The organism is Maritimibacter sp. (assembly GCF_016774595.1).
Taxonomy (GTDB): domain Bacteria; phylum Pseudomonadota; class Alphaproteobacteria; order Rhodobacterales; family Rhodobacteraceae; genus Maritimibacter; species Maritimibacter alkaliphilus.
On the sequence record NZ_JACBWT010000002.1, the window covers coordinates 551,987 to 771,882 of the forward strand.

Genomic DNA, 219,896 nt, shown 5'->3' on the forward strand with positions numbered 1-219,896 from the left:
CGCGCTCGCCTCGCCGATGATCCGCACGCTGGACGCGCAGCCGCTGACCGAAGCCGACATTGCGGCGGGCCTGCCGGGGGGCGCCGATTGTTCCTTCGCGTTCACCACCGACAGTCCGCCCGCGCTCGCCTTGGGCGAGGGCGAAGATGGGCCCGTGGCCCTTCTGAAGATCAGCGACGACCTCGTCGTTCTGCGCGAAGACGGCGATGGCAGGTTCACGACCGAAGGCGCGACCGTCGCGCTTACCGCGCCGGGCGGCGACACCCCTGCACGCGCGGGCGAGGATCTGACCGAAGCCACGATGAAACTGACACTCCACGCAGGGCTGAACGCCGGCTACCGCGGCTGGTTCGCCTGTGCCGGGTAAGCCGGAAAGGAGGGCGCGATGCCCAAAGACACCAAGACCAGAACCGCGACGCTCTATCGCATGGTCATGCCGGAGCATACCTGCCCCTTCGGCCTGAAATCCAAGGACCTGCTGGAGCGCGAAGGCTACGAGGTCGAAGACCACTATCTTGAAACCCGCGAAGAAACCGACGCCTTCATGGAAAAGCACGGCGTCGAGACCACGCCGCAGACTTGGATCGGGGGCCAGCGGATCGGCGGCTACGACGAGCTTCGCGAATACTTCGACAAACCCGTGAAGGACGAGGACGAGACCAGCTACCAGCCCGTGATCGCGATTTTCTCGGTCGCGGCGCTCATGGCGCTGGGCCTGAGCTGGTTCACGTTCGAGACGATCCTCACCCTGCGCGCCTTCGAATGGTTCATCGCGATTTCGATGTGCTTCCTCGCCGTGCAGAAATTGCAGGACGTGGAAAGCTTCTCGACCATGTTCCTGAACTACGACCTGCTCGCCAAACGCTGGGTGCGCTACGGCTATCTCTACCCGTTCGGCGAGGCGCTGGCGGGCATCCTGATGGTCGCGGGCGCGCTTACATTCATCTCGGCCCCCGTCGCCATCTTCATCGGTGCGATCGGCGCGGTTTCGGTCATCAAGGCAGTCTATGTCGAGAAACGCGAACTCAAATGCGCCTGCGTGGGCGGGTCGTCCAACGTGCCGCTGGGCTTCGTCTCGCTCACCGAGAACGTGATGATGCTGGGCATGGGCCTTTGGATGGGCGCGAAAGCTCTTTGGGGCCTCTGACCCGCGCGCCTCTTCTTCGTTTCAAAAAACCTCGGGGGTGCGGGGGCAGAGCCCCCGCATGGGTCGCGGCAGCTTGCTGCCGCGAAACCCTTAGCGCACGAACCCCATGATCTCGTAGGTCTTCTTGAGGATCGGTTCGGCCAGTGCCGACGCCCGCTCGGCCCCGCGCGCCATGATCGCGTCCAACTCGTCGGGCGCATCCAGTAGCCGCCGCATCTCGTCCGACACCGGGGCCAGCTTCGCGACCGCAAGGTCGGCCAGCGCCGGTTTGAACTTGCCCCAGCCTTCGCCGCCGAACTCGGCCAGCACGGCCTCGGCGGTGGTGTCGGACAGGCCCGCGTAGATATCGACGAGGTTCTTGGCTTCGGGCCGATCTTTCAATCCTGCAACTTCCGAGGGCAAAGCCTCCGGATCAGTCCGCGCTTTCTTGAACTTCTTCGATATCGTGTCGGCGTCGTCGAGCATGTTGATCCGCTCCATGTCGCTCTCGCCGGACTTCGACATTTTCTTCGACCCGTCGCGCAGGTTCATCACGCGCATCGCGGGGCCTTCCGTGACCGGCTCGGTCAGTGGAAAGAAATCCACGCCGTAGTCGTGGTTGAACTTGGCGGCAATATCCCGCGTCAGCTCGACGTGCTGCTTCTGATCCTCGCCCACCGGAACGTGCGTCGCGTGGTAGAGCAGAATGTCGGCGGCCATCAGCGCCGGATAGGCGTACAGCCCCAGCGACACCTTCTCGGCGTTCTTGCCCGCCTTGTCCTTGAACTGGGTCATCCGGTTCATCCAGCCCACGCGGGCGACGCAGGAGAACAGCCACCCAAGCTCGACATGGGCCGGAACGCGCGCCTGATTGAACAGGACCGACCGCTCCGGGTCGATGCCGCTCGCGATCATCGAGGCCGCGACTTCGCGGGTCGCGCGGGTCAGGTCCGCCGGGTCTTGCCAGACGGTGATGGCGTGCATGTCCACGACGCAGAAGATCGTCTCATAGGTCGGATCTTCCTGCATTTCGACCCAGCGCTTGATCGCACCCAGGTAGTTGCCGAGGGTCAGGCCGCCCGACGGCTTGATCCCGGAAAACACGCGCGGGGGAAAGGTCTGGTCCGACATGGCGAACTCCGTCTGGATTTCTCTGCCCGGCTCGCTTACCTACGCCTGACAACCCCGTCAAGGAAGCCGCACATGACGTTCCAGCCCAATTCGACCCGGCCCGTGAATCCGCTGCCCCCGGTGGTGGTCGCGCTGGCCGCCGCAATCGCGATCGTCGAGCTGATCTTCGCGGCCACCAGTTCGGGCTTCGTCGGTGGGCCCGAGGCGACCGGCCTGCGCCTGACGATGATCGAGGATTACGGCTTCTACGAGCCGCTTCTGGCGTGGATGTGGGAAAACCAGACGATCCGCCTGCAATACCTTCTGCGCTTCGTGACCTATCCCTTCCTGCAAGGCGCGTTCACCCAAGCGGTGTTCGTCATCGTCTTCATCCTCGCGTTGGGCAAGATGGTGGCCGAACGCATGGGTCAGTGGAAAGTGCTGGTGATCTTCATGGGCGCGTCCATTATTGGCGCGCTGGTCTATGGCATCGTCTGGGATACGCGGGTGCCGCTTTATGGCGGCTATCCTGGGGCCTATTCGCTGGTCGGGGCTTTCACCCTGATCTTGTACACCCGGCTGGGCGAAACCGGCGGGCGGCAGATACAGGCTTTCGCTCTGATCGGCGCATTGCTCGCGATCCAGTTCATCTTCGGCGTGTTCTTCGGGGCGGGCACCGGATGGGTGGCCGAGGTGGCTGGGTTCATCTCGGGCTTCTTCCTCGCCGCGCTGCTGTTCCCCGGCTCGTGGGACAAGATCGTGGAACGCATCCGCCGCCGCGCCTAACCGCGCCGCATCATCGCCTTCAGGTCCGAAAGCCGCACCGCACCGAACAGGCGTCCGGCGACAAAATAAGTCACCGTGCCCGATGCGATCAGGATCAAAAGCGCGAGCACCTTCAGCCCCGGCGTGCCGAACATCGGGCCGAGCACGATGACCGCCCCGGCAAGTTCCGCGCCCATCACGGCCGAGGCCGCGAGGATGCCCCAGAGCTTGCGCCAGAACCGCTTGTCGAAGCGCGTGCTTTCACCCATGCGGGCGGTGCCGATCCACAGGCCGATGGTCATGGCCCAGCCAGCAAGCGTCGTCCCGATCGCGGCGGCGATGTAGCCGATCACGGGGGCGAGGCCGATGGCCAAAGCCGCGTTCACGACCAGCGACACGAGCGCGAAGTAGAACGGGGTCTTGGTGTTGCCTCGCGCGAAATAGACGGGCTGAAGCACTTTTTGCAGGACGAAGGCGGGCAGGCCCAATCCATAGACCGCCACCGCGAAGGCCGTGCTCGCGCTGTCATCCGCGGTGAAGGCCCCACGCTCGAACAGGACCGTCACGAGGGGCAGGGGGATCACCACCAGCGCCACCGCCGAAGGGATCGTCAGGAGCAGCGCGATCTCGCCCGCGCGCGACAGCGACCAGCGGCTCGCCCCCTCGTCCCCGGCTTGCAGACGGCGCGACAATTCGGGCAGCAGCACGACGCCGATCCCGATGCCGACGATACCGAGCGGAAGCTGATACAGCCGATCCGCGTAGTTCAGCCACGCAATCGCGCCGTCGAAGAAAGACGAAACCTGACGCCCGACGAGCAGGTTCACTTGCACGACGCCTTGGGCGAGCGCGGCGGGGCCGGCGATGATCGCCAGCCGTTTCAACTCCGGCGTCATTTTGGGAATGCGCGGGAACAGGCGGTATCCGGCGCGCGCCGCCGCGAACCAGACCAGCGCCAGTTGAGCCACACCTGCGATCGGCACGGCCCAGGACAGCGTCAGGCCGATGTCGTAGCCCGCATAGGACGCGACGATGATCGCGGTGATGAAGGTCACGTTCAAAAGCAGGGGCGCGGCGGCTGCGGCGGCGAACCGCCCCACGGCGTTCAGCAGCCCCGACAACAGGGCCGCGAGCGATATGAAGAAGATGTAGGGGAACGCGATCCGCCCATACATCGTCGCCAGAGGCAGCCGTTCATCCTCGGCGAAGCCCGAGGCCATGAGCAGCACCAGCGCGGGCATGAAGATCTGCGCGATCACCGTCAGGACCAAGAGGATCGTCGCCAGACCCGTCAGCGCGTCGCGTGCGAATTCCATCGCGCCTTCGCCTGCCTCGACCTTTTTCGAGAACATCGGGATGAAGGCGGTGTTGAAGGCACCTTCGGCGAAGAACCGGCGGAACATGTTGGGCAGGGAAAAGGCGATGAAGAACGCCTCGGCCATGGGGCCGGCCCCCAGCGCACCGGCGATGGCGACGTCACGGACGAAGCCCAGAACGCGGCTCGCCGCCGTCCAGCCGCCCACCGTCAGGAACCCGCGCAGAAGCCGGATGGACGCCATTACTGGTCGGCCCTCTCGGCGCCCTTGACGATGGCTTCTCGCAGTTTTTTCTCAAGGGATTTCATCTTCGCATCCGAGAAGAATTTAAGGCCGAACATATCCTTGACGTAGAACGTATCCACGACCTGTTCGCCATAGGTCGCGATGACCGCGCTCGCGATATAGACGTGGTTGTCGGCCAGCGTGCGCGTCAGGTCGTAAAGCAGGCCGGGGCGGTCGCGGGTATCGACCTCGATCATCGTGTAGATGTCGGACCCGTCGTTGTCGAAGGTGATGTTGGTCGGGACCGTGAACGCCTTTTCGCGCTTCTTCATCTTGTCGCGCGACTTCATCGCGTCGCGGGCGATCACCTTGCCCGACAACGTCTTGTGGATCATGTCCTCGAGCCGCTTGAGCTTGATGTCCTCGAACGGGTGGCCGTCATGGTCCTGCACCCAGAACACCGCCGTCGCCCAGCCGTCTTTCGTCGTATAGGTCCGCGCATCCACCACGTTCGCGCCCACCAGCGCCAGCGCGCCCGCGAGGCGCGAGAAGATGCCGGGGTGGTCGGCCAGCACGAAGGCCGCGCGGGTCGCATCCCGGTCATGGTCCTGCGTCAGCCCGATGCGGATTTCATCCGCGCCCAGCCCGTTCAGCAAGTTGGCGAACACGACGTGCTCGGCATTGCCCAGACCCTGCCAATAGGTGTCGTAGTGGCGCCCGGTCTCGACCCGCAGATCCTTGCGCTCCCAGTCCGCCAGCGCCTCGCGCAGGGCCTTCTTGGCCTCGTTGGTGCGCGCCGTGGTGTTCAGCGCCTCGATGCCCTCGTCCAGCGCCTGAGCGGTCTGGCGATAGAGATCACGCAGGAGCGCGGCCTTCCAGTTGTTCCACGTGCCCGGACCGACGCCGCGGATGTCGCAGGCGGTCAGGACAAGCAAGAGGTCCAGCCGTTTCTTGTTCGACACGGCCTTGGCGAAGCCCCGGATCGTGCGCGGGTCCGACAGGTCACGTTTCTGGGCCACGTCGGACATGAGCAGGTGATAGCGCACCAGCCATTCCACCGTCTCGACCTCGGGCTTGGTCAGCCCCAGCCGCGTCGCCACCTTGCGCGCGATCCGGGCGCCGAGGATCGAATGATCTTCTTCCCGGCCCTTGCCGATGTCATGGCAGAAAAGCGCGACATACAGCACCTTGCGGTTCACGCCCTCTTTCAGGATGCGCGAGGCATAGGGCAATTCCTCAAGTCGTTCGCCCCGTTCGATCTCGGCCAGCGCCGAAATGACCTGAATGGTGTGCTCGTCCACGGTGTAGCTGTGATACATGTTGAACTGCATCATCGCGACGATGGGCTCGAACTCGGGCACGAAGGCCGACAGTACGCCCAGCTCGTTCATGCGTCGCAACGCACGCTCCGGGTTCCCGTGTTTGAGCAGCAGGTCGAGGAAGATGCGCGATGCCTCGCGGTCGTCGCGCATGTCGTCGTCGATCAGATCCAGATGCGCCGTCACGACGCGCATCGCGTCGGGGTGAATGAGAACGCCGGTCCGCAACCCTTCCTCGAAAATTCTGAGCAGGTTCAGCTTGTCCGAGAGAAAGGCCGCCTCATCCTCGAACGTCAGCCGCCCGTTCTCGATCTTGTAGCCGGGCTTGACCTTCTTGCGCCGCTTGAACAGGCCGACCAGCATCGGCTCTTTCTTGAGGTGCTCGTTTTCCAGCCCGGTCAGGAAAATGCGGGTCAGTTCCCCCACCTGCGTGGCGTGCAGGAAATAGTCCTGCATGAAATGTTCGACGGCCTGCCGCCCGCCCTTGTCGACATAGCCCATCCGCTCGGCCACCTCGAGTTGCAGGTCGAAGGTCAATTGGTCCATCGCGCGGCCCGCGATCAGATGCAGGTGACAACGCACGGCCCAGAGGAAATTGTTGGCCTCGGCGAAATTCGCGTATTCCTCGTCCGTGAACATGCCCACGTCGCGCAGTTCACGGGCGCGCACGACACGGTGCAGGTATTTCGCGACCCAGATCAGCGTCTGAAGGTCGCGCAGCCCCCCTTTGCCCTCTTTCACGTTCGGCTCGACGACATACCGTTGGCCGCCCTGTTTCTTGTGCCGCTGCGTGCGCTCTTCCAGCTTGGCCTCGATGAACTCCGGCGCCGTCCCGTCGAACAGATCGTCGAAAAGCCGGGCCGCCAACTCCTGAGCGAGGTCGAAGTCACCGTCGACATAACGCACCTCGAGCATGGCGGTGCGGATCGTGAAATCCTCTTTGCCAAGGCGGAGGCAGTCCTTGATCGTGCGGGAGCTGTGCCCGACCTTCAGATGCAGGTCCCACAGCATGTAGAGCATCGACTCGATCACGCTCTCGGCCCATCCGGTGATCTTGTAGGGCGTCAGGAACAGCAGATCGACGTCGGAATAGGGCGCCATCTCAAACCGCCCGTAACCGCCGACGGCCAGAACGGCCATCTTCTGCGACGCGGTCGGGTTCGGCTGGGGGTGCAGGCGCTTCACGGCCACACGGAACACGGTCTGCACGAGGCAGTCGGTCAGCCAGGCGTAGCTTTGCACCGCCTCGCGCGCGGCGCGCGGTTTGGCGAGGAACTGCGCCTTGATGAGGTTGCGACCGTGAGTTTGTGCGGCATTGAGCGCGGCGACCGTCGCCTTGCGAATGGCCGCCGCATCGGGCGCTTCGTCCGCCGCCCGCTCGATCTCGGCTTCGACCGCGACGCGGTCGAAGATGTCGTTTGCGGGGGCGATCAGCCCGTCTGGAGCGTCGTTGACCGCTTCGAGCAGATCAGAATCCGGCACCGGAGAAGCTTTTCGGAGCGGGGTCGATCACGACCACTTGCTGATTCTGGATCTGAGCGATGGCGAGACCGCGTTCGTTGGTGCCGTCGCCGCGCAGCCGGAACACGCCGTTCACACCGACGAAGCCCTGGCTCTGCGTCAGGGCCGAGCCGGACAGGGCATCGGCCTTGCCGGCCTTCACGAGAGCGCCGATGGCGGCGATCCCGTCATAGGCGAGACCCGCGATCGGGTGCGGCTGGGCGCCGTAAGCGGCCTGATACCGCTGGGTGAAGCGGCCCGAAAGATCGGGGTCCGGCAGCGCGAACCAGCCACCCTGAACGCCCGACAGCGTCAGCGCGGTGGCGGGAATGTCCCAACGCTGCATCCCCATGAACTGAACGGCGGGCGGGTTCACCCCGTTTTCGCGCAGAAGCGAGCTTGCGAACGGCAGGGCCCCGTCGGTGCCCGAAGTCAGGAAGACCGAGGTCGCGCCGGAGGATTTGACCTGCGACGAGATCGCCGGGATCGCCTGCACGACGCCGTTCTGGCTCAACTCGAACCCTGCGGTGCCGGCCTGGCTGGCGCCGGGCGTGGACGCGATGGCCTGAAGGATCGCGTCACGGGCGAGGTTTTCCGCCGGGCTCTGGCCATAGACGACCATGATGTTCCCGCGGTTCTGGCGCGCGGCATAGCTCACCATGCGCTTGGCGGTGTTCTCGAACGTGTTGCCGAGGATGAAGACGTTGCCGCCCGCGACGCTCGGGTTGTTGGAAAAGGCCAGCACGTTCACGCCGCGTGCCGCAGCGGCGACGCCGGCGGCGGCCGCGTTTTCCGCGTAGACCGGCCCGAGGATCACCTTGGCGCCGTCCGCGATGGCGGCTTGCGCCTGGCTCGACGCCGTGCCCGCGTTGCCTGCGGTGTTGTAGACGCGCAGGTCGATGGTGACACCGTCCAACTCGCTCATTGCGAGGCGCGCGGCATTCTCGAGCGACGAGGCAAGCGCATTGTCGGTCGCATTGGCGGACCCGCCGGGGACCAGCAAGGCCACCGGAACGGGTTGCGACGTGTCGATTCGCGGCCCGCCGGAATTCGACATGGTGGCCCCACAGGCCGACAGAATGAGGGTCGCGACAAGTGCGACCGTGAGGGCCGACAGCTTGCGGGCGCGGTCCAAAACAGCAAACATGGGGGGTATCCTTCTCCCGCTTATTTCGTGCGATCGTGTCCGATCCTGCGGGCGTCGAGGTCACCCGGGCAATCCGGCCCCATCATAAACGACAGGAAAGGCAGGTCCACCCTTGAAACCGGAGCACGGAACGCTCGCCCCTGGCCTGTATCTTGTCGCGACCCCGATCGGGAACGCGCGCGATATCACCCTCAGGGCATTGGATATTCTGGCCGCCGCCGACGTGATCGCGGCCGAGGACACGCGCACGGCGCGCAAACTGCTCGACATTCACGGCGTCGCCGTGGGCGGGCGCCCGCTTATCCCGTATCACGACCATTCGGGGCCGGACGGTCGCGCCGGGATCGTCAAGCTTCTGGGGCAGGGCAAGTCCGTCGCCTACGTGAGCGAGGCGGGCACGCCGCTCATAGCCGACCCCGGATACGCGCTGGCGCGCGAGGCGGCGGCGGCAGGACACCTCGTCACGACCGCGCCCGGCGCCTCGGCGGTACCCGTCGCCCTGTCGCTATCCGGCCTGCCCACCGACCGATACCTCTTCGCGGGCTTCGCCCCCTCATCGTCCGGGGCGCGCAAGACGTGGCTCTCGGACCTCGTGCGGGTTCCGGCAACGGTGGTCCTGTTCGAAAGCCCGAAGCGCATTAGGGAATTGTTAGGGGACTTGTGCGAGATTGCGGGCGAGGCGCGTCAGGCGGCGGTGTGCCGAGAATTGACCAAGAAGTTCGAGGAAACCCTGCGCGGCACGCTGGGTGAACTGCGCGATGCCGTCGCGGAGCGCACCTTGAAAGGGGAAATCGTTGTCGTCCTCGACCGCGGTCGTGACGAAGTCGCCGAGGAAACGATGGATGCGGCCTTGCGTAGGGCCATGTCCGAGATGAGCCTGAAGGACGCGGCAGCGACCGTTGCCGAAGCCTATGGTTTGCCCCGGCGCAAGGTGTATCAGGCCGCGCTGGAACTGGAGAAGGATTGAGAATGACGGGACGCGTTTCCTATCTTGCCGGGATGGCTGCCGAAGACTCCGTCGTGCTGGGGTATGAACGCGAGGGGTATGAAACCGTCGCGCGGCGCTGGCGCGGATCGGGTGGCGAGATCGACCTCGTGCTGCGCGACCGCGACGGGTTCGTGTTCGTCGAGGTCAAGAAGACGCGCGACCTTGCGCGGGCCGCACAGCGGCTTTCACAGGCGCAATTGGCGCGGATCTGTCAGTCGGCCTGCGAGTTCCTGGGCTCGGTGCCGGGTGGGATGCTGATGGACATGCGCTTCGATCTCGCCATGGTCGACGCGACCGGGCGCATGGCGCGCTATCGCAACATCACCATGTGACGAGGCATTGTGCTTGCCCGGTGGCTGGGCCATGTAATGACAAACAGCCCGGAGTGAGACATGGCCCTCAAAGTCGCCTTCCAGATGGACCCGATCGAAGCGGTCGACATCAACGCGGACTCGACCTTTCGGATCGCCGAGGAAGCGCAGGCGCGCGGGCATGAATTGTTCTACTACACGCCGGATCGTCTGGTCTTTCGCGAAGGCCGGGTTCTGGCGACCGGATGGCCCATCGAACTCCGGCGCGAAGTGGGACATCACGTCACCAAGGGCGAACAGACGACCGTCGATCTTTCCGAATTCGATGTGGTCTGGCTGCGCCAGGACCCGCCTTTCGACATGGGTTACATCACGACGACCCATATCCTCGACCTGATCCACCCGGACACGCTGGTGGTGAACGACCCGTTCTGGGTGCGCAACTACCCGGAAAAACTGCTGGTGCTGAAGTTTCCCGAACTGACGCCGCCCACGATGATCGCCCGCTCGCTCGCCGATCTCAAGGCGTTCAAGCACGAACATGGCGACATCATCCTCAAGCCGCTTTACGGCAACGGTGGCGCGGGGGTGTTCCGGCTGGACCCCAACGACCGGAACCTGTCGAGCCTTCACGAGCTTTTCTCCGGCATCAACCGTGAGCCTCTGATCGCGCAGAAATTCCTCCCTGCGGTGTCCAAGGGCGACAAGCGCGTGATCCTGGTCGATGGCGTGCCGGTCGGCGCGATCAATCGTGTCCCGGCCGAGGGTGAAACCCGGTCGAACATGCATGTCGGCGGCCGCCCCGAGAAGGTCGAACTCACCGACCGCGACCGCGAAATCTGCGCCAAGATCGGCCCGCTTCTGAAAGAGAAAGGCCAGATTTTTGTCGGGATCGACGTCATCGGCGACTGGCTGACCGAAATCAACGTGACCTCGCCCACCGGCATTCAGGAACTGGAACGCTTCGACGGCGTGAACATCACCGCGAAGATCTGGGAGGCGATCGAGGCGCGCCGGGCGTGAGTGTCCGTCTCACCCTCCTGTCGTTCCTGTCGCGACGGACGGTGAGGCCCCTTCTCGCGCGCGCCCGATCCCCCGAGGCGAACCGGAAGCTTCTCGAACGGGCCGCCCGCCGCTGGTTCCGCGCGCCGCCTTACGCGCTGTATCGAGACAGCGACGCCGGGTCCGGCGGGCTGTGGATTTCGGCGCGACCCGGTTCGCATCCGCCCAGACCCGGCAAACTCATCCTCTATGTCCACGGTGGCGGGTTCATATCCGGCTCCCCCCGGACCCATGCCGCGATGTGCGCGCGCCTCGCGTGGCTGACGGGGGTCGAGGTCTTCGCGCCACGCTATCGACTGGCCCCGACCGACCCGTTTCCGGCAGGTCGCGAAGATATCCGCGCGGCCTGGGAGGCGGTGATCGCCAAAGGGTATCGACCCCGCGACGTGATCCTTGCCGGGGACAGCGCGGGGGCCAACCTGATTTTCGGCCTGCTTGCCGACCTCTGTGCCGAGGGCGCATGCCCCGCCGGGGTCGTGGCCTTGTCGCCGATTGCCGATTTTACCTTCTCGGGGGCCTCCATCGCCGACAATGCGGCGACCGAGTGCATGTTGCCCGCCGAACGGCGCGACGAGTTGGTGGACTGGTATCTCGGCAAACACGATCCGGCCGACCCCTATGCCTCGCCGCTGTTCGCCACCTACACCGCGCCACCGCCCGTGCTGATCCAGTATGCCGAGAACGAGCTGTTGCGCGACGACGGGGTGCGGCTTGCGCAGGTGCTCCGGGATGCCGGTGGTGAGGTCGTGGTGCAGACCTGGCCGCGTGCGCCGCATGTGTTTCAGATCTTCGACGGCTGGGTGCCGGAGGCGCGTGATGCGCTCACCGGCGTCGCGGATTTCGTGAAACGCTGCCTCGCCTGATCCGTCAGGCGAGCAAGTTTCCGGGGAGCCGATAGGACAACGCCTCGGCCACATGCGGTTTTCGGATCGTCTCGGCCTCCGCGAGATCGGCGATGGTGCGCGCGACCCGCAACACCCGGTGATAGCCGCGCGCCGACAGGCCGAACCGGTCGGCGGCCTTGAGCAGCAGGTCGCGCGCCTCGCCCTCCGGTGTCGCGATCTCGGTCAGCAGGTTGCCTTCGGCATCGGCGTTCGTGCGCGTGCGCGGCTGCCCGTCGAAGCGCGCCGTCTGGATGTCGCGCGCCTTTTGCACCCGGGCCGCGACCGAGGCCGAGGTGTCGCCCGAGGGTGCAAGGTCGAGGTCGCCGATTTCCACAGGTGGCACCTCGATCCGCAGGTCGAAGCGGTCGAGCAGCGGACCCGAAATGCGCCCGAGGTAGTCCTCGCCACAGGCCGGAGCCTTGGCACAGGCGCGGGACGCGTCGGTCAGGTGGCCGCAGCGGCACGGATTGGCGGCCGCCACCAGCATGAAGCGGCAGGGATAGCGGACATGGGCGTTGGCGCGGGCGACGACCACTTCGCCGGTTTCGACCGGCTGGCGCAGGGTTTCCAGCACTGGCCGCGCGAATTCCGGCAGTTCGTCGAGGAACAGGACGCCGTTATGGGCAAGCGAGATTTCCCCCGGTTTCGCGCCACGCCCGCCGCCGACGATAGAGGCCATGGACGCCGTATGATGCGGGTCGCGAAACGGGCGCGACCGGGAAATTCCGCCCTCGTCGATCAGCCCGGCGAGCGAATGGATCATCGAGGTTTCGAGCGCCTCGGCGGGGGTCAGCGGCGGCAGGATCGACGGCAGTCGCGCGGCGAGCATCGACTTGCCCGATCCCGGCGGCCCCGTCATCAGCAGATGGTGCCGCCCGGCCGCCGCGATCTCCAGCGCCCGTTTGGCGCGTTCCTGCCCTTTCACGTCGGCCAGATCGCGCAGCGCCGCGTCATCGCGCACTTCGCCCGGATCGGCCGGGGGGAGCGGGGATTGCCCGGTGAAGTGCTGGATGACGGCGGCAAGTGATCCCGCCGCGATCACATGCGCCGCCCCGACCCAGGCCGCCTCGGCGCCGCAGGCCTGCGGACAGACCAGCGCACGGTCGTCTTCGGCGGCAGCCATCGCGGCGGGCAGGGCGCCGATCACGGGAACGAGCGAACCGTCGAGGGACAACTCGCCAAGCGCCACCGCCTGCGCCACGTCCTCCTCCGGGATCACGCCGATGGCCGCCAGCAGCGCGAGCGCGATGGGCAGGTCGAAATGCGAGCCTTCCTTGGGCAGGTCGGCGGGCGATAGGTTCACGGTGATTTTGCGGGCAGGCAGGGCGATGGCCATGGCGGACAGCGCCGCGCGCACCCGGTCGCGCGCCTCGCTCACCGCCTTGTCCGGCAGGCCGACGATGGAAAAGGCGGGCACGCCGGGTGACAGGGCGCATTGCACCTCGACGGTCCGCGCCTCGACCCCTTCGAACGCCACGGTATAGGCGCGTGCGACCATGCGGCCCCCTCCGAGTATGGTTAACGGAAGGTAGCGTGCAGGTGGTTAGAAAATGGTTAACGCGCCTCAGGCCGGGCCGGGCCAGGGTGCTGTCGGCAGGTCCATCGCATAGGGCACGGGGACATAGGTCTTCTTCAGGCCCTCGGCGCGCCAATCGCGAAAGGCCGGGTCGGCCAGATGCGCGTCCACATAGGCCTGAGCCGCCGCGCCGACGGTCAGACCGTATCCGGCGATCCGGGCCGCGACGGGGGCAAAAAACACGTCTGCCAGAGAATAGGCGCCGAACAACCACGGGCCATTCCCGCCGTGGCGCTCCTGTGCCAAGGACCAGAGCGTTTCGATCCGGGCCAGATCCGCCTGCACCTCTTGCGTCAGGGGGAAGTCGCGATACTGGTGCAGAAGCTGCATCGGGCAGGCCCCGCGCAATGCGCCGAACCCGGAGTGCATTTCTGCGACCATCCACCGCGCAAGCCCGCGCGCGGCCGAATCGGCAGGCCAGAGACCCGCGTCGGGGTGACGCTCGGCCAGTGTTTCTGCCATGGCCAGCGAGTCGCCGACGACGATCCCTTCCGGCGTGCGCAGGACCGGCACGAACCGGGCGGGCGCGAGATCGGCAAGATCATCGGCCATCGTCCCGTCATAGAGCCCGACCATATGGACGTTCACCGGCAGTCCGAACTTCACGAACATGAGCCAGCCGCGCATCGACCAGCTTGAAAACGTCTGGTCGCCGAGGAAAAGATCGTAGGTCATGGGGCGACGTTAGCCGGGAAATCGCGGGGCACACAGTCGCCTTTCGTGAAAAACGCGTCACGGAATGTGATTGATCGCCTCGGCGTGCCAGCGCCTGCCGTCGAAGGCGAGGCGCGTGACCGACAGGTTGTCGATCTTGTGCCCGAGCACTTCGGACACGGGGCAGGCGAGCGCACGCTGGACCTGACCCAGTATGGCCCCGAAATGGGCGACGACGATGACATCGCCCGTCTGCGTTTCGATCAGCCGGTCCACGGCGCGGCCCACCCGCGTCGTCATGTCGGTCCAGCTTTCGCCGCCCGGAGCCGCATTCAGGTCGGGCCGGTCCCAAAAGGTGCGGATCGCCTCCGGGTGGCTCGCTTCGATCTCGGCGGCGGTCTTGAGTTCCCACACCCCGAAGTTCAGTTCGCGCAGATCGGCGTCATGCGGCAGGCGCGGGCGGTCCTTCTGGATCGCGTCCGCCGTCGTCACGCAACGGATCAGGTCGGACGAGATCACCGGCGCGTCGGGTAGATGATCGTGCAGCCGGGCGATGGCGGCGGTGTCCGACAGGTCGGCGGCCACATCGCTCCACCCGACCATGCCCTTGCGATGCGTCGGGCCGTGACGGACCCACCAGAACCGGGTCATGCGACCCCCTGCGGCAACGCGCCTTTCAGGGCGAGGGGCAGGCCCGCAATGACGGTCACGACCAGATCGGCCCGCGCCGCGACCGCTTGATTGAGTCCGCCTTGCGCGGCGCGAAACCGGCGGGCGAGCGCGTTTTCCGGCACGACCCCGGCCCCGACTTCGTTCGAGACGACGACGACCGGCGCGGCGCATGAGGCAAGCGAATCCAACACCCGCGCCTGTTCCGCCTCGATCGCGGTTTCGGAAAGGAGGTGGTTCGACAGCCAGAGCGTCATGCAATCGACCAGCACGACATGATCCGATTGTGCATCGTCCAGCGCAGAGGCGAGGTTCAGAGGCGCTTCCACCGTCGTCCAGCCGTCACCGCGCCGGGCCCGGTGGGCCGCGATCTTGGCCCGCATTTCGTCATCGAAGGCCTGGGCCGTCGCGATATAGGTCATTGGGCGGCCGGTCGCCTCGGCGAGCCGTTCGGCATAGGCCGACTTGCCGGAATTGGCGGCACCGACGATGAGGGCGAGAGGGGGCAGGGTGAGCGACATGGATGGTGCCTAGCAAGTCGCGCGGACGAGGGGAAGCACTTGCCGCCGTCGGGCCGAGCCTCCACATTGACCCCATGTGGAGATTTCTTTTTCTGGCGCTCGCACCGGTCGCGGCCCATGCCGGACCTTTCGCGGGCACGGTCGCGGACGTCTACGTGCTGGGCGAAGTGCACGACAACCCCGTGCATCATGCCGCGCAGGCCGACGCGATCCGGGACATCGAGCCGAGGGCGGTGGTGTTCGAAATGCTGACGCAGGCGCAGGCCGACGAGGTGCGCGACGACAGGCTAGGCGACCCCGAAGCCCTTGGCGCGCTGCTGGGGTGGGAAGAGGCCGGTTGGCCGGACTTTTCGATGTATTACCCGATCTTCGCGGCGTCCCGTGGCGCGCAGGTCTTCGGCGCGGCGGTCCCGCGTGAGGCGGCGCGCGCGGCGATGGAGGTCGGGGTGGCGCGATCCTTCGGCGAGGGCGCCGCGGATTATGGCCTCGAAGACGACCTCGAGGCCGAGGAACTGGCGGATCGTCTGAACCTGCAACTCGATGCCCATTGCGGCAAACTGCCGACCGAGATGCTGCCGATGATGGTCGATCTGCAACGCCTGCGCGACGCCACGCTGGCCCGCGTGACCATCGAGGCGCTGGACGAGACCGGGGGGCCGGTGGCGGTCATCACCGGCAATGGCCATGCCCGCGAGGACTGGGGCGTGCCCAGCTACATCGCGCGCGTGCGACCGCAAATCCTCGTCCTGACGCTTGGACAGGGCGAGGACGGAGGGGAGCCGGAGGGCGGGTTCGACGCCTACCTGAGCGCGCCCGCCGTCGAGCGTGAAGACCCCTGCGCGGTGTTCGACGAGTGAACCGGGCGGCTATTCCGCCGCGATCAGCCCCCGACCTTTCAAAAGCGCCTCGACCTCGGGCATCTTGCCCCGGAACCTGACGTAAAGCGCGTCGGCCTCGACCGTGCCGCCCTTGGACAGGATGTTGTCCTCAAGGCTCTTTGCGACCTCCGGGTCGAAGGCGCCACCCGCCTCCTTGAAGGCCGCGAAAGCGTCTTCGTCCATCACCTCGGACCACATGTAGGAATAGTAGCCCGAGGAATAGCCGTCGCCCGAAAACACATGCGCGAAATGCGGCGTCGCATGGCGCATTCGGATCGCGCGCGGCATACCGATGCTTTCCAGCACCTCGGCCTGTTTCTGCATCGGGTCCGCAGGGGCGCTACCCCGGTGGAACTCCAGATCGACCAGCGCCGAGGCCACGTATTCCACGGTCGCAAAGCCCGCGTCATAGGTGGATGCTCCGATCAGGCGGTCGAGCATATCCGCCGGGATCGGCTCGCCGGTCTGGGCGTGGGTCGCGTATTCGCCCAGCACCTCGGGCACCTCCAGCCAGTGCTCGTAAAGCTGGCTCGGCAGTTCCACGAAATCGCGGGCGACCGAGGTGCCCGACAGGCTTTCATAAGTCACGTCCGACAGCATCTGGTGCAGCGCATGGCCGAACTCGTGAAACAGCGTGCGCGCGTCGTCCCAGCTCAGAAGCGCGGGCTTGCCCTTCTCCGGTTTGGCGAAGTTGCACACGTTGGTGACGATGGGGAACTTGTCGCCCCCCAGACGGCTTTGCGACCGCATCGCCGAGCACCACGCGCCGGATCGTTTCGAGCCGCGCGCGAAATAGTCGCCCATGAAAACCGCGACGTGTTCGCCGCCCCGCGTGACCTCCCACACCCGGACATCGGGGTGATAGGGCGTGACGTCGAGCGGCGCGAATTCCAGCCCGAACAGACGGTTCGCGACACCGAAGGCCGCGTCGATCATCCGGTCGAGTTGCAGGTAGGGTTTGACCTTGGACTCGTCGAGATCATGCAATTCCTGTCGACGCTTGCCTGAGTAATAGTGCCAGTCCCATGGCTCCAGAGGGCCGGTGTGACCGTCGGCGTGCAGCATGGCCTCCAGCGCCTCGGCATCGGCGAGCGCGGCGGCGCGCGCGGGCGTCCAGACCTTGTTCAGCAGGTCTTCGACCGCCTCGGGCGTGCCCGCCATTTCGGTTTCCAGCTTGTAGGCCGCGAAACTCTCATACCCGAGCAGCTTGGCGCGTTCCTCGCGCAGTTTCAGGATTTCCGCCGCAATCGCGCGGTTGTCGGTCTTGCCGCCATTCGCCCCGCGCGACACGTAGGCCTCATAGGCCTTGCGCCGCAATTCGCGCTTGGGAGAGGAGGCCAGAAACGGCGTGATGAGCGAGCGAGACAGGGTCACGACCGGGCCACCCACGCCCTTGTCTTCGCCCGCCGCGCGCGCGGCGTCGATGGCGAAATCCGGCAGACCTTCGAGGTCGGCCTCGTTCAGCTCCATGTGCCACGACCGCTCGTCGGCCAGCAGGTTCTGGGTGAACTCGGTCCCGAGCACGGCGAGCCTTTCCATCACGGCGCGGTAGCGGTCGCGATCTTCGCCTTCCAGAAGCGCACCCGCCCGCACGAAACGGCGTCGGGTCATCATCAGAAGCCGCGCCTGTTCATCCGACAGGTCCAGATCCTCGCGCGCCTCCCAAAGCGCGTCGATCCGCGCGAAGAGGTCGGCGTTCAGCAGGATGTCCGAGGAATAGGCGGCAAGCTGGGGCGAGAACTTGCGCTGCAACGCTTCGCGCGTCTCGTTCGCATCGGCCCCGGCGAGGTTGTAGAACACGCCCAACACCTTGGACAAAAGCGCATCGGCCTCTTCCAGCGCCTCGATCGTGTTGGCGAAGGTCGGCTCATCCGGGCTGTCGGCAATCGCCGCCACGTTCGCGCGGGCGTCGGCCAGCGCCGCCTCCATCGCCGGTTCGAAATCGGCATCGGTAATGCCGTCGAAGGGGGGCAGGTCGAACGGGGTGTCCCAGTCGGACAGAAGCGGGTTGGTCATGGCGCGTCTCCTTTGAGGAAACAGCTAAGCGCCACCCGCCGAAACGTCCAGACCATGTGCGCCGCCGCACGCGGGGCAGTCGGGCCGCCGCTTGAGTTTGATCGACCGGGTGTCGGCATAAAGCGCGTCATAGATCATCATCCGGCCCCTGAGCGGCTCGCCCGCGCCGGAGATCAGCTTGACCGCCTCGACCGCCATCATCGACCCCAGAACGCCGGGCAGGGGGCCGACCACGCCCGCCTCGGCGCAGGACGGGGCAAGGCCGGGGGCCGGGGCCTCGGGAAAGACGCACTCGTAACAGGGCGCGCCCTTGGCCGGATCCCAGACCGAAATCTGCCCCTCCCACTGGGTGAGCGCCGCGCCGACCACGGGCTTGCCCAGCTTGGCGGCGACCCGGTTCACCAGATAGCGCGTCTCGAAATTGTCCGACCCTTCGAGGATCAGATCGTAATCCGCGAACAGGTCTTCGGCGATCTCCTCCGACAGGCGGCGGTTGTAGGGGCGCACGGTCACATAGGGGTTCTGCGCGACCATCGCGGCCTCGGCCGAGAACACCTTGGGCGTGCCGATCCGGGCGTCCGCATGGATCACCTGCCGTTGGAGGTTGGAGTTATCGACGGTGTCGTCGTCGATCACACCGATGGTGCCGACCCCCGCCGCCGCAAGGTAAAGCAGCGCAGGCGAGCCCAGACCGCCCGCGCCGATCACCAGCACCTTCGCGTCCTTCAGGGCCTTCTGCCCCGGTCCGCCGATTTCACGCAACACGATGTGGCGGGCGTAGCGGCCAAGTTCGGTGTCGGTGAAGGGGCCGTCCTGTGTCGGCGCGACCGGGGTCGAACGGGATCGCAGCGCCCTGACCCCCCGGCTGTAGCCCGCGATGACGAGCAGCACGCCCACCGCCGTTGCCCAGCCAGCGAAACTTCCGCCGAAGAGCTGCGGGATCGGGTTGTCAGGGGGGAGCAGGGCGTGGGCCAGCAGGACGGCCACCAACACGACGGCGGTCAGAACCCAGCTACGGCTAGCAGGCACCTTGAACAGCGCGCCAAGCCCCCAGATCGCCGCCAGTGCGATGACAACAAAGATCATTTCGTGCCCGTGGAGCCGAACCCGCCGTCGCCCCGGTGGCTGTCGCCAAGCGCCTCGACCACCTCATAGCTGGCCTGCACCACGGGCGCGACGATGGCCTGCGCGATCCGGTCACCATGCCCGACGGTGTAGGGCTCGGCCCCGAAGTTCACCAAAAGCACACCCAGCGGGCCGCGATAATCGCTGTCGATGGTGCCGGGGGTGTTGGGCAGGCTGAGGCCGTGTTTCAGCGCCAGACCGGACCGCGGCCTGATCTGCATCTCGAACCCGTCAGGGATCTCCACGCGCAGACCCGTGGGCACGATCCGCCGCTCCATCGGTTCGAGCGTGAAGCCCTTTTCCCGATCCTCGGGCATGAGGTTGGCGCGAATATCCGCCCCTGCAGCCCCGGACGTCTCATAGGAGGGGAGCGCCACGTTCCTGTCCGCCCAGTCCTCGCGCAGAACGCGGATCACCGGGCCGCTCATGCCAGCGCCTCGGCGATGCGGGCGGCGAGCTTGCGGGCGACCTCGACCTTGCCCATGCGCGGCCAATCCTCGGACCCGGCATCCGAGATCAACGTCACGGCGTTTTCCGACCCGCCCATGATGCCCGTCTCGGGCGACACGTCGTTGGCCACGATCCAGTCGCAGCCTTTGCGGTCGCGCTTGGCGGTGGCATGGGCGATCACGTCATGGGTCTCGGCGGCGAAGCCCACGACCAGCGCGGGCCGCCCGTCGCCCATCCGGCTCACGGTGGCGAGGATGTCGGGGTTCTCGGCGAAGTCGAGCGTGGGCAAAGTGCCCGACCCGTCCTTCTTCATCTTTTTGTCCGACGCGCTCGCGACGCGCCAGTCGGCCACGGCGGCGGCGAAGACGGCGGCATCGGCGGGCAGGGCGGACCCAACCGCCTCCAGCATCTCGCGCGCGGTCTGGACCTCGATCACATGCACCCCGCGGGGACGTTCCGCATCGGCCGGACCCGTGACGAAGGTGACGGCGGCGCCCAATGCCGACAGCGCCTCGGCAATCGCCGTGCCCTGCGACCCGGACGAGCGGTTCGCGATATAGCGCACCGGGTCGATGGGTTCGTGGGTCGGCCCGGAGGTGACGAGGATGTGCTTGCCCTTCAAAGGCCCGTCCGCCAGCGCGGCACAGACGGCATCGGCGATCTGGTCCGGCTCGACAAGGCGACCGGGGCCGAACTCGCCACAGGCCATCGCGCCCTCGACGGGGCCAGCAAACAGCACGCCATCCGACATGAGCGTCGCCACGTTGCGCTGCACCGCCGGATGCTCCCACATCCGCACGTTCATCGCGGGGGCGACCAGCACGCGCTTGTCGGTGGCCAGAAGCAGCGTCGAGGCCAAGTCGTCCGCCAGCCCGTTCGCCATCTTGCCAAGAAGGTCGGCGGTGGCGGGTGCCACGACCACGAGGTCGGCATCGCGGCTGAGTTCGATATGCCCCATCTCGGCCTCGTCCGTCAGACTGAAGAGGTCGGTATAGACCTTTTCGGCCGCCAGAGCCGAGGCCGACAGGGGCGTCACGAACTCCTGCCCCGCGCGGGTGATGACCGGCACCACGCTTGCCCCACGCTCACGCAGAATACGGATCAGCGTCAGCGACTTGAACGCCCCGACACCGCCGCCGATGATGAGAAGAACACGTTTACCCGCGAGCATGAGACCCTTCCTTGTACCTAGTTAAGCGGTTGGCCCGCGCTGGGCAACCGATGCGACACCGCCTAGCGCCGGGACGGGTCCTCGGGATGCGGCTCGACCCCGACCGGGTCTTTGTGGATGAGCACGTCGGTATTGGGAAAGGCTTTCAGGATTTCGCGGCGCAGCGCCGCCCCGATCGTATGCGCCTCGTCCAATGTCTGTCGTCCGTCCAACTCGATATGGACGTTCACGAAGGTCACGGACCCGGCCATGCGGGTCTTGAGGTCGTGGAAGCCGTGGACGCCGGGAAAGTCGCGTATCACGTCCTCGATCCCCGCAATCATGTCGTCGTCCGCCGCCCGGTCCATGAGCGCATTGAACGCCCCGCGAAAGATGTTGAGCGCGCCCACGACCAGCATGAGCGCGGCGCCGATGGCGACGATGCTGTCGATGCTCGTCAGCCCGAAGGCGACCGACGCCCAGAGCGAGGCGATGGCCCCGAGGGTCGGGATCAGGTCGCCCAGATAATGCAGGCTGTCCGCCGCGACCACGCGGCTTCCGGTCCGCTTCGCCACGTGCCGCTGCCAGAGGACGAGGCAGACGGTCAGGATGATCGAGACGACCATGACGACGATGCCGCGCCCTTCGTTGGCAAGCTCGGTGGGCGTGTCCGACAACAGCCGCGCGACCGAGGCCCAGGTGATGACGCCCGCCGAGACCATGATGAACAGCGACTGCCCCAGTGCTGCAAGGTCTTCGGCCGAACTGTGGCCGAAGGCGTGATCCTCGTCCGCCGGACGGGCGGCATAGGCAATGGCGGCCAGACCGCCGAGCGAGATCATCAGGTCCATCGCGCTGTCGATCAGCGATGCGCCCACCGACAGGGCGCGGGTATCGCCAAGCGCCCAGATCTTGAGCCCGACAAGGGTCAGCGCGACAAGGGACGATGCGATCCCTGCCGAAAGGTTCATGCGCGTCGAATTGGCCATGACGTCCCCGTAACTGAGGGGATTGCTTAGCGCATGGCGCGGGCTACAGAAAGACCTTGTCGGCGATCCGTTCCCATGCGCGATCCGCGAAATTGTCCTTCGCGACTTCGAGCAGGTGACGGTGCAGGAACCAGTAGAGGAATTTCTCGTAGGGAAAGCCCTTCATGCCGGCGCGCCCGTAATCCATCGCCTCGCGCAATTCCGTCGCCGTGCGGGCGGTGAGCGTGGCCTGCCAGTAATCCGACTTGGCGCAGGTCACGACCGTCTTTTTCTGCATCAGGGCTTCGAATCCGGCACCGGAATTCTGCGTGACCACGATGTCGGCGGCTGCGGCGAGGTCATGGACGGACGCATCGGTGACCATCACATTCGGGTAATCCTGCGCGACCGCGATGATGTCGCGCCGCATCGGTTTCGACTGGGCCGGATGCGGCTTCAGGTAGATCAGCCGCTCGCGTTCATGCTCGGCCACGGTGCGGATCATCTCTTCCGTCGTCAGAAAGTGGGCGCGGTGGGTGTGGCGCTCGATCTCCTGACAGAAGATGGTCGCGCGGGCGCGGTCCAGCCCGCCGTCCACACGGGCCGGTTGCCGGATCGGCGAGACATTGTGCGACAGCATCCAGCCCGTGACGCCGTTGAAGAAATACTCCGCCGGTTCCTTTTCGATCCGCTCCGGGGCGAACTGGTTGAACCGGATCGAACTGTTCGCCTTGACGCCCACCTCGTCGAGATACCAGAAGCCCGACACCGGACCCAAAGCGACGTGAAGCGCGTCGGGGACGTAACGGGGCGCGTCGCCCATCGTGATATGCACGTTGCGCAGACCCGGCGCCGACATCATCGCCGCGACCTTCGACTCGGCGCGCACCACCCGTGTCTGGATGCCGTCGCGCAGGGCGCGTTCGGCGAGTTTGGGAAAGAAACCATCCGTTCCGTTCACGACCGAGTCGAGCTTGTCCCGGTCGGCATGGATGATGAGAACCCGCCGCCCCTGTTTCATCAACATGCGGGCCGAGGCGGGCGTGGCGATCTCTTCGACGCCTATTCGATGACCTCGCCCGGCTTTAGGCCCCACAAAGCGGATCTCTCCATCCATCCCCGATACCCCCCGACTTTCACGCGGCACCAGACCGGCCCGCATTTGTCCATGTTCACGATCACCCCGGCTTCGAGCCGCGCCTTGACCTGTCCGTCCGCTGCCGCCCGCACCAGCACCGGGGCGAGGTCGCGATCCACGATCGCCGTCCGTGCGCCCGAGATGAGTGAGTAATGCACCCAGCCGCCGACCCCGTCGCGATCCTGAACCCGGCGCCAATGGCCGAATTCGCCCGTGACCTCCAACGGCATCCCACGGCGGGTGAAAACCCAGTCGATCTTGTGTGTGAGTGACGGCCCGCGCCGCACGTTGGCCTCGCTCACCTTCAGCGAAACGAAGCGTGGAATGGGCATGTTGGTGACCGACCCGCGCTCGGCCGCGCGTGCCTCGGCGCCTGAGACGATAAGCCCCAGGACGACAGCCATGAACGCCAGAAATGCGCCTGTCTTCGTCATCGCTCTGCCCGTGAACGCGTGTTGTCGATTATTGGCCGCGCAATTTTATTATCCTGCGCTTGTGCCTTTTTGCGTTCCCTGACACGATGCCACCGATGCGCTGAATTGAAAAGCCACGGGAGGCAGGGCATGGCTCGGAAGCGGTTGAGTGTTGTCGTTACGCGACGGTTGCCCGAGGCGGTCGAAAAGCGGATGGCCGAACTCTTCGACGTCGAATTGAACGAGAACGACGTGCCCATGACGCGCGAGGCGCTGGCGGATGCCATGCGCCGTGTCGACGTGCTGGTGCCGACGCTCACCGATCAGATCGACCAAGGGTTGCTGGCACAGGCCGGTGACAACCTGAAACTCGTCGCGAACTATGGCGCGGGCGTCGATCACATCGACGTTCAGACCGCCCGCCAACGGGGCATTCTGGTGTCGAACACGCCCGGCGTTTCGGCCGATGACACGGCGGATATGGCGATGGCCATGATTATCGCGGTGACCCGCAAACTGCCCGAAGGCATCCGCAAGATGGCGCAGGGCGAATGGAAGGGCTGGGCCCCGACCGCAAGCCTTGGGCGGCGGATCGCCGGCAAACGTCTGGGCATCCTCGGCATGGGCCGGATCGGTCAGGCGGTCGCCCGCCGGGCCAATGCGTTCGGGATGCAGGTCCATTACCACAACCGCAAACAACTCCACCCCGATATCGAGGCCGAGCACAAGGCGACCTATTGGGAAAGCCTCGACCAGATGGTCAGCCGGGTCGACGTGCTGTCGATCAACTGCCCGCACACGCCCTCGACCTTCCACCTGATGAACGCGCGCCGGCTGAAACTGATGAAGCCCGAGGCGGTCATCATCAACACCTCGCGCGGCGAGGTGATCGACGAGAACGCGCTGACCCGGATGCTGCGGGCGGGCGAGATCGGCGGCGTGGGGCTCGACGTGTTCGAACACGGGCACGAGGTGAACCCACGCCTGCGCGAACTCGACAACGCGGTTCTGCTGCCTCACATGGGGTCGGCGACGGTCGAAGGCCGGATCGAGATGGGCGAGAAGGTCATCATCAATATCAAGACCTTCGACGACGGTCACCGCCCGCCCGACCTGGTCGTTCCGGGGATGCTCTGAACCTCAGAATTTCGTCTGGTTGGTGCCGGGCGTCACCCGACGCTTCAGAATGGCCTCGCGAAAGGTGATGAAACTGACGGCGGTGATAATCATGCCGCCGCCTGCGATCACCCACGGGTCCACACCTTCGCCGAAGAAGACCGCGCCAAGCGCGACGGACCAGACGAGTTGCAGGAAGGTGATCGGCTGCGTCATGGTCAGCGGGGCCGCCGCGAAGGCCAGCGTCATGGTGTAATGCCCTGCGGTGGCGAAGGCCGCGACGGCGAAAAGCCATCCGATCTCGCTCCATGTCGGCGTCACCCAGTTCATCAGCGCGACCGGGGTCAGGGCCAGTGCCACGGTGAGCGACAGCATGGCGACGATCACGAACGGCTCCACCCGTTTCGAAATCGGGCCGAGGATCAGATAGGCGACGGCGAAGGCGAGCGAGGTTCCGATCATCGCCCAGTGCCCCGGCTCGATCTCGCGCACGCCGGGGCGCAGGATCACGAGCGCGCCGACAAGCGCCACAGCGATGGCCGCGATTCTGCGGAACGCGAGCTTTTCGCCGAGGAACAGCGCGGCGCCGACCGTCACGAACACCGGGTTGAGGTAATTGATCGCCGTCACCTCAGCCAGCGGGATGCGGGTCATCGCAAAAAACCAGGCGATAACGCCGACCGCATGGAACAGGCCGCGGACGACGAGCAGGCCAAAGGTCGGCCCATCGAGACGGATCGACAGGATGCGCCGCGCGAAAGGCACGAAGAACAAAAGCCCCAGGACATAGCGCAACCACGCGGTTTCGGCGGCGGGAAGCCGCCCCCCGGTCGATTTCACGATCGCCGTGAAGCCCACGAAAAGCAGGCCCGTGACCACCATCCAGAACACACCGACCATGGGGTTGGAGGGTGCAGCATCGCTTGCGTCCGACATGGCGACAAGTGACCCGGAAGCGCGACGGGGTGCAAGCGCGAAACCGCGATTGACTAATCCGACTGAATTTGTCAGATTTGACTCGTGATCCCCTCCAGCCACCCGCAACCCTCGTCGGGCCAGCCAGAGGTCAGACCGAGGAAAGATCATGAGAAACGCGCAAGAGGCCCGCTCGACGGGTGTGATCGGTGGGGGTGACGGACACCGCGCCCGCACGGAAATCATGGAACTGCTCGCCGAGGCGGGCCTTGGACAGGGATACGGGTTCGAATGGCTTCTCGACCGCCTGACGACGACGGAGACGAGCCGATGAACGCGATGTCCAACGAAACCCTCCGCGAAGCGCCCTGTCCGCTCCACCGGGCCGAAGAACTGACGCTGGGCGGCCGGACCGCCAAGATCATGCTGGGCGACGCGCTCTACACCCTGCGCATCACCCGCGCGGGCAAGCTCATCCTGACGAAGTGAGGCGCGGATGGACGGGTCGGTGATCCCCCGTGGCGGCGCGGCCGTCGGCCTGCTGGACGAGTTGGGGGCGGTCGAGGCCGGCGCGGTCCTGTGCCTCAGGCTCGTCGGAGGTGCGGCGGATGCGTCGGAGCGACAGGCGTTCGAGGCCGAAACCGGCCCCTACGGCGGGCGCGAGGCGATGTCGGCCATCGGATCGCTTTGCGAGTTGTGCCACCTCTATGGCCGCCGTCCGCTGATGCGCCACCACTTGACCTGCAAATGCCTCGGCGGTGACGAAGCGTGTATCGCGCAGGTGGTGAGTGCCGCGCTCGCAGGCGACCGGGACGATGCGATGCTGCTGGCGACCCTGCTGGTGCGCGCCGATCTGGCGCCGAGCCTCGTCTCGCTTGCAGAACGCGCGGGCGTCGCCCTCAGCCGTCTCGCCGCGACGCCGGTGTCGGCGGGTCGGGTGCACTGACCGGGCGGCTGCGTCCGGGTGAACCGGGTCAGGGCAGCGGCACGAACTCCTCATCGTCGCCCGGCGGCAGGCGGAACTTGTCCTTGGCCCAGGCCCCCGTCGCCCAGGCCATCTTGGCCTCTTCGATCTTGTCCTTCGACGACGAGACGAAGTTCCACCAGATGTGGCGCGGGCCGTTCAGCGTCTCGCCCCCGAGCAGCACGAGCCGCGCACCCTGCGGCCCCGCCGTCAGCGTCATCGCGTCCCCCGGCCGGAACACCATCATGCGCCCGGCCTCATAGACCTCGCCCGCGACCGCGATGCTGCCGGACAGCACATAGGCCCCCCGATCCTCGTGTTCGTCGGGCAAAGGGATCTTCGCCCCGGCCTCGAGCGTCACATCGGCATAGAACATATCGTGGAACGTCGTGACCGGTGCCCGTTCGCCCCAGCCGCGCCCCATGATGAGCCTGAGCGACTTGCCTTCGCCCTCCAGCACCGGAAGCGCGTCTTCGCCATGGTGTTCGAACGAGGAATCGCGATCCTCCTCGTCTTCCGGCAAGGCCACCCATGTCTGAAGCCCGAGCAAGCTCGACGGCGCCGCGCGCGTCTGCGGCGTCGTGCGCTCGGAATGCGCGATACCGCTCCCCGCCACCATCCAGTTCACCGCTCCGGGCCGGATCATCTGCCGGGTGCCGAGCGAGTCGCGATGCTCGAACTCCCCCTTGACGACATAGGTCACGGTGCCGAGCCCGATGTGGGGGTGGGGCTGCACGTCCATCCCTTCGCCGGTGACGAACTCGACCGGGCCGAAATGGTCGAAGAACACGAACGGCCCGACCATGCGGCGCCCGGCGGCCGGCAGGGCGCGGCGCACCTCGAACGGGCCGATGTCACGGCTGCGCGGCACGATCACCGTCTCGATATCGTCCGGCGTCGCGCCGGTGGGCAGGGTGGGATTCCAGCTCATGTCTCTCTCCTCTCGCCTGTTCCCAAAGTGGGGCCGATACGCGAAAGGGAAAAGAAAAACCGGCGCACAGGGGCCGTGCGCCGGTTCGGATGTTCGAAAACGACCCTGACGATCAGAGTTGTTCCATAACCTCATCGGGGGCTTCGAAGTTGGTCGTCACGCGCTGAACGTCGTCGTCGTCCTCAAGCGCGTCGATCAGCTTCATCAGCTTCTGCATCGACTCGAGATCCATCTCGGTCGTGGTCGTCGGCTTCCAGATCAGCTTGGTCGACTCGGATTCACCGAGTTCCGCTTCCAGCGCCGTCGACACCTCGTTCAGATCGGTGTCGGCGCAATAGATGATATGCCCGTCCTCCGAGCTTTCCACATCCATCGCGCCCGCTTCGATCGCGGCCATCATGACGGTATCGGCATCGCCCACCGAAGCCGGATAGACCACTTCGCCCATCCGGTCGAACATGAACCCGACCGATCCGGTCTCGCCCAGGTTCCCGCCGTTCTTCGAAAAGGTCGAGCGCACGGTGGACGCGGTCCGATTGCGGTTGTCGGTCATCGCCTCGACGATCACCGCCACCCCGTTCGGGCCGTATCCCTCGTACCGGATCTCTTCGTAATCGTCGCCTTCACCGGCCTGCGATTTCTTGATCGCGCGGTCGATCACGTCCTTCGGCACCGAGTTCGACTTGGCTTCCTTCACCGCGAGCCTGAGGCGCGGGTTCTTGTCCGGGTCCGGGTCGCCCATCTTGGCGGCCACGGTGATTTCCTTGGCGAGCTTCGAAAAAAGCTTCGAGCGCGCGGCGTCCTGCCGCCCCTTGCGGTGCTGGATATTCGCCCATTTTGAGTGGCCAGCCATGCATGCCTCCATGCGTATTCATTGCGTCGCGCCTCTATATGTCACCACCCCGGTGGCTCGCAAGCCCGCGTCCCTCTTCTTCGTTTCAAGAAAACCTCGGGAGGTCCGGAGGGCTGGCCCTCCGGTCCCGCAGGCGCCACAAGCGCAACGGCCTGGGGGTGGCGACAGGTCGTCACGGGCTTGGCCGAGCGCAGCGAGGCCCGCCGCGACGGGGCGCAGGCCCCGGCGCAATCCCTCAGCCGCGCTCGTCCTTCGGGGTGCCCACGACGACATGGGTGGTCAGCTGCCGCACGCCGTCCAAGGCACTCACCACGTCCGTGTGGATCGCCTTGTAAGCGGCAAGGTCCGCCGCCTCGACCCGCAGCAGGTATTCCGCCGTCCCGGTGATGTTGTGACACTCGGTGATCTCGGGGCAGGCCAGCATGGTGCGTTCGAACCGCTCCAGCGCCTTCTTGGAATGATCCGACAGCCCGACCATCAGGAAGGCCACGAACCCGGTGCCCATCTTGGTGGGGTCGGTCACGGCGCGGTAGCCGCGGATGACGCCGGATTTCTCCATCGCCTGCACGCGGCGCAGGCAGGCCGAGGGCGACAGCCCGACTCGCTCCGCCAGTTGCGTATTGGCGATCCGCCCGTCGCGTTTCAGTTCGCGCAATATTCGATGATCCAGGTGGTCCATCACTCACAATTATTGCAGAAAAACCGCGTTGAAAACACGTATTCGCAATCCCGGCGCGAGTCATTCCTGAAATCATTGCGCCATGACCCACGAACTCCTCATCGCTCTCGTCGGCTTCGCGGCCGTCTCGTCCCTCACACCGGGGCCGAACAACCTGATGCTCATGGCCTCTGGAGCGAACTTCGGGTTTCGGCGCACGCTGCCGCATATGCTGGGCGTCGGGGTCGGGTTCACGGTGATGATCGTGCTCGTCGGCGCGGGTCTCATGGCGCTTTTCGACCGCTGGCCGATCCTGCACGACTTGCTCAAGGTCGTCGCGGTGCTCTACCTCGGCTGGCTCGCGTGGAAGATCGCCCATGCCGCCGCGCCGACACAGGCGGGGCAGGAGGCACGCCCGATGACCTTCCTGCAAGCCGCCGCCTTCCAATGGGCCAACCCGAAAGCCTGGTCGATGGCCCTCACTGCCATCGCCGCATATGCGCCCGAACGCACGCTCATAGCGGTCGTGCTGGTCGCGCTCGTCTTCGGCGCGGTGAATCTGCCTTCGGTGTCGGTCTGGACCGTGCTGGGCGGGCGGGTGCGCCTGTGGCTGACCGACGCGCGGCGGCTGACGGTCTTCAACTGGACCATGGCCACGCTGCTCCTCGTCTCGCTCATCCCGGTGGTTATGGCGTGACCCGCGCCGCCCGAGGCGCTAAGCCTTTGGCATGACTTTGGATCAGATCATTCTCTTCGGGCTGTTCGTCGGCGTCTTCGCACTCCTGCTCTGGGGAAAATTCCGCTACGATATGGTCGCCTTCGGGGCCCTGATCCTCGGCGCGATCATCGGCGTCGTGCCGAAGGACGAGGTTTTTTCCGGCTTCGGCCACCCCGCCACGCTCATCGTCGCGCTGGTCCTGATCGTGTCGGCGGGCCTCGTGCGTTCCGGCGCGGTGTTCCTCATCACCCGCACGCTGGTGGACTCGTCGCGCAAGCTCGGCGCGCATATCGCCGTGATGGGCGCGATCGGCGGCGTGTTGTCGGCTTTCATGAACAACGTCGCCGCGCTCGCACTTCTGATGCCCGTCGACATCCAGACCGCGCGCAAGGCGGGCCGCGCGCCGGGCCTCAGCCTCATGCCGCTCAGCTTTGCGACGATCCTCGGCGGCATGGCCACGCTCATCGGCACCCCGCCCAACATCATCATCGCTTCGATCCGTGATGAAAGCCTGGGCGAGCCGTTTCGGATGTTCGACTTCGCCCCTGTCGGCGCCCTGACCGCGCTGGTCGGCCTCGTCTTCGTCGCCTTCATCGGCTGGCGGCTGATCCCCAAGGCCGAGCAGGGCGGGGCGGCCATCGACCCGATGCAGGATTATTCCGACTACACCGCCGAACTGGTGGTTCCCGACGAGGCCAAGATCGTCGGCAAGCGGGTCGAAGAGATCTACGAGGACGCGGAAAGCAACGACGTCGTGATCCTCGGCCTGATCCGGGACGGCAAACGCAAATACGGCACCCAGCGCACGACCAAGATCGCGGCAGGCGACATTCTGGTGCTCGAGGCGACGCCTGAGGCGCTGGACGAATTCCGCGCCTCCCTGTCCCTCGGCTTCGCCGACACCAAGCGAGAGGAACGGTTGCGCGCGGACGGGGCCGGGCTGTCCAAGATCGAAGTGGTCGTGACCGACGACAGTCGCATCAACGGCAAGACCGCGCAGGCCATCGGTCTGAACTGGCGGCGTCATGCGGTCCTGCTTGGCATCCGCCGCTCGGAAAAGAAATTCCGCTCCAAGATCGCCAAGACCCCGGTGAAAGCCGGCGACATCCTGCTCCTCCTCGTCCCCTCGGGGCAGGAGGCTGCCGTGACCGAGTGGCTGGGCGCGCTCCCACTGGCCGAACGTGGCCTCGCCGTCACGCAGGAGCGCAAGGTCTGGCTCGCCATCGGCATGTTCGCCGTCGCGGTCGCGCTGGCCAGTTTCGGCCTCGTCTATCTGCCCGTCGCGCTGGGCGCGGTCGTGATCGGGTTCGTTCTGACCGGCATCGTGCCGTTGACCGAGGTCTACGATCACGTCGAATGGCCCGTCGTTGTCCTGCTCGGCTCGATGATCCCGCTGGGCGCGGCGCTGGAAGCCTCCGGGGGCACGCAACTCATCGCCAACGGCCTCGTCTCGATCACGAATGGCTTGCCGCCCTGGGCCGTGCTCACGCTTTTGATGGTCGTCACCATGTCGTTGTCGGATGTGCTGAACAACACCGCGACGGCCATCGTCGCGGCCCCTGTGGGCATCCAGATGGCGGCGGCGCTCGACAAGAACCCCGACCCGTTCCTGATGGCCGTGGCGGTGGCGGCGTCCTGCGCCTTCCTCACGCCCATCGGGCACAAGAACAACACGCTGATCCTTGGCCCCGGCGGATATCGCTTCGGCGATTACTGGCGGATGGGCCTGCCGCTTGAGGGTATCGTCGTGGCGACCTCGATTCCGCTCATCCTGATCTTCTGGCCGATGTGACACCCAATGGAATACGCCGATCTCGTCGAAACCATCCTGAAACGCGGCAACCTGACCCTGACGCCCGACGAGGCCGCCGTTCTGGAAACCGCGCCTGACGATTACCTGCCCGCCCGCCGCATCCTCGGCGCGCACGCCTTCAACACCGGCGACACCGCCAAGGCGGTCGAGATCACGCGGGCGGTCTATGAGCTTGAGCCCAATCGCGAAAACGCGTCGAACCTGATTTCGGCGCTCACCCGCGCCAACCTCGTGGACGAGGCGCTTGCGGTCGCGAGTGACGACAGGACGCCGATCCCCGATGTGCTTCGGGCGAGCTATATGTCCGAGTTGAACGGGCGAAAGGGCAATCTGGAAGAGAACAGGCGTTGGTCGATCCGGGCGCTCGAATTGAAAGAGACCGAAGCGCCGGTCCTTGGCGACCGCCCCGCGCCGGTCACGCATCGCTTCGACCCCGAACGACCCGAGCGCAACATCATCGCCTATTCGCTGTGGGGCAATGGCGCGCGGTATCTGGAGGGCGCGGTGCGCAATGCCATCGTCGCGCGCTATGTCTATCCGGGCTGGACGCCCCGCTTCTATATCGACGAGAGCGTGCCGGAAGCGGCACGCAAGGAGCTTCGCGCGAACGGTGCCCAGCTTCGCATGGTGCCCTCGCTGCCCGCGAACCGCTATGGTCTGTTCTGGCGCTTTCTGGTCGAGGACGACCGGGACGTGGATATCTACGTCTGCCGCGATGCCGACAGCGTGCCCACGATCCGCGAACGCGTGGCGGTGCAGGACTGGCTGAACTCCGGTCAGCCGTTCCACGTCATGCGCGATTTCCTGACCCATTCCGAATTGGTCCTCGCGGGCCTCTGGGGGGCGCATCGCGGCAATATTCCCGGCATGGGCAAACGCATCCTCGCCTTCGCCAAGTCGCGTGAAAAGGTGCTGAACTCCCGCGTGGACGACCAGTTGTTCCTCCGGCGCGAGGTCTGGCCGTGGATGCGCGACCGGGTCTTCGTGCAGGACAGCGCCTTCGGCTACGGCGAAAGCGCGCCGTTCAGCCCGGATTACCCGCTGCAGGGGCGGATGCACGTGGGCCAGGACGATTATGCCCACCGCGAAGCCCAGGCACAGCTTCGTGCCGCGAAGGCGGCGGGCTACAGGGTCAGGCGCAAAGACGCGGACGGCTGAAGGTCGGGCCACCACCTTGTGAATAGACAGCGCGGGCCGGCCCCCGCCATGCTGCGGGAATGAAAACGCTCGCCCTGCTCGTCGCCCTGATCCTGTCCGCCTCGCCGCTTCGTGCGCAGCCGATCCTCGTTGATCTGGAACTGGCGCTCATGGTCGACGTGTCGCGGTCGGTCAGCTATCACGAGCTGGAAATCCAGCGGCGCGGCTATGCCGCAGCCCTCCGGTCGGATGCGCTGGCGGATGCGGTGGGGTCGGGCGCGATGGGGCGGATCGCGATCACCTATGTCGAATGGGCGGGCAGTCAGCGCGAGATCGTGCCCTGGACGCTCATCGAATCCCGCGAAGACCTGCACGCCTTCGCCGATGCGCTCACCGTCACCTTCAACCCGACCATGCGCCGGACCTCGATTTCCGAGGCTTTGGCCTACGCGACCGCCGCGATCAATTCGAACGACTACGACGGGATCAGGCGTGTCATCGACGTCTCCGGCGACGGGCCGAACAATCAGGGACGCCATGTGGAAGAGATGCGCGACGCCGCGATTTCGCAGGGCATCGTCATCAACGGCCTGCCGCTTCTCACGCAGGACGGGTTGTGGAGCCTGTGGAGCATCGACGACCTCGACGTCTATTACCGCGATTGCGTGATCGGCGGGCCGGGGGCCTTCGTGGTTCCCGTGCTCGGGTGGGAGGATTTCGCGGACGCCGTGCTGCAAAAACTGGTGATGGAGGTGTTCATCGGGTCGATCCCGCCCACGGAACAGATCATCCCCGTGCAATACAACGAAGGCGAAAGCTATGATTGCCTGATCGGGGAAAAGATGTGGGCGCAGCGGTCACAGGATTGGAACATGCCCTGAACGAAAAGGGCCGGGCGTTGGCCCGGCCCCTTGTTCTGACGTGTCTGATAAATCCTAGGCGCGAGCGGCGCGGACGAGCTTCAGGATATCCTTGGCCGCTTCGGGAATGTTCGTGCCCGGCCCGAAGATCGCCTTCACCCCTGCTTTCTTCAGGAAGTCATAGTCCTGCTGCGGAATGACCCCGCCGCAGATCACGATGATGTCGCCCGCGTCCTGCGCCTTCAGCGCCTCGATCAGCTTGGGGGCGAGCGTCTTGTGACCCGCCGCCTGTGACGAGATGCCGACCACGTGCACGTCGTTGTCCACCGCGTCTTGCGCCGCCTCTTCCGGCGTCTGGAACAGGGGGCCCACGTCCACGTCAAAGCCGATGTCGGCGAACGCGGTCGCGATGACCTTCGCGCCCCGGTCGTGCCCGTCCTGACCCATCTTGACGACGAGCATACGCGGGCGGCGCCCTTCTTCTTCGGCAAAGGCCTCGACGTCCTTCTGGATCGCGGCGAAGCCCTCGTCACCCTCGTAGGCCGCGCCGTAGACACCGGCCAGTGTTTTGACTTCCGCGCGGTGACGGCCGAATTCCTTTTCCATCGCCATCGAGATTTCTCCCACTGTGGCCCGGGCGCGCGCGGCTTCCACCGCGGCTTCGAGCAGGTTGCCGCCTTCCTTGGCGCGGCGGGTGAGTTCATCCAAAGCCGCGTCGCAGGCGGCCTGATCGCGTTCGGCGCGGATACGTTCCAGCGCCTTCACCTGACCCTCGCGCACGCGCACGTTGTCGACGTCCAGAATGTCGATCGGGTCCTCGTGGTCCTTGCGATACTTGTTCACGCCCACGATGACTTCGGTCCCCCGGTCGATGTCGGCCTGACGCCGCGCCGCGGTCTCCTCGATCCTGAGCTTGGGCATACCGGAGGCGACGGCCTTGGTCATGCCGCCCATCTCTTCGATCTCTTCGATCAATTCCCACGCCTTGTCGGCCAGTTCCGCCGTCAGCGCCTCGACATAGTAAGAGCCGGCGAGAGGATCGACCACGTTGGTGATCCCGGTCTCTTCCTGAAGGATAAGCTGCGTGTTGCGCGCGATCCGGGCCGAGAATTCGGTCGGGAGCGCGATGGCTTCGTCCAGCGCATTGGTGTGGAGCGACTGCGTGCCGCCAAGCGCGGCCGACATCGCCTCATAGGCCGTGCGCACCACGTTGTTATAGGGGTCCTGCTCCTGCAAGCTGACGCCCGAAGTCTGGCAGTGGGTGCGCAGCATCTTGGAGCGATCGTTCTTGGCGCCCACTTCGGTCATGATCCGGTGCCACAAGAGCCGCGCGGCGCGAAGCTTGGCGGCCTCCATGAAGAAGTTCATGCCGATGGCGAAGAAGAACGACAGACGGCCCGCGAACTTGTCCACGTCCATCCCGGCGTCCATCGCCGCTTTCACGTATTCCCTGCCGTCGGCCAGCGTGAACGCCAGCTCCTGCACAAGGTTCGCCCCCGCCTCCTGCATGTGGTAGCCGGAGATCGAGATCGAGTTGAACTTGGGCATCTCGTTCGACGTGTATTCGATGATGTCCGAGATGATCCGCATCGAAGGTTCCGGCGGATAGATATAGGTGTTGCGGACCATGAATTCCTTCAGAATGTCGTTCTGAATGGTCCCCGACAGCACCGCCCGGTCATGCCCCTGCTCTTCGCCGGTCACGATGAAGTTGGCGAGGATCGGAATCACAGCGCCGTTCATCGTCATGGACACGGAGACTTGATCGAGCGGGATACCGTCGAACAGGATTTTCATGTCCTCGACACTGTCGATAGCCACGCCCGCCTTGCCGACGTCGCCCACGACGCGTTCATGATCCGAGTCGTAGCCCCGGTGAGTGGCCAGATCGAAGGCGACCGAGACGCCCTGCTGCCCGGCGGCCAGCGCCTTGCGATAAAAGGCGTTGCTCTCTTCCGCGGTCGAGAAACCGGCGTATTGGCGAATGGTCCAGGGCCGTCCGGCGTACATCGTCGCCTTCACGCCACGGGTGAACGGGCCGAAACCGGGGAGGCTGCCCATATGCGGCAGATCCTTCACATCGTCGTGGGTATAGACCGGTTTGACCGTGATCCCCTCGAGGGTTTCCCAGTTCAGATCGTCTACGGCGCGGCCCCGCAATTCCTTTTCGGCCAGCGCTTTCCAGTCGTTCTGGTCGCTCATTGGCTAACTCCTTGCATTGCGCCGGAAATCCGGCTCTTTGTTCGCGTGTCTCCCGCCCCTATATTGAGGGCAGAAGGAGAAGAGATGTTCAGAACCGCTGCCTTGGCCGGGCTCGTGATGCTCGCCGCACCTGTCGCCCATGCTGCCGAAGAGGCACCGGAACTGCCGATCATCGAGGCGGGCGAGCACACGCTGTCCGAATTCAAGTGGGAAGCGCGCCCTTTGGTGATCTTCGCCGACAGTCCAAACGACCCCCGGTATCTGGAACAGCTTGCTTTCATTGCCGACCGGCCCGAGCCGCTGATCGAGCGGGACGTGGTCGTCATCACCGATACGGACCCCGATAACCTGTCGCCGATCCGCAAGGAGCTTCGCCCGCGCGATTTCATGATCGTGCTCATCGGCAAGGACGGGCAGAAATACCTGCGCAAACCCTTCCCGTGGGAGGTGCGCGAACTGACCCGCTCCATCGACAAGATGCCGGTGCGGTTGCAGGAAGTGCAGGACCAGCGGCTGGTGCGGTAACGGCGCATCATGGCTCCATCCCCTCGGCCCAGACGAACCGGCTGTGGGGCAAAAGCGTGGGAATCCACGCCTCAAGCGCACCCGTCAGCATCGCCACGGTATCCGGCGACGTGGCGTAGAACGACACGACATAGCCGCCGAGGAACCCACCCGGCACTGTCAGCTGGAACTCGCCCACCTTGACCCAATCCGCGCCGATCCCGTCTTCGAACCAGTGGTCGTAGACCAGCGCGACGGGCACGTCGTATTTCGCGGTCAGATCGCCCGTCCAGCCCGGCACCGGGGCGGTGGTTCGAATTTCGCGCGCTTCGGCTGAGGCCAGACCCCAAAGGTCCAGCACGTAGTTGTCGTTCTGCCATGCGACATAGCCCAGATCGTTCACGGCCACGTCGGTTTGCAGGTAGTCCTTCACGAAACGCGCCATCTGCCCCTGCTGCGTATGGATCGCGCGGGCCGAGGGCGGCAGTTCGAAGAAATGCATCGGCAGGCGATAGGCCAGCGCGCCGCCAAGGATCAGCGCCGCAACCCCGCCGACGGCCAGCGGTGTCACCGCGCCTTGGGTGGCTCTTGGCAGGAGCACGAGGAACCCGGCGGCGGTCAAGACGAGAATGTAATGCTCATAGCGGTTGAGCCAGCCGATCTGACCGGCCAGCAGATGCGCGGCGGCGGCGGCCCCGATGACCAGCACCAGCGCCCCCCAGCGCGTGCCCTTGAGCGGTGTCGCCCGCCACATCAGGAACGAGGCGAGCGCGAGGACGGCGACGAACATCCCGCCCGGTTCGCGCAGGTTCACAAGGAGGATCGCGAGACGCAACTGGATGAACCCCGGCTCGTCCCCCGGATCGGTCATGCTGAGTTTCGTCTGCACCGACGAGGGCAGGGGGTCGAGGCCTTGCGAGACGAGGAAGCCCATGAACATCAGGATCGGCAGCAGCGTCGCGGCGGCGGTCGCCAGCCCGTTCCGGCGGCTGCCCGTCAGGAACAGCGCACAGGCGGCGATCAGCCCCGGCGCCAGCCCTTCGATGCGGAACGCGGCCCCGAAAAAGGCGCCGACAAGGATCAGCCCAAGCCCGCCATTGTCGGAAAAGTGACGGTAGAGGCCCAGCAGCAGCGCCAAGGTCGCCGCCGCATGTAGGGAATGTTCCATTCCGACGAAGGCGACCATCGGCATCATCACGGCGATGGGGCCAAGCACGGCGGCGGCCAGCCCGAGCCAGCGCCATTCGGCGCGCCCATAGCCCGCCTCGACCAGCAGGCGACCCCAGAGCCATGCGGCAAGGATCAGGCCGACGCCGCTCCAGATCAGGGGCAGGTAGCGGTGAAACTCGGTCCCGGCGAAGGGGACCAGCAGAAAGGGAAACAGCGCGGACGAGCCGGGGGAGGCGGCTTCGCCAAGGTTCACGCCGTATTCGCCCTGCGCGATCACCTCGGCCAGCGCGAGGTGGATATAGGGGTCGTCGAGCGGATAATCGAAAACGCCGCCGGTCAGGGACAGAACGATCCCCTGCATCACGGCGAAGATCAGAACCGCGCTCGCCACCGACAGGGCCGAAAGCGGCCAGCGGCCTGCGGAAAAGGTCTGCCCGTCATCGGTCAGGGTCATGCTCATGCCTCGTGCCATTCGTTTTTGGCGCAAGCTAGCACGGTGCCGGGACGCGGCCAGTGACGGGCGCGGCGAAAACCGTGAGGCGCGGCCAAATGGCCGCACAGGTTCACGGATATGTCACCGCGCCCATCCATAGGATCATTCGAATTCCATGATCACTTCGTCGACCGCCAGACTGTCGCCGGGGCCTGCGTTGATCTTGGTCACGACGGCCTTTTTCTCGGCGCGCAGGATGTTCTCCATCTTCATCGCTTCGATGGTGCACAGCGCCTGACCTTCCTGCACCTCCTGACCCTCTTCCACGTCGATCTTCACGACGAGGCCGGGCATCGGGCAGAGCAGCATCTTCGACGTGTCGGGTGCCACCTTTTCGGGCATCAGAAGCGCAAGCTCGTGGGTGCGCGGGGTGCGCACATGCACGGCCAATTCGGCCCCGCGCGTGCGGATCTTGAAGCCGTTGGTGATCTTGCCGACCTTCAGCACGACCGGCTCGCCGTCCACATCGACATGGGCCAGTTGATCGCCCGGCGTCCAGTCCGACGCGACACGCATCGCGCTGCCATCGTCGAAGTTCACGGTCGACCCCTCGCGGTCCGCGTCGATGGTCACGGGATAGACGGCATCCTGAAGCGACACGACCCAATCGCGGCCCACGGTGCGTTCGTGGTTGTCCATCGTGCCGGAAATGCGCGTGCGCCGGATCTCGGTCACGCGGAACATCGCGGCGCAGGCGGCGGCGATGCGCTTGAGGTGCGCCTCGTCCAGCGTCACGCCTTCGAAGCCTTCGGGGTATTCTTCCGCGATGAAGGCGGTGGTCATGTCGCCCGATACGAATTTCGGGTGATCCATCACGGCAGACAGGAACGGCAGGTTGTGCCCGATCCCCTCGACCTCGAAGCTGTCCAGCGCAACGCGCATCGCTTCGATCGCCTCGGCCCGCGTCGGCGCCCAAGTGCAGAGCTTGGCGATCATCGGATCGTAATACATGCTGATCTCGCCGCCCTCATAGACGCCGGTATCGTTGCGCACGGCGGTCTCGCCGGTCGGCGCGTCGCCCTGCCATTTGCCGTTGGTGACAAGCGGCCCGGCGGCGATTTCCGCGGGCGGGCGGTAGCGGGTGAGACGCCCGATCGAGGGCAGGAAGCCGCGATACGGGTCTTCGGCGTAAAGCCGGTTCTCAATGGCCCAGCCGTCGATGGTCACGTCGTCCTGCGTGATCGTCAGCTTCTCGCCGTTCGCGACCCGGATCATCTGTTCGACCAGATCGACGCCCGTGATGAGCTCCGTCACCGGGTGCTCCACCTGAAGGCGCGTGTTCATTTCGAGGAAGTAGAAATTCTTGTCGCCATCGACGATGAATTCCACGGTGCCGGCGCTCGCATACCCAACGGCCTTGGCCAGCGCGACGGACTGCTCGCCCATCGCCTTGCGGGTGGCTTCGTCAAGGAAGGGCGAGGGGGCCTCTTCCACGACCTTCTGGTTGCGGCGCTGGATCGAGCACTCGCGTTCGTTCAGGTAAATGCCGTTGCCATGCGCGTCGCAGAGCACCTGAATTTCGATGTGGCGCGGCTGCGTGACGAACTTCTCGATGAAAATCCGATCATCGCCAAAGCTGTTCGCGGCCTCGTTCTTGGACGACTGAAAGCCTTCGCGCGCCTCGGTGTCGTTCCACGCGATCCGCATCCCCTTACCGCCGCCCCCGGCGGAGGCCTTGATCATCACCGGATAGCCGATCTCGTTCGAGATTTTCACGGCCTCTTCGGCGTCCTCGATCAGACCCATGTAACCGGGCACGGTCGACACGTTCGCGTCCTGCGCAATCTTTTTCGACGTGATCTTGTCGCCCATCGCCTCGATCGCGCCTTTCGGCGGGCCGATGAAGGCGACGCCGGCGGCTTCGAGCGCCTCGGCGAACTTGGCGTTTTCGGACAGGAAGCCATAACCGGGGTGCACGGCTTCGGCTCCCGACTGCTTGATCGCGTCCATCACCTTGTCGATGACGATATAGGACTGGTTGGCGGGCGGCGGGCCGATGTGGATCGCCTCATCCGCCATCTGCACATGCAGCGCGTGGCGGTCCGCATCCGAATAGATCGCGACCGTCTGGATGCCCATTTTCTTCGCGGTTTTCATCACGCGGCAGGCAATCTCGCCCCGGTTCGCAATCAGGATCTTCTTGAACATCTCCTGTCCCTCTCTCTTACGTCTCGTTGGCGGCGCTGCCGCGGGTATGGGGAAGCGGTCGCTCGACGCCAGAGGGCGGAGCGGCAAAGAAAATCCCGGGTTGGCCAGGGGAGGCCAACCCGGGCAGAAGGGGAAGGGTAACGGTTTGACTAAACCAGGCAGAACACCGGGATAGAGCGTCTGCCATGTGTGTGACGGTGCCAGAGGTTCTCGGGGCCGAACAGCGCGAAACGCGCGCCGCGGCCCGATGCGCCAAACCTTGCGCAAATCCTTGGAGGGGAAGCGAAAAGTTGCTCATTCGTCGTCCCAGCCCTCATCATCGAACGCGTCGTCCTCGAACCCGAAGTCCGCATCGTCGCTGAAGATTTCGGGGAAACTCGCTTCGGCCACGCGCCGGTCGATCCTGAGCATCGCCTCGTAGCTTTTCGGGTCGAACGGGTCTTCGGCGGCCACCACTTCGCGGCCAAAGAGCCACGACAGGCGGCCCGCATCCAGATTTCCGCGCTCGAACGGCTCTTCGCCGAAGTAATCCCACAGCGCGGCCATGAACCCCATGTCGGCGCGTTTGTCGGCATGTTTGCGGTCCGCGAACCGTTCGCGCTTGATAAGCGGGGTCGCGCCCTTCTTGTTCGCGCGGCGCACGGTGAACTGGAAATCCGTGCCCGGCAGACGGCCCGGAAAGCCGCGATGCTTGGTCATGTAGGGCAGGGCCATCAGAACATCTCCCAGATGCAGGTGCCGTCGCGGTAGGAATAAGCTTCGAAAATCTGTGTCACGTCAGGGTCAGGCTCGCCGAATTCCACGGGCCGGTCCGAGATGGAAATGACGATCTGCTTCGGTTGCGGCCCGGTGCTCGCGATCCGCTCCAACGCGAAGAACTCGCACAGATACTGCGTGTCCTCGGTCGCGTCGATCACCCCTTCGGCGTCCTTTCTGCCGTGAAGCTCCGGGTCGAGGAACCGGAACCGGATGGTCAGCCCCGCAGGCCCCGGTTCGCCCCAGATGAAGTCGTGGTAGGTCACGGTAGAGCCGGAGGGAAGCGCGATCTCCTCCTGCGCCACGGCGGGCAGCGCGAGCGAGGCCGCGAACGCGGCAAGTGGCGCAACCTGTCCGATCAAGACGTGATCTCCTTGCCGATTGAATAATTCTTGACGAATGTGCGACCTGCCTCAGTTAGCCAGACCACCATAAGCGATGAATCCAGATCGGTGTTCCTAGCAAATTCACGAAGTGGCTCCGTCCGTACTAGCCCGTCGTCCGCCAATCCCTTTATGTGGAGGAAATCGCTTTGGGGTATTGTTACGTTTGCGTTCGGTTCATCGGCAAAGCCCGCGTCCATAAACATCTGAACAAATCGCATCTCAAAAACCGAATACCTTCCATTCGTGATCGCAAGGTTCCGCTTGTAGTTTCGGACTGCCGATTTCGAAATTTCGCCCTTGGTAACGCGAGCATGGCAGGTTGCGCACAGCACGATCATGTTCTCGAACTCATGCTTTGGTGCCTCTGCCCATGGTTCAATATGCTCCATCTCCAACGCCGAGGTCGCTCTGCATGTTGGTATGGCACACCTGTATCCAGACTCCTCATAGAGCCTTCGCTTGATGTTAATTGGCACTGACGGGCGGGCCATATCGAGTTACAGCGGGATGTTGTCGTGTTTCTTCCAGGGGTTCTGGAGCTTTTTGTTGCGCAACGACGCGAAAGCGCGGCTCACCCGTTTGCGGGTCGAGTGCGGCATGATGACCTCGTCGATGAAGCCCTTCTCGGCGGCGACGAAGGGGTTGGCGAAGCGGTCTTCGTAATCCTTCGTGCGGTGCGCGATCTTGTCCTTGTCGCCCAGTTCCGAGCGATACAGGATCTCGACCGCGCCCTTGGCCCCCATCACCGCGATTTCGGCGGTGGGCCAGGCGTAGTTGAAATCGCCGCGCAGATGCTTGGACGCCATCACGTCATAGGCCCCGCCATAGGCTTTGCGGGTGATGACCGTGACCTTCGGCACCGTCGCCTCGCCGTAAGCAAACAGCAGCTTCGCGCCGTGTTTGATGACGCCGCCGTATTCCTGCCCGGTGCCGGGGAGGAAGCCGGGAACATCCACGAAGGTCAGGATCGGAATTTCGAACGCGTCACAGAAACGGACAAACCGCGCGGCCTTGCGGCTGGAGTCGATGTCGAGGCAGCCCGCCAGCACCATCGGTTGGTTCGCCACCACGCCGACGGTCTGACCCTCGAGCCGGATGAAGCCGGTGATGATGTTCTTCGCGAAATCTTCCTGAATCTCGTAGAAATCGCCTTCGTCCGCGACCTTCAGGATCAGTTCCTTCATGTCGTAGGGCGAGTTCGCGTTGTCCGGCACCAGTGTGTCGAGCGACTGGTCCAGCCGCCCCGGTTCGTCGAAGAACGGGCGCACCGGCGCTTTTTCGCGGTTGTTGAGCGGCAGGAAGTCGACAAGGCGGCGCACTTCGAACAGCGCCTCGACGTCGTTTTCGAACGCGCCGTCCGCGACCGAGGATTTGCGGGTGTGAGTCGACGCGCCGCCCAGTTCCTCCGCCGTCACGACCTCGTTCGTCACGGTCTTCACCACGTCGGGGCCGGTGACGAACATGTAAGAGGTGTCTTTCACCATGAAGATGAAGTCGGTCATCGCGGGCGAATAGACCGCGCCGCCCGCGCAGGGCCCCATGATGACGGAAATCTGCGGCACCACGCCGGAGGCCATGATGTTGCGCTGGAACACGTCCGCATACCCGGCGAGCGAGGCGACGCCTTCCTGAATGCGCGCACCGCCGGAATCGTTCAGACCGATGACGGGCGCGCCGTTCTGAACGGCCATGTCCATGATCTTGCAGATCTTTTCGGCGTGGGTTTCCGACAGCGAGCCGCCGAACACGGTGAAATCTTGCGAAAAGACATAGACGAGGCGGCCGTTGATGGTGCCCCAGCCGGTCACGACCCCGTCGCCCGGATACTGCTGTTCTTCCATGCCGAAGTCGGTGCAGCGGTGCGCCTTGAAGGTGTCGAATTCCTCAAAGCTGCCCTCGTCCAGCAAAAGCTCGACCCGCTCGCGCGCGGTCAGCTTGCCCTTGGCGTGCTGGCTGTCGATCCGCTTCTGACCACCGCCCATGCGCGCGACGTCGCGGCGATCCTCGAGTTGTTGCAGGATGTCTTTCATGGGGCGGCCCTCCTAGATTTTCGCGCAACCTATCCTTATGCCTTCGCTTTCCCAAACGGAATCCGGCGTATTTGCAAAGCTATTGTGACCGTCGTTTTGCGAATTGAATAATTGCAAATATCTTGGCCCGTGGCGGGCCTGCGTCGATCTTCGGCAACTTCCCGCCGGGATGGCGTGAACACGCCTTTGCGATCCGTTGGGGACTGTGGCCCAAAGGCTTTGTGCGATAAACCCCCGACGTTCGATCAACCACAGGACCGCATGCCCACACAAGCCGACATCATTCAGGCGCTCCAATTCCCCGGTCTCTATGCCTTGGGTCCGGTGAACACGACGTCAAGCCCGCGCCGCACCGTGACCTACCAGTTCGAGGTGAGCCAGCCGGGCGACCTCTGGTATCCGTATTCCGGGTGGACGGCCTTTTCGCAGGACGAAAAGTCGGTGGTTCGCTTTCTTCTGGAAACGGTCGAGACCTTCCTCAACGTGGATTTCGTGGAGGTGTCGGGGAATCGCGATCCCGACCTCAATCTCGGCAAGGTGACGATGTTTCCCGGCACCGCCGGATTGGGTGGCCCGCAGTATTCCAGTTCCGGCACCCGGATCACGGCCTTCGACGGCTTCGCGGTCTTCAACAACACCATCGACCTGTCGTCGGGCCGACAGAACCTGATCCTGCACGAAATCGGTCATGCGATGGGCCTCGACCATACGTTCGAAGGGGCGCGGCTCGATCCGGCATACGACAACCTGCACTACAGCCTGATGTCCTATGACGCCGATCCGACCCCCGGCATCGACGCCACGATCCGCATGATGGCCTATGACATGCTGGCGCTTCAGGACATCTGGGGCGCGGCAACCTACAACGACGGGGCCACGAGCTATACCGGACCGCGTCTCGGGGCGGGCACGGTGGACGTGGTCTGGGACAGCGGCGGAACCGACTGGATGGATGCGTCAGCATGGGGCCGCCCGGTCCTTCTGGATCTCGGCGAAGGCATGTTCTCGCGCTGGTTCGGCACCGAGGATATGGTCGTGGCCTTCAACACGGTGATCGAGAACGCGCGCGGCAGCGCCTTTGCCGATACCGTCATCGGGAACGATTACGCCAACCGGCTTTGCGGCGGCGGTGGCGGCGACCTCGTGCGCGGGCGAAAAGGGGCCGACACCGTCTATGGCGATGCCCAGAACGACGAGGTGCGCGGCGGCGCGGGCGACGACATCGTCTATGGCGGCGACGGGAACGATACGGTCAAGGGAACGCCCGGCGATGACCGGGTCTATGGCGAGGCGGGCGACGACCTCGTGCGTGGCGGGCCGGGCAACGACAGCCTGTTCGGCGGCGCCGGGTCCGACGACCTCAGGGGGTGGCGCGGCAACGACCGGCTCGACGGCGGGCCGGGGAACGACAGGTTGCGCGGCGGCGTGGGCGACGACACCTTCGTGTTCAAGCCCGGATACGATGCCGACACCATCACCGATCTGGGCAAAGGCAACGACCGCCTGATCGTCTCCGGCTTCGGAAACGAGGCCGCCGTCATGGCCCTTGCGGTGAAATCCGGCTCGGCCGTGGTGATCGACTTCGGCGGCGGCGACGTGCTGACCATCGAGGGCGTGACCCTGGCGACGGTCGAGACTGCGCTCGACACCTGAGGCGCGGAACCTTTCAAATTTGAATGACATTGCCGGGCCCGGTTTGAGGCCCGCTTAACCCCTTTCGCCTTACCCCGTCGCCACGCGGCGGGCGGCTTCCCCCGGTTCGTCCGCGTCGAACCAGAGGAAGAATTCCATGGCGACACCGGCGAAATCGACGATCCTTCAGGCGCTGCAATACCCGATCTTTCAGAACGCAAACGCCATCAACGGCAACGCGCCGGGCAGCCGACAACAGATCACCTTCGCCTTCAACGACGCCGCCTCGACCTTCAGTTTCCTGAACGCGAGCGGTGCTGTCGCCTTTTCCGGTTTCGAGGCGTGGCAACTGTCCGAAATACTGGCGGTCCGCCGGGCGCTTGCCCATATCGAAACCTTCCTGAACGTCGACTTCGTCGAAGTATCGGCGACGACGAACCCGGACATGGACCTCGCCTTCGCCGAATTGGATGACGGCACGGCCGGGTATGGCGGGTGGAAGGCGGACACTTCGGGCAGCCAGATCACCGCCGTCGACAGCTTCGCCGTTTTCGACAGGGATTTCGATATCGTCACCGACCGCTACGGCGTCGTCCTGCACGAGATCGGTCATGCGCTGGGCCTGCGCCACACGTTCGATTCCGACCTGTTGCCGGATCGGTTCGACACGAACAAATGGTCGCTCATGGCCTATGACCGCCATCCGGGGTCGGGCGTCGCCTCCGATGCGATGGGCGTCTTCGACATGCTGGCCTTGCAGGACATCTGGGGTGCGGCGCGCTATGCCGATGACGACACCACATATGTCGGCTCGCGCACCGCCACGACCGACACGATCTGGGACACGGGCGGCACCGACACGTTCGACGCGACCGGCACACCCCACCGGGTGAAGCTCGACCTGCGCGAAGGCGCGTATTCGCGGTTCGGCCCGGCCTATGAGGATGTCGTCGTCGCCTTCGGCACAGTGATCGAAAACTCGCGCGGCGGGGCGGGCAACGACCGGCTTGCGGGCAATCCGGCCTCCAACCGGATCGAGGGCAATCAGGGCGACGACATGCTGAACGGCAAGCAGGGCGACGACATTCTGCTCGCCGGGGACGGGGACGACCGTCTACGTGGTGGCAAGGGCGCCGACTGGATCAACGGGGGGCCGAGCGACGACATCCTGCGCGGCGGCCCCGGTGCCGATACCTTCGTGTTCAACGGTGGCCGTGACGAGATCCGGGATTTTCAGGACGATTTCGACCGCATCAAGGTGCAGGGTTTCGGATCGGTCGCGGATATTCTGTCCGACACGGATCAGCGCGGCGCGGACATCTGGATCGATCTGGGCGGCGGCCATAGTCTGCTTGTGCATGACGCCACGCGCGCGGACCTGATGGACGGTGATCTTTTCGTCTAGTCCATTGTGCAGGAATGCAGAGCCGGGGCGCGTCTTTCCGCGTTCTGACGCACCGTTTCACCTCGACAGGGGTGAAACGCCACCGTAACCCTCTCGCATGAGCAGTGCGCCCGAAGTCAGATTTCTCGACCCTTCGACGCCCCCCCACATTCTGACGCTGACGCTGATGACGGGGCTGGCCGCGTTGTCGATGAACGTGTTCCTGCCGTCGCTCCCCGACATGGCGGAGTATTTCGAGACCGACTACCGCGTCATGCAGCTTTCGGTCGCCGTCTACCTTGCGATGAACGCGGTGCTTCAGATCATCCTCGGCCCGGTGTCCGACAGGCTCGGCCGTCGCCCGGTTCTGATGGCCAGCTTCACCGTCTATGTCGTCGCCACCGTCGGGTGCATCTTCGCGCCCACCACCGGCATATTCCTCGCGTTTCGGATCATGCAGGCCTTCGTGGTCACGGGGCTGGTCCTCAGCCGGGCCGTGATCCGGGACATGGTGCCGGCCGACAAGGCGGCCTCGATGATCGCCTATGTCACGATGGGCATGTCGCTGGTTCCTATGGCCGCGCCCGCCATCGGCGGTATCATGGGGCAGGCCTTCGGATGGCAGTCGACGTTCTGGCTTCAGGCCGTTCTCGGTGTCGCGATCATCTGGCTGATGAGCCGCGACCTTGGCGAAACCCATCCGCGCGGCGAGGGCACTTTGCGCGACCAGTTGCGCGCCTATCCGGAACTGCTGCGCTCGCCTCGGTTCTGGGGCTACAGCGCCGCCGCGATGTTTTCCTCCGGCGCCTTCTTCGCCTATCTCGGGGGTGCGCCCTTCGTCGGGAACGAGTTGTTCTCGATCGAGGCGGGGATGCTCGGCCTCCTCCTTGGGATGCCCGCGGTCGGATACCTCTTCGGCAATTACATCGCCGGGCGGTATTCACCCAAATTCGGCATCAACGCGATGATCCTGGCGGGCGCCATCACGGTGGTGGCCGGCCTGTCGGTCGTCCTTTTGGCCCTGTTCCTCGACCTCGCGACGCCGTGGTTCTTCTTCGGCATGATGAGTTTCGTGGGCCTCGGAAACGGCATGGCCTTGCCCAATGCCAACAGCGGCCTGCTGTCGGTCCGCCCGGAACTGGCCGGCAGCGCCTCGGGATTGGGCGGGGCGATGATGATCGGCGGCGGCGCGGCCATCTCGGCGTTCGTCGGCACACGGCTGACCCATGAAAGCGGCCCTGACCCTCTGGTGTGGCTCATGCTCGCCTCGTCGGTCTTCGCGGTTCTGTCGGTCGTCGTGGTGATCCGCCGCGAAAAAAAGCTGGCCCTGTCCGCCTGAGCCTTGCCGCGCGCTTTTGCAAAGCGTAACGCTTTTCTTTGCAAAGGGAGGGCGAGATGGCGACACAAAAGCTCTATGCAGGCGTCAAACTGCGTGAGACGCGCACGCGGCTGGGCCTGACTCAAAAGGCGTTCGCGGAAAAGCTGGGCGTCAGCCTGCCGTATCTCAACCAGATGGAAAACAACAACCGCCCCGTGTCGACGGGCGTGGTGCTGGCGCTCGCGCAGGAATTCGGCTTCGACGTGGCCGAACTCTCGACGGGCGACGCCGAACGGCTGGTCACCGACATGCGCGAGGCGCTGGCCGACCCGGTGTTCGCCGATGCGGCGCCCCCCATCGCGGACCTGCGCCTCGTGGCCTCGAACGCCCCCGCGCTGGCCCGCGCGTTCCTCGAAATCCACCGTGCTTATCGGCAGGGGCACGAACGCCTCGCCTCGCTCGACGAAGCCCTCGGGCGCGAAGGTGGAACCGTGCAGGCGAGCCCGTGGGAAGAGGTCCGCGACTTCTTTCACTACTGCGACAACTACATCGACGCGGTCGACCGAGCGGCCGAGCATTTCGTCCGCGACGCCGCACCCGAAGCGGCGGCCGAGGCCTATCTCGCCCGGCGCGGCGTGTCGGTGGTGCTGTCGGACACCGACCGAATCCGCGGCTACGACGCCGCAGCCGGTGTCCTGACGCTCTCGGCGCTCGCCTCGCCCGCGACACGCCGCTTTCAACTCCTGCACCAGATCGCGCTCATCGCGCAGAACGACCTGCTGGAAGCGACGCTCGATTTCGCCCGGTTCCAGTCGGACGAGGCGCGCGCCATCGCCAAGATCGGCCTCGCCAATTATTTCGCTGGGGCCGCGCTCTTGCCCTATGCCCGGTTTCTGGAGGCCGCGCAGGCGACCCGCCATGACCTCGAAAGGCTCGCCGATCTGTTCGGCGCATCCATTGAACAGGTGGCGCACCGCCTGTCCACGCTGCAACGGCCCGGTGCCAAGGGCATCCCGTTCTTCTTTGTGCGCGTCGATCAGGCCGGGACGATCACCAAGCGCCACTCCGCCACCCGACTGCAATTCGCGCGGTTCGGCGGGGCCTGCCCGCTGTGGAACGTGCACCGGGCGTTCGAGACGCCGGGGCGGTTCCTGCGTCAACTGGCCGAGACGCCCGATGGCGTGCGCTACATCTCGCTCGCGCGCGACGTGTCGAAGTCGGGCGGCAGTTTTCAGGCCCCGATCCGGCGCTATGCGATCAGCCTCGGGTGCGAGGTGAAACACGCCGGATCGCTCGTCTACGCCGACGATCTGGACGTGACCAACGCCACCGCCTTCGAACCGATCGGCATTTCCTGCCGCATCTGCGAACGGCCCGACTGCCACCAACGTTCGGTCCCGCCGCTGGAGCGGAAACTGCGCGTCGACCCAGATCTTCGCGGCACCCTGCCATACGAGATCGCGCGGTAAGGCGGCTTTACCCCCCGTCGCCCGCCCTCTAGTTTCGGGGCAACGAACAGGGAGCGACATCATGGAAATGTCTGGAAGCCGCACGATCGCGGCAGACCGCGAAACCGTCTGGACCCACCTCAACTCCGCCGAGACGCTCAAGGCCTGCATTCCGGGATGCGAGGAGCTGACCGGAACGCCCGACGAAGGGTTTCAGGCCGTGGTGAAGCAGAAAGTCGGCCCGGTGAAGGCTACCTTCAAGGGCGAGGTGACGCTGGAGGATGTGAACGCGCCCGAAAGCTACCGGATCGTGGGCGAGGGCAAGGGCGGGGTCGCAGGCTTTGCCAAGGGCGGCGCGCACGTGACGTTGGCCGAGGTCGAAGGCGGCACGGAGCTGAGTTACGAGGTCGACGCCAAGGTCGGCGGCAAGCTGGCCCAGCTTGGCAGCCGCATCGTCAACGGGTTCGCGAAGAAGATGGTCGACAGCTTCTTCGACCGCTTCAGCCAGATCGTCGAAGAGGGCAAGTCGCCCGACGAGGTCGAAGCCGAATAAAAAACCCCGGCACGGTGGCCGGGGTTCGTTCGTTCATCTGAACCGATCCCGATTAGGCGGGCGCGGTCAGCATCCGGTAAAGTTCGTCCTTCAGGCGCGAGCGTTCCTTGCGCATGTCCTCTTCCGCGAACTGATCGGTCGGCTCGACATTGGTCTCGGCGCGATGGATCGCGCGATTGATGTCATGATACGCGTCGTGAAGTTTCGCGAAATGCGGGTCCGAGGTCTTGAGCGCCGTGATCTTTTCGGCGTGCTCCGGGAATTCCTCGTGAAGTTCGTGCGGCGTATGGGCCATGTCTGTCTCCTGTCAGCGTGTGGACCGAGACTAGGCCGCTATGTGGTCACTCACTTTGACCCGGATCAAGTCAGTGAAAATTGTCGCCGTAGTTCAGGATGAGCGGAACGACGACATCCTCTTCATCGGTCAGGTGCCGGTCGAGGAAGCTCTGAAAATCGCTCTGAACCCCATGAAGCTTGCCCGCCGGATCGCGCGCGTCCTCGCCGTTCTGAAGCGGGCGCAGCACCGCGTTCGTGGCATCCGCCAGCGCGTTCATGTGATGGGCGAGGGCATGGTGATCGGCGTCGAGCACGTCGAAGGCGCGGGCCACGCGGGCGTCCAGTGCGACCATTTGGGGGAAATAATGATGATCCTCGATATTATGGTGCCCATGCAGACCTTCGAGGAAAAAGCCGGTGTAACGCGAGGTCGCCGCGCCGAACCGCATCGGGTCTTCTTTCGCGTCCAGATACGCCTGCGTCAGGCCCAGAAGCTCTGTCTGGACCGAGCGGAACTTGCCGTGCATCTGAAGCCAAAAGGCGGTGAGGCCCGAGAAATTCGGGTGCCCCTGCCACATCTCGCGGGGGTAATCGTCAAGCAGCACCTTGAGCTCGGGCGGCAGCCCATCGCGGGCGTCGAGGGACAGATCGTCGGTCATGTTCCCTAGCTAGGTCAGCGTTGCGCCGTTCGCCAGTCCGGATTGATCCACGGCCCCCGGTTGTCGCGCGGAAGGGGTGTGCGCCCGAGCACATGATCGGCCGCCTTTTCGCCCACGAGGATCGAGGGCGCGTTGGTGTTGCCGTTGGTGATACGCGGAAAGATCGAACTGTCGGCCACGCGCAGCCCTTCGACCCCGATCACCCGGCACTCCGGATCGACCACGGCGTTTGGGTCGTCCGTCGCCCCCATCCGCGCGGTGCCGCAGGGGTGATAGGCGCTTTCGGCATGTTCGCGCACGAAGGCGTCGATCTCGCCGTCCGTGTCCCCGCCGCCCGGCTGGATCTCGTGTTTGACGAACTCCTCCATCGCGGGCTGGCGGAAAATCTCGCGCGTGAGCCGCACGGCCCGGCGCCAGTCCTGCCAGTCCTCGTCATGGCTCATGTAGTTGAAGGTGATCCTGGGCGGGTCCGCCGGATCGGCCGAGGCCAGCGTGACCGCGCCCCGCGACTTCGACCGCATCGGTCCCACATGCGCCTGAAACCCGTGGCCCTCGGCAGCGGCCTTGCCGTCGTAACGAACGGCGATGGGCAGGAAGTGGAACTGGATGTCGGGGTATTCGACGCCCGCCTGCGACCGGATGAAGGCACAGCTTTCGAACTGGTTCGATGCGCCATGCCCCGTCCGGGTAAAGAGCCACTGTGCCCCGACCCAGGCTTTGCCCAAGAGGTTCCAGTAGCGATAAAGCGTGATCGGTTTCTTCGAGGCGTACTGCATGTAGACCTCGAGATGGTCTTGCAGGTTCTGGCCCACGCCGGGCCGATCAACCCGCACATCGATCCCGTGATCGCGCAGGTGCGCACCCGGCCCGATCCCCGACAGCATGAGCAGCTTCGGCGTGTTGATCGACGAGGCGGCGAGGATTACCTCGCGGGTGGCGCGAATGGTCTCGTCCGCGCGGCGCGCGATCTCGACACCGACCGCGCGGCCCCCCTGGAACACCACCCGTTTGGCGAGCCCATTGACCAGCGTCACGTCCCACTTCGCCATCGCGGGCTTGAGGTAAGCATTCGCCGCCGACCAGCGCCGCCCCTGCCAGACGGTCATGTCGAAGGCGCCGAATCCCTCCTGCTGGTGGCCGTTGTAATCGTCCGTCACCGGATACCCGGCCTCGCGCCCCGCCGCGACGAAGGCGTGGAAGAGCGGGTTCCACTGCCGCGCCTGCTGGACGTGAAGCGGCCCTTGGGTGCCGCGCCATTCGCTGTCACCTTTGCCGTGCCAATGCTCCATCCGCTGGAAGTACGGCAGCACATCGGCATAGCCCCAGCCGCTTGCGCCGCTCTCGGCCCAGTGGTCGTAATCCTTGGCGTGCCCGCGCACATAGACCATGCCGTTCACGGACGACGACCCGCCGACCACCTTGCCGCGCGGCACCGCCATGCGGCGGTTGTTCAACTGCGGTTCCGGCTCGGACGAGAACCCCCAGTCGTAGCGCGGCATGTTCATCGGGTAGGACAGCGCCCCCGGCATCTGGATGAACGGCCCCGCGTCGGTCCCGCCATGCTCGATCACGATGACCGAATGCCCGGCCTCACCCAGCCGGTAGGCCATGGCGCAGCCAGCCGATCCGGCACCGACGATCACATAGTCCGCTTGCATTATTCCCGCCTTTCGATGCCTAGAACGGGGCTTCCACGTCGCCCATCCGCACATAAACCGACTTCACTTCGGAATAGTGGTTGATGGCTTCCTTGGAGTTCTCGCGCCCGACGCCCGAGGCTTTGACGCCCCCGAAGGGCGCCTCCACCGGCGCGTCGTTGTAGGTGTTGATGTAACAGGTGCCCGCCTCGAACCCGGCGGCCACGCGGTGCGCGCGGGCCAGATCACGGGTGAACACGCCTGCCGCCAGCCCGTATTCGGTGGCGTTGGCGCGGGCCATAACCTCGTCCTCGTCCGTGAAATCGAGGACGCACATGACGGGGCCGAAAATCTCCTCCCGCGCGATGGTCATGTCGTCGGTGACGTCGGCGAACACGGTGGGTTCCAGATACCAGCCGCCCCGATCCGCACGCGTGCCGCCCGCGACCAGCCGCGCCCCTTCTTCGACACCCTTGGCGATGTAGTTCATGGCGATGTTCATTTGGCCTTCGCTGACCATCGGGCCAAAATTCGTCGCCTCATCCAGCGGATCGCCCATGACGGCTTTGCCCAGCCGTTCAGCGAGCCGCGACAGGAACGCCTCCTTGATGTCGGCATGCACGAAGACGCGCGTGCCGTTGGAGCAGATTTGCCCCGACGAATAGAAATTGCCGAGGATCGCGCCCGAGATCGCGTTCTCGATATCTGCGTCCTCGAACACGATCATCGGGGACTTGCCACCAAGCTCCATCGTGACGTGCTTCATGCCCGCCGCCGCCGCTTGATAGACCTTGCGCCCGGTCGGCACCGATCCGGTGAGCGAGACCTTGGCGACCCGGTCGTCGCCCACCAGCGCCGCCCCGACCTCGCCCGCGCCGTTCACCACGTTGAACACGCCGTCGGGCAGGCCGGCTTCTTTCAGAATTTCCGCTACTTTCAGGGCGCAGAGCGGCGTCGTCTCGGACGGCTTGAACACCATGGTATTGCCGCAGGCGAGTGCGGGCGCGGCCTTCCAACAGGCGATCTGGGTGGGATAGTTCCACGCGCCGATGCCGACGCAGACCCCAAGCGCCTCGCGCCGGGTATAGACGAAATCGCCGCGCGGAAGCTGGATATGCTCGCCCGTCAGCGCCCCGGCCAGCCCGCCGAAATACTCAAGCGCGTCCGCGCCCGAGGTCGCGTCGGCCACCAGTGTTTCCTGCAACGGCTTGCCGGTGTCGAGCGTTTCAAGCTCCGACAGCTCGCGGTTGCGTTCGCGGATCAGGTCAGCGGCCCGGCGCAGAATGCGCCCCCGCTCGGTCCCGCTCATCGCGGCCCAGGCGGGCTGGGCGCGTTTGGCGGCGGCAATCGCCCGGTCGACGAGGGCGGGGGTGGCGGCGTGGACGGTCGCGATCTGCTCGCCCGTCGCGGCATAGATCACCGGGATCGGCGTGCCGCTGTCGTCCTCGACATAGGCGCCGTCGATGAAATGGCTGGCGGTCGGTTTCGGGTCGATCATGTCATTCTCCTCGCGGAAAGCGCTGGCTTTCTTCGACTTCGTTCAGGTCCATGTGGTTGCGCATGTAGCGTTCGGAGGCGCGTTGCAGCGGCTGGTAATCCCACGGGTAATAGCTGCCGTTGCGAAGTGCGTCGTAAACGACCCAGCGCCGGGCCTGGCTTGCGCGCACATCGGCATCGAACCGCTCCAGATCCCACGCCGCATCCGCCATCTTGCGAAACTCGGCAAGGAAGGGGTTTTCCGGCTCGGTTTCGGCAAGGTTCACCCGTTCCTGCGGGTCGGCCCCAAGATCGAAGAACTGGTCCGGGTCCAGCGCGCAGCGGGTGTATTTCCAGCGGCCCTGCACCAGCGCCACGAGCGGCGCATAACTCGCCTCGGCGGCGTATTCGATCTTCACCGGCGTCTCGCGCGCCTGATGATAGGCGACCGGGCACAGGCTTTGCCCATCGACCCACGGCAGAATGTCTGACAGGTCCAGCCCGGCCAACTCGCCCAGCGTCGGCGTCACGTCGAGCGTCGAGACGGGCGTTTCCTCAAGCCGCGGCTCGAACTGGGGCGCGGCGATCATCAGCGGCACGCGGGAAGAGCCCTCAAAGAAGCTCATCTTGAACCAAAGCCCGCGCTCGCCCAGCATATCGCCGTGGTCCGAGACAAAGAGGATCGTCGCCTCCTGCCGCGTCGTCTCCAACGCCTCAAGAATTTCCCCGATCTTGTCGTCGAGATAGCTGATGTTGGCGAAATAGGCGCGGCGCGACCGGCGAATATCGTCGTCCGAAATGTCGTAGCTGCGCCAGTCGTTCGCGTCGAAGATGCGCTGGGAATGGGGGTCGTGGTCCTCATAATCCATCGCGGGCACTTCGGGCAGCAGATGCGCGCAGTCCTCGTAAAGATCCCAGTATTTCTTGCGCGCCACGTAAGGATCGTGCGGATGCGTGAAGCTGACCGTCAGGCACCACGGGCGGTCGTCCTTGGCGCGGGCGAGGTCATAGACCTTCATCTTGGCGAAATGCGCGACCTCGTCGTCGTATTCCATCTGGTTGGAAATCTCGGCGACGCCCGACCCGGTGACCGAGCCCATGTTGTGATACCACCAGTCGATCCGCTCACCGGGTTTGCGGTAATCCGGGGTCCAGCCGAAATCGGCGGGGTAGATGTCGGTGGTCAGCCGTTCCTCGAACCCGTGCAACTGATCCGGGCCGACGAAATGCATCTTGCCGGACAGCGCCGTGTAATAGCCCGCCCGGCGCAGATGGTGGGCATAGGTGGGGATGTCCGACCTGAACTCGGCGGCGTTGTCATAGACCCCGTTCCGGCTGGGAAGCTGCCCCGACATGAACGCCGCGCGCCCCGGCGCGCAGAGCGGCGAGGCGGTGTAGGCGTTCTTGAACCGCACCGATTTTGCCGCGAGCCGTTTCAGGTTCGGGGCGTGAAGCCAGTCGGCAGGACCATCGGGAAACAGCGTTCCGTTCAACTGGTCCACCATCAGGATCAGGATGTTCGGCTTGGTCATTTGGCCTCCAACAGACGGTCGAGCACGTCGGTCACGCGGGCCACGGCGGACACGCCATCGGGCGGTGTGCCGAGCGCGTGGCGGATGTAGACGCCGTCGATCAGCGCGGCGAGCGTTTCGGCAATGTCCGCCGCCCGGTCGCCCGCGAGGGGGCGCAGATCGTGGATCAGGTTCGACCGCAGGCGCGCGTGATAAATCCGCAAGAGCCGCGCGCCGCCCGGATCGCCCTGCGCGTGGACGTAGAAGTTCAGCCAGGCGGCGATCACCGCAGGCTCGAAATTCCCAGCTTCGAAGGACGCGCGGATGATCGCCTCCAACCGCGCGCGCGGCGTGGTGGCCTGCGCCAGTTCCGCGCGCACCCAATGGCCATAAGTCGTCAGGATGTGCTGCATCGCGGCCAGAAGGATGCGGTCCTTGGACCCGAAGTAGTGATGCGCAAGGGCCGGGGACATGCCCGCGCGTTTGGCGATCTTGCTCACCGTCACGTCGAGCGAGCCCATCGCGCCGATTTCAGCAATCGTTGCTTTCACTAGCGCCTCTCGGCGAATAGGCTCCATTCCAACCTTTGGCATAACTCACCCTTGTAACGCGGGCGCCAAAGTGTTCTTCTTTGATTGACTCGTCAATCAATAAAAACAGGGAGCAATAGAATGACCATCAAGACGACCCTTTCCGCGCTGGCGATCTGTGCCGCTGCGGCCCCGGCTTTCGCGCAATGCGACGAGGTCACGTTTTCGGACGTCGGCTGGACCGACATCACCGCGACCACGGCCGCGACGACCGTGATCCTCGATGCGCTGGGCTATGAAACCGACATCAAGGTGCTGTCCGTGCCGGTGACCTATACTTCGATGGCCGAAGGCGACATCGACATCTTCCTCGGCAACTGGATGCCCACGATGGAAGGCGACATCGCCCCCTATCGTGAGGCCGGAACGGTCGTGACCGTCCGTGAAAACCTCGAGGGCGCGAAATACACCCTTGCCGTGAACAAGGCCGCCATGGACCTCGGCATCGCCGACTTCGGCGACATCGCCAGCCAGCGCGAGGCGCTCGAAGGCAAGATCTACGGCATCGAGCCGGGCAACGACGGCAACCGGCTTATCATGGACATGATCGAGGGCAACGCCTTCGACCTCGAAGGCTTCGAAGTGGTCGAAAGCTCCGAGCAGGGGATGCTGGCGCAGGTCGACCGCGCCACCAAGCGCGACGAACCCATCGTGTTCCTGGGGTGGGAGCCGCATCCGATGAACGCCAACTTCGAGATGGGTTACCTGACCGGCGGTGACGAATTCTTCGGCCCCGATCTGGGCGGCGCGACGGTCTATACCAACACCCGTGCCGGCTATGTCGAAGAATGCCCGAACGTCGGCGCGCTTCTCGGCAATCTCAAGTTCACCCTCGCCATGGAGAACGAGATCATGGGCGCGATCCTGAACGATGGCGAAGACCCGACCGATGCGGCCTCCGCCTGGCTTGCCGCGAACCCGGATGCCTGGAAGCCCTGGCTCGACGGCGTGACCACCAAGGACGGTGGCGATGCGGTCGAAGCCGTGACCGCCGCGCTCGACTAAGACCGGACGGGCGGCGGGGGAACCTGCCGCCCTTTCCATATGCGCGCGATCCTCGTCTCACTGCTCTTGTCGTCACCTGCCATGGCGGCCTGCCCGACCAAGGCCGATCTGGCCGAGGGCGTGACGCTCGTGCGCGCCTCGCCCCTGTTCAAGGTGATGTATCGCGAAGAGGACGGCGTTCTGACCGAATACCGCCAGATGTCGCGGCTGGAGGGCGAAGTGCGTCGCGCCTCGACCTACGCCAACGCGCTTGCCGTCGAACAGCAGGAAAGCGCGAACGGCATTATCTCTTTCGACTACATGGCCGATATGGATGCCGCGTTGAAGGTCGACGAGACCGGGGATTTCGCCGCCATGTTCGGGCTGATCGTCGACGGAAAACGCTTCGGCACGGGTCACTATCGCCTGTTTTACGAGGGCGAGGGCCGGGTCAGGATCGGCGACTGCGTCTACGACACCTGGGTCCTGCGAAACGAGAACGCGATCGAAGGCATGGAGCCGATCCATTTCCTGTGGGACTACGCGCCCGATCTGGGCGTGGTCGTGCGCACGGAACAGGTCGATCCGCGTGGCCGCACGCTTTCGGTCGTCGAATACGACGGCGCCGTGGTGGGAGAGATCGAATGAGACGCATCACGACGCTCGCCCTGATCGTCGCCGCCGGTCCCGCGATGGCGACCTGTCCCACGCGGGCCGACCTGCGTGAGGGGATCGTGCTGGTTCAGAACGAACCGATCTTCATCCGCGCCGATATCGAACTGCGCCCCGACGGGTTCAACGAAGTGCGCCTCATCACCGATGCCGACGAGGTGAAATCGGTGGTCACCCTGACCTACGACCATGCGCTTGCGCCCACGTCGGTGAACGAGGGAGGCGAGGTGCGGCTTCTGTCCTATACCGGCGACACCGGGGCGCTCGACGACCTCGCCCGTCTCGGCGATGTTTCGCTCTCGTTGACCGAGGTTTCGATGAGCGAGGAAACGACGCGGCCGGTGCTGTTCAACCATGTCGGCGACGGCACGCGCGGCATCCTCGACTGCACCTATGACACCTGGACGATCCGGGTGATGGAGGCGGGCGCGACCGGCGAGATCGACACCCGCGAGGTCGAATATGCGCCCGAAATCGGCGCGATCCTGTCCGAACGGCGGATCACGCCGGATGGGGACGAGACACTTTACGACTACACTTGGATCGGCACATCCGCCGACGTGGCACGATAGGGGGCACATGGACTGGCTCGAAGATACGAAAATCCCGGTCGGCAAGGTGGCGCGTGACGTCTTCGACTGGCTTCAGGACGTGGGCGGCCCGGTGTTCGACTGGATATCCGTCGCGGGCGAAACCATGATCGACGCGATCCTCTGGGTGCTGCAAACGCCGCCGCCCCTGTTGATCGTGGCCGTCTTCGCGGTGCTGACGTGGTTTTTGCAAAAGAACTGGAAGATCGTGGTCTTCGTCGTCCTCGGTTTCCTGTTCATCATGAATCAGGGGTATTGGGAGGAGACGACCGAAAGCCTCACCCTCGTCCTGTCGGCCTGCGTGGTCTGCATGGCGATCGGGGTGCCCATCGGCATCGCGGCGGCGCATCGGCCGAAACTCTACGCCGGGATGAGGCCCGTCTTGGACCTGATGCAGACGCTGCCGACCTTCGTCTACCTGATCCCGGCCATCGTGTTCTTCGGCATCGGCATGGTGCCGGGCCTCTTGGCCACCGTGATCTTCGTGCTCCCCGCGCCGATCCGGCTGACGCACCTCGGCATATCCTCGACCCCGATGGCGCTGAAAGAAGCCGCGCAGGCCTTTGGCGCGACCGGGCGGCAGCTTTTGTGGAAAGTCGAACTGCCCTACGCGCTGCCGCAGATCATGACGGGCCTCAACCAGACGATCATGCTGTCGCTGTCGATGGTCGTCATCGCGGCCCTCGTCGGTGCAGACGGGCTGGGCGTTCCGGTCGTGCGCGCGCTCAATCAAGTGAACACGGCGCTGGGGTTTGAAAGCGGCTTCGTCATCGTCGTCGTGGCCATCATCCTCGACCGCATGCTGAGGATCGAACGCAAATGACAAATGCCGTGGAATTCGACAACGTCTCGATCGTGTTCGGCGACCAGCCGGATCAGGCGCTTCCGCTCATGGACGAGGGGCAGGACCGCGCCGCCGTTCAGGAAGAAACCGGGCAAGTGCTGGGCGTGCACGACTGCAAGCTCGACGTGGCCGAGGGCGAGATCCTCGTGCTCATGGGGCTGTCCGGCTCCGGCAAGTCCACGCTTTTGCGCGCTGTGAACGGGCTGAACCCGGTGGTGCGCGGTTCGGTGCGCGTGTCCGACGGCGGGCAGATGGTCGATGTCACCCATGCCGACGCGGCGACCTTGCGCCATATCCGGCTCAACAAGGTGTCGATGGTGTTCCAGCAGTTCGGGCTGCTCCCGTGGCGCACCGTGCGCGACAACGTCGGGCTGGGGCTGGAACTGGGCGGACAATCGCGGGCCGAGCGCACGGCCAAGGTGGACGAACAGTTGGAAATCGTGGGGCTGACCGACTGGGCCGACCGGATGGTGGGCGAACTGTCGGGCGGGATGCAGCAGCGCGTGGGCCTTGCCCGCGCCTTTGCCACCGGCGCGCCGATCCTGTTGATGGACGAGCCCTATTCGGCGCTCGACCCCCTGATCCGCACCCGGCTTCAGGACGAGCTTCTCGACCTTCAGGAACGGTTCAAATGCACGATCATCTTCGTCAGTCACGATCTGGACGAAGCATTCAAGATCGGCGACCGCATCGCGATCATGGAGGGCGGGCGCATCGTTCAATGCGGCACCCCGCGTGAGATTTTCACGGCCCCCGCCAACGACTACGTGGCCGATTTCGTCGCTCATATGAACCCGCTCGGCGTGCTCACCGCCCGCGACGTGATGGAGCCGGGCGAGGGCGAAGGGCAGATCGACGCCGCCACCAAGGTGGGCGAGGTGATGGAACGTCTGGGGCAGGGCGGCCCGCTGTCGGTGGTCGAGGACGGCGCCGTGCTGGGCCGCGTGTCGCAATCCAGCGTCCTCGCCCGACTGGTCGATCCGCGCGGGCGCTAGGCACACGGGAAGGTGGGCTTTCATCCGGCGGGGAATCGGTTACGGTTTCCCGACGAGCAGTTCCGAGGTCCGTCGTGCGCAAAACACTTCTGTTTACTCTTGCCGCAACGGTCCTGGCCTCCGGCTGCGCGCGCACCCTGACCCCGAACGAGACCGTTTTCGCCAAGAACCTTTTCGGCGACACGCTGGAGATCGAGGGGATCGAGGTTCTGGCGGGCGCAGGCGTTCTGCCGCTGCCGCGCGATTATCCGGCGCTGCGCGACCCGTCCGAACCGGTCGAGGCCGCCCCGCCGCCGCGCAAGGCACCCGATGACCTTTGCGTGCGCAAGCCCTCGCCGCGCCGCTACTGGGATTGGCCCGCCGCCTTCGTCCTCGACGACAACATCTATTTTTCCTACCGCTGGTATCCCGAAGATGCCTTCGCGGGCCTGCCCGACAGCGCGCTTTACCCGGTCGCACCGATCATGGCGCATGAGCTTGTCCATGTCTGGCAATGGCAGAACCGCGCGCGCACGAACTACTCGCCGCTGGTGTCGGCAGGCGAAAGCATCGAGTCGAAAGACCCGTATTTCTGGGTGCCGGAAGCGGGGCGCGAGTTCCTGACCTACGGATATGAACAGCAGGCCGCGATGGTCGAGGATTTCGTCTGTTACGTCCTCTTCGATCCCAAGGATGCCAAGGTCGATGAATTGGCCGACATCCTGCGCCCGATCCTGCCCGTCGACACTTTCATCGCCGCCTACGCGCGCTAGGTCGTTTTCGCACCGCGAAGCGTCGGGCCAAATTGCCCGCTTTCCCACGGTTGCGCCATTTTGGGCGCGGACATGGAAGGGAGTCGCGTGATGGCGAAACAAGTGAAAGCTCTGGTTGTCGGGGGCGGTGCCGTGGGCACCTCGATCGCCTATCACCTGGCAAAAGCGGGCTGGTCCGACGTGGCGCTTCTGGAGCGGGACGAGCTGACCTCGGGTTCGACATGGCACGCCGCCGGTCTCCTGCCGCTCTTCAACATGGGCTACGCGACCAGCCACATCCACGACTATTCGGTCAAGTTCTACAAGACGCTGGAAGAGGAAACCGGGCTGGACGCGGGCTTTTTCGTCGTCGGCAACCTGCGCATGGCGCAGACGCAGGCGCGGATGGACGAGTATCAGCTTTATGCCTCGACCGCCGACACCGTGGGCATCCCCTACGAATTCCTCTCGCCCGCCGAGATCAAAGACCGCTGGCCGCTTCTGCGCACCGAAGACCTGATCGGGGCGCTGTTCCACCCGACCGATGGCTACATCAACCCCGCCGACGTCACCATGGCGATGGCCAAAGGCGCGCGCCAGCGCGGGGTCGAGATCATCCGCAAGCGGCAGGTGGACAGCTACGAATGGGCGGGCGACCACTGGATCGTGCGCGGCACGGTGATGGGCGAGCGGGGCGGAAACCTCGTTCCGACCGAAGAGACCTTTGAAATCCACGCCGAGCATGTGGTGACCGCGACCGGCAACCACGCGCAGCGCACCGCGCAGCTCTTGGGCATCAAGATGCCCGCGATTCCGGTTGAGCATCAGTTCATCGTGACCGAGCCCGATCCGGCGCTGGTCGAATACCGCAAGACCCAACCACAGCACCCGGTGCTGCGCGACGCCGACGCCAAATGGTACGTGCGCGAGGAACGGGGCGGCTGGATTCTCGGCCCCTATGAAGAAGGCGCGCCCGCGCGGTTCGAACACGGCGTGCCCGACAGCTTCCGGGCCGACCTGTTCCCGCTCGACCTCGACCGGATCGAAGAAGAATACATGTCGATGATCCACCGCATTCCGTCTTCGGAAACGGTCGGCCTCAAGGACGATTTCAACGGCCCGATCTGCTACACGCCCGACGGCAACCCGCTCGTCGGCCCCGCCCCGGGCCTGCGCAATATGTGGCTGGCCGAGGGCTTTTCCTTCGGGATCACCGCAGCGGGCGGCACCGGATATTACCTTGCCCAGATGATGGTCGAGGGCGAGGCCGAGATCGACATGGCCGCGCTCGACCCCAAGCGGTACGGGCAGGACTGGATGACGACCGAATATGCGGCCCGCAAGAACGAGGAATGCTACGACCACGTCTATATCCTGCACCACCCGGACGAAGAAAGGCCCGCGTGCCGCCCGCTTCGCACCGCGCCCGCCTATGATCGGCAAAAGGCGCTGGGCGCACAGTTCGGCTGCGTGAACGGGTTCGAGCGCCCGAACTACTACGGCCCGCTCGACGCGTCCGACGATTTCGACCACGACGCGCGGTCCTTCCGCCGTGGCGGCTGGTGGGACTACGCCAAGGCCGAAGCGCAGGCGATCCGCGACACCGCCGGTCTGATCGATGCCTCGGCCTTTGCCAAACACCGCATTTCCGGCCCCGGCGCGACCGCGTTCCTCGACTGGTTCACGACCAACAAACTGCCGAAAGTGGGCCGGATCAACCTGACCTACGCGCTCACGTCCACGGGCACGACCCGCACCGAATACACCATCGTGCGCGAGGCCGAGGATAGCTATTACCTCGTCTCCGCTGGCGGCGTGCAGGCTTACGACGAGGACTACCTCTACAAGGCCATCGAAGACAAAGAAGAGGAATTCGGGCGCATCAACCGCGAAGACGTGACCACCCGTTACGGCGTCTTCGCGCTGGCCGGACCCAATGCCCGCGACATCCTCAAGGAGCTGATCGTGGATGCCGACCCCGCGACCGCGCTGTCCAACAAACGCTTCCCGTGGCTCTCGATGCGCAACATCGAACTCAAGATGTGCCCGGTCATGGCGATCCGCGTCGCCTATACCGGCGAACTTGGGTGGGAGCTTCACCACCCGATCGAGATGCAGAACTACCTGTGGGATCAGTTGATGAAAGCGGGCGAGAAGCACGGGCTGAAACCCGTGGGTGCGCGGGCGCAGAACTGGCTTCGGCAAGAGAAATCCTACCGCGCCTTCGGCACCGAACTGGGCCGCGACGCGACCCCGATGGAGGCCGGGTTGGACCGCTTCGTGGACATGGACAAGGACTTCTACGGCAAGGCCGAGATGGCGGCGAAAGGCATCCGTTCGATGTGCGTCACGCTCCTGATCGATGGGCCGGAAGATGCCGACCCTTGGGGCCGCGAGGCGCTGTTCGACGCGGGCACCAAGGTCGGGCGTCTGACTTCGGGCGGCTACTCGGTCGCCTTCGGCAAGCAGATCGGCATGGGCTATGTGAAACCCGAACTGGCCAAGGTCGGGACCAAGCTGAAGGTCAAGATGCAGAACCGCCTGTGGGATTGCGAGATCGTGGAGGACAGCCCGCACGACCCGACCAACGCCCGCATCCGCGTGGATGGCTGACGGGTTTCATGGTAGCCTTCGGGGGGTATCCCCGGAGGCGGCCATGCCCGACGACGACCTCATAACCTGCTCCTGCCTGTGCGGCGCGGTTCGGTTTCAGATCACCCGACCGCCGAAGCTGAATTCCTGCAATTGTTCGGCTTGTAGAAGATATGACGCCCTTTGGGGCTATTCACCGCCAGCGAATGCGCGATTTCTGCAAGGCGAAGACCACACGGTTCCCTATCTGCGTGGTGAGAAATCGCTCGCCTTCCACCACTGCGCGACCTGCGGCTGCGTCACCCACTGGCAGGGGCAGGCCGACGACAACCGCGCGTTCAACCTTCGTCTGGCTGACGACCCGCGCGCGATCGACGGCATCCGCATCCGCCAGTTCGACGGGGCGGACAGCTGGACCTTTCTGGACTAGCGAAGCTCGCCCGCCGGAAAAAGCAGCCGCCCGGCCAATCGCTCCAACGGCGTCGCGAGGGTGCGCACGAATTTCACCGGATCGCGGCGAAAGCGCGGGACGTGGCCCGCCAGCCCCTGCGCTGCGAGGATGCGGGCGAAGACGGGCATCCAGAACCGGAAGGGCCGTGCCGGATCGCCGGTCGGAAAGGCAAGCGCGGCCCCGCGCGCCCAATGGCGGTGCGCGTAGGTCGAGGGTTCCGCCCGAAACGCAGCGCGCTGGGCACGCGGCACGACGAGCGCGAGCACGGGGGCGAGGCCCCAGAGACGCCAGCCGAACAGGCCGTAATTGACCACCGTCGACGCGCTGCGGTGCGTCGCATGGGCCCCCGGACGGTGCGCCGCGTAATCCGCCAGCGCCCGCGCCACCGCATCCGGCACCTCGCCCGGCTCGGGCGGAAACCCGAAATCGACCGCCAGAGCTGTTACCGCGGGATCGTCGGCACCAAGCCCGGCGACCGCAAGGTGATAGGCGTGCGCTTCCAGCGCCGCGTCGTTCTGCCCGGCCAGCCCCGGCACGATGTCGGCGGGCGTGAAGGCCGCGCGCCGAAAGGCTGCCGACGCCTGCCGCCAGAACGCATTCCGATCCGATTGCGACCGGGTGCGCACATCGGCAAAGGCCTCGCGGAAGAACAGGATCTCCAGAAATTGCGTCATCGCCACGTTCAGATGCGCGCGCAAAGGGCTCGCGCGGTCGACCGCCCCGGCCTTGTCGAAGCTGTCCACCACCAGCGCGAGGTTTTGCAGAAGGCGCGCGTTGTCCTCCATCGTGCGCGCCCGCCGCATTGTCGACTGCGCCCGCTGGCGATAGCGCGTCGCCTCGACAGCGAGGAGCGAGATCCGGTCCGCGCGCAACAGCGCCTCGACCACGAAAGGCCGCTCCTCCATCTGGGTCAGGGCGAACCGGATGCCGTGGTCGTCCAGAAAGGACCGGCGATAGAGCCACAGCCAGAAGTGCCAGCTTTCCAGAATGAAGGGATCGTCGGCCAAGGCGATGCCCGCGCGCGTTTCAGAAAACCGCCGTTCCGCCTCGTCCGGCACCAGCCGCAGCGGCTGGCCCGGTTTGCGCTCCACCGCGTGATACAGCTTTCGCCCGCGCACCATGTCGCTCGCGGTCGTATCGGCGAGCGCGACGGCCCGCGACAGAAAGCCGGGGTCTGGCATCCAGTCGTCGCCGTCGATGAACCAGACATACTCGCCCGTCGCCACCTCCAGCGCCCGGTTGCGCGCAAAACCCTGTCCGACGTTCTCGCTCAGAACCATCGGCCTGATCCGGGGATCGTCGGCGGCAAGACGGTCGATCACCCGTTGCGCGTCGTCCGGCGACACGTCGTTGACCGTGATGATTTCCAGCGACGCCAGATCCTGCGCCTGAACCGAAGCGATACAGTCCTCGATATAGGCCTCGACCCCATGCACCGGGATAATCACCGAAACGCGCGGCCTGTCGGTCTGCCCTGTGTCCGTCGCCATGCGCCGGTGACTCCCTTGTCCCTCGCCAGAACGTCTAGTGGAGCGAGGCGGCAAGGCCAAGCCGGGCGGCCCTTTCGGGGCCACGATCCAGACAGCGGCTGCCCATTTTTGCACCAACGCCGCGCATTTGTGCGCCATTGTCGTGCCCGCGCCCCGCCGCGTTCGGTTCTCGGTTGACGCGGAAATCGCGCTTGCGCTCACCTTGACGTGCAGGACGCTTAGGGTTCCGCCGCGCCAAAACGCGGGTCTGGTCCGAGAAGCGTCACCTCTCCGGCAAATTCCGAAGGGGCACACGGCGGGCCAAAATCCCGGGAGACATACTGCGCTGGTTTCGTCCGCGCCCAATCTCTTTGTTCCGCCAGTGGACCGGAACCCGACCAGTCAAAGGCGGGACGCAGAACGGGGAACATCATGACCAAAACGAACATCCTGTCCGCTTGGGCGCTCTCTCTCGGCGTCCTCGGCGCATCTCTCGCTCCGGCTCAGGCCGAGGAAAAGACCGAGTTCAAGGTGGCTTGGTCCATCTATGTCGGCTGGATGCCGTGGGGCTATCTGGAAGACAGCGGCATCATGGACAAATGGGCCGAGAAATACGGCATCGACGTCGAGATCGTGCAGATCAACGACTACGTCGAGTCGATCAACCAATACACCGCAGGCGCCTTCGACGGCGTGTCGGCCACCAACATGGACACGCTCTCGATCCCCTCGGGCGGCGGCGTGGACACCACAGCACTCATCATCGGTGACTATTCCAACGGCAACGACGCGGTGATCCTCAAGGGCGAGGGCACGATCGAAGACCTTGCGGGCAAGCCCGTGAACCTCGTCGAACTGTCGGTGTCGCATTACCTGCTCGCCCGCGGCCTCGACAGCGTCGGGCTGGCAGAGCGTGATCTGGACGGGGTCATCAACACCTCGGATGCCGACATGATCGCGGCCTATGCCACCGACGATGTGCAGGCGGTCGTGACGTGGAACCCGCTGGTGTCGGAAATCCTCGGCAGCAACCCCGACGCGACCAACGTGTTCGACTCGTCCGCCATTCCCGGCGAAATCCTCGACCTCATGGTCGTGAACTCGGAAACGCTGGCCGACAACCCGGACTTCGGCAAGGCGCTGGTGGGCGCGTGGTACGAAGTCATGGCCCTCATGGCCGCAGGCGACGAAGAGGCGCTGACCGCGATGGCCGAAGCGTCCGGCACCGATCTTGAGGGCTACAAGGCACAGCTCGCCGCGACCGAGATGTTCTATGACCCGGCCGATGCCGTTGCGCAGGCCTCGTCCGCCGATCTGCCGACGACGATGACCAATGTGGCCGAGTTCCTGTTCGACAAGGGCATCCTTGGCGAGGGCGCACCAAGCGCGGACTTCGTGGGCGTGGCCTATCCGGACGGGTCGACCAGCGGCGACGAGAACAACGTCAAGTTCCGCTACAACGCCACTTACATGCAGATGGCCGCCGACGGCGAGTTGTAAGCACGCGTCGCGGGGCCGTTCGCGCGGCCCCGCCTTGTCCCAAGGCTGACCCATGCGTCTCATCAACCGATCCCCGACCCGGCCCCTCGCGGTCGCCCTCGCGGCGGCCCCCTTCGTGGCCGTCGCCATCGCCTATGCCATCGGGTCCGAGATTCGGCTGGCCGCGAACCCGTCGGACAAGCTGCTGCCCGCGCCCGGCACGATCCTCGACACCGCGATTCGGCTGTTCACCGAGCCTGACCGCCGTTCGGGAGAAATCCTTTTGTGGCGCGACACCGCCGCCTCGCTGCTCCGGCTTCTGGGCGGTGTGGGGATCGCGGCGCTGACCTCGCTCATCCTCGGGATGCTCATCGGTCTTTTGCCCTACGCGCGGCGCGGCCTCTCGGGCTTCGTCGCGGTGCTGTCGATGGTGCCGCCGCTCGCGCTGCTGCCGATCTTGTTCATCGTGTTCGGCCTTGGCGAAACCTCCAAGATCGTGCTCATCGTCATCGGCATCACGCCCTTCATGACCCGCGATCTCAGCCAGCGGGTGCTCGACATCCCGCACGAACAGATCGTCAAGGCGCAGACCCTCGGCGCCTCCACATGGGTCATCGCCGCCCGCGTGGCGCTCCCACAAATCCTGCCGCGCCTCATCGCCAACGTCCGCCTGTCGCTCGGCTCCGCATGGCTTTTCCTGATCGCCGCCGAAGCCGTCGCCTCGGACGTGGGCCTTGGCTACCGCATCTTCCTCGTCCGCCGTTACCTCGCGATGGAGGTCATCCTCACCTACGTCATCTGGATCACGCTCCTGGCCTTCCTCATCGACTGGGCGCTCAGGCTCCTGACCCGCAAGGCGTTCCCGTGGATGGAGGCCGGGCTATGAGTTTCGTTTCCGTCCGCGACGTGTTCCAAAGCTACGGGGGCCGCCCGATCCTCGAACGCGTGAACGTCGAGGTGAACGAGGGCGAGTTCATCTCGATCGTCGGGGCCTCCGGCTGCGGCAAATCCACCTTCCTGCGCATGCTTCTGGCCGAAGAACGGCCCACGCGCGGCGTCATTTCCATCGACGGCGGCGAGCCTGCGGTCGAACCGGGGTTGGAGCGCGGCGTGGTGTTCCAGAAATATTCGGTCTTCCCCCATCTCACCGTGCGCCAGAACATCGTGGCGGGCGAGGGGTTTCAGACCGCATCCGGCCGCCTGCGCGGGGCCAAGCGTCGGGAGGCGCTGGAACGCGCTGACGCCATGCTCGACCGGATCGGCCTCAACCACGTGGCCGATCAGTACCCGGTGAGCCTGTCGGGCGGGATGCAGCAGCGCCTCGCCATCGGGCAGGCGCTCACCGCCAAACCCCGCATCCTGCTGCTGGACGAACCCTTCGGCGCGCTCGACCCCGGCACGCGGCTCTCGATGCACCAGTTCCTCACCGAGCTGCGCGCCGAAACCAAGATGACCGTCTTCATGGTCACCCACGATCTGGAAGAGGGCTTCAAGCTGGGCGACCGCGTCCTCGTCTTCGACAAGCCGCGCTGGGATCCGCACGACCCCGGCGCCTTCGGTGCGACCATCACCTATGACTTCGACGCCCGCGACCGGGGAATCCCGTTCCAGCGCATCCTCGACCTCTACCCCTCGCTGGCCCACGTCAGCTGACCCGACACGTCATGCGCCCCCGGGCTCCGCATGGCGATGAAACCAAGGCCCGGAAGCGCCGCGAGACGCGGCATGACGACAGGAGACAGCGATGTTTTCGACCCCGAGACACACCCGATCCCACCATCCCCGCGACCTCGCGGCCCGGCTGGACGCCCGTGAGCGGCGCGAACACCACCCGGACCTCACCAAGCTGGGCGGCTGGAAAGCGATGCAGAAAGAGGGCGACCTGCCCGAAGGCCGCTGGGACGAGGAGCGCCGCTGGGCGCTGCGCATGGGGCTGACCGGCGCGGACAGCATCGAAGACAAGTCGATCCCGACCTTCGCGCGGGGTGAGCTGCCGCATTACGCGGGCATCAACACGTTCCTTAAAGCGCCCTATGCCGAGGATGTGCTGGAGGTCGCGCATTACGACGCGACCGTCCTTGGTATCCCGTTCGACGGCGGCACGACCTATCGCCCCGGCACCCGGTTCGGCCCGCAGGGCGTGCGCAAAATCTCGTCGCTTTACACGCCCTACAACTACGAAATCGGCGTCGACCTGCGCGAACAGATGACGCTCTGCGATGCGGGCGACGTGTTCACGATCCCCGCGAACCTCGAGAAATCCTTCGACCAGATCACGCGGGCGGTGAGCCATGTGGCATCTTCCGGCAGCTTCCCGATCATGATCGGCGGCGACCACTCCATCGGGTTTCCTTGTGTGCGCGGGATCGCGGAAGTCACGTCGAAGAAGATCGGCATCGTCCACTTCGACCGCCACGCCGACATTCAGGAAAAAGACCTCGACGAACGGATGCACACGACGCCGTGGTTCCACGCGACGAATATGCCCAACGTGCCCGCCAAGAACCTCGTCCAGATCGGGATCGGCGGCTGGCAAGTGCCGCGCGAGGCGGTGAAGGTCGCGCGCGAGCGGCAGACCAACATCATCACGATGGCGGACGTGGAAAAGATGGGCATCGACAAGACCGTCGAAATGGCGCTCGAGATGGCGTGGGACGGGGTCGACATGGTCTATATGTCCTTCGACATCGACTCGATCGACTGCGGTTTCGTTCCCGGGACCGGCTGGCCTGAACCCGGCGGTTTCCTTCCGCGTGAGGCGCTGGCGCTGGCCTCAGGTGTCGCGAAAGAGGGGCTGTGTGGGCTCGAACTGGTGGAGGTCTCTCCCCCCTACGACACCTCGGACATCACCGCGCTCATGGGCACGCGGGTGATCGTCGACGTTCTGGGCGCGATGGTCAGCCACGGCACATTGGGCAAGCACAAGCCGCTGATCGACAAGCCGGTGCAGTTCCCGCATGGCGCGTTCGAGGGCAAGCGCTGGTCCAACCCGCATCCGCACAAGGTCGGGGGCTGATCCATGCCGCATGACCACCCGCACCACCATCATCACGATCACGGGCACCATCACCCGCACGATCACAACCACCCGCATGACGCCGACCACCTGCATTCGCACATGCACCACCATGACGAGGCGGCGGACCTTCAGGTGCTTGCCGCCCAGTTCATCGACGGGTTCGTGAAGGCCGCCGACAAGACGAGTTACCTGAAACTCGCGGGCGTCCCGTTCGAACGTCCGGGGCAGGGGGGCGACAAGGCGCTGAAGCTGGTGGACGTTGAATTGACGACCGACTGGCAGGTCGGCACCGCGTCGCCCAGTTTCGGGTCGCGCGAACTCAGCTACCTGCCGTTCCCCGGCGAAATGGTGCGCGAGCGGACGAATATGTCGCTGATCTATGTTTCGATGGACGAGAAATCCGTGCTCGATTTGCGCGACTTCCTTCATGCCCGCAAGCACGAGATCGAAGCCTGACCTTGCCCAAGGCCCTGCCGCCCGCAATAGTGGCGGCAGGGCCTGATGGGACACGGGCCTGACGGGACAAAGGCATGACGATCACCGAGACGAGCGGGCTGGGGCGCGACCCCGACACCGAGTACGAAGAGATTTGCCGCTGGCTCGGCGCGATCGAATTCGCGTGGGACATCGAAAAATCGCTCGAATTCGCGCTCTTCCGCACCTACGCGGTGCCGTCGATCTCGGGCCTTCTGGTGCGCACCGGCAAGTTCGAGGCCGAGCCGCGCAAACGGTATGACGACACCGAGCTTCTGCTGTCCGAACCGATGGAACACGGGCTGGACTCGGATCGCGGGGCCGAGGCGGTGGCGCGGATCAACGCGATCCACGGGCGCTTCCGCATCTCGAACGACGACATGCTCTACGTGCTGACCACCTTCGTCTGCGAACCCGTCCGATGGTGCGCGCGCTATGCCAAGCGCCCGTTCAGCGACGACGAAGTGCGGGCTTGGACCAACTACTACCGCGCCTTGGGCGCACGCATGGGCATCTCCGGCATTCCGGCCGATTACGCCGCCTTAGACGCCCTGAACTGCGCCTATGAAGGCGCGCAGTTCCGCTACGCCGAGAGCAACCACCGGATCGCCGTCGTCTCGCTCGACCTGCTTCTGGGGTTCTACCTGCCGCGCCCGCTTTTTTCTCTCGCCCGTCCCGCGGCCCTCGCCCTGATGGACGGCCCCCTAATCCTCGCGATGGGGTTTGAGCCGCCCTCGCGCGGGGTGCGCAAGACGGTGGAACGGGCGATGGCGGCGCGCAAATGGGTGCTTGGCAAACTTCCACGCCGCAAGAAACCGCGCCTCATCACCGCGCGCCGCCGCCCGACCTATCCCGGCGGCTACGTGATTTCGGAACTGGGCAACGGCCCCCTGCGCGCGGCGGAATAGCGGCGCATCAGAACTCCATCCAGATGGTCACCGGCCCGTCGTTCACCAGCGACACTTTCATGTCCGCGCCGAACCGCCCTTGCGCGACCTCGACGCCCTGCGCGCGCAATTGATCCGCGAAATATTCGTACAGCCGCTCGCCCTCGTCGGGTCGCGCCGCCGTGGAAAACCCCGGACGGTTGCCCGAGCGCGTGTCGGCGGCCAGCGTGAACTGGCTCACCACCAGCGCCGCCCCGCCCGTGTCCAGAAGCGAGCGGTTCATCTTGTCCGCCTCGTCCTTGAAAATCCGCAGTTTCGCGACCTTGGCGGCCAGCGTGTCGGCATTCGCCTCGGCATCGCCGTCCATCGCACAGACGAGGATCAACAGCCCCGCGCCGATCTCGCCCACGACCGCGCCATCCACCCGGACGGCGGCTTCGCTCACCCGTTGGACCAGCGCCCTCACAGCTCGTTCGCCCACGGCGGGTTGGCCCCGGCCCGCGACACGGTGATCGCAGCCGCGCGGTTGCCGAGCTCCAGCGCGGGCATCACCTTGGCCTCGTCCAGTTGGGCCAGCGCCGTCTTGTCGAGCAGCCCGGCCTGCGACAGGCCCGCCAGAAGCCCCGCGTTGAACGTGTCGCCCGCCCCGACGGTATCGACCACCTGAACCCGCTGCGCCTCGGCCCGCACCGAGCCGCCGCGCCATTGGCCGACGACCCCTTTGGCCCCTTCGGTCACACAGACCAGCGCCGCGCCGTTCGCCAGAATCTCATCCGCATCGGTGCCGAGCCAATCCATATCCTCGTCCGAGATCTTCACGATATCGGCGACCGCCAGCATCCGTTCGATCCGCGCCCGATAGGCGCGTTCGTCGGTGATGAAACCGGGTCGGATATTGGGGTCGATCATCGTCACCCGCTTGCCCGCCTCGCGCAGCATCAGCGCCTCATAGGCTGCGCCGCAGGGGTCCACGACCAGTGAAATTCCCCCGAAAAACAGGGCTTCGGCCTCGGTGACATCGGGCAGGTCGGCGGGCGTCAGCATCCGCCCCGCCGTGTTCTCGTCGTAGAACGCATACCGCGCCTGACCGTCCACCAGCTTGACGAAGGCCAGCGTTGTCGGCCGGTCCGAGCGCACCGCGACGCCCGCATCGACGTGCGAGGCCCCCAGCGCCGTTTCCAGCATCTCGCCGAACAGATCCCGCGACAGGCCGGAGAAGAACGAGGTCTCGACCCCGAGCCGCCCCAGCGCGATGGCGGTGTTGAACACGGCGCCGCCGGGGTAGGGCGCGAAGGCGGGTTCGCCGCCCGTGCTCTCACGCGGCAGCATGTCGATCAGCGCCTCTCCACAGCACAGGATCATGGCAGAACTCCGGGTCGGTTGTTAGCGGTATCAGTCCTAGCGGCCCCGCGCGGATTGCGCAATCACCCGCGCCAGTCGACCCAGTCGTCCAGTGGCGCGCGCGCCGTGCGGAACCCGTTCGCCGGATGCGCGGTGTCGCTGTAGCCGAACGAGATCACGCACAGCGCCAGCCGATCCTCGCCCAGCCCGAAAAAGTCATGCAGGGCAGGCGAGAACGCCGCCGGAGCCGCCTGCGCGATCGTGGCGATCCCCCGTGCCTCGGCCGCGAGGGTGAAGGCGGTGATGAACCCGCCCGTATCCAGCGCGCCGTAGCTGCCCAATTCGCGGCCCGACGTGATCATCGCCACATGCGGCGCGCCGAAGAAACTGTAGTTCTTCATCATCTCGCGCGCGGACCCCGCCCGGTCGCCCTTTTCGACGCCGACGGCCTCGTAAAGCTGCCAGCCGCAGGTGCGCCGCCGTTCCCGGTGATCGCCCGTGTAGCCCTCGGGAAAGGGAATATCCGGCGCGGGTTTGCCTTGGGTGACCGCAGCGCCAAGCGCCTCGCGAAGCCGCTCGGTCTCGTCGCCCGAGGTCACCGACACCTTCCACGGCTGGGCATTGCACCAGGACGGCACGCGCTGCGCGGCCAGAAGGATCGCCTCGATGTCTTCCCGCGCGACCTGATCCGGCTTGAACGCGCGGCAGGAGTGGCGGCTTTTCAGGATGTCGAACAGGGTATCGTAACGGTTCATCTGGTCCTCTCAACGGCACGGCTGCGCGGGCAGGCTACTGCGCCTGACTGGCGAAATATCCCACGACCCCCGCCACGATCAGACCCAGCACCACCGCGATGGTGATCTTGATCCACGACCACGGGCGTTCGCCCTGCACCTTCCCGGTTCGTCCGTTCACCACGAAGCGATAGGTCTTGCCGCGATACTTGTAGGCGGCGAGCCAGACGGGAAGCAGAATGTGTTTGAACGTCACGTCGCGCACGGTGGTGTTCACCGAATGCACCCGCTGGCGATCCCCGCCGATGTCGAATTTCACGTCGCGCAGGATCACCTGATCCATATAGCGCCGCGCTTCGTCATACCCGTCCGGCAGTTCCACCGAATAGCCCTCGGCCCGGTATCCGGCGAGGTATTCCGGGCGATACGGTTCCAGCGCGGCCAGATCCCACGGCGCGAGGTTGTCGGTGAAGCTCTTGGGCAGCGAGCGCGAGGCGAGCACCAGAACATCGTCGAAGAACCGCTTCACGGTCCCCGCCGCAGGCCGCCAGCGCACGCGCTGTTCCTGCACCTGCACCTGCTTGCCGTCGCGCATGACCGTCTTGGTCACGTAATAGACCGTGCCGTGCTCGCCCGTGTACCGCGACTTGGTATCGGCGTCGAAAGTCCAGTAGGGCACGTAGATACCCGACATCCGGCGACCCTTGCGCGCGTATTGCTGCAAGCCGTTGGGGGCGAACCAGAGCTTGCCCAGCCACTTGTTCATCGCCTCATGCGCCGCGCGCTCCTCGACCCCGAAGGGCAGTAGGCCCTTGGGTTTGATGTGGCGATGCACGCCCGTATCCGTCACCACCGGCGTCGCGCAGAACGGGCATTCCTTGGCGTGGGTCTTTTCGTCGAACTCCACCTGCGCCCCGCAATTGGGGCATTTGGCGACGCGGGTTTCCTCGATCTCGGCCTCGGGCAGCTTTGCGTCCAGTGCGGCGCGGAAGTCGAGTTCCTGAATGGCGCTCACATGGCCGCCGTGGCCCTCGATCTTGGTGACGTTGCCGCAATGGTCGCAGACCAGTTCGCCTGCCGCCGCGTTGAACCGCATATCGGCCCCGCATTGGTCGCAGGGAAAGCGGTGCTCCTCCATCGGGCTTACGGTGTCGAGCGGGTTGGTGTCATCCTGCATGGTCGAAACTCACGATTTGGGCGATCTGTCTGGCCGAGGCCGAGGTGAAGCGGATCACGTGGCAGAAGATGCGGGGGGCCTCGCCCGCGCGTTGCAGGCGGCCCGAAACCGACCCCGCCTTGCCGTGGCTCACCACCTCGGAAATCTCGATCCATTCGTGATCCGGCGTCTCGGCCCGCGCGGCCTGTATGGCATCGCGCCCGGTGATCCCGGCCCCGAAGCGGTCCCAGGACGCGCCTTCGGCCAACAGACCGTCGTCCAGCGCCCCGACCCCCATGAGGGCAAGCGCGATCGCCTCGGTCGTCTGGTTCTTCGGGCTGTTGCCGCAATCCGGCGAGCGGGCGATCCGGGTCATCTGGGCGGCCTGCCTGTGTCTGAGATCGAAAGCATCGGAAAACCTGCGCGCGGGTGTCGTTCGCGACAGGGGTAGCATGGGGGCGCCGAGGCGCAAACCGTCATTGCCGAGGTTGTTGCATGTGGGCGAGGCCCGCCTATCCTGAGCCCAGCCCGAGACCGGAGACCCGATGCGCACCGCCCTGATCCTCGCCCTGCTCGCCATGCCCGCAAGTGCCTTCGCCGAGGACGCGATCTATCGCTTCACATGGCAGGGCGCGGGGGGCTACGCCTTCGAGGGGGCGATGTCCTTCGACGCCGCGAAACTGTCGCTCGGGCGGATATACGAGGGCGACGTGCAGTGCTTCGTCATCGAAGGGCGCAAAGGCGACCTGCCCGTGGGGCGCTGGGCGCTGGGCATGTTGATCCCCGAAACGACGTGGATTCTGACCTTCGACACCGAAGCCGAGCGGTTCGTTCCCTTCGGTCCCGCCGATCCGATGCCGCAGGCCTGGAACATGGACGGCTACGGCACCGACTGCGGCCCCGAAGGCTTCGGGTTCAACATCGGCAACTACGCGCAGGACATCTGCATCGACGGTCGCCTGATCGCCGACAGCCAGATGCCGCCTGCCACGCCGTTTCCCGCCGAACGGGTCGAGAGCTACGATTTCCCTGCGGATGCCTGCCGCCCGTCGATGCTCATGAGCGAGAGCCGCGCGACGGGTGGTGGGTTTGGCCCCACCCGACAAGCCAAACGACCGTAGGGTGGGTGCCAATCCACCGATCGGTGCGACGCCTCAGACCGCAGGCGGCGGGGGCGGCGGCATGACCGTGAACAGCGTGGCGAGGTCGGCCACGTCCTCGGCCTTCATCCAGCCGTCCTGCCCGGCGGTCCACACCATCGTCTCGCGCGTGACCTCACCGGCCCCGGCCTTTTGCCCCATCGTGGCGCGGCTGAACGGGCCTTTGGTCTCGCCGTTCTCGGCGATGTGCCAGACCTTCTCGGCCGGCGGCGGGGGCGGCGGTGCGGGGCGGGCTGCGGCGGGCGCGGGGGCGGCGCCCCACGGGCCCTGCATCGTCCCGGCACCCTGCGCCATCGCCATGCCCAGACCCATGCCCATCGCCGCGCCCATGCCTTCGGAGGCGGCACCGCCCTTTTGCAGCGCCTCGGCGGCCGACCATTTCATGTGCTCGTCGAGATTGCCCGCCAGCCCGCGCGAGGTGCGCTTGTCCAGCGCCTCTTCGACCGCCGGGGGAAGCGAAATGTTCTCGATGTAGAATTCGGGGATCGCAAGGCCGTAATCCGCCACGATCTTGGTGATCTCGTTCGCCACCATCTTGCCCAGTTCCTGCGTGTTCGCCGCCATGTCGAGCACCGGGATGCCCGACCCTGCGATCACGCGGGAAAAGCTCTGAACGATGATGTTGCGGATCTGGAAGCTGACCTCGTCCATCGTGAACTCGCCATCCGTGCCGACGATTTCCTGAAGGAACAGGGCCGGGTCGGTCACCCGCACGGCATAGGTGCCGAAGGCGCGCAGGCGCACCGGGCCGAACTCGGGGTCGCGGCACATGATCGGGTTCTTCGTGCCCCATTTGAGGTCGGTGAACCGGGTCGTGTTGACGTAATAGATTTCCGACTTGAACGGCGACTTGAACCCGTGGTCCCAGTGCTGAAGCGAGGTCATGATCGGCATGTTGTTGGTTTCGAGCATGTAAAGCCCCGGCGTGAACACATCCGCCAGTTGCCCCTCATGCACGAATACCGCCGCCTGACCCTCGCGCACGGTCAGCTTCGCGCCGTACTTGATCTCGTGGCCTTCGCGCTCGAACCGCCAGACCATCGTGTCGCGGGTATCGTCCGTCCAGTGAATGACGTCGATGAATTGCCCGCTCAGGAAATCCAGAATGCCCATTGTCCCATCTCCCTATACATTGCCGCCCATCAGGTCCGAGGCGATCCGCTCGACGATCGGTCGCGCCTCCCCCTCGGACATGCCGGGGCGCAGGCGTTCATCGTAGAGCATTTCCAAAAGTTTTTCGTCATGAGTCGTGAGGAGGCCGAATTCCTCGTCGTCGTTGAAGATCGACGGGCGGGCCAGCGGATAATCGTTGGACAGCCCCAGACCCTGCGCCACCTCTTCCTGAATGCAGGACGCGCGCAAGAGGTCGGGGTGTTCCGCCCGGATGATCGCCACGGCCTGATCGTAGGTGCCGTCCTGTTCGGGATCGGTCGCGAAGGCGAGGCAATAGGTCGATTCAGGCAGGTTCAGAACCGTATTCAGGGCGGTGCGCGAAATGTTCGGCATGATCCGCCGCAGCGTCGGCTCCATCGCGCGGCGTTCGCTTTCCGACAGGATGAAGACATGGAAATTGCCGCCCCGCCCGACCGAGATCGGGTGGCCGGTGATGCGGCCCAGACGGTTGGCGAAGGCGGCGAGTTCGTTGGAATCGCGCGTGCGTTTCGCCGGGCTGACCGAGGGGCCGAATTCCAGCGTCAGTCGCACGGGCTTGGTCCAGCGATGCAGGCGCGACGCGCTTTCACGGGCGACGAGCGTGCCACCCTGATCCGCATATTCCTCGTAGAACGCGATGCGCAGGAAATTCCGGGTCAGGTCACGCGCGGTGAACGGCGCGTCCGGCCCGCCGCCATCTGTGCGCAGCAGACCCTGCGAAAGCAGCCCGTTCTGCAACCGCGCATAGTAGGAGACCAGTTCGGGCGACAGCCCATCCGCCTCGGGCACGTTCGAGGCATCGGGGCGCGGCTCCGGGGCCGGGGCCGTGCGCACGGCCCCGCTGCCCGGCATGTCGCATCCGGACAAAAGACCCGCCGCGACCAGCGCGGCGGGCAGAATGGCTGACTTCAGTTTCAATTCGGTACGGACTCGCCCATGTTATGCCCCGACGCGGTGTCGCGGGCCTTGGCCGACGCGAGCGTTTCTTTCAGCTCGGTCTCCATCTTCTTCAACTCTTCCTCGGCGGCAGCACGTTTCGCCTTGCCTTCGTCCGCGATCTGGAGGCTTTCCTGAATCGTGGCGATAAGTTCGGCGTTCGCGGTCTTGATCGCCTCGATATCGAACACGCCGCGCTCCATCTCCTGCCGCACGACCTTGTTCGATTCGCGCAGGTTCTTGGCATTCGCCGTGAGCAGCTCGTTCGTCAGGTCGTTGGCCTCTTTCACCGCGGCCGCCGCTTCGGCCGACCGCTGGATCGTCACGGCCTGCGCAAGCTGCGTCTCCCATAACGGGACGGTGTTGACCAGCGTCGAGTTGATCTTCGTGACGAGGCTCTTGTCGTTCTCCTGCACCAGCCGGATCGAGGGCAGCGACTGCATCGTGACCTGACGGGTGAGTTTCAGGTCATGCACACGGCGTTCCAGATCGTCGCGGGCCGCGCGCAGGTCGCGCAATTCCTGCGCCTTCATCACGCCCTGTTCCTCGGGCGCGGCATCGACCTCGGCCGCCTTGGCGGGAATCGTCGTCTCGTCCAATTCCTTGATCTTGGCCTCGCCCGCCGCGATGTAGAGCGCGAGTTCGTCGTAGAAATCGAGCGTCTTGTCGTACAGCACGTCGAGCGACTTGATGTCCTTCAGCAGCACATGCTCATGCTTGAGCAGGTTGTCCGTGATCCGGTCGATCTGTCCCTGAACGTCCTCGTAGCGCGCCGCGAACTTGGCCGCGGGCGCGGCCTTGCCGATGATCCGCTCCCAGAAGGTGCGCTTGCGGCGCATGTCCAGCTCGCTGACCGAAAAGCCCCGGATCGTCGTGACGATATCGCGCAAGCTGTCGCCTGCCGGGCCGACATCCTTGTTGCGCACGCCCGACAGCATTTCCTGACTGATGGTCTGCAATTCGGCCTGCGCCGACGAGCCGAATTCGATGATCGACTGGGTGTTGCCCATGTCGAGCTCGCCCATCCGCTTGGTGATCTCGGCCTTCTGGCCCGCATCGGCCGCCTCGAGCGGCACCAGTTCGGTCGAAGGTTCCCGCAGGACCACCGCCGTCAGATCTTCGACGGCCTTGGTTTCGGTGCCCGCTTCCTTGAATGTCTTGTCGTCCATCGCCCTGTCCCTGTTTTAAGAACTGACCACGCCTTCGCGGGCCAGCCGTTCACGCAGCACGTCGATCTCGATGTTCAGATCGGCATGATCGTCGGTAAGCATCTTCTGTGTCCGCGCCGTGAAATTCGTCTCCAGATCGTCGAGAAGCCGCACGTAATCCGCCCGCGCCGCACTGTTGCGCGACTGGCTGTAGATGTCGGCGAACTTCACCGTCGCGTCGCGCGCGCCCATCAGATAGACCGTCAGATACTTCCGGGCCGCCGTCAGATCGCGCGGGTCGTCCTCGATTGTGCGGAACATATGGCGCGCGGTGGCCTGAAAGCTGTCGACCCGGCGCTCGAGCTCGCGGTCGCGGGCACGCAGGATCGCGTCCTTCATCGCGGCAAGCAGCTTCTCGGCCTCACCTACGGCACGCGCCACCCGGTCGGTCTGGAACTCGTCCACCCCTTCCATGCCCTTGTTCTTCATCGGGTCGGGACCGAAGGCCATCACGTGAAGCGCGGCCCCCAGCACCCCGAAGATGACGGCGTTGATCACGCCGCCGCCCATGAACCCCGCGAGCGCGAGACCGAGCCCGGTGGTGACCGACCCGAGGATCTTGCGCGGCGCAGCAGGGCGGCGCGCGATCTTGCGCGCGTCATAGGCCTCGTGCGCCAGCACCCCTTCGCGCGTGAGCCAGGCCGCGAGGATCAGCAGGCCGAAGGCGACAAGGCGCAGGGCCAGACCCGCCGGGTCGAGAAAGAAGGCCGACACCGCAAGGGGCAGGGGGGCCAGAAAAAGGAAGTTCACCCGCCCGCCCGCGCGCGACCGGGTCTGCCCGTCGAACGGGTTTTTCGGCGCGGGCGACGCCTTGTCCGTCCTGTCCGGGCTGTATTTCCCGCCGTAACGCTGGGCCATCAGCCACCCCCCGTGACCGCGACATACAGAATGAGCGCGAGCAACAGCAGGTAGGACAGTTTCTGCAAACCGGAACCGGACACCACGACCCCCTCGGCCGGAAATTCCCATGACTTGTGATAGATATAGGGGCTGCGGGGCCTGCGGGCCAGATGAATCCCGAAAAGGCGGGGAACCTTGCCGATACGCGACGCTCCCAAGCGGAGCGGGCTTGCGCCCGCGCAGGTTTTGCGCGTTTTCGCCGCTGGCGAAACCGCACGGGTGAAGGGGGCCAGCCCCCTTGGACGCATTTGCAGGGCAAATGCGCCCCACCCCCGAGGTTTCTGGAAACAGAGAAGGGATCAGCGTTTGCGCGTCGGCTTACGGCGGCGCACGGGTGTCTTTTTCGCGGTCCCCGTCGGGTCTTTCGGCGCCTCAAGCCCAAGCTGGTCGCGCAACACGCGCCCCTTGACCTCCTCGACCGCGCCCGCCTTGAGCTCGCCCAGACGGAACGGACCATAGGAGATGCGGATTAGCCGGTTCACGGTCAGCCCCACGGCTTCCATCGCGCGGCGGATCTCGCGGTTCTTGCCCTCGCGCAGCCCGATGGTGAGCCAGGCGTTCGCGCCCTGCTGGCGGTCCAGCGTTACGGACATGCCCTGAAACGCCTCCCCGTCCACGGTGATACCCTTGCGCAGTTTCTCGAGCACCGCCTCTTCGGGCTTGCCGTTCACCCGCACGCGGTACTTGCGCACCCAGCCGGTCGAAGGCAGCTCCAGCTTGCGCTTGATGCCGCCATCATTGGTGAGGAGCAAAAGCCCTTCGGAATTGAGGTCGAGCCGCCCGACGCTCATCACCCGTGGCATGTCCTCCGGCAGCTTGTCGAACACCGTCTCACGCCCCTTTTCGTCGCGCTCGGTGGTCACGAGCCCGGTTGGCTTGTGGTAAAGCCACAGGCGCGGCGCTTCGGGTTCCTCGACCGGCTTGCCGTCCACGGTGATCTTGTCGCGCGGCGTGACGTTCAGCGCCGGGCTGTCGATCACCTTGCCGTTCACACTCACGCGCCCGGCCTCGATCATGCGCTCGGCCTCGCGGCGCGAGGCGACGCCGGCACGCGAAAGCACCTTGGCGATCCGGTCGCCGGGAGGGGTCTTGTCGGTCATGGTCCCCGGATAGGGCGCGGGCCGGCCCTTGTCCAGCGGCGCGCGGCGCGCGAAGAAGGGGCATGACCGGCTTTCGCTCATACATGGATGCGGCCCTGGACGAGGCGCGCGCCGCCGCCGACCGCGGCGAAGTGCCCGTGGGCGCGGTGCTGGTCGGCCCGGACGGCACCATCGTCGCACAGGCCGGCAACCGGACGCGCGAATTGTCCGATCCCACGGCCCATGCCGAAACGCTGGTGATCCGCGCGGCCTGCGCCGCCGCAGGATCTGAGCGCCTCCCGGATCACGACCTCTACGTCACGCTCGAACCCTGCCCGATGTGCGCCGCCGTGATCTCTTTCGCGCGCATCCGCCGTCTGTATTACGGCGCCTCCGACCCCAAATCAGGCGGCACCGCCCACGGCGCGCGCGTCTTCAACCACCCGCAGTGCCACCACGTGCCCGACGTCTACGACGGGATCGCCGCCTCCGAGGCCGAGACGCTCCTCAAGACCTTCTTCGGCAAAAAACGCTAAACACCTTTCCGGTCCGAAATATCCCGGAGGGGGTCTGGGGGAGGCTGGCCTCCCCCAGCGGGTCGTGGCGGGCTTGCCCGCCGCGAAACCTCAGATCTCGATGGCTAGCATCACCTCGGGCTCGATCACTTCGACGCCTTTCAACTCGCCCTTCATCACCTCCGCCGACTGCTCGAGCAGCGGGAAGGTGCGGTAATGGCACGGGATCACGGTCTTGAAGTCGAAATACCGCTTCGCCGCGTAGGACGCGCGCGCCATATCCATCGTGAAATGACCGCCCGCACACAGGATGCCGATGTCCGGTTTGTGGATGTCGCCCATCCACTCCATGTCGGCCATGATGTCGGTGTCGCCCGAGACATAGATCGTGTGACCCTCGCCCGAGATCATGTAGCCCGATTCGTTGCCGAGGTAGCGCGGGCCGTCCGCTGTCTGCTCGGACGAGGAATGGGTCGCGTTCACCATCGTGACCGCCACCTTGCCCAGCTTCACCGTGCCGCCCTTGTTGAAGCCTATGACCTCCAGCCCGTGCTTTTTCTCCCAGAACCCCATCAGGTCGAAAATGCCGACGCAGGGGATGCCCTTGTCGCCGCAGATGCCGACCGCCGAATTGGCGTGGTCGAAATGCCCGTGGGTGACGAGCACATGGGTCGCGCCCTCGGTCGCGGCAGCCCACTGGTCTTCGGGCAGCATCGGGTTGCCTTCGAGCCACGGGTCGATCAAGAGAACCTGATCCTCGATTTCGATGCGGAAGCTTGCGTGTCCGTGCCAGATGATCTTCATGGGGATACCTCCTGTTTTGGACGGGAGCGTAACAGGATGGGAGGGGATGTCGATGGACTGGACCGCGCAGATCGACGCCTATTGCGAACGGGTGGGGTTCGGGTTCTGGGCCGAGCCGATCAATGCCCTGACCAACATCGCCTTTCTGGCTTCGGGGTTCGTCATCTGGCGCAAGGCACAGGGGCGCGGGCTGCCGCTGGCCGAGGCGATGGCGATCGTGCTGTTCGCCATCGGAATCGGGTCGTTCCTGTTCCACACCTTCGCGACACGCTGGGCGGGGGCGATGGACACGGCGCCGATCCTGATCTTCGTCCTGCTCTTCACCTTCGCGGCCACCTGGGATCTGTTCAGACAGTCGCTGCCGATGGCCGCGATCATCACGCTTCTGTTCTTCCCGTTCATGGCTGTCGCCTATCCCATCGGCAACATCGCGCCGTGGCTCGGCTCGTCGGCCGGCTATATCCCCGTGCTCCTCTGGATCGGTCTGTTCGCGATCATGGCCTCGGGCCAGCTCGCGTGGGATTTCTGGACCGGCTTCGCGCTCCTCGCGCTCTCGATCACCTTCCGCAGCCTCGACGAACGGGTCTGCGGCCAGCTTCCCATCGGCACCCATTTCCTGTGGCACCTGCTGAACGCTTTCCTTCTCGGCTGGTTCGCCAGTTTCTACATCCGGCACATGCTTGCAGCTAAGGCCCGCCAAGGCTAAACCGCCACGGACGTTTACGGAGGCAGATATGTCGATCGACAAGGACACCGCGCGCAAGGTCGCGCATCTGGCCCGCATCCGGGTCGAGGATGACGCGCTCCCCGCGCTGGCGGACGAATTCAACACCATCCTGGGCTTCATCGAACAGTTGAACGAGGTGAACGTGGACGGGATCGAACCGATGACCTCGGTGACCCCCCAGCGCCTCAAGCGGCGTGAGGACGTGGTGACCGAAGGCGATCAGGCCGACAAGATCCTGAAAAACGCCCCCGATGCCCGCGAGGGCTTTTTCGCCGTGCCGAAGGTGGTTGAATGATGTCCGATCTGAACAAGCTGACCATTGCCGAAGCGCGCGACGCGCTGAAGAAGGGCGACGTGACGAGCGTGGAACTGACCGAGGCCTGCATCGGCGCCATCGACGCCGCGGGCGCGCTCAATGCCTTCGTGCACAAGACGCCGGACATCGCGCTGGAGCGCGCCAAGGCCGCCGATGCGCGCCTGAAAGGCGGCGAAGAGGCCCCCGCGATGTGCGGTATCCCGATCGGGATCAAGGACCTGTTCTGCACGCAGGGCGTCGAAAGTCAGGCGGCGTCGGGCATCCTCGAAGGCTTCAAGCCGGAGTATGAATCGACTGTCAGTCAGAACCTGATCGACGCGGGCGCAGTCATGCTGGGCAAGCTCAACATGGACGAATTCGCGATGGGATCGTCCAATGAAACCTCCGTCTACGGCAATGCCGTGAACCCGTGGAAGGTGGACGACCGCCAGCTCACGCCCGGCGGCTCGTCGGGTGGCTCGGCTTCGGCCGTCGCCGCCGATCTCTGCCTCGCGGCCACCGGCACCGACACCGGCGGCTCGATCCGCCAGCCCGCCGCGCTGACCGGGATCACCGGCATCAAACCGACCTACGGGCGATGCTCGCGCTGGGGCATCATCGCCTTCGCCTCGTCGCTGGATCAGGCCGGGCCGATGACCAAGGACGTGCGCGACGCCGCGATCATGCTGGAAGCCATGTGTTCGCATGACCCGAAGGATTCGACCTCGGCGGACATTCCGGTGCCGAACTTCGAGGCGATGCTGACGGGCGACATCAAGGGCAAGGTCATCGGTATTCCCAAGGAATACCGGATGGACGGGATGCCGGAAGAGGTCGAAAAGCTCTGGGCCGACGGCACCGCGATGCTGAAGGACGCGGGCGCCCGGATCATCGACATCTCGCTCCCCCACACGAAATACGCGCTGCCCGCCTATTACGTGATCGCGCCCGCCGAGGCGTCCTCGAACCTCGCCCGCTATGACGGCGTGCGCTACGGCCACCGCGCATCGCTCGCCAAGGGCGAAGGCATCGTCGATATGTACGAAAAGACCCGCGCCGAGGGCTTCGGGCACGAGGTGCAGCGCCGCGTCATGGTCGGCACCTACGTGCTGTCGGCAGGCTTCTACGACGCCTACTACAACCGCGCCCGCCGCGTGCGTGCGCTCATCAAGCGCGACTTCGACGAGGCGTTCGATCAGGGCGTCGACGCGATCCTGACCCCCGCGACCCCCGGCCCGGCCTTCGGTCTGGGCGAGATGTCCGAGGCCGATCCGGTCGAAATGTATCTGCAAGACGTGTTCACCGTCACCGTGAACCTTGCCGGACTGCCGGGCATCTCGGTTCCCGCCGGGCTCGACAAACAAGGGCTTCCGCTTGGGCTGCAACTCATCGGGCGTCCGTGGGAAGAAGGTGACCTGCTGAATGTCGCCTACGCCCTCGAAGGCGCGGCCGGTTTTGTTTCCAAGCCGGAAAAATGGTGGTAAACGGCCGGAAATCCCTCCGGAGACCCTGAAAACATGCGTAACGCCGCACTCCTTACATCCGTTCTGGCACTGGCCGCCTGCGCCGGACCGATCCCCGACAGCGGGGCGCAGAGCGCGAACGAGGCGACGCTGCCCGGCGCGGCCACCGTGTCGAGCCAGCCGATCGACAGCGAAGGCGCTGCGATCGCGGCGGAAACCTCGCAGGTTCTGGGCCTGAGCGGCCCGGCGACGACGACGACCACCGGCGCGCCCCTCAGCGCGATGTCGTCCAGTGCGACGGTGAATGCGGGCACCGCCACGGTGCCGCCCGTCACCTCCGGCGCGGCGGTCGAAGACGGGGCCGTGGCGAACACGGCCGTGATCTCGGACGAGAACAACTTTCAGGCCGTTTCGGAACGGGAATCGATCCAGTCCGACGCCGAGCGTCTGGCCGAGAACCGCGCGCAATACGTGGTGATCCAGCCCACCGAAGTCCCGCAGCGCGAAGGCGGCAACGGCGCATCGGTCGTGAAATTCGCCCTCGCGACGAACAATGCACGCGGCCAGCAGCTTTACAGCCGGTCGAGCTTCAACGCGCAGGCCCGGTTCGAACGGAATTGCGCCAAGTATTCCCACAGCGATCTGGCGCAGGAGGCGTTCCTGAACGCCGGTGGCCCGAACCGCGATCCGCAAGGGCTCGACCCCGATGGCGACGGCTTCGCCTGTTACTGGGACCCGGCCCCGTTCCGCGCCGCCCGTCAGGGCGCGCCCGAGGTCGTGACCGAATACACCGACCGGGAGACGCTGGGCGATACCCCGCAGTAACGCGATCTGGCGTCCGTCGCCCAACTTCGGGGATCGCCGCGACGGGCTGGTCCCCGAACTCATCGTCATCCATTACACCGCCATGGCCAGCGCCGAGGCCGCGTTGGACCGGCTTTGCGCGCCCGAGCACGAGGTGTCGTGCCACTACCTCATCGCGCAGGACGGGGCGCTATGGCAGATGGTCGAGGAAGACCGGCGCGCATGGCACGCGGGCCAAGGCGACTGGGGCGGGCGCGGTGACGTGAACTCGCGCTCCATCGGCATCGAATTGGACAATTCCGGCCTCGTTCCGTTCACCGAACCGCAGATGGCGGCGCTCAACACGTTGATTTCCGACATCCGGGGCCGCTGGTCCATCCCGCTCCACGGCGTGATCGGCCATTCCGATTTCGCGCCCCTGCGCAAATCCGATCCGGGCCGACGGTTCGACTGGCGTCGTCTCGCACGCGACGGACAGGCGGTCTGGCCGGACCCGACCGATGAGGGGGCGCAGCCCCGCGAAGAGGCGTTTCTCGGCGCGGCCCGGACCTTCGGCTATCCGGTGGGCGAGGGCTTCGGTGCGGTGCTCGACGCAATGCGACAACGCTTCCGGCCCTGGGCGCGCGGGCCGTTCGACGGGCGCGACATGGCCATCATTCGCGATCTGGCCGACCGCTTCCCCGTTGACCGGGGCGCGCCCGCCGCCTAGATGACCCTCGCGCGGATGGCCGGACGGTCGCCGGTGGCGGGGGCAACTCCGCTGCGGGAGGAAAGTCCGGACTCCACAAGGCAACGGTGCCGGGTAACGCCCGGCCGGGGCAACCCGAGGGAAAGCGCCACAGAGAACAAACCGCCTGGGTCAATCGCTGACGCGATGAACCCCGGGTAAGGCTGAAACGGTGGGGTAAGAGCCCACCGCGGGACGGGCAACCGGACCGGCACGGCAAGCCCCACCGGGAGCAATGCCGAATAGGGACCTCGCGCCCCGCGAGGGCAGGGCCGCCTTGGCCCGGAGGTCCGGGTTGGCAGCTCGAGCGGTTCGGTAACGGATCGCCTAGAGGAATGATCGTCGGCACCGGGGCGACCCGGCGTCACAGAATCCGGCTTACAGGCCGTCCGCGCATATCCACGTTTTCCGCGATCAAAAGGCGCGGGCTCACGCCCGCACAGGATGTGCGCCGCCCCGGCTGCGCCGCGACGCCGCGGTGGCCGCCCTTGCCGCGCGTCGGTCGTGGCGTGATCCCTGCGGCCTTTGCTGGGGAGGCGTCTGAGGGGCAGGTCTGCCCCCTCAGAGCGCCTGTTCGAGCATGGTGCGAGTCGTCTGCGCGTCAAGGACGAGCCACGGCCAGGGCCGTGGTCGCTGGCGCGATCCGTGACCCGCAGAAGACTCGCGGGTGCGGGGTGCGAAAAGTAGTGGAAGGGTGGTTGACTCAGGCCCCCGTTTCTATAGAAGGCGGGCTTCAAGGATTTACCCGGGCGGCTTTGCTGCGCCCGATGAGGAGCTGGAAAAATGGCGAAGCCGACGACGATCAAGATCCGCCTGAACTCGACCGCGGACACGGGCCACTTCTACGTGACCAAGAAGAACGCACGCACGATGACCGAGAAGATGACCGTACGCAAATACGATCCGGTCGCGCGCAAGCACGTCGAGTACAAAGAAGGCAAGATCAAGTAAGCCCTTCTTGAGCCAAGACGAAAAAGCCGCGCGACCCACCGGGGACGCGCGGTTTTTCTTTGTGCAGACGACATCCGCCCGGACCCCGTTCCAACGACACGAACGAGAGGACCGACAGGATGATCCACCATTGCGAACCCGAAGCGGGGCAACGCCATTCCCCGACGCTTCCCCCCTTCACGCTGCGCCGGGCGCAGCCGGACGACGAGGCCGCGCTAACGCGGCTTCTGACCGAAAGCTACCGCGTCCTGCTCGCCCCCGATTACCGGCCATCGGTGCTGGCACAGGCGGTTCCCAAGATCGGCCGGGCGCAGCCGGACCTGCTGATGGCGCCGGGGTATCTGGTGGCCGAAACCGGGGGCGGCGATCTGATCGGGGCAGGGGGCTGGACCTGGCGCGGACCGGCGGGCGGGGCCGCGCCGCTCGACTGGGGCCATGTGCGCCATGTCGCGGTGCATCCCGATCACGCGGGGTCAGGGGTCGGGGCCATCCTTCTGGAGACGGTGATCGAAGACGCCCGTGACGCGGGCGTCCGGGTGCTTTCCTGCCTGTCGACCCTCACCGCGCGGGGCTTTTACGCGCGCATGGGGTTCAGCGACCAGGGCGAGGTCGATCTGGCGCTGGGACCGGGTCTCAGCTTTCCGGCGGTTCAGATGCGTCGGGTGTTGTAGAACGGCGAAAGGCCGCGCGGGGTCCGCGCGGCCTTTCGTTCGTGTCCGGGTGAGATCAGGCTTCCGAGCCCTGCATCTCTTCCAGACGGCGTTTGTTCGCGGTGCGGCTCATGACAAGATACATGAGCGCGACGCCGGAAAAGAATGCGCCGACGCCGACAAGAGTGATGGTGGTCATAGTAATCCCTCGTTTACCAAGTTGCCCCTCAGGGTTGCGTAGTTGGTAAATGTGGCGGGAATTGGTCGCCAAAAGGGTGTCATCACGTCGATTGATGCCAATCCATGCAAAAAGGGCCGGTCGCTTGGACCGGCCCTTCGGGGTGTTCTCCGCCTGCGGTTACTCGCGATTGCCGAGGAACTGGAGCAGGAACATGAACAGGTTGATGAAGTCGAGGTAGAGGTTCAGCGCCCCCATGATCGCCGACTTCGCCAGCCATTCGCTGTCCATCGCATGGGCGTGCTGGATGTAGTCGTTCTTCAGCTTCTGGGTGTCATAGGCCGTGAGACCCGCGAAGATCAGCACACCGATCGCCGAGATCGCGAAGTGGATCGCGGGCGAGCCCAAGAAAATGTTCACGATCGAGGCCAGGATCAGGCCGATCAGACCCATGATAAGGAACGACCCCCAGCCGGAGATGTCCTTCTTCGTGGTGTAGCCCCAAAGCGACAGGCCCGCGAAGGCGATTGCCGTGATGAGGAATGTCTGCGCGATCGAGACCCCCGTGAAGGCCATGAAGATCCACGAGATCGACATGCCCATGACGGCGGCGAAGACGTAGAAGAACAGCTGTGCGCCGGCCGCCGACAGACGGTTGATCGCGGCGCCGAAGGCGAAGACCATGACCAGCGGCAGGAACATCACGATCCAGCCGAGGATGTTCGGCGACAGCGTCACCGGGTCGCGCAGCAGCGCCTGAAGCGGTTCAGCCGTGCCGAACGCCCATGCCACCCCTGCGGTGACCAGAAGGCCCACGGACATCAGCCCGTAGATCTTGTTCATATGGGCGCGAAGGCCCTCGTCGATCTGTGCCGCGCGGGCACCAACACCGGCGCGGACCGTTCTTTGTTCAGCCATTAGCTGCCTCCATGAAACCAAAATCCCAGTCGGGCGACGTAAACCCGAACTCCAGATGAATATTGGCAAGCATGGCAAGGTTTTCAAGCATTTCCGGGGGTCAAATCGACCCCCGGGCTGACAAGTCGGTGAAGTTACCAGTGGTGGCGGGACGGAAGCTCCCAGAACGGCCGGTTTGTTTCCGACCACGCCTGTTTGTGCGTCACGCCGATGTCGTCCAGCAGATGCGAGTCGAGCTTGCCCAGCGCCCGGCGCTGGCGGCGCGTGGCGTGCATGGCGAAGAGGACATTCAGGATCGAAACCCTGCGCAGGGGGGCAAAGCCGATACGGCGGCGGGCGATGGACATGGCGTGTTTCCTTCTCGAAATGTAATGCTTTCTGGTCGTTTCATTACGATGCTTGATATCTGCACCGCTTTCGTGAATTATGGAAGCGAATGATTTTGACGATATCCATCAAGGATCGTGATATGGCCCGAAACCTCGACCTGACCGCCCTGCGCGCCTTCGTCACCGTGGCCGACGTGGGCGGCGTGACCCGCGCTGCTGGGCTCCTGCATCTCAGCCAATCCGCCGTGTCGATGCAGCTCAAGCGGTTGGAGGAGTCGATCGGCCAGCCGCTGTTCGACCGGTCCGGGCGATCCATCGAACTGACGGGCGAGGGGGAGCAGTTGCTTTCATACGCCCGCCGGATGCTGGAACTGAACGATCAGGTCTGGGGCAAGCTCACCGACAACGCGCTCGAGGGCGAGATCACGCTGGGGGTGCCCCATGACATCGTGATGCCCGCCCTGCCGCCGGTGCTGCAACGCTTCCATGCCGAGTTTCCCCGGATGAAGGTCACGCTCATCTCGTCCTTCACGCGGGCGCTGAAGCAGGAATTCGTGCGCGGGGCCTGCGATGTCATCCTGACGACCGAGGAGCGTGGCGAGGGCAACGGCGAAACGCTGTGCCACCTGCCGCTCACATGGGTCGGGGCCCCCGGTGGCCGGGCGTGGAAACAGCGCCCCCTGCGCCTCGCCTTCGAAGAGCGGTGCAAATTCCGCGCCGGCGTGCAGTCGGCCCTGGACGCCGCGGGCATCCCCTGGGAAATGGCGGTGACGAGCGAGATGAGCCGCACCATCGACGCGAGCGTGGTGGCCGACCTCGCCGTTCATGCCCGGCTCGCGGGCACACAGATGGACCCGCTCGAGCCCATCGAACACGGCGGCGCGCTGCCCGACCTGCCGATCAACAACGTCAATCTCTATGTCGCCGAAAGCTGCCGGGGCGAGGCGCATCAGGCGCTTCTGCACATGCTCCGGCAGGCCTATTCGACGATGGCTCAGCCGCGACCCGTGGTGACGACGACCTTGCCGGTGGACTTGCGCGAACGCATGAGCTCATAGGCGTCCCCCGCCTGTTCGAGCGGCAGGGTGGCCCCGACGTGCGGCTTCAGCTTGCCCTCGTCATACCAGCGGATGAGCGTCGCCATGCTGTTCGTCAGCACCTCGGGTTTGAAGCGGTTATAGCCACCCCAGTAATACCCCATGATGTTGAGGTTCTTGACCAACAGGTGATTGGCCGGGATCTGCGGAATGTCGCCCGAGGCGAAGCCGACGACCAGAATCCGCGCCTCGGGGTTCGTGGCCCGCATGGCGGCGCGGAACTGATCGCCCCCGACCGGGTCATAAATCACATCGGCGCCCCCGGCGGCCTTGACCGCCTCGCGCAGATCGTCGGTTTCGCTGTCGATCAGCACGTCGGCGCCCGCGCTCTTGCAGACCTCGAGCTTTTCCTTGCCCCGGGCGCAGGCGATGACCTTGGCACCCATGAGCTTGCCGATCTCGATGGCCGTCATGCCGACGCCGCCGGCAGCGCCGAGCACCAGAAGGTTCTCGCCCGGCTGCAACCGCGCGCGGTAGTCCAGCCCGACATGTGATGTGCCATAGGCCACCTGAAACGCCGCCGCATCGGTGAAGGACATCGAATCGGGGATGCGGATCGCCTTGGTCGCCGGGAAGGTGCCGAAGTCCGCGAGCCCACCGGACCCGCCGCCGACAAGCACGCGCATCCCCGGCTCGAACCCCTCGACCCCTTCACCGACCTCGCGGATGGTGCCGGCCACCTCCATGCCCAGAGTGAAGGGAAGGTCGGGTTTCTCCTGATACTGCCCCTTGGCCATCAACAGGTCGCCGAAGTTCAACCCACAGGCTGAAATCTCAAGCAAGATTTCGCCATTTACGGGAGTTGGCGAATTTGTTTCCACTAACTCAGGGTTTTTGTCGTAAGATACAACTTGATACGCGCGCATGCCGCCCTCCTGTTTGTCGCTCACGCTAACGGCGGCTGCTTTGCAAGGCGAGGGCGACGCTGCGTGATATCGCATGACGAGTTGTCGGGGCCTGTTTTGGCGGCCGGAACGGGGATGGTTTTTGAGAGGGAATCGGTCGACGACGGGTTCCAAAAGCGACTTAAGCCGGTGTTTGCAATTTGCAATACACGTATAAGGCGAAAAATTGAGGGTAAAGGGTTAACCATAGGGTTAGCGCGTGACGAGCTGAAATTTCTTTAAGTATCTGGAATAAAACCAGTTTTTAGGCATCCTTCGGCGTGGCCAAAAAGACAGGTTGTGGTTGAATGGAAACTGTAGCTTTCTAATGGGGTTGCGGAGCGTGTTTGTTGGGAGACGTCATCGATGAAGCATCCAGTGGATGTCCATGTGGGAAAGAGAATACGTCATCGCCGCTGGATGGTCGGTATGACGCAGCAACAGCTTGCCGAAAAGGTCGGGATCAAGTTCCAGCAGATCCAGAAGTATGAGACCGGCATGAACCGTGTGTCCGCGTCCCGGCTCTGGGATATCTCGGACGCGCTTTCGGTGCCGGTGAGCTTCTTTTTCGAGGGTCTGGAAGGCGGGGCCGAGCGGGAGGCCGAACACGCCTTGCCCGACGACATCCTTGCCGACAAAGAGGCGCTCGAACTCGTGCGCAGCTATTACGCGATCCCCGAAAACCAGCGGCGTCGGCTGTTCGAACTGGCACGCGTGCTGTCCGACGCGGCCTGAAAGCCTTGACGCGCTTGGGGTGACGTTCTACCGCCGAAGGGTGAACCTTTCGGTGCGGGTGCCGTGACTTTTTCCGAAGAACAATCCGATCTGATTGCCACGGCTCACGCGATGGCGGATGCCGCGCGGGCCGCCATCCTGCCGTGGTTTCGCAGCACCGCGCTGGTCTCCGACAACAAGCTGGACGACGGGTTCGACCCGGTGACGGAAGCCGACCGGGCCGCCGAAACGGCGATGCGGGCGGTGCTGGCGGACCGGCGACCCGACGATGGCATTCATGGCGAAGAATTCGGGCGCCAACCCGGCACCAGCGGTCTGACATGGGTTCTCGACCCCATCGACGGCACGCGCGCCTTCATTTCCGGCTCTCCGACATGGGGCGTTCTGATCGCCGTCGGCGGTGCGGGGGGGCCGGACCTCGGCATCATCGACCAGCCTTACATCGGCGAACGGTTCGTCGGCGGCTTCGGTCTGGGCGAGATGACCGGACCGCTGGGCACCCGCCCGCTTGCCACCCGTGCCACCGAGGGTCTGGAAGAGGCGACGATCTTCACCACGTTTCCCGAGGTGGGCAACAAGGCCGAGCGCACCGGGTTCCACCGGCTCGCCGGCCATTGCAAGCTCACCCGCTACGGGGCCGACTGCTATGCCTATGCGCTATTGGCCGCCGGACACATCGACCTCGTGGTCGAAGCGGGGCTGAACGCCTACGACATTCAGGCACCCATCGCCGTGGTCCGTGCCGCAGGCGGGATCGTCACCGACTGGAAGGGCGGGCCGGCTCACGAAGGCGGCCGCGCCCTTGCCGCCGCGAACCCCGCGATCCATGCCGCCGCCCTTGCGATCCTGTCGGACGCCGATTGATGGCGGATTTGACGATCCGCAACATCATGACCGTCCTCACGATGGACGATGGCCCGTCCGAATTGACCGATTGCGACATTCGCATCACCGACGGGATGATCGCAGCGGTCGGTCCCGACCTCGACCCGATGGGCGAAGTGGTGGAGGCGAAAGGCTGCCTCGTCACCCCCGGTCTCGTGAACACGCACCACCACCTCTACCAGACCCTGACCCGTGCCGTGCCGGGCGGGCAGGACGCGCTGCTCTTCGGCTGGCTCAAGACGCTTTACCCGATCTGGGCGCGGTTCGGGCCCGAGGAGATGCGGATTTCGGCCCTCACGGGACTTGCCGAACTCGCACTGTCGGGCTGCACGCTGACCTCGGATCACCTCTACCTCTTCCCGAACGGCGCGCGTCTTGACGACACGATCGACGCGGCGCGTGAGATCGGGATGCGGTTCCACCCCACGCGCGGCTCCATGTCCATCGGGGAAAGCGCGGGCGGGTTGCCGCCCGACAGCGTGGTCGAGCGCGAAGAGGATATCCTGAACGACTGCATCCGCGTGATCGACGCCCATCACGATGCCTCCGAAGGGTCGATGATCCGCGTCGGTGTCGCGCCCTGTTCGCCCTTTTCGGTGAGCCGGGAGCTGATGCGCGACGCGGCCCTCCTTGCCCGCGACAAGGGCGTGATGCTTCACACCCATCTGGCCGAAAACGACGAGGATATCGCTTATTCCGAAGGGATGTTCGGCTGCCGTCCGGGCCAGTATGCCGAGGATCTGGGCTGGACCGGGGACGACGTCTGGCACGCCCATTGCGTCAAACTGGACGGGGCCGAGATCGACCTGTTCGCCCGCAGCCGGACCGGCGTCGCCCATTGCCCCTGTTCCAACTGCCGCCTCGGCTCGGGCATCGCGCCGGTGCGTGCGATGCGCGACGCGGGCGTTCGCGTGGGTCTGGGGGTCGACGGATCGGCCTCCAACGACGCCGGAAACCTCGTGGCCGAGGCGCGGCAGGCGATGCTCCTGCAACGGGTCGCGCAAGGGGCCGACAAGATGTCGGCACGCGAAGCCCTCTGGATCGCGACACGGGGCGGGGCTGAGGTGCTGGGACGGGACGACTGCGGGCAGATCGCGGTCGGCAAGCGCGCCGACATCGCGGTCTGGGACCTTTCGGGCGTGGAATCCGCCGGAAGCTGGGATTCGGCGGCGCTCCTCCTCGCCGGGCCGACACGGGTGAAACACCTGTTCGTCGAGGGGCGTCAGGTGGTGCGCGACGGGTATGTAACGACCATCGATCTGCCCCGCGTGATCGAGATGCAGAACCGGCTCGCCACCGCGTTGGCGCGGTAGCCGGTAAAGTTAGTTTCCGCAGATAACATTTTGGTTTCCCTTGCCATCGTGCCATAGTGCGCGCGCAAGGGGAACGGGATGAGCTACGCGACTTTGGATCACCTCGTGGTCACGACGACCACGTTGGCCAGCGGTGTGGACCATGTGGAGCGGACGCTGGGTCAGCCCATGGACGGCGGCGGCGACCATGCCTCGATGGGCACGCACAACCGCCTGCTCTCGCTCGGCCCCGCCGACTATCTCGAGGTGATCGCCGCGAACCCCGACGCGACCTCGCCCGGTCGGCCTAGGTTCTTCGACCTCGACAACCGCACCGGGCCTCCGCGTCTGACCAACTGGGTCATGCGGGTCGACAATCTGGCCGAAGGTCTGGCCATGGCGCCCAAGGGCACGGGCGAAGGGACCGCGCTTGCGCGTGGCCCCTATTCCTGGCGCATGGCGATCCCGGCGGACGGAAAACTCCCCTTCGACGGGATGTTTCCCAGCCTGATCCAGTGGGACAGCCCGCATCCCGCCCCGGCCATTCCCGACGGTGGCGCGCGCCTTGTCGCGCTCACCCTGTCCCATCCCGACGCCGGGGCCTTGCGCGCCGCCCTCGCGCCGTTTCTGGACGATACCCGCGTCGAGGTGGTCGAAGGTCCGGTGGGCATGGCGGCCCGTATCCGCACAGGTGAAAACGAGGTCGTTCTGACCTGAGTTTCGCCTGTCTTGCCGGTGTTATCTCTGATTAACTGCCCCCATGTCGCTTTGGACCCGCATCACCGACGCGCTCTCGGCCCTCACCTCCGGCGAAAGCCTGTCGGAGGTGTTTTCGCGCCTGCGCACCCCACCGGAACGCTCGGCCGGCTTCGCCATTGCCGTCATCGCGCTCGGGGCCAAGATGGCCAAGGCCGACGGCCACGTGACCCGGAACGAAGTATCGGCCTTTCGCGAGGTGTTCACGATCCCGCCGGAGGAAGAGACGAACGCGGCGCGCGTGTTCAACCTCGCCCGGCAGGACGTGGCGGGGTTCGAACAATACGCCGAACGGATCGCGGGCATGTTCGGGCGTGCCGATCCGGCGCTGTGCGACCTGATGGAGGGGCTGTTCCACATCGCCATGGCCGACGGTCAGTATCACCCGAACGAAGACGCGTTTCTCGAACAGGTGGCGGGCATCTTCGGCATCGATGAGCGCCGGTTCAAATCCCTGCGCGCCCGCTTCGTGCCCGACGCCGCCCCCGATCCGTATGAGGTTCTGGGCGTCACCCCGGACACGCCCTTGTCCGAAATCCGCAAGGCATGGCGCGCCGAGGTCCGGGCCTCGCACCCCGACCAGCTGATCGCGCGCGGCGTGCCGGAAGAGGCGCTGAAGCTGGCGGAAAAGCAATTGATCGCGGTCAACCGCGCCTGGGAAGAAATCAACGCGGGCCGGGCCTGATGGTCCGCATCGCGACCTATAACGTCGAATGGTTCGACGGGTTGTTCGACGATGCGGGCGGGATGTTGGAGGATGGCGGCTGGTCTGGGCGCCATGATGTGACGCGGGCCGATCAGCTGACCGCACTCGGCATCGTCTTCACCGCGATGGATGCGGATGCGGTGATGATTATCGAGGCCCCGGACGACAACCGCACCCGCTCGACCGTGCGCGCGCTGGAAACCTTCGCCCATGCCTATGGCCTGCGGGCGCGCAAGGCGCTGTTGGGCTTCCGCAACGCCACGCAGCAGGAAATCGCGCTGCTCTACAATCCCGACGTGTTCGAGGCCCGCCATGATCCTCAGGGCGACGAGACCGGCAAGAAGGGCACGCGCGATGCCCCCCGGTTCGACGGCGTGTTTCGTTTCGACCTCGACATCGACGCGACCCCGGACCTGATCCGCTGGTCCAAGCCGCCGCTCGAAGTCGCACTGACGAACCGGGAAAACGGGCGCGTGCTGCGCCTGATCGGCGTCCATGCCAAATCCAAGGCCCCGCATGGCGCGTCAGACCCGGACGAGGTCATGCGACTGGCCATCGAGAACCGGCGCAAGCAGATGGCCCAGTGCATCTGGCTGCGCCAGCGGGTGAACGACCACCTCGACGCGGGCGACAGCCTGATCGTGATGGGCGATTTCAACGACGGTCCGGGCCTGGACGAATACGAAAAGCTCTTCGGCCGTTCGGGGATCGAGATCGTGTTGGGTGAAGCCGGGCAGACCGAGCTTTACGACCCCCACGCGCGCCTTGCCGTGTCGCGCCGTGTGGGCGCGATGCCTGTCACGGCAAGGTTCTGGATTCACTCGGAAAAACGCTATCTTCAGGCGTTGCTCGACTATATCATGGTGTCGCCCGATCTGCTGGCCTCGAAGCCCGACTGGCGCATCTGGCACCCGTTCGACGATCCGGTGTGCTACCGCACGATCGAATTGCGCGAAGCCCTTCTGACCGCCTCCGACCACTTCCCGGTTTCGATCGACATCGACCTGTGACCCTTGGCAGGCGGGCGTGCCGCGCCCATATCCTTGGGCATGAAACGGATCACACCCCTCGTCCTCGCCGCGCTTGTCGCGGCCGCCCCGGTCGCCGCTCAGGACGACACGGAAAACCGCGAGCTTCGTGAAGGGGCCGAGATGATGTCGGAGGCCTTCAAGCTCCTGCTCGACGGCCTGTCGAAAGAGATGGAGCCGCTGGCCGAAGAGTGGCGCGAGTTCATGGAAGAGCTTGGGGATCTGCGCAACTACGAAGCGCCCGAAAAGCTACCCAACGGTGATATCATCATCCGCCGCAAGACGCCCGAGCCAGAAGAACCCGAAGGCACGCCGCTCTGATCCGCCTCAATCCTTGATCGTGACGAACGGGTTCGCGCCAAGCGACAGCGCGAGGCTCTGGAACCGCGCTTCCGCGACCTCTCCGAACAACCCGGCCGCCTCGGACTTGATCGTCAGGTGCAACTCCTTGCGCTTCGGGCGCAGGTTGAGCGAGGCCACCTTGTGCGGCTCGTTCACCGCGAACATCGCGCCGAACCGCATGGCCTTGCCGATGGTTTCGGCGCGTTGAATGTCGCGCTCGGTGAGGATCGAAAACGTCTCTTCGAACCGGCAATCCTCGCGGCTGTTCTTGTAACGGTGCAAGAGTGCCAGGCCTAGGAACACGCGTTCCTGATGGGTCAACCCGCCAAGGTTGGCGCGGGTCACGTTGTCGAAGCACACCTCGTGCCGGTAATCCGGGTGCGCGCGCCATGTCACGTCGTGAAGCAGGCAGGCTGCCTTGACCAGCCGCCGCCGCGCGTCCGGCTCATGCGCGACCAGCGGTCGGATGAAGGCATACAGCGATTTGCCGAATCCCGGCATCCGCGCGTCTTTTTTTTCGGAAAACCGGCAGGCTTCGATCAGCGGGTCGCGCTGGCGCAGCCGGTCGGGCATCTGTTCGTAAAGCAGCCCCTCGCGAATGCCATAGGACGACACCGCGATTTCCTTGGGGCGGAAGGTCGTCACCAGCCGTTTGAGCACCTCCGACGCCGTCGGCACCAGCGCCATACGGGTCGATGACGTGCCGGTGTGACTGCGCACCTCGTCCAGATCGACCTTGCCGATCCATTTGAGCGTGGTGGCCAGCGTCTTGGGCGCCATGCGGTATTCGTGCAGGACCGTCAGCGGATAGTCGCGCCGATACATATCGAGCCGCGCAATCGCCCGCCACGAGCCGCCGACGAGGTAGAGCCGTTTGTGGCCCGTCCCGATCTCTTCGGCGAGTTCGGCCAGCACGTCGTTGATGTGCTGGCGCATGGCCTTCTTGCCGCCCTTCATGCCCTCGAGCTTGAGCGGACCAAGGCCCGACGACACCCGCCGCCCGACCTCGCCGTTTTCGATCACGGCAAGCTCCATCGACGACCCGCCGATGTCGCACATCAGCCCGTTCGCATCCGGCCAGCCGAGCAGAACGCCCTGCGCCGACAACCGCGCCTCTTCGCGCCCGTCGATGACGTGGATGTGCAGCCCGGTTTCGCGCAGCAGTTCCTCGCGAAAGTCCGGCCCGTCCTCGGCGTCGCGCACGGCGGCGGTGGCCACGGCGGTCAACGGCGGCAGGTTCATGCCCTTGGCCAGCAACTGAAACCTGAGGATCGCCTTCAGCGCGCGCACCCGGCCTTCGGGGTTCAGCCGCCCGGTCTGGTTGATGCCGGCCCCAAGCCCGCACATGATCTTTTCGTTGTAGAAATAGGCAGGCGAACGCGCGGCCCCGTCGAACACCACCAGCCGGACCGAGTTCGACCCGATGTCGACCACGCCCACACGGCTCAGACTGCGGGCGGCTGCATCCTCGAACAGCGGGCGTCCGAAGGGGCCCCAGTTCCGTTCTTCGCTGCCGTCCATCTCACGCTCCCGTGTGGCTCTGTCCGGTTATGGCCTCAGGGGTCCGCTCGCCGCAACCCCTCTCAGACCTGAACGACCCGGGTCCAACGGGGTTCCGGTCGCCCGGTCACATTGGAGCGGGATAGTGGAACTTGTCGATGAGGAAACGCTCGCGCTCGGCCACCGCGGCCACAAGCTCCGGGGTGTAATAGGTGGCAAGCTTGCTTTCGCTCGACAGCGTCGAATTGCTCCGGGTCGCGCCGACCTGCGTCAGCGCGGCCTCGGCGTCCCCGATCGCACCGATCCGCGCCAGCGTATCGACCAGATCGGGCATCAGGTTGGCGGTCTGCACGAAATGATCGACGTAGCACTGTTCTTCTTCCCAGGCCTTGAGCGCGTCCAGCGTGGTGAGCTTGCGCGAGTGCAGGGTGGCGGAATCGAAACACAGAAGTTTGCAGTAGCGATAGGTCAGCAGGCCGGAATGGCGGACCATCCCGCTTTGGCTGAACACGCCCGAGATGAAGGTCGCCCGTTTCGGGTCCAGAATGATCGGAAGCCAGTTTCGGAACCTCTCGACCTCCATCGCGCCATACAGCCGTTCGTGCGCGGTCTTCCAGTCGTAGGACAGGCTTTGCGCAAGGTAGGTCGGGATCGACAGGGCGGCGGCGCTCCGGTTGATCGACCCGCCCCGCCCGCCGAGCGGATTGAATTTGGTCAACCGCGTGTAGGGCCCCGACAAGGTGGCGTGCGTCACGCCATAAGCCCAGAGCGAAAGATAGAACGACCACGGATCGCGGATCGTCGCGAAAACCTTGCGTGACTGCACATCGGCCTTGGTCGGCTTACCGTGGTGCTTGTATTTCTGCGGCTTGAACCCGAGCGTCCCAAGCGCCTTTTCCACGGCCACCGTGCCTGTCTTGTTCAGATCGACGTAAAGGAAATCCTCGTGAAGAAACATCTGGCGCTCCAAATCGTGCCGCACGGGGCCGGCGCCCACCATAGAAAAGGGTCTTGGGGGTCGCAACGGGCCATTTGACGAGCGGCCCGGCGTGACCTCAGTCGTGGCTGTGCGCCAGTTCCGGCACGTCCGACGCCCCGGCCGAACCGCGACCCGACAGCGACGGGTATTCCATGAAGAAGCGGTGACAGTTGAACGGGGTCTCGTTGCCGGCAAGGTCGGGCCGCGCGAAGCTGCCGTCCGGCTGCATCACCCAGCTTTGCGCCACGTCGTGCATGTTGGCCGCCATGATCTGACTGACGATCTGCGCCTTCACCGTGGGGTTCGTCGTCTCGACCAGCGTTTCCACGCGGCGGTTCAGGTTGCGTCCCATCCAGTCGGCGGAGGACATGAACACCCGGGCCTTCTTCGACGGCAGCCCGTGGCCATTGCCATAACAGACGATCCGGCTGTGTTCGAGGAACCGGCCCACGATGGATTTCACGCGGATATTCTCGGACAGCCCCTTGATGCCGGGGCGCAGCCCGCAGATGCCGCGAATGACGAGGCTGATCTTCACGCCCTTCCGGCTCGCCGCATAAAGCGCGTCGATCACGTCCTCTTCGACGAGCGAGTTCATCTTGGCCCAGATTTCCGCAGGACGCCCGGCTTCGGCATGGTCCGCCTCGGCCTCGATCAACTCGATCAGCTTGGCCTTGAGCGTCAGGGGCGAGATGGCGAGTTTTTCCAGCTTTTCGGGCTGGGCGTAGCCCGACAGGTAGTTGAACACCCGCGTCGCATCCCGCCCCAGCGCCTCGTCACAGGTGAAAAGGCTCAGGTCGGTATAGATGCGCGCGGTGATCGGGTGATAGTTCCCGGTGCCATAATGCGTGTAGGTGACCAGATCGCTGCCCTCGCGCCGCACCACGGCCGAGATCTTGGCATGGGTCTTGTAGTTCATGAAGCCGTAGACGACATGCGCGCCCGCGCGCTCCAACCTGCGCGACTGGCGAATGTTGGCGGCCTCGTCGAACCGGGCCTTGAGTTCGACAAGCGCGGTGACCGACTTGCCGTTTTCCGCCGCCTCGCACAGCGCCGACACGATCGGGCTGTCGCGGCTGGTGCGGTAAAGCGTCTGCTTGATCGCCACCACGTTCGGGTCGAGCGCGGCTTGGTTCAGGAACCGCACCACGGTGTCGAACGTCTCGTAGGGGTGGTGCAGCAGCATGTCCTTCTGCCGGATCGCCGCGAACATATCGCCGTCGTGATCCTGTACCCGTTCTGGGATGCGCGGCGTGAACGACGGCCACAACAGGTCGGGCCGGTCGTCGACCACCAGTTCGGACAGGTCCGAAATGCCGATCAGCCCGTCGACCTCGACGACCTCGTCATCGGTGACATGCAGTTCCCGCTTGATGAGCGTCAGAAGCTCCGACGGCGCGTCGGCCGAGATTTTCATCCGAACGACCTCGCCCCGGCGGCGGCGTTTCAGCGCCGTCTCGAATTCGCGAACCAGGTCTTCGGCCTCTTCCTCGACCTCCAGATCGCTGTCGCGCAGCACGCGGAAGGCACAGTGCCCCTTGGCCGCGTAGCCGGGAAACAGGCTCGTCAGATGCAAAAGCAGCAGGTCTTCGAGCGGCAGGAACCGGAGCGCGCCGTCGCGGTTGGGCAGGCGGATGAAGCGGTCGATCTGGTGCGGGATCGGCAAGAGCGCCTGAAGCTTGCGCTTGTCGCCCTTGCGTTCGAGTTGCAGCGCCAGCGCGAAGCCGAGGTTCGGGATGAACGGGAACGGGTGCGCCGGGTCGATGGCCAGCGGCGACAGCACCGGAAACACCTGCCGCAGAAACACGTCGTCGAGAAAGGCGAAATCGTCTTCGTCCAGCGCGTCGCGCGTGCAGATGTGCATCCCGGTCGACGCCATTTCCGACGCGATCGTTTCGAACACCTCCTGCTGGCGTGCCATCAGGTTGCGCGCATCCGCGTTGATGAGCACGAGTTGTTCGGCAGGCGGCAGCCCGTCGGCGCCCGGCGTCGTGTGCCCGGTGTTGGCCAGTTCGCGCAGACCCGCGACCCGCACGGTGTAGAACTCGTCGAGGTTCGAGGCGGAAATTGACAGGAACCGCAGGCGTTCGAGCAGCGGAACCCGCAGGTTCTCGGCCTCTTCCAGCACGCGCCAGTTGAAGCCGAGCCAGCTCAGTTCCCGGTTGAAAAAGCGTTTCGGGCCGTCGATGTCGACCGGGTCCATCGTCACGGGTTCGGGGAAGTCCGACTCCAGAAAGTCGGCCAAGATCGGTTGGTCTGTCATATGCGCGGTATCGGGCACTTTCGTAACCTTTCTGTGACGTTATGCGCCCGCGCCCGCATCCTTGTCCAGCAGACGGGCGGCCAGTGCCCGCGTCACGTCGCGTTTTTCCGCCAGCGCCACATCGTCGAGCCGGGCGACGAAGTCGCGGGCAGCGGCAAGGGATCGGGGCAGGCGCGGGGCCAGATAGGCGACCAGATTGGGCGAGACGGCGATCTGGCGGTCATCGAACAGCTTGACCAGAACCGCCGAAATGAGCGCCTCGTCGGGGGTTTCGAGCGCCACCATGCTCGTCCCCTCCATCCGGCTGGCAAGGTCGGGCAGGTCCAGCCCCCAGCGCGTCGGCGCCGCGCGCGAGGTCAAAAGCAGCGATCCCCCCTCGGCCAGCACGAGGTTGTGGAGGTGGAACAGCGCCGCTTCGGCCTCCGGCTGGCCCGCGACGCGGTCGGCGTCCTCGACCGCGACCGAGCGCCCGGCGAGGGCGGCCGTGTCCAGCGTGGCGAGCGTTCCGGCGGGCACGATCTCGGCCCCGGTCAGGGTCGCCCAGACCTCGACCAGATGGCTTTTGCCCGACCCGTCCGGCCCGGTCAGCACCATTTTCGCAGAGGGCCAGTCCTTCCACCGCTCGATGGCGGCCAGCGCCACGGCGTTGGAGTCGGCGATGAAGAAATCCCCGCGGTCCCGCGAAGTCCGCACGGGCAGGTCGAACGTCAACTGATGGGCCATGTCAGGCGTCGTCCTGATCTTCCGGCAGCAGCGCCCCTTCGGACAGGCCCTTGTAGAGCCGCCCCTCCTTGTAGCGCTGGATCAGATAGCGGGTGACCACGCCAAGGGCCGCGGCCACGGGCACGGCGACCAGCATACCCACGAAACCGAAGACCGTGCCGAAGGCGGAGAGCGCGAAGATCAGCCAGACCGGGTGCAGCCCGACCGAGGTGCCGACAAGGTTCGGGGTCAGGATGTTGCCCTCGAAGAACTGGCCGACCATGAAGATGCCCGCGACGATGGCGATGTGCCACCACTCGCCCCAGAACTGAAACAGGGCGAGCCCGATGGCCAGTGCCCCGCCCACCAGTGCTCCGATGTAGGGGATGAAGGTCAGCGCCCCCGCGACCGCCCCCACGATCAGTCCGAACTGAAGCCCGGCGAGCATCAGGGCGACCGCGTAGAAGGTGCCGAGGATCAGGCAGACGGTGCCTTGCCCCCGGATGAACCCCGCTAGCGTCCGGTCGATCTGGCTCGCGAGATCGCGGATCACCGGCGCATGGTCGCGCGGCAGCAGGTCGTCGATGGCCGCGACCATCCGGTCCCAGTCCCACAGCAGGTAGAAGGTCACGACCGGCACGATCACGAACAGAAGCGCGATGTTCACGATCCCCATCGCCGACGACAGCACGGCATCCACAAGCTCGGCGCCCCGGTCCTGAATGGTCTTGCCGATCTGGTCGAGCGATTGGCGCAGCACGCTGTCTTGATCCACTACGTCGGGGAACCGCTCGATCAGGAAGTCGCGCAGGTTCTGCGCGATCTGCGGGGCGAGGTTGATGAGCTGCCCGGCCTGATTGACCAGCGACGGCACGATCAGCAGGATCAGGATCACGAAGACGATCAGGGCGAGGATCGAGATCGTGATCGTCGCCCAGATCCGCTTGAACCCCCAGGCCTCAAGCTTGTCCGCCACCGGGTCGAGGAAATACGCGATCGCCCCGCCGATCAGGAACGGCATGATGACGTCGCCCAGGAACCAGAGCAGCACGAAAAAGACCACCGCGGCGATGGCCCAGTACCGAAATTGCGTGCCGACCGGCAATGCCATGTGTGGTCCCTTGTTCGTTGGCCACAGTCTTGGCGGGTTTGGCCCTGAGGATCAAGCACCGAGGTCGGCTTGCCGCCCGCCCGCCGCCAAGGCTATGTGACGGCATGGAGATCGTGCTCATACACACAGGCGGAACCATCGGCATGGTGCCGTCGCCCGACGGTCTGGTGCCGGAACGCGGCCGTGTCGAACGCGCGGTCGAGGCGCTGATGCCCACCGGCGCGCGGCTCACCACCCACCTGTTCGACCCGCTTCTGGACAGTGCCGACGTCGGCCCCGACGACTGGAACCGGATGCTCGACCTGATCGACGCCCACCCCGGCGCCTCGTTCCTCGTCACCCACGGCACCGACACCATGTCCTTCACCGGCGCGGCGCTGGCGCAGGCGCTTGCCGGTCGCGACGTGCGCGTGATCCTGTGCGGGGCGATGGCGCCCCTCGGCGCGGGCGAGGGCGCGCGCGCCAACCTGACGCTCGCCGTGGCCACGCTCATCGCCCCCGGCTGGACCGGCGTGAAATGCGCCTTCGCGCAGAAGATCATGGAGGCGGGCGGGCTCATCAAACACGACACGCGCGGCGACGATGCCTTCCGGTCCGTGCCACAGGATCCGGTGGGGCCGCCCGAAACCCGCCGCTTCGACCCGGACCGCAGGCTGGCGGTGCTCGCCCTGACGCCCGGCCTGCCGGCTTCCGCGCTCTCGGGCGCGCTGGCGGCGCTGGATGGCGCGGTCCTGCGCGTCTTCGGCGCGGGCACCGTGATGCATGACGCCGAGGTTCACGCGGCCCTCGCAGGTGCCGTCGCCCAAGGCAAACGCATCCGCGCCGTCAGCCAGTGCGAGGGCGGCGGACTGGCCCCCGGCCACTACGCAGCCGGCGCCGCGCTCTGGGCCGCCGGTGTCGAAAACGGCGGACGCGAAACGCCCGAGGCGGCGCTCGTGAAACTCTGGCTGGCTGGCGGGCGAAGCTAAAAGGAGCGGACCTCTGGGAAGAGGCCCGCTCCAATGCCGGGGCGGGGACCCCGGCTGGGACAGTCATGGGACTGTTTATCAGACGCGCGAAACCCGGAATGGTTCCCGGTGCCTGTTCGGATTCCCGAAATTCCGCTCACCGCCCGGACGAAATCCCGATACGGCCCAGAAAAAAAGGAGCGGATCTCGGGTGAGATCCGCTCCGGTGCCGGGGTTAGGGTGCCCCGGCTGGGACAGTCATGGGACATATCCACGACGCACAAACCCCGCCAATGGTTCCCGTCTTCCGGCCCATCTGTCCGCCGCCCCGCCGAAAACGGCCGAAATCCGCCGGTCGTCAAAGCTGCGCCGCGATGGCATCGGTGTCGATCAGCGACCAGACGCGGCGGATTTTCCCCGCCTCGACCTCGTAAAACACGTTCTCCGTGAACCGCACGCGCCTGCCGTTCACGGGCAGATCGAACAAAACACCCGCGGGTGTGACGTCGAAGGCAAGCCGCGCCGCCACCGTGCGCGCATCGCAGACCAGAAGCGCGATCACGAACCGCAGATCGGGGATCGCCGCCACATCCCGCTCCAGCATGGCGCGATAGCCCTCAAGCCCGATCCGGGTGCCGTTGTAATCCACATCCCTGTCGACGAACGCGCCGAGCCGTGCCCAATCGCGGGCGTTCAGGCAATCGATATAGCCACGATAAAGCGGTTCGGTGGTCTCGGTCATGGCCCGACTGTGGCGCGCGGGTGCGCGGAAGGAAACCGGACCCGCCAAAGAAAAAGGAGCGGATCTCGGGGGAGATCCGCTCCGATGCCGGGGTTAGGGTGCCCCGGCTGGGACAGTCATGGGACATCTACACTACGCACGGGGGGCAAAGTTGGTTCCCTCGTGCAGGAAAAAATTTTTCGAGTCCCAGTTCTCGTCAGCAGGATGCGCCTTCGCCCGGCATGATGACTGTGTCGATGACGTGGATCACACCGTTGTCGGCGTCGATGTCCGCGCTCACAACCGTGGCGGTGTTGCCCATGCCGTCGGTCAGGGTCACGCCGCTGTCCGAAGCGGTCACGCACAGCGTCGCCCCGGCCACGGTCTCGACCGCCGTGGTGCCCATCGCGATGTCGCCCGACATCACCTCGGCGGGCACGACATGGTAGAGCAGGATGTTGGTCAGATCGTCTTTCATGTCCGGCTCCAGCAGGCTTTCGACGGTGCCGTCCGGCAGCGCGTCGAAGGCGGCGTTGGTCGGGGCGAACACGGTGAACGGCCCGTCGCTGGCGAGCGTTTCGACCAGACCGGCGGCATCGGCTGCGGCCACGAGGGTCGAAAAGTCGTCATTGCCCGATGCGATCGCGGCGATGGTGTCGGCATTGGCCGCACCAGCGGTGAGAACGGCAAGGGCAGCAGCAGTGGCGAGGGTCTTCATGACAGGTAACCTCCATGTTTGTCTGTCGTCTATGCGAGGCTTACGGCCCGTCAGAACGGCGGGATCATGGCAGTCACGGCTCTGTCACCCGACGTGATGAACCTGTCAGGACACACGCTCCAGAATGACATGGCTGTCCTTCACGGTGTCGGTCTCGCCGTCCGGTCCGGTGACCTCGCGGGCCGACAAGCCGACCTCGATTTCGCGCCAGACATGGCCGCTTTTGGCCGTCGCGGCGCGATCCTCTTCGGGGGTCGGAAAGGCGGGCCGATGGTCGTGATCCGCCATCCGCCATCTGGGCGCGGTGTTGTGCGCGGCGATGACGAGCAGCCCGCCCGGTGCGGTCGCCCGCGCCGCCAGTTCCAGAACGCTCGCCCGGTCGAACGCCATCGGGCTTTGGAAGAACAGCGCCGAGACCAGATCGAAGCTGCCGTCGGGAAACGTCTCGGGCAGCGTGTGACGCTCGAACGTGATGCGGTCGGCAAGCCCGGCTGTCCTCGCGCGGTCCGCCGCGATGTCCAGCGCGGTCTGGGACACGTCGACGCCGGTGACGGTCCAGCCTTTCGCCGCCAGCCAGAGCGCATCGTCGCCCCGCGCGCAGCCGATGTCGAGCGCACGGGCGGGCACCCGCCCGGCGGCCAGCCGTTCCAGCACGCCCGAAGGCTTGCCGTTCGTCGGGTCGGTCATCGCGCTATAGCGATCTTCCCAGAAGGTTCTCAGGTCTTGCGTCTCGGTCATGTCGGCTCCTTTTCGCTTCTCGTGACTTCATATGTAACGTGAAATCCGTCCCGTCAATATCACGCAACCTCTTTTGTTGCGAAAGCGGGCGCGGTAAGGTGGCGCCATGCGAACCGACAACCGCCTGTCCCGCGTGCTCCACGCGCTCCTTCACCTCGAACGGCACGATGGTCCGGCCACCTCGGACGAGATCGGCCGGATGCTGAACACGAATGCCACGGTGGTGCGCCGCACGATGGGCGGGCTGCGCGACGCGGGCATCGTCGAATCGGTCAAGGGACACGGCGGCGGCTGGACACTGGCGCGCCCGCTCGACCAGATTACCATGCTGACCATCTACGACGCGCTGGGCGAGCCGTCGCTCTTCGCGCTGGGACAGGCGCAGGACGCGCCCGGCTGCCGGCTGGAGCAGGCGGCCAATACCGCGCTCGGCAAGGCGCTCGACGGCGCAAGGCGCCGGTTTCGCAAGGAGTTGGAGCGGGTGACGGTCGCCGACCTCAGGGACGAAGCGGGGCCGCCCGACTTTCGCCTCCCGTCCTGAGCATCATTTCAGCGCGACGGCCAGCGCGGCTTTCATCCGCGCCACATAGTCCTTGGACACCGGCGCATCCTTGCGCACCGCGGCGAACCCGTGGAACGCGCCCTCGACCTCGTGAAAATCGACGGGAATCCCGGCGGCGGCGAGCCGCCCGGCATAGTCCCGGACCTCGGCGTGAAACAGATCCCGCGTGCCCACCCCGATCCACGCCGGCGGCAGCCCCACCGGGTCCGCGAGCCGCGAGGGCGACGCGGTGGCGGGCACCGGGCCGTCCACGTCGCGCAGATATCCATCCCAGGCCCATGTGTTGATCGCCGGGTTCCACATACGCATCGTCTCGGGGTCCGGCGCGGGCCGATTCCGCGTCGCCTCGTCCAGCATCGGTTCGTGGAGCAACTGGAAGCGGACCGCAGGCCCGCCGCGATCCCGCGCCAAGATCGCAAGGGCCGCGGCCAGCCCGCCGCCCGCGCTGTCGCCGCCCACGGCGATCCGGGCCGGATCGACCCCCGGCGCGGCGGCCAGCCATTCCAACGCAGCATAGGCATCTTCGATCCCGGCGGGATAGGGCCGCTCCGGCGCGAAGGCATAGGTCGGAAGCGCGACCACCGCCCCGATCTCCGCCGCGACCTGTCGCGCGAAATCGTGCTCGGTCACCGGGTTGCCGAAGATCAGCCCGCCGCCATGCAGCCACAGAAGGGCAGGGTGCGGCCCGTCGCCCTCGGGCCGGTAGACCCAGATCCGCCGCCCGCGCGACGACACGGCCTGTTCGACCCGCCGCCCGACAAGCCAGCCGCCGAGCGCCAGCAACAGACGATAGACGCGCAGCGTGCCGGGCCGCACCGCCTGTTTCGTCAGCCGATCCACATTGCCGAAATCCGGATGAAACCCGCTCATACGCCGCCTCCCGCGCCGATCAAACCGCGCGCGGCGCCCCGGCGCAAGCCGGTGTCACTCCACCGGCTCGGAAATCCGACCGGCCGCCTCGATCACCAGCGTCTCCAGCCCGGCACCGCCCGCCGCGATATGGTCGAGCAATTGGCGCCGCATCCGCGGTTCCCAAAAATCGTTGATATGGGCCGCGAACCGGTCGAGCTGGTCGTCGCCCGGCTGGGTCTTGAAGAATGTGGCGATCTGGTTGGCCATGGTGACCATTTTCTCAGGCGACATGGGTGGCTCCCGCTGTGATCCGGTGCGGATGGGAATAAAGGTCGAAGCTCTCGCCGCGCGCAAAGGCGGCAAGGGTGATCTGCGCGTCATCGGCCAGACGCAGGGCGTGCGCGGTCGGGGCCGAGGCCGCGACGATGACGGCACACCCGGCTTGGGCGGTCTTCTGCACCATCTCGACCGAGATGCGGCTGGTCAGCACCATCGCCCCCGTGGCCGGGTCGATCCCCGCCCGCGCCAGCGCGCCGATGAGTTTGTCGAGCGCATTGTGCCGCCCCACATCCTCCCGCGCCATGACGATGCCTTGGCCGGGGACCATGAAGCCCGCGGCATGGACCGCCCGCGTCAGATCGTGCAGCGGCTGATGGCGACGCAGGTCATCCGTGGCCCGCGCCACCTCGTCGCGGGCAAAACGCGGGTCCGCATCCACGGCGGGCAGGGGCGGCAGCGCCCCGTCCAGCGAGTCGATGCCGCAAAGCCCACAGCCCACAGGCCCCATCAGCGCCCGCTGGCGGCTGCGCAATTGCTCGGACCTGTCGTCGCGCAGAAGCATCCGCGCCTCGATGCCCCGATCGAAGGTCAGAACCTCCAACTCCTCGATATCGCCGGGCCGTTCGATCACGCGCTCAGTCAGAGCGAAACCCACCGCGAAATCCTCAAGATCCGCGGGCGAGGCCATCATGACGGCCAGCGTCGTCCCGTCGAAAGTCATCGCCACGGGCGTTTCTTCAGGCAGGGTCCGGGCCACGGTCCGCGCCCCGGTGGACGAGACCGCAAGACCCGGACGGGATTTCGCCGCGCCCCCCATGGTCACTCCGCCGCGGGCAGAATGCGCCGCGATTGCTCGGCTTGCTCGTTGTACCGCTCCTGCCAGTCGGTCGGCCCGTTGGACGGGCTGACCTGCACCGCCGTCACCTTGTATTCCGGGCAGTTCGTGGCCCAATCCGAGAAATCGGTGGTGATGACGTTGGCCTGCGTGTCGGGGTGGTGGAACGTGGTATAGACCACGCCGGTCGACACCCGGTCGGTCAGCGTCGCGCGCAGCGTCGTCTCCCCGGACCGCGAGGCGAGCTTGACGAAATCGCCCTCCTTCACGCCGCGCACCTCGGCGTCGTGCGGATGGATCTCCAGCACGTCCTCCTCATGCCAAGTCGAATTCGCGGTGCGCCGCGTCTGTGCGCCCACGTTGTATTGGCTCAGGATACGCCCGGTGGTCAGAAGCAGCGGGAAACGCGGCCCGGTCTTTTCGTCCGTCGCCACGTATTCCGTGACCATCAGCCGCCCCTTGCCGCGCACGAAGCCATCGACATGCATCAGCGGCGTGCCCTCGGGCGCGCTGTCGTTGCAGGGCCACTGGATCGACCCAAGCTCGTTGATCCGCTCATAGGTCACGCCGGCGAAGCTGGGCGTCGTCGACGCGATCTTGGCCATGATCTCACGCGGGTGGGCGTAATCCCAATCCGCGCCCATCGCCTGCGCCAGAAGCTGCGTGACCTCCCAGTCGGCATAGCCCGCCTTGGGCGCCATCACACGGCGCACCATGTTGATGCGCCGCTCGGCATTGGTGAAGGTGCCGTCTTTCTCGAGGAAGGACGAACCCGGCAGGAACACATGCGCGTAATTCGCCGTCTCGTTGAGGAACAGGTCATGGACGATCACGCATTCCATCGCGGCCAGACCGGCGGCGACGTGTTTTGTGTCGGGGTCCGATTGCAGGATGTCCTCGCCCTGACAGTAAAGCCCCTTGAAGGTGCCATCCACGGCGGCGTCCAGCATGTTCGGGATGCGCAGACCCGGCTCCGGGTCGATGGTCACGCCCCAGGCGGCCTCGAAGGTTTCGCGCACCTCGGGCAGCTTCACATGGCGATACCCCGGAAGCTCATGCGGGAAAGACCCCATGTCGCACGACCCCTGCACGTTGTTCTGACCGCGCAGCGGGTTCACGCCCACACCGGGGCGCCCGATGTTGCCCGTGAGCATGGCGAGGTTCGCGATCCCCATGACGGTCGTGGACCCCTGACTGTGCTCGGTCACGCCAAGGCCGTAGTAGATCGCGCCATTGCCGCCACGGGCGAATGTGCGGGCCGCTTCGCGCAGCGTTTCGGCCGGAACGCCGGTCAGCATCTCGGTGGCTTCGGGCGAATGCCGCTCCGCGCTCACGAATTCCGCATATTCAAGGAACTCGTTCCAGTCGCAGCGATCGCGGATGAACGCCTCGTCCATCAGCCCCTCGGTGACGATCACATGGGCCAGCGCCGTGACCACGGCGACGTTGGTGCCGGGCCTGAGCGGCAGGTGATGCGCCGCCTTGATATGCGCGGATTTCACAAGGTCGATGCGACGCGGGTCGATGACGATCAGCTTGGCGCCCTGACGCAGACGCTTCTTCAGGCGGCTGGCGAAGACCGGGTGCCCGTCCGTCGGGTTGGCCCCGATCACGATCACCACGTCGGTATGTTCGACCGAGTCGAAATCCTGCGTCCCGGCGCTCGTCCCGAAGGTCTGGCCAAGGCCATAGCCGGTGGGCGAGTGGCAGACCCGCGCGCAGGTGTCGGTGTTGTTGTTCATGAACACGCCACGGGCGAGCTTCTGGACCAGATAGGTCTCCTCGTTCGTGCACCGTGAAGAAGTGATGACCCCTACCGAACGCCGCCCGTAAGTTTTCTGTAACGATTTCAGACGTTTCGCGGCGAAACCGATGGCCTCATCCCACGACACTTCCTGCCACGGCTCGTTGATCGACTCGCGGATCATCGGGCTCAGGATGCGGTCCTTGTGCTCGGTATAGCCATAGGCGAAGCGCCCCTTCACACAGCTATGCCCCCGGTTCGCCTTGCCGTTCTTGTAAGGGACCATCCGGACAAGCTGATCGCCGTTCAGTTCCGCCTTGAACGAACACCCGACCCCGCAATAGGCGCAGGTCGTGACCACCGACCGCGTCGGCGTGCCCAGTTCGGCCACCGATTTCTCCTGCAAAGTCGCGGTCGGGCAGGCCTGCACGCAGGCGCCGCAGGATACGCAGTCCGACGACAGGAAGTCATCCATCGCGCCGCCCGCCGACACCCGGCTGTCGAAACCGCGCCCCTCGATGGTCAGCGCGAAGGTGCCCTGCACCTCTTCGCAGGCCCGCACGCAGCGCGAACAGACGATGCATTTGGCCGGGTCATAGGTGAAATAGGGGTTGGACTCGTCCTTCGGAATATAGCGGAAATTCCCGTCCCCCTCGCGCCGCTTGGCATCGGCCATCGACAGCGCCCCGGTCCCGGTGGGGTCGAAATGGTTGTCGCCCGGCTCATAGCGCACATCGCGCAGACCCACGGCACCCGCCATGTCCTGCAACTCGCAATCGCCGTTCGCCGAACAGGTCAGGCAGTCGAGCGGGTGGTCCGAGATGTAAAGCTCCATCACCCCCTTGCGGATCTTCTGAACCTTGGAGGATTGGGTATGCACCACCATCCCCTCGGCCACCGGCGTCGTGCAACTGGCGGGCGTCCCGCGCCGCCCCTCGATCTCGACCACGCACAGGCGGCACGACCCGAAGGCCTCCACACTGTCCGTCGCGCACAGCTTCGGCACGGTGATCCCGGCTTCATAGGCGGCGCGCATCACGCTCGTCCCCTCGGGCACCGTGATCGCGGCCCCGTCGATGGTCAGCGTGACGGGCGCGCCGGTCTTGGCAGGCGTGCCCATGTCGGCGTCGTTCCACGGAATGATGAAGTCCTTCATGGTCTCATCCTTTCTTCGCAAGCGCATAGGCGACGATGGCGTTCGCATGCCCGTGCCCCAGACCGTGTTCGACCTTCAGCCAGTTCACGATCTCCATATGTTTCATGTCGCCCTTCTCGGCGACCATCCCCAGCCAATGCCCGATCGGCTGGCCGTATGTCTTTTCGATCGACGGAAAATAGGACGCAGGCCCCTTCACGGTCTCGCTCATGCGCCGCGCTCCCGTCTTTCCGGTCCGAAAATATCCCGGGGGTGCGGGGGCAGCGCCCCCGCGCGGGTCGGCTGCGTCAGCAGACGAAACCGGATCATTCCGCCGCCTCGCGCGCACCCGCGAAATCCTCGGGAAACAGCGTCATCGCGGACATCACGGGGTAGGGGGTGAACCCGCCCAGCGCGCAGAGCGACCCGTCGGTCATGGTCTCGCACAGATCCGTCAGCAGCTCTTTCGCCGCCATGTCGCCCGCGGCGATCCGGTCGATGGTTTCGACCCCGCGCACCGCGCCGATCCGGCAGGGCGTGCATTTACCGCAGCTTTCCACCGCGCAGAACTCCATCGCGAAGCGCGCCATGCCGAGCATGTCGGCGGTGTCGTCGAACACAGTGAGGCCCGCGTGACCGATGAGGCCTCCGGCGCCGTCGAATTCTTCATAGCCGAAGGGCGTATCGAACTGGTGCGGCGCGAAGTACGCCCCCAGCGGCCCACCGACCTGCACCGCCTTCACGGGCCGGCCCGAGCGGGTGCCGCCCGCGATGTCGTTCACGATCTCACCCAGCGGCAGACCGAAAGCGATCTCGTAAAGCCCGCCGTATTTCACGTTCCCCGCGATCTGGAGCGGGATGGTCCCTTTCGACCGGCCCAACCCGAAATTCGCGTAATGCGCCGCGCCCTTCTCGAAGATCACCGGAATGGTGGCGAGCGAGATGACGTTGTTCACGACCGTGGGCTTGCCGAGGAAACCCTCGAGCGCGGGGAGCGGCGGCTTCGCCCGCACGACACCACGCTTGCCTTCGAGGCTGTTCAAGAGCGAGGTCTCTTCGCCGCAGACGTAAGCCCCGGCACCGACCCGGATTTCCATGTCGAAGGCCGGGCCTTTGCCCAACAGGCTCGCACCCAGCACGCCGTTCGCGCGGGCGACCTCGACCGCGGCCTTCATCACCCGGATCGCGTCGGGATATTCCGAGCGCAAATAGACATAGCCCTTGGTCGCGCCCACGCCGACCCCGGCGATGGCCATGCCTTCGATCAGGCTGAAGGGGTCGCCCTCCATAATCATCCGGTCGGCGAAGGTGCCCGAGTCGCCTTCGTCGGCGTTGCAGACGATGTATTTCTGATCGGCCTCGGCTTTCGCCACTGTCTCCCACTTGATCCCCGTCGGGAAGCCTGCGCCGCCGCGACCGCGCAGACCGCTGGCCTTGGCTTCCTCGACCACGCCCAGACCGTCCATATCCAGCGCGCGTTCAAGACCCGTCAATCCGCCGTGCGCCCGGTAGGCGTCCAGATCGAGCGGGTCGATTACGCCGCAGCGCTGGAAGGTGAGGCGGGTCTGGTTCGCGAAGAACGGGATCTCTTCGGTCGGGCCGTGGCCGTCGAGCGTGCCGGCCAGCAGCGCGGGCACGTCCGAAACCGTGACCGGACCGAAGGCATGGCGCACCCCGTCGATCTCGACCTCGGCCAGCGGTTCCAGCCATGTCATCCCGCGCGAGCCGACGCGGATCAGTTCGACGTCATGCCGGGCGAGTTCGGCGGCGACCTCGTCGGCGCCCAGTGCGCGGGCGACCGCATCCTGCGACAGATAGATCTTCATGCGCCCGCCTCCGAAATCACGCGCTCCAGCTTGGCCTCGTCCAGCGCGCCCACGACCTTGTCACCGATCATCGCGGCCGGGCCGTTGGCACACAGGCCAAGGCAATAGACCGGCTCGATCGTCACCGCGCCGTTGGGCGTGGTGCCGTGCCACGAGGTGCCTAGCCGGGTCAGGACCGCGTCCGCCAACCCGTTCGCGCCCAGCGCCTGACAGGCCTCGGCCCGGCAGATTTTCACGATATGCCTGCCTGCGGGCAGGGTGCGGAAATCGTGGTAGAAGCTGATGACACCATGCACTTCGGCCCGCCCGATGTTCAGAGCGTCCGCGATGGGCTGCACCGCATCCTCGGGCACGTGATCGAAAGCCTCCATCATCGCGTGCAGGATCGGCAGGAGCGGCCCTTCGAGATGGGTGTAGGCCTCGATGACCTCTAGAATCGCGCCGAGATCGGGCGCGGATGCTGGCGAGTTGGCTTGCATTGGTCCTCCGAAGTTGGCGGAGCCATCTCACCGAATGCGCGGTAAATCAATATCGCAGTTCCGTCGGTCGATAGGGATTTTCTATCAATCGGACAGCACCCGCGCCTCGTCCAGCAGGGCCTGAAGCACCGGGGTCTGCGGTTCCTGATAGGGGGCGACCAATCCGACGCTCGGCCCTGGACGGTCGGACCGGATCGGAACGACGGCCACGTCGCGGCCCAGCGACAGCGAGGCGGCCATGTCGCCCGGCAGGACAGTGGACCAGCCACCCTGTTCGACGTGGCTGACGAGCACCACGGTGGAGTTCGATTCCATGCGCACGTTGGGGGTCTGCCCGGCCTCCATGAAGGCGCGGTTGATGATCCGGCGGTTCTGCATGTCGGGGGTAAGCAGGCACAGCGTCCGCGTGCCGATGTCGGTCCACCCGATGTCCGTGCGCTCCGCTGCCGGATCGTCCGGCGCGCAGACCAGCGCGTAATCCTCGCGGTAAAGCTCCTGCACCTGCACCCGGCCCAGGGGTTCGTTGTCGAGGTAGCTCAGACCCACGTCCGCCTCGAGGTTTTCGAGCATGTTCAGGATCTGGATCGAGGTGCGTGACAGGATGGTGAAGGTCACGTTGGGATGCGCCGCCGAGAACCGGGCCGACAGGCGCGAGGCCCAGGTGAGCGCGGTGGGAATCACGGCGAGGCGCAGGTGTCCGGTCAGCCCTTCGCGCGAGAACCGCATCTCGTCGCGCAGCCGTCGCGCATCCCCGACGATCTGGCGCGCCCAGTCGAGCGCGCGCGCGCCTTCGGGTGTCAGGCCGCCATAGCGTGACCCGCGCTGCACCAGCTTCACGCCGAGTTCGGCTTCGAGTTGCTTGATCCCCGCCGACAACGTGGGCTGCGTGATGCCCAGACTGTCGGCGGCACGTCCGAAATGCTGCTCTTTGGCGAGCGCGATGAACATTTCGAGCTTGTTCAGCATGTTGGAAAAGTAGCATGGAACCGGGCGATATCCATAGGCATTGGCTATCGGGTGCGGGTTTCCTGATCTGTCGCGCGTCCGGCTGCGTAGATAAGGATAGGGACGAATCATGATCCGCCGCTATTGTGGAAGTCCGGCTTGGGGGCTGGGAGAGAAACGTATGTCTGTATCGCCCGCGCGCCTTCTGGCCGCGCTCATCCTGTCCCTCGTCGCCAGCGCCGTTTCGGCGCAGGATCGGTCGTGGACTTATCTGGGCTGGGCGAACATCACCACGAACGACGGCACAGGTGATTTTCAGGACCGCTGGCAGAGCTTTTCGACCTCGACATCCTTTCTGTTCGGACCCGAGGGCACGCGGGAGCTGCCCTATGCGTTCGGTGACCTGATCGAGGTTCGGCTGGGCACACAGATCGTGACGCCGGCCAACACCCTGACGCCTGCGCCCGGCGACCGTCGCGCGGCGGGGGCGCTGCGGGCCGGTCTGTTCACGCATTTCGCGCGGGGCGGCTGGGATTTCGCGCTCGGCGCCGGGGCCGAGGCCGTCGGCCCGTCGACGCAGGTTCTGGCGCTACAGGACCGGTTCCACAGTGTCGCGGGCTTCGACCGTCTGGCCCCCGCTGTCCTCGCTGGGCAGATCGGCAACGCCGTGCGCCCGATGGGCCATGCCGAAGCGGCCTATGCCATCGCCATCGGGGACGAGATGACGTTCCGCCCCTTCGCCGAGGCGCATGTGGGGCTTGAGGCCTATGCCCGCGTCGGTTTCGATCTGCTGGTCGGCCCCGGCTACAGAAGCGGCGTGATCGCCCGCGATTACGTGAGCGGCCAGCCCTATCAGATCCTGAAGGACGTGAACGAACCCGGCGTGTCCTTCCTGTTCGGCGCCGATCTGGCGCGGGTGTTCTCATCCGCCCTGCTGCCCGAACCCGCCTATACGCTCACGCCTGCGCGCGCGCGGGTGCGCGGCGGCCTTCTGGTCGATGGCGAGGTGGGCAGCGTGTTCTATGGGCTGACCTATCTGTCGCCGGAATTCACCGCCCAGCCCGAGGGGCAATTTGTTGGATCCGTGCAAATCCGCCTCAAGTTTTAAGGCGCGACAGGCTGGCGCAGATCGGGATTGCACAAAATAGTTAACAATTCCCGGCATCCGTGCTATCCCGGCGAATGTGTAACAAACGGTTCGTTCAGAGACCGTGGCACATGAGCAGAAGGCAGGCATACAGGCATGAGAACGGGCATATTGGGCTCGTTCGTCATCTCCTGGTCTCAGACGGAAGTTGACGGTCTCGCACAGGCACCGCGAGACGCGCTGGGCGTTGGGGCAAGCTGGCGGTGGAGCGGACGGGCGATGCGGGTCGATGGACCGCAGGACGTCATCCGGCTGGACCTCGGTGGGAGAGAGGCGGACCTACGTAAACGGGCGGCGCGCAAGGTGCGTCGGTTTCTGAATTCCTGTGACGTTCCCGAGGCGGAGACGCCCAAGGACGACACGCTCTTCGATCTGGGCTTCGTGGTCACGGACGGGTTCGAGAGTTGGCCGGTGATGCTGGTCGATGGCGCGTCGGCCCATGAGACGCTTCTGATGTTTCTGGATGGGCTTCCGCCGTCGGACTGCGATCTTTGGGTCGTGCAGGCGACGATGGAGGCGGCCGAGACGAACCGGTTGACCGACCAGCCGACCGGCGTCATCTGTTTCACCCCCGGCACCCGCATCCGCACCGGCGAGGGCGACGTGGCGGTCGAGGACATTCGCGAAGGCGCCCGCATCCAGACCAAGGACAACGGGTTGCAGGAGGTGCTTTGGGTCGGTGAAAAGCGTATCTCCGGCGCGCGGCTTTACGCCATGCCGGAATTCCGCCCGATCCGCGTGCGCCGGGGTGCGCTGGGCGTCGACCGCCCGGACGGCGACCTGATGGTGTCGCCCGCCCACCGTATGCTTCTCAAGGGCCGCAAGGCGCAGGCGCTGTTTGGCACGAACGAGGTGCTGGTGGCGGCCCGCGACCTGATCGACGACCGGATGGTGACGCGCGATCACACGGTGACGCAGGTGACCTATATCCACCTGCTTCTCGCGAACCATGAAGTCGTCTTCGCCAACGGGCTCGAGACCGAAAGCTTCCTGCCCGAGGGCGAGGCGCTGGAGGCGGTCGAGCAGGTTCAGCGCGAGCGCCTGTTCGGTGCGATCCCGTCGCTTGAAACGCGGCCGGAGGGCTATTCCGCCCCGGCCCGACGTCTTCTTTCGCAGGCCGAGGCGGCGATCATGGGGGCCGGGGTCTGACCTAGCGGCGGTTCGGCTTTTCGTTCACCACGCGCTTCACGTGCCGGGCGAAGCCTTTCTCCCGTGCCCGCCGTTCGGCGATGCTTTCGCTGTTGTGCATTTCCTCGGCGGCGAGCTTGCGCCAGCGGGTGAGCCTGTCAGGGTCGAGGTCGCCCGCCTCGATGGCGGCTTTCACCGCGCAACCCGGCTCGGTCTCATGCGCGCAATCGCGGAACCGGCAGCGGGTCGTCAGCGCCTCGATATCCGCAAAGACCGCCGCGATCCCATCGGCCGCGTCCGAAAGCTGGATTTCCCGCATGCCCGGCGTGTCCAGCACCACCGGGCCGCCCGCGATGACGTGCAGTTCCCGGTGCGTGGTGGTGTGGCGCCCCTTCGCGTCGTCTTCGCGGATGCCCTGCGTCTCGATCAGGTCGCCGCCCGCCAGCGCGTTGGTCAGGGTGGATTTGCCCACGCCCGACGACCCCAGAAAGGCGACGGTGCGCCCCGGCTTGGTCCAGGGGGCGAGCTTTTCGCGCGGCGCATCGCCCCGCGCATCCAGCGCCACCACCGGCACGCGGTCGGAAATGACGGTGGCCTGATCGACGTAATCCGCCACATCCTCGGCCATGTCGGCCTTGGTGAGCAGGATCACCGGGTCGATCCCGGCCTCGAAGGCGAGGGCCAGATACCGCTCCAGCCGTGCCACGTTGAAGTCGGCATTGCACGAGGTGACGATGAAGGCCGTTTCGATGTTGGCGGCGATCAACTGCTGGCGCACCTCATGCCCCGCCGCGCGGCGCTGGATCAGGCTCTTGCGGTCCAGAAGCCGGCTCGCCCCCGGTCGTTCGGCGTCATAGAGCAGCCAGTCGCCCACCGTCACCTCGGCATCGGGGGGCAGAACGGCCTCGATCCCGTCGCCGCGCACGGCAAGCCCGCTGCGATGAACGGCGGTGACGCGGACGGGCGGATGCGCCTGCATGTCATCGGCGTCGATCTGTGCGGAAAAGAACGGCTGCCAGCCCAGCGCCTGAAGCGGCGACAGGGCAGGGCGGGGCGCAGGGGCGCCACCGAGAGAGAACTTTGAATAGTCCCGTGTCATTGTCTTGGGGTCTTTCGATACGAAAAGAAGGGAAGGTTTCGCGCACCCCCACCAGGCCACCGATCACCGGCGGCTTGATCTTCGGCGGTCTGTGCACCGGGAGGCCCTTTGCCTCCCTGCCGGATCAAATCATCAAAGCTCCATCGTATCCGGGGTGAGGATAGCCGATCCGCGCAAAAGGTAAAGCGTGGCGCGAAGGCGTTGACTCCTGCCCAAACACGGCTATAAGCCCGCCATTCGGCCCTTTCGGGGGCCGTATTTCATTGGTGTTGGTGGACCCCGCAAGGGGAAACCTGTCAACCCGGATCGCTGGACCCGCAAGGCCCAGTCCGGGGAGAGGACAACGCCCTTTAAAATCGGCCCCAAGACGGGTCCGACGACAAGGCCCACCGGGTTGAGTGACCACCGCGTCCGCAACCCGAAAAGTGGGAACCGGTTTTCGGGGACGTTGCGGAGCCACCTATAAAGGAGATCAGCCGTGACCAAACGCACGTCTGCCAAGTACAAGATCGACCGCCGCATGGGCGAAAACATCTGGGGCCGTCCGAAATCCCCGGTGAACCGCCGCGAATACGGCCCCGGCCAGCACGGCCAGCGCCGCAAGGGCAAAATGTCCGACTTCGGCCTTCAGCTTCGCGCCAAGCAGAAGCTCAAGGGCTACTATGGCGACATGACCGAAAAGCAGTTCCGCCGCATCTTCGCGGAAGCCGAGCGTCTGAAGGGCGACACCGGTGAGAACCTGATCGGCCTGCTCGAGCGCCGCCTCGACGCCGTCGTCTACCGCGCCAAGTTCGTGCCGACCATCTTCGCCGCCCGCCAGTTCGTGAACCACGCGCATGTGATGGTGAACGGCCAGCGCGTCAACATCCCGTCCTACCGCGTGAAGGAAGGCGACGTGATCGAGGTCCGCGAGAAGTCCAAGCAGCTCGCCATCGTTCTGGAAGCCTCGCAGCTGCCCGAGCGTGACGTGCCCGACTACCTCGAAGTCGACCACTCCAAGATGAAGGCGACCTTCGTGCGCACCCCGGGCCTCTCGGACGTGCCGTACCCGGTCATGATGGAACCGAACCTCGTCATCGAATTCTACGCTCAGAACTGATCTGAGCCGACCCGAATGCGAAAGGGCCGCCCGGTTGGGGCGGCCCTTTTTCGTGGCGGCTGGTCCTGTGCGTCATCGGGTCCGGCCCTTCCCCCCGCGGCCCGCATTTGCCATACGGGGGACCAACCCGTGATCGAAGGAGTGCCCATGTCCCACCCCATCTACGCCCGCATCGACGGCCCCGTCATCATGATCGGTTTCGGCTCCATCGGGCAGGGAACCTTGCCCCTGATCGAGCGTCATTTCGAGTTCGACAAATCGAAGCTCACGATCATCGAGCCGGGAGAGGCGAACGGGGCGGCGGCACGGGAGACGGGCTATGCCCATGTCGCGGAAACGCTGACGCCGGACAATTACAAGGACGTGCTGGGCGGGCTGTTCGTGGACGGCAAAGGGTTCGTCGTGAACCTGTCGGTCGATACCTCGTCGCTCGACCTGATGAAGTTCTGCCGTGAACATGGCGTGCTCTACATCGACACCGTGGTCGAACCGTGGGCGGGCTTCTATTTCGATACCGAGGATAACGCGGCGCGCACCAACTATGCCCTGCGCCAGAAGGTGCGGGACGAAAAGGCGGCCAATCCCGGCGGGACGACCGCCGTGTCCTGCTGCGGGGCGAACCCCGGCATGGTGAGCTGGTTCGTCAAGGCCGCGCTTCTGCGTCTGGCCGAAGACCTCGGGGCCGAAGCCGACCCCAAGACGCGCGGCGAATGGGCGGCGCTGATGCAGACGCTCGGCGTCAAGGGCGTCCATATCGCCGAGCGCGACACGCAGGTGCGCACCGAGCCGCGCCAGCCGGGCCATTTCGTCAACACATGGTCGGTCGAGGGCTTCATCGCGGAAGGGTTCCAGCCCGCCGAACTGGGTTGGGGCACGTTCGAGCCGTGGTTCCCGCCGAACGGACACCGCCAGAAGACCGGGTGCAAATCCGCGATCTGGCTGGAGCAGCCCGGCGCGAACACCCGCATCCGCACGTGGTGCCCCACACCGGGGCCGCAATTCGGCTTTCTCGTCACCCATAACGAAGCGGTGTCGATCGCGGATTATTACACCGTGGGCGCGGGCGACGACCCGGAGTTCCGCCCCACCGTCCACTATGCGTACCACCCCTGCGACGACGCCGTGCTGTCGCTCCATGAGATGTTCGGTTCGGGTCAGGTGCAGGACGTGCATCATATCCTCGACGTGGACGAGATCGAGCCGGGCGGGATCGACGAGCTGGGCGTGCTGCTCTACGGGCACGCCAAGAACGCCATGTGGTTCGGCTCGCGCCTGTCCAACGAAGAGACCAAGGGGCTTGCCCCCAAGCAAAACGCGACCGGGCTTCAGGTTTCCTCCGCCGTGCTCGCGGGCATGGTCTGGGCGCTCGAGAACCCGGAGGCGGGGATCGTCGAGACCGACGAGATGGACCATCGCCGGTGCCTTGAGGTGCAGATGCCCTATCTCGGCCCGGTCGAGGCGCATTACACGGATTGGACTCCGCTGACCGATCGGCAGAGCCATTTCCCGGAAGAACTTGTCGAAAGCGAACCTTGGGCCTTTGCCAACGTGCTGGAACGGATGGGCGCCTGAGGGCGCGCGGTGCCGGGGCTCAGGCCCCGCGCGGCGCGAACAGGATGACGCCCGCACCGGCGAGGCACAGGGCGGCACCAAGGACATCCCACCGATCCGGTGCCTGACGTTCGACGAGCCACAGCCAGCCCAGCGAGGCGAGGATGTAGACCCCGCCATAGGTTGCATAGGCCCGCCCGGCGAAGCTAACGGGCGACAGGGTCAGGAGCCATGCGAAGAGGGCCAGTGACAGGATGCCCGGCGCCAGCCACCAGACCGGCGCCCCGGACCGTGCCCAAGCCCAGATCGCGAAGCATCCGGCGATTTCGGCGAGGGCGGCGGCAAGATAAACGGCAAGTGTCATGTCTCTGTCCCGATCCGGTGAGGCGTCCTTAAACATTCAAAAAACTGATTGGGTCTTTTCCGGCGGCGCCCGCGTGCTTAGGTGCCGTGAAACAGATCACAGGAGAAACCCGATGAAAACCGAAGACGTGAATGGCAAGACGTTGGAAACATGGACGCCGCAGGAGGTGGCGCAGGGACTTGCGGACGAGACCATCGTACTGATCGACGTGCGCACCCCGGCCGAATACATGTTCGAAAGCATCGAGGACGCGCTTCTCGCGCCCATGAGCCACATCTCGAAAAAGGCGCTGCCTGCGGGCCTTGGCAAGCATGTCGTGCTGTATTGCGGCTCCGGTATGCGCTCGCGCAAGGCCGCCGAAATCTGTCTGAGCAAGAAATTCGAGAAGATCGCGCATCTCGAAGGTGGGTTCGCCAACTGGAAACAGGCAGGCCAGCCCTATCTCGGGACCGATATGTCCACGGGCGCGCCGCAGGTGAAGACCTCCTGAGGCTCCAAGCCCACAGTCGGCGGGTCGTCTGGCCCGCCGCCCCCCCGAATAGTCTGGCCCCGCGCCCGGATGGTCGCTAAGACAGGGGCCTCAACCCCGGGGATGGAAATGACCAAGACACCCAAGCCGCAGCCCGGCATCATGGACATCAAGCTTTACGAAAGCGGTGCGTCCAAAGTCGATGGCGTCGACAACGTCGTGAAGCTTTCGTCGAACGAGAACCCGCTGGGTCCGTCCGAGAAAGCCATCGAAGCCTATGGGCGGTCCGGTCACTACCTCCACCGCTATCCGAACACGGACCACGCCAGCCTGCGTTTCGCCATCGGCGAGGTGCATGGACTCGACCCCGAGCGGATCATCTGCGGCGTCGGTTCGGACGAGATCATCACGTTCCTCTGTCAGGCCTATGCGGGTCCGCGCGACGAGGTGATCTACACCGAGCACGGCTTTTCGATGTACAAGATTTCGGCCCGCGCGGCGGGGGCGAAGCCTGTCGAGGTGCCGGAGCGCGAGCGTGTGGTGGACGTGGACCAGATCCTGCGTGCGGTGACCGCCAAGACCCGGATCGTGTTCATCGCGAACCCCGCGAACCCGACCGGCACGATGGTCGGGCAAAAGGAACTCGCCCGTCTTGCGCGTGAACTTCCCGGCAATGTGGTGCTGGTGCTCGACGGGGCCTATGCCGAATATGTCGAGGGCTTCGATGGCGGCGCCTCGCTGGTCGAGCGTCACCCGAACGTGGTGATGACGCGCACCTTTTCGAAGATCTACGGTCTTGGCGGCCTGCGCATCGGCTGGGGCTATGCGCAGAAAGAAGTCATCGATGTGCTGAACCGCATCCGCGGCCCCTTCAACCTGTCCTCGACCCAGCTTGCCGTGGCCGAAGCCGCCGTGCGCGACCGCGCGCATGTGGACAAATGCCGCGCCGAAAACGCCCGCCTGCGCGCCTGGATGGCCGAGGCGCTGGCGGAACATGGTGTGCCCTCGGACACCTCCTGCGCGAATTTCGTGCTGGCCCGGTTCACCGATGAGAAAGAGGCCGACGCGGTCGACAACTATCTGAAGGCGAACGGAATCATCGTGCGCAAGGTAGCGGGATACAAGCTGCCCCATTGCCTGCGCATCACCGTGGGGGACGAGCCGTCCTGCCGCCGTGTCGCGCATCTGATCGGCGAGTTCAAAGGGAGCGTGGCCGATGCCGGCTGACGCGCCGACCTATGACCGGGTCGCGCTGATCGGCCTTGGCCTGATCGCCGGGTCGATGGCCCATGCCATGCGGCGGGGCGGTCTGGTGGGCGAGATCGTCGGAACGGCGCGATCTGCCGAAACCCGCGACGTGGCGCGCGAGATCGGCCTCGTGGACCGCGTCGTCGACACCGCCGCCGAAGCGGTCGCGGGGGCCGATCTGATCGTCCTCGCCGTGCCGGTCGGCGCGATGGGCGCGGTCGCGGAAGAGATCGCGCCGCATCTGGCCCCCGGCGCTACGGTGACCGACGTCGGTTCGGTCAAGGGCGCGGTGATCGAGGCCGTCGGCCCGTACATTCCCGAAGGTGTGCATTTCGTCCCGGCTCACCCGCTGGCGGGCACCGAACATTCCGGGCCACGCTCGGGCTTCGCGTCGCTCTTCGACAACCGCTTCACGCTGATCGTGCCCGCCGAAGGGTCGGACCGGGATGCGGTGGCGCGGCTCGACGCCCTTTGGCGCGGCATGGGCGCGAACACGGAAGAGATGGACGCCGATCACCACGACCTCGTCCTTGCCGTGACCAGCCACACCCCGCACCTCATCGCCTATACGATGGTGGGCGTGGCCGACGATCTGCGCCGCGTGACCGACAGCGAAGTCATCAAGTATTCCGCCGCCGGTTTTCGCGACTTCACCCGGATCGCGGCATCGGACCCGACCATGTGGCGCGACGTGTTCCTGAGCAACAAAGAGGCGACGCTGGAAATCCTCGGCCGCTTCACGGAGGAGCTTTTCGCGCTGCAACGGGCGATCCGCACCGGGGATGGCGAGCTTCTGTTCGACTATTTCACGCATACGCGGGCGATCCGGCGCGGCATTATCGAGGCCGGTCAGGACACCGCCGCCCCCAACTTCGGACGCGAACCGACGACATGAGGTGGGGCGGGGGGATAACCGCGGCGCTCACCGCCGCGCTCTTCGCGACCAGCCTCGCCGCCGAAGCCCCCACGCGCTCGCCCGTGCCGCCGCCGCGCCCCGGCGCAGCCACGCCACCCCCGGCGCAGACCCCGAACGACCCGATCGCGAATTTCGTGAACGAGGTGTTCAAGCCCCGCGCGCGCCCCGGCCAGAACACCCGCGTTCAGCAGATGACCGCGGCCCAGTCGCAAAGCTACACCCGCCTCGCGGTCGCCCAATCGCTGATCCCGCCGCGCCGCCCCGACAACCTCGTGCGGCGCAACACCGTTCAGCGCACCGGCATGGCCCAGTCCGGCGATCATGCCCGCGCCGTCACCTCGGCGGCCGGGTCGGTCTGCGGACGCCCCGAAATCAAGGGCGTCAAGCTTCAGTCGATCCCCGGCCGCGTCAACGGATGCGGCATCGAAGAACCGGTCAAGGTCACCTCGGTCTCCGGCGTCGCGCTCTCGACCCCGATCACGGTCGATTGCCAGACCGCCGTGGTTTTCAATGCCTGGGTCGGTCAGGCGCTCGTGCCGCTGACCAAGAATCTGGGCGGCGGTGTGCGCGAGGTGAACATCATGGCGAGCTACGCCTGCCGCAGCCGGAACAACCAGCGCGGCGCGAAGATCAGCGAACACGGCAAGGGTCATGCCGTCGATGTCGGCGGCTTCACCCTCGCCAACGGGGTCAAACTCACCGTCCTCGACCACTGGAACCACAGCCAGCACGGCGATCTGATGAAGCAGTTGCACCGCGTCGCCTGTGGCCCCTTCGGCACCGTGCTCGGCCCGAAATCCGACCGTTTCCACCAGAACCACTTCCATTTCGACACCGCGCGGTATCGCTCCGGCTCTTACTGCCGGTAAAACCGCTCGCATGTGCCCCGCGAAACGCGGTATCTCACCCCCGACACATATGACGGAGGCACAGATGGCGCTGCGCAACGATATCGACCCCGACGGTCTGCTCGAATTTTCCGTGGTCTTCACCGACCGCTCGCTCAACCACATGTCTGCGGCCTTTCAGCAGGTGATGCGCGACATCTCGGCGGGGCTGTGCGAGGTCTACAACGCCGACGCGGTCGCCGTGGTCCCCGGTGGCGGCACCTACGGGATGGAGGCCGTCGCACGCCAGTTCGCCACCGGCAAACGCGCCATGGTCATCCGCAACGGCTTTTTCTCGTACCGCTGGTCCCAGATCTTCGAGATGGGCGCGATCCCGGCCGAAGAAACCGTGATGATGGCCCGCCGCACCGGCAATGACGCGACCGCGCCCTTCGCGCCCTGTCCGCTGGACGAGGTGGTCGCCAAGATCGAGGCGGAAAAACCCGAGGTCGTCTTTGCCCCGCATGTCGAAACCTCCTCCGGCATCATCCTGCCCGACGACTACATCCGCGCCGTGACCGATGCGGTTCACGCCAATGGCGGCCTGTTCGTGCTCGACTGCATCGCCTCGGGCACGATCTGGGCGGATATGAAGGCGCTGGGCGTCGACGTGCTGATCTCGGCCCCGCAAAAAGGCTGGTCGGCGCAACCCTCCGCCGGGCTGGTGATGATGAACGACACCGCGCTCGCCGCCGCCAAGGCCACCAAATCCACCAGCTTCGCCATCGACCTCGGCAAGTGGATCGCGATCATGGAGGCCTATACCAACGGCGGTCACGCCTATCACGCCACCATGCCCACCGACGCGCTGCGTGCCTTCCGCGACGCGATGCATGAGACCCGCGACTACGGTTTCGACAAGCTGAAAGATGCGCAGTGGGAGCAGGGGCGCCGCGTGCGCGCGGCCCTTGCCGAACGCGGCTTCAAATCCGTCGCCGCACCGGGGTTCGAAGCCCCGGGCGTGGTCGTGGTCTACACCGACAACCCCGAGTTCCAGACCGGCAAGGCGTTTCTGGGCCAAGGCGTCCAGATCGCGGCGGGCGTGCCGCTCATGGTGGGCGAGGGCGAGGGCTACAAGAGCTTCCGTCTGGGTCTCTTCGGCCTCGACAAGCTCTATGACGTCGATGCCTCGGTCGCGCGCCTCGAGGCCGCGCTGGACGCCGTCACCTAATTGCGCATCCGCCAGAGCGCATAGACGACCAGAGCGATCACCACCTCGGTTACGAAGACGAGCCCGGCGGGCCCGGCGACGACGATGCCCATGAGGGCGAAAACGACGACGAGCGCCGACATCAGGAATGTGGCGCTCGCGATCTGGTCTTCGGAAAGGGGGGCCGCGTCGGCGCGGGCCTTGGGGCTTGGGTCAGGCATGGCAGTGCTCCTTTGCATCGGAACACCGGACGACGGGCTTCGGTTCCCTACTTCCCGACCGACAGGGTGATGAGGATCACGAACATGATCGGCGTCACGACGACCATGGTCATCCCCACGCCGGGAAGCCCGAACAGCACGAAGGCAAGCACGAGAACGACCACCACCGCCAAGGCGATGAGAAAGCCCCAGATCGCCTGACGGCGTTCGGTCTCGGCGGATTGCGGGTCGGTCATTGGTCTCTCCTGTCTGATCCTGGCGCGGTCTTTCTTCTGACGCAAAATTCCGACATCCGAAATGCGCATTTGTGCCGCGCGTCAGGCGGTCGCAGGTCTTCTCTGTTTCCGGAAACCTCGGAGGGGACGGATTTGCCTGCAAATCCGGGGGAGGCTGGCCTCCCCCAACCGCGACGGCCTGCCATTGGCAGGGCGGCGCAAATCCTGTGCGCCGCAGGCGCGCGATCAGGTCGCTGTCAGACCGGGCCGAGACCTGCGCGCATCACGCCGCGCCGGACCGGGGCGATGTCGTGGACGGCGCGAAGCCCCATCAACCGGACTGCCTGAATGCCGGCCTCGCCGGAGCCTGCGACGCGGTTGAACAGGTCGATGACCCGCGCGCGGCGGGCGATGTCGGCGCGCCGCGCGGCGTCGTATTCCGCCAGAACCTCGGGCGCACCGGGATCGTCGGGTCGCTTCACCGCGGCCTCCAGAAGTGCTGCGACGTCGTTTAGCGAGGTGTTCAGCCCCTGCGCCCCGATCGGGGGCAGCGCGTGCGCGGCTTCGGCCACAACGGCCACGCGCCCCTCGACCAGCCGGTCGGCGGTCTGCGTGATGATCGGCCAGATCGAGCGATTGCCCTTCAGGCTCATCCAGCCCAGAAGCCCGGTGGAACGCTCGAACATCACCTGCTCGAAGGCCTCGACCTCCATCTCCATCAGTTCGACCGAGCGTGGCCCCTTGTTCATCCACACGATGGCCGAGGCGGGCTGGCCGTCCACATCGGCCAGGGGCACGATTGTGAAGGGCCCGCCTTCGTTGTAGATCTCGGTCGATACGTTCTCGTGCGGGAGGTCGTGCGTCACGGTGAAAGCCAGAGACTTCTGCCCGTAACGCGTGGTCGTCACGTCGATCCCCGCCGCTTCCCGCAGGGCCGAGAACTTGCCGTCCGCCGCAATCGCCAGCTTGGCGCGCACGGTGGAGCCGTCGGTCAGGGTCACGATGGTCTCGGTCGTCCGGTTCACCAGCCGCTTGAACCCGGTGCCGTACAGCGCGGTGATGCCCGGTGCGTCTTGCAGGTAGCGCCACAGCTCGCGCCGCACGACCCAGTTCATCAGGTTCCATCCGAAAGGTTCGTCCGACATCTCGGAGGCCTGGAAGACCCTGCGCTCGCGCTCCACGGGCGGCCAGCTGGTCGTGTCGATCACGGCCAGCCGGTCGAGCGGGGTCGACAGCGGTTCCAGCAACGGCCACAGCCCGCAGGCCGCGAACAGGTCGCGGGCGGGTTGCAGAAAGGCGGTGGACCGCAGGTCCGAGCCGTCGAGGTCGGCCTCGGTCACGGGCGGCACCGGATCGGCCATGACGACGGAAAACCCGCGTGCGGCGAAGACGGCCGCGGCCACCTGACCGGCGATCCCGCCGCCCGAAATGAATATGTCTGCGCTGCGTCGTTCCATGCTCAGGATGTAGCCCCGTCACGCGCCGCCGCCAAGCCGCCAAGCTGCGACAGGAAGTCCGACAGGTCGTCGGTATGGTGGTGAATGTGGGCGGCCTTTATCGGCGTCGGAGCGACGTGGACCGTCCGCATCCCCAGGTCGTGCGGGACGGCAAGGTTCCGTGCGTCGTCCTCGAACATCGCTGCGGTCGCCGGGTCCAGCCCATCGGCGGCGAAGACCGCATCGAAGGCCGCGCGGCGCGGCTTGGGCTGAAAGCCCGCGTGCTCGACGCCATAGACCGCGTCGAACACCTCGGACAGCCCGCGCGCGGCGAGCACGTTGCGGGCATAGGGTTCGGTCGCGTTGGTATAGACGATCCGCCGGCCCGGCAGCGCCGCGATCCGGTCCGCCAGAACCGCGTCCGCCTCCAGCGGGTGAAACGAGATGTCGTGAACGTCGTAGAGATACCCGTCCGGGTCGATCCCGTGGACCTCCATCAATCCGGCGAGCGTGGTGCCGTGGCTGTCCCAGTAAAGCGCGCGCAGGCGGTCGGCCTCGGCCCGGTCCACGTTCAGCGTGCGCATCACCCAGTCGGTCATTTTGACTTCGATCTGGTCGAATAGCCGCGCGGAGGGCGGGTAGAGCGTATTGTCGAGGTCGAAGACCCAGGTCGTCACGTGCGAGAAACTGTCGGCTACCATGCCCCCTAGATAATGCGGCACAACGTCGCCCGCGACCCCGAAAGCGCCCCCGCGCTTGATTGTGAGCGCTGACAGGTCATAGTCACCGGACGAACAGGAGGACGCGCGCGTGAAAGAACCCCGAAGCGGGCCCAAGGATGCCTATGAGCTGATCCTCGATGCGATCGACGAAGGTCTCTACAAGCCCGGCGACCGTATGGTGGAAAGCGAGCTTGCCGACCGCTTCGGCGTGTCGCGCACCCCGATCCGCGAGGCGTTGCAGCGTCTGGAGACCCAGAGCCTTCTGAACCGGGATGGCCGTTCGCTGATCGTGGCCTCGCTCGACCATACGCAACTGGCCGAGCTTTATGCCGTGCGGGCCGAGCTCGAAGGGCTGGCCGCGCGTCTTGCCGCGCAACATGCCGCGCCGGAAGAGCAGAAGGTGCTGCGCGCCATGGTCGAGGAAGATCGCGGGCTGGTCGGCGACCCTGCGGCGCTGGCGCGGGCGAACCGTCGGTTCCATCGCCAGATCCACCTCGCCTCGCACAACCGCTATCTGCTTTTGCAACTGGACCTCGTGCACCGGACCATGGCGCTTCTGGCGACCACGTCGCTCGCCGCCGAGGGGCGGTCCGAAGTGGCGCTGGCCGAACACGATGCCATCGTTCGCGCCATCGAAGCGCGCGACGGCGATGCGGCGGACGAGGCGCTGCGCCGCCATATCTCGAAAGCGTTCGAGACCCGGCTTACGATCGACTCGAAATCGGGATGACCTGAGCGGACTGAACCGGGGCAGGCGAGAATTTCGCAAGGGTTTCTTCGACCAGATCGTCGTGGCCGTGCTGGGTCTTGTCCCAGAAGAACGGCTTGCGCACGATCTCGCCCAGCCCCTTGAGCGCGGCGAGCGAGGCGAGCGGGAAGTAGATGTGCAGGGTCGGCACCCAGAGTTTCAGAAACCGTCGCCCCGGTGTCGAGACGGCGATCATCCCGACCGCGATGTTGATCGCCTCGGCGGTGAGGAACGTGGCGAACATGGCCCAGACCACCCAGCCCGGCATGACCTCGGCCAAGGGGTGCGGCAGGCCGAAGGCCAGCAGCCAGTAGGACCAGAGCACGGGGGCGAGGATCAGGTGCGACAGGGTGCCGAGGAACACGATCTGCACGCCCCAGAACCTGCGCGCCCCCAGTTCCCGCCACAGGCGGCGCGGGTCGCGCATGTGGACGCCATAGGTCATGGCGTAACCCTTGATCCAGCGTGACCGCTGCTTGATCCACGGCCAGACCCGGCAATTCGCCTCTTCCTTGGTCACGGTCTCGACCAGCTCGGTGGTATAGCCGAGCCGGGCGAGCCGGACGCCGAGGTCCGCGTCCTCGGTCACGTTATGGGCGTCCCAGCCGCCCAGTTGTTCCAGCACGCCCCGGCGAAAGAACAGCGTCGTGCCCCCCAGCGGCACGGCGAAGCCCATCTTTTCCATGCCCGGCAGGACGATGCGGAACCATGTGGCGTATTCGATGGTGAAACAGCGGCTGAGCCAGTTTGTGCGCGCGTTGTAATAGTCGAGCATCCCTTGCAGGCAGGCGACGCGCGGCGGGGCTTCGGCGAACCGGGCCACGATCCGGTCGATCTGGTCGGGGTCCGGCGCATCCTCGGCATCGTAGACCCCGATGATGGTCCCCCGCGCGAAGTCGAGCGCGAAGTTCAGGGCGCGGGGTTTGGTCCTCACGCCCCCGCGCGGAACGGTGATCTGGCGCATCCATGCGGGGAGGCGGGCGTTCGACAGGGTTTCCTGCGTCAGGGTGTCGTCCTCTTCGACGATCAGGCAGATTTCGAGCAATTCGCGCGGATAGGTCAGCCGCTCGAGCCGCTTGACCAGCCGCCCCGCGATCTCGCGTTCGCGGTAGAGCGGGACGAGGATCGACACCACCGGGCGGCGGCGCGGATCGTGCGGCCCGACCACGCGGATCGGTGCCGCGTGCCGATGGCGGCGCGTGTAGATCACCGTCGCGGCCAGCTTGACGCTCGTGTTCACGATCAGCGTCAGGATGGCCCAGCCGGTCAGCATCGCCCAAGCGGCGGTCGGCGCGGTGAGGAGGAGGAGCGCCACGGCGCCAGCGAGCGTCAGCCACAGACGCGCCGCACCGACCGTGTCCCACGTCCGGCAGGACATATCCTCGGCGACCCGCGTTTCGGCCTGAGCGACCATCCGGCGGTGGCGCAGCGATACAAGGGCCGCGTCGACCTCGTTCCCCTGTGCCACGACCATGCGGCACGCCCCGAAGCTCTCTGGCAGACCGGACCGGATGCGGGCGAAGCGATCCGGGCAGGCGCAGGCGATGATGGTGGTGTCGCCGACCCGCTTCCACGGGACGAAGCCAAGGCGCAGGCAGGCGTCCAGCCCCACAGCGTCGATCAGGCGCACATCCGGCGGATCGCGGCGCAGATCGACGAGGGTGGTGTCGTAGACCTTGGCCAGCGCGCGGGCGAGCGTATAGGGCGTGACGAAGCCGCGCGCGAGCAGGACATCCCCAAGCCTGAGCGCGGTGCCGGCCCGTGCCTGCCGGGCAGCCGCCAGATCTTCGGGGCGCAGGATGCCCATGTCCACCAGCTTCTCGCCCAGCCCCGACTTGGGCGGCGGCGGTTCGAGGATCGGTTCGGGCAGCAGTTCGAGCCGGGGACGATGGATCAGGCGCAGCCGATCCAAGGGGCGCATGGCGATGATCTCGGCACCGTCATCGGTCCGAGGCAGGAATTTCCGCGCCACCTCCGCAAAGGCGAAGCTTCTGTGGGAATTGTCGGTCATCGTTTCCCCGCAACAGCGGGGTCATCCTGAGACCGCTTGGTTAATGTTCGGTTAACACGCGCCCGCCGGGCCGCTGTCAGGCCCGCGCCTGCATCGCGGCCGCAAACCGTTCGAACAGGTAGTAGCTGTCCATCGGGCCCGGGCTCGCCTCGGGGTGATATTGCACCGAATAGACCGGGCGGTCGTCCATCGCGATCCCGCAGTTGGACCCGTCGAAGAGCGAGACATGCGTCTCTTGCACGCCGGCGGGGAGCGACTGGCTGTCCACCGTGAACCCGTGGTTCATCGACGTGATCTCGACCTTGCCCGTGGTCAGATCCTTGACCGGGTGGTTCGCGCCGTGGTGGCCGTGGTTCATCTTGATCGTCTTGGCCCCGAGGGCGAGGGCGAGCATCTGGTGGCCGAGGCAAATGCCGAAGACCGGCATATCGGTGTCGTTCAGCACCTTCTGGATCATCGGCACGGCATATTCGCCCGTCGCCGCCGGATCGCCGGGGCCGTTCGACAGGAACAGGCCGTCGGGCTTGTGCGCCATGACCTCGTCCGCCGTGGCGGTGGCGGGAAGAACTGTCACGTCGCAGCCCGCCGAGGCGAGGCAGCGCAGGATGTTGCGCTTCGCGCCGTAGTCGATCGCGACGACCTTGTATTTCGGCTGCTCCAGCCGGGGGTAGCCGTCAGGCCAAGCCCACCGCATCTCGTCCCAGCGGTAGCTTTGCGCGCAGGTCACGTTCTTGGCGAGGTCGAGGCCCACCAGACCGGGGAACGCCCGCGCCTTGGCGACCAGCGCCTCGAGGTCGAAGTTGCCGTCCGGGTCATGGGCCAGCGCGACATGCGGCGCGCCCTGCTGGCGGATCGCGCGGGTCAGCCGCCGGGTGTCGATCCCGCCGATGCCGATGCGGCCGCGCTTTTCCAGCCAGTTCCACAGCGGTTCCGCCGCGCGCCAGTTCGACGGCTCGGTCGGGTCCCACTTGACCACCATGCCTTCGGCCACCGGATCCTGCGTTTCGTCGTCTTCCGGGTTCACGCCCACGTTGCCGATATGCGGGAAAGTGAAGGTCACGACCTGCCCCGCATAGGAGGGGTCCGTCATGATTTCCTGATACCCGGTCATCGCGGTGTTGAAGCACAGTTCCGCGGTCGTCACGCCCGTGGCCCCGAACCCTTTTCCGTAGAAAACGGTTCCGTCTGCAAGGGCGAGGCAGGCGGTCGGCTTGGTCTTGGTCGGCATGGCAGACTCCCGGATCGGATCGCGAGAGGTGTTACGGGGGCGGCCCGTCAGCGTCAAGGGGATCGGGCGCTTGTTTCTGCCCCTGCGAAGGTGTAATTTCGGGGCTTCGTGACTGGAACTTTGAAGGGTTTTCACCACATGCGAAACCGGCTGAGCGAAGCGCTGAAGACGGCGATGAAGGAAAAGGATACGAAGCGTCTTTCGACCCTGCGCCTCATCAATGCCGCCATCAAGGACCGCGAAATCGCCATGCGGGGCGAGGGCGAGGACCCGTCCGACCTGACCGATGACGTCATTCTCGGCATCCTCGGCAAGATGGTGAAGCAACGTCAGGAATCGGCGCGCGCTTATGAAGAGGGCGGGCGGCTGGAACTGGCCGAGGCCGAGCGGGAAGAGATCAAGGTGATCGAGGAATTCCTGCCGCGCCAGTTGTCCGACGCCGAGGTCGACAAGGCCGTGGACAAGGCCGTGGCCGAGGTCGGCGCGACGTCGATCCGCGACATGGGCAAGGTCATGGGCGTGCTAAAGGGCAAGTATACCGGGCAGATGGATTTCGGCGCGGTCGGCCCCAAGGTCAAGGCACGGCTGGGCTGAGACCCCGAGGGGGCTTTCGGGTGCCGCGTGTGACCTAAGGTCTTGAAACACGCGACAATTCGGCCTTCGGAGTGCCGAAAGCTTGACAGGCTGCGGCGCGTTGCGCATTGGCTTTCGGATGACGGACACACAGCGGCATCAGGGGGCGCGTGCGCCGGGCGCGTTTCGGCACGTCCTGCGCCTTGTCGCGCGTGCCGGTCGCGGTCTGGCCCGATCCCCCCGCCGCACCCATGCCGACGATCAGGCCCGCCGGATCGACGACCTGACGCGGGCGACGCAGCGTCTGGAACGGGCGCTGGCCGAACAGGTCGAGGCGACGCGACGGGTGGCCGAGGTGGCGACCCGGCTCGACCGTGTCGAGGGGCTTGCCACGGACGCGATGGAATTCGCGCAGGCCGCCGCCGGAAACAGCGCCGTGGCCGCACGCCTCGCCACGACGGTCGTGCGGGACGGCCAGCCCATCCGCGTCGGATTTCTGGTTCACAACTACGAGGCTTGGGGCGCGCTCAGGCGTATCCATGCGCTGATGGTCGCGGACGACAGGTTCGACCCCGTCGTCTTCACGATTCCCCGTCGTTTTCCTGGCGCAGACACGTTTCGCGACGAGGATGGCAACAGCGCGGGGCTGACCGCGGAAGGCGTCGCTCACGTTCGGTTGAACGACCCCGAACCCAGCGTCGATGTGAGCCGGATCAAGTCCTTCGACCTCGAAGTGATTTTCCGTCAGTCGCATTGGCAAAAGGACGTGCCGGGCGTGTTCCGCACCGATCTGTTGTCCTTCGCCAAACAGTATTACGTGCCCTACGCCATCACCTCGCTCATCACCGAGGGCGGTGGCATCGTCGAGCATACGCGCAAGGATGTGCTGGCCCGGCAATTCGTGGCGGGCGCCGTCGCCCGTTCGATCGTGGCAAGCCACGACCGGCTGGGCGGCGCCCGGATCACCCTGTCGGGCCACCCGAAGGTGCACGAGATCCGGACCGCCGAGCCGCACTGGCCCATCGCTTCGACCAACACGACCCGGATCATCTGGAGCGCCCATCACGCCATCGACGGGCGCTGGAACGGCTTCGGCACCTTTCCCGAAGTCTGCGACGAAATGCTGTCGCTCGCCCGCAAGCGGCCCGACCTCGACATCCTGTTCAGCCCGCACCCGGCGCTCATCACCCGCATCGACGGGATGACGCCCGCGCGGCGCGCCCGGTTCGACGCTTTCTTCCGGGCATGGGACGCGCTGCCGAACACCGGGCAGCTGCGCAGCGGGCAATACCTCGGCCCCTTCGCGGCCTCCGATCTGCTTGTCGTCGACGGTTTGAGTTTCCTCATGGAATACCAGCTTCTGAAGAAGCCGGTGATCTACCTGTCCCGGCCCGGCAGCTCGCCGTGGAACGCCATGGGCGAGATGGTGGTGGCGGGGACACATGAGCTCCCCTCCGCGCGGATTTCGGGGATCGAGGCGCTGATCGACGGGCTGCGCGACGGATCGGTGCCGCGCAAGGACGCCGCGCAACAGGCGCTGATCGACGAGTTGACCCCGCGCGACGATCCGGCACGTTTCATCGTCGATACGATCCACGACGATCTGCGCGCAGAGGCCCGTCGGGACGAGACGGCGGCAGGCTGACGCCGCCGGTCGGTTCGCATCGGCACAGAAACGCTAATCCACTGTGCATCTTTGCCGCAGGCTTTTCGCCCGCGCGAAAGCGGGGCAGGTTGACACGCGAAGGCCCGCGCGCGATGCACCCGGCATGGGCCGGGACGACCGGCCTTTTTGTTTTTAAGCGTTCAGGACGTCCCATGCCCAGCGATACGATGACACCAGGCCTTTCCGACGCGCCGGCCGCGCCGGACCATTCCGCGCGCAACCGCGTAGTGATCCTGCTGCTTCTGGTCTCGACCTTCACGATGATCCTGAACGAGACGATCATGTCGGTCGCCTTGCCCCGGCTCATGTCCGATCTCGGCGTGACGGCCAATGCCGCGCAATGGCTGACCACCGCGTTCCTTCTCACCATGGCCGTGGTGATCCCGGTCACGGGGTTCTTGCTGCAACGGTTCCACACGCGCACGGTGTTCATCGCGGCGCTGAGTTTCTTCAGCTTCGGCACGCTTCTGTGCGCCATCGCGCCGGGCCTGCCGCCGCTGGTGCTGGGCCGGGTCGTGCAGGCCTGCGGCACGGCGATGATGATGCCGCTTCTGATGACGACGGTGATGAACCTTGTCCCGCCGGACAGCCGGGGCAAGACGATGGGCAATATCTCGATCGTCATTTCGGTCGCGCCCGCCATCGGCCCCACCTTGTCGGGGATCATCCTGAACCTCCTTGGCTGGCGCTGGATGTTCTGGCTGATCCTGCCCATTGGGCTGATCTGCCTTGCCGCCGGGCTGGCGTGGCTCAAGAACGTGACCGAGCCGCGCAAGGTGCCGCTCGACATCCTGTCGGTGCCGCTGGCCGCCATCGGCTTCGGCGGGCTGGTCTATGGCCTGTCCACCATCGGCGAGGGGCATGACGAAGAGGGAGGTATGCCGCTGTGGCTGCCGCTCGCCGTGGGGGGCGCCGTGCTGATCGCCTTCATCCTGCGCCAGATCGCGCTCGGCCCAAAGGAGCGGGCGCTGCTCGACCTGCGCACCTTCCGGCACAAGATCTTCACCGTCGCCGTGGTGATGATGGGCCTCGCCATGATGGCGCTGTTCGGGATGATTATCCTTCTGCCGCTCTACATGCAGAACGTTCTGGGGATGGAGCCGGTGCAGGCGGGCCTGATGCTTTTGCCCGGCGGTCTTTTGATGGGGCTTCTGGCCCCGGTCGTCGGCCGCCTGTTCGATGCCCACGGCGCGCGCAAGCTGGTCATTCCCGGCTCGGTCGCGGTGGCGGTCGCGCTGTGGCTGATGACGACCTTCACGCCCGAGACCGGGATCGCGATGGTGCTGGCGAGCCATATCACCCTGTCGGCGGGCCTTGCGTTCCTGTTCACGCCGCTCTTCACCTCGAGCCTCGGGTCGCTGCCGCCGCAGCTTTATTCCCACGGCTCGGCGTTGATCGGCACGATCCAGCAGGTCGCGGGCGCGGCGGGGATCGCGCTGTTCGTGTCGGTGATGTCGGTGCGGTCCGCCGCCGGGATCGCCGCCGGGCTGGACGAGGCTCATGCGTTGTCGCAGGGGCTTCAGGCCGGGTTCATGTGCGGCGCCATCGCATCGCTCGGCATGATCGCGGCCAGCTTCTTTGTCCGCCGCCCGCCGGACATGCAGGACGGCGGCGCCCCGATGGGGCACTGAGAGACAAGACAAAGGCGCGACACGGACAAGCCGGCGCGCCTTTTTCTTTGCCCTGTGCGGGTCGGGAGAAACCCGGTCAGTTCCCCGGCCCGCGCCGCGACTTCGCCAGCACCAGCGCCCGCTCGAGCTCCTCGCGCAAGAGGGGTCGTTCGTCTTCGGACAGGAACGACCCGATCTCGACCTCGCGGCCATTGCCCTTGAGCGTCAGGTAGTGCTTCACCGGGCCGCCGTCCTTGTGGACCTGCACGCTGACCCAATGCGGGTTGGCGTCCCATTCGGCGTGTTGGCGGCGCGGCCCGGTGCGGCTGAGGTGCATCCGGTCGGTCCAGATCGTCAGTTCTTCGAGGATCTCACCGTCGCGGTAGCTTTTCCCGATGAACCACCACAGCCCGAAAATCGCGATCAGGCCGGGGCCGAGCAGCCACCACAGCGCCAGCGTGCCGACGAAGGCCGACAGTGGGATCATCAGCATGACGTAGGCGAACCCGATGGCGAATGCGAAGCCGCGTTTCGGGAGCGAGCGATAGGGCCACAGGTGCAGCCGCGCGATGGGCGCACCGCCTTCGGCCTCGCCGGGAGCTTCGAAGGCGGGGGCCTCGCGGATCGGAATGTCCCATTCATAGGGCATCAGGCGCGCCCCCGGATGCGGCGGAGGAGGGGCCGGAGCACGATGGTCAGCACCAGCCCGGCGACGCCTGCGAGGAAGACGAAGGCCCCGACCTCGCCCACGGTGCCGAACAGGGCGACCCGGTCGGCAGGCGGGATGGTGACGGGGACGAGGCTCGCCGCCCCGCCGAACAGCATCATCAGCCCCGACGCGACCGTCGGCATCCGGTCCGCGCGCCCCAGCCGTTCCTTGATCGCCTGCGCCACGGTCGCGACGAAGGCCACGGCGATCAGGCTTTGGACGAAAACGGCGAACCCGACGACATAGTAGCTGTCGGTCGCAGCCGCGCCGCCCTCCTGCGGCCAGGCGAGCGCCAGCACCATGTAGGCGACCGCGCCCAACAGCCCGGCCCCGAGCACCAGCGACGCGCGCAGGCCAAAGATGGCCGCGACGAGCGCGGGCAGGGGGATCAAGATCAGAAAGGCGGGGGCAGGCAGCATGGTCTCTCTCATGAAAAAGGCCCCGGCGTTTCCACCGGGGCCTCAGGTCTCAGGTCGTCAGGCCCTTAGTGAGCGTGCGACTTGTCCCAGTCCTCGCGCTTTGGGAGCTGTTCGAAGGTGTGCTCCGGCGGCGGCGAGGGCAGCGTCCACTCGAGCGTGTCCGCGTATTCGTTCCAGTAGTTCTTCTCGGTGATCCGGCGACCGGCGGTCAGCGTGTAGATCATGATGCCGAAGAAGAAGATGAACGAGGCGAAGGACAGGAACGCACCCATCGACGAGATCTTGTTCCAGTAGGCGAAGGCCTCCGGATAGTCGATGTAGCGGCGCGGCATGCCCTGACGGCCCAGGAAGTGCTGCGGGAAGAAGGTGAGGTTCACACCGATGAAGAACAGCCAGAAGTGGAGCTTACCGGCCCATTCCGGGTACTGACGGCCCGACATCTTGCCGATCCAGTAGTAGATCCCGGCGAAGATGGTGAAGGCCGCACCCATCGACATGGTGTAGTGGAAGTGCGCCACGACGTAGTAGGTGTCGTGGTAGACGCGGTCGACACCGGCCTGCGACAGCACCACGCCGGTCACGCCGCCGATGGTGAACAGGATCAGGAAGCCGAAGCCGAAGAGCATCGGCGTCTTGAACTCGATCGAGCCGCCCCAGAGGGTCGCGATCCACGAGAAGATCTTGATCCCCGTCGGCACCGCGATGACCATCGTCGCCAGCATGAAGTAGGACTGCTGCTGAAGCGACATGCCCACGGTGTACATGTGGTGCGCCCAGACGACGAAGCCGATGACGCCGATGGCGATCAGCGCCCAGACCATCGGCAGGTAGCCGAAGACGGGCTTCTTGGCGAAGGTCGCGAAGACGTGGGACACGAGGCCGAAGCCCGGCAGGATCACGATGTACACTTCCGGGTGGCCGAAGAACCACAGGATGTGCTGGTAAAGGATCGGGTCACCCCCGCCCGACGGATCGAAGAAGGTCGTCCCGAAGTTGCGGTCCATGAGCAGCATGGTGATGGCACCGGCCAGAACCGGCAGGGCCAGAAGGATCAGCCATGCGGTGACGAAGATCGACCACGAAAAGAGCGGCACCTTGAACATGGTCATGCCCGGGGCACGCATGTTCAGGAAGGTCGTGATCATGTTGATCGCACCGAGGATCGACGAGGCGCCCGAGACGTGGACCGCGAAGATCGCGAGGTCCATCGAATAGCCGCCTTCGGTCGTGGACAGCGGCGGGTAGAGCACCCAGCCCACGCCGGAACCGAGCTGGTCGTTGCCGCCCGGAGCGAGCAGCGAGGCCACACCCAGCGAGGTGCCGGTGACGTAGAGCCAGAACGACAGGTTGTTCATCCGCGGGAACGCCATGTCCGGCGCACCGATCTGAAGCGGCATGAAATAGTTACCGAAACCACCGAACAGCGCCGGGATGACGACGAAGAACATCATCAGGACGCCGTGATAGGTGATCATCACGTTCCAGAAGTGGCCGTTCGGCGTACATTCCGCGCCCGCATCGGCGAACAGGCGGAAGCCTTCGAGACACATATGCTGGACGCCGGGGTCCATGAGTTCCAGGCGCATCAGCACCGTGAAGCTGACCGAAATCAGGCCGACGAGCGCCGACGTGATAAGGTACAGGATGCCGATATCCTTGTGGTTGGTGGACATGAACCACCGGGTGAAGAACCCGCGGGTATCTTCGTGGTCATGGCCCTGGATGGCTGCGTCCGCCATTGAGGTCTCCCTTAGCTGTCCAAATCCAGGGGGATTCCCCCCCACGGAATTGGGACGTGTTTACTGCGACATTTTGAACAGAGCAACGCTCAGGGCGATCAAATCTTCGCCTTTCTGCATGTATTGCAACGGGAAAAGCGCCTTGAGAACAGCGCCTCACGCCGATTTCGGGCAATTTGTCGCATGGGGCCTTGTTTGATCCGGGTCAAGGACGGGGCCGAGACCGGGCGCCCACGTGATCCGCGATGAGGGCCGCAATCGGCTCCAGCAACGGCCCAGGAAGTTCATGCCCCACGCCCTCCAGCGGTTCGAGCTGCGCGCCGGGGATGGCGCCAGCCAGCGCCATTCCATTCGCGAAAGGCAGGATCGGGTCTTCAGTTCCGTGAATGACCAGGGTCGGGAGCGTGATGCGCGCGTAGGCGCCTGCCCAATCGGACACCACTTCAAGCGCCGCATGGTTGAAGAGGGTCTCGAACCCGTCGCGGCGGTCCAAGTCTCGCGAAATCCGGGCCGAGATGTCATCGCGCGCGAAAGGATAAGCGGACCCGGCGCAAAGCCGTGCGATTTCAAGCAGGAACGCGCCAACCGCGGCCCGGTCCGCCATGTCCAATGTCGCCAGCCCGCCGAAATGCGCAAGGAATGCCTCCGAGATAGGGGGCAGATCGGCGCCGTCCCAGCCCAGAGGCTCGGACGCGATCAGGGTCAAGGTCCGCACGCGGTCCGGGTGCCGCTCGGCTACCATCTGCGCGATGTAGCCGCCCAGCGACATGCCGACCATATCCGCCTCGGCGCACCCGTAAGCGTCCAGTATGGCGATGATGTCGGTGGCCATGTCATCGACGGTGTAGCCGGGATCACCGGCGGGAAACTGCGACGACTGTCCGGTGTCGCGGTGATCGAAGCGGATCACGAACCTGCCGTGCGCCGCCAACGCCTCGCAAAACGCCTCCGGCCACTCGAGCATCGAGGCATTGGCCCCCATGATCAGAAGCAGCGCCGGATGCGCCGGGTCGCCGAATGTCTCGGTCGCCAGTCTGACGGGACCATTCTCAACAACCCTGATGTTCACGTGCGCCTCGCTTGGTTGGGCTGGATGTCGGATTGGACGCCGCCCATTCGTCATCCGTCAAGTCGCAGGGGGCACGGGTTTCATCACCCGACACGAAAAAGCCCCGCCGGGGTGTCGGCGGGGCTTTCGTTGGCCGTCAGGGCCGGGAGGAGATCAGGAGCCTTCGCCTTCTTCCATTTCGCCTTCCGAGAAGGTGGCGAGGTAGGCGGCGACGTCTTCGCCGTCCTTCAGCTTGAAGGTCATCTTCGACTTCGCGCCGTCATCTTCGAGATAGGCCTGAAGGAAGGCTTTCGGGTCGGCGAGGTATTCGACCATGTTGGTCGTGTCCCATACGAGACCCGCTTCACCGGCGGCCACGATGTCGTCGCCGTAGTTGAAGTCTTCATACGACCCGGCGGTGCGGCCGATCACGCCGTAAAGGTTCGGGCCGGTGCGGCCACCCTTCACAATGTCCTCGTCCGCCGACGAGATGGCGTGGCAGGATTTGCACTTGCGAAAATCGCCTTCGCCCGCTTCGGCGTCGCCCATCACGGCGTGGCTTTCGGCAAAGGCAGCGGCGCCCGACAGGGTCAGGATGGCGGCGGTGGTCAGGATGGCTTTCATGGCGTTCCTCGTGGTTTGCGTTCGCAGATGGTCCGGGGATTCGGTGCACCGGTCTCCCCAACCTTGGCCGCACCATGCAAATGTTGCAATTGTCTCGCAACCGGGCGGTTGGTCGCAGTGGCGGCTTATGGCCTGACGCGGCTTGGGTTGGGCCAACGGATGACATCGGTGGAGAGTTCCACGCCGGACCGCACCCGTCGCCACGGACCCGCAGGCCCGGGCGACGCGGACGCCCCCATAGACCCAGCCCCGGAAGTCGCGTAAATCGGAGAGTGGCGGTCTTGGATCGCGGTTTTTTACGCAAGTCTATCTCAGGAATTGAAATGCGCGCCCTCGTCGCCCTGCTGCCCTCCGCCCTCGCTCTCGCCGCCTGCTCGTCTCCGTTTACGAACGCGGCCATCGGATACAATGCGATCCTGAACGAGATATCGGCGGCCCAGCAATCCGCCGACCAGTTGCCCGTGTCCGGCACCGCAACTTATGCGGGTTACCTGCTGCTCGCGGCCTATGACAACACCGGGGCGTCGGACGATTTCATCGGCGATGTCGACATGGACGCGACCTTCACCGCCGCCGGCGCGACGCTCGACGGGCAGGTCACGAATTTTCAGGACAATGCCGACGAACAGCCCGTCGCGGGCACTCTGCGGCTCAACAACGGGGTGTTGGACCGCACCGCGTCGCTGACCAACCCGGACAAGCCGGGCACCCAGCACAGCTTTTTCGTGAATGCGGACGGGACGCTGACCAATCAGGCGGGCGATACCTTCGCCTTCGACTCGGTGATCTACGGCGACGTGGTGGGCACGGACGGGAGCCTTCTGACCGGGCAGGTTTCGGGCGACGCGGTCATCAATGGCGTGACCGAAAGCGCAGGCGGCACCTTCGCGGCGCGCGCCGATTAGGCGCCTCAGGCAGCCGGGACCCCTTCGAACACCGTATCGAAGGTCGCCTTCAGCGCCACGTCCAGATCCTCCATCGTCACCGGAAGGCCCAGATCGACGAGCGAGGTGACACCGTGTTCGGTGATCCCGCAGGGCACGATCCCGGTGAAATGGTCGAGGTCGGGGTCCACGTTGATCGAGATGCCGTGGAAACTCACCCATTTGCGCAGGCGCACGCCGATGGCCGCGATCTTGTCTTCGGCCTTCTGCCCGGTGACCGTCAGCGGCTTGTCGTCGCGCTGAACCCAGACGCCGACGCGCCCCTCGCGAATCTCGCCGGTCACGTTGAACTGGTCGAGCGTCGCGATCACCCAATTCTCCATCTGCTTGACGAAGGCCCGCACGTCGCGCCCGCGCGCGCCCACGTCGAGCATGACATAGACGACGCGCTGACCAGGGCCGTGATAGGTATACTGCCCGCCACGCTTCGTCTCATAGACCGGGAAGCGGTCCGCATCGACGAGATCGGCGGGCTTTGACGAGGTGCCGGCGGTGTAGAGCGGCGGATGCTCGACCAGCCAGATCAGTTCACCCGCCTCGCCCGCGGCGATGGCGGCGGCCCGTGCTTCCATGAACGCGACCGCCTCGTCGTAATCGGTCAGCCCTTCGGTGATCTTCCATTCGACCATGCGCGTTACGGGAGAAGCCCCGCCTCCTTCACCGCTGGCACATAGGTCCGGCTCACCGGAATGTCACGCCCGTCCGAGAGCGTCAGGATCGCCCGCGCCCCGTCGCGCCGGGCCGCCGTCACCTCGCCCGTCGCGACCCAGTGCGAGCGGTGGACCTGCATCCCGGCCACGTCCCCCGTCTCGTCCATCGCGTCGGAGAGCCGCATCAGGAGCAGATCGGTCCCCATGCTGGTCGCCACCTCGACATAGTGATCCTGCACCGAGATCGAGATCAGCCGCCCCCGCTTTTCCAGCGGCAGCCGGGCAAGCAGGCGGGGCGGGGCCGGGCTGGCCGAGGTCGCCGCGCCTTTCATCTGGCCCTCGGCCGCGCCCGTGACATGGCGCTGGATGCCGACGAAGGCCGCCGCGATGATGATCGAAATGACGATGACGTTGGTGCCAAGGATCAGGATCGCGTCCAGTTCGAAGAATTCGGTGCCGAAGACCGCGCCGTTCAGCACGATGAGCAGGGCGAAATTCACGAAGCCCGCGACCGCGCCCGCGACGATGACCGCCGGCCACATGCCAACGCGCCGCGCCCGCAGGGTTTCGGCCACGATCGTCGCCGATCCGCTGCCCGCGAAGAACCCGATGGCCGCGATCACCACCCAGTAGACCAGCCGGGGCAGGGTGCGCATGACGTCTTCGGTGCCGAACGGCCCCGCCAGACCGAGGATCAGGCCGACCGCCACGATGCCGATCCACGCGCCCCGGCTCGTCACCAGCATCTGCAACTCGCGCCGCGCAATCTGATAGGGGGTCTCGCTCAAACCATCCGTGCCTCGTGTCGTCCGGGCGCAGTTTCCCCGCTCGGGCGGGCGGAGACAAGCGCCGATCCCTTGCGAATGGCCCCTCGTGTTGTATCACGGGGTCAGGGCGAGGGGGTCAGGACAGTTGATGAGAATCTACATCCAGACGATCCCCAAATCCGGCACCTATTTCATGGCGGCGTTCCTGAGCGAACTCGGGTTCAACGACACCGGGCTGCACGTGGGCCTCGACCACGTGCTGCGGACCAAGGATTTCGAACTCAGGACCAATGTCGAAACGCCGGGCCGGACCCGCGCGATGCAGCCCTATGCGCAGACCATCCTCGGTCTTGCCGCCGGCGACGTCGCGTTCGGCCACATGCCAGTGGGCCTGCACCCGATCAAGTTTCCCCGCGTGTTCTTCGTCTGCTGCTATCGCCACCCGCGCAAGACGCTGGTGTCCGAGTTCGTCGATTTCCGCTTCCGGCGGCAGGACGTGCCGTGGATCAAGCCGTCCGAGATCGCCGACGACCGCGTGGCCTTCGCGACCTACCTGCGCAAATGCGGGCCCGAGCAGATGGACAAGTGGCGCGACCTTTTGCGGGTCAGGCGCCTCGTCACCCTGCGCTGGCCGGGCTTTTCCGCGCGCCGCTATGCCTTCGTCAATTTCGACGCGATGCTCGCCGACCCCGAGGTGCCGCGTGCGCTGGCCGAACGGCTCGGCGTCGATCCCCAACGGGTGCCCGATGCGATGGCGGCGGCACGGGCGGCCGAGACCAAGACCAAGGCCACGGGCCTCACACTCGACCGCAACGCCTTTTGGTCGGACGAGGCGGAGGCGGCCTATGCCGCGCTCAGGGCCGAGGCGCGCGTGAGGCGGGCCAAATCGCTGGGCCTGACGTTCTGACGATTGCATTTCACGCTTCGTGAACCGCAAAACCCCCGATTTCACGACGCGAGAGCGCCATTCACGCAAGCGAACTGGCCCGGTGCCGCGCGGCCTGTCACCACCGTCTCCAGACGCAAACCAACGCAACCGGAGATACCAGATGTTCGACCTGACCCCCCTTCTCGAAGCCCCGACCGCCGTCCAGATTCACGCCTTCGCGGCGTTGGAGGCTTTGCTGCTGACCCCCATCGTCCTCTTTCGCAAGAAGCGCGACATGATCCACCGGATCTCGGGCTATATCTGGGTGACGAACATGCTGATCGCCGCGTTTTCGTCGTTCTGGATCATGGAAATCCAGCTCATCGGTCCGTTCAGCCCGATCCACGCGCTGTCGCTTTACGTGATCTTCAACGTGGTCAACGCAGTCCGCCACGCCCGGCGCGGCAACATCCGCGCGCATATGGGCATCATGCAGGGCACCGCGCTCTGGGGCCTCGGGATCGCGGGCGCCTTCACGCTTTTGCCGGGCCGCCGGATGAACGAGGTCATCTTCGGTCCGAGCATCGACGACGGCGTCAGCCTTGCCGTGCTGGCCTCGGTCGTGATGACGGTGGGGGCTGTGATCTACATCGTCCGGCGCACCCCGCGGGCCGCGACGTGAGGGCCGGGGAGGGGGTTTTTCGCAGAACCTGCACTTACCCCCTTCACATCCCCCGAATCCCACGCTATGCAGCGCGCCACCAAGCCAAGACAGTGCGGTCGTGGCGGAATTGGTAGACGCGCAGCGTTGAGGTCGCTGTGGGGTAACTCCCGTGGAAGTTCGAGTCTTCTCGACCGCACCATCTCTCCCCCTCGGGGAGAACGACAAAGCCCCGCCATTGGCGGGGCTTTTGGTTTTCCGGGTGTCGCCCGCTCAGTGCAGGTTGTGCCGCCGCTGCGCCTCGTTCGCGATCCAGGCGTAGGTCTTTTCCATGCCGGCGCGCAGCGTCTCGGTCGGCTCCCAGCCCAGCTTTTCGCGGATCAAGCGGTTGTCGGAATTGCGCCCGCGCACGCCTTCGGGGCCGGGGATGTTGTGGATGTCGATGGACTTGCCGGACAGGTCGATCACCATCCGGGCGAGATCGTTGATCGAAATCATCTCTTCCGACCCGATGTTTACCGGACCTTCGAAATCGGACCTAAGGAGCCGCGTGGTCCCTTCGACGCACTCATCGACATAAAGGAACGACCGGGTCTGAAGCCCGTCGCCCCAAACCTCGATCGTGCCGCCCTCGGCCGTCATCGCGACCTTGCGGCAGAGCGCGGCCGGGGCCTTTTCCTTGCCGCCGTCCCAAGTGCCTTCGACGCCGAAGATGTTGTGATAGCGCGCGACGCGGCATTCCATTCCGTAGTTGCGGTTGTAGGCCAGATACAGCCGTTCCGAGAACAGCTTTTCCCACCCGTATTCGCTGTCGGGATTGGCCGGATAGGCGCTGTCTTCGGCGCAGTTCGGGTTGTCGGGGTCGAGCTGGTTGTGTTCGGGGTACATGCAGGCGGAAGACGAATAGAACACCCGCTTGATGTTGCGCTTGTGGCAGGCGTCCAGCACGTTGAGGTTGATGGTCGCCGAGTTGTGCATGATGTCGGCGTCGTTCTCGCCGGTGAAGACATAGCCCGCGCCGCCCATGTCGGCGGCGAGTTGATAGACCTCGTCGAAGCGTCGGTCGATGACGCGGCGCACCACCTCCTGCTCACGCAGATCGCCGATCACGAAATCGTCCGCTTCGGTCTCGGCATGTTCGTGGAATTTCAGATCCACGCCGCGCACCCAGAACCCTTCCCGCTTCAGGCGTTTGACCAGATGTCCGCCGATAAAGCCGCCGGCGCCGAGAACGAGTGCAGATTTCATGATGTCCGTCCAGATAATGAATAATTTGATGGGCGAGAGTAGTGCGTTCTGTGGCAAGCGCAAGGTCGTATGCGCGGGGGAGGGATGGCGCGCGTCGGGCCGTTAAGTATTTGTGATCGGCGGCGCACTCTTATATTTCCATCCGGGACCGTTCGTGTGTTGGTTTATATTTTGGGCGCCACCGTGATGTGCGTGGCAGGGCAGGGGGTATGGTTCGCTCTGATTCCCATTGCCTTTACGGCTTTGGTGAATTGATAATGGTTAATAATTGGTTAACGTCATCTGAATAATGTCGCATGTCTTTGCAAGTTTTTCGCGGCCCAGATGTGTGGCGCGAAAAACTTTCTAAAATTCAATCGATCACGTTGACCATCCCGAATATATACGCCAGCCTAGGTGTGGGAGCAGCCGGGGTGAGTCATCTCATCGGGCTTTGACATTTGGATATTCTGAACATTCTGACACGGGTGCGGTCGCGTGGCGCCGCGTTCAATATCAGTGGGCTTCGGCTTCTCGACGATACCGAAACGCAACCGCGCGGGGCCCGGGCGTCCGCGCAGCCGCAGACGGTTACGACGCCTCTTCCCCGGATCAGGCCCGAAGGGCGGCCGGGTATCAGCCTCGTCTCCTGCGTGCGCAATCGGATCGACAACCTGAGCGAGGCGGTGAAAACCTGGATCGCGCTCGACGAACTCGACGAAATCCTGATCGTCGACTGGTCGTCGGACGAACCCGTCGCCCGCGCACTGGCCCGCCGCCGCATCCGCGACAAACGCCTGCGGATCGTGCGTGTCGAGGGGGAGGACAAGTGGACCCTGTCCTATGCCTATAACGTGGGCTTCCGGCTGTCGCGTCACGACCGGATCGTCAAGGCGGACGCGGATATTCAGATCGAGCGGGAGTTTTTCGCGCGCAACCCGTTGCCGGACAAGGGGTTCGTCGCGGGCAACTGGCGGCGCGTGCCCGAGGATCAGGCCCATACCAACGGGTTCTTCTATATCGACCGCGCGCATCTGGCCCGTGTCGGCGGTTTCAATGAATTCATCACGTCCTACGGCTGGGACGACGACGACCTTTACCGGCGTCTGGACGAGGGCGGGCTGACGCGCATCGACGTGGACCCGATCACGATCCATCACCTGCCGCATGGCGACGCGGAACGCCTTGACCGCGACCATGCCCCGGCAGGTGACACGGCGCTCGATCAGATCCGGCATGACCCGCATTTCGGCATCCGCCGCAACCAGCATCTCGTCGAACTCATGCCGATGTGGCGTGCGCACCTCGCGCCGCTGCCGATGTCGCATACGGTCGCCTCGGACGGGATGGAAACGCTCGAACGCCGTGCGCCGCATCCGAATGCCGTGCCGCGCTTCGTGAACCAGCGCGTCGACGACTCCGCGCTTCGGGTCATGGCGTCGTGGCGGTTCGGGCCGGGGCTGCTCGGCCTGAACGAAACCGCGCTGACACGCCTGCTGGCAAGGCCCGCCGCGTCGATCACCGCCGAGACGGTGAGCGAAGCCCTCACGGCGCAGGAGGCCGCGCTGCGCGACATCCCGTCGCCCGCCTATGTGCCCCACCGCACGCGGCTGTTCATCGACACCCAGCACGGCCTCGGTAACCGCCTGCGCGCCATGGCCTCGGCCGCCACCATCGCCGATGCGACGGGGCGCGAACTGGTCGTTGTCTGGCACCCCGACCACCATTGCGAAGCGCGTCTGACCGACCTTTTCGACTATGACGGCGCGGTGATCGAAGACAGTTTCATCGACGACGCCAGCCGACAGGGCGCCCATGTCTACAACTACATGGAGGTCGAGGAGGGCGCCGAGAAAAACGTGCCTGTGGACCTGAAATGGTCGGGCGACATCTATGCCCGCTCGGCCTTCGTCCTGAACTGCGAGGTCGCGAATTGGGAGGCCGAGAACGCCTTTCTGCGCGCCATGACCCCTGCGGCGCATGTCCGCGATCTGGTCGCCGGGGTCCGCGCACCCAACGATGTCTCGGTCCACGTGCGCATGGTCGGCGGGGCGAAAGACGCGCATCTCAGCTACGAATCCGGGCAGGAGTGGAATGCCGAAAGTCAGGCGACCATCGGGTTCTGGCGCGAAAAAAGCCATTTCTCGGCTTTCCTCAAGCGGGTGGAGGCGCTTCGGGCCGAGGGCGAGGCCGACCGGATCTTCGTCGCCGCCGACTCGCCCGAAGCCTATCGCGCCTTCACCGACACTTTCGGCGAAAACGTCGCCTACCTTCACCGCGATCTCTACGACCGCTCGCCCGACCAACTGGCCTATGCTCTGGCCGATGCGATCCTGCTGGGTCGCGCGCCGCGCCTGCTTGGCTCGACCTGGAGTTCCTTTACCGAGCTCGCCCTTCGGCTGGCGCCCGCAAGGCCGGTGCAGGAAATGAGCGGAAAGGATTTCTGATGCTTCTCGCCAACCAAAGGGTCATGCGGCCCACCCGGATGGACCGGTCCGCGCACCCGCGCTACCATGCGGCAACCGCCCCGGCACCGGAGGGCTCGCCATGCTGACCCCCGTCGCGGACCGTCGCGTTCGCCACCTCAAACCGCCCGCGTTCATCCATCTGTTCAAGGCGGCGGGCACGTCGATCCAGATCCAGATGCGCACGGTTCTGGGAACCGACGCGGTGCCCAAGATCAACGATTCCCGAAGTTTCGTCGCCGATGTCGGGGCCGCGCTCGACGATCCGGCGGTCGAAATCATCTGCGGCCACTATTCGTTCGCGCGGATCAACCAAGCCTATCTCGCGGCGAACAAGGGCTCGCCCGTCTGCTTTACCTTCCTGCGCGACCCGGTTGACCGTCTGGTGTCGAGCTACAATTACTTTCGCGAAACGGCGGGCGAGAAATGGCACGATCAGGCCGCCGCCATGAGCCTTGACGATTTCGCGCTGTTCCTGCTCGACAACGATCCGCGTGCGATCTGCAATCACCAGTGTCAGGAATTATCCGCCGACCATACCCCGACCTTCGCCGCCGCCCGCGCCAACATCGAAGCGCATTTCGCCTTCGTCGGCAGCGTCGATGAGATGGAGGCCGCCAATCGCGTCGCGCAGGACTGGCTCGGCCTCAGATGGGATGCGGGCAAGCGGTTGAACGTGTCGAGCCACGGGGTCACCCGCCGGCGCCTGTCGCCCACGGTGCGCGCCCGTGTCGCGGCGGCCACCGCCGAGGATCAGGAACTCATCGCCTTCATCCGCGATCGCGGCTGTTTCGCGGGGCAGGCGGCCGAACGGACCGCGAAAAGCGCCTGACGATCAGGTCGCGGCCAGCACCGCGCGCGCCTTGGCGCAGTCGTCGTCCATCTGTTCGATCAGCGCCTCGAGGCTGTCGAACCGTTCCTCGGGCCTGAGGTAATCGACCAGCGCGACCGAAATGTGCTCGCCGTAAAGGTCGCCTTTGAAGTCGAACAGGAAGGTTTCGATGTTGGGGAGGTTCTCGCCGAAGGTGGGCCGCACGCCGATCGACGCGGCCCCGCCGTATTCCCCCGCATGGGCGCCGGTCAGCACGTCGGCCTTCACCGCGTAGACCCCGAACCTGGGCGGGTGCAGCCCCGCGATGGACATGTTGATCGTCGGATAGCCCAGATCGCGCCCCCGCTGATCGCCGCGCACCACGGTGCCGTCGATGCGGTGCCAATGCCCCAGCATCCGCGCCGCATCGCGGGGCCGACCCTCGCTCAGCGCCTGGCGGATCGCGGTGGACGAGATCTCGACGTCGTCGTCATGCATCAGCGGCGCGACCGTCACGCCGAACCCCTTCTCTCGCCCCAGTGCGACAAGCGTGTCGACATTGCCCGCGCGCTTCGCCCCGAAGTGGAAATCCGCCCCGACCACGACATGCCTCAGGCCAAGCCCATCGATGATGACCCGGCGGGCGAAATCCTCGGGCGTGAGCGCCGAAAGCGTGTCGTTGAAAGTCAGTTCATACAGTTTTTCGACGCCCAGCCAGTCCAGCCGGTTCGCACGCGCCTCGGCATTCATAAGCCGGAACGGATCGCCGCCGGGCGCGAAATACTCACGCGGATGCGGCTCGAACGTCATCACGCCGAGTGGCGCGCTCAAGGCCGCCGCCTCGCGCCGCGCGATGTCGATGACGAACTGATGGCCCCGATGCACGCCATCGAAATTCCCGATGGCAACCGAAGCGCCCCGGTCCTGCTGTTCGACGAACTGAAAATCCCGAATGATCCGCATATGTTGGGAGTAGCCGCGCCGTGCGTGCCCCGCAAGCCGCAAAAGGCGCACGGCCCGCCCCTTCTCTGTTTCCGAAAACCTTCGGGGGGGCGCGAAGCGCGCGGGGGCAGACAGCCCCCTCGCACCTCACCGCCGACCCGACCCGGCGAGGTCGCCGCCCGCGAGCGTAGCGAGCCACCGCGACGGGGCGTCAGCCCCGGCGCAATCCCTCAGCCTAGTTCCGACAGACGCGCCAGCGCCTCGCGCAATTTGGCGGCCTCGTCTTCACGTGCGTCGAGGTTGCCTTGCGCTTCGGCCACCACATCCTCGGGGGCGTTCTCCGCGAATTTCGGGTTGTTCAGGCGGCCCTTCAGCCCCCCGATCTCCTTCTCGAGCTTGCCGATGCTCTTCTCCAGCCGCGCCTTTTCCTCGTCCACGTCGATGATGTCGGCCAGCGGCAGGGCGAAGGTGCCGCCCTCGACCGGGATGGTCACGCAGCCCTTGGGCAGATCGGCCATCTCGGTCACGCTGTCGATCCGCGCGAGCTTGAAGATCAGCGTCTCATTGGTGGCAAAGGCGGCCCGACCCGCGGCGTCGAGATCGCGCAGGATCATCGGGATCTTTAGGCCAGCGGGCACGTGCATCTGGGCGCGGGCCGAGCGCACGTCTTCGATCAGCTTCACGACCCAGTTCATCTCCCGGTCCGCATCCGCGTCGATCAGGTCGGCGCCGTATGTCGGCCAGTCCTGATGGACGAGCAGCGTGTCGCGCGCGGCGATCTGGCCCCAGAGCTCTTCGGTGATGAAGGGCATGATCGGGTGCAGCAGGATCAGGCACTGGTCGATGACCCAGGCCATCGTCGCCCGCGTCTCGGCCACGACCGCCGCATCGTCGGATGCCAGAAGCGGCTTGGCGAATTCCAGATACCAGTCGCAGACCTTGCCCCAGACATAGGCGTAAAGTCCGTTGGCCGCGTCGTTGAAGCGGTAGGCGGTGATCGCCTCGTCCACCAGTTCGCGCACCCGCGCGGTCTCGCCCACGATCCACTTGTTCACGGTCGCGTTCACGCTGGCCGGATCGAACCCCGGCACCGGCTTGCAATCGTTCATCTCTGCGAACCGCGCCGCGTTCCACAGTTTCGTGCCGAAGTTCCGGTAGCCTTTGATCCGCTCTTCCGACAGCTTCAGCACGCCGCCGATCGCCGCCATGGACGCGTTGGTGAACCGCAGCGCATCCGCGCCGTATTCGTCGATGATTTCCAGCGGGTCGATCACGTTGCCGGTCGTCTTCGACATCTTCTTGCCCTTCTCGTCACGCACGAGCTGGTGAAGATAGACGGTGTGGAACGGCTCTTTCTCGACCACGGCAAGCTGCATCATCATCATGCGCGCGACCCAGAAGAACAGGATGTCGAAGCCCGTGACCAGCACGTCCGTCGGGAAATACTTCGCCAGTTCCGGCGTCTCTTCGGGCCAGCCCAGCGTCCCGATGGGCCATAGACCGGACGAGAACCAGGTGTCGAGCACATCGGGGTCGCGCCAGACCGGATAGACCAGCTTGGACGGGTCCTGATCGACGGTATAGGTGGCGAGCGTCTCGGCCAGCACGTCGATGGCTTCTTTCTTGTCGGCCACTTCGACGATGCGCATGTGGCTGATCGGAACCGGGGTGTCCGCGATTTCGTCCATGAAGGCATCGACGACGCCCTCGAAGCTTTCGGCGGCGTGATGCACCTCGCCCCGGTGGACGAGGCCGCCCATCAGCACCTTGAGCATTTCGATCTCGTCCAGATCGCCGTCGGCGCTGACGTAATCCTCGTAGGACAGGTCGAGCCCGTACCAGACCGGGATCTGGTGCCCCCACCAAAGCTGGCGCGAAATGCACCACGGTTCGATGTTTTCGAGCCAATGGTAATAGGTCTTCTCGCCGCTTTCGGGGATGATCTTGGTGCGCCCCTCGCGCACCGCGTCCAGCGCCGGGCCGACGACCTTTTCGGCGTCCACGAACCACTGGTCGGTCAGCATCGGTTCGATGACCACTTTCGAACGGTCCCCGAACGGCTGCATGATCGGCTTGTTCTCGACGTAAGGCACCGTCTCGCCTTCGTCGTTGGTCGTCGTGACCGCCAGCCCCTCGGCATTGATCTGCTCGACGACGCGCTCACGCGCCTCGAACCGGTCCAGACCGCGCAGATCGTCGGGGACGAGGTTCAGGGTATCGACTTCGGCCCCGGTGAAAGCCGCGCCATTCGCGATCTCCTGCGCGCGGGTCGCACAGGTTGCATAATCCTCGCCATCCGCGCGCATCTGCCCGGCCATATCCATGAGCCGGTACATCGGAATGCCGCCGCGCGTGGCGACCGCGTAGTCGTTGAAGTCATGCGCGCCGGTGATCTTCACCGCGCCCGAGCCGAAGGTCGGGTCCGGGTAGTCGTCGGTGATGATTGGGATCAGGCGGCGGTGCTCTTTCGGCCCAACCGGAATTTCGCAGAACTTGCCGACGATGGGCGCATAGCGTTCGTCTTTGGGATGCACCGCGACCGCGCCGTCGCCCAGCATGGTTTCGGGCCGGGTCGTGGCGATGGAGATATAGTCGCGCTCTTCGGTGAGCACGACGTTCCCGTCCTCGTCCTTTTCGACGTACGTGTAGGTCTCGCCACCGGCGAGCGGGTATTTGAAGTGCCACATGTGGCCCTGCACTTCGATGTTCTCGACCTCCAGATCGGAAATCGCGGTTTCGAAATGCGGGTCCCAGTTCACCAGCCGCTTGCCGCGATAGATGAAGCCCTTCTGATACATGTCGAGAAAGACCTTGATGACCGCGTCATGGAAGTTGGGCGAGTTCTCGTGCCCGGTGCGCGGGTCGCCATCGGCCCCGGCCATGGTAAAGGCGTTGCGGTCCCAGTCGCAGGAGGCGCCGAGGCGTTTGAGCTGCTCGACGATGGTGCCGCCGTATTGCCCCTTCCACTCCCACACCTTGTCGAGGAACGCCTCGCGCCCAAGTTCCCGGCGCGAGGGCTGTTGCGTGGCGGCCAGCATCTTTTCGACCTGAAGCTGCGTGGCGATGCCTGCGTGGTCCTGACCGGGCTGCCACAGCGTGTCGAACCCGCGCATCCGGTGCCAACGCACGAGGATGTCCTGAAGCGTGTTGTTGAACGCATGGCCCACATGCAGCGCGCCGGTCACATTGGGCGGCGGGATCATCACGGTGAAGGTCTCATCGCGCGAGGCATTGGCACCAGCGGCGAAGGCTTTCGCCTCTTCCCACTGTGCGGAAATACGCGGCTCGGCGGTCTTGGCGTCGAAGGTCTTGTCCATGGCCATGGGTTCATCCCCGTTCTTGGGTGGCTTCGGTCGCAGGCGTGATAGCGGCTGGCGCGGCCAAGGGGAAGGCGGCGTTGCCAAATTGTGCGGGCTGGCGCCCGCGCTGCTTTCTGGCGCCTGTGGGCTTGGCAGCGCGATCAGCCGGGTGGCGGCAGAGGCGTTGGCTTTGTGCTCACGTCAACGGCGGTAGGTAAGTCCACTCGTCGGCGGGGGATCTTCCGCGCCGGAAGGTGCTCAGGTGATGACATCCGGGGCATCGCGCCCGGTGCGCTGCTCAAGCTCTGAGATCTGATCCGCCGCGCGCGCCACCCTTTCGAGCGCCTTTTGCGGGTCTTGGGCGAGGTTGCCCGACGGCTCTTCGTGGTTTTCGAGGTAAAGCCGGATCGTCGCGCCCTGCGTGCCCGTGCCGGACAGGCGCAGAACGGCGCGCGCGCCGCCCTCAAAATTCAGAATGATCCCCTGCGCGGTGGCGCGGGAGCTGTCGACCGGGTCGGTATAGTCGAAATCCTGAGCTTCGATTACGGTGAGGCCTGCGAAGCTTTTGCCCGGCAGCGTTTCCAGCCGGCCGCGCAGGTCGTCCATCAGGGTGTTCGCCACGTCGCTGTCCACCGCCTCATAGTCGTGGCGCGAGTAATAGGTGCGGCCGTATTCGGCCCAGTGATCGTCCATGATCTCCTGCACCGACTGTTTGCGCGCGGCGATGATGTTCAGCCACATGAGCACGGCCCAGAGCCCGTCTTTCTCGCGCACATGGTTCGATCCGGTGCCGGCGCTTTCCTCGCCGCAGATCGTGGCGCGGCCCGCGTCGAGGAGGGTGCCGAAGAACTTCCAACCCGTCGGCGTCTGATGCGCCTCGATGCCGAGCTTTTCGGCCACCCGGTCCGCCGCGCCCGAGGTGGGCATGGAGCGCGCGATGCCCGCGATGCCGCCTGCATAGCCGGGCGCAAGGTGCGCGTTGGCGGCGATCACGGCGAGGCTATCGGAGGGCGTGACGTAGATGCCGTGCCCCATGATCATGTTGCGGTCGCCGTCCCCGTCCGAGGCGGCGCCGAAGTCCGGTCCATCCTCGGCCATCAGGTGATCGACAAGGTCCTTGGCCCAGACCGGGTTCGGGTCCGGGTGGCCGCCGCCGAAATCGGGCGAGGGGCGGCGGTTCACGACGCTGCCATGCGGCGCGCCAAGTCGGCGTTCGAGAATTTCGACAGCATATGGCCCCGTAATCGCGTGCATCGCGTCGAAACGCAGGGTGAATCCGCGCGAGATCAGGTCGCGGATCGCATCGAAGTCGATCAGCGTTTCCATGAGCGCCCCGTAATCCGTGACCGGGTCCACGACTTCGATCTCCATCTCGCCCAGTGCGAAGCGCCCCTCTTCGGTGATGGAGGGGGCGTCGTCCTGCGCGATGTGGTATTCGGTGAGCGTTTTCGTCTGCTCGTAGATCGCGTTGGTGATCGCCTCGGGCGCGGGGCCGCCGTTGGGGATGTTGTATTTCAGGCCGAAGTCGCCCTTGGGGCCGCCCGGATTGTGGCTTGCGGACAGGATGAAGCCGCCATCGGTTTCATACTTGCGAATGAGATGAGAGGCGGCGGGGGTCGAGAGCAATCCGCCACGCCCGACGATGACCTTTTTCACGCCGTTCGCAGCCGCCATGCGCAGCATCTTGGCGATGGCCACATCGTTGAAGTAGCGCCCGTCGCCGCCGATGACATAGGTCTTGCCCGCCGGTTCGACCACGTTGAACATCGACTGGACGTAGTTTTGCAGGAAATCGGGCTGGGAAAAGACCTCGGTGGTCTTGCGCAGGCCCGAGGTGCCGGGCTTCTGTCCGTCGATCGGTCGGGTGGCGCGCGTCTTGATCTGCATGGTCCTGAAATTCCCTGTCAGCCCGAGCGTTGGATCTTTGTAGACAGGTGTATCAACGTCTCTGACCCTTTTACACCGTCAATCTCGCCGATGACGTCCAGCGTGCGGTCCAGCGCCGCCGTTGTGGGCGCGGCGAGCGTGAGCACCAGATCGGCGCGGCCGGAGGCGGTGTGCGCCGCCTCGACCTCGGGCATCCGGTCGAGCCGTTTCACGACCGCAGGCGTCGCGCGCGGGTCGAGGGACAGAAGGACGGTCGCCCGGATCTGACCGGCCCGCACCGCGTCGCCCAGCCTGAGAGCGTAACCCGCGATCACGCCGGTTCGTTCCAGCCGTTCGAGCCGGGCCTGAACGGTCGAGCGGGCGAGACCGAGGTCACGGGCCAGCGTGGCCACAGGGGTGCGGGCATCCTCGCCGAGCCGGGCGAGGAGGTGGCGGTCGGTTTCGTCCATCTGTCGGCCTTTTCGTCGTTATGACGGAAGAAAACCACGAAACGCCCGATCTGTCGCTATGAATCGACGGAATTCGGCCCCACGCTTTTGGGTAGAAAAGCGAACAGGGGCAACGACATGAGCAGGTATTCCCGCATCTGGGCGACAGAGATCGACCATCTGCGCGCCACCACGCCGGATCATCCGGTTCTGTATTTCTCGCCTGAAACGCTGGCCGAGACCGCGAGGCGGTTTCGTGAGGGGTTTCCGGGGCTGGTGACCTATGCGGTCAAGGCGAACGACAATCCCGGCGTGATCGACACGCTGGCGCAGGCCGGGGTGACCAGTTTCGACGTGGCGTCGCCTGCCGAGATCGCACTGGTGCGCGAGGTCGTGCCCTTCGCCACATTGCATTACAACAATCCGGTGCGCAGCATTCCCGAGATCGAGGCGGCGGTGGCGGCCGGTGTCGCGTCCTATTCCATCGATGGGTTCGGAGAGCTGGAAAAGCTCAAGGGCCGTGTGCCGCAGGGCGTCGAGGTTTCGGTGCGTCTGGCGCTGCCGGTCAAGGGCGCGGCTTATGATTTCGGGGCCAAGTTCGGGGAGCCACCGGAGGGTTGCGTAGACCTGCTGCGGGCGGTCGTGGCGGCGGGATACGTGCCCGCGATGACGTTCCACCCCGGCACCCAATGCGAAGATCCGGCGGCCTGGGCGCGTTACATCGAAACCTGCGGCGAGATTTCGCGAAAGGCAGGCGTGCCGCTTGCCCGGCTGAACGTCGGCGGGGGCTTTCCCTCCGACCGCGGCACGGGTGCCCGGCTGGAACCGATCTTTGCCGAAATCGCGGGGGCCGTCGCCGGGGCCTTTGGCGACACCCGGCCGCATCTGGTGTGCGAGCCGGGGCGGGCGATGGTGGCCGAGGCATTCTCGCTCGCCGTGCGGGTCAAGGCGATCCGGGGCTGCGGGTCGCTGTTTCTCAACGACGGGATCTACGGGCTTCTTGCCGAGGTGCCGATCATGGGGCCCTACGGCCGGATGCGCGTCGTCGCGCCGGACGGGACGCCGCGCCGGGGCGCGCCGTCGCCCCGTGTTCTTTACGGGCCGACCTGCGATTCCCTCGACCGGCTGCCGGGCGAGGTGGCCTTGCCCGCGGAGGTTTGCGAAGGCGATGTGCTGATCTTCGACGGGATGGGCGCCTATTCGACCGCGACCAACACGCGGTTCAACGGGTATGGTGCACATGAAATCGTGACGGTGCGCCGGGGTGGACATCGCGCCACGCAAAGCTAGTGTCACCCGCGTAGTCGCGCGGGAGTCACCATGGAAAAGTTCGGCAAGGCCCAATCCTTCACTCGGCTTGAGGATGTTCGCTTTCTGAAAGGCGAGGGGCGGTATATCGACGATGTCGCGCCCGAAAACGCGTATTTCGGATATTTCCTGCGCTCTCAGGTCGCCCATGGCACGATTGCCGAACTGGGTCTGGACGATGCGCGCGACCTGGACGGTGTCCATCTGATCCTCACCGCCGACGATCTGGAGGCGGCGGGCGTGGTGCTCGATATGTGGTCTTTGCGCATGACCAATGTCGACGGGACCAAGGGCGCGGCACCGAAACGGCCGCCGCTGGCCAAGGGCAAGGTGCGCTTCGTGGGCGAGGCGGTGGCGTTCATCGTGGCCGACAGCATCGACGTGGCCAAGGACGCCGCCGAGATGATCGAACTCGACATCGACGAACTGGACCCGCATCTGGAAATCGCGCCCGGCGGTCCGCTGGTGCATGACGACGTGCCGGACAACCTCGCCTATGACTTCGGGATCGGGGATCGCGACGCGACCGAAACGGCGATTACGGACGCCGCCCATGTGGTGACCTGCGAGGTGGCCGATACGCGGGTCGCCGCCGTGTCGATGGAGCCGCGCGGGGCCTACGCCGAGCCGATCGAAAACGGTCGGATGCATTTCGCGTTTTCGGGTCAGGGTGTCTGGGGGCCCAAGGGCCAGATCGCCAAGGCGCTGGGCATGGACGAGGACGATCTCAAGGTGACGACCCCCGACGTGGGTGGCGGGTTCGGCATGAAGGGGCAGATGTATCCCGAATACATCGTGCTGGTTCATGCCGCGCGCGTGCTGAACCATCCGGTGCGCTGGATTGCCGATCGCTCGGAATCGCTGCTCACCGACAACGCGGGCCGTGCGTTGACTCATACCGCGACACTGGCCTTCGATACGGACTTCAGGATCACCGCCTACAAGGTCGAAAGCCTGTCGGACCTCGGTGCCTACAACGGCCAGTTCGGTCAGGGCATTCAGGCGCAGTTGTTCTCGCGCGTTCTGACCGGGGTCTATGACATTCGCACCGCGTGGCTGAACACCAAGGGCGTCTATACGAACACGGTTCAGGTCGACGCCTATCGCGGGGCGGGGCGGCCCGAGGCGATTTACCTGCTGGAAACGATGATGGACCGCGCCGCGCGCGCGCTGGGCATCGACCCGTGGGATATCCGGCGCCGCAACTTCATCGCGCCCGATGCCTTCCCCTATGACACGATCGTCGGCGAGACCTATGACGTCGGCGAGTTCAACAAGGTGCTGTCGCGCGTGGCCGAGGAGGCCGATCTTCAGGGCTACGCCAAGCGGCATGAGGACAGCGAGAAAGCGGGCAAGCTGCGCGGCATCGGGCTGTGTTACTACATCGAGTCGATCCTCGGTTCGCCCGAAGAGGACGCGACGCTCGAATTCACCGAAGACGGGCGGGCGCTTTTGTATGTCGGCACGCAGTCGAACGGGCAGGGGCATGAAACGGTCTATGCCAAGTTCCTGTCGGACCAGACCGGCATCCCCGTGGACCGGATCGAGATCGTGCAGGGCGACAGCGACCGGATCGCGCGCGGCGGCGGCACCGGGGGGTCACGCTCGGTCACCGTGCAGAACAACGTGACGCTTCAGACGGTCGCCAAGGTTGTCGAAGGGTTCAGCGCGTTTCTGGCCGAGGTCGAAGAGGTCGCGGTCGAGGATGTGAGCTTCGATGACGAGGTGTTCCGCATCAAGGGGTCGAACCTGACGCCGACGATGCTGGACGCGGCGGCGCTGGCGAAAGCCAAGGGCCGCGACGATCTGCTGCGCACCACCGAGACGGCCAAGCTGCCCGCGCGGTCGTTCCCGAACGGCGCCCATGTGGCCGAGGTCGAGGTGGACCCCGAGACCGGCGTCACCCGTCTGGATCGCTACACCGTGACGGATGACTTCGGGAACATGATAAACCCGTTGCTCGTTGAAGGTCAGGTGCATGGTGGCGTGGTTCAGGGCATGGGTCAGCTGATGATGGAGCAACTCGTGACGGATGAAGACGGTCAGGTTCTGACCGCCTCGTTCATGGACTATGCCATGCCGCGTGCCGACAACACGCCGTTCATGAAATTCACCACCGAACCCGTGCCCTCGACCGCCAACGTCATGGGGATGAAGGGCTGCGGCGAGGCGGGTACGGTCGGGTCGATGGCCGCCATCGGCAACGCGATCACCGATGCGCTGTGGCAGCGCGGCGTGCGCGATCCGCAGATGCCCTATACGCCCCTGCGCGTCTGGCAGATGCTGACGGACGCCGAGTGATGGTTCCGGTGCGGTCATGTCGCTGAAGACCCGCCTCAACCGGGCGCTTCACGGGCTGACCGACGGCGGGTTCACCCGCTTTCGCAAATGGCTGCGCGGCCGGGTGCTGTCGGCCAGCGCCGACACACCGGCGCGCGAACCCGTCACCCACGTCATTGTGCTCGATGGCACCATGTCCTCGCTCGATCCGGGGGAAGAGACCAACGCGGGCCTCGTCTATCGCCTGATGGACGAGGTGCGGCGGTCCGGGGATGGCGCCAAGATCTCGGTCTACTACGAGGCGGGCATCCAGTGGCGCGGGTGGAAATCGGCGTGGACGGTCGCGACCGGAAAGGGGATCAATCGGCAGATCAGGCGGGCCTACGGCGTGCTGGCAAGCCGGTATCGTCCGGGCGACAAGATCTATCTCTTCGGGTATTCGCGCGGCGCCTTCGCGGTCCGGTCGCTGTCGGGCCTGATCGGGCGAGTCGGGCTTTTGAAGGCCGAACATGCGACCGAGCGCAACGTCTTGCAGGCCTATCGCCATTACGAGGCCGAAGAGATCAGCGACGCCTCGCGCGCGTTTTCTCAGGCCTATTGTCACGAAAGCACGACAATCGAGATGATCGGCGTCTGGGATACGGTGAAGGCGCTGGGCCTGACCTGGCCGCTGATCTGGCGGCTCTACGAGAACAAGCACAAGTTCCACGACGCGAACCTCGATCGCCACGTGCTGCACGGTTATCACGCACTGGCGCGGGATGAGACGCGGTCGGCCTATGAACCGCTCATCTGGGAGACGACGGGGGAGTATCCGGGCCGGGTGGAGCAGGTCTGGTTTCCCGGCAGCCACGGCGACGTGGGCGGGCAGATCGGCACGTTCAAGGCGGCGCGCCCCCGGTCTTTCGTCTCCTTGCACTGGATGCTGGGAAGGGCCGAAGCGGTCGGGCTGACGCTGCCCGAAGGCTGGCGCGCGCGGTTCCCGCCGAACCCGGACGCGCCGTCGATGGGCACGTTCCACGGTTGGGGAAAAATCTTCGTCCTGCGCGCGAAACGCAAACGGGGCCGCGATCCTTCGGAGCGGGACTGGGACCCCGAGATGCCGGACCCGATCGACCCGATCACGCCCGAGGCGACGCAATCTGCATGACGATGCAGGTGGTCGATCCGGTGGCATAGAGCTTGCCGTCCGCGACCCCCCGGATTTCGCCGTTCGCGACGCCGGTGGAGCGGCCGCTGTGCTGGGTGGTGCCGATCGCCTCGATCTCGGTGCCGAGAGGGATCGGGCGCACGATATTGATCTTGTATTCGAGCGTCGTATAGGTCGACCCTTGGGGCACCGTGGTCATCACCGCGCAGGCCATGCAACTGTCCAGCAGCGTGCCATACCAGCCGCCATGCACCGTGCCCATCGGGTTGCAGAAGTCGAAGGTCGGGGTGCCGCGAAACACCACGCGGCCCGCGTCGACCTCGTGCAGTTCATAGCCGAGGGTGGCGCCGATGGGCGGGCCGGGCAGGTCGCCCGACAGGATGCCGCGCATGTAGTCGAGGCCCGACATGGACAGGGCCTTGTCGGGGGTCACGAGGTCTTCGATCCGGGTTGCGCGGTTCATGGGCGGTCCTCCTCGGCACAACCTTTCGGGATCGGGTCGGGCGGGCAAGTCTGACGTGGGGTCGCGACCCGGTCATTCGTCCGGGAAGGTGCCCAGATCGGATTTCACGATATGGTCGATCAGGATCGGCACCACGCCGTTCAGGCTTTGCTGTCCGATGAAGTTCGCGCCTGCCTCGCGCAGGACCGCCATGATCGGCTGGCCGTCCCATTCGATCATGCCGCGCAGGTCCATACGGGCGTTGCCATAGCAGCCGCCGCCCGAGCGTTCGGCATCGATGAAAAGGTGCAGGGTCGTCTTGGCGTCGTCGCCTTCGGTGAAGGCGATCCCCTGACCTTCCAGCGCCGCCTTGGCGATCCCGGCGGCTTCGGCGGCCGAGGTCCAGCATCCGTCCTCGGCGGCGTCCTCGTAGGAAAAGCCGACCGGGCTGATATTGGCCTTGGTATAGGGGTGAACCTCTTCGTTCTGGGCGAAGGCCGGCAGGGCGAGGGCCGTGAGGCCGGCGAAAATAAGAACAATTTTCATGGGGCAAATCCGTTCGGGTTGAATGTCCTGCCCAGTTTCCATAGGTCTCGTGCCGCATGTCAATCGCGTGGGCCTTCCCTTTGCAGGTGCAGCGAAAATTTTTCGCACACGACACGTTGACAGGTCCGTTTCACACCCCTAGCTATGCGCCGTTAGCACTCACCCCCGGTGAGTGCCAATACCGGACAACGAGAGTTGAGGAGCCTCTGAAATGGCATTTACTCCCCTGCATGACCGCGTGCTCGTCGAGCGCGTCGAAAGCGAAGAAAAGACCGCTGGCGGCCTGATCATCCCCGACAGCGCAAAAGAAAAGCCCGCTGAAGGCGTGGTCGTGGCCGTTGGCGCCGGCGCCAAGGACGAAGATGGCGACCGCATTTCGATGGACGTCAAAGAAGGCGACAAGATCCTGTTCGGCAAATGGTCGGGCACCGAGATCACGCTCGACGGCAAGGAAATGCTGATCATGAAAGAATCCGACATCATGGGCATCATCGCCTGATCGTCGGACCCGGATATTCAAGGATAGGAGCTAATCATGGCTAAGGACGTCAAGTTCGATACCGATGCCCGCAACGCGATGCTGCGCGGCGTCAACACGCTCGCCAACGCTGTCAAAGTGACCCTCGGCCCCAAGGGTCGTAACGTGGTTCTCGACAAGTCGTTCGGTGCCCCCCGCATCACCAAGGACGGTGTGTCTGTCGCCAAAGAGATCGAGCTGGAAGACAAGTTCGAGAACATGGGCGCGCAGATGGTCAAGGAAGTGGCCAGCCGCACCAACGACGAAGCCGGTGACGGCACCACGACCGCCACGGTTCTGGCTCAGGCCATCGTGACCGAAGGCATGAAGTCGGTTGCCGCCGGCATGAACCCGATGGACCTCAAGCGCGGCATCGACCTCGCCACCACGAAAGTCGTGGAAGCGATCCAGGCGGCTGCCCGCCCGGTCAACGACTCGGACGAAGTCGCTCAGGTCGGCACCATTTCGGCCAACGGCGAAACCGCCATCGGCCGCTTCATCGCCGACGCGATGCAGAAAGTGGGCAACGAGGGTGTCATCACCGTCGAAGAGAACAAGGGCATGGAAACCGAAGTGGATGTCGTCGAAGGCATGCAGTTCGACCGTGGCTACCTGTCGCCCTACTTCGTCACCAACGCCGACAAGATGATCGCCGAGCTGGATGACTGCTTCATCCTGCTTCACGAGAAGAAGCTGTCGTCGCTTCAGCCGATGGTTCCGCTGCTCGAGCAGGTGATCCAGTCGCAGAAGCCGCTGCTCATCATCGCCGAGGACGTGGAAGGCGAAGCCCTCGCCACGCTCGTCGTGAACAAGCTGCGCGGCGGTCTGAAAATCGCTGCCGTCAAGGCACCGGGCTTCGGCGATCGCCGCAAGGCCATGCTTCAGGACATCGCCGTTCTGACCGGCGGTCAGGTGATCTCGGAAGACCTCGGCATGAAGCTCGAGAATGTCACGATGGACATGCTCGGCACCGCGAAGACGATCAACATCTCGAAAGAAGAGACCACCATCGTCGACGGCGCTGGCGACAAGGCCGAGATCGAAGCCCGCGTGGCTCAGATCCGCACCCAGATCGAAGAAACCTCGTCGGACTACGACCGTGAGAAGCTGCAGGAACGCGTGGCCAAACTGGCTGGCGGTGTTGCGGTCATCAAGGTCGGCGGCATGACCGAAGTCGAAGTGAAAGAGCGTAAGGACCGTGTGGACGATGCTCTGAACGCGACCCGCGCTGCCGTGCAGGAAGGCGTGATCGTGGGCGGCGGTGTCGCTCTGGTTCAGGGCGCCAAGGCGCTTGACGGTCTGGAAGGCGCGAACAGCGACCAGAACGCCGGTATCGCCATCGTGCGCCGCGCGCTGGAAGCCCCGCTGCGTCAGATCGCCGAAAACGCCGGTGTCGACGGTGCCGTTGTCGCGGGCAAGATCCGCGAAAGCGACGACGTCAAGTTCGGCTTCAACGCCCAGACCGAAGAATATGGCGACATGTTCAAGTTCGGCGTCATCGACCCGGCCAAAGTGGTTCGAACCGCTCTGGAAGACGCGGCCTCGATCGCTGGCCTGCTCATCACCACCGAAGCGATGGTGGCGGACAAGCCGGAAGAAAAAGGCGCCGGCGGCGGCATGCCCGACATGGGCGGCATGGGCGGCATGATGTAAGAGGTTTTTCCGCTCAAGCGGAAAAGCGGCTCGCGAGAGGTGTGCGGCGCTGGGCGCCGTGCACCGGAAGCGTCCAGACTGATTTCGGAAAGGGCCGGGCACTCGCTCGGCCCTTTTTCGTTGCGCTGCGTCATTTTCGCGGACGTCTTAAAACCGTCATCGGCAATGCCTATGTGAAGGCGTGTAACATTCAGCACGGGGGACAGACCATGCTCAGACAATTCATTCTTCTGGCGGCCATCGCTTTGGCGACGCCCGCGGTCGCGCAGGACGGCGGCAGTTTCACGCTGGGCGGCGATGCTTATCAGGCCGGGCGCACGGTGGACGTGGGCGGCACGGTGGACGGCGACCTGTTCGCAGCGGGCAACCGGGTCGAGGTCGACGGCGAAGTGACCGGCACGGTTCACGCCGCGGGTCGCGTGGTCGCGCTCGACGGTGCGGTGGGCGGCAACGTCTATGCCGCCGGTATGGACGTTGAGGTCGACGGGCCGGTGGCGGGCAACGTCACCGCCATGGGCAACTCGGTCACGCTGGACGACGAGATCGCGGGCAACGTGCGCGCCATGGGCGGTGACATCACCGTGGGCGGCACCATCGCGGGCAGCGCCATTCTTGGCGGCGAATCCATCGTCGTCGATGGCGAAATCGCGGGCGACCTGTCGATTGCCGGGGCCAATGTGGACTGGGGCGATGCCGCCACGGTCGGCGGCACGATCCTGTATTATGCCGAGGATGCGGACGATGTGAACGTGCCCGAAAGCGTGGCCCCCGCCGAACGTGTCGAGTTCCGGTCGATGGAAGGCTGGGAAGACGACATCGAGGAAGCGACCGAACAGGCCCGGCCCGGCTTTTGGGCCAAACTTTCGGGCCTCTTCGGTGGTGTGATCCTGACGACGCTGGTGGCCACTCTGGTCGCCGCTCTCGCGCCGAACTTCACCATGACGTTGCGCGAAGGTGCGCTCGCCTCGCCGCTCAGGAGCCTTTGGATCGGTGCGCTGGGGCTGTCGGCGGCCATCGGCTCGACCGTGGTGCTCGCCATGACCGGGATCGGCATCTTCATCGCGCCTCTCGCCATCGCTCTGGCGGTCGCGCTGGGCTTCATCGGCTACGTGATCGGCGCGTATCTGCTGGGGGTCTGGGCCGTGGACGCCGTGGGGCAGGGCCTGCCGGACAGCACGCTCGACCGGGCAATCGCCGCCTTCGTCGGTGCCGCGATCCTCGCCCTTGTCGTGCTGATCCCGTTCATCGGGTGGCTCGCGGTCTTTGCGGTGCTGCTGATCGGCGTCGGGGGCCTGATGATCCGGCTGTTCGGCCCGCGCTTCTACGCGGAGGCCTGATGACACGGCTCGCCACCCTTGCCCTGATCCTGTCCGCGCTGGCCTTGCCGGCGCGGGCGGACTGCGTCGTGCTTCTGCATGGCCTCGCCCGCACGCCCAACTCCATGCTGGTCATGGAAGAGGCGCTGACCGAAGCCGGGTATCAGGTGGTGAACCAGGACTATCCGTCGACCGAAGCGCCGATCGCGCAGCTGGTCGAGGAGGCCGTGCCCCCCGCCGTGGCGGCCTGCGGCGACCAGAAGGTGCATTTCGTGACGCACAGTCTGGGCGGTATCCTCGTCCGGGCCTGGCTCGAGGACAATCGCCCGGACGACATGGGCCGCGTGGTCATGTTGGCCCCGCCCAACCAAGGGTCCGAGATCGTGGACCGTTTCGCGGATTTCGAACCCTACGGCTGGCTCATGGGGCCGGCCGGTCTGCAACTCGGCACCGGGCCGGACGCGACACCGAACCGGCTGGGCCTGCCGCAGTTCGAGCTCGGCGTCATCGCAGGCAACCGTTCCCTGAACCCGATCCTGTCGTCGATGCTGGCGGGCGAGGACGACGGCAAGGTCACTGTGGACAGCACGCGGATCACGGGCATGGCGGATCATATCGTGCTGCCGGTCACGCATACGTTCATCATGTCGAACCCCACGGTCATCGCGCAGGTGCTGCTGTTTTTGGAAAACGGGGCCTTCGATCACGACATGACTTTCGTCGATGCGGTCGAAGAGATCGTGGACGAGATCGAGAACAACTGAACACCCCGTCGCTTGACCGCCATGACGCCGCCCGATAGGGCCAAGGCGACCCAAAGGAGTGACCGACATGCCCACATGGACCGCGCTGACCACGCTGGAAGGCAAGACGAATGCCGACGCGCTGGGCGAGGCGATGGAAGCTCTGACCCCCGAGCCGACCGGGGTCGGTGTCTTCGAACTCGAAGACGACAGCGGGTTGTGGGAGGTCGGCGGCTATTTCACCGAGGAACCGGACCGGGCCGGGCTCGCGCTTCTGTCCGCGATGCATGGCGCGCGGGATTTCGTGGTGTCGGAACTGCCCGAAGTCGACTGGGTGGCCCATGTGAAACGGGAGTTGCAGCCGGTCGAGGCCGGGCGCTTCTTCGTCTACGGCGCGCATGATGCCGACCGCTTGCCGCAAGGCAAGGTCGGGCTGAAGATCGAAGCGTCGATGGCGTTCGGCACGGGGCATCACGGCACGACGCTGGGCTGTCTGCTGGCTCTGGACCGGATTGCGAACCAAGGTGTCGTCGCGCGCAACGTGGCGGACATCGGGGCGGGCACCGCCGTGCTCGCCATGGCGGCGGCGAAGATCTGGCCGAACCCGGTCATCGCCTCGGATATCGACGAGGTCGCCTGCGACGTGGCGCGGGCCAATGTCCATGCGAACGGGGTCGAGGATCGGGTCCATGTGGTCGAGGCGGCGGGGTTCGATCACCCGGACCTGAAATCGGCCAGCCCCTTCGACCTCGTCTTCGCCAACATCCTCAAAGGGCCGCTCATCAGCCTGGCCCCGGACATGAGCGAGGCCGTCGCACCGGGCGGGCGGGCGATCCTGTCGGGCATCCTGAACCCGCAGGCGGACGAGGTCATCGCGGCCTATGACGCGGCGGGATTCAGCGTCGACCGGCGCGACGAGCATGGCGACTGGACCACGCTCACGCTTTTGCGATCCGCGTAAAATCGGACCGTTGCCGTCATATTGCAGCCTGAATTAAACGTATGATCCAAGGCTGTAACATTCAGCGCGAAGGCAGACCGCCATGGCGGACATGCAGCAAAAACATTTCTCCGATCGCGTCCAGCGCATCGAAAAGGGTCACCGCAACCTGAACAGCGGTTACGTCACGCTCGTGGAGCGGAACGGCGTTCTCGTGCCCGTCAAAAAGGTCCGGGCGCGGCGCGGCTTTCCCTGGCGGGGGTTGTTCCTCGTCCTCATCGTGTTCCTGCTGTTCAAGGCGTTCCTGCTGGCCTACCTCGGCCCGGTCACCTACATTGACCAGCACGCCAAACTCGAAGCCGGCGGGCTTGTGGAACAGGCGGGCGCGTGGCTTTTGCGGCCGGATGCGGCGACCGTGTATCTGTCGGGCGTGCTGGCGCCGTTCGTGGAGATCGCTCAGGGCTTTCTCGCCCTGACGTTCTGACGGGTCACGACAGGTCGATTTCGACCAGCCCCAGCTTGCGCGCGCTTTCCGTCGACAGGATCGCGGAATTCAGCCCCTCGGAAATCTGGAAGGTGCGGATCGCCTGACGCGTCGCCTCGTCGAGTTCCCCGTGCGGATAGTCGGCGTAAAGCCCGCGTGCGGTCAGGGCGCGCTGGATCGAGGCGATGAATTCGGGCGTCCAGCGCGGCGGGCAGGGGGTTTCGAAATAGATCTGCTCACGCCCGTCGACGATCCGCGCCTCGGTGACGGTTTCGTATTTGGCGGGCGTGATGATGTTGCCGTTCTCGGCGATCTTGGCCTCTTCCACCAGCCGGTGTTCGGTGACCTGCTCGACCGTGGCGGGGGTCACGTCCTTGCCGTAGCAGGCGCCGGGGCGCGCGCCGGGCGGGCCCATGGTGAAGTCGGTGATGATCTGCTCGTCGCCGAAATCGGCGCGCGTCACCTCTTGGCGCGGCCCGGTCTTGGCGCAGGCGGCCAGCGTGATGGACAGGGCCAACATGGCCCCGGTGGTGCGGACTGTTACGCGATTCATACTGCTCGTGGTCCCGTTTGCGGGTTGTTTGGCCGGACAATAGCGCGATTTGTGGAATCGGGCTAGCCCCGCTGAACCTTCCCCCCGACCTCCCATGCCTCGGTGCGGACCGGGGTGGAGGCGGGCGGCAGGGCGAGGCTGTCGAGCATCCACGAAATATCCTCGACTGTGTCCGCGACCACGTGACCCACGCCGCTTTGCCGCTGGATCTTGCCGGTGACACGCAGGCAGCGCCCGGCGACCACGGCGCGGCGGAAGCGTTCGTAGACGGCACGCCAGACGACGATGTTGGCAATCCCCGTCTCGTCCTCGAGCGTGATGAACACCACGCCGTTCGCCGTGCCGGGGCGCTGGCGCACCAGCACGAGGCCCGCGACCGTGACCCGTGCCCCTTCATGCGGACGGTCGAGCATCCGGTGGGGCACCGCATGGGGCGGGCGCGGCCAGTCGCGGGGGCCGAAGCGGGACAGGAGCGGGGCGGCGGTCATGTGAACAAAATAAGAACAAAGCCGATCGCGGTGCAAGGTGAAACTTGGGCGAACCGGGCTGGACCCTCGTCCCGCCCTTGGCTAGAACACCGCGGACTGTGCATTCGGAGACCAAGATGGCGAAGATCACCTATATCGAGCACGACGGCACCAAGCACGAGGTCGACGTGGCCAACGGGCTGACCGTGATGGAAGGCGCGCGCGACAACGACATTCCGGGCATCGAAGCCGATTGCGGCGGTGCCTGCGCCTGCTCGACCTGCCATGTCTACGTGGCCGAGGAATGGGTCGGAAAGCTCCCCGCGAAAGAGGCGATGGAAGAGGATATGCTCGACTTCGCCTTCGAACCCGACCCGAACCGTTCGCGCCTGACCTGCCAGTTGCAGGTGACCGACGCGCTGGACGGTTTGGTCGTCCAGATGCCGGAAAAGCAGATCTGATCCTGCGAAGCGGAGCGCGCTGACGCGCGCGCTCGGTCTCTCGGCCCCGAGGGCCTCGGGCCGCCCGGACCGGCGGTCACGTTTGCGTTGAGGGGCCACGCGACGCTGGCGTTTCGACACGCGCCTTGGCACTGAAGACAGAGATCATCGGGAGGTCGTCATGAAAGCCATCTGGATCGCGCTCGCGCTTTCGGTGTCCGGTCCGGCCATCGCCAAGGAGATCGCGGGGGCGCGCTATGTCGAACCGACCGATGCCTATGGCCATGGCGCGGTGAAGAACGGCGAATATGCCGGGCTGAGGATAGACTATGACGACGGCACCCACAACGTGATCCGGTTCGACGGTGCCGTGTTCGAAGACACCGCGCCGCGCCTGCATGACTTCGACGCGGACGGCACGCCCGAGGTGGTCGCGGTGCTGTCGGGCTTTCGCGTGGGCGCGATGGTTCAGGTGTTCGATTTCGACGGAGACTGGGCGCGGCCCATCGGAAACACCAATCCGATCGGGCAACGCCATCGCTGGCTCGCCATCGCGGGCATCGCCGATTTCAACGGCGACGGGCATGACGATATCGCCTATGTCGACCGGCCGCATCTGGCGCGCACCTTGCGCATCGTGACCGTCGGCATGGCGGGCGGTGCCGCGACGCTCGCGCCCTATGCCAGTGCCGAGGGGCTGTCGAACCACCTGCTCGGCACGCCCGAGATCGAGGGCGGTGTGCGCGACTGCGACGACGCGGTGCCTGCGATCCTCACCGCGAATACCGACTGGACTCAGGTGGTCGAGACGGTCTGGCAGGACGGGCGGCTGATGTCGACCGAGGTCGGCCCCTATCGCGGGCCCGAAAGTTTCACGCCGCATCTTGCCTGTGAGTGATTTCGCCCCGGGCTGACGCCCGGGACGACCCGCTGGAGGGGCATCGCCATTGTCTCTCGGACCAATGGCGCGACACTGGCGATCCCTCCAGACCTCCGCACGACAGCTAGAGGGGCCAGCCCCTCCAGACCTCCCCGAGGTATTTTCGGACCAGAGAAGATCAGGGGCGTGTCGTGTCGTGGGCGTGCATTTCTTCGAGCGTCGTGGCGAGTGCTGCGGCCTTGACCCGCGGGCGTTTGCGCCACGGCCAGTTGCCGTAGGTCAGGATCGCGCCCATCGCCAAGAGCACGATGGTGGGGATCGCGGCCGTGGCGAGACGTTCGCCGGAGACGCCGGTGGCCAGCATGGAAACGCCCAGAATGCTGCCGAAGAGGAGCGTGCCGAGCCCGATGAGAAACATGCCCCAGCGCCCGCCGCGGATCACGCCGAGGGCCACGAGTTGTCCGGGTCGGGCCCGATCGAGCGCGCGCAGGGTCGCGGCGCAGGCGGCAAGGTGGGTGCGTGCGTCGGGATCGGCGCGATAGACGCGGGCCGAGGCGTTGTAGCCCAGCGAGCGGCGTCCGTCGGCCGTGTAGAGGTCGAGCCGGACGATCCGGTTGCCTTTCAGGACCTGATTGACGAGGGCGGCGTCCTCGACGTCGCGCAGGTCGAGCGTCCAGTCACCGTCGAGCCGGGCGGTCGTGCCTTCGAGCGTGAGCGTGTCCTGTTTCGCCAGCAGCGCGGGCTTCCAGGTGAAGCTCTGCGCGGTCATCAGAGCGCGCGCCAGCCGATGTCGGATCGATTGAACCCCTCGGGCCAGTCGATCTGGTCGATCATGGCATAGGCCGTGTCGCGCGCCTCTTGCAGGCTGTCGCCGCGCGCCGTGACGTTGAGGACGCGGCCGCCGTTCGCGGTGATCTTGCCATCCACTTCGCGGGTGCCAGCGTGGAACACCATCTGTTTCGACGTCTCCTCGATCTGGTCGAGGCCGGAGATGACCGAGCCTTTTTCATAGGCACCGGGGTAGCCGTTGGCGGCCATCACGATGGTCATGGCGTGGTCGTCGGCCCAGTTCACCTGACGATCCGCCAGACGCCCTTCGGCACAGGCCAGCATCAGGTCGAGCGCCTGCGCACCCAGCCGCATCATCAGCACCTGACATTCCGGATCGCCGAAGCGGACATTGTATTCGACGAGGCGGGGCTGGCCGTTTTCGATCATCAGCCCTGCGTAGAGGACACCTTTGTAGGGCATCCCGCGCTCGGCCATGACGCGCATGGTGGGGGCGATGATTTCGTCCATCGCCTTTTGCGCGATCTCGTCCGTCAGGACCGGGGCGGGGGAGTAGGCGCCCATGCCGCCGGTGTTGAGGCCGGTGTCGCCGTCGCCCACCCGCTTGTGGTCCTGCGCCGTGCCGATGGGCAGCAGCGTTTCACCATCGGACAAGATGAAGAACGAGGCTTCTTCGCCCGTCATGAATTCCTCGATCACCACCTCGGCCCCGGCCGCGCCGAACTCGCCGCCGAACATGTCGTCGATGGCGGCAAGCGCGGTGTCCTCGTCCATCGCGACGATCACGCCTTTGCCGGCGGCCAGACCGTCGGCCTTGACCACGATGGGCGCGCCCTGCTGCCGGATGTAGTCCTTGGCGGGGGCAGCTTCGGTGAACCGGGCATAGGCGGCGGTGGGGGCGGAGGCTGCGTCGCAGACCTCTTTCGTGAAGCTCTTCGAGGCCTCCAGCCGTGCCGCGGCCTGTGACGGGCCGAAGGCGAGGATGCCAGCGGCCTCAAGCGCGTCGGCCACGCCTGCGGCCAATGGCGCCTCGGGGCCGATAATGACGAAGGTGATCGCGTTCACATTGCAGAAGTCGACGACCTTTTCGCCGTCTTCGATGTCGATCTTGGCGCATTCGGCGATCTGGGCGATCCCGGCGTTGCCCTGCGCGACGATCAGCTTGTCGCATTTCGGGTTCTGCATCACGGCCCAGGCGAGCGCATGTTCGCGGCCACCGCCGCCCAAGATGAGAATGTTCACCGCAAACCGTCCTTCTGCTAGTCAGTGGGGGAATACCCATGCCGGGGCCGAGGGGCAAGGATGCGAAAGCGCCAGTTGTATGAGCGGATTTCGATGCACGAATTCGGGCCGGACGGGCGCCATGCCTTCGAGGCGCTGCTCGGCGCGCAGGAAAAGCTGGGGGAGCGGGAAGCGGCGCTCTGGGTGCGCGAATACCTGCGGTTCGTCTATCTGACCCAGTTGACCAATGCGCCACTGACGCCATCGGTCAGGGTGGATGCGGTCTGGCATCTGCACCTGTCGCAGGCCGAGGATTACTGGGAACGCTTCTGCGCCGGGGTTCTGGGCAAGCCGCTGACCCATCGCGAGGCAACGGGGGCGGGGGAGGCCAAGCGGCATGGCGAGCAGTATCTTCATACCCTTGCGCTCTACGAGCAGGAGTTCGGGGAACCGCCCGACACGATCTGGGCGCGCAAACGGGCGCGGCGCTACGTTTCGCCTTTGCTGATCTTCGGCGGCCTTGGGGTCGCGCTGTTCGTCGTGGGGGCGGGCGTCGGCAACGGGCCGATGATCGCGGCGGGCGTCGTGGCGCTGGCGGTGGGGGCGGCGCTGGCGACCCGGCACCGCGACAGGCGCGGGCCCGCGAGTTGTTCGGCGACCTGTGGCGGGGCGAGTTGCGGCGGGGCCGACTGCGGCGGCGACTGAAGGGCGGCGAACCGGCGGCGATCGGCCGGGTGCATCGCGGGGCCGGAACAGACCACCGCGACTGTCCGTTGGTGTGGCGACACGAACGAACAAAGGAGGACATCATGTCCGAACTGAAGGGCAAGAAAATCGCCATCCTCGCCACCAACGGTTTCGAGCAATCCGAACTGGAAGTGCCGCTGGAGACGTTGAAAAAGGCCGGAGCCGAGGTCCATGTCATTTCGCCGGAAGCCGAGGAAATCATCGGCTGGGACGAAAAGGACTGGGGCCGCGCGGTCAAGGTCGACAAGGTTCTGGGCGACGCCAAGGCCTCGGATTACGACGCGCTGGTGCTGCCGGGCGGTCAGATCAACCCGGACCTTCTGCGCCTGAACACCGAGGCGCTGGCGTTCATCCGCGCGTCCTTCGCGGGCGGCAAGACCATCGCGGCGATCTGCCATGCGCCGTGGCTTCTGATCGAGGCCGGGATCGCCAAGGGGCGCCACATGACCTCGTACCCGTCGGTGCGCACGGACGTCGAGAATGCAGGCGGCAAGTGGGAAGACAGCCCGGTCGTGACCGACAACGGGATCGTCACCTCGCGCAACCCCGACGACCTCGACGCCTTCTGCGACAAGATCATCGAAGAGATCAATGAAGGCACGCACCACCGTCAGGCCGCGTGATCTTTCCTTCGGCGTGCGGGTCGGGCATGGTCTGCCCATGTCCGACCTGATCGAAGATTTGGAACCGGGGGGCAATGCCCCTGAATTCACCGTCTCGGAGCTGTCCGGGGCGGTGAAACGCATGATCGAGGGCGAGTTCGGCCATGTCCGGATTCGCGGCGAGGTGGGGCGCGTGTCGCGGCCCCGGTCCGGGCATATCTATCTGGATCTGAAAGACGATCGCGCGGTGATTTCCGGCGTGATCTGGAAGGGCGTTTCGGCACGGCTCGTCACCCAGCCCGAAGAGGGGATGGAGGTGGTCGCCACCGGGCGGCTCACCACCTTCCCCGGCCAGTCGAAATACCAAATCGTCATCGACGACATCGCGCCTGCGGGTGCCGGGGCGCTCATGGCGATGCTGGAAATGCGCAAGGCGGCGCTGACGGCGGAGGGGCTGTTCGCGCAGGAGCGCAAGAAGCCCATCCCGTATCTGCCGGAGATCATCGGCGTCGTCACCTCGCCCTCGGGGGCGGTGATCCGCGACATCCTGCACCGCCTGCGCGACCGCTTTCCGCGAAAGGTGCTGATCTGGCCGGTTGCGGTGCAAGGCGAACGCTGCGCGCCCGAGGTGACGCGGGCGATCCAGGGCTTCAACGCGCTGACGCCGGGGGGCGCTCTGCCGCGCCCGGACCTCATCATCGTCGCACGTGGCGGCGGGTCGGTCGAGGATCTGTGGGGCTTCAACGAGGAAAGCGTCGTTCGCGCGGCGGCGGCGTCGGACATTCCGCTGATTTCCGCTGTCGGGCATGAGACCGATACGACGCTGATCGACTATGCCGCCGACCGACGCGCGCCCACGCCCACGGCGGCCGCCGAGATGGCGGTGCCGGTGCGGCGCGAACTGATGGCCTATACGACCGAGTTGGGGTCGCGCCTGACCTCGGCGCTGACGCAGGGGATCACGCGGCGGTCGCAACGGCTGACGGACTTGTCGCGGGCGCTGCCGCGCGCCGAGACGCTTCTGGATACGCCACGCCAACGGCTTGATCGCGCCGGAGATCGCCTGCCAGCGGCGCTGATCGCCAAGGTGCGGGGCGAGGAGGTTCGGCTGAACCGGGCGTCCGGAGGCTTGCGGCCCTCGGTGCTGACGAACCGGGTCACGGTGCTGCGCGAACGGGTGGCGGACCGGGCTGGGCGGCTGGGCCATGCGCTCGCGCGTCCGGTGGAGGCGGGCAAGCGTGATCTGGCACGGCTGGCACCACGGCTCGACCCCGCCCGGATCGACGAAGCGCGGTTGCGCAAAGAGCGGGAGTTCGAGGCGCTGTCCGCGCGGCTGTCGCGGGTCGGCACCGGGCAGATCGAAGGCTGGCAGAAGCGGCTGGATGCGCTGGAGCGGATGCGCGTGACGCTTGGCTATACCGAGACGCTAAAACGCGGCTATGCGGTGGTGCGGGGCGATGGTGACGTGGTCACGACGCGCGAAGCGGCGGCCCATGCGGGAGCGTTGGAGATCGAGTTCCATGACGGAAGGCTCGACGTGATCGGCGGGGGCGGCGGATCGGCCAAACCCACGCCAAAGGCGAAAAAGTCCAAAGATGAGCCGCCGGAGCAGGGCTCGCTCTTCTGAAAAATCGCAAAAGTGCTAGGCGCGGGCGGCGGCGAGGGCCTGTGGCAAGGCCTCGGCGAAGGCGTCCATATCCTCGGGGTGGCCGACCGACACGCGGATGCAGCGATCCTCGGGCGCGGCGAAGGGCATCCGCACGAAGATGTCGCGGGCGACCAGTTCGGCCAGAACCCGGCGCGCGAAATCGCCGTCCGCGCCACAGTCGATGGCGACGAAATTGGTGGCGGAGGGAAGCGACGTCAGACCGTTCTCGCGCGCGATCTCGGCAAGGCGGTCGCGGGCGGCCGACACTTTACCCTGCACCTGCGCCAGCCACGCATCGTCATGAAGCGCGGCCAAGGCACCGGCCTGTGAAATGCGGGCCATGCCGAAGTGATTGCGGATCTTGTTGAACGCGGTGATGAGCGGCTCGGCCCCGATGGCGTAGCCCACGCGCGCCCCGGCCATGCCGTAGGCCTTTGAGAAGGTGCGCATACGGATGACGCGGGCGTCGTCCGGGTCGATGGCGGGGGCCGTCCCCTCGGGCGCGAATTCGAGATAGGCCTCGTCGAGCACCAGAAGCGTACCGTCGGGCACCGCGTCGATCATGCGCTGGATCGTGGCCGCGTCGTGCCACGTGCCCATCGGGTTGTCGGGGTTGGCGATGTAGACGAGCTTGGCGCCGACCTCGCCCGCCTTGGCGATAAGCGCCTCGGGGTCTTCGTGATCGTCACGGTAGGGCACCGTCACCAGTTCGCCGCCGAAGCCGGTCACGTGGTAGTTGAAAGTCGGGTAGGCGCCGAGCGAGGTGACGACCTTGTCGCCTTCGCACACGACCAGCCGGACGAGATAGCCCAGAAGCCCGTCGATCCCTTCGCCGACGATGATGTTGCCCGCACCCACGCCCAGCCGGTCGGCCAGCGCCATACGCAGGTCGTAGGAGAGCGAGTCGCCGTATTTCCACGTCTCGGAGGCTTCGCGCGACATCGCTTCGATGGCCTTGGGCGAGGGGCCGAAGACGCTTTCGTTCGCGCCGATGCGGGCCTTGAACGGTCGGCCCCGCTCACGCTCGGCGGTCTCAGGTCCGACGAAGGGGACGGAGGCGGGCAGACGGTCGACGAGTGCGGTGTAGCGGGGGCCATGTGTCATGGCGGCATAATCGTAGAACCGACATCCAACGGCAAGCCGTCGCGTGCGCGCCCGGTGTCGGATCGACCCGCGAAAATCGGTGGCGTCAGTCGAACTTCTTCGACGGGGCGAGCACGGTGGCCTCGCCCTTCAGCACCGGTTTGCCCGCGACCGTGCATTCGGTCTTGAGCTGCACCCGTCGTTTGCCGTGGTCGATCTCCATCACGGTCACTTCGGCGCGCACCACATCACCGGGGCGCACGGGGCCGAGGAACTTCAGGCTCTGGCCCATGTAGATCGTGCCATGGCCCGGAAGCTGTTCGCCGATCACCGCCGAAATCAGCCCGGCGGTCAGCATTCCGTGGGCGATACGCCCTTCGAAGATCGTGTCCATCGCATAGGCATCGTCGAGGTGTACGGGATTCCGGTCGGTCGAGACTTCGGCAAACAGCTCGATATCGCGATCCGTCACCTCTTTCATGAGGTGGCGCGACATTCCGATTTCGAGGTCCTCGATGCAAATCGTGCCTCGGGGGAAGTTGTCCAACATGGAATCCTCCGGGTAATTTTAGACGCGCTTTTTGCGACGCTCGGCAACAATATTACTTTGCGGGTGCAGAAACAAGAGCGAAAAGGCCGCAGTTCCGGACCTGCTGTCGCAAGCCGAACGCGCTGGTCGCCGGAAAAGTTCGCAGGTTTGCTTAACGCAGCATGCCGATGGCGAAGGTCGGGGTGACCCGCTCGCCCTCGACATAGGTGGCAAGCGCCTGCGCATCCGGGTCGGTCACGGTCCTGGTTTCGGCCCGCGCGAGACCGCCGGTGATGAAGAGCGAATCGATGTCTTCGCCCAAAGCACCCTTGATGTCGGTCTGAATCCCGTCGCCCACGGCGAGCATCCCTTCTGGGCCCACGTTCCGTCCGAGCGCGGCGAGGCGACGGCGGGCGAGATCGTAGATCGGCGGATGCGGTTTGCCGAAGTAAAGGCTCTCGCCCCCCATCTCGGTATACATCCGCGCGACGGCCCCCGCGCACCATTCGCGCACCTCACCCCGGTCCACCACGATGTCGGGGTTGGCGCAGAGCAGCTTCAGCCCCTTCTGCTTGGCATAAAGCAGATCGGGCCGCCACGTCTCGGGATCGGCGGAGGGGTCGTCGGGGCCAAGGCAGACCAGCCCTTCGGCCTCGGCGATGCCGACACGCTCGACCGCGACCGGATTGTCGATGATCTCCATTTCCCGGAAAAACCCGTCGCCGGGTTGTTCGCCCATGACATGCACCTTTCGCCCCACGGCGCCCGTGAAAAGCGCGGCGCGCGCGGCGTCACCGGAGGAAGCGATGGTGTCCCAGCAATCATCCGGCAGGCCGAACCGGGCCATCTGCTCGGCCACCGCGTGCCGGTCGCGGGGCGAGTTGGTCAGCAGCACCACGATCTTGCCCGCCGCACGAAAGGCGCGCAGGGCCGGGATCGCCTCCGGGTAGACCTTCACCCCGTCGTGGACGCAGCCCCAGAGATCGCACAGCAGCACGTCGTAACGGTCGGAAATGTCGGTGAGCGACTGGATGATCTGGGTCACAGGGGTTGGCCTCGTCCGGGTTGCGTCACGGCGATGGGTAAGGGGCGCGCTTCGGCGGATCAAGCGCATTGCGCCCCGGCCCGTGGCGGATCGCCGCAATCGGGGGCAGGGGATACACATCGGCGCAGGCAAGTCATATCTAGGAAGGTGAATATGATTTGGAGGCCAAGATGGCAGACAGAACAAGACGCTTCGTGATGATCGGCGGGGCCGCCGCGGCGCTTGCCGCCGTGACCGGAGTTTCGCTCATCGCCGGCGGCAAGCCGGGCTTCGAGCAGCGGTTCATGACGGTGGACGAGATGAAAGCGACCGGCGGTCTGATCGTCGACATCCGCACCCCGCCGGAATGGGCCGAGACGGGCGTAATCGACGAGGCGGTGCTTCTCACCTTCACCGACCCCGATCGCTTTCTGGCGCAGGTCGGCCCCGCGCTGGCGGATGGGCGCGACCTGATCCTCGTGTGCCGGTCCGGCAACCGGACGCGCGCGGCGGCGCCGGCGCTCGAGGGGCGGATCCCGAACCGGATCGTGTCGGTCGACGGCGGGATGAAGCGGGTGATCGCGGGTGGTTACCGGACGGTCGCGCCGGGCTGACGCGCCAAAGAAAAAGGGCGCCACACCGGGCGCCCTTTTGGGTCTCCGACCGATCGCCTTACAGGGCGAGGTTCGGGATGATCTGCTTCTTACGGCTCACGATGCCCGGAAGCACGGCGGTATCGCCGGACACGGAGGTCGAGAAGCTCTTTTCGCACAGCGTCTTGACCAGATCGTTGGGGACCAGCAGCGTCGCTTCTTCCTTGAGGATGTCCACGACGAAGAGCAGCACCTGATCGACGCCGTCTTCTTCGGCGACCGTCACCATGGTCTCCATCAGGCTGTCTTTGCGGCCCATCGGAATGTCGGGCGCGGTGGTTTCCAGCACCGAGACGCGGAATTTCTTGCCGCCGACTTCGTATTCCTTCGAGTCCATGCGCAGGAGTTCCGCGTCGGAGTAGGCCGACACGTCCGACTTGGCCGCGAACATCTCGGCGGCATAGTCGGGGATCGACACACCCAGTTCGGCGGCGAGCGTCTTGGCGACCTCGATGTCACGGTCGGTGGTGGTCGGCGAGCGGAATTCCAGCGTGTCCGACAGGATGCAGGACAGGGCCAGTGCGCGGATTTCGTCCGGCATCTTGGCGGTGTCGTCGCCCATCAGGTCGTACATGATGGTGGCGGTGCAGGCGACGGGGCGGATTGTGATGTCGATCGGACCCTTGGTTTCCAGCCCGCCGACCAGCTTGTGGTGGTCGATGATCTGCACGACGTCGGCGTCGTTGATCGCGGCCGGAAGCTCGGCGGGGTTGTTGGTGTCGACGATCACGCAACGCTGGCCCAGCTCGACCTCGCTGATGATGTCGGGTGTCGACTGGCTCCAGCGCTCCAGCACGAAGGCGGCTTCGGTGTTGGGCTGACCCAGCAGCACGGCCTTGGCCTGCTCGCCCTTGATCTCGTTGAGGTACCAGGCCCAGATGAGCGGCGAACCGGTGGAGTCGGTGTCGGGCGATTTGTGACCGAAAACGAGGGTTGTCATACGGGTGCGTCCCTTTGAGCGTTGAAAATTTCGCGCGACCTATAGCGATGTGGCCCGCGGATGTCACGACCCCCTTTGCCGCATGGGCCGCGCAGGGTATCACGGGGCATGGGCAGGGTGACTGAGACGGACCTATACCCGCCGGTCAAGGCGTGGCTCGAGGCGCTGGGATTCGAGGTGAAGGCCGAGATCGGCCCGGTCGACGTGATGGCGGTGCGCGCAGGCGGCGACCCGGTGGTGGTCGAACTCAAGGCGGGCTTCTCGCTGACGCTCTTGCAACAGGCGGTGGCGCGGCAGTCGGTGACCGATATCGTCTACGTGGCCGTGCCGCGCTGGTCGGGCAAGTCCGGTTGGCGCGCGTTCAAGGGAAATGTCGGATTGTGCAAGCGTTTGGGCGTCGGCGTCCTCTCGGTGCGGCTCGAAGACGGGTTCGTGCAAGTCCACGCCGACCCGACTGAGTTCCGCCCGCGCAAGTCCAGAACCCGCCGCGCCCGGCTTCTGTCCGAATTCGCGCGGCGCGAGGGCGACCCTAACATGGGCGGCAGCCGGGGGCAGGTGATGACCGCCTATAAACAGGAATGCGCCCGGATCGCCGCGCATCTGGCCGCTTCCGGCCCTTGCAAGGGCGCCGAGATCGCCAAGGCCACGGGCGTCACGAAAGCGACCCGGATCATGTATGTGAACCACTTGGGTTGGTTCGCCCGCGTCGACACCGGCACCTACGACTTGACCGAAAAGGGGCGCGCCGAGCATTCCGTCTGACGCGCCCCTCTTCTCTGGTCCAAAATACCTCGGAGGGTCCGGGGAGGCAGGGCCTCCCCCGGCGGGTCGACCGCTTCGGCGGTCGAAACCTCAATTCGTGATGATCGTCTTCACGTTCACGAATTCCTTCATGCCGAAGCCGCCATGCTCACGGCCATAGCCTGAATCCTTCACGCCGCCGAAGGGCATGTTCGGGGTGGCCACGTTGAAGCCGTTGATGAAGACCATCCCGGTGTCGAAATGCGACCGGGCGAGGTTCACGGCATAATCCGCATCCTGCGAGAAGATGCCGCCGCCCAGGCCGAAGCGGCTATCGTTGGCGATGTGCATCGCCTCCACGTCGTCCTTGGCGCGGATGACGCTGGCGACGGGGCCGAAGAGTTCCTCGTCATAGGCGGGCTGGCCCGGCTTCACGTCGGTCAGAACCGTGGCGGGGTAGTAATACCCAGTGCGATCCGGGATCTCGCCGCCGCATGCGATGGTCGCCCCCTTGTCGACCGACTTGGTCACCTGCTCGTGCAGCGTGTCACGCAGGTCGCCGCGCGCCATCGGGCCGAGTTTGGTGGATTTTTCGCGCGGATCGCCCATTTCCAGCGCCGACATCGCCTCGACATAGGCCTTCACGAAGGCGTCGTAGTTCTTCTCGGTCACGATGAACCGCTTGGCGTTCACGCAGGTCTGGCCGTTGTTGTAGATGCGCCCGACGACGCAGGTCTTCACGGCAAGGTCCAGATCGGCATCGTCCAACACGAGGTAGGCGTCGTTGGAGCCAAGCTCGAGCACGGTTTTCTTGATCGCGCCGCCCGCGATGGCCGCGACCTTGGCGCCCGAGGCGGCCGAGCCGGTCAGCGTCACGCCGCGCACGCGGTGGTTCTTGATGATCTCGTCCGACGTGTCGTGGTCGATGACCAGCACGGTGAACAGGTTTTCCGGCAGGCCGGCCGCCTCGAAGACGTCGCGCAGGAACATGCCCGATCCGGTGCAGTTCGACGCGTGTTTCAGAAGCACGCCGTTCCCGGCCATGAGATTCGCGATGGCGTAGCGCACCGCCTGATAGGCAGGGAAGTTCCACGGCTGGATGCCGTAGATCACACCCTGCGGCTGGTAGGTGATGACACCGCGCTCGCCATTGGCGACCTCACGCACTTCGTCGGCCAGCTCCTCGGGCCCCTGTTCGGCGGTCCAGTCGCAGATCGCGGCGCACAGTTCAATCTCGGTGTGACCGTCTTCAAGCCGCTTGCCGGTTTCGTCGGTCATGAGCGACGCGAAGTCGTCCGCGCGGTCGCGCAGCGTGGCGCCGATTTTCGAGATGATCTCGGCGCGGCTCTCCTTGCTCGTCTCGCGCCAGTGGAGGAACGCCTCGTGGCAGCGTTCGACGGCGGCCAGCGCCTCCTCCCGCTCCATGATCGGATAATCTTTCAGGGGTTGCTCGGTGGCCGGGTCGACCGTGGTGATATAGCCGGATTTGGCAGCGTCTTTCATGGGCGTGGTCCTTTCGGGTTGCCTTGGACCTGCCAACGGAAAAAGGCCGCGCCCTGTTCCGGGTCGCGGCCTTCACGTGTTCCTGAGCGGGTCGGGTCAGGCGACCTGTTGCAGCGCCACCTTGGGCGTCACGCCCAGCGCGTGAACGATGTCGCGCGTGATGTCGGTCTTGTTCAGCGTGTAGAAGTGCAGGTCTTCGACGCCTTCTTCCATCAACTCGGTGCAAAGCTCGGTCGTCAGCGAAATCGACAGCAGCCGCTCGCGCCCGTCACGCTCGGCGCGCAGGAAGGCATCGTCGAGGTAACCCGGCACCGGCGTGCCGCAGCTTTTCGCGAAGTTCTTGACCCCGGTCCACGACTGGATCGGAAGGATGCCCGGAATGATCGGGGCGTCGATCCCGGCTGCCGCGCATTTGTCGCGGAAGCGAAGAAAGGTTTCGGCCTCGAAAAAGAACTGGGTGATCGCGCTGGTCGCGCCCGCGTCGATCTTGCGCTTGAGCCAGTCGACGTCCGCGGTGTCCGAAGCGGCCTCGGGGTGCGGGTCGGGGTAGGCGCCGACGCGGATCTTCATGTCGCCGCGCGCCGCGATGGCCTCGATCAGTTCGACCGAGTTTGCGAAGCCGTCCGGATGCGGGACAAAGCCGTTCGATCCTTTGGGCGGGTCGCCGCGCAGCGCGACGATCTCGGACACGCCGACACGGGCGTAGTTGTCGATGATCTCCATCGTCTCGTCGCGGGTCGCGTTCACGCAGGTCAGGTGCGCCGCGACGTTCAGGCCGTAATTCTTGTGGATCGTCGCGACGACATCGTGGGTCAGTTCGCGCGTCGTGCCCCCGGCGCCATAGGTCACTGACACGAAAGACGGGTCGAGCGGCGCGAGGTCACGCACGGTATCGGACAGGCGAAAGGTCGATTCGATGTTCTTCGGCGGGAAGAATTCGAACGAGATGCGGGGCGCTTTCATGGCGATAGATTCCTCTTGGTGTTGAGGTGAACCTAGGGCCTTGGCCTTCGTGAGACAAATTCATAATATTCAGGAAGAATATGAGGATCGCTCACAATGTATCTCGAATTTCGTCACCTGCGCACCATCCGGGCCATTCATGAGGCCGGGGGGCTGGCGCGTGCCGCCGACATGCTGAACATCACGCAGTCCGCCTTGTCCCATCAGGTCAAGGGGTTGGAGGAGCAGGTCGGGATGGAACTGTTCCAGCGCCGGTCGAAACCGATGAAGCTGTCGCCGGCGGGCATGAAGCTGCTCCGCCTCGCCGAACGAATCCTGCCGGAGATTTCGGCGGTCGAGGAAGAGTTTCGCGCGATGCAGTCGGGCCGGTCGGGGCGTATGCACATCGCCATCGAGTGCCACGCCTGTTTCGACTGGCTCTTCCCCGTGCTCGACGGGTTCCGCAGCGCCTGGCCCGAGGTGGACGTTGACATCCGGATGCGGCTGGCCTTCGACGCGATCGAGGCGCTGAGGCGGGAAGAGGTGGATTTCGTCATCTCGTCCGATCCGGTGAGCCTGCCGGGCGTCACCTTCACGCCGCTCTTCGACTATGAGCCGATGTTCGTCTGCGCCGCGAACCATCCGCTCGCAGACCGCACGTGGATCGAGGCCGAGGATTTCGCGGAAGAGGTCGTGCTGCATTACCCGGTGGAACGGGCGAAGCTCGACATCTTCACCCAGCTTCTGACCCCGGCGCGGGTCGAGCCGAGGGGCACGCGGGGCGTGGAACTGACCGAGGTGATCCTGATGCTCGTCGCCGCCGGGCGCGGGGTGACGGTGCTGCCCGACTGGGTGCTGGGCAAATATCGCTCGAACCCGGATTACGCGGTCCGCCCGATCACCGAAGCGGGGCTGAACAAGCGGATGTATGCGGCGACGCGGGACGAGGACGTGTCAAAACCATTTATCGCGCACATGATGCGACTGGCGCGGACCGAGCCGGTAAAACTTCAACGGGCATAGGGGCTTGGTCGCACCGGGGCGCTGCGGCTGGGCCTAAGCGGGCGCTTAGACCGGCCCGATTAAGCCCCCCGCCAATGGCTCGCAGCCCGTGATCGGCAAATCTGGAGGGGACCGGCGGGCGCTGTGCCTGTCGGGCAACCGAAAGGACCCTCACGATGAAAAAGATCACTCTCACCCTCGCCGCGCTCGCTATCGCCATGCCTGCCGTCACCTTCGCAGCCGACGATGACGACGCGTCGATGGCGACGATGCCGGATCTCGCGGCGGGCACGATGCTCGGCACCGACGAGGCCTCGATCCGAACCGCACTGACCGAACTGGGCTTCGACGTGCGCAAGATCGAAAAAGAGGACGGCCGCATCGAAGCCTACGTGGTCAAGGGCAAGATGACCGCCGAGGTCTATGTCGACCCGACCACCGGCGCGATCGTGCAAGGCGGCGACGATGACTGAGGTCGCCTCGACGACCTCCGGGGCGCGTGATCGGCGCGCCCCGGACGGGGTGACCAGCGTCAAGGTCTGGGACCCGGTCGTGCGCATCACGCATTGGGGCGTGGCGGCGGCGGTTCTGGGCTGTTCCTTTCTGTTCGAGCCCGAGGGCAAGAGCGCGGACCTGCACCAGCTTCTCGGCTACGTCGGTGTCGGGCTCGTCGTCCTGCGTCTCTTGTGGGGTCTCGTCGGGCCACGCCATGCGCGGTTGTCCAGCTTCCCCCCGAACCCGATGGCGGCCATCAGGCATCTGACGGACTTGCACCGGGGGCGGCGTCACGTGCATCTTTCCCATAACCCTGCCGGGGCGCTCATGGTCTATAACCTCTGGGCCTCGGTCATCGCGATGGGAGTGACGGGATACATGATGGGGACGGTCGCCTTTTTCGGTATCGACTGGGTCGAGGAAGCGCATGAGGTGATCTATGGCTGGATCATGGTTTCCGTGGTGCTTCACCTCGCGGGTATCCTGCTCGATACCGTGTTGACGCGCGTGCCGCTGGTGCCTGCGATGATAACGGGCCGCAAGCGCGTGCCGACGGATCGCATCGGATGACGGCGGTGGCCGTCAGCGATCGCGCCAGAACGGGGCGGCGGGCAGCGTTGCTGTCCGCCGTCATCGTCGTCCAGACACTTTGCGCGATCTTCTTTCTGGGCGACGTGATCGGCGACCTCGTCGGCGACGGACAATTCGAAGGGCCGCACAAATGGGTCGAGATCGTCGCGGGCCTCGCAATGGTCGGTGGGGTCGCCTTCCTGATCTTCGAATTGCGGCGGGTGATGAACCGCGTCGCCATTCTCGAGAATGCGACACGGGCCGCGCAGGGCGAAATGGCCGATGTGATCGAAGCCTTTTTCGACGAGTGGAACCTGACGGCGAGCGAGCGGGACGTGGCGCTGCTGATGCTCAAGGGCATCGAGAACGACGAGATCGCGCGCATTCGCGGCACGGCCTCAGGCACCGTGCGCGCTCAGGGCGCGGCGGTGTTTCGCAAGGCAGGGGTGGACGGGCGGCCGCAGCTCTTTTCGATCTTCATGGAAGAGTTGCTGGCGGGCGAGTGACCGTTACGTCGCCGGGTGCAGAAGCCGCCACCAGATGAGGGCGGCGAGGGCGGCGAGCAGGCCCACGGATATGGCGGCGCTGATCCATTGCGACCGAGCGGCCGCCTTTTTCTCATAAAACGTGCGCGGCGTGATGCCCCGGCTCGCCATGACCGCCTGAGCGGCAAGGTTCACGCAGACCACGTTGACGGCCAAGAGCGTTGCGGCGCCCACGGCAAGGGTGGGCTGGCCGAAGCCCACGAACAGCCCGATGGCCGCGGTGGGCGGCAAAAGGGCGACGGCGACCATGACCCCGACGAGGGCCGAGGACAGGCCGGACACCAGCGAAAGCGCGGCAGCGGCACCGGAGGCCAGCGCGATGGCCATACCGTCGAACCCGACCTCGGACCGGCTCATCAATTCCTTCGCGGCGAGGTCCGGGGGCCAGATCAGCCCGATGGCGAGGCTGAGCGCCAGCACGATCGCGACACCGACGAGATTGGTCATCAGCGCCTTGCCCATCAGCTTTCCGTCGCCAAGCGCGATGCCCACGGCAAGGGCGAGGTTGGGGCCGAGCAGGGGGGCGATCACCATTGCGCCCACGACCACGGCCACGTTGTCGGCCAGCATCCCGAAGGCGGCCACGATGGTCGAAAGCACGACGAAGGTGATGTAATTCCGGTCGGCACGCGCATTGCGCCAGACGCTGTCGTAGATCTCTTCGCGCGTGCGGCCCGTCGAGGCGAATTCGCGCCGTTCCTTGGGCTCTTCCTTTTCGTCCTCGTCCTCGACACGGGGGATCGTCGCTTCGATGGGCAGCAGGGTGATGCGCCAGTCGTCTTCGTTCTCCGGTCCGAACACCGCCTGCATCCGGTCGAGCAGGGTCTGGCGGTCGTCGTCATCGGCGAGGATCAGAAGGACGGGATCGCCGGGGGGATCGGTCGCCTCCAACACGCGCAGGTCGATGACGCCCACGTCGCGGATCGCCCGCACAAGGTAGGTCAGCGTGGATTTCGGTGCCGTGACGAGGATCTGGCGCGTGGTCATGGGGCGACAGTAGCCAAGCCCCGGCCACTGTCCACCTTGCGCGTGGCGTCAGGCCTGCGAGACCTCGCTGATCCCGAACCGCTTCCGGTCTTCTTCGGTCAGTTGTTCCACCAACGGGCCGATCTCGTCGTCGATGTAGTAGGTCCTGGGTTCGTCCGCGAAGGCGGCGTCTTCGAGCGGCGCATCGCACAGGATGTCGAAAACGTGGGTCTCGACCATGACGGTGCCCCCGATCTTGAACGTGACCTCGATCTGAAACGTCTTGTCTTTGCCCTTGAACCGGCACGGCTCCTTGAAGGTGAGCGTGTCGCGCCGTTTCATCGGGGGCGGCGGGGGTTTGCGCTCTATCTCGCCGATGGGAATACAGCCCTTGCCGCACTGTGGCACGGCGGCGTTGCGCGCGGTCAGCTTGCGATTGATCTGGGCCAGAAGCTCGGCGGCCATCGCCTCCCGCGTCTTGGACGTTTCGATGACGAGCCGTTTGGCTTCGATGGACGGTGGCACGATCGGAACGTACCGCTCATCCAGCACCAGATCGCCAACCACTTTCTGTCTGTAATGTATTTTCGGTGTGCGGCAGTCATCGGCCATTTTCAAATCCCCCATTCTCCAAAGAATGAGCGAAGGATAACACGGAAATGGCTTGTTCGCCTATTTTGGCCCCGGCGCGCCCCTTGGCATCGCGCCCGCCCGCGCGTATAGCGCCCTCTGAACCAAGGAGCCCCGGACATGCAAGGCAGCGCCAATCTCAACGTCATGATCAAGGCCGCGCGCAAGGCGGGTCGGTCGCTGGTCAAGGATTTCCGCGAAGTCGAGAACCTTCAGGTTTCGATGAAGGGCGCGGGCGACTTTGTGAGCCGTGCGGACATCGCCGCCGAAGAGATCATCAAGAACGAGTTGATGGATGCGCGCCCGAACTATGGCTGGCTCGGCGAAGAGGGCGGCGGCGAAGAGGGTAAAGACCCGACGCGGCGCTGGATCGTCGATCCGCTCGACGGGACCACGAACTTCCTCCATGGCCTGCCGCACTGGGCGGTGTCCATCGCGCTCGAGCACAAGGGCGAGATCGTCGCGGGCGTCGTGTTCGACGCCGCGAAGGACGAGATGTTCTTCGCCGAGAAGGGCAACGGCGCATGGCTCAACGACCAGCAGCGTCTGCGGGTGTCGAGCCGTCACAAGATGATCGAGTCGATCTTCGCGACCGGCGTGCCCTTCGGTGGGCGGGGCGATCTGCCCCAGACCTTGCAGGATCTCGCGCGCCTGATGCCGATCTGCGCCGGTGTGCGGCGCTGGGGGTCGGCGGCGCTCGACCTCGCGTATGTGGCGGCGGGGCGCTATGACGGGTTCTGGGAACGGCGCCTGAACGCATGGGACATGGCCGCGGGCCTTGTCATCCTGCGCGAAGCGGGCGGTCTGGTCGAACCCATCGACCCCGAAGGCGACATCCTGTCGGGCGGCGACGTGATCGGCGCGAACGAAGCGATCTTCGACAGTTTCGCCAAGATCATCCGGGACTGACCGGCCCCGAACGTCCGTTTTACCACGTCTTAGGCATCACTACGGCACAATTGCGCCGCGTTTTGACGGCATCCTGTCTCGAAGCAATTCGAAGGGGATGTGTTGCAATGCGTATCGCAAGAAGGCTGCTGCGGCCTTTTTTGAAGGAAGAGGACGGGGCTGTCACCGTCGATTGGGTCGCGCTGACCGCCGCGATCCTGATGCTTGGCCTGTTCGCGGGCTTTTCCGTCACCAGCTCGGTTCCGACGCTCGCCAACAAGCTGAGCGAATTCGTCTCTGGCCGGTCGGTCGGGCCGGAATAAGAACCGGGCCTGATCCTTGACTATCGCCGGCGGCGGACCGCTGGCACGCTCGATGACGAGAAGCGATATTGCGCGTCGGGATGCGGCGGGTGCCCATGCGTGCGGCGCCAGAACTCCGGCCCGCCTTCGCGCAGCCATTTGGGCAGCACCCAGACGAACCCCACGATGAACCCTCCGACATGGGCCAAATAGGCCACCCCGTCGCCCGGCATCGTCGCGCCGTTAAAAAGCTGGAGCGCGAACCACAGCCCGAGCATGATCCACGCGGGCATCGGGAAGATCCTGAAGAAGACGATGAAGATGAAGAGCACGTCGACCCGCGCCTTGGGAAACAGGAGCAGGTAGCCGCCCATCACCCCGGCGATGGCGCCCGATGCGCCGACCATCGGAATGCCCGAGGACGGATCGGGCAGGATCTGGACCATCGCCGCCCCCACACCGCTGGCGAGGTAGAAGACCAGAAAGCCGAAATGGCCCAGCTCATCCTCGAGGTTGTCGCCGAAAATCCACAGAAACAGCATGTTGCCCGCAATGTGCCAGAAGCCCGAATGCAGGAACTGCGAGGTGATGAGCGTTTCCAGCCCGTTGCCCGACGTGATCCGCTCCGGCACGACGCCCCAGGTCCAGAACGCCTCGCCCAGCGCCCGGTCGTCGAGGCCGAGTTGGCCCAGAAAGACGACCACGTTGATCGCCACGAGGATGTAGGTGACGAAAGGCGTGCGTTCGGACGGGTTGTGATCGCGGATCGGAAACATGGGTGCAGATGGCCCCATGCGCGCGGGGGCGTCAAGCGGCTCGCGCGTGCGTGACTTGACGGGAACGCCCGTGCGGCGGACGGTTGGACATGCGGTTTCTCGTTCCCTTCCTCGTGGCGACGCCGATCTGGGCCGATACCTGTCCCGAGGGCCCCGATACCGGCGACGCGCTGGCGGCCCTGATCGCGGAAGGGCAGGCCGCCCAGACTTATATGGTCGCCCGCGACGCGCTGCGCGATATGTGGTCGCTTTGGCAGGCGCCGCCGGACAAATGGTCGGGCGAGTTGCTGGACGTCGGCCTCGAACGGATGCGCGTGGCCGATTACGAAGGTGCGCAGAAGGCGTTCGACGCGCTGGTCGAATACTGCCCGACATGGGCCGAGGCGTGGAACCAGAGAGCGTTCGTCTATTTCCGGCAGGAAGATTACGCCGCCTCGCTTGAAAACATCGAGCGGGCGTTGGAGATCGCACCGCGCCATATTCCGGCGCTGTCCGGCAAGGGTGTGACGCTTCTCAAGCTGGGGCGCGAGGACGAAGGGTATGATGCGCTGAGGGCAGCCGTCGATCTTCACCCCTGGTTGCCGGAACGCGGCCTGATCCCCGAGCTTTACGGCGCACCGCGTTAGGGCGCGAGAATCATTGCCCCGACCCCCCATGTCGGGTTTTCGTAATCGCCACCACGAAGGGGAGGCGGCGATGGACAGCACGGCACCGGCATCGGATGGGATTGAGGGCGTCCGCCTGAACGACAGCCCCGGCTGGCATTACCTGCTGCATGAATTCGAGGCACTCTATCGGCACGGCTCGGCGGGCGGGTCCAAGGCGATCCGCAGCCACCGCCGCAAGGTGCGCGAAACGCTGTCGTCGGTGGTGGATGGCAACCCTCTGGTTCATCCCCGCCCGCCCGAGACCAAGCCGGTGACGGCGCATCTGCACCGGGCCTTCGACCTTGGCGCGCGCACGCCGATGTTCGGACTGAGCCGCGCGTTGGAGCGGATTTCGCCGCTGCTCACATGGGAATACGGCTATGCGAAGGTGCCGCCGCACCTCGCCCGGAAATACGCCTATTGCGAGGTGCTGGGGCCGCGCGGCCCCGTCGTGACCGAGCGGATCACGCTGGGTTTCGTCCTGTTCGCGCCGCGCACCACCTATCCCCAGCACAGCCACCACGACATCGAGGAAAGCTATATCTCCATCGCCGGTGCTTGGTCGGAAAACCAGCTTGCGGTCTATGCCCCCGGTTCGCTGATCCTGAACAGGCCGGGCGAGGAGCATCGGATCACCACGGGCGACGACGACCCCTGTCTTCTGGCCTATGCCTGGGTCGGGCCGACCGACCGGCTGACGGACCCCGGCATGAAGTTCTCGAAAGCCCGCAAACGCGCCGAACAGGGCATCTGACGGCCTTTCCTCGCCCGCGCGGCTGGGCTACGGTCCGCGTCGCTGGCCCGCGTGGTGGAATGGTAGACACTGGGGACTTAAAATCCCTTGGCCTGAGTGCCGTGCCGGTTCGAGTCCGGCCGCGGGTACCAGCGAAATCAAAGGTTTGCTTCCATTCCGCCCGTCGCGGCGCCGCCAAAGGGGCGGCATTTGACATCCGCGCGCTTGGTCACCACCTTCGGCGCATGTGCAATGATCGACTGCCCCCACGCGCCGCGGCCACCGTTCCGGTCGGCGCGCCCCGACTGTTCGCCGAGACGACCATGCGGGGGGTGCGATGATGGAAGCGCGCACGATCGCCCTCATCTTCATCTCGCCCTTCGTCGTGGCCTTCATCTATGCCGGTATCCACGAATTCCTGCGTTACAAGTCCGAGGGCCGCACGAATTACGGCCTCGTCTACGACGAAGAGACGGGCACGACCCATGTGACCGGGATCGCCGAGGACGAAGAGCCTTACGACCCCGAAGATTTCGACCCGAGCGACTACAACGACCCCGAGGTCGGCGCGGGACCGGAGGATCGCAAGACCTAGCCGATGTCCTCGTGACCGACGGTCGCGTGATGCCCCGCCCTTTTGCGCCGCATCTGCGCGAAGGTGGAGAGCGCCACGATCAAAAGCGCGGCCAACCCTGCGGTCAGCGCGATGGGACGGGTCAGGAACACGCCGAAATCACCGTCGCTCAGCAGCAGCGTCCGCCGCAGGTTCTCTTCGATGGGGGCGCCGAGGATCAGGCCAAGGATCAGCGGGACCACATCGAACCTCAACAGGATCAACGCGAAACCGGCGAGGCCGAAGACCAGCGTCATCCAGAGGTCGAAGGTGGAGTTGCCCACGCTCATCACGCCGATGCAGGTGAAAAGCACGATGCCCGGGAACATGAGCGGATAGGGGATTTGCAGGAGCCGCACCCAGATCCCGATCAACGGGATGTTCAGGGCGACGAGGATGACCATGCCGATCCAGAAGCTGACGATGAGCCCCCAGAACAGTTCCGGGTGGCTGGTCATCACCATCGGGCCGGGCTGAATGCCCTGAAGCATGAGGGCCGCGAGCACCAGCGCCATGACCGCATCGCCGGGGATGCCCAGCGTGAGCGACGGGATGAACGCGGTGCCGATCCCCGCGTTGTTGCAGGCCTCGGGGGCGGCCAGCCCCTCGACCGCGCCGGTGCCGAATTTCTCGGGCGTCTTCGAGACGCGCTTTTCGACCGCATAGGCGATGAAGGTGGCCATGCCGCCGCTGGTGCCGGGAAGCGCGCCGAACGCCGCCCCCAGCCCCGAGCCGCGCAGCATCGCGGGCCATGAGGCGCGCCATTCGGCACGGGACGGCAATTGATCGCGCAGGCGAAGGCGTTGCTTGACCGGCGAGACGGCGGACTTGCCGATGCTCGACATGACTTCGGTGAGCGCGAACAGGCCCATCGCCACGGGGATCAGCCCGACGCCGTTCGACAGTTCGGTCATCCCGAAGGTGAAGCGTTGCAGCCCGGTGTTCACGTCGGTCCCGACCGTGGCCAGCAACAGGCCCAGCACCACCATCGCGAACCCCTTGAGCGGCGAGCCGCGCCCGACGCTGGCGGCGGCCACGAGGCCCAGAACCATGAGCATGAAATACTCCGCCGGGCCGAATTTCAGCGCGAAGGCCGACAGGGCCGGGGCGAAGAGCATCAACAGGATGATGCCGACGGACGATCCCCAGGCGGAGGCGATGCACTTGATGAACAGCGCGACACCGCCGCGCCCCTGTTTGGCCATCGGGTATCCGTCGAGCACATCGACGGCGGCCGCAGGATGCCCCGGCACGCCGATCAGGATCGAACATGTCCCGCCCCCGAAGTCCGCGCCGAAATACACGCCCGCCAGCATGATGAGGGCACCGTCCACCGGCAGGTAGTAGGTGAACGGCAGAAGGAGCGAGATCGTGATGAGCGCGCCCAGTCCGGGCAGCACGCCCACGAGCGTTCCAAGCAGCACGCCGATGAAGCAATACCACAGGTTCGTCAGCGTGAATGCCTCGCTGAACCCGAGCAGGAGATGATCGAAGAACATGGTGATCTTTCCGGTGCGTCAGAACGCGAAGGCGCGCAGCGGCATCCCGAGGGCGACGATGAAGACGAGCCAACTGATGGCGGCAAGGCCACCCGCGAGAAGGACGAGTGTCAGAGGTTTGGTGCGCGGATCGGCGAACCCCGCCGTCAGCACCAGCAGAAAGGCGGCAGGCACCATGCCGAGCGGGCGGATCGTCAGCGCGAAAAGCGCGACCGACAGGGTGACGAGAGCCACGGCGCGGACGTTGACGCGCGGCACCGCCGCTTGGTCGAGCGATTTGCCGAGGGCCGCCGCGGCCACACCCAGCCCGCACAGCGCAAGGCAGACACCGAGCACGACGGGAAAGAAGCCCGGCCCCATGTTCGCGGGCGTTCCGATGTGTTGCGAGGTGAGCGCCTTGAGCGCCGCCCCGCCGCCCAAGAGGGCGAGCAGGGTGCCGCCCGCCAGTTCACGGGCCCGTTCGACGGTCACGGTCATGCCGATGTCTCCTCCCCTTCCTTGGCGCGGGTGGCGAGCCAGCGTGTGACCCGTGCCATCGCCTGACCTGCCGCATCGAACCGATACTTGGTGAAGCCGTGCGGCATCTCGGCGAACACGTCCAGCGTGACCGGGCATCCGGCACCTACGGCGCGTTCGGATGCGCTCAGGGCTTCGCTGAACAGCCCCTCGCTCGCACCCACGATAACATGGATCGGTGGCAGGTCGTCGAACCTTCCGAACACCGGCGAGGCCCGCCAGTCGGCCCGGTCCGCGTCGCCCATGTAAAGCGCGATCATGTCGTTGCCCATCTCGCGTGTCGCGATGTCCTTGCCTGCGTTGAAGTCCCAACTGTCGCCGGACAGGGTGAGGTCGACGAAGGGGCTGATGCAGCTGATCGCGAAGGGCATGGACCTGCCCTGGTCCCTGAGCGTCATCGCGGTGGACAGGACGAGCCCGCCGCCCGCGGATTCCCCGACCAGCGCAAAACGCCTGCCTTCTGCCCCCAATGCGGATGCCACCGCGACCGCGTCTTCGACGGCGGCCGGGAAGGGGTTTTCGGGCGCCTGTCGGTACGCGGTCGCAAAGACGCGGCACCCGGACCCCAGCGCGATCTCGGCCGCATTCGCGCGGCCAAGGTCGAGGCTGCCGCGAATGTAGCCGCCCCCGTGAAAGAATACGAGCACGTCGTCCGAGGCGTCGGGGCCGGAAATCCATTCGCCTTGCACGCCACCCAGCGCGCCGGGTTCGACGGAGACGCCCGCCGGAACGGGCCGGAAGAACGGGTTCTGCACCATCTTGGCGGTGGCCGCGCGCAGGGCCGCGATGTCGCCGCTCGCCCGGTAGCTCTGCGCGAACTTCACATCTTCGAGCATCTTGCGCACGACCTCGATATCCCCGTCGGTGACGGGGATATCGGTCCTGATGATCTTGGCGCTCATTGCGCGAGGCTCACGCCGAGGCTTTCGATCAGGTCGGCTGCGGCCGGGGATTCGTCCGCGATGAAGGCCGTGAATTCCTCGGGTGTGCTCAGGACGGCCTCGTAGCCGTTCGGCACGACGATTTCGGCTTCGAAGGCGGGGTCCGAGATGACCTCGGCAAAGGCCTCGTAGATCGCCATCTTGATTTCGGTCGGCGTGCCGCCCGGCACCGCGATCCCGGCGATCGAGTAGATTTCCAGCTCTGGAAAGCCGACCTCGGCAAAGGTCGGGACGTCCGGCAGCGCCGCCTGACGTTCGGCCCCGTTCATCGCGAGCATCCGCAGCTTGCCGCCTTCGCCGAACCGGGTGGCGAGCACGGTGCTGGCCACGGTCGCGTCGATCTGACCGCCGAGCATGTCCTGAAGCATCTGGCCGCCGTTGGAGTAGGGCACGTGTTTCATCTCTATCCCGGCGGCGGTGTTAAACTTCTCCATCCCGAGGTGCATGATGTGTCCCACCCCGAACGATCCGAAGGTGCCGGTGCTTTCCTTCATCTGCGCGATGAACTCGTCCGCCGTCTGGGCCTCGATGGACCCGCGCACCAGAAGGCCGAACTGGACGTTGAACAACTGGCTGACGGGTTCGAGGTCGGTGGCCGGATCGTAGGGGAGCGACGCGTAGAGCGCCGGGTTGTTCAGGAATGTCGATTCGGTGCCGGCGAAAATCGTGTAGCCGTCCGGGGCGGCCTGCGCGACGGTGTTGGCCGAGATGACCTCGTTCGCGCCGGGGCGGGTGTCGACGACGACGGGCTGGCCCCATTTTTCCTGAAGTTTCTCGGCTGCGGCGCGCATGACGGCGTCGAAGGCGAAGCCCGGATAGGCGTGAATGATGGTCACGGGCTTGGACGGATAGTCCTGCGCGAATGCGGCAGGGGCGATCAGCGTCGCGGCGACGGCGGCGCGGACGATCTGTGTGAACGTGCGTTTCATGGTGGTTCCTCCTGAGGGGCGAGCCGTCCTCCCGGTCTCGCTTCGGCCTCGGACATTAGCGGGACTCGGATGGGTGTTCTTGACATTTTGGGACAGGCGATCAGGTGCCCGCGCGCGCCGCCGCCCGGCTGTCGCGCGGCGTCTTGCCCATCGCGTCGCGATACCACCGGCTGAAGACCGCCGGGCTTTCGAACCCGACGAGCAGCGCGATCTCGGCCATCGAGCGATCCGTGCTCACCACGTATTGCTGCGCGAACTCCCGCCGCACGTCATGGAGCAGGCCCGAGAAGGTCAGCCCCTCGCGCGACAGCCGCCGATGCAGGGTGCGCCGGTCGATGCCGAGAAGCCCGGCGATCCGGTCCGCCCGCGCCTCGCCCTGCCCAAGCGTGAGCACGATGAGCTGGCGCACGCGGTAGAGAAAGACCTCGGGCGCGCTTTGCACATCCGCGAGGATCGCGCGCGCATCCTTGTCGAAGGCCGGGGCCGCCCGCTTGAGCGACAGCGACAGGTCCGCGCGTTCCAGCACGATGGCGTTGTATTCCTGCTCGAACTCGGGAACCTGCCCGAAATGCGCCAGATAGGTCCGCTCCGGCAGCACGCGGGCATGGCGAAACAGGATGCCCGCCGGGCGCCAGTCCGGGCCGAGTATCCAGCGAAACATCTCGCGCACCCCGGCCACGATCATCTCGGCGCTCTGGCGCGACAGGCGATGGTCGGTGGTCAGCAATTCGATGGCATGGACGATGGTGTCGCCCATGTCGATGTTGGTGAGATAAAGCGCGTTCGAATGCAGGTGAAACGCCTGCGCGATGGTTTCCAGCACGTCGCCCAGCGTTTCTTTTTCCCGCAGGAAAAGCGCCACCGGGCCGAGGTCGGGCATCTGCCGGAATTCGGCCAGCCGCAGCCCGAAATCGGGCATGTCGAACATTCGCGCGGCGGTTTCCAAAAGCGCCGTCGGCACCTCGACCGGCACACGGGTATCGCGATCCAGCGCGGATTCGAGCGGATAGCCCGCCGCCGAGAAGACCTTGGCCGGATCCTGACCGAGATGGGTCAGGAAGCGCGTGAAATCGAGAACGAGGGTGCCGCGGATATTGGCCGACATGGCGCGATCATGACGGCGCGGCGCGCCCGCGTCAAAACGCATCGGCCTGTGGCGTGACTTGGCGGTGACTTGGGAAAGGTCCAACTCGGCAACAGTCGAGGAAAACAGCAGCGGCACGCCGGCAGGGCACTGGCGGGCCTGCCGGGAATGCGACACTACTGACCATCGGGATGGAACCTCTGCGCGCCGGTGATCCGGCCGCGTCGTTCGAAGGAGCGCGGGTGAAATGTTGACCTATCTGCGCGGGATCGCCGTGGCGATTGCCGTGACCCTCGCCGCCGCGACCCTTCCGGGTGCGGCCCGCGCCCAGTTCTCGGGCCTGTGCGATCAGGTGACGGTCGAGTATTTCAGCAAGTTCTGGCACATCAAGCCGCCCATCCTTCGCCCGCTGAACGAAGAGATGAACGCGCGGCAGATCGCCTGCGGCAACGTCTATCGCCTGTCGCCGGAGTTCGATCTGGTGGTGTCCTACGGCGGGATGGTGTTTCTCAACAGTTTCAACGCGCAGTCCTTTTCGCTGGGCGTGAATTTCGAGGTTCAGTATCGCCCCTATGTCCTTGGCAATTTCGGCCTGTACGGCGGTTTGGATGCCGGGTTCATCTACGGCTATCAGGGGTTCCTGCGCCCCGACCTTTTGATCGGTCCCCTGCGTGCCGGGGCGATCGCCAAGGCCGGGTTCCTGTATGACGTGCCTGATACGAACCTGACCGCTTTCGCCGGGGTCCGTTACGTGCCCGCACGCGGGCGCAACGGCAGCGGCATTTTCGCGCCGGGGATCGGCCTGACCTACCACTTCGACTGACGCGGGCGACCCGGTCAGGGTCACCCGTCCGGCAGGCGCGGGCGCTGCGTCAGCGTGGGCCTTTGTCGACCGGCCCCCCACGCGGTAGGATGGGGAGAGGCAAGCCGCACTCCGGGCCTTCGCTCGGCAAGGCTGCGGCGAAAGCGAGGGGACGCACCATGAAGGATGCCCCGAAAGATGCCCGCGCGGGGGCCCACGCGGTCGCCGCGACGCTTGCGGCGGTGGCCGAGGAGTTGGACGCCTTGCCAGACCATCGCGGTGCCCGCGTCCATGTGCTTTTCGCCCACCTCTACCGCTACACGACCGCCCGATGGCTGGGCGCGCTGGACGGTGCGGTCGAGGCCGAACTGGCCTACCGCGTCATCGAACGGTTCTACGATCTCTACGCTTCCGGGGTGCTGGTCTGCCGCGGTGCGCCGATTTCCGAGGTGCCGAAGCCGTGGCGGACGTACCATCGGGTCGCAAGGCGCCTTACCCTGTCCTCACCGATCTTCCTGCACCTCGTTCTGGTCTCGCTCGCCGCGCGGGCGCATATCCGGCACGACCTCGGCCCCGCGATCCACGCGGCGGTGAGCGGCTTGCCGGACGGGCCGGATCGGGCGCGGCAGGTCGAGGCTCTGTTGCGGTCGCGCGCGTCGGGCGAGGCGTTCATCGCGGCGGCCCGGGATTTCATCGCGCATTTCGCGGATCATCCCAGCCGCTGGCGGCGCATCTGGCTGCGCCTTTATGACCGTGGGATCGTGGGGTTGCGGCCCATCTGGCTGTCCACGCTTCAAGGCTGGCGGCAGCGATCTTATGCACAGACCACGAAAAATATTGAACCAGATCAAAGTGGCGTCGCACCATATGGCTAGGATGGCCACATGGCGAACGGGATGAACAGGGTCTTTCACACCACCGCAATCACCAAGGTCTACAGGACCGGGGAGGTGGACGTGCACGCGCTGCGTGGCGTGGATGCCGAGCTTTACACGGGCGAATTCACCGTGTTGCTCGGCGCGTCGGGGTCGGGCAAGTCGACACTACTCAACATTCTGGGCGGCCTCGATCATGCGAGCGCCGGGCAGGCGTGGTTCCGCGATCAGGAATTGACGGCGATGAGCGAGCGGGAGCTGACGCGCTATCGCCGCGAGCATGTCGGGTTCGTCTTTCAGTTCTACAACCTCGTGCCCTCGCTGACGGCGCGTGAAAACGTGGCGCTCGTGACCGAGATCGCGAAGAACCCGATGAAACCGGAGGAGGCGTTGGAGCGGGTGGGGCTGACCCACAGGCTCGACCACTTTCCGGCGGAAATGTCGGGGGGCGAGCAGCAGCGGGTCGCGATTGCGCGCGCGATCGCCAAACGGCCCGAAGTGCTCCTGTGCGACGAACCGACCGGGGCGCTGGATTCCAATACCGGGGTTCAGGTGCTGGACGCCTTGGAAAAAATCAACGCCGAACTCGGCACCTCGACCATCGTCATCACCCATAACGCGGGCATCCGGAAGATGGCGCACCGCGTCGTGCATTTCGCGGACGGCAACATCGCGCAGGTGGTGACCAACGACAGCCGCATCGCCCCGTCCGAAATCGAGTGGTGACGATGCGCGCGCTGGACAAAAAGCTCTTTCGCGACATCCGCAGGCTCTGGGCGCAGGCGCTGGCCATCGCCGCCGTGCTGTCGGTGGGGGTCATGATCATGGTCATGGCCTTCGGCACCCAGCGCAGCCTGACCGAGACGCGCGACACGTTCTACGACCGGGCGCGGTTCGCCGATATCTGGTCCTCTGCCGCGCGCGCCCCGAAAACGCTGGTCGAAGAGATCGCGGCCATTCCCGGTGTGGCCCGTGTCGAGGCCCGGATCAGCCAGTTCGCGGTACTCGACCTGCCGGATATGTCCGACCCGGCGATGGCGCAGATCCTGTCGATCCCGGCTTCGGGCGAGCCCGTGATGAACGCGCTCATCGTCAAGGAGGGGCGGCTGCCCGGCGTTGGCCGCCGCGACGAGGTCGTGGTGAACGAGGCCTTCGCGCTTGCCCATGACTATGGCCCCGGCGACGGTTTCTCGGTTACGCTGAACGGCCAAAAGCGCGACGTGCGGATCACCGGCGTCGTCCTCAGCCCCGAGTTCATCTATACCATCGGCCCCGGCTCGATCATGCCCGACGACGAACGCTTCGGCATCCTGTGGATGGCCGAAGACGTGATCGCGGCGGCGTTCAACCTGTCGGGTGCCTTCAACTCCGTGACGCTGTCGGTCACCCGCGGCACCGATCTGGAGCCGGTCCGGGACGACCTCGAAGCCCTGCTGAAACCCTATGGCGGCACCGGGTCTTATGCCCGCGATCAGCAGGTCTCGAACGCGTTTCTGGACGGCGAATTGGAGCAGCTCGACGTCATGGCGCGGATCGTGCCGCCGATCTTCCTCGTCGTGAGCGCGTTCCTCGTGAACATGGTGCTGGGCCGGCTCATCCAGTTGGAGCGCGAACAGATCGGGCTATTGAAGGCGCTGGGTTATTCCACCGGCGAGATCGCGGCGCATTACCTGAAACTGTCTCTGGGGATCGGGGCCATCGGCGTCGTCATCGGCTGGCTGATGGGGCTGGCCGCGTCACAGGCGATGGCGTCGGTCTATGTCGAATACTTCCATTTCCCCTATCTGGTCTTCGTGCAACGCCCGAGCGTCTACGTGATCGGGGCCGCCGCCGGCCTTCTGGCCGCGCTCGTCGGCGCGATGATGGCGGTGCGCCGCGTCGTGGGCCTGTCGCCCGCCGTGGCCATGTCGCCGCCCGCGCCCACGCGGTTCCGCCGGGGCCTGTTCGACCGGCTCATTCAGGTCATGCGCCCGCAGCAGCCGACCATGATGATCCTGCGCGCCATCGGGCGCTGGCCGCTCAGGGCCGCACTGACCAGTCTGGGGATCTCGATTTCGGCGGCGATCATCGTCGCGGGTCTTTTCATGTTCGACAGTTTCGACGAATTGCTCGACGTGGCCTTCGTGCAGGCCAACCGTCAGGACGCGATCCTCGAATTCGCCATCGAACGCCCCGAGGCGGTGCTGGACGCGGTCGAGAACCTGCCCGGCGTGATGCGGGCCGAGGGCAGCCTGTCGATCCCCGTGCGTCTGCACCACGGCCACCTGACCCGCACCATCGGGATCGAGGCCGCGCGGCCCGGCAACGACCTTGTGCGCGTCTTCGACGGCGACGACCGGGTCGAGGTGGCGCCCGAGCACGGGCTGGTGCTGGCCAAACGTCTGGCCGATCATCTGGACGCCGACATCGGCGACATCCTCGAGGTCGAGTTCCTGCAAGAAGGGGACACCCGCTACCGCGTGCCCATAACCGGCACCGTGGCGCAGTTCTTCGGCCTCTCCGCCTATATGGATCTGGAGACCGCGAGCGGGATACTCGGGCACATGCCGCGTCTGAGCCTCGCCAATGTCGAGATCGACGACGCGCGGCGCGAGGAATTGTTCGAGGCGGTCAAGGCCAGCCCCGCGATCTCGGGCATCACCTATATGTCCGAGGTGCGGCGCGGCTTCGATGAAACCATCGCGGAAAGCGCTGGGATCACGCTGACGGTCTATACTTTCATGGCCGCACTCATCGCCATTGGCGTGGTCTACAACTCGGCCCGTATCCAGCTGTCGGAACGCGCCCGCGAACTGGCGAGCCTGCGCATCCTCGGCTTCACCAAGGGCGAGGTGAGCTACATCCTTCTGGGCGAATTGTTCATCCTCACGCTGGTCGCGATCCCCGTGGGCCTCGTCATGGGCTACGGCATGGCGGCGGGTATGGTCGAAAGCTTTAAATCCGACCTCTATGCGCTGCCGCTTATCGTGACCGATACAACCTACTGGCGCGCCGCGGGCGTGGTGGCGGGGGCCACCATCGTCTCGGCCCTGATCGTGCGGCGGCGGATCGACCGCATGGACCTCGTCGCCGTGATGAAAACAAGGGAGTGACCCCATGAAACTGAGAACCATCGTAATCGGCGCCGTGGCCGTGGCGGCCATCGGAGGTGCGGTCTGGGTGTCGATGCAGCCTGAGATCGTTCCGGTCGACATGGCCGAGGTGACGGCGGGCCCGATGGAAGTCACGGTGAACGCCGACGGCACCACGCGCGTGCGCGACGTGTTCGAAGTGGCGGCCCCCGTATCGGGCACCGTCGGGCGCTCGCCGGTCAAGGTCGGCGACACGGTCATCAAGGGCGAAACGGTCATCGCGCGGATCGAACCGGGCGAGCCCGCGTTCCTCGACGAACGCGCGCGCAAGCAGGCCGAAGCGGCGGTGGCACAGGCCGAAGCGGCGCTTGCGCTGGCGAAGACCCAGATCACCGTGGCCGAGGCCGATCTGAACAACGCCCAGCGTCAGCTCAACCGCGCCTTCGATTTACACGAACGCGGAACCACGTCGGATGCGGCGCTGGAAACGGCCGAAACCGCCGTGGACATCGCCTCGGCGCAGCTCGACAGCGCCCATGCCACGGCGGACATGCGGATGAGCGAGGTTGCGGCGGCGCGTGCCGTTCTCACCCAGCCCGGCGAGCGCACGCTTGACGAAGAAGAGGCCTGTTGCGTCGATATCCGGGCACCCGTGTCGGGCAAGGTGCTGTCGGTCACCTCGACCTCGGCCCGGCCTGTGACGGCCGGAACCACGCTCCTTACCATCGGGCCGACCGACGATCTGGAAATCGTCGTGGAACTCCTGTCGACCGACGCGGTGCGCCTTGCCGCGGGCGCGCCCGCCCATATCGAACGCTGGGGCGGGGATACGGCGCTCGACGCCGTGGTGCGCGAGATCGAGCCTGCGGCCTTCACCAAGGTCTCGGCGCTGGGCATCGAAGAGCAGCGCGTGCGCGTCGTTCTGGACTTCGCGGAGGGCGTGGAAGTGCCGCCGCTCGGCCACAACTTCCGGGTCTACGCCCGGATCGTGGAATGGTCCGCCGAGGATGCCCTGCGGCTCCCGATTTCGGCGCTGTTTCGCGACGAGGCCGACTGGGCGGTCTTCGTGGTCCGGGATGGCACGGCACACCTGACGCCCATCGACATCGGTCAGCGCAATTCGGACGAGGCCGAGGTTCTTTCGGGTCTCGAGGCGGGCGACAGGGTCATCACCCACCCCTCCGACCGCGTCACGCAGGGCACCCTGGTCGAGGCGCGCGCGGCAGGCAACTGACCCCGGTCCACCTCTTCTCTGTTTCGAAAATACTTCAGGGGGTCAGGGGGACTGGTCCCCCTGCCGCGCTGTCCTGCCGCAAGGCAGGGCGGCGCAAGGCCTGTGCGGGCGCAAGCCCGCTCCGACCGGGAACGCGGCCTATGGGCAAGACCCACGCTGCTGTGGCAGGGTCGCGCCATGACCCGTCTCGACACCGCCCGCGATATCCTCGCCACGCTCATTGCCTTTCCGACCGTCTCGTCGGACAGCAATCTCGACATGATTCACTGGATGGCGGACTACCTCGAACGCCATTTCGCGCGGGTTCAGGTGTTGACGAATGCCGACGGCACCAAGGCCAACCTTTTCGCCACCATCGGGCCGGAGGGCGACGGGGGCATCGTGCTTTCGGGTCATTCCGACGTGGTGCCGGTGGCGGAGCAGGACTGGTCCTCGGACCCGTTCGAGATGCGCGAGGCGGACGGCCTGCTTTACGGGCGCGGCACTTGCGACATGAAGGGGTTCATCGCCTGCGCGCTCGCCATGGCGCCCTACTACGCGGCGCGCGATCTCGACCGTCCGATCCATTTCGCCTTCACCCATGACGAAGAGGTGGGGTGTCTCGGCGCCGCCGATCTGATCGCCGCGCTCGAGGCGCGGGGGGTGAAGCCGGCCATGGCGATCATCGGCGAGCCGACCGAAATGCGGATCATCGAGGGGCACAAGGGCTGCTGCGAATACACCACGCGCTTTACCGGACTCGAAGGCCACGGGTCCGACCCGGATCAGGGGGTGAACGCGGCCGAATACGCCGTGCGCTATGTCTCGCGCCTTTTGGAAATCCGCGAAGAGCTCAAGACCCGCGCGCCCGAGGGCAGCGCGTTCGAGCCGCCCTGGACCACGCTCAACATCGGCGGCGTTCATGGGGGCGTCGCCCACAACGTCATCGTCGGCAAGGCCGAGGTGGAATGGGAGTTTCGCCCCGTTGTGAACGAGGACATGGATTTCGTGAAATCCGAGATCGAGGCATACGCCCGCGACGTGCTGCTCCCGGCCATGCAGAAGGTCGAGCCGCGCGCGCGTATCCAGACCGAGGTGATCGGCGAGGTCGCGGGGTTCGAACCGATGGAGCGCAACGCCGCGCGCGATCTGGTCATGAAACTCACCGGCGCGAATACCGCCGGGCTCGTGCCCTTCGCGACCGAGGCGGGGCTGTTTCAATCGCTGGGCTGCGATGTCGTGGTCTGCGGCCCCGGGTCCATCGCGCAGGCGCACAAGCCCGACGAATTCGTCGCACTGGACCAGTTGACCGCCTGTCTGGACCTGCTTGACCGTCTGATTTGAGGATTCCGTTAACCAATTTGGCGGACAGTGGACCTAATGGGGGAGGAACGTCGTTCGGATAGGCCATGTCCCGGATCGTTTGTGTCTTGATCGCCCTTGTTTTTGCCGTGCCGGCCCTGTCGCAGTCACGGGAAGACGGGCCTGCGGTCGAAATCTGCGCCATGAACCCTGTGGGGCATGTGGTGCCGGACGGCCTCGACCCCGCGTCAGACCGGTTTCGATCCCCGGACGGATGGACCCTGTGCTCGGACTGCCCGGCACCCACGGGCGAGGGCGTTCAACCCCTTGCCCCTGCCGACGGTGAGATGGCGGTTCTTTTCAGACCGGGTGGTGCGCCTTTGGGGTCCTTCGCCCGTCCGGTTGAGCGGGACTGCCAAAGCTACGATCTGGGTGTGGTCCCGTTCATCGCGCCGCATCCTTCGGCGGATGCCGAATGGACGCTCGAGGAGAGCCGTCGCAGGCTCGAAGCGCGGTATTGTCCCTATGACACCGAGGACGGAAAGCTGTGCCTGTCTTTCGTCTGCACGCCGGAGGAAGAACAGTGGATGCTTCTGGCCGAAGGATCGGTCGAGGGGCTCGATGTCACCGAGGCGCTCGAACTGGAACTCGACGTTCGGGTCGATGGGGCCTTGGCCGGGTATCTGACCCTGTCGGCGCGCGCCGGGTTCGAGAACGCGTTTTTCGCGGTCTACGTGCGGCAGCTCGACGACGAGCTTCTCGGCGCGCTTCGCAGGGGGCAGGCCGGGACGTTCCGGGTTCGGGCCATGAAGCAGGAGCGTGACCTGGGCATGACGCTGGATGGCTCGTCGCGGGCTTTGGGCGCGGTCCTCGGCAATTGCGGCGATCTTCAGCGACTGGCGACGCCCGACACCGCGCCGGACCGCTTCGTTCTGTTGAACGGCCCCTCGACCGAGGCGGCGATCGACGCGGCCCGACAGGCGCTGGACGACCGGATCGGTCGGCTGCTCGCGCTGGAGGGGGCGCCGGACCCCGACGTGCGCCGCGCGGTCGCCGTCCAATTACCGGACGGGTGGCGGTTCGTGGATGCGCTGGTCGGTCCTTCGCCGGAACTGGGATACTCGAACTTCGCGCGATACTTCCTCGTCAAACCGCCGAACCGCGATTGGGTCGTCTTCGATCCGGTCGAGAACCCGCCCCGCATCTACATCGACCGAAAGCGCCCGATCGGGGCCTGGCCCAACCTGCTTCTGACCACGGCGGAGCGGGATATCACGATCTATGAGCGGTGGTATTGGGACGGCTCGAATTACCTCTACCGCGAAACGATCCCACAGTAGCCACGCGGCCCCCGGCACGGATGCGACATGGCCGATGTCGCGGACTGACCTTGCGTCACCTTGCGGCCCGGCCTGAGTCTCACGGGAAATTCATGTCGATTCCGTGCGCATCGCGGGCCGCCGCCGCAACAATGCACAAGCCTAGGGCAAGGCATGAGAAACTTCGTGTCGCTTTCGGTATCAATAGGTTCGTGTCTGAGCAAACGCTCATCTAATGCCCAAAAGCCTGTTGAAATCCCGAGGTCAATCGTGTTGGCTTTGATCAAAACCAAAAACAAATGAAATCCGACAGGGATGTAAGGGGGTCTTTTGGCCAGCCAAGAGGGAAACGACGGTTTCGTCGTATTTGATCGCGTTCAGAAATCCTATGACGGCGAAACGCTCGTCGTGAAGGATCTGAACCTGTCCATTGGGAAGGGCGAGTTCCTGACCATGCTGGGGCCCTCGGGGTCTGGCAAAACCACCTGCCTGATGATGCTCGCGGGGTTCGAGACGGCGACGCACGGGGACATCCTCCTCGGCGGTCAGCCGATCAACAACATCCCGCCGCACAAACGCGGCATCGGCATGGTGTTCCAGAACTACGCGCTGTTTCCGCATATGTCGGTGGGCGAGAACCTGTCGTTCCCGCTCGAAGTGCGCAAGATCGGCAAGTCCGACCGCGAGGAAAAGGTCAAACGCGCGCTGGACATGGTTCAGATGGGCGATTTCATCAACCGCCGCCCGGCCCAGCTTTCGGGCGGTCAGCAGCAGCGGATCGCACTGGCCCGCGCGCTGGTGTTCGAGCCCGAGCTGGTGCTCATGGACGAACCGCTCGGCGCGCTCGACAAGCAACTGCGTGAGCACATGCAGTTCGAGATCACCCGACTGGCCCACGACCTCGGCATCACCACGGTCTACGTGACCCACGACCAGACCGAGGCGCTGACCATGTCGGACCGCGTGGCCGTGTTCGACGATGGCCGCATCCAGCAGCTCGATCCGCCCGACGTTCTGTATGAAGAACCGAAGAACAGCTTCGTCGCGCAGTTCATCGGCGAGAACAACACGCTTGAAGGTGTCGTCAAGGAAATCACGGGCGATACCTGTGTCATCCAACTGGACGACGGCGAAGTGATCGACGCCAAGCCCGTGAACGTGTCCGAGGTCGGCCAGCGCACGCAGGTGTCGATCCGCCCCGAACGCGTCGAATACAACAGCGAGCGTCTTCAGAAAGGCGCCCATACGCTCAAGGCCGAAGTGCTCGAGTTCATCTACATGGGCGATATTTTCCGCACGCGGCTGAGGGTCGCGGGCAACGAGGATTTCATCATCAAGACGCGCAACGCGCCCGATCAGGTCAAGCTGAAGCCGGGCGAGCAGATCGAAATCGGCTGGTTGCCGGAAGACTGCCGCGCGCTCGATTGATACCGAGACACCCCTGCGCCGCTCGGGCGCGGGTGGGATGGAGGGCGGGCTCGCCCGGCTCTGCCTCTCCGGAAACCCAAAAAGGGCGAATGACTGGGAGTAACTCTATGCAACTCAAGACCCTCCTTCTGGGCTCTGCCGTGGCAAGCATCGGCGGTATGGCCGCCGCTCAGGACATGACGTTCGTGTCCTGGGGTGGTGCCTATCAGGCGAGCCAGCAAAAGGCCTATGTCGAGCCTTACCTGGCCGACCATCCCGATATGTCGATCACCTGGGACGAAAGCTCGGCCGAAGCCGTGGCCAAACTGCGCGCCATGAACGAAGCCGGTAACATCACCTGGGATCTGGTCGACGTCGTGGCCGCGGACGCCATCCGCCTGTGCGACGAAGGCCTCGCCATGGAAATCGACTTCGACGAGATGCTCGCCGAAGGTGACGACGGCACCTCGGCCGAGGACGACTTCGGCGATCTTCTGGTGTCGGACTGCTTCATCCCGCAGATCGTCTATTCGACGACCGCGGCCTACCGCCCCGACCTTCTGCCCGAAGGCGCGCCCGCGCCGGAGTCGATCTGTGCGATGTTCGACACCGAGACCTATCCGGGCAAGCGCGCGCTCGAGCAGCGCCCGATCAACAACATGGAGTGGGCCCTGCTCTGTGACGGTGTCGCCAAGGAAGACATCTACGACGTTCTCGAGACCGAGGAAGGTCAGGATCAGGCGTTCGCCAAGCTCGACACCATCAAGGACGACATCATCTGGTGGTCGGCCGCTGCCGAGCCGCCGCAGCTTCTCGCCGATGGCGAGATCGTGATGGGCTCGTCCTACAACGGCCGCTGGTTCTCGGCGATCGAAGAGCAGGATCAGCCCTTCGAGATGCTCTGGGACGCGCAGGTGTTTGACCTTGACGGCTGGATCATCCCGGCCGGTCTGCCGGAAGAGCGTCTTGAGCCGGTGCTGGACTTCGTGCGCTTCGCGACCGACACCCAGCGTCTTGCCGATCAGGCCGCCTACATCTCCTACGGTCCGGCCCGTCAGTCGTCGGCGCCGCTCGTGGGCGATCACGCCGAGCTGGGTATTCCGATGGGGCCGCACATGCCGACCGCACCGGAGAACTCGCAGAACGTGTTCGTCTACAACTACACCTGGTGGGCTGATTACCGCGACGACCTGGACGCCAAGTTCCAGGCCTGGCTCGCCCAGTAATCTCACCTAACACCATCGGGGAGGGGCTTTCGGGCCCCTCCCACCCCAAACGCCAAGGACAAAGATCATGAGCGACGCGACCGAGACTTCCGGCCCGATGCTAGCCGCCGACGGGCGGCCGCTGAAGGCGAGCCTCAACCGGGCCCTGCGTCGGCAGAAATTGCGCGCCCTGATGCTGATCGCGCCGCTTCTGATTTTTATCCTCGTGGCTTTCATCGCGCCGATTGCGGACATGCTGTTCCGCTCGGTCGAGAACGGGATCGTCGAGGAAACCCTGCCGCGGACCGTCGAAGCGATGGACGAGTGGGACGCCGATGCCGAACCCGTGCCGGGGGAAGAGGTCTATTTCGCGCTGTTTCGCGATATGTTCGTGGCTTCGGAAAAGAAGATCCACACGCGGCTCGGTTCCCGGCTCAACTACGAGACGACGGGGATTTCGTCGATCTTCCGGCAATCGGGCCGCGAGGTCGAGGACATCGCCGAAATCTATGAGGATCAATTCGACGATCTGAACGAGAACTGGACCGAAGAAATCTTCTGGGCCGAACTCATGGGCGATCCCGACTGGTTCGCCGACGCTTCGGCCACCGAGGACGGTCCCGGCCCCGATTTCGTGCTTAAAGAGGGGATGGAGGACCGGCTCCCGCTGACGACCGAAGCCTATCTGGCCTTCGCCGAATTCACCCAGACCGAGGACGAGGACAATCCGGCGTCCGAGAATGTCTGGCCGCTGGTTCACGCCATGCTCTATCACGACCTCACCGGGGATGCCGCGATCGACGGTTACACCGGGTTCGGGTCGGAGGAGTTGCAGGCGGCGAAAGAGGCGGTCGCGGAATTCGAAGCCGTGAACTACAAGCAAGCCTTCCTCGACATCGACGAGGACTGGGGCAGCGCCGATGTGATGCAGACCATCAAGGTCTACTCGCCCACCTATACGCCCGGCTACTTCCTGACCGCCGTCGATCTGCAACTGAACCCGGAAGGGGTCGAGGCGCAGCCGGACGATCAGGCCATCTACCTCAAACTGTTCTGGCGCACGGTCTGGATGTCGCTGACCATCACCGTGGCGACGATCCTTCTGGGGTATCCGGTGGCGTTCCTGCTCGCCAACCTGCCGATGCGCGTGTCGTCGCTTCTGATGATCCTCGTGCTCCTCCCGTTCTGGACCTCGCTCCTAGTGCGGACATCGGCCTGGAAAGTGCTGCTGCAACAACAAGGCGTCATCAACGACGTGCTCGTCTGGTCCGGGCTGATCAACGAAGCCGGGCGACTGGTGATGATAAACAACCAGTTGGGCACGATCATCGCGATGACGCACATCCTGCTGCCGTTCATGATCCTGCCGCTCTACTCGGTGATGGCGACCATTCCGCCCAGTTTCGTGCGCGCGGCGAAAAGCCTTGGCGCGACCAACGTGACCGCCTTCCGCCGGGTCTATTTCCCGCAGTCGGTGCCCGGGATCGGGGCGGGGTCGATCCTCGTCTTCATCCTCGCCATCGGCTACTACATCACCCCCGCGCTGGTCGGCGGCACGACGGGTATCTTCATCTCGAACCGGATCGCCTATCACATCTCGTCCAGCCTCAACTGGGGTCTGGCGGCGGCGCTCGGGACCATCCTTCTTGCCGCGGTGCTCATCCTTTACTGGGCCTATGACCGGATCGTGGGCATCGACAACGTGAAGCTGGGGTAAACCATGACGGACGCGACTGTGAACGACACCGGCGACGAGCTGATCCTGGACAAGGGCGAGCCGCCCATGTGGGGCTTCACCGTCCCGGTGGTGGCCGTCTTCGGGGGCTTCTTCGGCTTCCTCGCGGGCAACACCAACGACGCGGGCCTGATGGGCTTCATCCTCGGCCTGATCTACGGCGGCGCGCTCGGGTTCATCCTGAACAGCTTCGTGCCGAGCCGAACGGCCGGGCGCTGGGTGGTGATCGGGCTGACCGCCGTGCTGGGCTTCGTCCTCGGAAAATGGGGCGGGGCCGCCGCAGGCGCCATCGTCGGCGCCGTGATGAGCTGGGTCGCCTACTGGATCGGGCGCGGGCATTATCGGGACGGCGTGCCGATCTACGCCACCGCCGGTCAGACCCTCTGGCACAACACCTATCTGTTCATCTGCGGCTTCATCTTCTTCTTCCTGATCGCGCCGATCCTCACGATCATTCCGCTGTCGTTCAACGCCGAGAACTTTTTCACCTTCACGCCCGAGATGCTGTCGCTCAGCCCCGAAGGCTACAGCCTGAAGCATTATCAGGACTTCTTCACCAACTCGGACTGGCAGAGCGCCATGTGGAACTCGCTCAAGATCGCGCCGATGGCGACGATCCTCGCGGTCGGGTTCGGGACTTTGGCGGCCATCGGTCTGAGCCAGCCGCACGTGCCGTTCCGCCGGGCGATCATGGCGATCCTTATCAGCCCGATGATCGTGCCGCTCATCATTTCGGCCGCCGGGATGTATTTCTTCTACAGCCGCGTGAACCTTCAGGGCACCTATCTGGGGGTCGTGCTGGCCCATGCAGCACTCGGTATCCCCTTCGTCATCATCACCGTGACCGCGACGCTCGTGGGTTTCGACCGGTCGCTGACGCGGGCCTCGGCCAACCTCGGGGCGGACCCGGTGACCACCTTCCTGCGCATCCAGATGCCGCTCATCCTGCCGGGCGTGATCTCGGGCGGCCTGTTCGCCTTCATCACCTCGTTCGACGAGGTGGTCGTGGTGCTCTTCGTCGGGTCCGCGCAACAAAAGACGTTGCCATGGCAGATGTTCATCGGTCTGCGCGAGCAGATCAGCCCGACCATCCTTGCCGTCGCCACGATCCTTGTCGTGATTTCCATCGCGCTGCTCACCACCGTCGAGCTTCTGCGCCGCCGGTCCGAGCGGATGCGGGGCCTCGCGCCGAGTTGATTGCAACGGTTTCTTAACCTTTCTGACGCATGCCGTTCACCATGGGGCGGGGGGCCTTGAAGCCCCCCGGAACCATGACTAGGCTCTTGTAGACGAGCCGTCCGGCTCGCACGAACGGGCCGTCCGGCCCAGGGAACAGTCAGAGGCAGGCGACCATGAAAGACCCCATTGATACCTATATGAACACCCTCGTACCGATGGTCGTGGAACAGACCAGCCGGGGCGAACGGGCCTATGACATCTTCTCGCGCCTGCTGAAGGAGCGGATCATTTTCCTCAACGGACCGGTGCACGATGGCATGTCGTCGCTGATCTGCGCACAGCTTCTGTTCCTCGAGGCCGAGAACCCGTCGAAAGAAATCGCGATGTACATCAACTCGCCCGGCGGCGTGGTGACATCGGGTCTCTCGATCTACGACACGATGCAGTACATCCGGCCCAAGGTGTCGACCCTCGTGATCGGTCAGGCGGCGTCCATGGGGTCGCTTCTGCTGACCGCAGGCGCGCCGGGGATGCGCTTTTCGCTGCCCAACAGCCGGATCATGGTGCACCAGCCCTCGGGCGGCTATCAGGGTCAGGCGACGGACATCATGATCCACGCGCAGGAGACCCAGAAGCTCAAGGACCGCCTGAATTCGATCTACGTCAAGCACACCGGCCAGAAGCTCAAGGCCGTGGTGGACGCGCTTGAGCGTGACAATTTCATGGACCCCGAACAGGCGAAGGACTGGGGCCTGATCGACGAGATCCTGGAATCGCGCGGCGACGCGCCGGAATAGGATTGTTTCGCCCCCGCGACCGTGACCAGAATCGCATTGCGGGGGCAGGGACGCTGCCCTAGACTTGGGCAAACCAGGATGGAACGGCCCTAATTATGGGGCAATGAGGAGCGGGGCATCGGCCCCCGAAAGGCGATATGGCGAACAATTCCTCCGGTGGTGACAGCAAGAACACCCTCTACTGCTCGTTCTGCGGAAAGAGCCAGCATGAGGTGCGAAAGCTGATCGCGGGTCCGACGGTGTTCATCTGCGATGAATGCGTCGAGCTCTGCATGGATATCATCCGCGAGGAAACCAAGGGTTCCGGGCTGAAATCGACCGACGGTGTGCCGACGCCGCAGGAAATCTGCGGGGTTCTGGACGACTACGTCATCGGTCAGTCCCACGCGAAGCGCGTGCTCTCGGTCGCGGTGCACAACCATTACAAACGCCTCAATCACGCCGCCAAGCATGGCGACGAGATCGAGCTGGCGAAATCCAACATTCTGCTGATCGGCCCCACGGGCTGCGGCAAGACGCTGCTCGCGCAGACGCTCGCCCGTATCCTCGACGTGCCCTTCACCATGGCCGATGCGACCACGCTGACCGAAGCGGGTTACGTGGGCGAGGATGTCGAGAACATCATCTTGAAGCTCTTGCAGGCGTCGGAATACAATGTCGAACGGGCGCAGCGCGGCATCGTCTATATCGACGAGGTCGACAAGATCACGCGCAAGTCCGACAACCCGTCCATAACCCGCGACGTGTCGGGCGAAGGCGTGCAGCAGGCGCTTCTGAAGATCATGGAAGGCACGGTTGCCAGCGTTCCGCCGCAGGGTGGCCGCAAGCATCCGCAGCAGGAATTCCTGCAAGTGGACACGACGAACATCCTGTTCATCTGCGGCGGCGCTTTCGCCGGTCTCGACCGGATCATCGCGCAGCGCGGCAAGGGGTCGGCCATCGGCTTCGGTGCCGACGTCAAGGACGAGCAGGCCCGCAAGATCGGAGAAGTGTTCCAGGAACTCGAACCCGAGGATCTGCTGAAATTCGGCCTGATCCCGGAATTCGTCGGCCGTCTGCCGGTGATCGCGACGCTGGAAGACCTTGATGAGGACGCGCTGGTCACGATCCTGACGCAGCCGAAGAACGCGCTGGTCAAGCAATACCAGCGCCTGTTCGAGATCGAGGATGCCAAGCTGACCTTCACCGACGACGCGCTGCTGGCGATCTCGAAGAAGGCCATTCAGCGCAAGACCGGCGCACGCGGCCTGCGGTCGATCATGGAGGACATCCTGCTCGACACGATGTTCGATCTTCCGGCGCTCGAAGGTGTGGACGAGGTCGTGGTGAACGAAGAGGCGGCGAACACCGACGCCAAGCCGCTCATCATCTATGCCGAGGACCGCAAGGAAGGCGCCAGCGCAGGCTGAGGATCGCCGAACCGAGAGTTTTCAGGGCCACCCGAAGCCGGGTGGCCTTTTTTTGGTGGGAGAGAACATGGACCGCAAACACATCACCTCCGGCTCGCCCTTCGAAGCGCAGATCGGCTATTCCCGCGCGGTTGCGGTGGACGGCTGGGTCTTCGTCTCGGGGACGACCGGCTACGACTACGCCACGATGGAGATGCCCGCCGACGTGGCGCAGCAGGCCGCCAACGCGCTGGCGACCATCGCCAAGGCGCTGGCCGAGGCCGGAGGGAGCCTCGACGATGTCGTGCAAGTGAAATACATTCTGCCCGACGGTAACGATTTCGCAGCCTGCTGGCCGATTTTGTCCAAGGCCTTCGCGACCGCGAGACCTGCCGCGACAATGATCGAAGCCCGGCTGATGAACCCCGAGATGAAGATCGAGATCGAAGCGGTCGCGCGGATCAGTCGGTGAGCGAGACGAGGATCGTCCGGGCGCGATCCGTCACGCCGTCCGCCAGCCGATCCCATGCCACCATCACCTTTTCATAGGCCGAAGCTTCGCCTTCGGTTTCCTGCGAAAAGGCGCCAAGGTCGGCGTAGGCCTGCATGGTGTCGTCGGTCATGTGGCGCGCCGATACGGTGACCACTCTGGCCCCCGAAATCTGAATGTCGCCGGTGTTCAGCCCGTTTCCGCCGAGCTGGAAGGCGCCGATGAGAACCGCACCTGCGGTCAGGGCACCCAGATTGTGAAACTCGAACATTGGGGTCTCCTTAAAAATACAGATAAAATACAGGAATAACTTGCGCGACAATCTTGCCAAAAAGATGGCATTGTCGCGAAATTGGAACGAAGCGGCGCAGCGGCGCCCGCTTGGCGGCCTTCGGCCCAGAGCGGCCAATCGGGCTGGACCTTCCCGGGTGTTTGAGCCATACGGGAAAGGCAATATCGGAGGCATCCCATGCGGTTCATCCTGTCCCTTCTGACCTGGTGGCACGAAGAAACACTCGGCACCCGTCTCTACACCTGGCGCAAAGGCGTGAAGGTGGGCGAAGACGCGCAAGGAAACGAGTTCTACCGCAACAAGGACGACAGCAAACGCTGGGTCTGCTACGCGGGCGAACCCGAGGCGAGCCGCATTTCCGCCGACTGGCACGGCTGGCTGCACCGCACCTTCGACGACAATCCGGCGAACAGCCCGCTGGCCCACAAGGATTGGGAAAAGCCGCACGTGGACAACATGACCGGCACCGCGATGGCCTATGTGCCCGCCGGGTCCATCCGTCGTGAAAAGCCCGTGGAACGGTCCGACTACGAGGCGTGGCAGCCGGAATGAGCCGCCCCGCGCGGGGTCTGGGGGATCACGCATGATAAGCCGCAGCGAGATTGCCGAAACCGTCACCGGCGGCGTCGTTCTGGCCGTGGCGATCGGGTTCCTGATCTACGCGGGCGGCGCGATCGGCTGGTTCGGCGCAGGCGATGCGACCCAGAACTATCGCGTGTCGCTGGTGTCGGCCAAGGGCATCAACGTGGGCTCGGACGTGCGCGTCGCGGGCGTCAAGGTGGGCCGGGTCAGCTGGCTCGCCCTTAACCCCGAAACCTTTTCCGCCGAGACCGAACTGACCGTGGACCCGAAATTCGCCTTTCCCGAAGACAGCCTTGCCGTCGTGTCCTCCGAAGGGCTGCTTGGCGGCAATTATGTCGAGATCATTCCCGGCAATTCCGCCTTCCCGCTCTCGACCGGCGGGCGGTTCCGCACGGCGGCGCCCGACATGAACCTCATGGATTTCATCATCGACCAGCTTGGGAGGCAGTGATGCGCCTGACCTTGGCCCTTGTTGCCGCAGTGCTGATAGCCGCGGCCCCGACGCTTGCTCAGGATGACGGGCAATTCGAACCGCTCGACGTGATCGAAGGCGAACCGCCCATCGACACGCCCGAGGATCAGGTGTTCGAAGAGGACGTGCCGTTCGACGAATACGGCAACCCCATCGACCCCAACGCTCCCCTGCGCGAGGGCGAGGGGGACACGGTCACGACCGTGCAGGAAGGCCCGGAAGTGACGCAGGGCACCGGCGCGGTGCTGCGCGGGCTCGACAAGCTTGCGGGCACCTCCATCGACCTGAACCTTGCCACCGGCGAGACCGGCGAACTGGGTTGGCTACAGGTGACGATGGCCGAATGCCGCTATCCCAACGACAACCCGCAGGGCGACGCGTTCGCCCATCTGGTCATCCGCAACGGAAACGACGAAGAGCCGCTGTTCGACGGTTGGATGATCGCCTCGTCCCCCGCGCTGTCGGCGCTGGATCACTCGCGCTTCGACGTCTGGGTGATGAACTGCACCACCGAGTGAGGGTCGGGCAGGGGGCGCGACAGGATGTCGGCCTCGCCGTCCGAAAGCGCGGCATCGAGCATGGCGTGATAGCGGGCACGCGGCACTTCGATGCCGCCGAGCGTGGCCAGGTGCTTGGTGATGAACTGCGTGTCGAACAGGATGAAGCCGGTCTGGGCGAGGTGAACCACCAGCGTCGCCAGAGCGATCTTCGATGCGTCCCGGCGGCGTGAGAACATCGACTCGCCGAAGAACGCCCGGCCCAGCGTGACACCGTAGACCCCACCGACAAGCGCCTCGCCCTCCCACAACTCGATGGAATGGGCCCGGCCCATGGCGTGCAGTTTGCGGTAGCCGTCGAAGATCGTGGGGTTGATCCAGGTGGTGTCCCGGTCCGCGCAGCCCTCGACCACACCCTCGAAAGCCTCGTCGAGCGAGGCCCGGAACGGCGCTTTACGGATCGTCCGGGCAAGCGAGCGGGACAGGCGGAACCCGTCCAGAGGCAGGATGCCCCTGAACCGGGGGTCGACCCAGAACACAGTATCGTCGCCCGCGTCTTCGGCCATGGGAAAGATGCCCGAAGCATATGCGTGCAGGAGAATTTCGGGTGTCAGCCTGTCCCTGGGACCGGCCATTCCGTCAGCTCATGTTCTCCGCCAGCCAGTGCTCCAGCCAGTGGATGTCGTAGTTGCCGGTGAGGATGTCTTCCTCGCCCAAGAGCGCGTGGAACAGCGGAATGGTCGTTTCGATCCCGTCGATCACCAGCTCGCCAAGCGCGCGGGCCAGCCGCGCCAGAGCCTCGGGCCGGTCGCGGCCGTGGACGATGAGCTTGCCGATCAGGCTGTCGTAATAGGGCGGGATGGAATAGCCGTCGTAAAGCGCCGAATCCATGCGCACGCCCAGACCGCCGGGGGCGTGATACTGGGTGATCTTGCCGGGGCTGGGCGAGAAATTGGGCAGCTTCTCGGCATTGATGCGGATCTCGATGGCGTGGCCGTTGATCTGAAGATCGTCCTGCGTGAAGGACAGGCCCAAACCCTCGGCGACGCGGATCTGCTCGCGCACGAGGTCGACGCCGAAGATGCCTTCGGTCACCGGATGCTCGACCTGAAGCCGCGTGTTCATCTCGATGAAGTAGAACTCGCCGTCTTCGTAGAGAAACTCGATGGTGCCCGCCCCGGCATAGCCCATCTCGGCGATGGCGTCGGCGCAGATGCCGCCGATGCGCGCCCGCTCTTCGGGGCTGATCGCCGGGCCGGGGGCCTCTTCGAAGACCTTCTGATGGCGGCGCTGGAGCGAACAGTCCCGCTCGCCCAGATGAACGCCGCCGCCCTTGCCGTCGCCGAAGACCTGCACCTCGATATGACGGGGCTTCTGGAGATACTTCTCCATATAGACTTCGTCGTTGCCGAAGGCCGCCTTGGCCTCGGACCGGGCGGTGCGGAAAGCGTGTTCCAGCTTGGCCTCGGACTCCGCCACCTTCATGCCGCGGCCACCGCCACCGGCTGTCGCCTTGATGATGACCGGATAGCCCATCTCGGCCGCCACCTTGCGGGCGGTCTCGATATCGGGCACGCCGCCGGCGGAGCCGGGAACGACCGGAATGCCGAGCTTTTCGGCGGTTTCCTTGGCCGTGATCTTGTCGCCCATCATGCGGATGTGTGCGGCCGAGGGACCGATGAAGGTCAGGTCGTGATCCTCGACGATCTGCACGAAGTTGGCGTTCTCGGACAAAAAGCCGTAGCCGGGATGGATCGCCTGAGCGCCGGTGACTTCGCAGGCCGCGATGATCGCGGGGATATGCAGGTAGCTCTGGCTGCCGGAAGCCGGGCCGATGCAGACGCTTTCATCGGCCATGCGCACGTGCATCGCGTCGGCGTCAGCGGTGGAGTGGACCGCCACGGTGGCAATCCCCATCTCGCGGGCCGCGCGAATGACGCGAAGGGCGATTTCGCCCCGGTTGGCGATCAGGATCTTGTCGAACATCCGAAACCCTTACTCGAGGATCATCAGGGGCGCGCCGTATTCCACGGGCGACCCGTCCTCGACCAGAATGCGTTTGACCGTGCCCGCGCGCGGGGCGGGGATCTGGTTCATGGTCTTCATCGCCTCGACGATGAGAACCGTGTCCCCCTCGGCCACCTTGTCGCCGACCTTGACGAAGGCGGCCGCACCGGGTTCGGGCGAGAGATAGGCGGTGCCGACCATCGGCGAGGTGACGGCACCGGGATGCTTGGCCGGGTCGTCCTCGCCACCCGACGACGGGGCGGGCGCGGCTGCGGGGGCTGCGGGTGCATGGGCGGCGGGGGCCGGGGCCGGCGCGGGGGCTGCTGCGTACTGGGTCACCACTTGTCCGCCACGGGCCACGCGGACGTTGAGCCGGTCGGCCTCGCCGTATTCGCGTTTCACTTCGAGTTCGGTGAGGTCGTTCTCACGCAGAAGCTCGGCAAGGGCCTGAATGAAGGCCACGTCGCTATCATGGGAATTCTTGGTCATACCGTCCTCGAGCCTGGTTCCCCCATCTGTCGCGGGGGCATATCACTCCTGCTTATAGGACGGCAGGCGGGGGGAGAAAAGCACCCCCATGCGTTTTGGTCGGAATAGGCGGCACGAAACAGGGGCCGACGCGCGGGTGGCGACGGGCCGGAAATGGCGCTCTTGGGTCAGTCGGCCGTGTCGTCGCGCACCGCTTCGGTCTTGTCGACACCGGCGGGCTCATCGGCGGCAGGCGGTGTTTCGGCTTCGGCCTGCCCCTGCACGGCTGGGGAATCGCGTTCCTGAGACCGTTCGGCCTCCATCCGGGCGAGTTTCTGTTTCAAATCGCTTTCGACTTCGAGCAGGCTCACCTCGAACGATGGGGGTGGTCCGGCGGGCCGCTGACCCTGCGCGACGGCGCGCCTTAGCGCGATGATGTCGCGCGATGCGCTGGCCTGACTGTCCTGCTCCGGGTGATCGCGTGCCTCCGACCGCGCGTCCGACAGGGTCGGCTTCGCGTCGATCTTGTGGATGGCCACCGGGCGCACGTCATGCACCGGCATCGCGAATGCGGCTTTTGCGCCCAAGGGGGCTGGTCCGGAAATCTCCATTTCCATGCTCCGACTACGGTGCCCCCACCGTATGCGTCTTCGCATACTTTGCCTGCCAGCTGCCCTTGTCCACAGAATCCGGCGTGGGTGGTTAACTGTTGGTTAACGCGTCGGGGTCAGGGCGGAGCGGTAGAGATGCGTCAGAAAACGCCGTGCATCGTCGAAATGGTCCGTGTTGCCGGTTTGCAGGATGCCGCGCACTTGAATGTCGAAATCGGCATAATGCTGCGTCGTCGCCCAGATCGAGAAGATCAGGTGGTGCGGGTCGACGGATGCGAGCCGTCCGGCGTCGGACCACGCCCGGATGACCTTGGCCTTTTCGTCCACCAGCTCTTTCAGCTCGCCGGTGATCATGTCCATGATCCGCGGCGCGCCCTGCACGATCTCGTTCGCGAACAGGCGGCTTTCGCGCGGCAGTTCCTGCGCCATGTCGAGCTTTCGCAGCGCATAGGCGAGGATTTCCTCGACCGGATCTCCGGCCTCGTCGAGCGCGCGCAGCGGCTCCAGCCAGTCGGTCATGAGGTGAGAGAGCAACTCGCCGTGGATCGCCTCTTTCGACGGGAAATAATATAGCAGGTTGGGCTTCGACAGCCCCGCCGCCTGCGCGATCTGATCCAGCGTCGCCCCCCGGAATCCATGCTGCGAGAACACGTCGAGAGCAGCCTCGCGAATGGTTTCGCGGTTCCTGCGCTGGATGCGCGTGACAGGCTTGGCTTGGTTCATCGATGTCTCCGTGGTCCCGGCCGGAAGGATAGATTGCATGGATTTGACCAGATGATCAACGACTACGGGACTTTACGGACTGGCGCGTGGCGCGGTGGACGCATAGGCTCTGCCGTCGGGAGGACGAGGATATGAACCTGGCATTGTGGTTGGAGCGGGTCGCGGCGGTGCATGGCGACCGGCCGGCGTTGTTCACGGGCGAGACCTGCGTGGCCGACTACGCCGCCTTTCGCGACCGGGCAGCGGGCGTGGGCGCGGCGCTGACCGAGCGGGGGATCGCGCCCGGTGACCGGGTGGCGATCTTCATGAAGAACGTGCCGGAATACCTGATCGCGCTTTACGGCATCTGGGTCGCGGGGGCGGCGGCGGTTCCGATCAACGCCAAACTCCACCCGCGCGAGGCAGCCTATATCCTCGACGATTCCGGGGCACGGGCGGTGTTCGCGACCGACGGGCTGGCCCAAGGGCTGGCCGAGGCGACCGCCGTGCCGATCATCGCGATGGACGATCTGTCGGCGATGGCCATGCACGCACCACGTGCCATCGAGCCGCGCGCGGGCGACGACCTTGCGTGGCTGTTCTACACCTCCGGCACGACGGGCAGGCCCAAGGGCGTCGTCCTCACTCATGAGATCCTACAGGTCGTGTCGCTGTCCTATCTCGCCGATGTGGACGAGGTGTCGGCGGAAGACGGGGCGTTCTACATGGCCCCGATGAGCCACGGCGCGGGGCTTTACGCGCTGGTTCACGTGCTCAAGGGGGCGCGTCACATCTGCCCGGCCTCGGGCGGCTTCGAGCCCGCGGAATTGCTGGATGCCGCGCGCCGGATAGGACCGCTTCACATGTTCATGGCGCCGACGATGGTCCGGCGGATCACCGATGCGGCCAGCGCGGCGGGGGACCGCGCCGAGGGGATCAAGACGATCGTCTACGGCGGTGGGCCGATGTACGTGTCGGATATCGTCGAGGCGGTCGACTGGTTCGGGCCCAAGTTCGTGCAGATCTACGGGCAGGGGGAATGCCCGATGGGGATCACGGCCCTGACGCGCGACGAGGTGACGGACCGCACGCACCCACGCTGGCGCGAACGTCTTGCCAGTGTCGGCCGCGCGCAATCGGTGGTCGAGGTGGCCATCGGCGACGCGGAGGGAAACCCGGTTGCACCCGGCGACACGGGCGAGATTATGGTGCGGGGGCAGGTGGTGATGCCGGGCTACTGGCGGAACCCCGAGGCCACCGCGAAGACGATCCGAAACGGCTGGCTGATGACCGGGGACATGGGCACTCTCGACGCGGACGGGTATCTGACGATGAAAGACCGCTCGAAGGATGTCATTATCTCGGGCGGGACCAACATCTATCCCCGCGAGGTCGAAGAGGCGCTGCTCACCCACCCCGCCGTGCGCGAGGTGTCGGTGATCGGCAGGCCGAGCGCGGAATGGGGGGAGGACGTGGTCGCCTTCGTCGTCGCGACGGGCGTGGACGAGGCGGCGCTCGATGCGCATGTCCTTGCACAAATCGCGCGTTTCAAGCGGCCCAAGGCGTATTTTTTCACCGATGACTTGCCGAAAAACAACTATGGCAAGGTTCTGAAAACCGAGCTGCGGGAGCGGCTGAAGGAGATGACTTGATGACTTCACTGAACGGAAAAACGGCGCTTATCACCGGATCGACCAGCGGGATCGGGCTGGGTATCGCGCTGGAACTGGCCCGCGCCGGGGCGCGCGTCGCGCTCCATTCGCTGCCGGGCGACAAGGCCGCCGACGAGGCCGTGAAGCAGGTGCAGGCCGCCGGATCGCCGGAGGTGAAGTTCTTCGGCTCCGACGTGTCCAAGGCGCAGAACGTGCGCGACCTGATGGAAGAGGTCGAAGGCTGGGGGCCGATCGACATCCTCGTGAACAACGCGGGCATTCAGCACACCGCCCCGATCGAGGATATGCCGGACGAGAAATGGGACGCGATCATCGCGATCATGCTGTCGGCCTGCTTCCACACGATGAAGGCGGCGCTGCCGAAGATGGCCGAACGGGGTTATGGCCGCGTCGTGAACATCGCCTCGGTTCACGGGCTGGTCGCGTCCAAGGAAAAGACGCCCTACGTCGCGGCCAAGCACGGGCTGGTGGGCCTGTCCAAGGTGGTGGCGCTGGAATACGCCTCGAAGGGTGACCCGAAAAAGGGCGGCGTGACCGTGAACTGCATCGGGCCGGGCTTCACCGAAACCGCCCTGATCGAAAGCCAGATTCAGGCGCGGGCCGACCTTCACGGTGGCGACCGGGACGAAGGCATTGCGGACCTTCTGTCGGAAAAACAGCCGTCGCTGCGCATGACGCAGACCTCGGACCTTGGCGCGCTCGCCGTGTTCCTGTGTTCGGACGCGGCCCACAACCTGACCGGCGTCACGATCCCGGTGGATGGCGGCTGGACCGCGCAGTAACGATTTCATTGAACCGAAACGGGTGCCCGTCGCACTCTCTCCCATGAAAG

At 65.4% G+C, this 219,896-nt stretch carries 227 protein-coding genes, 2 tRNA genes, 1 other RNA gene and 1 riboswitch (1 of these 231 cut by a window edge); of the genes, 120 read left to right on the top strand and 110 right to left on the bottom strand.

All coding sequences use genetic code 11. From position 1 onward, the window contains the following. Positions 1-367: the 3' portion of a DUF305 domain-containing protein gene (locus HOY44_RS13950; RefSeq protein WP_287435416.1), read on the top strand. The gene continues 500 nt to the left of window position 1, outside the view; the window shows 367 of its 867 coding nt (coding positions 501-867); the start codon falls outside the window, past its left edge; its stop codon occupies positions 365-367. Positions 368-385: 18 nt separating this feature from the next. Continuing rightward, complete coding sequence (locus HOY44_RS13955; protein ID WP_287435418.1) at positions 386-1,147, top strand: MauE/DoxX family redox-associated membrane protein; 762 nt, start codon at positions 386-388, stop codon at positions 1,145-1,147. A 90-nt stretch (positions 1,148-1,237) separates the two neighbouring features. On the opposite strand, the gene trpS is transcribed toward HOY44_RS13955, so the two are convergent. Continuing rightward, positions 1,238-2,257: a tryptophan--tRNA ligase gene (gene trpS / locus HOY44_RS13960; protein ID WP_008330689.1), complete on the bottom strand. Its 1,020-nt coding sequence runs from the start codon at positions 2,255-2,257 to the stop codon at positions 1,238-1,240. A gap of 72 nt (positions 2,258-2,329) precedes the next feature. On the opposite strand from trpS, the gene HOY44_RS13965 reads away from it, so the two are divergent. After that, positions 2,330-3,022 carry a rhomboid family intramembrane serine protease gene (locus tag HOY44_RS13965; protein ID WP_138423634.1) on the top strand — a complete coding sequence of 231 codons (693 nt, stop codon included), beginning with the start codon at positions 2,330-2,332 and terminating at the stop codon, positions 3,020-3,022. Here the strand turns inward: HOY44_RS13965 and murJ are convergent. From murJ to HOY44_RS13980, 3 genes are read right to left on the bottom strand one after another with little or no spacing between them, the layout of a single operon-like run. Beyond that, positions 3,019-4,560, bottom strand: coding sequence for a murein biosynthesis integral membrane protein MurJ (gene murJ / locus HOY44_RS13970; RefSeq protein WP_287435421.1), 1,542 nt, complete (start codon positions 4,558-4,560; stop codon positions 3,019-3,021). The genes HOY44_RS13965 and murJ overlap by 4 nt on opposite strands. After that, positions 4,560-7,343: a [protein-PII] uridylyltransferase gene (locus HOY44_RS13975; protein WP_008330686.1), complete on the bottom strand. Its 2,784-nt coding sequence runs from the start codon at positions 7,341-7,343 to the stop codon at positions 4,560-4,562. Before HOY44_RS13975 ends, murJ begins: the two co-directional genes overlap by 1 nt. Further along, positions 7,330-8,508 carry a penicillin-binding protein activator gene (locus tag HOY44_RS13980; RefSeq protein WP_040884635.1) on the bottom strand — a complete coding sequence of 393 codons (1,179 nt, stop codon included), beginning with the start codon at positions 8,506-8,508 and terminating at the stop codon, positions 7,330-7,332. The genes HOY44_RS13975 and HOY44_RS13980 overlap by 14 nt, the downstream gene beginning before the upstream one ends. 112 nt (positions 8,509-8,620) lie before the next feature. On the opposite strand from HOY44_RS13980, the gene rsmI reads away from it, so the two are divergent. The 4 genes from rsmI to HOY44_RS14000 are packed head-to-tail and all read left to right on the top strand — an operon-like array spanning position 8,621 to position 11,732. Next, positions 8,621-9,475 (top strand): 16S rRNA (cytidine(1402)-2'-O)-methyltransferase, encoded by an 855-nt coding sequence (gene rsmI, locus HOY44_RS13985; protein WP_287435425.1) that lies wholly within the window; start codon positions 8,621-8,623, stop codon positions 9,473-9,475. A gap of 2 nt (positions 9,476-9,477) precedes the next feature. Further along, positions 9,478-9,828, top strand: coding sequence for a YraN family protein (locus HOY44_RS13990; RefSeq protein ID WP_287435427.1), 351 nt, complete (start codon positions 9,478-9,480; stop codon positions 9,826-9,828). A gap of 60 nt (positions 9,829-9,888) precedes the next feature. Next, on the top strand, positions 9,889-10,830 hold the full coding sequence (gene gshB / locus HOY44_RS13995; protein ID WP_287435429.1) for a glutathione synthase: 942 nt from the start codon (positions 9,889-9,891) through the stop codon (positions 10,828-10,830). A 41-nt stretch (positions 10,831-10,871) separates the two neighbouring features. Then, the gene (locus tag HOY44_RS14000; protein WP_287435431.1) at positions 10,872-11,732 is read left to right on the top strand and encodes an alpha/beta hydrolase; all 861 of its coding nucleotides are present in this window, start codon (positions 10,872-10,874) and stop codon (positions 11,730-11,732) included. A gap of 4 nt (positions 11,733-11,736) precedes the next feature. Here HOY44_RS14000 and HOY44_RS14005 read toward each other — a convergent pair whose 3' ends face one another. The 4 genes from HOY44_RS14005 to cobU all read right to left on the bottom strand — a co-directional run bounded on the left by HOY44_RS14005 (position 11,737) and on the right by cobU (position 15,173). Next, positions 11,737-13,251: a YifB family Mg chelatase-like AAA ATPase gene (locus HOY44_RS14005; protein ID WP_287435433.1), complete on the bottom strand. Its 1,515-nt coding sequence runs from the start codon at positions 13,249-13,251 to the stop codon at positions 11,737-11,739. 66 nt (positions 13,252-13,317) lie between these two features. Then, positions 13,318-14,004, bottom strand: a complete 687-nt coding sequence (locus tag HOY44_RS14010) for a glutathione S-transferase (RefSeq protein ID WP_287435435.1) — start codon at positions 14,002-14,004, stop codon at positions 13,318-13,320. 57 nt (positions 14,005-14,061) lie between these two features. Further along, positions 14,062-14,634 (bottom strand): histidine phosphatase family protein, encoded by a 573-nt coding sequence (locus HOY44_RS14015; protein WP_287435437.1) that lies wholly within the window; start codon positions 14,632-14,634, stop codon positions 14,062-14,064. Beyond that, positions 14,631-15,173 (bottom strand): bifunctional adenosylcobinamide kinase/adenosylcobinamide-phosphate guanylyltransferase, encoded by a 543-nt coding sequence (gene cobU / locus HOY44_RS14020; protein ID WP_287435439.1) that lies wholly within the window; start codon positions 15,171-15,173, stop codon positions 14,631-14,633. The genes HOY44_RS14015 and cobU overlap by 4 nt, the downstream gene beginning before the upstream one ends. A gap of 74 nt (positions 15,174-15,247) precedes the next feature. Between cobU and HOY44_RS14025 the strand changes: the two genes are divergently transcribed. Further along, positions 15,248-16,030 carry a ChaN family lipoprotein gene (locus HOY44_RS14025; protein ID WP_287435441.1) on the top strand — a complete coding sequence of 261 codons (783 nt, stop codon included), beginning with the start codon at positions 15,248-15,250 and terminating at the stop codon, positions 16,028-16,030. A gap of 9 nt (positions 16,031-16,039) precedes the next feature. Here HOY44_RS14025 and HOY44_RS14030 read toward each other — a convergent pair whose 3' ends face one another. The 7 genes from HOY44_RS14030 to HOY44_RS14060 all read right to left on the bottom strand — a co-directional run bounded on the left by HOY44_RS14030 (position 16,040) and on the right by HOY44_RS14060 (position 23,332). Further along, positions 16,040-18,067, bottom strand: a complete 2,028-nt coding sequence (locus HOY44_RS14030) for a M3 family metallopeptidase (protein ID WP_287435443.1) — start codon at positions 18,065-18,067, stop codon at positions 16,040-16,042. 24 nt (positions 18,068-18,091) lie between these two features. Then, positions 18,092-19,153, bottom strand: coding sequence for a HesA/MoeB/ThiF family protein (locus HOY44_RS14035; RefSeq protein ID WP_287435446.1), 1,062 nt, complete (start codon positions 19,151-19,153; stop codon positions 18,092-18,094). Continuing rightward, complete coding sequence (gene dut, locus HOY44_RS14040; RefSeq protein WP_287435448.1) at positions 19,150-19,620, bottom strand: dUTP diphosphatase; 471 nt, start codon at positions 19,618-19,620, stop codon at positions 19,150-19,152. The genes HOY44_RS14035 and dut overlap by 4 nt, the downstream gene beginning before the upstream one ends. Beyond that, positions 19,617-20,813 carry a bifunctional phosphopantothenoylcysteine decarboxylase/phosphopantothenate--cysteine ligase CoaBC gene (gene coaBC / locus HOY44_RS14045; protein ID WP_287435450.1) on the bottom strand — a complete coding sequence of 399 codons (1,197 nt, stop codon included), beginning with the start codon at positions 20,811-20,813 and terminating at the stop codon, positions 19,617-19,619. Before coaBC ends, dut begins: the two co-directional genes overlap by 4 nt. Positions 20,814-20,875: 62 nt before the next feature. Continuing rightward, positions 20,876-21,781 (bottom strand): cation diffusion facilitator family transporter, encoded by a 906-nt coding sequence (locus HOY44_RS14050; RefSeq protein WP_287435452.1) that lies wholly within the window; start codon positions 21,779-21,781, stop codon positions 20,876-20,878. A gap of 43 nt (positions 21,782-21,824) precedes the next feature. Then, entirely contained in the window at positions 21,825-22,787 is a 963-nt protein-coding gene (locus tag HOY44_RS14055; protein WP_171043003.1) for a capsular polysaccharide export protein, LipB/KpsS family, read from the bottom strand. Between the two features lie 35 nt (positions 22,788-22,822). Then, complete coding sequence (locus HOY44_RS14060) at positions 22,823-23,332, bottom strand: SH3 domain-containing protein (RefSeq protein ID WP_008330641.1); 510 nt, start codon at positions 23,330-23,332, stop codon at positions 22,823-22,825. Positions 23,333-23,461: 129 nt separating this feature from the next. Between HOY44_RS14060 and HOY44_RS14065 the strand changes: the two genes are divergently transcribed. Then, on the top strand, positions 23,462-24,448 hold the full coding sequence (locus HOY44_RS14065) for a 2-hydroxyacid dehydrogenase (protein ID WP_287435453.1): 987 nt from the start codon (positions 23,462-23,464) through the stop codon (positions 24,446-24,448). Positions 24,449-24,451: 3 nt separating this feature from the next. Here the strand turns inward: HOY44_RS14065 and HOY44_RS14070 are convergent, their stop codons facing one another. Further along, the gene (locus HOY44_RS14070; protein WP_287435455.1) at positions 24,452-25,363 is read right to left on the bottom strand and encodes a DMT family transporter; all 912 of its coding nucleotides are present in this window, start codon (positions 25,361-25,363) and stop codon (positions 24,452-24,454) included. Positions 25,364-25,511: 148 nt separating this feature from the next. Between HOY44_RS14070 and HOY44_RS14075 the strand changes: the two genes are divergently transcribed. From HOY44_RS14075 to HOY44_RS14085, 3 genes are read left to right on the top strand one after another with little or no spacing between them, the layout of a single operon-like run. Then, positions 25,512-25,676 (top strand): hypothetical protein, encoded by a 165-nt coding sequence (locus tag HOY44_RS14075; protein ID WP_287435457.1) that lies wholly within the window; start codon positions 25,512-25,514, stop codon positions 25,674-25,676. Then, positions 25,673-25,831, top strand: a complete 159-nt coding sequence (hemP, locus tag HOY44_RS14080; protein WP_008330633.1) for a hemin uptake protein HemP — start codon at positions 25,673-25,675, stop codon at positions 25,829-25,831. Before HOY44_RS14075 ends, hemP begins: the two co-directional genes overlap by 4 nt. A 7-nt stretch (positions 25,832-25,838) precedes the next feature. Next, entirely contained in the window at positions 25,839-26,288 is a 450-nt protein-coding gene (locus HOY44_RS14085; protein ID WP_287435460.1) for a hypothetical protein, read from the top strand. 28 nt (positions 26,289-26,316) lie between these two features. Here HOY44_RS14085 and HOY44_RS14090 read toward each other — a convergent pair whose 3' ends face one another. From HOY44_RS14090 to HOY44_RS14100, 3 genes are all read right to left on the bottom strand, one after another. After that, on the bottom strand, positions 26,317-27,237 hold the full coding sequence (locus tag HOY44_RS14090) for a pirin family protein (protein ID WP_287435462.1): 921 nt from the start codon (positions 27,235-27,237) through the stop codon (positions 26,317-26,319). A gap of 112 nt (positions 27,238-27,349) precedes the next feature. After that, positions 27,350-28,090 (bottom strand): YebC/PmpR family DNA-binding transcriptional regulator, encoded by a 741-nt coding sequence (locus tag HOY44_RS14095; protein ID WP_008330627.1) that lies wholly within the window; start codon positions 28,088-28,090, stop codon positions 27,350-27,352. Between the two features lie 235 nt (positions 28,091-28,325). Then, positions 28,326-28,769 (bottom strand): Lrp/AsnC family transcriptional regulator, encoded by a 444-nt coding sequence (locus HOY44_RS14100; RefSeq protein WP_138423614.1) that lies wholly within the window; start codon positions 28,767-28,769, stop codon positions 28,326-28,328. Positions 28,770-28,851: 82 nt separating this feature from the next. Between HOY44_RS14100 and HOY44_RS14105 the strand changes: the two genes are divergently transcribed. Genes HOY44_RS14105 through HOY44_RS14120 form a run of 4 tightly spaced genes read left to right on the top strand, consistent with a single transcriptional unit; the run spans position 28,852 to position 33,297 of the window. Further along, positions 28,852-29,445, top strand: coding sequence for a LysE family translocator (locus HOY44_RS14105; RefSeq protein ID WP_287435465.1), 594 nt, complete (start codon positions 28,852-28,854; stop codon positions 29,443-29,445). 31 nt (positions 29,446-29,476) lie between these two features. Next, positions 29,477-31,258, top strand: a complete 1,782-nt coding sequence (locus tag HOY44_RS14110) for an SLC13 family permease (protein ID WP_287435467.1) — start codon at positions 29,477-29,479, stop codon at positions 31,256-31,258. Positions 31,259-31,264: 6 nt separating this feature from the next. Next, a complete protein-coding gene (locus HOY44_RS14115; protein ID WP_287435469.1) occupies positions 31,265-32,437 on the top strand; it encodes a hypothetical protein in 1,173 nt (390 codons plus the stop codon). A 59-nt stretch (positions 32,438-32,496) separates the two neighbouring features. After that, entirely contained in the window at positions 32,497-33,297 is an 801-nt protein-coding gene (locus tag HOY44_RS14120; protein WP_287435471.1) for a DUF1194 domain-containing protein, read from the top strand. Between the two features lie 54 nt (positions 33,298-33,351). On the opposite strand, the gene scpA is transcribed toward HOY44_RS14120, so the two are convergent. Further along, entirely contained in the window at positions 33,352-35,478 is a 2,127-nt protein-coding gene (scpA, locus tag HOY44_RS14125; protein ID WP_287435473.1) for a methylmalonyl-CoA mutase, read from the bottom strand. An 84-nt stretch (positions 35,479-35,562) separates the two neighbouring features. On the opposite strand from scpA, the gene HOY44_RS14130 reads away from it, so the two are divergent. Then, positions 35,563-36,003 (top strand): DUF4174 domain-containing protein, encoded by a 441-nt coding sequence (locus HOY44_RS14130; protein ID WP_008330616.1) that lies wholly within the window; start codon positions 35,563-35,565, stop codon positions 36,001-36,003. A 7-nt stretch (positions 36,004-36,010) separates the two neighbouring features. Here HOY44_RS14130 and HOY44_RS14135 read toward each other — a convergent pair whose 3' ends face one another. From HOY44_RS14135 to HOY44_RS14160, 6 genes are all read right to left on the bottom strand, one after another. Then, positions 36,011-37,606 (bottom strand): DUF8728 domain-containing protein, encoded by a 1,596-nt coding sequence (locus HOY44_RS14135; protein ID WP_287435476.1) that lies wholly within the window; start codon positions 37,604-37,606, stop codon positions 36,011-36,013. A gap of 141 nt (positions 37,607-37,747) precedes the next feature. Beyond that, the gene (locus tag HOY44_RS14140) at positions 37,748-39,793 is read right to left on the bottom strand and encodes an acetyl-CoA carboxylase biotin carboxylase subunit (protein ID WP_287435478.1); all 2,046 of its coding nucleotides are present in this window, start codon (positions 39,791-39,793) and stop codon (positions 37,748-37,750) included. Positions 39,794-40,087: 294 nt separating this feature from the next. Further along, entirely contained in the window at positions 40,088-40,492 is a 405-nt protein-coding gene (locus HOY44_RS14145) for a hypothetical protein (protein ID WP_040885582.1), read from the bottom strand. 14 nt (positions 40,493-40,506) lie between these two features. Further along, the gene (locus tag HOY44_RS14150; RefSeq protein ID WP_502710698.1) at positions 40,507-40,911 is read right to left on the bottom strand and encodes a DUF6497 family protein; all 405 of its coding nucleotides are present in this window, start codon (positions 40,909-40,911) and stop codon (positions 40,507-40,509) included. Then, positions 40,908-41,426, bottom strand: coding sequence for an HNH endonuclease (locus HOY44_RS14155; protein ID WP_287435480.1), 519 nt, complete (start codon positions 41,424-41,426; stop codon positions 40,908-40,910). The genes HOY44_RS14150 and HOY44_RS14155 overlap by 4 nt, the downstream gene beginning before the upstream one ends. 6 nt (positions 41,427-41,432) lie before the next feature. Then, on the bottom strand, positions 41,433-42,965 hold the full coding sequence (locus HOY44_RS14160) for an acyl-CoA carboxylase subunit beta (protein WP_008330610.1): 1,533 nt from the start codon (positions 42,963-42,965) through the stop codon (positions 41,433-41,435). Positions 42,966-43,226: 261 nt separating this feature from the next. On the opposite strand from HOY44_RS14160, the gene HOY44_RS14165 reads away from it, so the two are divergent. From HOY44_RS14165 to HOY44_RS14185, 5 genes are all read left to right on the top strand, one after another. After that, entirely contained in the window at positions 43,227-44,618 is a 1,392-nt protein-coding gene (locus HOY44_RS14165) for a M10 family metallopeptidase C-terminal domain-containing protein (RefSeq protein WP_287435483.1), read from the top strand. 136 nt (positions 44,619-44,754) lie between these two features. Next, entirely contained in the window at positions 44,755-46,002 is a 1,248-nt protein-coding gene (locus HOY44_RS14170; protein WP_287435485.1) for a M10 family metallopeptidase, read from the top strand. A 97-nt stretch (positions 46,003-46,099) separates the two neighbouring features. Then, positions 46,100-47,320 (top strand): multidrug effflux MFS transporter, encoded by a 1,221-nt coding sequence (locus tag HOY44_RS14175; protein WP_287435487.1) that lies wholly within the window; start codon positions 46,100-46,102, stop codon positions 47,318-47,320. Between the two features lie 56 nt (positions 47,321-47,376). Beyond that, a complete protein-coding gene (locus HOY44_RS14180) occupies positions 47,377-48,768 on the top strand; it encodes a helix-turn-helix domain-containing protein (protein WP_008330604.1) in 1,392 nt (463 codons plus the stop codon). A 61-nt stretch (positions 48,769-48,829) separates the two neighbouring features. Continuing rightward, entirely contained in the window at positions 48,830-49,300 is a 471-nt protein-coding gene (locus HOY44_RS14185; protein ID WP_287435490.1) for an SRPBCC family protein, read from the top strand. 52 nt (positions 49,301-49,352) lie between these two features. Here the strand turns inward: HOY44_RS14185 and HOY44_RS14190 are convergent, their stop codons facing one another. The 6 genes from HOY44_RS14190 to betI form a co-directional block, all read right to left on the bottom strand. Next, the gene (locus tag HOY44_RS14190) at positions 49,353-49,595 is read right to left on the bottom strand and encodes an HP1242/YdcH family protein (RefSeq protein WP_008330602.1); all 243 of its coding nucleotides are present in this window, start codon (positions 49,593-49,595) and stop codon (positions 49,353-49,355) included. A 70-nt stretch (positions 49,596-49,665) separates the two neighbouring features. Continuing rightward, positions 49,666-50,235, bottom strand: a complete 570-nt coding sequence (locus HOY44_RS14195; RefSeq protein WP_008330600.1) for a hemerythrin domain-containing protein — start codon at positions 50,233-50,235, stop codon at positions 49,666-49,668. A 14-nt stretch (positions 50,236-50,249) separates the two neighbouring features. Further along, positions 50,250-51,893 carry a choline dehydrogenase gene (gene betA / locus HOY44_RS14200; RefSeq protein WP_287435492.1) on the bottom strand — a complete coding sequence of 548 codons (1,644 nt, stop codon included), beginning with the start codon at positions 51,891-51,893 and terminating at the stop codon, positions 50,250-50,252. Positions 51,894-51,912: 19 nt separating this feature from the next. After that, on the bottom strand, positions 51,913-53,370 hold the full coding sequence (betB, locus tag HOY44_RS14205; protein WP_287435494.1) for a betaine-aldehyde dehydrogenase: 1,458 nt from the start codon (positions 53,368-53,370) through the stop codon (positions 51,913-51,915). A gap of 1 nt (position 53,371) precedes the next feature. Further along, on the bottom strand, positions 53,372-54,880 hold the full coding sequence (gene betC, locus HOY44_RS14210; RefSeq protein ID WP_287435496.1) for a choline-sulfatase: 1,509 nt from the start codon (positions 54,878-54,880) through the stop codon (positions 53,372-53,374). Further along, on the bottom strand, positions 54,877-55,452 hold the full coding sequence (gene betI / locus HOY44_RS14215) for a choline-binding transcriptional repressor BetI (RefSeq protein ID WP_287435497.1): 576 nt from the start codon (positions 55,450-55,452) through the stop codon (positions 54,877-54,879). Before betI ends, betC begins: the two co-directional genes overlap by 4 nt. 78 nt (positions 55,453-55,530) lie before the next feature. On the opposite strand from betI, the gene choX reads away from it, so the two are divergent. From choX to HOY44_RS14255, 8 genes are all read left to right on the top strand, one after another. Further along, positions 55,531-56,454 carry a choline ABC transporter substrate-binding protein gene (choX, locus tag HOY44_RS14220; protein ID WP_138423599.1) on the top strand — a complete coding sequence of 308 codons (924 nt, stop codon included), beginning with the start codon at positions 55,531-55,533 and terminating at the stop codon, positions 56,452-56,454. Positions 56,455-56,493: 39 nt separating this feature from the next. Further along, on the top strand, positions 56,494-57,081 hold the full coding sequence (locus tag HOY44_RS14225; RefSeq protein WP_008330589.1) for a hypothetical protein: 588 nt from the start codon (positions 56,494-56,496) through the stop codon (positions 57,079-57,081). Further along, positions 57,078-57,677, top strand: coding sequence for a hypothetical protein (locus tag HOY44_RS14230; protein ID WP_287435500.1), 600 nt, complete (start codon positions 57,078-57,080; stop codon positions 57,675-57,677). The genes HOY44_RS14225 and HOY44_RS14230 overlap by 4 nt, the downstream gene beginning before the upstream one ends. A 7-nt stretch (positions 57,678-57,684) precedes the next feature. Continuing rightward, a complete protein-coding gene (choW, locus tag HOY44_RS14235; RefSeq protein WP_008330587.1) occupies positions 57,685-58,518 on the top strand; it encodes a choline ABC transporter permease subunit in 834 nt (277 codons plus the stop codon). Then, complete coding sequence (gene choV / locus HOY44_RS14240) at positions 58,515-59,534, top strand: choline ABC transporter ATP-binding protein (protein ID WP_008330586.1); 1,020 nt, start codon at positions 58,515-58,517, stop codon at positions 59,532-59,534. Before choW ends, choV begins: the two co-directional genes overlap by 4 nt. A 74-nt stretch (positions 59,535-59,608) precedes the next feature. Continuing rightward, positions 59,609-60,286 carry a hypothetical protein gene (locus HOY44_RS14245; protein WP_008330585.1) on the top strand — a complete coding sequence of 226 codons (678 nt, stop codon included), beginning with the start codon at positions 59,609-59,611 and terminating at the stop codon, positions 60,284-60,286. Positions 60,287-60,376: 90 nt separating this feature from the next. Further along, entirely contained in the window at positions 60,377-62,878 is a 2,502-nt protein-coding gene (locus HOY44_RS14250; protein ID WP_287435503.1) for a GcvT family protein, read from the top strand. A 43-nt stretch (positions 62,879-62,921) separates the two neighbouring features. After that, entirely contained in the window at positions 62,922-63,287 is a 366-nt protein-coding gene (locus HOY44_RS14255) for a GFA family protein (protein ID WP_287435504.1), read from the top strand. Here HOY44_RS14255 and HOY44_RS14260 read toward each other — a convergent pair. Beyond that, entirely contained in the window at positions 63,284-64,798 is a 1,515-nt protein-coding gene (locus HOY44_RS14260; protein WP_287435506.1) for a glycosyltransferase family 2 protein, read from the bottom strand. The two genes, HOY44_RS14255 and HOY44_RS14260, sit on opposite strands and share 4 nt — an antisense overlap. 207 nt (positions 64,799-65,005) lie before the next feature. Next, positions 65,006-65,115: riboswitch (guanidine-I (ykkC/yxkD leader) on the top strand. A 94-nt stretch (positions 65,116-65,209) separates the two neighbouring features. Between HOY44_RS14260 and HOY44_RS14265 the strand changes: the two genes are divergently transcribed. The 6 genes from HOY44_RS14265 (at position 65,210) to HOY44_RS14290 (ending at position 70,657) form a co-directional block, all read left to right on the top strand. Continuing rightward, the gene (locus HOY44_RS14265) at positions 65,210-66,277 is read left to right on the top strand and encodes a putative urea ABC transporter substrate-binding protein (protein ID WP_287435508.1); all 1,068 of its coding nucleotides are present in this window, start codon (positions 65,210-65,212) and stop codon (positions 66,275-66,277) included. A gap of 52 nt (positions 66,278-66,329) precedes the next feature. Further along, positions 66,330-67,142, top strand: a complete 813-nt coding sequence (locus HOY44_RS14270) for an ABC transporter permease (RefSeq protein WP_287435510.1) — start codon at positions 66,330-66,332, stop codon at positions 67,140-67,142. Beyond that, complete coding sequence (locus HOY44_RS14275; protein WP_287435511.1) at positions 67,139-67,909, top strand: ABC transporter ATP-binding protein; 771 nt, start codon at positions 67,139-67,141, stop codon at positions 67,907-67,909. Before HOY44_RS14270 ends, HOY44_RS14275 begins: the two co-directional genes overlap by 4 nt. 91 nt (positions 67,910-68,000) lie before the next feature. Continuing rightward, positions 68,001-69,272 (top strand): agmatinase family protein, encoded by a 1,272-nt coding sequence (locus tag HOY44_RS14280; RefSeq protein ID WP_287435513.1) that lies wholly within the window; start codon positions 68,001-68,003, stop codon positions 69,270-69,272. 3 nt (positions 69,273-69,275) lie between these two features. After that, positions 69,276-69,731 carry a hypothetical protein gene (locus HOY44_RS14285; RefSeq protein ID WP_287435515.1) on the top strand — a complete coding sequence of 152 codons (456 nt, stop codon included), beginning with the start codon at positions 69,276-69,278 and terminating at the stop codon, positions 69,729-69,731. A gap of 74 nt (positions 69,732-69,805) precedes the next feature. After that, the gene (locus HOY44_RS14290) at positions 69,806-70,657 is read left to right on the top strand and encodes an oxygenase MpaB family protein (protein ID WP_287435517.1); all 852 of its coding nucleotides are present in this window, start codon (positions 69,806-69,808) and stop codon (positions 70,655-70,657) included. Between the two features lie 7 nt (positions 70,658-70,664). Here the strand turns inward: HOY44_RS14290 and dtd are convergent, their stop codons facing one another. The 5 genes from dtd to HOY44_RS14315 all read right to left on the bottom strand — a co-directional run bounded on the left by dtd (position 70,665) and on the right by HOY44_RS14315 (position 74,243). Then, a complete protein-coding gene (gene dtd / locus HOY44_RS14295; RefSeq protein ID WP_287435519.1) occupies positions 70,665-71,102 on the bottom strand; it encodes a D-aminoacyl-tRNA deacylase in 438 nt (145 codons plus the stop codon). Beyond that, complete coding sequence (locus tag HOY44_RS14300) at positions 71,099-71,998, bottom strand: carbohydrate kinase family protein (protein WP_287435521.1); 900 nt, start codon at positions 71,996-71,998, stop codon at positions 71,099-71,101. The genes dtd and HOY44_RS14300 overlap by 4 nt, the downstream gene beginning before the upstream one ends. A 62-nt stretch (positions 71,999-72,060) precedes the next feature. Beyond that, the gene (locus HOY44_RS14305; protein WP_287435523.1) at positions 72,061-72,732 is read right to left on the bottom strand and encodes a nitroreductase; all 672 of its coding nucleotides are present in this window, start codon (positions 72,730-72,732) and stop codon (positions 72,061-72,063) included. Between the two features lie 34 nt (positions 72,733-72,766). Then, a complete protein-coding gene (locus tag HOY44_RS14310; protein ID WP_287435525.1) occupies positions 72,767-73,888 on the bottom strand; it encodes a TFIIB-type zinc finger domain-containing protein in 1,122 nt (373 codons plus the stop codon). Continuing rightward, the gene (locus tag HOY44_RS14315; protein ID WP_287435527.1) at positions 73,878-74,243 is read right to left on the bottom strand and encodes a hypothetical protein; all 366 of its coding nucleotides are present in this window, start codon (positions 74,241-74,243) and stop codon (positions 73,878-73,880) included. Before HOY44_RS14315 ends, HOY44_RS14310 begins: the two co-directional genes overlap by 11 nt. A gap of 169 nt (positions 74,244-74,412) precedes the next feature. Here HOY44_RS14315 and HOY44_RS14320 point away from each other — a divergent pair, with 169 nt between their 5' ends. Continuing rightward, a complete protein-coding gene (locus HOY44_RS14320; RefSeq protein WP_287435529.1) occupies positions 74,413-74,988 on the top strand; it encodes a hypothetical protein in 576 nt (191 codons plus the stop codon). A 33-nt stretch (positions 74,989-75,021) separates the two neighbouring features. On the opposite strand, the gene HOY44_RS14325 is transcribed toward HOY44_RS14320, so the two are convergent. The 5 genes from HOY44_RS14325 to HOY44_RS14345 all read right to left on the bottom strand — a co-directional run bounded on the left by HOY44_RS14325 (position 75,022) and on the right by HOY44_RS14345 (position 80,323). Continuing rightward, the gene (locus HOY44_RS14325) at positions 75,022-76,140 is read right to left on the bottom strand and encodes an SPFH domain-containing protein (RefSeq protein WP_008330564.1); all 1,119 of its coding nucleotides are present in this window, start codon (positions 76,138-76,140) and stop codon (positions 75,022-75,024) included. A 12-nt stretch (positions 76,141-76,152) separates the two neighbouring features. Then, the gene (locus tag HOY44_RS14330; protein ID WP_008330562.1) at positions 76,153-77,097 is read right to left on the bottom strand and encodes a DUF2927 domain-containing protein; all 945 of its coding nucleotides are present in this window, start codon (positions 77,095-77,097) and stop codon (positions 76,153-76,155) included. After that, complete coding sequence (locus HOY44_RS14335) at positions 77,094-78,284, bottom strand: toxic anion resistance protein (RefSeq protein WP_008330560.1); 1,191 nt, start codon at positions 78,282-78,284, stop codon at positions 77,094-77,096. The genes HOY44_RS14330 and HOY44_RS14335 overlap by 4 nt, the downstream gene beginning before the upstream one ends. 15 nt (positions 78,285-78,299) lie before the next feature. Beyond that, positions 78,300-79,181: a 5-bromo-4-chloroindolyl phosphate hydrolysis family protein gene (locus HOY44_RS14340; RefSeq protein WP_287435534.1), complete on the bottom strand. Its 882-nt coding sequence runs from the start codon at positions 79,179-79,181 to the stop codon at positions 78,300-78,302. A 341-nt stretch (positions 79,182-79,522) separates the two neighbouring features. Beyond that, positions 79,523-80,323, bottom strand: a complete 801-nt coding sequence (locus tag HOY44_RS14345) for a pseudouridine synthase (RefSeq protein ID WP_287437238.1) — start codon at positions 80,321-80,323, stop codon at positions 79,523-79,525. Between the two features lie 62 nt (positions 80,324-80,385). Between HOY44_RS14345 and HOY44_RS14350 the strand changes: the two genes are divergently transcribed. Further along, positions 80,386-80,838: a nucleoside deaminase gene (locus tag HOY44_RS14350; RefSeq protein WP_287435536.1), complete on the top strand. Its 453-nt coding sequence runs from the start codon at positions 80,386-80,388 to the stop codon at positions 80,836-80,838. A gap of 90 nt (positions 80,839-80,928) precedes the next feature. Here HOY44_RS14350 and HOY44_RS14355 read toward each other — a convergent pair whose 3' ends face one another. Next, on the bottom strand, positions 80,929-81,621 hold the full coding sequence (locus HOY44_RS14355) for a metal-dependent hydrolase (RefSeq protein WP_287435538.1): 693 nt from the start codon (positions 81,619-81,621) through the stop codon (positions 80,929-80,931). A 46-nt stretch (positions 81,622-81,667) separates the two neighbouring features. Here HOY44_RS14355 and HOY44_RS14360 point away from each other — a divergent pair, with 46 nt between their 5' ends. The 8 genes from HOY44_RS14360 to HOY44_RS14395 all read left to right on the top strand — a co-directional run bounded on the left by HOY44_RS14360 (position 81,668) and on the right by HOY44_RS14395 (position 87,259). Further along, the gene (locus HOY44_RS14360; RefSeq protein ID WP_287435540.1) at positions 81,668-82,327 is read left to right on the top strand and encodes a ceramidase domain-containing protein; all 660 of its coding nucleotides are present in this window, start codon (positions 81,668-81,670) and stop codon (positions 82,325-82,327) included. A 28-nt stretch (positions 82,328-82,355) separates the two neighbouring features. Beyond that, a complete protein-coding gene (gatC, locus tag HOY44_RS14365) occupies positions 82,356-82,643 on the top strand; it encodes an Asp-tRNA(Asn)/Glu-tRNA(Gln) amidotransferase subunit GatC (protein WP_287435542.1) in 288 nt (95 codons plus the stop codon). Further along, the gene (gatA, locus tag HOY44_RS14370) at positions 82,643-84,127 is read left to right on the top strand and encodes an Asp-tRNA(Asn)/Glu-tRNA(Gln) amidotransferase subunit GatA (protein WP_287435544.1); all 1,485 of its coding nucleotides are present in this window, start codon (positions 82,643-82,645) and stop codon (positions 84,125-84,127) included. Before gatC ends, gatA begins: the two co-directional genes overlap by 1 nt. A 33-nt stretch (positions 84,128-84,160) precedes the next feature. After that, on the top strand, positions 84,161-84,931 hold the full coding sequence (locus tag HOY44_RS14375; RefSeq protein ID WP_287435546.1) for a hypothetical protein: 771 nt from the start codon (positions 84,161-84,163) through the stop codon (positions 84,929-84,931). Positions 84,932-85,013: 82 nt separating this feature from the next. Beyond that, complete coding sequence (locus HOY44_RS14380; protein ID WP_502710699.1) at positions 85,014-85,619, top strand: N-acetylmuramoyl-L-alanine amidase; 606 nt, start codon at positions 85,014-85,016, stop codon at positions 85,617-85,619. Between the two features lie 11 nt (positions 85,620-85,630). Next, an RNA gene (gene rnpB, locus HOY44_RS14385) (RNase P RNA component class A) lies at positions 85,631-86,034 on the top strand. Between the two features lie 386 nt (positions 86,035-86,420). Beyond that, positions 86,421-86,588: a 50S ribosomal protein L33 gene (gene rpmG / locus HOY44_RS14390; RefSeq protein ID WP_008330537.1), complete on the top strand. Its 168-nt coding sequence runs from the start codon at positions 86,421-86,423 to the stop codon at positions 86,586-86,588. Between the two features lie 119 nt (positions 86,589-86,707). Then, on the top strand, positions 86,708-87,259 hold the full coding sequence (locus HOY44_RS14395) for a GNAT family N-acetyltransferase (protein ID WP_008330534.1): 552 nt from the start codon (positions 86,708-86,710) through the stop codon (positions 87,257-87,259). A gap of 55 nt (positions 87,260-87,314) precedes the next feature. Here the strand turns inward: HOY44_RS14395 and HOY44_RS14400 are convergent, their stop codons facing one another. From HOY44_RS14400 to HOY44_RS14410, 3 genes are all read right to left on the bottom strand, one after another. After that, a complete protein-coding gene (locus HOY44_RS14400) occupies positions 87,315-87,437 on the bottom strand; it encodes a hypothetical protein (protein ID WP_008330532.1) in 123 nt (40 codons plus the stop codon). A gap of 159 nt (positions 87,438-87,596) precedes the next feature. Beyond that, positions 87,597-88,334, bottom strand: coding sequence for a Bax inhibitor-1/YccA family protein (locus HOY44_RS14405; protein ID WP_138423574.1), 738 nt, complete (start codon positions 88,332-88,334; stop codon positions 87,597-87,599). Positions 88,335-88,468: 134 nt separating this feature from the next. Beyond that, a complete protein-coding gene (locus tag HOY44_RS14410) occupies positions 88,469-88,681 on the bottom strand; it encodes a DUF1127 domain-containing protein (RefSeq protein WP_040884623.1) in 213 nt (70 codons plus the stop codon). 122 nt (positions 88,682-88,803) lie between these two features. Between HOY44_RS14410 and HOY44_RS14415 the strand changes: the two genes are divergently transcribed. Then, positions 88,804-89,721 carry a LysR family transcriptional regulator gene (locus HOY44_RS14415; protein ID WP_287435551.1) on the top strand — a complete coding sequence of 306 codons (918 nt, stop codon included), beginning with the start codon at positions 88,804-88,806 and terminating at the stop codon, positions 89,719-89,721. Here the strand turns inward: HOY44_RS14415 and HOY44_RS14420 are convergent. Then, positions 89,658-90,626 (bottom strand): NADPH:quinone oxidoreductase family protein, encoded by a 969-nt coding sequence (locus HOY44_RS14420; RefSeq protein ID WP_040884621.1) that lies wholly within the window; start codon positions 90,624-90,626, stop codon positions 89,658-89,660. The genes HOY44_RS14415 and HOY44_RS14420 overlap by 64 nt on opposite strands. 384 nt (positions 90,627-91,010) lie before the next feature. Here HOY44_RS14420 and HOY44_RS14425 point away from each other — a divergent pair, with 384 nt between their 5' ends. From HOY44_RS14425 to HOY44_RS14455, 7 genes are all read left to right on the top strand, one after another. Then, complete coding sequence (locus HOY44_RS14425) at positions 91,011-91,379, top strand: helix-turn-helix domain-containing protein (RefSeq protein WP_040884619.1); 369 nt, start codon at positions 91,011-91,013, stop codon at positions 91,377-91,379. Positions 91,380-91,442: 63 nt separating this feature from the next. Next, positions 91,443-92,243 carry a histidinol-phosphatase gene (gene hisN / locus HOY44_RS14430; protein WP_138423572.1) on the top strand — a complete coding sequence of 267 codons (801 nt, stop codon included), beginning with the start codon at positions 91,443-91,445 and terminating at the stop codon, positions 92,241-92,243. After that, entirely contained in the window at positions 92,243-93,577 is a 1,335-nt protein-coding gene (locus HOY44_RS14435) for an 8-oxoguanine deaminase (RefSeq protein WP_287435555.1), read from the top strand. Before hisN ends, HOY44_RS14435 begins: the two co-directional genes overlap by 1 nt. Positions 93,578-93,655: 78 nt before the next feature. After that, entirely contained in the window at positions 93,656-94,273 is a 618-nt protein-coding gene (locus HOY44_RS14440) for a VOC family protein (protein WP_287435557.1), read from the top strand. A gap of 43 nt (positions 94,274-94,316) precedes the next feature. Further along, complete coding sequence (locus HOY44_RS14445) at positions 94,317-94,997, top strand: TerB family tellurite resistance protein (protein ID WP_287435559.1); 681 nt, start codon at positions 94,317-94,319, stop codon at positions 94,995-94,997. Continuing rightward, entirely contained in the window at positions 94,997-96,028 is a 1,032-nt protein-coding gene (locus tag HOY44_RS14450) for an endonuclease/exonuclease/phosphatase family protein (RefSeq protein WP_287435561.1), read from the top strand. Before HOY44_RS14445 ends, HOY44_RS14450 begins: the two co-directional genes overlap by 1 nt. Before the next feature lie 39 nt (positions 96,029-96,067). Beyond that, positions 96,068-96,367 carry a hypothetical protein gene (locus HOY44_RS14455; RefSeq protein ID WP_008330502.1) on the top strand — a complete coding sequence of 100 codons (300 nt, stop codon included), beginning with the start codon at positions 96,068-96,070 and terminating at the stop codon, positions 96,365-96,367. 6 nt (positions 96,368-96,373) lie between these two features. Here HOY44_RS14455 and HOY44_RS14460 read toward each other — a convergent pair whose 3' ends face one another. The 5 genes from HOY44_RS14460 to HOY44_RS14480 form a co-directional block, all read right to left on the bottom strand. Further along, positions 96,374-97,909: a Ppx/GppA family phosphatase gene (locus HOY44_RS14460; protein ID WP_008330501.1), complete on the bottom strand. Its 1,536-nt coding sequence runs from the start codon at positions 97,907-97,909 to the stop codon at positions 96,374-96,376. Between the two features lie 106 nt (positions 97,910-98,015). After that, on the bottom strand, positions 98,016-98,846 hold the full coding sequence (locus HOY44_RS14465; protein ID WP_287435563.1) for a hypothetical protein: 831 nt from the start codon (positions 98,844-98,846) through the stop codon (positions 98,016-98,018). Between the two features lie 97 nt (positions 98,847-98,943). Beyond that, positions 98,944-101,130, bottom strand: a complete 2,187-nt coding sequence (locus HOY44_RS14470) for an RNA degradosome polyphosphate kinase (protein ID WP_138423565.1) — start codon at positions 101,128-101,130, stop codon at positions 98,944-98,946. Positions 101,131-101,169: 39 nt separating this feature from the next. After that, complete coding sequence (locus HOY44_RS14475) at positions 101,170-101,853, bottom strand: P-loop NTPase family protein (protein WP_287435566.1); 684 nt, start codon at positions 101,851-101,853, stop codon at positions 101,170-101,172. Between the two features lies 1 nt (position 101,854). Beyond that, entirely contained in the window at positions 101,855-102,943 is a 1,089-nt protein-coding gene (locus HOY44_RS14480) for an AI-2E family transporter (RefSeq protein WP_008330497.1), read from the bottom strand. 104 nt (positions 102,944-103,047) lie between these two features. On the opposite strand from HOY44_RS14480, the gene HOY44_RS14485 reads away from it, so the two are divergent. Continuing rightward, on the top strand, positions 103,048-103,911 hold the full coding sequence (locus tag HOY44_RS14485) for an asparaginase domain-containing protein (protein ID WP_287435569.1): 864 nt from the start codon (positions 103,048-103,050) through the stop codon (positions 103,909-103,911). Between the two features lie 337 nt (positions 103,912-104,248). On the opposite strand, the gene HOY44_RS14490 is transcribed toward HOY44_RS14485, so the two are convergent. The 3 genes from HOY44_RS14490 to HOY44_RS14500 all read right to left on the bottom strand — a co-directional run bounded on the left by HOY44_RS14490 (position 104,249) and on the right by HOY44_RS14500 (position 106,067). Beyond that, positions 104,249-104,632, bottom strand: coding sequence for an ester cyclase (locus HOY44_RS14490; RefSeq protein ID WP_287435571.1), 384 nt, complete (start codon positions 104,630-104,632; stop codon positions 104,249-104,251). A gap of 196 nt (positions 104,633-104,828) precedes the next feature. Then, complete coding sequence (locus tag HOY44_RS14495; protein ID WP_008330494.1) at positions 104,829-105,329, bottom strand: fasciclin domain-containing protein; 501 nt, start codon at positions 105,327-105,329, stop codon at positions 104,829-104,831. Positions 105,330-105,434: 105 nt separating this feature from the next. Then, positions 105,435-106,067, bottom strand: coding sequence for a class I SAM-dependent methyltransferase (locus tag HOY44_RS14500; protein WP_287435573.1), 633 nt, complete (start codon positions 106,065-106,067; stop codon positions 105,435-105,437). Positions 106,068-106,173: 106 nt separating this feature from the next. Here HOY44_RS14500 and HOY44_RS14505 point away from each other — a divergent pair, with 106 nt between their 5' ends. Then, positions 106,174-106,608 carry an RrF2 family transcriptional regulator gene (locus HOY44_RS14505; protein WP_287435575.1) on the top strand — a complete coding sequence of 145 codons (435 nt, stop codon included), beginning with the start codon at positions 106,174-106,176 and terminating at the stop codon, positions 106,606-106,608. 3 nt (positions 106,609-106,611) lie between these two features. Here HOY44_RS14505 and HOY44_RS14510 read toward each other — a convergent pair whose 3' ends face one another. From HOY44_RS14510 to HOY44_RS14545, 8 genes are all read right to left on the bottom strand, one after another. Continuing rightward, a complete protein-coding gene (locus tag HOY44_RS14510) occupies positions 106,612-107,499 on the bottom strand; it encodes an alpha/beta hydrolase (RefSeq protein WP_287435577.1) in 888 nt (295 codons plus the stop codon). A 54-nt stretch (positions 107,500-107,553) separates the two neighbouring features. Continuing rightward, positions 107,554-107,772: a formate dehydrogenase subunit delta gene (locus HOY44_RS14515; protein ID WP_287435579.1), complete on the bottom strand. Its 219-nt coding sequence runs from the start codon at positions 107,770-107,772 to the stop codon at positions 107,554-107,556. Then, positions 107,762-108,577: a formate dehydrogenase accessory sulfurtransferase FdhD gene (gene fdhD, locus HOY44_RS14520; RefSeq protein ID WP_287435581.1), complete on the bottom strand. Its 816-nt coding sequence runs from the start codon at positions 108,575-108,577 to the stop codon at positions 107,762-107,764. The genes HOY44_RS14515 and fdhD overlap by 11 nt, the downstream gene beginning before the upstream one ends. A gap of 2 nt (positions 108,578-108,579) precedes the next feature. After that, positions 108,580-111,495 (bottom strand): formate dehydrogenase subunit alpha, encoded by a 2,916-nt coding sequence (gene fdhF / locus HOY44_RS14525; RefSeq protein ID WP_287435583.1) that lies wholly within the window; start codon positions 111,493-111,495, stop codon positions 108,580-108,582. Positions 111,496-111,499: 4 nt separating this feature from the next. Next, the gene (locus HOY44_RS14530) at positions 111,500-111,706 is read right to left on the bottom strand and encodes a DUF4287 domain-containing protein (RefSeq protein WP_287435585.1); all 207 of its coding nucleotides are present in this window, start codon (positions 111,704-111,706) and stop codon (positions 111,500-111,502) included. 94 nt (positions 111,707-111,800) lie between these two features. Next, positions 111,801-113,300 (bottom strand): formate dehydrogenase beta subunit, encoded by a 1,500-nt coding sequence (locus HOY44_RS14535; RefSeq protein ID WP_287435587.1) that lies wholly within the window; start codon positions 113,298-113,300, stop codon positions 111,801-111,803. Next, positions 113,297-113,779, bottom strand: coding sequence for a formate dehydrogenase subunit gamma (locus HOY44_RS14540; protein ID WP_287435588.1), 483 nt, complete (start codon positions 113,777-113,779; stop codon positions 113,297-113,299). The genes HOY44_RS14535 and HOY44_RS14540 overlap by 4 nt, the downstream gene beginning before the upstream one ends. Before the next feature lie 84 nt (positions 113,780-113,863). Next, entirely contained in the window at positions 113,864-114,745 is an 882-nt protein-coding gene (locus HOY44_RS14545) for a LysR family transcriptional regulator (protein ID WP_287435590.1), read from the bottom strand. 160 nt (positions 114,746-114,905) lie between these two features. On the opposite strand from HOY44_RS14545, the gene HOY44_RS14550 reads away from it, so the two are divergent. Next, complete coding sequence (locus HOY44_RS14550; RefSeq protein WP_287435591.1) at positions 114,906-115,832, top strand: lipid A-modifier LpxR family protein; 927 nt, start codon at positions 114,906-114,908, stop codon at positions 115,830-115,832. Between the two features lie 258 nt (positions 115,833-116,090). Further along, a complete protein-coding gene (locus HOY44_RS14555) occupies positions 116,091-117,020 on the top strand; it encodes a Hint domain-containing protein (protein WP_008330482.1) in 930 nt (309 codons plus the stop codon). Position 117,021: 1 nt separating this feature from the next. Here the strand turns inward: HOY44_RS14555 and rsgA are convergent, their stop codons facing one another. Further along, complete coding sequence (rsgA, locus tag HOY44_RS14560) at positions 117,022-118,098, bottom strand: ribosome small subunit-dependent GTPase A (protein ID WP_287435594.1); 1,077 nt, start codon at positions 118,096-118,098, stop codon at positions 117,022-117,024. 478 nt (positions 118,099-118,576) lie between these two features. On the opposite strand from rsgA, the gene rpsD reads away from it, so the two are divergent. Both rpsD and HOY44_RS14570 read left to right on the top strand, forming a co-directional pair. Further along, positions 118,577-119,197 carry a 30S ribosomal protein S4 gene (gene rpsD / locus HOY44_RS14565; RefSeq protein ID WP_008330480.1) on the top strand — a complete coding sequence of 207 codons (621 nt, stop codon included), beginning with the start codon at positions 118,577-118,579 and terminating at the stop codon, positions 119,195-119,197. Positions 119,198-119,344: 147 nt separating this feature from the next. Next, a complete protein-coding gene (locus HOY44_RS14570) occupies positions 119,345-120,769 on the top strand; it encodes a homospermidine synthase (protein ID WP_287435596.1) in 1,425 nt (474 codons plus the stop codon). A 19-nt stretch (positions 120,770-120,788) separates the two neighbouring features. On the opposite strand, the gene HOY44_RS14575 is transcribed toward HOY44_RS14570, so the two are convergent. Beyond that, positions 120,789-121,112: a YnfA family protein gene (locus HOY44_RS14575; protein ID WP_287435598.1), complete on the bottom strand. Its 324-nt coding sequence runs from the start codon at positions 121,110-121,112 to the stop codon at positions 120,789-120,791. A 112-nt stretch (positions 121,113-121,224) separates the two neighbouring features. Between HOY44_RS14575 and HOY44_RS14580 the strand changes: the two genes are divergently transcribed. The 5 genes from HOY44_RS14580 (at position 121,225) to HOY44_RS14600 (ending at position 125,803) form a co-directional block, all read left to right on the top strand. Further along, positions 121,225-121,602: a rhodanese-like domain-containing protein gene (locus HOY44_RS14580; protein WP_008330477.1), complete on the top strand. Its 378-nt coding sequence runs from the start codon at positions 121,225-121,227 to the stop codon at positions 121,600-121,602. A gap of 108 nt (positions 121,603-121,710) precedes the next feature. After that, positions 121,711-122,808 (top strand): histidinol-phosphate transaminase, encoded by a 1,098-nt coding sequence (gene hisC, locus HOY44_RS14585; RefSeq protein ID WP_040885572.1) that lies wholly within the window; start codon positions 121,711-121,713, stop codon positions 122,806-122,808. Beyond that, entirely contained in the window at positions 122,798-123,724 is a 927-nt protein-coding gene (locus HOY44_RS14590) for a prephenate/arogenate dehydrogenase family protein (protein WP_287435601.1), read from the top strand. The genes hisC and HOY44_RS14590 overlap by 11 nt, the downstream gene beginning before the upstream one ends. Continuing rightward, complete coding sequence (locus HOY44_RS14595; RefSeq protein ID WP_287435603.1) at positions 123,721-124,614, top strand: extensin-like domain-containing protein; 894 nt, start codon at positions 123,721-123,723, stop codon at positions 124,612-124,614. The genes HOY44_RS14590 and HOY44_RS14595 overlap by 4 nt, the downstream gene beginning before the upstream one ends. 64 nt (positions 124,615-124,678) lie before the next feature. Continuing rightward, complete coding sequence (locus HOY44_RS14600) at positions 124,679-125,803, top strand: aminotransferase class V-fold PLP-dependent enzyme (protein WP_287435605.1); 1,125 nt, start codon at positions 124,679-124,681, stop codon at positions 125,801-125,803. On the opposite strand, the gene HOY44_RS14605 is transcribed toward HOY44_RS14600, so the two are convergent. The 4 genes from HOY44_RS14605 to HOY44_RS14620 form a co-directional block, all read right to left on the bottom strand. Then, positions 125,800-126,003, bottom strand: coding sequence for a hypothetical protein (locus HOY44_RS14605; RefSeq protein WP_008330470.1), 204 nt, complete (start codon positions 126,001-126,003; stop codon positions 125,800-125,802). The two genes, HOY44_RS14600 and HOY44_RS14605, sit on opposite strands and share 4 nt — an antisense overlap. A 47-nt stretch (positions 126,004-126,050) precedes the next feature. Next, a complete protein-coding gene (locus HOY44_RS14610) occupies positions 126,051-126,239 on the bottom strand; it encodes a hypothetical protein (protein ID WP_138423548.1) in 189 nt (62 codons plus the stop codon). Between the two features lie 236 nt (positions 126,240-126,475). Continuing rightward, entirely contained in the window at positions 126,476-127,675 is a 1,200-nt protein-coding gene (locus HOY44_RS14615; protein ID WP_287435609.1) for an FAD-dependent monooxygenase, read from the bottom strand. Positions 127,676-127,677: 2 nt separating this feature from the next. Further along, on the bottom strand, positions 127,678-128,355 hold the full coding sequence (locus tag HOY44_RS14620) for a pyrimidine 5'-nucleotidase (protein ID WP_287435611.1): 678 nt from the start codon (positions 128,353-128,355) through the stop codon (positions 127,678-127,680). Between the two features lie 109 nt (positions 128,356-128,464). Here HOY44_RS14620 and HOY44_RS14625 point away from each other — a divergent pair, with 109 nt between their 5' ends. Beyond that, positions 128,465-129,106: a GntR family transcriptional regulator gene (locus tag HOY44_RS14625; RefSeq protein ID WP_008330466.1), complete on the top strand. Its 642-nt coding sequence runs from the start codon at positions 128,465-128,467 to the stop codon at positions 129,104-129,106. Here the strand turns inward: HOY44_RS14625 and HOY44_RS14630 are convergent. Then, positions 129,081-131,135 (bottom strand): glycosyltransferase family 2 protein, encoded by a 2,055-nt coding sequence (locus HOY44_RS14630; protein ID WP_287435613.1) that lies wholly within the window; start codon positions 131,133-131,135, stop codon positions 129,081-129,083. The genes HOY44_RS14625 and HOY44_RS14630 overlap by 26 nt on opposite strands. A 76-nt stretch (positions 131,136-131,211) precedes the next feature. Continuing rightward, positions 131,212-132,363 (bottom strand): glutamine-hydrolyzing carbamoyl-phosphate synthase small subunit, encoded by a 1,152-nt coding sequence (carA, locus tag HOY44_RS14635; protein ID WP_287435615.1) that lies wholly within the window; start codon positions 132,361-132,363, stop codon positions 131,212-131,214. A gap of 138 nt (positions 132,364-132,501) precedes the next feature. Between carA and HOY44_RS14640 the strand changes: the two genes are divergently transcribed. From HOY44_RS14640 to HOY44_RS14650, 3 genes are all read left to right on the top strand, one after another. After that, positions 132,502-132,957 carry a GatB/YqeY domain-containing protein gene (locus HOY44_RS14640; protein ID WP_008330463.1) on the top strand — a complete coding sequence of 152 codons (456 nt, stop codon included), beginning with the start codon at positions 132,502-132,504 and terminating at the stop codon, positions 132,955-132,957. Positions 132,958-133,075: 118 nt separating this feature from the next. Then, the gene (locus tag HOY44_RS14645; protein WP_287435618.1) at positions 133,076-134,581 is read left to right on the top strand and encodes a hypothetical protein; all 1,506 of its coding nucleotides are present in this window, start codon (positions 133,076-133,078) and stop codon (positions 134,579-134,581) included. Positions 134,582-134,754: 173 nt separating this feature from the next. After that, entirely contained in the window at positions 134,755-136,233 is a 1,479-nt protein-coding gene (locus HOY44_RS14650) for an MDR family MFS transporter (RefSeq protein WP_287435620.1), read from the top strand. A gap of 76 nt (positions 136,234-136,309) precedes the next feature. Here the strand turns inward: HOY44_RS14650 and HOY44_RS14655 are convergent, their stop codons facing one another. The 5 genes from HOY44_RS14655 to HOY44_RS14675 all read right to left on the bottom strand — a co-directional run bounded on the left by HOY44_RS14655 (position 136,310) and on the right by HOY44_RS14675 (position 140,751). Beyond that, a complete protein-coding gene (locus tag HOY44_RS14655) occupies positions 136,310-136,861 on the bottom strand; it encodes a DUF2244 domain-containing protein (protein WP_008330459.1) in 552 nt (183 codons plus the stop codon). Continuing rightward, entirely contained in the window at positions 136,861-137,340 is a 480-nt protein-coding gene (locus tag HOY44_RS14660; RefSeq protein WP_287435624.1) for a hypothetical protein, read from the bottom strand. The genes HOY44_RS14655 and HOY44_RS14660 overlap by 1 nt, the downstream gene beginning before the upstream one ends. A 65-nt stretch (positions 137,341-137,405) precedes the next feature. Further along, complete coding sequence (locus tag HOY44_RS14665; RefSeq protein ID WP_008330455.1) at positions 137,406-139,079, bottom strand: cytochrome c oxidase subunit I; 1,674 nt, start codon at positions 139,077-139,079, stop codon at positions 137,406-137,408. Positions 139,080-139,284: 205 nt separating this feature from the next. Then, positions 139,285-140,148, bottom strand: coding sequence for an alpha/beta fold hydrolase (locus tag HOY44_RS14670; RefSeq protein WP_287435625.1), 864 nt, complete (start codon positions 140,146-140,148; stop codon positions 139,285-139,287). 153 nt (positions 140,149-140,301) lie between these two features. Further along, positions 140,302-140,751 carry a c-type cytochrome gene (locus tag HOY44_RS14675; protein ID WP_138423538.1) on the bottom strand — a complete coding sequence of 150 codons (450 nt, stop codon included), beginning with the start codon at positions 140,749-140,751 and terminating at the stop codon, positions 140,302-140,304. A gap of 323 nt (positions 140,752-141,074) precedes the next feature. On the opposite strand from HOY44_RS14675, the gene HOY44_RS14680 reads away from it, so the two are divergent. Beyond that, the gene (locus HOY44_RS14680; RefSeq protein WP_287435628.1) at positions 141,075-141,656 is read left to right on the top strand and encodes a hypothetical protein; all 582 of its coding nucleotides are present in this window, start codon (positions 141,075-141,077) and stop codon (positions 141,654-141,656) included. Between the two features lie 5 nt (positions 141,657-141,661). Here the strand turns inward: HOY44_RS14680 and lipB are convergent, their stop codons facing one another. Beyond that, a complete protein-coding gene (lipB, locus tag HOY44_RS14685; RefSeq protein ID WP_287435630.1) occupies positions 141,662-142,324 on the bottom strand; it encodes a lipoyl(octanoyl) transferase LipB in 663 nt (220 codons plus the stop codon). Between the two features lie 5 nt (positions 142,325-142,329). Next, positions 142,330-143,133 (bottom strand): LytTR family DNA-binding domain-containing protein, encoded by an 804-nt coding sequence (locus tag HOY44_RS14690; protein WP_287435632.1) that lies wholly within the window; start codon positions 143,131-143,133, stop codon positions 142,330-142,332. A 127-nt stretch (positions 143,134-143,260) separates the two neighbouring features. Here HOY44_RS14690 and HOY44_RS14695 point away from each other — a divergent pair, with 127 nt between their 5' ends. The 3 genes from HOY44_RS14695 (at position 143,261) to HOY44_RS14705 (ending at position 144,843) form a co-directional block, all read left to right on the top strand. Then, complete coding sequence (locus HOY44_RS14695; protein ID WP_287435634.1) at positions 143,261-144,019, top strand: hypothetical protein; 759 nt, start codon at positions 143,261-143,263, stop codon at positions 144,017-144,019. Between the two features lie 142 nt (positions 144,020-144,161). Continuing rightward, complete coding sequence (locus HOY44_RS14700; protein ID WP_287435635.1) at positions 144,162-144,662, top strand: DUF2306 domain-containing protein; 501 nt, start codon at positions 144,162-144,164, stop codon at positions 144,660-144,662. A gap of 94 nt (positions 144,663-144,756) precedes the next feature. Next, positions 144,757-144,843 (top strand) — tRNA-Leu (locus HOY44_RS14705). Between the two features lie 71 nt (positions 144,844-144,914). Here HOY44_RS14705 and HOY44_RS14710 read toward each other — a convergent pair. After that, entirely contained in the window at positions 144,915-145,889 is a 975-nt protein-coding gene (locus tag HOY44_RS14710) for an NAD-dependent epimerase/dehydratase family protein (protein WP_287435637.1), read from the bottom strand. Between the two features lie 440 nt (positions 145,890-146,329). Between HOY44_RS14710 and HOY44_RS14715 the strand changes: the two genes are divergently transcribed. Both HOY44_RS14715 and HOY44_RS14720 read left to right on the top strand, forming a co-directional pair. Then, positions 146,330-148,315 (top strand): glycosyltransferase, encoded by a 1,986-nt coding sequence (locus tag HOY44_RS14715; protein ID WP_287435639.1) that lies wholly within the window; start codon positions 146,330-146,332, stop codon positions 148,313-148,315. A 100-nt stretch (positions 148,316-148,415) separates the two neighbouring features. Next, complete coding sequence (locus HOY44_RS14720; RefSeq protein ID WP_287435641.1) at positions 148,416-149,165, top strand: sulfotransferase family 2 domain-containing protein; 750 nt, start codon at positions 148,416-148,418, stop codon at positions 149,163-149,165. 3 nt (positions 149,166-149,168) lie between these two features. On the opposite strand, the gene HOY44_RS14725 is transcribed toward HOY44_RS14720, so the two are convergent. The 4 genes from HOY44_RS14725 to HOY44_RS14740 form a co-directional block, all read right to left on the bottom strand. Continuing rightward, complete coding sequence (locus HOY44_RS14725; protein ID WP_287435643.1) at positions 149,169-150,107, bottom strand: bifunctional riboflavin kinase/FAD synthetase; 939 nt, start codon at positions 150,105-150,107, stop codon at positions 149,169-149,171. A gap of 209 nt (positions 150,108-150,316) precedes the next feature. After that, on the bottom strand, positions 150,317-153,409 hold the full coding sequence (locus tag HOY44_RS14730) for a valine--tRNA ligase (protein WP_287435645.1): 3,093 nt from the start codon (positions 153,407-153,409) through the stop codon (positions 150,317-150,319). A 234-nt stretch (positions 153,410-153,643) separates the two neighbouring features. Next, entirely contained in the window at positions 153,644-155,272 is a 1,629-nt protein-coding gene (locus HOY44_RS14735) for an alpha-D-glucose phosphate-specific phosphoglucomutase (RefSeq protein ID WP_287435647.1), read from the bottom strand. A gap of 17 nt (positions 155,273-155,289) precedes the next feature. Further along, positions 155,290-155,721, bottom strand: coding sequence for an Lrp/AsnC family transcriptional regulator (locus tag HOY44_RS14740; protein WP_138423527.1), 432 nt, complete (start codon positions 155,719-155,721; stop codon positions 155,290-155,292). A gap of 117 nt (positions 155,722-155,838) precedes the next feature. On the opposite strand from HOY44_RS14740, the gene HOY44_RS14745 reads away from it, so the two are divergent. Genes HOY44_RS14745 through HOY44_RS14755 form a run of 3 tightly spaced genes read left to right on the top strand, consistent with a single transcriptional unit; the run spans position 155,839 to position 160,438 of the window. Beyond that, entirely contained in the window at positions 155,839-156,990 is a 1,152-nt protein-coding gene (locus HOY44_RS14745; RefSeq protein WP_287435650.1) for a type III PLP-dependent enzyme, read from the top strand. Positions 156,991-157,020: 30 nt separating this feature from the next. Then, the gene (locus HOY44_RS14750) at positions 157,021-159,309 is read left to right on the top strand and encodes a xanthine dehydrogenase family protein molybdopterin-binding subunit (RefSeq protein ID WP_287435652.1); all 2,289 of its coding nucleotides are present in this window, start codon (positions 157,021-157,023) and stop codon (positions 159,307-159,309) included. A gap of 16 nt (positions 159,310-159,325) precedes the next feature. Then, on the top strand, positions 159,326-160,438 hold the full coding sequence (locus tag HOY44_RS14755) for a T6SS phospholipase effector Tle1-like catalytic domain-containing protein (RefSeq protein WP_287435654.1): 1,113 nt from the start codon (positions 159,326-159,328) through the stop codon (positions 160,436-160,438). Here the strand turns inward: HOY44_RS14755 and HOY44_RS14760 are convergent. Then, a complete protein-coding gene (locus HOY44_RS14760) occupies positions 160,410-160,901 on the bottom strand; it encodes a PaaI family thioesterase (protein WP_287435656.1) in 492 nt (163 codons plus the stop codon). The genes HOY44_RS14755 and HOY44_RS14760 overlap by 29 nt on opposite strands. Before the next feature lie 72 nt (positions 160,902-160,973). Further along, a complete protein-coding gene (locus tag HOY44_RS14765) occupies positions 160,974-161,426 on the bottom strand; it encodes a hypothetical protein (RefSeq protein ID WP_008330426.1) in 453 nt (150 codons plus the stop codon). Positions 161,427-161,637: 211 nt separating this feature from the next. Here HOY44_RS14765 and groES point away from each other — a divergent pair, with 211 nt between their 5' ends. The 6 genes from groES (at position 161,638) to HOY44_RS14795 (ending at position 167,079) form a co-directional block, all read left to right on the top strand. Beyond that, entirely contained in the window at positions 161,638-161,925 is a 288-nt protein-coding gene (gene groES, locus HOY44_RS14770; RefSeq protein ID WP_040884603.1) for a co-chaperone GroES, read from the top strand. 33 nt (positions 161,926-161,958) lie between these two features. Beyond that, positions 161,959-163,596, top strand: a complete 1,638-nt coding sequence (gene groL, locus HOY44_RS14775; RefSeq protein WP_040884601.1) for a chaperonin GroEL — start codon at positions 161,959-161,961, stop codon at positions 163,594-163,596. Positions 163,597-163,805: 209 nt separating this feature from the next. Next, positions 163,806-164,933, top strand: a complete 1,128-nt coding sequence (locus HOY44_RS14780) for a DUF8173 domain-containing protein (protein WP_287435660.1) — start codon at positions 163,806-163,808, stop codon at positions 164,931-164,933. Further along, positions 164,933-165,676, top strand: a complete 744-nt coding sequence (locus tag HOY44_RS14785; protein ID WP_287435662.1) for an alpha/beta fold hydrolase — start codon at positions 164,933-164,935, stop codon at positions 165,674-165,676. The genes HOY44_RS14780 and HOY44_RS14785 overlap by 1 nt, the downstream gene beginning before the upstream one ends. A 67-nt stretch (positions 165,677-165,743) precedes the next feature. Beyond that, positions 165,744-166,616 (top strand): 50S ribosomal protein L11 methyltransferase, encoded by an 873-nt coding sequence (locus tag HOY44_RS14790; RefSeq protein WP_287435664.1) that lies wholly within the window; start codon positions 165,744-165,746, stop codon positions 166,614-166,616. 82 nt (positions 166,617-166,698) lie between these two features. Further along, positions 166,699-167,079 carry a hypothetical protein gene (locus tag HOY44_RS14795; RefSeq protein WP_138423518.1) on the top strand — a complete coding sequence of 127 codons (381 nt, stop codon included), beginning with the start codon at positions 166,699-166,701 and terminating at the stop codon, positions 167,077-167,079. A gap of 4 nt (positions 167,080-167,083) precedes the next feature. Here the strand turns inward: HOY44_RS14795 and HOY44_RS14800 are convergent, their stop codons facing one another. After that, positions 167,084-167,632, bottom strand: coding sequence for a peptidoglycan-binding domain-containing protein (locus tag HOY44_RS14800; protein WP_138423517.1), 549 nt, complete (start codon positions 167,630-167,632; stop codon positions 167,084-167,086). 62 nt (positions 167,633-167,694) lie between these two features. After that, positions 167,695-168,120 (bottom strand): OB-fold nucleic acid binding domain-containing protein, encoded by a 426-nt coding sequence (locus tag HOY44_RS14805; RefSeq protein WP_008330412.1) that lies wholly within the window; start codon positions 168,118-168,120, stop codon positions 167,695-167,697. Between the two features lie 116 nt (positions 168,121-168,236). Here HOY44_RS14805 and HOY44_RS14810 point away from each other — a divergent pair, with 116 nt between their 5' ends. Together HOY44_RS14810 and HOY44_RS14815 are read left to right on the top strand one after the other, a co-directional pair. Next, entirely contained in the window at positions 168,237-168,560 is a 324-nt protein-coding gene (locus tag HOY44_RS14810) for a 2Fe-2S iron-sulfur cluster-binding protein (RefSeq protein WP_008330410.1), read from the top strand. A 160-nt stretch (positions 168,561-168,720) separates the two neighbouring features. Next, positions 168,721-169,437, top strand: a complete 717-nt coding sequence (locus tag HOY44_RS14815; RefSeq protein ID WP_287435668.1) for an FG-GAP repeat domain-containing protein — start codon at positions 168,721-168,723, stop codon at positions 169,435-169,437. Positions 169,438-169,597: 160 nt separating this feature from the next. On the opposite strand, the gene HOY44_RS14820 is transcribed toward HOY44_RS14815, so the two are convergent. Next, positions 169,598-170,188 carry a hypothetical protein gene (locus HOY44_RS14820; protein WP_287435670.1) on the bottom strand — a complete coding sequence of 197 codons (591 nt, stop codon included), beginning with the start codon at positions 170,186-170,188 and terminating at the stop codon, positions 169,598-169,600. After that, a complete protein-coding gene (purD, locus tag HOY44_RS14825; RefSeq protein ID WP_287435672.1) occupies positions 170,188-171,450 on the bottom strand; it encodes a phosphoribosylamine--glycine ligase in 1,263 nt (420 codons plus the stop codon). Before purD ends, HOY44_RS14820 begins: the two co-directional genes overlap by 1 nt. 60 nt (positions 171,451-171,510) lie before the next feature. Between purD and HOY44_RS14830 the strand changes: the two genes are divergently transcribed. The 3 genes from HOY44_RS14830 (at position 171,511) to xseA (ending at position 174,405) form a co-directional block, all read left to right on the top strand. Beyond that, a complete protein-coding gene (locus HOY44_RS14830) occupies positions 171,511-172,134 on the top strand; it encodes a hypothetical protein (protein WP_287435674.1) in 624 nt (207 codons plus the stop codon). A 104-nt stretch (positions 172,135-172,238) separates the two neighbouring features. Continuing rightward, positions 172,239-172,799: a type 1 glutamine amidotransferase domain-containing protein gene (locus HOY44_RS14835; RefSeq protein WP_040884595.1), complete on the top strand. Its 561-nt coding sequence runs from the start codon at positions 172,239-172,241 to the stop codon at positions 172,797-172,799. A 37-nt stretch (positions 172,800-172,836) separates the two neighbouring features. Continuing rightward, entirely contained in the window at positions 172,837-174,405 is a 1,569-nt protein-coding gene (gene xseA, locus HOY44_RS14840; RefSeq protein ID WP_287437243.1) for an exodeoxyribonuclease VII large subunit, read from the top strand. Between the two features lie 15 nt (positions 174,406-174,420). Here xseA and HOY44_RS14845 read toward each other — a convergent pair whose 3' ends face one another. The 3 genes from HOY44_RS14845 to HOY44_RS14855 all read right to left on the bottom strand — a co-directional run bounded on the left by HOY44_RS14845 (position 174,421) and on the right by HOY44_RS14855 (position 177,083). Beyond that, the gene (locus HOY44_RS14845; protein WP_287435677.1) at positions 174,421-175,530 is read right to left on the bottom strand and encodes a pyridoxal phosphate-dependent aminotransferase; all 1,110 of its coding nucleotides are present in this window, start codon (positions 175,528-175,530) and stop codon (positions 174,421-174,423) included. An 85-nt stretch (positions 175,531-175,615) separates the two neighbouring features. Next, positions 175,616-176,059: a MaoC family dehydratase gene (locus tag HOY44_RS14850; RefSeq protein WP_008330399.1), complete on the bottom strand. Its 444-nt coding sequence runs from the start codon at positions 176,057-176,059 to the stop codon at positions 175,616-175,618. Positions 176,060-176,210: 151 nt separating this feature from the next. Then, positions 176,211-177,083, bottom strand: a complete 873-nt coding sequence (locus tag HOY44_RS14855; protein WP_287435679.1) for a TIGR01459 family HAD-type hydrolase — start codon at positions 177,081-177,083, stop codon at positions 176,211-176,213. Positions 177,084-177,253: 170 nt separating this feature from the next. On the opposite strand from HOY44_RS14855, the gene HOY44_RS14860 reads away from it, so the two are divergent. Beyond that, positions 177,254-177,676 (top strand): rhodanese-like domain-containing protein, encoded by a 423-nt coding sequence (locus HOY44_RS14860; protein ID WP_287435681.1) that lies wholly within the window; start codon positions 177,254-177,256, stop codon positions 177,674-177,676. Positions 177,677-177,734: 58 nt separating this feature from the next. Here the strand turns inward: HOY44_RS14860 and HOY44_RS14865 are convergent, their stop codons facing one another. Then, entirely contained in the window at positions 177,735-178,655 is a 921-nt protein-coding gene (locus tag HOY44_RS14865; protein WP_287435683.1) for a manganese-dependent inorganic pyrophosphatase, read from the bottom strand. A 108-nt stretch (positions 178,656-178,763) separates the two neighbouring features. Between HOY44_RS14865 and HOY44_RS14870 the strand changes: the two genes are divergently transcribed. Further along, positions 178,764-179,417: a DUF2161 domain-containing phosphodiesterase gene (locus HOY44_RS14870; protein ID WP_287435685.1), complete on the top strand. Its 654-nt coding sequence runs from the start codon at positions 178,764-178,766 to the stop codon at positions 179,415-179,417. 90 nt (positions 179,418-179,507) lie between these two features. Here HOY44_RS14870 and HOY44_RS14875 read toward each other — a convergent pair whose 3' ends face one another. Both HOY44_RS14875 and metF read right to left on the bottom strand, forming a co-directional pair. Continuing rightward, entirely contained in the window at positions 179,508-180,899 is a 1,392-nt protein-coding gene (locus HOY44_RS14875) for an NAD-dependent succinate-semialdehyde dehydrogenase (protein ID WP_287435687.1), read from the bottom strand. Positions 180,900-180,995: 96 nt separating this feature from the next. Further along, entirely contained in the window at positions 180,996-181,862 is an 867-nt protein-coding gene (metF, locus tag HOY44_RS14880; protein WP_008330386.1) for a methylenetetrahydrofolate reductase [NAD(P)H], read from the bottom strand. A gap of 96 nt (positions 181,863-181,958) precedes the next feature. Here metF and HOY44_RS14885 point away from each other — a divergent pair, with 96 nt between their 5' ends. The 4 genes from HOY44_RS14885 to HOY44_RS14900 all read left to right on the top strand — a co-directional run bounded on the left by HOY44_RS14885 (position 181,959) and on the right by HOY44_RS14900 (position 184,414). After that, complete coding sequence (locus tag HOY44_RS14885; protein ID WP_008330385.1) at positions 181,959-182,864, top strand: LysR family transcriptional regulator; 906 nt, start codon at positions 181,959-181,961, stop codon at positions 182,862-182,864. Positions 182,865-183,019: 155 nt separating this feature from the next. Beyond that, complete coding sequence (locus HOY44_RS14890) at positions 183,020-183,316, top strand: PepSY domain-containing protein (protein ID WP_287435690.1); 297 nt, start codon at positions 183,020-183,022, stop codon at positions 183,314-183,316. Beyond that, positions 183,309-183,908, top strand: a complete 600-nt coding sequence (locus HOY44_RS14895; protein ID WP_287435692.1) for a cytochrome b/b6 domain-containing protein — start codon at positions 183,309-183,311, stop codon at positions 183,906-183,908. The genes HOY44_RS14890 and HOY44_RS14895 overlap by 8 nt, the downstream gene beginning before the upstream one ends. Continuing rightward, a complete protein-coding gene (locus HOY44_RS14900) occupies positions 183,905-184,414 on the top strand; it encodes a helix-turn-helix transcriptional regulator (RefSeq protein ID WP_008330382.1) in 510 nt (169 codons plus the stop codon). The genes HOY44_RS14895 and HOY44_RS14900 overlap by 4 nt, the downstream gene beginning before the upstream one ends. Before the next feature lie 3 nt (positions 184,415-184,417). Here HOY44_RS14900 and HOY44_RS14905 read toward each other — a convergent pair whose 3' ends face one another. After that, positions 184,418-185,440, bottom strand: a complete 1,023-nt coding sequence (locus tag HOY44_RS14905; protein ID WP_287435696.1) for a TIGR00341 family protein — start codon at positions 185,438-185,440, stop codon at positions 184,418-184,420. Between the two features lie 48 nt (positions 185,441-185,488). Further along, entirely contained in the window at positions 185,489-186,031 is a 543-nt protein-coding gene (locus HOY44_RS14910; RefSeq protein WP_287435698.1) for a hypothetical protein, read from the bottom strand. A gap of 138 nt (positions 186,032-186,169) precedes the next feature. Here HOY44_RS14910 and HOY44_RS14915 point away from each other — a divergent pair, with 138 nt between their 5' ends. Then, positions 186,170-186,958 carry an inositol monophosphatase family protein gene (locus HOY44_RS14915; RefSeq protein ID WP_287435700.1) on the top strand — a complete coding sequence of 263 codons (789 nt, stop codon included), beginning with the start codon at positions 186,170-186,172 and terminating at the stop codon, positions 186,956-186,958. 107 nt (positions 186,959-187,065) lie between these two features. After that, a complete protein-coding gene (locus HOY44_RS14920) occupies positions 187,066-187,260 on the top strand; it encodes a hypothetical protein (RefSeq protein ID WP_008330378.1) in 195 nt (64 codons plus the stop codon). A gap of 20 nt (positions 187,261-187,280) precedes the next feature. Here the strand turns inward: HOY44_RS14920 and HOY44_RS14925 are convergent, their stop codons facing one another. Further along, positions 187,281-188,015, bottom strand: a complete 735-nt coding sequence (locus tag HOY44_RS14925; protein WP_287435702.1) for a rhomboid family intramembrane serine protease — start codon at positions 188,013-188,015, stop codon at positions 187,281-187,283. Positions 188,016-188,104: 89 nt separating this feature from the next. On the opposite strand from HOY44_RS14925, the gene HOY44_RS14930 reads away from it, so the two are divergent. From HOY44_RS14930 to HOY44_RS14945, 4 genes are all read left to right on the top strand, one after another. After that, positions 188,105-188,641: a tetratricopeptide repeat protein gene (locus HOY44_RS14930; RefSeq protein WP_008330376.1), complete on the top strand. Its 537-nt coding sequence runs from the start codon at positions 188,105-188,107 to the stop codon at positions 188,639-188,641. Between the two features lie 70 nt (positions 188,642-188,711). Beyond that, a complete protein-coding gene (locus HOY44_RS14935; RefSeq protein WP_008330373.1) occupies positions 188,712-189,416 on the top strand; it encodes a dimethylsulfonioproprionate lyase family protein in 705 nt (234 codons plus the stop codon). Between the two features lie 45 nt (positions 189,417-189,461). After that, positions 189,462-189,547, top strand: a tRNA-Leu gene (locus HOY44_RS14940). A 188-nt stretch (positions 189,548-189,735) separates the two neighbouring features. After that, positions 189,736-189,990, top strand: coding sequence for a hypothetical protein (locus tag HOY44_RS14945; RefSeq protein ID WP_008330371.1), 255 nt, complete (start codon positions 189,736-189,738; stop codon positions 189,988-189,990). Here the strand turns inward: HOY44_RS14945 and HOY44_RS14950 are convergent. From HOY44_RS14950 to HOY44_RS14970, 5 genes are all read right to left on the bottom strand, one after another. After that, positions 189,987-191,507 carry a tripartite tricarboxylate transporter permease gene (locus HOY44_RS14950; RefSeq protein WP_287435706.1) on the bottom strand — a complete coding sequence of 507 codons (1,521 nt, stop codon included), beginning with the start codon at positions 191,505-191,507 and terminating at the stop codon, positions 189,987-189,989. The two genes, HOY44_RS14945 and HOY44_RS14950, sit on opposite strands and share 4 nt — an antisense overlap. Before the next feature lie 18 nt (positions 191,508-191,525). Beyond that, positions 191,526-191,984 carry a tripartite tricarboxylate transporter TctB family protein gene (locus tag HOY44_RS14955; RefSeq protein ID WP_287435708.1) on the bottom strand — a complete coding sequence of 153 codons (459 nt, stop codon included), beginning with the start codon at positions 191,982-191,984 and terminating at the stop codon, positions 191,526-191,528. Further along, the gene (locus tag HOY44_RS14960; RefSeq protein ID WP_287435710.1) at positions 191,981-192,925 is read right to left on the bottom strand and encodes an alpha/beta hydrolase; all 945 of its coding nucleotides are present in this window, start codon (positions 192,923-192,925) and stop codon (positions 191,981-191,983) included. Before HOY44_RS14960 ends, HOY44_RS14955 begins: the two co-directional genes overlap by 4 nt. Then, a complete protein-coding gene (locus HOY44_RS14965; RefSeq protein WP_287435712.1) occupies positions 192,922-193,893 on the bottom strand; it encodes a Bug family tripartite tricarboxylate transporter substrate binding protein in 972 nt (323 codons plus the stop codon). The genes HOY44_RS14960 and HOY44_RS14965 overlap by 4 nt, the downstream gene beginning before the upstream one ends. A 100-nt stretch (positions 193,894-193,993) precedes the next feature. Then, positions 193,994-194,998: an AraC family transcriptional regulator gene (locus HOY44_RS14970; protein ID WP_287435714.1), complete on the bottom strand. Its 1,005-nt coding sequence runs from the start codon at positions 194,996-194,998 to the stop codon at positions 193,994-193,996. 226 nt (positions 194,999-195,224) lie between these two features. Here HOY44_RS14970 and HOY44_RS14975 point away from each other — a divergent pair, with 226 nt between their 5' ends. From HOY44_RS14975 to HOY44_RS15040, 14 genes are all read left to right on the top strand, one after another. Further along, entirely contained in the window at positions 195,225-195,800 is a 576-nt protein-coding gene (locus HOY44_RS14975) for a hypothetical protein (protein ID WP_287435716.1), read from the top strand. A gap of 158 nt (positions 195,801-195,958) precedes the next feature. After that, complete coding sequence (locus tag HOY44_RS14980; RefSeq protein ID WP_287435718.1) at positions 195,959-196,654, top strand: DUF5995 family protein; 696 nt, start codon at positions 195,959-195,961, stop codon at positions 196,652-196,654. 9 nt (positions 196,655-196,663) lie between these two features. Then, the gene (locus HOY44_RS14985) at positions 196,664-197,380 is read left to right on the top strand and encodes an ABC transporter ATP-binding protein (protein ID WP_287435720.1); all 717 of its coding nucleotides are present in this window, start codon (positions 196,664-196,666) and stop codon (positions 197,378-197,380) included. 2 nt (positions 197,381-197,382) lie between these two features. Next, the gene (locus tag HOY44_RS14990) at positions 197,383-199,746 is read left to right on the top strand and encodes an ABC transporter permease (RefSeq protein WP_287435722.1); all 2,364 of its coding nucleotides are present in this window, start codon (positions 197,383-197,385) and stop codon (positions 199,744-199,746) included. A 4-nt stretch (positions 199,747-199,750) separates the two neighbouring features. Next, positions 199,751-200,959: an efflux RND transporter periplasmic adaptor subunit gene (locus HOY44_RS14995; RefSeq protein ID WP_287435724.1), complete on the top strand. Its 1,209-nt coding sequence runs from the start codon at positions 199,751-199,753 to the stop codon at positions 200,957-200,959. 177 nt (positions 200,960-201,136) lie between these two features. Beyond that, positions 201,137-202,282: an acetylornithine deacetylase gene (gene argE / locus HOY44_RS15000; RefSeq protein ID WP_287435726.1), complete on the top strand. Its 1,146-nt coding sequence runs from the start codon at positions 201,137-201,139 to the stop codon at positions 202,280-202,282. Between the two features lie 65 nt (positions 202,283-202,347). Beyond that, positions 202,348-203,580, top strand: coding sequence for a hypothetical protein (locus HOY44_RS15005; protein WP_287435728.1), 1,233 nt, complete (start codon positions 202,348-202,350; stop codon positions 203,578-203,580). A 309-nt stretch (positions 203,581-203,889) separates the two neighbouring features. Further along, positions 203,890-204,987, top strand: coding sequence for an ABC transporter ATP-binding protein (locus HOY44_RS15010; protein ID WP_008330341.1), 1,098 nt, complete (start codon positions 203,890-203,892; stop codon positions 204,985-204,987). Between the two features lie 107 nt (positions 204,988-205,094). After that, complete coding sequence (locus HOY44_RS15015) at positions 205,095-206,192, top strand: extracellular solute-binding protein (protein ID WP_008330340.1); 1,098 nt, start codon at positions 205,095-205,097, stop codon at positions 206,190-206,192. Positions 206,193-206,259: 67 nt separating this feature from the next. Continuing rightward, positions 206,260-207,888: an ABC transporter permease gene (locus HOY44_RS15020; RefSeq protein WP_287435732.1), complete on the top strand. Its 1,629-nt coding sequence runs from the start codon at positions 206,260-206,262 to the stop codon at positions 207,886-207,888. 66 nt (positions 207,889-207,954) lie between these two features. Beyond that, complete coding sequence (locus HOY44_RS15025) at positions 207,955-209,103, top strand: ABC transporter permease (protein ID WP_502710709.1); 1,149 nt, start codon at positions 207,955-207,957, stop codon at positions 209,101-209,103. A gap of 155 nt (positions 209,104-209,258) precedes the next feature. Continuing rightward, positions 209,259-209,882: an ATP-dependent Clp protease proteolytic subunit gene (locus HOY44_RS15030; protein WP_040884587.1), complete on the top strand. Its 624-nt coding sequence runs from the start codon at positions 209,259-209,261 to the stop codon at positions 209,880-209,882. Between the two features lie 137 nt (positions 209,883-210,019). Continuing rightward, positions 210,020-211,291, top strand: a complete 1,272-nt coding sequence (clpX, locus tag HOY44_RS15035) for an ATP-dependent Clp protease ATP-binding subunit ClpX (protein ID WP_008330326.1) — start codon at positions 210,020-210,022, stop codon at positions 211,289-211,291. A 67-nt stretch (positions 211,292-211,358) separates the two neighbouring features. Then, positions 211,359-211,742 carry a RidA family protein gene (locus HOY44_RS15040; protein ID WP_287435737.1) on the top strand — a complete coding sequence of 128 codons (384 nt, stop codon included), beginning with the start codon at positions 211,359-211,361 and terminating at the stop codon, positions 211,740-211,742. Here HOY44_RS15040 and HOY44_RS15045 read toward each other — a convergent pair. Next, on the bottom strand, positions 211,732-212,031 hold the full coding sequence (locus HOY44_RS15045) for a hypothetical protein (RefSeq protein WP_287435740.1): 300 nt from the start codon (positions 212,029-212,031) through the stop codon (positions 211,732-211,734). The genes HOY44_RS15040 and HOY44_RS15045 overlap by 11 nt on opposite strands. Before the next feature lie 198 nt (positions 212,032-212,229). Here HOY44_RS15045 and HOY44_RS15050 point away from each other — a divergent pair, with 198 nt between their 5' ends. Genes HOY44_RS15050 through HOY44_RS15060 form a run of 3 tightly spaced genes read left to right on the top strand, consistent with a single transcriptional unit; the run spans position 212,230 to position 213,624 of the window. Beyond that, positions 212,230-212,604: an NADH:ubiquinone oxidoreductase subunit NDUFA12 gene (locus HOY44_RS15050; RefSeq protein WP_138423481.1), complete on the top strand. Its 375-nt coding sequence runs from the start codon at positions 212,230-212,232 to the stop codon at positions 212,602-212,604. A 31-nt stretch (positions 212,605-212,635) separates the two neighbouring features. Beyond that, the gene (locus HOY44_RS15055) at positions 212,636-213,085 is read left to right on the top strand and encodes an MlaD family protein (protein WP_287435742.1); all 450 of its coding nucleotides are present in this window, start codon (positions 212,636-212,638) and stop codon (positions 213,083-213,085) included. Continuing rightward, complete coding sequence (locus HOY44_RS15060) at positions 213,085-213,624, top strand: DUF2155 domain-containing protein (RefSeq protein WP_138423479.1); 540 nt, start codon at positions 213,085-213,087, stop codon at positions 213,622-213,624. The genes HOY44_RS15055 and HOY44_RS15060 overlap by 1 nt, the downstream gene beginning before the upstream one ends. On the opposite strand, the gene aat is transcribed toward HOY44_RS15060, so the two are convergent. From aat to HOY44_RS15085, 5 genes are all read right to left on the bottom strand, one after another. After that, positions 213,579-214,238: a leucyl/phenylalanyl-tRNA--protein transferase gene (gene aat / locus HOY44_RS15065; protein WP_287435745.1), complete on the bottom strand. Its 660-nt coding sequence runs from the start codon at positions 214,236-214,238 to the stop codon at positions 213,579-213,581. The genes HOY44_RS15060 and aat overlap by 46 nt on opposite strands. Before the next feature lie 4 nt (positions 214,239-214,242). Next, positions 214,243-215,589 (bottom strand): acetyl-CoA carboxylase biotin carboxylase subunit, encoded by a 1,347-nt coding sequence (gene accC, locus HOY44_RS15070; protein ID WP_138423478.1) that lies wholly within the window; start codon positions 215,587-215,589, stop codon positions 214,243-214,245. A 9-nt stretch (positions 215,590-215,598) separates the two neighbouring features. Then, positions 215,599-216,099, bottom strand: a complete 501-nt coding sequence (gene accB / locus HOY44_RS15075) for an acetyl-CoA carboxylase biotin carboxyl carrier protein (RefSeq protein WP_138423477.1) — start codon at positions 216,097-216,099, stop codon at positions 215,599-215,601. Between the two features lie 167 nt (positions 216,100-216,266). Further along, a complete protein-coding gene (locus tag HOY44_RS15080; protein ID WP_287435748.1) occupies positions 216,267-216,689 on the bottom strand; it encodes a hypothetical protein in 423 nt (140 codons plus the stop codon). Between the two features lie 102 nt (positions 216,690-216,791). Continuing rightward, the gene (locus HOY44_RS15085; RefSeq protein ID WP_008330313.1) at positions 216,792-217,412 is read right to left on the bottom strand and encodes a TetR family transcriptional regulator C-terminal domain-containing protein; all 621 of its coding nucleotides are present in this window, start codon (positions 217,410-217,412) and stop codon (positions 216,792-216,794) included. Positions 217,413-217,543: 131 nt separating this feature from the next. On the opposite strand from HOY44_RS15085, the gene HOY44_RS15090 reads away from it, so the two are divergent. Both HOY44_RS15090 and HOY44_RS15095 read left to right on the top strand, forming a co-directional pair. Next, positions 217,544-219,043 (top strand): AMP-binding protein, encoded by a 1,500-nt coding sequence (locus HOY44_RS15090; RefSeq protein WP_287435750.1) that lies wholly within the window; start codon positions 217,544-217,546, stop codon positions 219,041-219,043. Beyond that, positions 219,043-219,846 carry a 3-hydroxybutyrate dehydrogenase gene (locus tag HOY44_RS15095; RefSeq protein ID WP_138423473.1) on the top strand — a complete coding sequence of 268 codons (804 nt, stop codon included), beginning with the start codon at positions 219,043-219,045 and terminating at the stop codon, positions 219,844-219,846. Before HOY44_RS15090 ends, HOY44_RS15095 begins: the two co-directional genes overlap by 1 nt. Positions 219,847-219,896 lie beyond the last annotated feature (50 nt).

Bases quoted from the DNA above. Each gene is read 5' to 3' on its own strand.
- HOY44_RS13955 (WP_287435418.1), top strand. From the start codon at position 386: ATGCCCAAAGACACCAAGACCAGAACCGCGACGCTCTATCGCATGGTC.
- trpS (WP_008330689.1), bottom strand. From the start codon at position 2,257: ATGTCGGACCAGACCTTTCCCCCGCGCGTGTTTTCCGGGATCAAGCCG.
- HOY44_RS13965 (WP_138423634.1), top strand. From the start codon at position 2,330: ATGACGTTCCAGCCCAATTCGACCCGGCCCGTGAATCCGCTGCCCCCG.
- murJ (WP_287435421.1), bottom strand. From the start codon at position 4,560: ATGGCGTCCATCCGGCTTCTGCGCGGGTTCCTGACGGTGGGCGGCTGG.
- HOY44_RS13980 (WP_040884635.1), bottom strand. From the start codon at position 8,508: ATGTTTGCTGTTTTGGACCGCGCCCGCAAGCTGTCGGCCCTCACGGTC.
- HOY44_RS13990 (WP_287435427.1), top strand. From the start codon at position 9,478: ATGACGGGACGCGTTTCCTATCTTGCCGGGATGGCTGCCGAAGACTCC.
- gshB (WP_287435429.1), top strand. From the start codon at position 9,889: ATGGCCCTCAAAGTCGCCTTCCAGATGGACCCGATCGAAGCGGTCGAC.
- HOY44_RS14005 (WP_287435433.1), bottom strand. From the start codon at position 13,251: ATGGTCGCACGCGCCTATACCGTGGCGTTCGAAGGGGTCGAGGCGCGG.
- HOY44_RS14010 (WP_287435435.1), bottom strand. From the start codon at position 14,004: ATGACCTACGATCTTTTCCTCGGCGACCAGACGTTTTCAAGCTGGTCG.
- HOY44_RS14015 (WP_287435437.1), bottom strand. From the start codon at position 14,634: ATGACCCGGTTCTGGTGGGTCCGTCACGGCCCGACGCATCGCAAGGGC.
- cobU (WP_287435439.1), bottom strand. From the start codon at position 15,173: ATGTCGCTCACCCTGCCCCCTCTCGCCCTCATCGTCGGTGCCGCCAAT.
- HOY44_RS14025 (WP_287435441.1), top strand. From the start codon at position 15,248: ATGTGGAGATTTCTTTTTCTGGCGCTCGCACCGGTCGCGGCCCATGCC.
- HOY44_RS14030 (WP_287435443.1), bottom strand. From the start codon at position 18,067: ATGACCAACCCGCTTCTGTCCGACTGGGACACCCCGTTCGACCTGCCC.
- HOY44_RS14035 (WP_287435446.1), bottom strand. From the start codon at position 19,153: ATGATCTTTGTTGTCATCGCACTGGCGGCGATCTGGGGGCTTGGCGCG.
- dut (WP_287435448.1), bottom strand. From the start codon at position 19,620: ATGAGCGGCCCGGTGATCCGCGTTCTGCGCGAGGACTGGGCGGACAGG.
- coaBC (WP_287435450.1), bottom strand. From the start codon at position 20,813: ATGCTCGCGGGTAAACGTGTTCTTCTCATCATCGGCGGCGGTGTCGGG.
- HOY44_RS14050 (WP_287435452.1), bottom strand. From the start codon at position 21,781: ATGGCCAATTCGACGCGCATGAACCTTTCGGCAGGGATCGCATCGTCC.
- HOY44_RS14055 (WP_171043003.1), bottom strand. From the start codon at position 22,787: ATGTTGATGAAACAGGGGCGGCGGGTTCTCATCATCCATGCCGACCGG.
- HOY44_RS14060 (WP_008330641.1), bottom strand. From the start codon at position 23,332: ATGACGAAGACAGGCGCATTTCTGGCGTTCATGGCTGTCGTCCTGGGG.
- HOY44_RS14065 (WP_287435453.1), top strand. From the start codon at position 23,462: ATGGCTCGGAAGCGGTTGAGTGTTGTCGTTACGCGACGGTTGCCCGAG.
- HOY44_RS14070 (WP_287435455.1), bottom strand. From the start codon at position 25,363: ATGTCGGACGCAAGCGATGCTGCACCCTCCAACCCCATGGTCGGTGTG.
- HOY44_RS14075 (WP_287435457.1), top strand. From the start codon at position 25,512: ATGAGAAACGCGCAAGAGGCCCGCTCGACGGGTGTGATCGGTGGGGGT.
- hemP (WP_008330633.1), top strand. From the start codon at position 25,673: ATGAACGCGATGTCCAACGAAACCCTCCGCGAAGCGCCCTGTCCGCTC.
- HOY44_RS14085 (WP_287435460.1), top strand. From the start codon at position 25,839: ATGGACGGGTCGGTGATCCCCCGTGGCGGCGCGGCCGTCGGCCTGCTG.
- HOY44_RS14090 (WP_287435462.1), bottom strand. From the start codon at position 27,237: ATGAGCTGGAATCCCACCCTGCCCACCGGCGCGACGCCGGACGATATC.
- HOY44_RS14095 (WP_008330627.1), bottom strand. From the start codon at position 28,090: ATGGCTGGCCACTCAAAATGGGCGAATATCCAGCACCGCAAGGGGCGG.
- HOY44_RS14100 (WP_138423614.1), bottom strand. From the start codon at position 28,769: ATGGACCACCTGGATCATCGAATATTGCGCGAACTGAAACGCGACGGG.
- HOY44_RS14105 (WP_287435465.1), top strand. From the start codon at position 28,852: ATGACCCACGAACTCCTCATCGCTCTCGTCGGCTTCGCGGCCGTCTCG.
- HOY44_RS14110 (WP_287435467.1), top strand. From the start codon at position 29,477: ATGACTTTGGATCAGATCATTCTCTTCGGGCTGTTCGTCGGCGTCTTC.
- HOY44_RS14115 (WP_287435469.1), top strand. From the start codon at position 31,265: ATGGAATACGCCGATCTCGTCGAAACCATCCTGAAACGCGGCAACCTG.
- HOY44_RS14120 (WP_287435471.1), top strand. From the start codon at position 32,497: ATGAAAACGCTCGCCCTGCTCGTCGCCCTGATCCTGTCCGCCTCGCCG.
- scpA (WP_287435473.1), bottom strand. From the start codon at position 35,478: ATGAGCGACCAGAACGACTGGAAAGCGCTGGCCGAAAAGGAATTGCGG.
- HOY44_RS14130 (WP_008330616.1), top strand. From the start codon at position 35,563: ATGTTCAGAACCGCTGCCTTGGCCGGGCTCGTGATGCTCGCCGCACCT.
- HOY44_RS14135 (WP_287435476.1), bottom strand. From the start codon at position 37,606: ATGACCCTGACCGATGACGGGCAGACCTTTTCCGCAGGCCGCTGGCCG.
- HOY44_RS14140 (WP_287435478.1), bottom strand. From the start codon at position 39,793: ATGTTCAAGAAGATCCTGATTGCGAACCGGGGCGAGATTGCCTGCCGC.
- HOY44_RS14145 (WP_040885582.1), bottom strand. From the start codon at position 40,492: ATGACCAAGCATCGCGGCTTTCCGGGCCGTCTGCCGGGCACGGATTTC.
- HOY44_RS14155 (WP_287435480.1), bottom strand. From the start codon at position 41,426: ATGGCCCGCCCGTCAGTGCCAATTAACATCAAGCGAAGGCTCTATGAG.
- HOY44_RS14160 (WP_008330610.1), bottom strand. From the start codon at position 42,965: ATGAAAGACATCCTGCAACAACTCGAGGATCGCCGCGACGTCGCGCGC.
- HOY44_RS14165 (WP_287435483.1), top strand. From the start codon at position 43,227: ATGCCCACACAAGCCGACATCATTCAGGCGCTCCAATTCCCCGGTCTC.
- HOY44_RS14170 (WP_287435485.1), top strand. From the start codon at position 44,755: ATGGCGACACCGGCGAAATCGACGATCCTTCAGGCGCTGCAATACCCG.
- HOY44_RS14175 (WP_287435487.1), top strand. From the start codon at position 46,100: ATGAGCAGTGCGCCCGAAGTCAGATTTCTCGACCCTTCGACGCCCCCC.
- HOY44_RS14180 (WP_008330604.1), top strand. From the start codon at position 47,377: ATGGCGACACAAAAGCTCTATGCAGGCGTCAAACTGCGTGAGACGCGC.
- HOY44_RS14185 (WP_287435490.1), top strand. From the start codon at position 48,830: ATGGAAATGTCTGGAAGCCGCACGATCGCGGCAGACCGCGAAACCGTC.
- HOY44_RS14190 (WP_008330602.1), bottom strand. From the start codon at position 49,595: ATGGCCCATACGCCGCACGAACTTCACGAGGAATTCCCGGAGCACGCC.
- HOY44_RS14195 (WP_008330600.1), bottom strand. From the start codon at position 50,235: ATGACCGACGATCTGTCCCTCGACGCCCGCGATGGGCTGCCGCCCGAG.
- betA (WP_287435492.1), bottom strand. From the start codon at position 51,893: ATGCAAGCGGACTATGTGATCGTCGGTGCCGGATCGGCTGGCTGCGCC.
- betB (WP_287435494.1), bottom strand. From the start codon at position 53,370: ATGATCGACCCGAAACCGACCGCCAGCCATTTCATCGACGGCGCCTAT.
- betC (WP_287435496.1), bottom strand. From the start codon at position 54,880: ATGACCAAGCCGAACATCCTGATCCTGATGGTGGACCAGTTGAACGGA.
- betI (WP_287435497.1), bottom strand. From the start codon at position 55,452: ATGCCAAAGGTTGGAATGGAGCCTATTCGCCGAGAGGCGCTAGTGAAA.
- choX (WP_138423599.1), top strand. From the start codon at position 55,531: ATGACCATCAAGACGACCCTTTCCGCGCTGGCGATCTGTGCCGCTGCG.
- HOY44_RS14225 (WP_008330589.1), top strand. From the start codon at position 56,494: ATGCGCGCGATCCTCGTCTCACTGCTCTTGTCGTCACCTGCCATGGCG.
- HOY44_RS14230 (WP_287435500.1), top strand. From the start codon at position 57,078: ATGAGACGCATCACGACGCTCGCCCTGATCGTCGCCGCCGGTCCCGCG.
- choW (WP_008330587.1), top strand. From the start codon at position 57,685: ATGGACTGGCTCGAAGATACGAAAATCCCGGTCGGCAAGGTGGCGCGT.
- choV (WP_008330586.1), top strand. From the start codon at position 58,515: ATGACAAATGCCGTGGAATTCGACAACGTCTCGATCGTGTTCGGCGAC.
- HOY44_RS14250 (WP_287435503.1), top strand. From the start codon at position 60,377: ATGGCGAAACAAGTGAAAGCTCTGGTTGTCGGGGGCGGTGCCGTGGGC.
- HOY44_RS14255 (WP_287435504.1), top strand. From the start codon at position 62,922: ATGCCCGACGACGACCTCATAACCTGCTCCTGCCTGTGCGGCGCGGTT.
- HOY44_RS14260 (WP_287435506.1), bottom strand. From the start codon at position 64,798: ATGGCGACGGACACAGGGCAGACCGACAGGCCGCGCGTTTCGGTGATT.
- HOY44_RS14265 (WP_287435508.1), top strand. From the start codon at position 65,210: ATGACCAAAACGAACATCCTGTCCGCTTGGGCGCTCTCTCTCGGCGTC.
- HOY44_RS14270 (WP_287435510.1), top strand. From the start codon at position 66,330: ATGCGTCTCATCAACCGATCCCCGACCCGGCCCCTCGCGGTCGCCCTC.
- HOY44_RS14275 (WP_287435511.1), top strand. From the start codon at position 67,139: ATGAGTTTCGTTTCCGTCCGCGACGTGTTCCAAAGCTACGGGGGCCGC.
- HOY44_RS14280 (WP_287435513.1), top strand. From the start codon at position 68,001: ATGTTTTCGACCCCGAGACACACCCGATCCCACCATCCCCGCGACCTC.
- HOY44_RS14285 (WP_287435515.1), top strand. From the start codon at position 69,276: ATGCCGCATGACCACCCGCACCACCATCATCACGATCACGGGCACCAT.
- HOY44_RS14290 (WP_287435517.1), top strand. From the start codon at position 69,806: ATGACGATCACCGAGACGAGCGGGCTGGGGCGCGACCCCGACACCGAG.
- HOY44_RS14300 (WP_287435521.1), bottom strand. From the start codon at position 71,998: ATGATCCTGTGCTGTGGAGAGGCGCTGATCGACATGCTGCCGCGTGAG.
- HOY44_RS14305 (WP_287435523.1), bottom strand. From the start codon at position 72,732: ATGAACCGTTACGATACCCTGTTCGACATCCTGAAAAGCCGCCACTCC.
- HOY44_RS14310 (WP_287435525.1), bottom strand. From the start codon at position 73,888: ATGCAGGATGACACCAACCCGCTCGACACCGTAAGCCCGATGGAGGAG.
- HOY44_RS14315 (WP_287435527.1), bottom strand. From the start codon at position 74,243: ATGACCCGGATCGCCCGCTCGCCGGATTGCGGCAACAGCCCGAAGAAC.
- HOY44_RS14320 (WP_287435529.1), top strand. From the start codon at position 74,413: ATGCGCACCGCCCTGATCCTCGCCCTGCTCGCCATGCCCGCAAGTGCC.
- HOY44_RS14325 (WP_008330564.1), bottom strand. From the start codon at position 76,140: ATGGGCATTCTGGATTTCCTGAGCGGGCAATTCATCGACGTCATTCAC.
- HOY44_RS14335 (WP_008330560.1), bottom strand. From the start codon at position 78,284: ATGGACGACAAGACATTCAAGGAAGCGGGCACCGAAACCAAGGCCGTC.
- HOY44_RS14340 (WP_287435534.1), bottom strand. From the start codon at position 79,181: ATGGCCCAGCGTTACGGCGGGAAATACAGCCCGGACAGGACGGACAAG.
- HOY44_RS14345 (WP_287437238.1), bottom strand. From the start codon at position 80,323: ATGACCGACAAGACCCCTCCCGGCGACCGGATCGCCAAGGTGCTTTCG.
- HOY44_RS14350 (WP_287435536.1), top strand. From the start codon at position 80,386: ATGACCGGCTTTCGCTCATACATGGATGCGGCCCTGGACGAGGCGCGC.
- HOY44_RS14355 (WP_287435538.1), bottom strand. From the start codon at position 81,621: ATGAAGATCATCTGGCACGGACACGCAAGCTTCCGCATCGAAATCGAG.
- HOY44_RS14360 (WP_287435540.1), top strand. From the start codon at position 81,668: ATGTCGATGGACTGGACCGCGCAGATCGACGCCTATTGCGAACGGGTG.
- gatC (WP_287435542.1), top strand. From the start codon at position 82,356: ATGTCGATCGACAAGGACACCGCGCGCAAGGTCGCGCATCTGGCCCGC.
- gatA (WP_287435544.1), top strand. From the start codon at position 82,643: ATGTCCGATCTGAACAAGCTGACCATTGCCGAAGCGCGCGACGCGCTG.
- HOY44_RS14375 (WP_287435546.1), top strand. From the start codon at position 84,161: ATGCGTAACGCCGCACTCCTTACATCCGTTCTGGCACTGGCCGCCTGC.
- HOY44_RS14380 (WP_502710699.1), top strand. From the start codon at position 85,014: ATGGCCAGCGCCGAGGCCGCGTTGGACCGGCTTTGCGCGCCCGAGCAC.
- rpmG (WP_008330537.1), top strand. From the start codon at position 86,421: ATGGCGAAGCCGACGACGATCAAGATCCGCCTGAACTCGACCGCGGAC.
- HOY44_RS14395 (WP_008330534.1), top strand. From the start codon at position 86,708: ATGATCCACCATTGCGAACCCGAAGCGGGGCAACGCCATTCCCCGACG.
- HOY44_RS14400 (WP_008330532.1), bottom strand. From the start codon at position 87,437: ATGACCACCATCACTCTTGTCGGCGTCGGCGCATTCTTTTCCGGCGTC.
- HOY44_RS14405 (WP_138423574.1), bottom strand. From the start codon at position 88,334: ATGGCTGAACAAAGAACGGTCCGCGCCGGTGTTGGTGCCCGCGCGGCA.
- HOY44_RS14410 (WP_040884623.1), bottom strand. From the start codon at position 88,681: ATGTCCATCGCCCGCCGCCGTATCGGCTTTGCCCCCCTGCGCAGGGTT.
- HOY44_RS14415 (WP_287435551.1), top strand. From the start codon at position 88,804: ATGGCCCGAAACCTCGACCTGACCGCCCTGCGCGCCTTCGTCACCGTG.
- HOY44_RS14420 (WP_040884621.1), bottom strand. From the start codon at position 90,626: ATGCGCGCGTATCAAGTTGTATCTTACGACAAAAACCCTGAGTTAGTG.
- HOY44_RS14425 (WP_040884619.1), top strand. From the start codon at position 91,011: ATGAAGCATCCAGTGGATGTCCATGTGGGAAAGAGAATACGTCATCGC.
- HOY44_RS14435 (WP_287435555.1), top strand. From the start codon at position 92,243: ATGGCGGATTTGACGATCCGCAACATCATGACCGTCCTCACGATGGAC.
- HOY44_RS14440 (WP_287435557.1), top strand. From the start codon at position 93,656: ATGAGCTACGCGACTTTGGATCACCTCGTGGTCACGACGACCACGTTG.
- HOY44_RS14445 (WP_287435559.1), top strand. From the start codon at position 94,317: ATGTCGCTTTGGACCCGCATCACCGACGCGCTCTCGGCCCTCACCTCC.
- HOY44_RS14450 (WP_287435561.1), top strand. From the start codon at position 94,997: ATGGTCCGCATCGCGACCTATAACGTCGAATGGTTCGACGGGTTGTTC.
- HOY44_RS14455 (WP_008330502.1), top strand. From the start codon at position 96,068: ATGAAACGGATCACACCCCTCGTCCTCGCCGCGCTTGTCGCGGCCGCC.
- HOY44_RS14460 (WP_008330501.1), bottom strand. From the start codon at position 97,909: ATGGACGGCAGCGAAGAACGGAACTGGGGCCCCTTCGGACGCCCGCTG.
- HOY44_RS14465 (WP_287435563.1), bottom strand. From the start codon at position 98,846: ATGTTTCTTCACGAGGATTTCCTTTACGTCGATCTGAACAAGACAGGC.
- HOY44_RS14470 (WP_138423565.1), bottom strand. From the start codon at position 101,130: ATGACAGACCAACCGATCTTGGCCGACTTTCTGGAGTCGGACTTCCCC.
- HOY44_RS14475 (WP_287435566.1), bottom strand. From the start codon at position 101,853: ATGGCCCATCAGTTGACGTTCGACCTGCCCGTGCGGACTTCGCGGGAC.
- HOY44_RS14480 (WP_008330497.1), bottom strand. From the start codon at position 102,943: ATGGCATTGCCGGTCGGCACGCAATTTCGGTACTGGGCCATCGCCGCG.
- HOY44_RS14485 (WP_287435569.1), top strand. From the start codon at position 103,048: ATGGAGATCGTGCTCATACACACAGGCGGAACCATCGGCATGGTGCCG.
- HOY44_RS14490 (WP_287435571.1), bottom strand. From the start codon at position 104,632: ATGACCGAGACCACCGAACCGCTTTATCGTGGCTATATCGATTGCCTG.
- HOY44_RS14495 (WP_008330494.1), bottom strand. From the start codon at position 105,329: ATGAAGACCCTCGCCACTGCTGCTGCCCTTGCCGTTCTCACCGCTGGT.
- HOY44_RS14500 (WP_287435573.1), bottom strand. From the start codon at position 106,067: ATGACCGAGACGCAAGACCTGAGAACCTTCTGGGAAGATCGCTATAGC.
- HOY44_RS14505 (WP_287435575.1), top strand. From the start codon at position 106,174: ATGCGAACCGACAACCGCCTGTCCCGCGTGCTCCACGCGCTCCTTCAC.
- HOY44_RS14510 (WP_287435577.1), bottom strand. From the start codon at position 107,499: ATGAGCGGGTTTCATCCGGATTTCGGCAATGTGGATCGGCTGACGAAA.
- HOY44_RS14515 (WP_287435579.1), bottom strand. From the start codon at position 107,772: ATGTCGCCTGAGAAAATGGTCACCATGGCCAACCAGATCGCCACATTC.
- fdhD (WP_287435581.1), bottom strand. From the start codon at position 108,577: ATGGGGGGCGCGGCGAAATCCCGTCCGGGTCTTGCGGTCTCGTCCACC.
- fdhF (WP_287435583.1), bottom strand. From the start codon at position 111,495: ATGAAGGACTTCATCATTCCGTGGAACGACGCCGACATGGGCACGCCT.
- HOY44_RS14530 (WP_287435585.1), bottom strand. From the start codon at position 111,706: ATGAGCGAGACCGTGAAGGGGCCTGCGTCCTATTTTCCGTCGATCGAA.
- HOY44_RS14535 (WP_287435587.1), bottom strand. From the start codon at position 113,300: ATGAAGATCTATCTGTCGCAGGATGCGGTCGCCCGCGCACTGGGCGCC.
- HOY44_RS14540 (WP_287435588.1), bottom strand. From the start codon at position 113,779: ATGCAAGCCAACTCGCCAGCATCCGCGCCCGATCTCGGCGCGATTCTA.
- HOY44_RS14545 (WP_287435590.1), bottom strand. From the start codon at position 114,745: ATGCTGAACAAGCTCGAAATGTTCATCGCGCTCGCCAAAGAGCAGCAT.
- HOY44_RS14550 (WP_287435591.1), top strand. From the start codon at position 114,906: ATGTCTGTATCGCCCGCGCGCCTTCTGGCCGCGCTCATCCTGTCCCTC.
- HOY44_RS14555 (WP_008330482.1), top strand. From the start codon at position 116,091: ATGCGGGTCGATGGACCGCAGGACGTCATCCGGCTGGACCTCGGTGGG.
- rsgA (WP_287435594.1), bottom strand. From the start codon at position 118,098: ATGACACGGGACTATTCAAAGTTCTCTCTCGGTGGCGCCCCTGCGCCC.
- HOY44_RS14570 (WP_287435596.1), top strand. From the start codon at position 119,345: ATGTCCCACCCCATCTACGCCCGCATCGACGGCCCCGTCATCATGATC.
- HOY44_RS14575 (WP_287435598.1), bottom strand. From the start codon at position 121,112: ATGACACTTGCCGTTTATCTTGCCGCCGCCCTCGCCGAAATCGCCGGA.
- HOY44_RS14580 (WP_008330477.1), top strand. From the start codon at position 121,225: ATGAAAACCGAAGACGTGAATGGCAAGACGTTGGAAACATGGACGCCG.
- hisC (WP_040885572.1), top strand. From the start codon at position 121,711: ATGACCAAGACACCCAAGCCGCAGCCCGGCATCATGGACATCAAGCTT.
- HOY44_RS14590 (WP_287435601.1), top strand. From the start codon at position 122,798: ATGCCGGCTGACGCGCCGACCTATGACCGGGTCGCGCTGATCGGCCTT.
- HOY44_RS14595 (WP_287435603.1), top strand. From the start codon at position 123,721: ATGAGGTGGGGCGGGGGGATAACCGCGGCGCTCACCGCCGCGCTCTTC.
- HOY44_RS14600 (WP_287435605.1), top strand. From the start codon at position 124,679: ATGGCGCTGCGCAACGATATCGACCCCGACGGTCTGCTCGAATTTTCC.
- HOY44_RS14605 (WP_008330470.1), bottom strand. From the start codon at position 126,003: ATGCCTGACCCAAGCCCCAAGGCCCGCGCCGACGCGGCCCCCCTTTCC.
- HOY44_RS14610 (WP_138423548.1), bottom strand. From the start codon at position 126,239: ATGACCGACCCGCAATCCGCCGAGACCGAACGCCGTCAGGCGATCTGG.
- HOY44_RS14615 (WP_287435609.1), bottom strand. From the start codon at position 127,675: ATGGAACGACGCAGCGCAGACATATTCATTTCGGGCGGCGGGATCGCC.
- HOY44_RS14620 (WP_287435611.1), bottom strand. From the start codon at position 128,355: ATGGTAGCCGACAGTTTCTCGCACGTGACGACCTGGGTCTTCGACCTC.
- HOY44_RS14630 (WP_287435613.1), bottom strand. From the start codon at position 131,135: ATGACCGACAATTCCCACAGAAGCTTCGCCTTTGCGGAGGTGGCGCGG.
- carA (WP_287435615.1), bottom strand. From the start codon at position 132,363: ATGCCGACCAAGACCAAGCCGACCGCCTGCCTCGCCCTTGCAGACGGA.
- HOY44_RS14640 (WP_008330463.1), top strand. From the start codon at position 132,502: ATGCGAAACCGGCTGAGCGAAGCGCTGAAGACGGCGATGAAGGAAAAG.
- HOY44_RS14645 (WP_287435618.1), top strand. From the start codon at position 133,076: ATGACGGACACACAGCGGCATCAGGGGGCGCGTGCGCCGGGCGCGTTT.
- HOY44_RS14650 (WP_287435620.1), top strand. From the start codon at position 134,755: ATGCCCAGCGATACGATGACACCAGGCCTTTCCGACGCGCCGGCCGCG.
- HOY44_RS14655 (WP_008330459.1), bottom strand. From the start codon at position 136,861: ATGCCCTATGAATGGGACATTCCGATCCGCGAGGCCCCCGCCTTCGAA.
- HOY44_RS14660 (WP_287435624.1), bottom strand. From the start codon at position 137,340: ATGCTGCCTGCCCCCGCCTTTCTGATCTTGATCCCCCTGCCCGCGCTC.
- HOY44_RS14665 (WP_008330455.1), bottom strand. From the start codon at position 139,079: ATGGCGGACGCAGCCATCCAGGGCCATGACCACGAAGATACCCGCGGG.
- HOY44_RS14675 (WP_138423538.1), bottom strand. From the start codon at position 140,751: ATGAAAGCCATCCTGACCACCGCCGCCATCCTGACCCTGTCGGGCGCC.
- HOY44_RS14680 (WP_287435628.1), top strand. From the start codon at position 141,075: ATGCGCGCCCTCGTCGCCCTGCTGCCCTCCGCCCTCGCTCTCGCCGCC.
- lipB (WP_287435630.1), bottom strand. From the start codon at position 142,324: ATGGTCGAATGGAAGATCACCGAAGGGCTGACCGATTACGACGAGGCG.
- HOY44_RS14695 (WP_287435634.1), top strand. From the start codon at position 143,261: ATGAGAATCTACATCCAGACGATCCCCAAATCCGGCACCTATTTCATG.
- HOY44_RS14700 (WP_287435635.1), top strand. From the start codon at position 144,162: ATGTTCGACCTGACCCCCCTTCTCGAAGCCCCGACCGCCGTCCAGATT.
- HOY44_RS14710 (WP_287435637.1), bottom strand. From the start codon at position 145,889: ATGAAATCTGCACTCGTTCTCGGCGCCGGCGGCTTTATCGGCGGACAT.
- HOY44_RS14720 (WP_287435641.1), top strand. From the start codon at position 148,416: ATGCTGACCCCCGTCGCGGACCGTCGCGTTCGCCACCTCAAACCGCCC.
- HOY44_RS14725 (WP_287435643.1), bottom strand. From the start codon at position 150,107: ATGCGGATCATTCGGGATTTTCAGTTCGTCGAACAGCAGGACCGGGGC.
- HOY44_RS14730 (WP_287435645.1), bottom strand. From the start codon at position 153,409: ATGGCCATGGACAAGACCTTCGACGCCAAGACCGCCGAGCCGCGTATT.
- HOY44_RS14735 (WP_287435647.1), bottom strand. From the start codon at position 155,272: ATGCAGATCAAGACGCGCGCCACCCGACCGATCGACGGACAGAAGCCC.
- HOY44_RS14740 (WP_138423527.1), bottom strand. From the start codon at position 155,721: ATGGACGAAACCGACCGCCACCTCCTCGCCCGGCTCGGCGAGGATGCC.
- HOY44_RS14745 (WP_287435650.1), top strand. From the start codon at position 155,839: ATGAGCAGGTATTCCCGCATCTGGGCGACAGAGATCGACCATCTGCGC.
- HOY44_RS14750 (WP_287435652.1), top strand. From the start codon at position 157,021: ATGGAAAAGTTCGGCAAGGCCCAATCCTTCACTCGGCTTGAGGATGTT.
- HOY44_RS14755 (WP_287435654.1), top strand. From the start codon at position 159,326: ATGTCGCTGAAGACCCGCCTCAACCGGGCGCTTCACGGGCTGACCGAC.
- HOY44_RS14760 (WP_287435656.1), bottom strand. From the start codon at position 160,901: ATGAACCGCGCAACCCGGATCGAAGACCTCGTGACCCCCGACAAGGCC.
- HOY44_RS14765 (WP_008330426.1), bottom strand. From the start codon at position 161,426: ATGAAAATTGTTCTTATTTTCGCCGGCCTCACGGCCCTCGCCCTGCCG.
- groES (WP_040884603.1), top strand. From the start codon at position 161,638: ATGGCATTTACTCCCCTGCATGACCGCGTGCTCGTCGAGCGCGTCGAA.
- HOY44_RS14780 (WP_287435660.1), top strand. From the start codon at position 163,806: ATGCTCAGACAATTCATTCTTCTGGCGGCCATCGCTTTGGCGACGCCC.
- HOY44_RS14785 (WP_287435662.1), top strand. From the start codon at position 164,933: ATGACACGGCTCGCCACCCTTGCCCTGATCCTGTCCGCGCTGGCCTTG.
- HOY44_RS14790 (WP_287435664.1), top strand. From the start codon at position 165,744: ATGCCCACATGGACCGCGCTGACCACGCTGGAAGGCAAGACGAATGCC.
- HOY44_RS14795 (WP_138423518.1), top strand. From the start codon at position 166,699: ATGGCGGACATGCAGCAAAAACATTTCTCCGATCGCGTCCAGCGCATC.
- HOY44_RS14800 (WP_138423517.1), bottom strand. From the start codon at position 167,632: ATGAATCGCGTAACAGTCCGCACCACCGGGGCCATGTTGGCCCTGTCC.
- HOY44_RS14805 (WP_008330412.1), bottom strand. From the start codon at position 168,120: ATGACCGCCGCCCCGCTCCTGTCCCGCTTCGGCCCCCGCGACTGGCCG.
- HOY44_RS14810 (WP_008330410.1), top strand. From the start codon at position 168,237: ATGGCGAAGATCACCTATATCGAGCACGACGGCACCAAGCACGAGGTC.
- HOY44_RS14815 (WP_287435668.1), top strand. From the start codon at position 168,721: ATGAAAGCCATCTGGATCGCGCTCGCGCTTTCGGTGTCCGGTCCGGCC.
- HOY44_RS14820 (WP_287435670.1), bottom strand. From the start codon at position 170,188: ATGACCGCGCAGAGCTTCACCTGGAAGCCCGCGCTGCTGGCGAAACAG.
- HOY44_RS14830 (WP_287435674.1), top strand. From the start codon at position 171,511: ATGCGAAAGCGCCAGTTGTATGAGCGGATTTCGATGCACGAATTCGGG.
- HOY44_RS14835 (WP_040884595.1), top strand. From the start codon at position 172,239: ATGTCCGAACTGAAGGGCAAGAAAATCGCCATCCTCGCCACCAACGGT.
- xseA (WP_287437243.1), top strand. From the start codon at position 172,837: ATGTCCGACCTGATCGAAGATTTGGAACCGGGGGGCAATGCCCCTGAA.
- HOY44_RS14845 (WP_287435677.1), bottom strand. From the start codon at position 175,530: ATGACACATGGCCCCCGCTACACCGCACTCGTCGACCGTCTGCCCGCC.
- HOY44_RS14850 (WP_008330399.1), bottom strand. From the start codon at position 176,059: ATGTTGGACAACTTCCCCCGAGGCACGATTTGCATCGAGGACCTCGAA.
- HOY44_RS14860 (WP_287435681.1), top strand. From the start codon at position 177,254: ATGGCAGACAGAACAAGACGCTTCGTGATGATCGGCGGGGCCGCCGCG.
- HOY44_RS14865 (WP_287435683.1), bottom strand. From the start codon at position 178,655: ATGACAACCCTCGTTTTCGGTCACAAATCGCCCGACACCGACTCCACC.
- HOY44_RS14870 (WP_287435685.1), top strand. From the start codon at position 178,764: ATGGGCAGGGTGACTGAGACGGACCTATACCCGCCGGTCAAGGCGTGG.
- HOY44_RS14875 (WP_287435687.1), bottom strand. From the start codon at position 180,899: ATGAAAGACGCTGCCAAATCCGGCTATATCACCACGGTCGACCCGGCC.
- metF (WP_008330386.1), bottom strand. From the start codon at position 181,862: ATGAAAGCGCCCCGCATCTCGTTCGAATTCTTCCCGCCGAAGAACATC.
- HOY44_RS14885 (WP_008330385.1), top strand. From the start codon at position 181,959: ATGTATCTCGAATTTCGTCACCTGCGCACCATCCGGGCCATTCATGAG.
- HOY44_RS14890 (WP_287435690.1), top strand. From the start codon at position 183,020: ATGAAAAAGATCACTCTCACCCTCGCCGCGCTCGCTATCGCCATGCCT.
- HOY44_RS14895 (WP_287435692.1), top strand. From the start codon at position 183,309: ATGACTGAGGTCGCCTCGACGACCTCCGGGGCGCGTGATCGGCGCGCC.
- HOY44_RS14900 (WP_008330382.1), top strand. From the start codon at position 183,905: ATGACGGCGGTGGCCGTCAGCGATCGCGCCAGAACGGGGCGGCGGGCA.
- HOY44_RS14905 (WP_287435696.1), bottom strand. From the start codon at position 185,440: ATGACCACGCGCCAGATCCTCGTCACGGCACCGAAATCCACGCTGACC.
- HOY44_RS14910 (WP_287435698.1), bottom strand. From the start codon at position 186,031: ATGGCCGATGACTGCCGCACACCGAAAATACATTACAGACAGAAAGTG.
- HOY44_RS14915 (WP_287435700.1), top strand. From the start codon at position 186,170: ATGCAAGGCAGCGCCAATCTCAACGTCATGATCAAGGCCGCGCGCAAG.
- HOY44_RS14920 (WP_008330378.1), top strand. From the start codon at position 187,066: ATGCGTATCGCAAGAAGGCTGCTGCGGCCTTTTTTGAAGGAAGAGGAC.
- HOY44_RS14925 (WP_287435702.1), bottom strand. From the start codon at position 188,015: ATGTTTCCGATCCGCGATCACAACCCGTCCGAACGCACGCCTTTCGTC.
- HOY44_RS14930 (WP_008330376.1), top strand. From the start codon at position 188,105: ATGCGGTTTCTCGTTCCCTTCCTCGTGGCGACGCCGATCTGGGCCGAT.
- HOY44_RS14935 (WP_008330373.1), top strand. From the start codon at position 188,712: ATGGACAGCACGGCACCGGCATCGGATGGGATTGAGGGCGTCCGCCTG.
- HOY44_RS14945 (WP_008330371.1), top strand. From the start codon at position 189,736: ATGGAAGCGCGCACGATCGCCCTCATCTTCATCTCGCCCTTCGTCGTG.
- HOY44_RS14950 (WP_287435706.1), bottom strand. From the start codon at position 191,507: ATGTTCTTCGATCATCTCCTGCTCGGGTTCAGCGAGGCATTCACGCTG.
- HOY44_RS14955 (WP_287435708.1), bottom strand. From the start codon at position 191,984: ATGACCGTGACCGTCGAACGGGCCCGTGAACTGGCGGGCGGCACCCTG.
- HOY44_RS14960 (WP_287435710.1), bottom strand. From the start codon at position 192,925: ATGAGCGCCAAGATCATCAGGACCGATATCCCCGTCACCGACGGGGAT.
- HOY44_RS14965 (WP_287435712.1), bottom strand. From the start codon at position 193,893: ATGAAACGCACGTTCACACAGATCGTCCGCGCCGCCGTCGCCGCGACG.
- HOY44_RS14970 (WP_287435714.1), bottom strand. From the start codon at position 194,998: ATGTCGGCCAATATCCGCGGCACCCTCGTTCTCGATTTCACGCGCTTC.
- HOY44_RS14975 (WP_287435716.1), top strand. From the start codon at position 195,225: ATGTTGACCTATCTGCGCGGGATCGCCGTGGCGATTGCCGTGACCCTC.
- HOY44_RS14980 (WP_287435718.1), top strand. From the start codon at position 195,959: ATGAAGGATGCCCCGAAAGATGCCCGCGCGGGGGCCCACGCGGTCGCC.
- HOY44_RS14985 (WP_287435720.1), top strand. From the start codon at position 196,664: ATGGCGAACGGGATGAACAGGGTCTTTCACACCACCGCAATCACCAAG.
- HOY44_RS14990 (WP_287435722.1), top strand. From the start codon at position 197,383: ATGCGCGCGCTGGACAAAAAGCTCTTTCGCGACATCCGCAGGCTCTGG.
- HOY44_RS14995 (WP_287435724.1), top strand. From the start codon at position 199,751: ATGAAACTGAGAACCATCGTAATCGGCGCCGTGGCCGTGGCGGCCATC.
- argE (WP_287435726.1), top strand. From the start codon at position 201,137: ATGACCCGTCTCGACACCGCCCGCGATATCCTCGCCACGCTCATTGCC.
- HOY44_RS15005 (WP_287435728.1), top strand. From the start codon at position 202,348: ATGTCCCGGATCGTTTGTGTCTTGATCGCCCTTGTTTTTGCCGTGCCG.
- HOY44_RS15015 (WP_008330340.1), top strand. From the start codon at position 205,095: ATGCAACTCAAGACCCTCCTTCTGGGCTCTGCCGTGGCAAGCATCGGC.
- HOY44_RS15020 (WP_287435732.1), top strand. From the start codon at position 206,260: ATGAGCGACGCGACCGAGACTTCCGGCCCGATGCTAGCCGCCGACGGG.
- HOY44_RS15025 (WP_502710709.1), top strand. From the start codon at position 207,955: ATGTGGGGCTTCACCGTCCCGGTGGTGGCCGTCTTCGGGGGCTTCTTC.
- HOY44_RS15030 (WP_040884587.1), top strand. From the start codon at position 209,259: ATGAAAGACCCCATTGATACCTATATGAACACCCTCGTACCGATGGTC.
- clpX (WP_008330326.1), top strand. From the start codon at position 210,020: ATGGCGAACAATTCCTCCGGTGGTGACAGCAAGAACACCCTCTACTGC.
- HOY44_RS15040 (WP_287435737.1), top strand. From the start codon at position 211,359: ATGGACCGCAAACACATCACCTCCGGCTCGCCCTTCGAAGCGCAGATC.
- HOY44_RS15045 (WP_287435740.1), bottom strand. From the start codon at position 212,031: ATGTTCGAGTTTCACAATCTGGGTGCCCTGACCGCAGGTGCGGTTCTC.
- HOY44_RS15050 (WP_138423481.1), top strand. From the start codon at position 212,230: ATGCGGTTCATCCTGTCCCTTCTGACCTGGTGGCACGAAGAAACACTC.
- HOY44_RS15055 (WP_287435742.1), top strand. From the start codon at position 212,636: ATGATAAGCCGCAGCGAGATTGCCGAAACCGTCACCGGCGGCGTCGTT.
- HOY44_RS15060 (WP_138423479.1), top strand. From the start codon at position 213,085: ATGCGCCTGACCTTGGCCCTTGTTGCCGCAGTGCTGATAGCCGCGGCC.
- aat (WP_287435745.1), bottom strand. From the start codon at position 214,238: ATGGCCGGTCCCAGGGACAGGCTGACACCCGAAATTCTCCTGCACGCA.
- accC (WP_138423478.1), bottom strand. From the start codon at position 215,589: ATGTTCGACAAGATCCTGATCGCCAACCGGGGCGAAATCGCCCTTCGC.
- accB (WP_138423477.1), bottom strand. From the start codon at position 216,099: ATGACCAAGAATTCCCATGATAGCGACGTGGCCTTCATTCAGGCCCTT.
- HOY44_RS15080 (WP_287435748.1), bottom strand. From the start codon at position 216,689: ATGGAGATTTCCGGACCAGCCCCCTTGGGCGCAAAAGCCGCATTCGCG.
- HOY44_RS15085 (WP_008330313.1), bottom strand. From the start codon at position 217,412: ATGAACCAAGCCAAGCCTGTCACGCGCATCCAGCGCAGGAACCGCGAA.
- HOY44_RS15090 (WP_287435750.1), top strand. From the start codon at position 217,544: ATGAACCTGGCATTGTGGTTGGAGCGGGTCGCGGCGGTGCATGGCGAC.
- HOY44_RS15095 (WP_138423473.1), top strand. From the start codon at position 219,043: ATGACTTCACTGAACGGAAAAACGGCGCTTATCACCGGATCGACCAGC.